This is a genomic window from Burkholderia sp. WSM2232 (genome assembly GCF_000472545.1).
Classification (GTDB): domain Bacteria; phylum Pseudomonadota; class Gammaproteobacteria; order Burkholderiales; family Burkholderiaceae; genus Paraburkholderia.
The window spans coordinates 1-165,289 of sequence record NZ_AWZV01000017.1 but is presented as its reverse complement, the minus strand read 5'-3'; the positions used below and the strand labels follow the sequence as shown (position 1 = coordinate 165,289).

At 64.1% G+C, this 165,289-nt stretch carries 149 protein-coding genes, 1 tRNA gene and 1 riboswitch; of the genes, 77 read left to right on the top strand and 73 right to left on the bottom strand.

The window, feature by feature from the left end; translation table 11 throughout:
• Window positions 1–196: 196 nt before the first annotated feature.
• Together F757_RS0117610 and F757_RS0117605 are read left to right on the top strand one after the other, a co-directional pair.
• Window positions 197–811: a glutathione S-transferase C-terminal domain-containing protein gene (locus F757_RS0117610; RefSeq protein ID WP_198021410.1), complete on the top strand. Its 615-nt coding sequence runs from the start codon at window positions 197–199 to the stop codon at window positions 809–811.
• Window positions 812–1,066: 255 nt separating this feature from the next.
• Complete coding sequence (locus tag F757_RS0117605; RefSeq protein WP_027212540.1) at window positions 1,067–1,825, top strand: M48 family metallopeptidase; 759 nt, start codon at window positions 1,067–1,069, stop codon at window positions 1,823–1,825.
• Window positions 1,826–1,900: 75 nt separating this feature from the next.
• On the opposite strand, the gene lnt is transcribed toward F757_RS0117605, so the two are convergent.
• From lnt to F757_RS0117570, 7 genes are all read right to left on the bottom strand, one after another.
• The gene (gene lnt / locus F757_RS0117600) at window positions 1,901–3,628 is read right to left on the bottom strand and encodes an apolipoprotein N-acyltransferase (protein WP_027212539.1); all 1,728 of its coding nucleotides are present in this window, start codon (window positions 3,626–3,628) and stop codon (window positions 1,901–1,903) included.
• A 70-nt stretch (window positions 3,629–3,698) separates the two neighbouring features.
• Window positions 3,699–4,592 (bottom strand): HlyC/CorC family transporter, encoded by an 894-nt coding sequence (locus tag F757_RS0117595; protein ID WP_027212538.1) that lies wholly within the window; start codon window positions 4,590–4,592, stop codon window positions 3,699–3,701.
• A 273-nt stretch (window positions 4,593–4,865) separates the two neighbouring features.
• Window positions 4,866–5,579 (bottom strand): gamma-glutamylcyclotransferase, encoded by a 714-nt coding sequence (locus F757_RS0117590; protein WP_027212537.1) that lies wholly within the window; start codon window positions 5,577–5,579, stop codon window positions 4,866–4,868.
• A gap of 19 nt (window positions 5,580–5,598) precedes the next feature.
• A complete protein-coding gene (gene ybeY / locus F757_RS0117585) occupies window positions 5,599–6,060 on the bottom strand; it encodes an rRNA maturation RNase YbeY (RefSeq protein ID WP_027212536.1) in 462 nt (153 codons plus the stop codon).
• 60 nt (window positions 6,061–6,120) lie between these two features.
• Window positions 6,121–7,194: a PhoH family protein gene (locus F757_RS0117580; protein WP_013340444.1), complete on the bottom strand. Its 1,074-nt coding sequence runs from the start codon at window positions 7,192–7,194 to the stop codon at window positions 6,121–6,123.
• A 99-nt stretch (window positions 7,195–7,293) separates the two neighbouring features.
• Window positions 7,294–8,679: a tRNA (N6-isopentenyl adenosine(37)-C2)-methylthiotransferase MiaB gene (miaB, locus tag F757_RS0117575; protein WP_027212535.1), complete on the bottom strand. Its 1,386-nt coding sequence runs from the start codon at window positions 8,677–8,679 to the stop codon at window positions 7,294–7,296.
• A gap of 284 nt (window positions 8,680–8,963) precedes the next feature.
• Window positions 8,964–9,947, bottom strand: a complete 984-nt coding sequence (locus F757_RS0117570; RefSeq protein ID WP_027212534.1) for a LysR family transcriptional regulator — start codon at window positions 9,945–9,947, stop codon at window positions 8,964–8,966.
• A gap of 118 nt (window positions 9,948–10,065) precedes the next feature.
• On the opposite strand from F757_RS0117570, the gene F757_RS0117565 reads away from it, so the two are divergent.
• The 4 genes from F757_RS0117565 to ribB all read left to right on the top strand — a co-directional run bounded on the left by F757_RS0117565 (window position 10,066) and on the right by ribB (window position 13,694).
• Complete coding sequence (locus tag F757_RS0117565; RefSeq protein ID WP_027212533.1) at window positions 10,066–10,470, top strand: extradiol dioxygenase; 405 nt, start codon at window positions 10,066–10,068, stop codon at window positions 10,468–10,470.
• Window positions 10,471–10,486: 16 nt separating this feature from the next.
• Entirely contained in the window at window positions 10,487–11,677 is a 1,191-nt protein-coding gene (locus F757_RS0117560; RefSeq protein WP_027212532.1) for an MFS transporter, read from the top strand.
• Window positions 11,678–11,817: 140 nt separating this feature from the next.
• Window positions 11,818–12,507, top strand: a complete 690-nt coding sequence (locus F757_RS0117555) for a helix-turn-helix domain-containing protein (protein WP_027212531.1) — start codon at window positions 11,818–11,820, stop codon at window positions 12,505–12,507.
• 130 nt (window positions 12,508–12,637) lie between these two features.
• Window positions 12,638–12,822, top strand: a riboswitch (FMN riboswitch).
• Window positions 12,823–12,977: 155 nt separating this feature from the next.
• A complete protein-coding gene (gene ribB, locus F757_RS0117550; RefSeq protein WP_027212530.1) occupies window positions 12,978–13,694 on the top strand; it encodes a 3,4-dihydroxy-2-butanone-4-phosphate synthase in 717 nt (238 codons plus the stop codon).
• Window positions 13,695–13,823: 129 nt separating this feature from the next.
• On the opposite strand, the gene F757_RS0117545 is transcribed toward ribB, so the two are convergent.
• The 4 genes from F757_RS0117545 to glpD all read right to left on the bottom strand — a co-directional run bounded on the left by F757_RS0117545 (window position 13,824) and on the right by glpD (window position 18,745).
• A complete protein-coding gene (locus F757_RS0117545; protein ID WP_027212529.1) occupies window positions 13,824–14,510 on the bottom strand; it encodes an HAD family hydrolase in 687 nt (228 codons plus the stop codon).
• A 224-nt stretch (window positions 14,511–14,734) separates the two neighbouring features.
• Entirely contained in the window at window positions 14,735–15,448 is a 714-nt protein-coding gene (locus tag F757_RS0117540; RefSeq protein WP_027212528.1) for an MIP/aquaporin family protein, read from the bottom strand.
• Window positions 15,449–15,569: 121 nt separating this feature from the next.
• Window positions 15,570–17,069: a glycerol kinase GlpK gene (gene glpK / locus F757_RS0117535; protein WP_027212527.1), complete on the bottom strand. Its 1,500-nt coding sequence runs from the start codon at window positions 17,067–17,069 to the stop codon at window positions 15,570–15,572.
• Window positions 17,070–17,215: 146 nt separating this feature from the next.
• Window positions 17,216–18,745, bottom strand: coding sequence for a glycerol-3-phosphate dehydrogenase (gene glpD, locus F757_RS0117530; RefSeq protein WP_027212526.1), 1,530 nt, complete (start codon window positions 18,743–18,745; stop codon window positions 17,216–17,218).
• A gap of 211 nt (window positions 18,746–18,956) precedes the next feature.
• Here glpD and F757_RS0117525 point away from each other — a divergent pair, with 211 nt between their 5' ends.
• On the top strand, window positions 18,957–19,331 hold the full coding sequence (locus F757_RS0117525) for a hypothetical protein (RefSeq protein WP_027212525.1): 375 nt from the start codon (window positions 18,957–18,959) through the stop codon (window positions 19,329–19,331).
• Window positions 19,332–19,514: 183 nt separating this feature from the next.
• Here F757_RS0117525 and F757_RS0117520 read toward each other — a convergent pair whose 3' ends face one another.
• A complete protein-coding gene (locus F757_RS0117520) occupies window positions 19,515–19,712 on the bottom strand; it encodes a hypothetical protein (protein WP_006049938.1) in 198 nt (65 codons plus the stop codon).
• A 319-nt stretch (window positions 19,713–20,031) separates the two neighbouring features.
• Entirely contained in the window at window positions 20,032–20,811 is a 780-nt protein-coding gene (locus F757_RS0117515) for a DeoR/GlpR family DNA-binding transcription regulator (RefSeq protein ID WP_027212524.1), read from the bottom strand.
• Window positions 20,812–21,542: 731 nt separating this feature from the next.
• Here F757_RS0117515 and F757_RS0117505 point away from each other — a divergent pair.
• Both F757_RS0117505 and F757_RS0117500 read left to right on the top strand, forming a co-directional pair.
• A complete protein-coding gene (locus tag F757_RS0117505; RefSeq protein ID WP_027212523.1) occupies window positions 21,543–22,370 on the top strand; it encodes a ferritin-like domain-containing protein in 828 nt (275 codons plus the stop codon).
• Between the two features lie 120 nt (window positions 22,371–22,490).
• Window positions 22,491–23,012, top strand: a complete 522-nt coding sequence (locus F757_RS0117500; RefSeq protein ID WP_027212522.1) for a hypothetical protein — start codon at window positions 22,491–22,493, stop codon at window positions 23,010–23,012.
• A gap of 119 nt (window positions 23,013–23,131) precedes the next feature.
• Here F757_RS0117500 and F757_RS0117495 read toward each other — a convergent pair whose 3' ends face one another.
• The 4 genes from F757_RS0117495 to F757_RS0117480 form a co-directional block, all read right to left on the bottom strand.
• Complete coding sequence (locus F757_RS0117495) at window positions 23,132–24,685, bottom strand: DEAD/DEAH box helicase (RefSeq protein WP_027212521.1); 1,554 nt, start codon at window positions 24,683–24,685, stop codon at window positions 23,132–23,134.
• Between the two features lie 226 nt (window positions 24,686–24,911).
• Window positions 24,912–25,532: a PAQR family membrane homeostasis protein TrhA gene (gene trhA / locus F757_RS0117490; RefSeq protein ID WP_027212520.1), complete on the bottom strand. Its 621-nt coding sequence runs from the start codon at window positions 25,530–25,532 to the stop codon at window positions 24,912–24,914.
• Between the two features lie 141 nt (window positions 25,533–25,673).
• Window positions 25,674–26,972: a c-type cytochrome gene (locus F757_RS0117485; protein WP_013340427.1), complete on the bottom strand. Its 1,299-nt coding sequence runs from the start codon at window positions 26,970–26,972 to the stop codon at window positions 25,674–25,676.
• A 21-nt stretch (window positions 26,973–26,993) separates the two neighbouring features.
• Complete coding sequence (locus F757_RS0117480; RefSeq protein WP_035467028.1) at window positions 26,994–27,725, bottom strand: c-type cytochrome; 732 nt, start codon at window positions 27,723–27,725, stop codon at window positions 26,994–26,996.
• Window positions 27,726–28,107: 382 nt separating this feature from the next.
• Between F757_RS0117480 and copC the strand changes: the two genes are divergently transcribed.
• Together copC and F757_RS0117470 are read left to right on the top strand one after the other, a co-directional pair.
• Window positions 28,108–28,485, top strand: coding sequence for a copper homeostasis periplasmic binding protein CopC (copC, locus tag F757_RS0117475; protein WP_027212518.1), 378 nt, complete (start codon window positions 28,108–28,110; stop codon window positions 28,483–28,485).
• On the top strand, window positions 28,482–29,411 hold the full coding sequence (locus tag F757_RS0117470) for a CopD family protein (RefSeq protein WP_027212517.1): 930 nt from the start codon (window positions 28,482–28,484) through the stop codon (window positions 29,409–29,411). Before copC ends, F757_RS0117470 begins: the two co-directional genes overlap by 4 nt.
• A 150-nt stretch (window positions 29,412–29,561) precedes the next feature.
• Here F757_RS0117470 and F757_RS0117465 read toward each other — a convergent pair whose 3' ends face one another.
• The 3 genes from F757_RS0117465 to dgoD all read right to left on the bottom strand — a co-directional run bounded on the left by F757_RS0117465 (window position 29,562) and on the right by dgoD (window position 31,738).
• Window positions 29,562–29,771: a YodC family protein gene (locus F757_RS0117465; RefSeq protein ID WP_232221423.1), complete on the bottom strand. Its 210-nt coding sequence runs from the start codon at window positions 29,769–29,771 to the stop codon at window positions 29,562–29,564.
• A gap of 80 nt (window positions 29,772–29,851) precedes the next feature.
• Window positions 29,852–30,154 (bottom strand): hypothetical protein, encoded by a 303-nt coding sequence (locus F757_RS0117460; RefSeq protein WP_027212515.1) that lies wholly within the window; start codon window positions 30,152–30,154, stop codon window positions 29,852–29,854.
• 435 nt (window positions 30,155–30,589) lie between these two features.
• Window positions 30,590–31,738: a galactonate dehydratase gene (gene dgoD, locus F757_RS0117455; protein WP_027212514.1), complete on the bottom strand. Its 1,149-nt coding sequence runs from the start codon at window positions 31,736–31,738 to the stop codon at window positions 30,590–30,592.
• Between the two features lie 95 nt (window positions 31,739–31,833).
• Here dgoD and F757_RS0117450 point away from each other — a divergent pair, with 95 nt between their 5' ends.
• Complete coding sequence (locus F757_RS0117450) at window positions 31,834–32,541, top strand: FadR/GntR family transcriptional regulator (RefSeq protein ID WP_027212513.1); 708 nt, start codon at window positions 31,834–31,836, stop codon at window positions 32,539–32,541.
• Here F757_RS0117450 and F757_RS0117445 read toward each other — a convergent pair whose 3' ends face one another.
• Window positions 32,542–34,083, bottom strand: coding sequence for a DHA2 family efflux MFS transporter permease subunit (locus F757_RS0117445; RefSeq protein WP_027212512.1), 1,542 nt, complete (start codon window positions 34,081–34,083; stop codon window positions 32,542–32,544).
• A 377-nt stretch (window positions 34,084–34,460) separates the two neighbouring features.
• On the opposite strand from F757_RS0117445, the gene F757_RS0117440 reads away from it, so the two are divergent.
• A complete protein-coding gene (locus F757_RS0117440; RefSeq protein WP_027212511.1) occupies window positions 34,461–34,904 on the top strand; it encodes a MarR family winged helix-turn-helix transcriptional regulator in 444 nt (147 codons plus the stop codon).
• Window positions 34,905–34,956: 52 nt separating this feature from the next.
• On the opposite strand, the gene F757_RS0117435 is transcribed toward F757_RS0117440, so the two are convergent.
• The 5 genes from F757_RS0117435 to F757_RS33720 all read right to left on the bottom strand — a co-directional run bounded on the left by F757_RS0117435 (window position 34,957) and on the right by F757_RS33720 (window position 39,857).
• Window positions 34,957–35,295, bottom strand: a complete 339-nt coding sequence (locus F757_RS0117435) for a hypothetical protein (RefSeq protein ID WP_027212510.1) — start codon at window positions 35,293–35,295, stop codon at window positions 34,957–34,959.
• Window positions 35,296–35,401: 106 nt separating this feature from the next.
• Window positions 35,402–35,478, bottom strand: a tRNA-Met gene (locus F757_RS0117430).
• 95 nt (window positions 35,479–35,573) lie between these two features.
• Window positions 35,574–37,232 carry an MFS transporter gene (locus tag F757_RS0117425; protein WP_027212509.1) on the bottom strand — a complete coding sequence of 553 codons (1,659 nt, stop codon included), beginning with the start codon at window positions 37,230–37,232 and terminating at the stop codon, window positions 35,574–35,576.
• Window positions 37,233–37,469: 237 nt separating this feature from the next.
• A complete protein-coding gene (locus tag F757_RS0117420; protein ID WP_027212508.1) occupies window positions 37,470–39,008 on the bottom strand; it encodes a sensor histidine kinase in 1,539 nt (512 codons plus the stop codon).
• Between the two features lie 9 nt (window positions 39,009–39,017).
• Entirely contained in the window at window positions 39,018–39,857 is an 840-nt protein-coding gene (locus tag F757_RS33720) for a response regulator transcription factor (protein WP_035467042.1), read from the bottom strand.
• Window positions 39,858–40,093: 236 nt separating this feature from the next.
• On the opposite strand from F757_RS33720, the gene recA reads away from it, so the two are divergent.
• The 9 genes from recA (at window position 40,094) to F757_RS0117370 (ending at window position 49,126) form a co-directional block, all read left to right on the top strand.
• The gene (gene recA / locus F757_RS0117410) at window positions 40,094–41,167 is read left to right on the top strand and encodes a recombinase RecA (RefSeq protein ID WP_013340413.1); all 1,074 of its coding nucleotides are present in this window, start codon (window positions 40,094–40,096) and stop codon (window positions 41,165–41,167) included.
• 139 nt (window positions 41,168–41,306) lie between these two features.
• A complete protein-coding gene (recX, locus tag F757_RS0117405) occupies window positions 41,307–42,224 on the top strand; it encodes a recombination regulator RecX (RefSeq protein WP_084530936.1) in 918 nt (305 codons plus the stop codon).
• 224 nt (window positions 42,225–42,448) lie between these two features.
• A complete protein-coding gene (locus F757_RS0117400; RefSeq protein WP_027212506.1) occupies window positions 42,449–43,153 on the top strand; it encodes a DUF2889 domain-containing protein in 705 nt (234 codons plus the stop codon).
• 29 nt (window positions 43,154–43,182) lie between these two features.
• Window positions 43,183–44,352, top strand: a complete 1,170-nt coding sequence (sucC, locus tag F757_RS0117395; protein ID WP_027212505.1) for an ADP-forming succinate--CoA ligase subunit beta — start codon at window positions 43,183–43,185, stop codon at window positions 44,350–44,352.
• 137 nt (window positions 44,353–44,489) lie between these two features.
• Entirely contained in the window at window positions 44,490–45,371 is an 882-nt protein-coding gene (gene sucD / locus F757_RS0117390) for a succinate--CoA ligase subunit alpha (protein WP_013090441.1), read from the top strand.
• A 143-nt stretch (window positions 45,372–45,514) separates the two neighbouring features.
• Window positions 45,515–46,219 (top strand): TerC family protein, encoded by a 705-nt coding sequence (locus F757_RS0117385; protein WP_013340409.1) that lies wholly within the window; start codon window positions 45,515–45,517, stop codon window positions 46,217–46,219.
• A 136-nt stretch (window positions 46,220–46,355) separates the two neighbouring features.
• On the top strand, window positions 46,356–46,988 hold the full coding sequence (locus F757_RS0117380; RefSeq protein ID WP_027212504.1) for a pilin: 633 nt from the start codon (window positions 46,356–46,358) through the stop codon (window positions 46,986–46,988).
• 69 nt (window positions 46,989–47,057) lie between these two features.
• Window positions 47,058–47,255: a hypothetical protein gene (locus F757_RS35840; protein ID WP_156923658.1), complete on the top strand. Its 198-nt coding sequence runs from the start codon at window positions 47,058–47,060 to the stop codon at window positions 47,253–47,255.
• Window positions 47,256–47,350: 95 nt separating this feature from the next.
• Window positions 47,351–49,126, top strand: a complete 1,776-nt coding sequence (locus F757_RS0117370; protein ID WP_027212502.1) for a PglL family O-oligosaccharyltransferase — start codon at window positions 47,351–47,353, stop codon at window positions 49,124–49,126.
• A gap of 69 nt (window positions 49,127–49,195) precedes the next feature.
• Here F757_RS0117370 and moaC read toward each other — a convergent pair whose 3' ends face one another.
• Window positions 49,196–49,672 (bottom strand): cyclic pyranopterin monophosphate synthase MoaC, encoded by a 477-nt coding sequence (gene moaC / locus F757_RS0117365; RefSeq protein WP_027212501.1) that lies wholly within the window; start codon window positions 49,670–49,672, stop codon window positions 49,196–49,198.
• Between the two features lie 265 nt (window positions 49,673–49,937).
• Here moaC and F757_RS0117360 point away from each other — a divergent pair, with 265 nt between their 5' ends.
• Window positions 49,938–51,692: a M48 family metalloprotease gene (locus tag F757_RS0117360; protein WP_027212500.1), complete on the top strand. Its 1,755-nt coding sequence runs from the start codon at window positions 49,938–49,940 to the stop codon at window positions 51,690–51,692.
• Between the two features lie 121 nt (window positions 51,693–51,813).
• Here F757_RS0117360 and F757_RS0117355 read toward each other — a convergent pair whose 3' ends face one another.
• From F757_RS0117355 to F757_RS0117330, 6 genes are all read right to left on the bottom strand, one after another.
• Window positions 51,814–52,422: a DUF2946 family protein gene (locus tag F757_RS0117355; protein ID WP_027212499.1), complete on the bottom strand. Its 609-nt coding sequence runs from the start codon at window positions 52,420–52,422 to the stop codon at window positions 51,814–51,816.
• Entirely contained in the window at window positions 52,415–53,563 is a 1,149-nt protein-coding gene (locus F757_RS0117350) for a YheT family hydrolase (RefSeq protein ID WP_027212498.1), read from the bottom strand. Before F757_RS0117350 ends, F757_RS0117355 begins: the two co-directional genes overlap by 8 nt.
• 51 nt (window positions 53,564–53,614) lie before the next feature.
• Window positions 53,615–54,061, bottom strand: a complete 447-nt coding sequence (locus F757_RS0117345) for a nuclear transport factor 2 family protein (protein WP_013340402.1) — start codon at window positions 54,059–54,061, stop codon at window positions 53,615–53,617.
• A 168-nt stretch (window positions 54,062–54,229) separates the two neighbouring features.
• Window positions 54,230–55,255, bottom strand: a complete 1,026-nt coding sequence (gene waaF / locus F757_RS0117340) for a lipopolysaccharide heptosyltransferase II (RefSeq protein WP_027212497.1) — start codon at window positions 55,253–55,255, stop codon at window positions 54,230–54,232.
• Between the two features lie 195 nt (window positions 55,256–55,450).
• Window positions 55,451–55,645, bottom strand: coding sequence for a zinc-finger domain-containing protein (locus F757_RS0117335; RefSeq protein ID WP_013340400.1), 195 nt, complete (start codon window positions 55,643–55,645; stop codon window positions 55,451–55,453).
• A gap of 44 nt (window positions 55,646–55,689) precedes the next feature.
• The gene (locus tag F757_RS0117330; protein WP_027212496.1) at window positions 55,690–56,613 is read right to left on the bottom strand and encodes a branched-chain amino acid transaminase; all 924 of its coding nucleotides are present in this window, start codon (window positions 56,611–56,613) and stop codon (window positions 55,690–55,692) included.
• A gap of 283 nt (window positions 56,614–56,896) precedes the next feature.
• Between F757_RS0117330 and F757_RS0117325 the strand changes: the two genes are divergently transcribed.
• The 9 genes from F757_RS0117325 to F757_RS0117275 all read left to right on the top strand — a co-directional run bounded on the left by F757_RS0117325 (window position 56,897) and on the right by F757_RS0117275 (window position 66,834).
• Window positions 56,897–57,643: an AzlC family ABC transporter permease gene (locus F757_RS0117325; RefSeq protein WP_027212495.1), complete on the top strand. Its 747-nt coding sequence runs from the start codon at window positions 56,897–56,899 to the stop codon at window positions 57,641–57,643.
• Complete coding sequence (locus F757_RS0117320; RefSeq protein ID WP_027212494.1) at window positions 57,640–57,963, top strand: AzlD domain-containing protein; 324 nt, start codon at window positions 57,640–57,642, stop codon at window positions 57,961–57,963. Before F757_RS0117325 ends, F757_RS0117320 begins: the two co-directional genes overlap by 4 nt.
• A 270-nt stretch (window positions 57,964–58,233) precedes the next feature.
• Window positions 58,234–59,427, top strand: a complete 1,194-nt coding sequence (locus tag F757_RS0117315; RefSeq protein WP_027212493.1) for a phosphoglycerate kinase — start codon at window positions 58,234–58,236, stop codon at window positions 59,425–59,427.
• A gap of 535 nt (window positions 59,428–59,962) precedes the next feature.
• Window positions 59,963–61,399, top strand: coding sequence for a pyruvate kinase (gene pyk / locus F757_RS0117305; RefSeq protein WP_027212491.1), 1,437 nt, complete (start codon window positions 59,963–59,965; stop codon window positions 61,397–61,399).
• A gap of 219 nt (window positions 61,400–61,618) precedes the next feature.
• Window positions 61,619–62,683 (top strand): class II fructose-bisphosphate aldolase, encoded by a 1,065-nt coding sequence (gene fba, locus F757_RS0117295; RefSeq protein ID WP_013340394.1) that lies wholly within the window; start codon window positions 61,619–61,621, stop codon window positions 62,681–62,683.
• Window positions 62,684–62,826: 143 nt separating this feature from the next.
• A complete protein-coding gene (locus F757_RS0117290) occupies window positions 62,827–63,717 on the top strand; it encodes a phosphoribosylaminoimidazolesuccinocarboxamide synthase (RefSeq protein ID WP_013340393.1) in 891 nt (296 codons plus the stop codon).
• 125 nt (window positions 63,718–63,842) lie between these two features.
• Complete coding sequence (gene purE, locus F757_RS0117285) at window positions 63,843–64,361, top strand: 5-(carboxyamino)imidazole ribonucleotide mutase (protein ID WP_027212489.1); 519 nt, start codon at window positions 63,843–63,845, stop codon at window positions 64,359–64,361.
• Between the two features lie 192 nt (window positions 64,362–64,553).
• Window positions 64,554–65,750 (top strand): 5-(carboxyamino)imidazole ribonucleotide synthase, encoded by a 1,197-nt coding sequence (locus tag F757_RS0117280; RefSeq protein WP_027212488.1) that lies wholly within the window; start codon window positions 64,554–64,556, stop codon window positions 65,748–65,750.
• Window positions 65,751–65,760: 10 nt separating this feature from the next.
• Entirely contained in the window at window positions 65,761–66,834 is a 1,074-nt protein-coding gene (locus tag F757_RS0117275; protein ID WP_027212487.1) for an L-threonylcarbamoyladenylate synthase, read from the top strand.
• Window positions 66,835–67,204: 370 nt separating this feature from the next.
• On the opposite strand, the gene F757_RS0117270 is transcribed toward F757_RS0117275, so the two are convergent.
• From F757_RS0117270 to dacB, 3 genes are all read right to left on the bottom strand, one after another.
• On the bottom strand, window positions 67,205–68,458 hold the full coding sequence (locus tag F757_RS0117270; protein WP_027212486.1) for an SGNH/GDSL hydrolase family protein: 1,254 nt from the start codon (window positions 68,456–68,458) through the stop codon (window positions 67,205–67,207).
• Between the two features lie 82 nt (window positions 68,459–68,540).
• Entirely contained in the window at window positions 68,541–69,542 is a 1,002-nt protein-coding gene (locus tag F757_RS33715) for a sterol desaturase family protein (protein ID WP_035467021.1), read from the bottom strand.
• A gap of 157 nt (window positions 69,543–69,699) precedes the next feature.
• Window positions 69,700–71,409 (bottom strand): D-alanyl-D-alanine carboxypeptidase/D-alanyl-D-alanine endopeptidase, encoded by a 1,710-nt coding sequence (gene dacB / locus F757_RS0117260; RefSeq protein WP_027212485.1) that lies wholly within the window; start codon window positions 71,407–71,409, stop codon window positions 69,700–69,702.
• Window positions 71,410–71,948: 539 nt separating this feature from the next.
• On the opposite strand from dacB, the gene F757_RS0117255 reads away from it, so the two are divergent.
• The 6 genes from F757_RS0117255 to F757_RS0117230 all read left to right on the top strand — a co-directional run bounded on the left by F757_RS0117255 (window position 71,949) and on the right by F757_RS0117230 (window position 77,626).
• Complete coding sequence (locus F757_RS0117255) at window positions 71,949–72,611, top strand: response regulator (protein ID WP_027212484.1); 663 nt, start codon at window positions 71,949–71,951, stop codon at window positions 72,609–72,611.
• Between the two features lie 4 nt (window positions 72,612–72,615).
• Window positions 72,616–73,917: an ATP-binding protein gene (locus F757_RS0117250; RefSeq protein WP_027212483.1), complete on the top strand. Its 1,302-nt coding sequence runs from the start codon at window positions 72,616–72,618 to the stop codon at window positions 73,915–73,917.
• 153 nt (window positions 73,918–74,070) lie between these two features.
• On the top strand, window positions 74,071–75,579 hold the full coding sequence (locus F757_RS0117245) for a DegQ family serine endoprotease (protein WP_027212482.1): 1,509 nt from the start codon (window positions 74,071–74,073) through the stop codon (window positions 75,577–75,579).
• A gap of 263 nt (window positions 75,580–75,842) precedes the next feature.
• Window positions 75,843–76,340: a hypothetical protein gene (locus tag F757_RS0117240; RefSeq protein WP_027212481.1), complete on the top strand. Its 498-nt coding sequence runs from the start codon at window positions 75,843–75,845 to the stop codon at window positions 76,338–76,340.
• Window positions 76,341–76,467: 127 nt separating this feature from the next.
• A complete protein-coding gene (locus F757_RS0117235) occupies window positions 76,468–76,860 on the top strand; it encodes a DUF427 domain-containing protein (RefSeq protein ID WP_027212480.1) in 393 nt (130 codons plus the stop codon).
• A 31-nt stretch (window positions 76,861–76,891) separates the two neighbouring features.
• Window positions 76,892–77,626 (top strand): CoxG family protein, encoded by a 735-nt coding sequence (locus F757_RS0117230; protein WP_027212479.1) that lies wholly within the window; start codon window positions 76,892–76,894, stop codon window positions 77,624–77,626.
• A 267-nt stretch (window positions 77,627–77,893) separates the two neighbouring features.
• On the opposite strand, the gene F757_RS0117225 is transcribed toward F757_RS0117230, so the two are convergent.
• Window positions 77,894–78,913, bottom strand: coding sequence for a helix-turn-helix domain-containing protein (locus tag F757_RS0117225; protein WP_027212478.1), 1,020 nt, complete (start codon window positions 78,911–78,913; stop codon window positions 77,894–77,896).
• Window positions 78,914–79,117: 204 nt separating this feature from the next.
• Between F757_RS0117225 and F757_RS0117220 the strand changes: the two genes are divergently transcribed.
• Complete coding sequence (locus tag F757_RS0117220) at window positions 79,118–79,744, top strand: cysteine hydrolase family protein (protein ID WP_027212477.1); 627 nt, start codon at window positions 79,118–79,120, stop codon at window positions 79,742–79,744.
• Window positions 79,745–79,800: 56 nt separating this feature from the next.
• Here F757_RS0117220 and F757_RS0117215 read toward each other — a convergent pair whose 3' ends face one another.
• Window positions 79,801–80,433 carry a TetR family transcriptional regulator gene (locus tag F757_RS0117215; RefSeq protein ID WP_027212476.1) on the bottom strand — a complete coding sequence of 211 codons (633 nt, stop codon included), beginning with the start codon at window positions 80,431–80,433 and terminating at the stop codon, window positions 79,801–79,803.
• Window positions 80,434–80,862: 429 nt separating this feature from the next.
• Here F757_RS0117215 and F757_RS0117210 point away from each other — a divergent pair, with 429 nt between their 5' ends.
• The 3 genes from F757_RS0117210 to F757_RS0117200 are packed head-to-tail and all read left to right on the top strand — an operon-like array spanning window position 80,863 to window position 86,839.
• The gene (locus F757_RS0117210) at window positions 80,863–82,095 is read left to right on the top strand and encodes an efflux RND transporter periplasmic adaptor subunit (RefSeq protein WP_027212475.1); all 1,233 of its coding nucleotides are present in this window, start codon (window positions 80,863–80,865) and stop codon (window positions 82,093–82,095) included.
• 18 nt (window positions 82,096–82,113) lie between these two features.
• On the top strand, window positions 82,114–85,308 hold the full coding sequence (locus F757_RS0117205; protein WP_027212474.1) for an efflux RND transporter permease subunit: 3,195 nt from the start codon (window positions 82,114–82,116) through the stop codon (window positions 85,306–85,308).
• Between the two features lies 1 nt (window position 85,309).
• A complete protein-coding gene (locus tag F757_RS0117200; RefSeq protein WP_027212473.1) occupies window positions 85,310–86,839 on the top strand; it encodes an efflux transporter outer membrane subunit in 1,530 nt (509 codons plus the stop codon).
• A 166-nt stretch (window positions 86,840–87,005) separates the two neighbouring features.
• Here the strand turns inward: F757_RS0117200 and F757_RS0117195 are convergent, their stop codons facing one another.
• Window positions 87,006–88,415: a nucleobase:cation symporter-2 family protein gene (locus tag F757_RS0117195; protein WP_027212472.1), complete on the bottom strand. Its 1,410-nt coding sequence runs from the start codon at window positions 88,413–88,415 to the stop codon at window positions 87,006–87,008.
• Window positions 88,416–88,444: 29 nt separating this feature from the next.
• Here F757_RS0117195 and F757_RS0117190 point away from each other — a divergent pair, with 29 nt between their 5' ends.
• The 4 genes from F757_RS0117190 to fghA all read left to right on the top strand — a co-directional run bounded on the left by F757_RS0117190 (window position 88,445) and on the right by fghA (window position 92,779).
• Window positions 88,445–88,642 carry a hypothetical protein gene (locus F757_RS0117190; protein ID WP_027212471.1) on the top strand — a complete coding sequence of 66 codons (198 nt, stop codon included), beginning with the start codon at window positions 88,445–88,447 and terminating at the stop codon, window positions 88,640–88,642.
• A 249-nt stretch (window positions 88,643–88,891) separates the two neighbouring features.
• Complete coding sequence (locus tag F757_RS36630) at window positions 88,892–90,592, top strand: FGGY family carbohydrate kinase (RefSeq protein ID WP_027212470.1); 1,701 nt, start codon at window positions 88,892–88,894, stop codon at window positions 90,590–90,592.
• Window positions 90,593–90,775: 183 nt separating this feature from the next.
• Entirely contained in the window at window positions 90,776–91,882 is a 1,107-nt protein-coding gene (locus tag F757_RS0117180; RefSeq protein ID WP_027212469.1) for an S-(hydroxymethyl)glutathione dehydrogenase/class III alcohol dehydrogenase, read from the top strand.
• Window positions 91,883–91,927: 45 nt separating this feature from the next.
• The gene (fghA, locus tag F757_RS0117175; RefSeq protein WP_027212468.1) at window positions 91,928–92,779 is read left to right on the top strand and encodes an S-formylglutathione hydrolase; all 852 of its coding nucleotides are present in this window, start codon (window positions 91,928–91,930) and stop codon (window positions 92,777–92,779) included.
• Window positions 92,780–92,833: 54 nt separating this feature from the next.
• On the opposite strand, the gene F757_RS0117170 is transcribed toward fghA, so the two are convergent.
• Genes F757_RS0117170 through F757_RS0117160 form a run of 3 tightly spaced genes read right to left on the bottom strand, consistent with a single transcriptional unit; the run spans window position 92,834 to window position 95,536 of the window.
• Window positions 92,834–93,616 (bottom strand): metal ABC transporter permease, encoded by a 783-nt coding sequence (locus F757_RS0117170; protein WP_013340368.1) that lies wholly within the window; start codon window positions 93,614–93,616, stop codon window positions 92,834–92,836.
• Entirely contained in the window at window positions 93,609–94,580 is a 972-nt protein-coding gene (locus F757_RS0117165; protein ID WP_027212467.1) for an ABC transporter ATP-binding protein, read from the bottom strand. Before F757_RS0117165 ends, F757_RS0117170 begins: the two co-directional genes overlap by 8 nt.
• Window positions 94,577–95,536, bottom strand: a complete 960-nt coding sequence (locus tag F757_RS0117160) for a metal ABC transporter solute-binding protein (RefSeq protein ID WP_027212466.1) — start codon at window positions 95,534–95,536, stop codon at window positions 94,577–94,579. The genes F757_RS0117165 and F757_RS0117160 overlap by 4 nt, the downstream gene beginning before the upstream one ends.
• Window positions 95,537–95,887: 351 nt before the next feature.
• Here F757_RS0117160 and F757_RS0117155 point away from each other — a divergent pair, with 351 nt between their 5' ends.
• The 6 genes from F757_RS0117155 (at window position 95,888) to F757_RS0117130 (ending at window position 102,027) form a co-directional block, all read left to right on the top strand.
• Window positions 95,888–96,688, top strand: coding sequence for an L-iditol 2-dehydrogenase (locus tag F757_RS0117155; RefSeq protein WP_035467018.1), 801 nt, complete (start codon window positions 95,888–95,890; stop codon window positions 96,686–96,688).
• Window positions 96,689–96,777: 89 nt separating this feature from the next.
• Window positions 96,778–98,100 carry an ABC transporter substrate-binding protein gene (locus F757_RS0117150; protein WP_027212464.1) on the top strand — a complete coding sequence of 441 codons (1,323 nt, stop codon included), beginning with the start codon at window positions 96,778–96,780 and terminating at the stop codon, window positions 98,098–98,100.
• A 193-nt stretch (window positions 98,101–98,293) separates the two neighbouring features.
• On the top strand, window positions 98,294–99,229 hold the full coding sequence (locus F757_RS0117145; RefSeq protein ID WP_027212463.1) for a carbohydrate ABC transporter permease: 936 nt from the start codon (window positions 98,294–98,296) through the stop codon (window positions 99,227–99,229).
• A complete protein-coding gene (locus F757_RS0117140; RefSeq protein ID WP_027212462.1) occupies window positions 99,226–100,101 on the top strand; it encodes a carbohydrate ABC transporter permease in 876 nt (291 codons plus the stop codon). The genes F757_RS0117145 and F757_RS0117140 overlap by 4 nt, the downstream gene beginning before the upstream one ends.
• Window positions 100,098–100,799, top strand: a complete 702-nt coding sequence (locus F757_RS0117135; RefSeq protein ID WP_027212461.1) for an HAD family hydrolase — start codon at window positions 100,098–100,100, stop codon at window positions 100,797–100,799. The genes F757_RS0117140 and F757_RS0117135 overlap by 4 nt, the downstream gene beginning before the upstream one ends.
• A gap of 118 nt (window positions 100,800–100,917) precedes the next feature.
• Window positions 100,918–102,027 (top strand): ABC transporter ATP-binding protein, encoded by a 1,110-nt coding sequence (locus tag F757_RS0117130; RefSeq protein WP_027212460.1) that lies wholly within the window; start codon window positions 100,918–100,920, stop codon window positions 102,025–102,027.
• A gap of 69 nt (window positions 102,028–102,096) precedes the next feature.
• On the opposite strand, the gene F757_RS0117125 is transcribed toward F757_RS0117130, so the two are convergent.
• From F757_RS0117125 to dalD, 3 genes are all read right to left on the bottom strand, one after another.
• Entirely contained in the window at window positions 102,097–103,044 is a 948-nt protein-coding gene (locus F757_RS0117125; protein ID WP_027212459.1) for a sugar-binding transcriptional regulator, read from the bottom strand.
• Window positions 103,045–103,150: 106 nt separating this feature from the next.
• Window positions 103,151–104,632, bottom strand: a complete 1,482-nt coding sequence (gene xylB / locus F757_RS0117120; RefSeq protein ID WP_027212458.1) for a xylulokinase — start codon at window positions 104,630–104,632, stop codon at window positions 103,151–103,153.
• Window positions 104,633–104,744: 112 nt separating this feature from the next.
• Window positions 104,745–106,157 carry a D-arabinitol 4-dehydrogenase gene (dalD, locus tag F757_RS0117115; RefSeq protein ID WP_027212457.1) on the bottom strand — a complete coding sequence of 471 codons (1,413 nt, stop codon included), beginning with the start codon at window positions 106,155–106,157 and terminating at the stop codon, window positions 104,745–104,747.
• 384 nt (window positions 106,158–106,541) lie between these two features.
• Here dalD and F757_RS0117110 point away from each other — a divergent pair, with 384 nt between their 5' ends.
• The 7 genes from F757_RS0117110 to F757_RS0117080 all read left to right on the top strand — a co-directional run bounded on the left by F757_RS0117110 (window position 106,542) and on the right by F757_RS0117080 (window position 114,673).
• Entirely contained in the window at window positions 106,542–107,522 is a 981-nt protein-coding gene (locus F757_RS0117110; RefSeq protein WP_027212456.1) for an AraC family transcriptional regulator, read from the top strand.
• Window positions 107,523–107,665: 143 nt separating this feature from the next.
• Window positions 107,666–108,619, top strand: a complete 954-nt coding sequence (locus tag F757_RS0117105; RefSeq protein ID WP_027212455.1) for an ABC transporter substrate-binding protein — start codon at window positions 107,666–107,668, stop codon at window positions 108,617–108,619.
• A gap of 75 nt (window positions 108,620–108,694) precedes the next feature.
• A complete protein-coding gene (locus tag F757_RS0117100; protein WP_027212454.1) occupies window positions 108,695–110,215 on the top strand; it encodes a sugar ABC transporter ATP-binding protein in 1,521 nt (506 codons plus the stop codon).
• Entirely contained in the window at window positions 110,202–111,209 is a 1,008-nt protein-coding gene (locus tag F757_RS0117095) for an ABC transporter permease (protein ID WP_027212453.1), read from the top strand. The genes F757_RS0117100 and F757_RS0117095 overlap by 14 nt, the downstream gene beginning before the upstream one ends.
• Before the next feature lie 42 nt (window positions 111,210–111,251).
• Window positions 111,252–112,349, top strand: a complete 1,098-nt coding sequence (locus tag F757_RS0117090) for an alcohol dehydrogenase catalytic domain-containing protein (RefSeq protein ID WP_027212452.1) — start codon at window positions 111,252–111,254, stop codon at window positions 112,347–112,349.
• A 45-nt stretch (window positions 112,350–112,394) separates the two neighbouring features.
• Window positions 112,395–113,939 (top strand): FGGY-family carbohydrate kinase, encoded by a 1,545-nt coding sequence (locus tag F757_RS0117085; RefSeq protein ID WP_027212451.1) that lies wholly within the window; start codon window positions 112,395–112,397, stop codon window positions 113,937–113,939.
• Window positions 113,936–114,673, top strand: coding sequence for an SDR family oxidoreductase (locus F757_RS0117080; protein WP_027212450.1), 738 nt, complete (start codon window positions 113,936–113,938; stop codon window positions 114,671–114,673). Before F757_RS0117085 ends, F757_RS0117080 begins: the two co-directional genes overlap by 4 nt.
• A gap of 17 nt (window positions 114,674–114,690) precedes the next feature.
• Here F757_RS0117080 and kynA read toward each other — a convergent pair whose 3' ends face one another.
• The 3 genes from kynA to kynB form a co-directional block, all read right to left on the bottom strand.
• Entirely contained in the window at window positions 114,691–115,641 is a 951-nt protein-coding gene (kynA, locus tag F757_RS0117075) for a tryptophan 2,3-dioxygenase (protein ID WP_027212449.1), read from the bottom strand.
• A gap of 9 nt (window positions 115,642–115,650) precedes the next feature.
• On the bottom strand, window positions 115,651–116,901 hold the full coding sequence (gene kynU, locus F757_RS0117070; protein WP_027212448.1) for a kynureninase: 1,251 nt from the start codon (window positions 116,899–116,901) through the stop codon (window positions 115,651–115,653).
• Between the two features lie 87 nt (window positions 116,902–116,988).
• Window positions 116,989–117,627 carry an arylformamidase gene (gene kynB, locus F757_RS0117065; RefSeq protein WP_027212447.1) on the bottom strand — a complete coding sequence of 213 codons (639 nt, stop codon included), beginning with the start codon at window positions 117,625–117,627 and terminating at the stop codon, window positions 116,989–116,991.
• A gap of 128 nt (window positions 117,628–117,755) precedes the next feature.
• Here kynB and F757_RS0117060 point away from each other — a divergent pair, with 128 nt between their 5' ends.
• A complete protein-coding gene (locus F757_RS0117060) occupies window positions 117,756–118,271 on the top strand; it encodes an Lrp/AsnC family transcriptional regulator (RefSeq protein WP_013340345.1) in 516 nt (171 codons plus the stop codon).
• A gap of 71 nt (window positions 118,272–118,342) precedes the next feature.
• Here the strand turns inward: F757_RS0117060 and F757_RS0117055 are convergent, their stop codons facing one another.
• Window positions 118,343–118,852, bottom strand: coding sequence for a flavin reductase family protein (locus F757_RS0117055; RefSeq protein ID WP_027212446.1), 510 nt, complete (start codon window positions 118,850–118,852; stop codon window positions 118,343–118,345).
• A gap of 256 nt (window positions 118,853–119,108) precedes the next feature.
• On the opposite strand from F757_RS0117055, the gene msrA reads away from it, so the two are divergent.
• Entirely contained in the window at window positions 119,109–119,657 is a 549-nt protein-coding gene (msrA, locus tag F757_RS0117050; protein ID WP_027212445.1) for a peptide-methionine (S)-S-oxide reductase MsrA, read from the top strand.
• A gap of 107 nt (window positions 119,658–119,764) precedes the next feature.
• On the opposite strand, the gene F757_RS0117045 is transcribed toward msrA, so the two are convergent.
• The 3 genes from F757_RS0117045 to pdxH form a co-directional block, all read right to left on the bottom strand.
• The gene (locus F757_RS0117045; RefSeq protein ID WP_027212444.1) at window positions 119,765–121,027 is read right to left on the bottom strand and encodes a DUF72 domain-containing protein; all 1,263 of its coding nucleotides are present in this window, start codon (window positions 121,025–121,027) and stop codon (window positions 119,765–119,767) included.
• Between the two features lie 71 nt (window positions 121,028–121,098).
• Window positions 121,099–122,313 (bottom strand): SAM-dependent methyltransferase, encoded by a 1,215-nt coding sequence (locus F757_RS0117040; protein ID WP_027212443.1) that lies wholly within the window; start codon window positions 122,311–122,313, stop codon window positions 121,099–121,101.
• A 141-nt stretch (window positions 122,314–122,454) separates the two neighbouring features.
• Complete coding sequence (gene pdxH, locus F757_RS0117035; protein ID WP_027212442.1) at window positions 122,455–123,096, bottom strand: pyridoxamine 5'-phosphate oxidase; 642 nt, start codon at window positions 123,094–123,096, stop codon at window positions 122,455–122,457.
• A gap of 220 nt (window positions 123,097–123,316) precedes the next feature.
• Here pdxH and tcdA point away from each other — a divergent pair, with 220 nt between their 5' ends.
• Entirely contained in the window at window positions 123,317–124,168 is an 852-nt protein-coding gene (gene tcdA, locus F757_RS0117025) for a tRNA cyclic N6-threonylcarbamoyladenosine(37) synthase TcdA (protein ID WP_027212441.1), read from the top strand.
• 161 nt (window positions 124,169–124,329) lie between these two features.
• Here the strand turns inward: tcdA and trxA are convergent, their stop codons facing one another.
• Together trxA and F757_RS0117015 are read right to left on the bottom strand one after the other, a co-directional pair.
• A complete protein-coding gene (trxA, locus tag F757_RS0117020; protein WP_027212440.1) occupies window positions 124,330–125,178 on the bottom strand; it encodes a thioredoxin in 849 nt (282 codons plus the stop codon).
• 141 nt (window positions 125,179–125,319) lie between these two features.
• Window positions 125,320–126,195, bottom strand: a complete 876-nt coding sequence (locus F757_RS0117015) for a pirin family protein (protein ID WP_027212439.1) — start codon at window positions 126,193–126,195, stop codon at window positions 125,320–125,322.
• Window positions 126,196–126,376: 181 nt separating this feature from the next.
• On the opposite strand from F757_RS0117015, the gene F757_RS0117010 reads away from it, so the two are divergent.
• Window positions 126,377–127,258 (top strand): EamA family transporter, encoded by an 882-nt coding sequence (locus F757_RS0117010; protein ID WP_027212438.1) that lies wholly within the window; start codon window positions 126,377–126,379, stop codon window positions 127,256–127,258.
• A gap of 31 nt (window positions 127,259–127,289) precedes the next feature.
• On the opposite strand, the gene F757_RS0117005 is transcribed toward F757_RS0117010, so the two are convergent.
• Both F757_RS0117005 and tsaE read right to left on the bottom strand, forming a co-directional pair.
• Complete coding sequence (locus F757_RS0117005; RefSeq protein ID WP_027212437.1) at window positions 127,290–128,885, bottom strand: N-acetylmuramoyl-L-alanine amidase; 1,596 nt, start codon at window positions 128,883–128,885, stop codon at window positions 127,290–127,292.
• Window positions 128,867–129,493 carry a tRNA (adenosine(37)-N6)-threonylcarbamoyltransferase complex ATPase subunit type 1 TsaE gene (gene tsaE, locus F757_RS0117000; protein WP_027212436.1) on the bottom strand — a complete coding sequence of 209 codons (627 nt, stop codon included), beginning with the start codon at window positions 129,491–129,493 and terminating at the stop codon, window positions 128,867–128,869. The genes F757_RS0117005 and tsaE overlap by 19 nt, the downstream gene beginning before the upstream one ends.
• Before the next feature lie 17 nt (window positions 129,494–129,510).
• On the opposite strand from tsaE, the gene queG reads away from it, so the two are divergent.
• From queG to xerD, 3 genes are read left to right on the top strand one after another with little or no spacing between them, the layout of a single operon-like run.
• The gene (gene queG / locus F757_RS0116995; RefSeq protein WP_027212435.1) at window positions 129,511–130,758 is read left to right on the top strand and encodes a tRNA epoxyqueuosine(34) reductase QueG; all 1,248 of its coding nucleotides are present in this window, start codon (window positions 129,511–129,513) and stop codon (window positions 130,756–130,758) included.
• A 55-nt stretch (window positions 130,759–130,813) separates the two neighbouring features.
• Window positions 130,814–131,284: a methylated-DNA--[protein]-cysteine S-methyltransferase gene (locus F757_RS0116990; protein ID WP_027212434.1), complete on the top strand. Its 471-nt coding sequence runs from the start codon at window positions 130,814–130,816 to the stop codon at window positions 131,282–131,284.
• Complete coding sequence (gene xerD, locus F757_RS0116985) at window positions 131,281–132,225, top strand: site-specific tyrosine recombinase XerD (protein ID WP_027212433.1); 945 nt, start codon at window positions 131,281–131,283, stop codon at window positions 132,223–132,225. Before F757_RS0116990 ends, xerD begins: the two co-directional genes overlap by 4 nt.
• Before the next feature lie 13 nt (window positions 132,226–132,238).
• Here xerD and F757_RS0116980 read toward each other — a convergent pair whose 3' ends face one another.
• Window positions 132,239–133,801 carry a class I adenylate-forming enzyme family protein gene (locus F757_RS0116980; RefSeq protein ID WP_027212432.1) on the bottom strand — a complete coding sequence of 521 codons (1,563 nt, stop codon included), beginning with the start codon at window positions 133,799–133,801 and terminating at the stop codon, window positions 132,239–132,241.
• Window positions 133,802–133,941: 140 nt separating this feature from the next.
• On the opposite strand from F757_RS0116980, the gene ybaK reads away from it, so the two are divergent.
• Window positions 133,942–134,433 (top strand): Cys-tRNA(Pro) deacylase, encoded by a 492-nt coding sequence (gene ybaK, locus F757_RS0116975; protein ID WP_027212431.1) that lies wholly within the window; start codon window positions 133,942–133,944, stop codon window positions 134,431–134,433.
• 155 nt (window positions 134,434–134,588) lie between these two features.
• Window positions 134,589–135,236, top strand: coding sequence for a glycerol-3-phosphate 1-O-acyltransferase PlsY (plsY, locus tag F757_RS0116970; protein ID WP_027212430.1), 648 nt, complete (start codon window positions 134,589–134,591; stop codon window positions 135,234–135,236).
• A gap of 304 nt (window positions 135,237–135,540) precedes the next feature.
• Here the strand turns inward: plsY and F757_RS0116965 are convergent, their stop codons facing one another.
• Window positions 135,541–136,026, bottom strand: coding sequence for a YajQ family cyclic di-GMP-binding protein (locus tag F757_RS0116965; protein WP_027212429.1), 486 nt, complete (start codon window positions 136,024–136,026; stop codon window positions 135,541–135,543).
• 170 nt (window positions 136,027–136,196) lie between these two features.
• Here F757_RS0116965 and murB point away from each other — a divergent pair, with 170 nt between their 5' ends.
• A complete protein-coding gene (gene murB, locus F757_RS0116960; RefSeq protein ID WP_027212428.1) occupies window positions 136,197–137,243 on the top strand; it encodes a UDP-N-acetylmuramate dehydrogenase in 1,047 nt (348 codons plus the stop codon).
• Window positions 137,244–137,563: 320 nt separating this feature from the next.
• On the opposite strand, the gene F757_RS0116950 is transcribed toward murB, so the two are convergent.
• Together F757_RS0116950 and argF are read right to left on the bottom strand one after the other, a co-directional pair.
• A complete protein-coding gene (locus tag F757_RS0116950) occupies window positions 137,564–138,790 on the bottom strand; it encodes an argininosuccinate synthase (protein WP_027212427.1) in 1,227 nt (408 codons plus the stop codon).
• Between the two features lie 275 nt (window positions 138,791–139,065).
• The gene (gene argF, locus F757_RS0116945; protein ID WP_027212426.1) at window positions 139,066–139,995 is read right to left on the bottom strand and encodes an ornithine carbamoyltransferase; all 930 of its coding nucleotides are present in this window, start codon (window positions 139,993–139,995) and stop codon (window positions 139,066–139,068) included.
• A 570-nt stretch (window positions 139,996–140,565) separates the two neighbouring features.
• Here argF and F757_RS0116940 point away from each other — a divergent pair.
• Window positions 140,566–140,913, top strand: a complete 348-nt coding sequence (locus F757_RS0116940; RefSeq protein WP_013340323.1) for a DUF3579 domain-containing protein — start codon at window positions 140,566–140,568, stop codon at window positions 140,911–140,913.
• A 272-nt stretch (window positions 140,914–141,185) separates the two neighbouring features.
• On the opposite strand, the gene rpsT is transcribed toward F757_RS0116940, so the two are convergent.
• On the bottom strand, window positions 141,186–141,464 hold the full coding sequence (gene rpsT, locus F757_RS0116935) for a 30S ribosomal protein S20 (protein WP_020069158.1): 279 nt from the start codon (window positions 141,462–141,464) through the stop codon (window positions 141,186–141,188).
• 516 nt (window positions 141,465–141,980) lie between these two features.
• Here rpsT and murJ point away from each other — a divergent pair.
• Both murJ and F757_RS0116925 read left to right on the top strand, forming a co-directional pair.
• Window positions 141,981–143,531, top strand: a complete 1,551-nt coding sequence (gene murJ, locus F757_RS0116930) for a murein biosynthesis integral membrane protein MurJ (RefSeq protein ID WP_027212425.1) — start codon at window positions 141,981–141,983, stop codon at window positions 143,529–143,531.
• A 5-nt stretch (window positions 143,532–143,536) separates the two neighbouring features.
• Window positions 143,537–144,379, top strand: coding sequence for a SirB1 family protein (locus tag F757_RS0116925; protein WP_027212424.1), 843 nt, complete (start codon window positions 143,537–143,539; stop codon window positions 144,377–144,379).
• A 132-nt stretch (window positions 144,380–144,511) separates the two neighbouring features.
• Here F757_RS0116925 and F757_RS0116915 read toward each other — a convergent pair whose 3' ends face one another.
• From F757_RS0116915 to lpxK, 5 genes are all read right to left on the bottom strand, one after another.
• A complete protein-coding gene (locus tag F757_RS0116915; protein ID WP_027212423.1) occupies window positions 144,512–145,270 on the bottom strand; it encodes a 3-hydroxyacyl-CoA dehydrogenase in 759 nt (252 codons plus the stop codon).
• A gap of 200 nt (window positions 145,271–145,470) precedes the next feature.
• The gene (gene adk / locus F757_RS0116910; RefSeq protein ID WP_027212422.1) at window positions 145,471–146,136 is read right to left on the bottom strand and encodes an adenylate kinase; all 666 of its coding nucleotides are present in this window, start codon (window positions 146,134–146,136) and stop codon (window positions 145,471–145,473) included.
• A gap of 208 nt (window positions 146,137–146,344) precedes the next feature.
• Complete coding sequence (gene kdsB, locus F757_RS0116905) at window positions 146,345–147,145, bottom strand: 3-deoxy-manno-octulosonate cytidylyltransferase (protein ID WP_027212421.1); 801 nt, start codon at window positions 147,143–147,145, stop codon at window positions 146,345–146,347.
• Between the two features lie 380 nt (window positions 147,146–147,525).
• The gene (locus F757_RS0116900) at window positions 147,526–147,729 is read right to left on the bottom strand and encodes a Trm112 family protein (protein WP_006050060.1); all 204 of its coding nucleotides are present in this window, start codon (window positions 147,727–147,729) and stop codon (window positions 147,526–147,528) included.
• Window positions 147,710–148,726 carry a tetraacyldisaccharide 4'-kinase gene (lpxK, locus tag F757_RS0116895; protein WP_027212420.1) on the bottom strand — a complete coding sequence of 339 codons (1,017 nt, stop codon included), beginning with the start codon at window positions 148,724–148,726 and terminating at the stop codon, window positions 147,710–147,712. Before lpxK ends, F757_RS0116900 begins: the two co-directional genes overlap by 20 nt.
• Window positions 148,727–149,312: 586 nt before the next feature.
• Here lpxK and xseA point away from each other — a divergent pair.
• The 3 genes from xseA to F757_RS0116880 all read left to right on the top strand — a co-directional run bounded on the left by xseA (window position 149,313) and on the right by F757_RS0116880 (window position 152,876).
• On the top strand, window positions 149,313–150,692 hold the full coding sequence (gene xseA / locus F757_RS0116890; protein ID WP_027212419.1) for an exodeoxyribonuclease VII large subunit: 1,380 nt from the start codon (window positions 149,313–149,315) through the stop codon (window positions 150,690–150,692).
• Between the two features lie 239 nt (window positions 150,693–150,931).
• Complete coding sequence (sodB, locus tag F757_RS0116885; RefSeq protein WP_013340313.1) at window positions 150,932–151,510, top strand: superoxide dismutase [Fe]; 579 nt, start codon at window positions 150,932–150,934, stop codon at window positions 151,508–151,510.
• A gap of 790 nt (window positions 151,511–152,300) precedes the next feature.
• Complete coding sequence (locus F757_RS0116880; RefSeq protein ID WP_027212418.1) at window positions 152,301–152,876, top strand: glycine zipper family protein; 576 nt, start codon at window positions 152,301–152,303, stop codon at window positions 152,874–152,876.
• Window positions 152,877–153,046: 170 nt separating this feature from the next.
• Here F757_RS0116880 and F757_RS0116875 read toward each other — a convergent pair whose 3' ends face one another.
• On the bottom strand, window positions 153,047–154,657 hold the full coding sequence (locus F757_RS0116875) for an NYN domain-containing protein (RefSeq protein ID WP_027212417.1): 1,611 nt from the start codon (window positions 154,655–154,657) through the stop codon (window positions 153,047–153,049).
• A 108-nt stretch (window positions 154,658–154,765) separates the two neighbouring features.
• Window positions 154,766–155,425, bottom strand: a complete 660-nt coding sequence (gene clpP, locus F757_RS0116870; RefSeq protein WP_027212416.1) for an ATP-dependent Clp endopeptidase proteolytic subunit ClpP — start codon at window positions 155,423–155,425, stop codon at window positions 154,766–154,768.
• A 198-nt stretch (window positions 155,426–155,623) separates the two neighbouring features.
• On the opposite strand from clpP, the gene F757_RS0116865 reads away from it, so the two are divergent.
• A complete protein-coding gene (locus F757_RS0116865; RefSeq protein ID WP_027212415.1) occupies window positions 155,624–156,925 on the top strand; it encodes a sigma-70 family RNA polymerase sigma factor in 1,302 nt (433 codons plus the stop codon).
• Here F757_RS0116865 and F757_RS0116860 read toward each other — a convergent pair.
• The 3 genes from F757_RS0116860 to F757_RS0116845 form a co-directional block, all read right to left on the bottom strand.
• Window positions 156,881–158,155 carry an EAL domain-containing protein gene (locus tag F757_RS0116860; protein WP_027212414.1) on the bottom strand — a complete coding sequence of 425 codons (1,275 nt, stop codon included), beginning with the start codon at window positions 158,153–158,155 and terminating at the stop codon, window positions 156,881–156,883. The genes F757_RS0116865 and F757_RS0116860 overlap by 45 nt on opposite strands.
• A 481-nt stretch (window positions 158,156–158,636) precedes the next feature.
• The gene (gene mdtD / locus F757_RS0116855) at window positions 158,637–160,097 is read right to left on the bottom strand and encodes a multidrug transporter subunit MdtD (RefSeq protein WP_051376802.1); all 1,461 of its coding nucleotides are present in this window, start codon (window positions 160,095–160,097) and stop codon (window positions 158,637–158,639) included.
• Window positions 160,098–160,233: 136 nt separating this feature from the next.
• A complete protein-coding gene (locus F757_RS0116845; RefSeq protein WP_027212412.1) occupies window positions 160,234–161,643 on the bottom strand; it encodes an aminotransferase-like domain-containing protein in 1,410 nt (469 codons plus the stop codon).
• Between the two features lie 168 nt (window positions 161,644–161,811).
• Between F757_RS0116845 and F757_RS0116840 the strand changes: the two genes are divergently transcribed.
• Window positions 161,812–162,117, top strand: coding sequence for a DUF2917 domain-containing protein (locus F757_RS0116840; protein ID WP_027212411.1), 306 nt, complete (start codon window positions 161,812–161,814; stop codon window positions 162,115–162,117).
• A 268-nt stretch (window positions 162,118–162,385) separates the two neighbouring features.
• On the opposite strand, the gene F757_RS0116835 is transcribed toward F757_RS0116840, so the two are convergent.
• A complete protein-coding gene (locus F757_RS0116835) occupies window positions 162,386–163,645 on the bottom strand; it encodes an IS256 family transposase (protein ID WP_027212410.1) in 1,260 nt (419 codons plus the stop codon).
• A 178-nt stretch (window positions 163,646–163,823) separates the two neighbouring features.
• On the bottom strand, window positions 163,824–165,053 hold the full coding sequence (locus F757_RS0116830) for a citrate/2-methylcitrate synthase (RefSeq protein WP_027212409.1): 1,230 nt from the start codon (window positions 165,051–165,053) through the stop codon (window positions 163,824–163,826).
• Between the last annotated feature and the right edge of the window lie 236 nt (window positions 165,054–165,289).

The following is a 165,289-nucleotide window of genomic DNA, read 5'->3' as shown; positions in this document are numbered from 1 at the left end:
CCCGCCACTCGGGAAGGCGCCACCCGACACCCACCGCCCCTGGCCATTCGGCCGTCTGGACAGCGCCCGCGCCACACGGCAATGTTGCAATCCATCCACAGCGAGCGCGCCAGTGGCTCGCGAAGAGCGCGCGCGGCGTTCGCGCACGCCGCCAAGCACTTATACTTTCGCCGGATTCAGGAAAAGGCAGATGGCAATGATCAAACTCATCGGTTCGCTCGCCAGCCCGTTCGTGCGCAAGGCGCGCATCGTGCTGGCCGACAAGAAGATCGACTACGAGCTGGTGCCCGAGAACGTCTGGGCGCCGGAAACCCGCATCCATACCTTCAATCCGCTCGGCAAGGTGCCGTGCCTCGTGATGGAAGACGGCGAAGCGGTGTTCGACTCGCGCGTGATCTGCGAATACGTGGACACGCTCTCGCCGGTCGGCAAGCTGATCCCGCAGTCGGGGCGCGAGCGCATCGAGGTACGGTGCTGGGAAGCGCTTGCCGACGGCCTGCTCGACGCCGCCGTGCTGATTCGCCTGGAAAGCACCCAGCGCGCGCCGGAACAGCGCGTCGACGCGTGGGTGGCGCGCCAGCAGCGCAAGATAGACGAAGCGCTGCTCGCCATGTCGCAAGGCCTCGCCGCCAAACCCTGGTGCGCTGGCAATCACTACACGCTCGCTGACATTGCGGTGGGTTGCGCGCTGGGATATCTGGACTTCCGCATGCCGGAGTTGAACTGGCGCGAGGCGCATCCGAATCTCGACAAGCATTTTCAGAAGCTTTCGCTGCGCCAGTCGTTTATCGACACCGTGCCGGCCGGCTGAGCGGCTCAAGTCGGGTTGCTGAAGGTTACGGCAAGTTTGCAAAATAGCGTTAATCGCAATTACGAAATCATGAATTAAAGCTTTCAGTTGTGGTAAAAAAGCGCCTCCACAGGCGCTTTTTTTTCGCCCGCGATGTGGGGCAATGGTTAAGCAGTCAAACTGTCCGGCATGATTAAACGTCGAATGCGGCCATTGCGAATGGGCGGCGAGTTGATCGCGCCGTCGAACGAATAACACCACAAAGAGACTTTCACGATGAAACCGTATCGCTTTGTTATTGCTGCTTCCGCCTGCTCGCTGTTCGCCGCGTGCTCCAATGTCAGCAGCCTGGACCCGTCCGCGCTGGTTCAGTCGGGCCAGTTGGCCACGCAGGCCGCTACGCTTTCGGACACGGACGTCCGCGCGCTCAGCGACAAGTCCTGCGCGCAGCTCGACAAGGAAAACACCCTGGCGCCCGCCAACAGCAAGTATCAGAAACGCCTGAACAAGATTGCCGCGCAACTGGGCGACAACATCAACGGCACGCCGGTGAATTACAAGGTCTACATGACCAAGGAAGTCAATGCCTGGGCCATGGCCAACGGCTGCGTGCGTGTCTACAGCGGCCTGATGGACATGATGAACGACAACGAAGTGCGCGGCGTGGTCGGCCATGAAATGGGCCACGTGGCGCTCGGCCACACCAAGAAGGCGATGCAGGTGGCGTACGCAACCTCGGCGGTGCGCTCGGTGGCCTCTTCCGCAGGCGGTATTGCCGGCGCGCTGTCCGGTTCGCAATTGGGCGAATTTTCAGAGAAGCTGATTAACGCGCAGTTCTCGCAATCGCAGGAAAGCGCGGCCGACGATTATTCGTTCGATTTGCAGAAAAAGAAAAACCTGGACCCCTCGGGCCTCGTCACGGCATTCAACAAACTCGCGCAAATGGATGGTGGCCAATCCAGTATGTTGAGTTCGCATCCGGCATCGCCGGCGCGTGCGCAGCATATTCAGCAACGCATTGCTTCGAATCAGTAAGAGCTATCTGACTTTTGAACGCGCGCTGTCGGTTATTGCCGCAGCGCGCGTTTTTCATTGCCGTCCTGGTGCTGCTTATTCAGCGCCGTTTGCAGCTTTGCCGTTTTTCCGACGCGTAATGCCGGGCCCGAATGCAAAGCCGAATGCCAGCAGCAACAGGGAAATGGCGAGCACGGTGTTATTGCCGCTCGTCACATAGGGCGTGCGGCCAGCCGTGCCTTGCACGGTCACGTCGAGCGAGCCGATGGTGTAGGGCGTGAGCTTGCCGAGCACCTTGCCGTTGGCGTCGATTGCCGCTGTCATGCCGGTGTTGGTCGCGCGCAGCATGGGGCGGCCGGTTTCGAGCGAGCGCATGCGCGCGATCTGCAGATGCTGGTCGAGCGCAATGGTGTCGCCGAACCATGCGAGATTCGTCGAATTGATCAGCACGCCAGCCGGCGTATCGCTTTCCCGCAGAGTTCGCGCAATCTCCTCGCCGAAAATATCTTCGTAGCAGATGTCTACCGCAACCGGCTGGTTATGCACGACGAACGGCTTTTGCACTGGGCCGCCGCGCGCGAAATCACCGAGCGGAATGTTCATCAGGTTGACGAACCAGCGAAAGCCCCACGGCACGAATTCGCCGAACGGCACGAGGTGATGCTTGTCGTAGCGGTACACATCGCGCGTGCCCGGCGTGACGCCGAACAGGCTATTGGTGTAGTCCACCACGCGGCCTTCGGACGTCACCGAGCCGCCAATCGCGCCGAACAGTATCGCGCTGCCCGTCGAGTCGGCGAAGTTACGCACCGCAGTCGCGAACGGCAGCGGCAACCGTTGCGCGAGCACCGGAATGGCGGTTTCGGGCGTGACGATCAGATCGGCCGGTTTCGACGTGATCATCTGCTGATACTGGTCGATGGCGGCCTGCACGCCCGCTTCCTCGAATTTCATCTCCTGCTTGACGTCGCCTTGCAAGAGACGCACGGCGAGCGGCGCATTCGCCGGCACCGTCCACGTAGCGAACGGCAGCAGCAGGCCGGCGGCGATCAATGCGAGCGCGATGCCGCCTGGCAGCGCAGCCTGCGCCGCACGGTTGCGCCTGGCGGTGTTGTCCGGCGACGTATCCACGGATGCGCGGGAAGCGCGCAGCGTCCCAACCAGCGGGACCAGCGCCTGCACGATCAGCGCGGCCGCGAGCGCCAGCACCCAGCCGACGCCATAGACGCCGGCAACTGGCGCGAACCCGGCGAAAGGGCCGTCCACTTGCGCGTAACCTGTCGCGAGCCACGGAAAGCCGGTGAACACCGTGCCGCGCAGCCATTCGCCGATAGCCCACGCGCTCGCGAACGCGAGCGCCCCATGCCAGGTCGGCGAAAACGGCGCGTTGTCGGTGGCCTTGCCGTTGCGCGCATGACCCGCGCAAAAAGACCAGACGCCGGCCGCCAATGCCGGATACAGCGCGAGATACAACGAAAACAGCACGAGCGCGGTGCCGGCGAGCGGCGCGGGCATGCCGCCGTAATAGTGCATGCTCACATAGAGCCACCACACACCGGTCACGAAGTTGCCAAAGCCGAACGCACCGCCCGTGAGCGCAGCGCTTTTCCAGCCGGTGGTGCGCGTGAGCCACGCGAACAGGAACACGAAGACGGCCAGTTCGAGCCAGCCGCCGTGCGGCGTGGGCGCGAACGACAAGGTGTTGAGCGCGCCTGCCGCCAGTGCGACGAGGTAATGCCAGCGAGGCAGAGTACGCGCGCGCGCGGCTTGCGCGGCGGACGCGCTCACGCCGCGGCGCGAAGAGGAAGTAATCGGGTCGGCCATTGTTGCGCGGTCGGCGTGAGAAGTGGCGGGTGGAAAAAACTCGGGCAAGAGCCCTGCGGCGGTGGGCCGCTCAGCTCTGCACGTGCTGCGCCTCGCGCTCGCGCTGGCCGGCAAGCGGATCGCGCCGCACGAGCAGCACGTGAATCTGGCGCGCGTCGCCGCGCAGAATTTCGAAGATCAGATCGTCGATTCGAACCTTCTCGCCCCGGTGCGGCACGCGCCCGAAATGATGCGTGACGAGTCCGCCGATGGTATCCACTTCTTCGTCTGAGTAATCTGTGCCGAAGGCCTCGTTGAACTGCTCGATCTCGGTCAGCGCGCGCACGCGGAAGCGTCCGTCCGGCGAGGCGATGATGTTGCCGCTTTCCTCGTCGAAATCGTATTCGTCTTCAATGTCGCCGACGATCTGCTCCAGCACGTCCTCGATTGTAATCAAGCCGGCCACGCCGCCGTATTCGTCGACCACCACGGCGAGGTGATTGCGGTTCACGCGGAAGTCGTGCAGCAGCACGTTCAGGCGCTTGGACTCGGGGATGAACACGGCCGGCCGCAGCATGCCGCGCACGTCGAATTCTTCCTCGGCGTAGTAGCGCAGCAGATCTTTCGCAAGCAGCACGCCGATCACGTTGTCGCGGTTGCCTTCGTAGACCGGATAGCGCGAATGCGCCTTTTCCAGCACGTAAGGGATGAATTCGGCGGGGCTGTCCGCGATGTTGATCGCGTCCATCTGCGCGCGCGGCACCATGATGTCGCGGGCGCTCAGTTCGGAGACCTGGAACACGCCTTCGATCATTGACAGCGAGTCGGCGTCGATCAGGTTGCGCTCGTGTGCGTCCTGCAGGATTTCCAGTAGTTCGGCGCGCGAGTCGGGCTCGGGCGAGATGAAATCTGTCAGACGCTCGAGCAGCGAGCGTTTTTCGTGAGGTTTGTCGGTGTGGCGTCGACTGGGATACGTGTCGTTCATGGTAGTGCGCCCGGCAAGACTGGGCGCGCTGTTGCGGAGCATTAAGGATACACCAGGCACATGGCGGGACCGTGTCCCACCCGGCCGGGCGATGAATGAAAAGGCTGACGCCGGAACGCCGCAAGACGCGGGCCTTGCGTCAATCGTAACTGATTACGCAGTGAAAAGCGTTGCCAGGAAAAAATGGCGAGGTAAAAGAGGCGCTTTCCGACCCGCGTTCCAGGTGCGGCCTGCGGGCCTTGCTGCGGCCCTTTTGCCGCCTGTAGGGCGCGTCTATTTACCGGCTTGCGGCCGCGTGACAGGCAGCGCCGCGCCGGCTGTGTCCGCGTCGCGGCCGGCGCCGCAGCGCTCCAGCAGCGCCTCCAGCGCGCGGTCAGGCATGCCGCTTTCGCGCAGCGCGTGCACCGTGCGGCTCACGTAATCGAGCGTGGTGCCATAGCGGCCGCAAGCGCAGCCGAACACGGTTCTGATGATGTCGTCGCCGAGCTTGCCGGTGTAGCTCGGCACGTCGCGGCGCATGACGAACGCGAGCGCGTCGACGCGCCGGCCGTCGGCGAGCACGCAAGGCAGCCACGCGGGCCGGTATGACCCCATCGCCATTTCGCGACGCCACAGCGCCTCGAGGTGCGGCATCGCGCCCTGCGCCGCGAGGCGAAACGCGATGCCGGTGCACGAGCCGCCGCGATCCAGCGCCAGCACGAGCCCCGGCACCTCGGGCGTGCCGCGATTCACGCGCGACCAGAGATACAGGCCGCGGTGGTATCCGTGCACTTTCGAGCGCGTCGCTTCGACCGTAGGCAGGCCCGGATTCCAGATCAGCGAGCCATAGCCGAACAGCCACAAGTCGCTGCGCCGGTCCCAGTCGCGCAGCGTGCATTCGAGCGACGCGCGCAGTTCCTCGTCCGTCAGGAGCCGCGACTCGCCGAGTGCGGGCGGATAGTCCGGGCACGGAATTCGGGCATCGTCGTCGGAGGCAAAGGTGCTCACGGTTCAGTCCGGGCGGCGGTTAGCGATAAGGGTCGGCAAAGCCCAGTTTGCCGAGAATCTCGGTTTCGAGCGCTTCCATTTCCTCGGCTTCTTCGTCGGCTTCGTGGTCGTAGCCTTGTGCATGCAGCGTGCCGTGCACCAGCAGATGCGCGTAATGGGCGATGAGCGGCTTACCCTGCTCGGTGGCTTCCTTCTCTACCACCGGGCAGCACAGAATCAGGTCGCCCGTCACCGGATCGTCTTCGGATTCCGCGTACGCGAAAGTCAGCACGTTGGTCGAATAGTCCTTGCCGCGATAGGTGCGGTTCAAGGTACGGCCTTCTTCCGCGTCGACGAAACGCACGGTCAGCTCGCCGTCGGCGAAAAGCGCGGCTTTGATCCAGCCGGCCACGGTCGCGCGCGGCAGCAGCGCCTTGTGTTCAGGCCACGCCTTGGCGGCGGGGAATTGCAGATTCAGCGTCAGTTTCGGAGCGCGGCTCATCTTGTTCGATGTTTCAGGCGAAGTGTGGTCCGGCGGCAGGTGCCCACGGTCGAGGCGGACTCACCGGGAATCCGCCGGGCTCGCGGTTTTCTGCGAATGCGCGTCGTATGCCTCCACAATTCGCGCGACAAGCGGATGCCGTACCACGTCCGCGCTCGTAAAGCGCGTAAGCGCAATGCCGCGCACGTCCGAGAGCACCTGCTGCGCTTCGATGAGCCCGCTCTTGTGGCCGCGCGGCAGATCGACCTGAGTCGTGTCGCCGGTCACCACCGCTTTCGAGCCGAAGCCGATGCGCGTCAGGAACATTTTCATCTGTTCGGGTGTGGTGTTTTGCGCCTCGTCCAGAATGATGAACGCGTGGTTCAGCGTGCGGCCGCGCATGTACGCGAGCGGCGCGATTTCGATCATCTGCCGCTCGAACATCTTCGCGGTCTTGTCGAAGCCGAGCAGATCGTACAGCGCGTCATATAGCGGACGCAGGTACGGATCGACCTTCTGCGCGAGATCGCCCGGCAAGAAGCCGAGCCGCTCGCCGGCTTCCACGGCCGGGCGCGTCAGCACGATGCGCTTGACCTGATCGCGCTCGAGCGCGTCCACCGCGCAGGCAACCGCGAGATAGGTCTTGCCAGTGCCGGCGGGGCCCACGCCGAAGGTGACGTCGTGCGAGACGATCTGCTTCAGATACTCGCGCTGCGCCGGGGTGCGGCCGCGCAGATCGGCGCGCCGCGTGTACAGCTTGGGGCCGAGTTCCTCGAGGTCGTCGTCGCCGCTGTCGGCGGGTTGGTCGAACGGATGGTCGGGATTGCCGGGAAAGCCCGGCTCGCCCGCTTCGTCACCGTTGCCGTTGCCGTTCGTGCGATGCCGCGCCGGGTGCCGCACTTCGACGAGCGCAAGCTGGATGTCGTCGACCGACAGCGGATCGCGCGCGTTGTTGTAGAAGTTTTCGAGCGCGGTGAGCGCGAGTTTCGCGCCGCGCCCGCGGATGGTGATGCGGTGTCCGCGGCGTTGCAGCGTCACGTCGAGCGCCTGCTCGATTTGCCGCAGGTTTTCGTCGAGCGGTCCGCAGAGGTTGGCAAGCCGCGCGTTGTCGTCGCGCGGAGCGGTGAATTCCAGATGCGGCTGAGTGGTTTTCAAGGCGATGAGTCGATCCTGTCGGTTTCAGTACGCGGGCGGCGGCGCGGGCGTTTTAGGCGTTGCGCGGCGCCGCGCGCCTGCGTCGATGTGTGTTGTCAGTCAGTGGGTGGTGGCGCTCGCGCCGTTCTCTGCATGGTCGTGCACCAGCACCAGCTCGCCACGCAGCGAATGTGGGTACGCCTTGACGATTTTCACGTCGACCATCTGACCGATCAGCCGTGCATGCGAGGCCACCGGCGCCGGGAAGTTGACCACGCGGTTGTTCTCCGTGCGGCCCGCGAGTTCGTTCGGATCCTTGCGCGCCGGGCGTTCGACCAGAATGCGCTCGACCTTGCCGACCATCGAATCGCTGATGCGCTGCACGTTTTCTTCGATGGTGGCCTGCAGATGCTGAAGGCGCTTCAACTTCACTTCGCGCGGCGTGTCGTCGGGCAGGTTGGCAGCCGGCGTGCCCGGACGCGGACTGTAGATGAACGAGAAGCTGGTGTCGTACTTCATCTCATGTACGAGCGCCATCATCTTGTCGAAATCTTCTTCCGTCTCGCCGGGGAATCCGACGATCATGTCCGTGGAAAGGGACAGGTCCGGGCGAATTGCCCGCAGCTTGCGGATCACCGACTTGTATTCGAGCACCGTGTAGCCGCGCTTCATTGCCATCAGGATGCGGTCGGAGCCGTGCTGCACCGGCAGATGCAGGTGACTTACCAGCTTCGGCACCTTCGCGTAAGTGTCGATCAGGCGCTGCGTGAATTCTTTCGGGTGCGACGTGGTGTAGCGAATGCGCTCGATGCCGGGAATCTCGGCCACGTACTCGATCAGCGTCGCGAAGTCGGCGATTTCCGACGAGCCGAGCGTCAGCGCGCCACGAAACGCGTTGACGTTCTGACCCAGCAGCGTCACTTCCCGCACACCCTGATCGGCGAGACCGGCGATTTCCGTCAGTACGTCGTCGAGCGGACGTGAGACTTCTTCGCCGCGCGTGTACGGCACGACGCAATAGCTGCAGTACTTGCTGCAACCTTCCATGATTGACACGAACGCGCTCGGGCCTTCCACGCGCGCAGGCGGCAGATGGTCGAACTTTTCGATTTCCGGAAACGTGATGTCGACCTGCGCGCGGCCGCTTTCCCGGCGCTTGTCGATCATTTGAGGCAGACGGTGCAGCGTTTGCGGCCCGAATACGAGGTCGACGTACGGCGCGCGCGCCACGATCGACGCGCCTTCCTGGCTCGCCACGCAACCGCCCACGCCGATGATGAGATTGGGGTTCGCTTCCTTCAGCTCGCGCACGCGGCCGAGGTCGGAGAACACTTTTTCCTGCGCTTTCTCGCGCACCGAGCAGGTGTTGAACAGGATCACGTCCGCGTCTTCGGGCGTGTCGGTCTTGACGAGGCCTTCCGCCGCGCCGAGTACGTCGACCATCTTGTCGGAGTCGTACTCGTTCATCTGGCAGCCAAAGGTCTTTACATAAACTTTCTTGGTCATCGAATTTCGCCGGTCGCAGTGGTTAACCTGGGGGCGCAGTATAAAAAGGTCAAGGAGAGGCGAAAGCGTGCGGGATGTCCGCGGGACGGCGCTTCGGGGCGCTGGTGCGCCGCTGGTTTTTGCGCCGCTTGGGTCCGCTTCGGGTCCATTTGGGCCCCGCTTCGAGCCCGCTTCGGATCACTTCGCGCGGCCTGTGGCGCATCCAGCCGCGCTTTCAGCCGGTCGCGCGGCCCGCCCGGCCGTGAACGGATGCTGCTCGCGTACGCTTGCCGTGTAGCGCAATATTATAGCCCTTCACCGCCGAGGGCTTCGTCGGCCGCTTGCGCGCCAGGCGGCTCGGGCGGCAAGCCAAGCAGGCTTTCCAGTTCGTCCGACACGTGGGCGAAGCGCTCGCTCAGAAAATCCAGCAGCACGCGCACCCGTGGCGCCATGAAGCGGTTGCGGTGGTAGAGCGCGTGCAGCGGCGCGTCCGGATAGCGCCAGTCGCGCAGCAGAATCTTCAGGCCGTCGGAGCGCAAATCCGCCTCAACGTCCCACATCGACTTGACCGCGATGCCGTAGCCGCGCAGCGCCCATTCGCGGGCGACGGCGCCGTCGTTGGTCTGCCGCGCGGTTTCGAGCGGCACCGTGTAGTGCTGCACTTCGTCGCCGCGGGTGAAACGCCATTCGTTGACCGGGCCCGAGCCGGTGCTGAGGACGATGCAGTCGAAGTTGGCGAGGTCGTTCGGGTCTTTCGGCTCGCCCTTGCGCGCGATGTATTCCGGCGACGCGCACAGCACGCGCCGGTTGCGCGCGAGCCTGCGGGCGACGAGCGAGCTGTCCTGCGGCACGCCGAAGCGGATTGCAAGGTCGATGTCCTCCTGCACGAGATTCGCCAGCGAGTCCGACAGCGTCAACGCGAAGGTCACTTCAGGGTAGAGCGCATTGAATTCGTCGAGCCAGTGCATCAGCAGATTGCGCCCGAAGTCGGAGGTCGCCGACACTCGCACCTTGCCGCGCACCACGCCTTGCCCGGCCTGCAGCGCGGCTTTGGCGTCGTCGAGCGATTGCAGCGCCTGGCGGCAGCAGTTCAGATAGAGCCGCCCTTCGTCGGTGAGCCGCAACTGGCGGGTGGTGCGCTCGAAAAGCCGCGCCTTCAGACCGGCTTCGAGCTTGGCGAGGCGCGCACTAGCGGCGGCGGGCGTGAGCCCCATCTTGCGGCCCGCCGCGGACAGGCTGCCTTGCTGCGCGGCCTCCACGAAAAGGCGAATGTCGCCGAGGTTGTCCATAGAGAATTTCAAAAGACATTTGAAAATGCTTCAAATGCTACGCCCATTATCAAATTCGCGTCGCGCGCCCACAATTCGGCTCTTCCAAACGATGCGGCGCCCGCAGCCGCCGGAAATCATGCAGCTCGATCACGCGACCGTCGTCACAGCGGATCTCGAGACGGCCCGCCGCTTTTTCGTCGATGTCGCCGGTTTGACCGAGGGCGCGCGTCCGCCGTTTTCCGTCGACGGTTACTGGCTCTACGCCGACGGGCGGCCGGTGGTGCATCTGGTCGAGGCCACGGCGCCGTCCGCATGCGGGTCGCTTCGCACGGCGCCGCGCATCGACCATATCGCGTTCCGTCTGGAAAGCGCCGCCGAATGGCGGGCGCTGCTCGGGCGCCTGAGTGCCGGCAGCGTCGGCTACCAGACGGCGCGAGTGCCGCCGATGGGTCCGCAAGAGGCCGCCATGCAGATTTTCGTCGCGCTGGCGCCGGGCGTCGTCGTCGAGTTCGTGACGGCGCTGCATCACGCTCAACCGTAAAACCTGGAGAACCACCATGCCGATTCCATTACTCGCGCTCGCGATCAGCGCCTTCGCTATCGGGACCACCGAGTTCGTGATCATGGGCTTGCTGCCGGAGGTCGCGCGCGACCTTGCGGTGTCCATTCCGTCGGCGGGATTGCTGGTGAGCGGCTATGCGCTCGGCGTCGCGGTGGGCGCGCCGCTGCTGGCGGTCGTCACGAGCAGGATGCCGCGCAAGCTCGCGCTGCAGTTGCTGATGGGGGTGTTCATCGTCGGCAATACGCTGTGCGCGATCGCGTCGAACTATTCGGTGCTGATGATCGCGCGCGTCGTGACCTCGTTCGCGCACGGCTCGTTTTTCGGCATCGGCGCTGTAGTGGCCGCGTCGCTCGTGCCCGCCGAAAAACGCGCGAGCGCGATCGCGCTGATGTTCACCGGGCTCACGCTCGCGAACGTGCTCGGTGTGCCGTTCGGTACGTTTGTCGGTCAGGAGTTCGGCTGGCGGACCGCGTTCTGGATTGTCAGCGCCTTCGGCGTGCTCTCGCTTGCCGGTGTGACGGCGCTGGTGCCCAACCGCCACGACGCCGGACCCGCCGGCCTCGGTCACGAAGTGCGGGTGCTGAAAGACCCGCAAGTATGGACCGCCCTCGCGATGACGGTGCTCGGTTTCGGCGGCGTGTTCGTCGTCTTCACGTATATCGCGCCGATTCTCGAGCAGGTGAGCGGCTTCTCGCCGCGCGGCGTCACGCTCATTCTCGTGTTGTTCGGCGTGGGCTTGACGATCGGCAACACGGTTGGCGGCAAGCTCGCGGACCGCGCGTTGATGCCTTCGCTGATGGGCATCCTCGTGGCGCTCGCCGTGGTGATGGCGCTATTCGCTCGCACCAGCCATTCGCAGGTTGCCGCGGCCATTACTGTTTTCGTATGGGGCATTGCCGCGTTCGCCACCGTCCCGCCGTTGCAGATGCGCGTGGTCGAGAAGGCGGCAAAGGCGCCGAATCTTGCGTCGACGTTGAACATCGGCGCTTTCAACGTCGGCAATGCGGGCGGCGCGTGGCTCGGCGGCCTGGTCATCGATCACGGCCATTCGCTCGATACCTTGCCGTGGGTCGCCGCGGCGGTAAGCGTCGCCGCCTTGCTGCTGACGTGGTTCGCCTCGCGCATGGACACGCCCATCGGACAGGCAAGCGGCAAGCGTGGCGTCGAGATGCGCGAGCGCGCCTAGCGGCATGCGGAGCTTCGCAAGAACGCTCCGCAATGCTGATAACAGTGTGAAGATAACTTCGTTGGGCGCAGCCGGGCGCGATGCTATCTTGCTTCCAGTCACTGCTTGCGCGCCGCCTGCCGGCGCTTCTGGAGGCAATCATGCATTCCCCGCTTGCTCTGGTTCGCGACCCTACGGCTGATGCGGACGCGCTGCCGCGTGCCGCCGAACCCTTCGATGCACTCGAACATCTGGTTGGCGTGAACCTCGCGCGTCTGCGCGCGGAGCGCCAGTTATCGCTCGACGCTCTCGCGCGAGCCTCCGGCGTATCGCGCGCGATGCTCGCGCAGATCGAGTCGGCGCGCAGCGTGCCGTCCATCAAGGTGCTCTGCAAGGTCGCGGCCGCGTTGAGGGTGTCGGTTGCCGCCTTCCTGCGCCGCCACGCGACCAACGGCTTCGAGCACCTGCCGGCGGAGCGCTCGTCGCGCGTCGTCAGCGCGAACGGGCGCTTTTCGGCCCGGCCGCTCTATCCGGACAACGAACCCACTGCCGCCGAATTCCACGAACTGCGCATTGCGCCGTTGCATACGGAAGCCGGCGTGCGCCGCGCGCCGGGCACGACGATCAACCTTGTCGTCAGCGAGGGGACGCTGGAAGTCAGCGTGCACGACCAGCGCCAGTTGCTGGCAACGGGCGATGCGATCGTTTTCGACGCCGATCAGCCGCATAGCCTGCGCAATCCCGGGGACACCGAAGCTCGCGCGTTTCGCGTGACGCTCAAGGCTGAGACGCCGCCGCGCTGGGACGTGCCTGCGCCAAATGACCCGGCGCGCGCAGCGGCACCTGTCTGAGCGGATCTGCCGCGACAGTTTCGCCGCGACGGGGAGCGCGGGAGCGTCAAACCCGTCCGGCCAGTAGGGGTTGCACTGCGGTTCGTGCGCCACTGTTGTATGCTTGGCCCGCCGGTTCGTCCGGCAATCAGTGCGTCTTCAGGGCGGGGCGAAATTCCCCACCGGCGGTATGCCGGCAGCGCGAAAGCGCAGGCCGGCGAGCCCGCGAGCGCCCGCAGTGGTGCGGTTTTCTGCGAATCGAAAGCCGCCGCGGGGTCAGCAGATCTGGTGCGAAGCCAGAGCCGACGGTCACAGTCCGGATGGAAGAAGATGTGCAGATAGTCATATTCGTTTCCGTTGCATCGCCTGCCGGTTCGGGGCGGTGCGCGAACGCGGCTTCCGTCGCGAGGCGGCGCTTCACGGCGCGTCTTTGTCTATTTGCAATGCCCTGAAACGTTTCTCGCCCAACTTTTGCGATGAGCGTTTCAACCATGTCTTTTGCTACTTTTCCTGCTCCTACGACGATTGCGGACGACGCCTTCGCCGATCTTCCGCTGCTCGCCACCGAACCCGTGCCGCCGCGTATCGCCGCTGCCTTGCAGGCCATGCGCGAGGGTCGCGCCGTCGTTCTGCAGGACGATGACGACCGTGAAAACGAAGCCGATCTGATCGTATCGGCCGAGCGGCTTTCCGTCGAAACCATGGCGCTGCTGATTCGCGAATGCAGCGGCATTGTGTGCCTGTGCCTGCCGGACGCGAAAATTCGCGCGCTCGAACTTGCGCCGATGGCGGTCAACAACGAGAGCCGTCACGGCACCGCATTCACGGTGTCGATCGAGGCGCGCGAGGGCGTGACCACTGGTGTGTCCGCACTCGACCGTGTGACGACGATTCGCGCCGCGATTGCCGATACGGCGAAACCGGCGGACATCGTCAGCCCCGGCCACGTGTTCCCGCTGCGCGCGATGCCCGGCGGCGTGCTCGCGCGCCGCGGACATACCGAAGGCACGGTGGATCTGGCGATTCTCGCGGGGCTCAAGCCCGCCGGTGTGCTGTGCGAGTTGATGAACGTGGACGGCACCATGACGCGCGGCGCCGATGTGGAGCGTTTTGCCGCGCAACACAATTTGCCGATGCTGACGATTGCGGAACTGGTGGAGTTTCGTCAGGCGTTGGCGCAGGCGCGCGAATGCGTCGAAGCGGCTTGAGAAGACTGTTCGAGGCGCTGCTCATGCGCGGCGCCTGACAGGCGTTCGCGACGCGGCATGTGATGCTTGAAGTACGAGGCCGGCTGCGTGCAGCCGGCCTTTTTCGCACGCGCGGCGCTTCTCGAACGCTTACGACTGCACGTTGCCGAACTCGCCGCGCACGCCCGCTTCGATCAACGCGGGCAGTTCGTCCATATGCATCATGATGCGCGTGATGCCCATCTTGCGCAGCGCGTCTGCATAGCCGTCGGGAATGTGGCTCGCGCCGACGAACGCAATCGTCTTCATGCCCGCCGCGCGCGCCGCGTTCAGGCCCGCCACGCTGTCTTCCACCACGATGCATCGCGACGGTTCGACGCCCAGCGCTTGCGCGGCGAACAGATACACATCCGGAAACGGCTTGGGCCGCGCGACCTGTTCCGCGCTGAATATGCGCTCGCCGAAAATCTGCTGCAAGCCGGCGCGTCGCACCGACGCCGTCACGCGGGCCATACGGCTGTTCGACACCACCGCGGCAGGCAGCGTTACGCGCTCTAGCGCGTTGCGCACGCCGTTGACGGGGCTCAGCGAGGCTGCCAGCGCGAGTTCGACATTGTGCTCGATCGTGTCGAGGAAATCTGACGGCAGCGCGATGTCGAACGCTTTTTCGATGCCTTCGAGAAAACGCGACGTTTGCTGGCCGAACGCGGTTTTGACGACAGGCTCGAAGTCGAGGCCGGGAAAAGTGGCCGAGAGCGTCTCGAACATGACGCGGTCGGCGATGACTTCACTGTCGACGAGCACGCCGTCGCAGTCGCAGATGAGGTGGTCGATCATGCCTGAAGGAACGGAAAAGCGGAGGGCGCATGCAAGCACGAGTGGCCGTGAATTGCTGCAGATGGGCCACGAAAAGCACCGGTCGCCGGCTCACGCGCGCCGCGTGAAAGCGCCATGATACGTGCTTTGACGCGGCGCGCGCCGCGGCGCCGCTTTCCGTTGATTCCGACGCACGCGGTTTGCGACCGGTTGGGGCGACCCAGCCGCCCGCCCGCATGGCGCTATCAGCGCGCGTGCAGATACAGATAAAGACCGGCCGCCACCGCGCCGCCCAGCAGCGGCCCGCAAACCGGAATCCATGCGTAGCGCCAGTCGCTGTCGCGCTTGCCGGGAATCGGCAGCAGCGCGTGCATCAGACGCGGCGACAGGTCGCGCGCGGGACTCATCGCGTAACCGGTCGGTCCGCCGAGCGAAATGCCGATGCCCAGCACCAGCAGGCCGACCGGCAGCGCGTCCAGCGCGCCCAGGCCCACTTGCGGCGCAGCGAGATACAGCACGCCGAGAATCAGCACGAAGGTGGCGATCATTTCGGTAAGAAGATTGTGCGGCACGCTGCGAATAGCGGGCGCGGTGCAGAACACGCCGAGCTTCACGTCGGCGTCGCCTTCTTTCGCGAAGTGCTGGCGATACGCGACCCACACCAGCAACGCGCCCGCCATTCCGCCAAGCATTTGTGCGGCCACGTAGCCGGGGACCTTGGCCCACGCGAATTTGCCGGCGAGCGCGAGGCTGACCGTCACCACCGGATTGAGGTGCGCGCCGCTGAACGACGCGGTGACGTAGACGGCGATGAACACGGCCATCGCCCAACCCATCACGATCACGATCAGATCCGCGCCCTTGCCCTTGGTGCGTGCGAGCAGCACGTTGGCGACAGCGCCGTCGCCGAGCAGCACGACGAGCGCCGTGCCGATGAATTCCGCAATGTATGGAGACATCGTTTGGTATCCAAAGTATTGTTGTCGGGGGAGCCGCGCGACGCGGCGCCTCCCTGCGGTTTATCTCAGGTTTGTGCGAGCCCTGCGGGACGTTCGTGCATGAACGTCCGGGCGCGGCAGTTCAGGGCGTGTCGGCCCATGCTTTCGCGGCGCGAATGGCGCGCTTCCAGCCGTTCAGACATTCCTTGACGTCCTCTTGCCCGAGCGCGGGCGTGAAGCGCCGGTCGAGCTTCCACTGGCTTTGCAGTTCGTCGACATCTTTCCAGTAGCCCACCGCAAGGCCCGCCAGATACGCCGCGCCGAGCGCGGTGGTTTCCGACACCTTCGGGCGAACCGCGTCCACGCCGAGAATGTCCGCCTGGAACTGCATCAACAGGTTGTTCGCGCAGGCGCCGCCGTCCACGCGCAATTCGCCGATGCGAATGCCGGAGTCGGCCTCCATCGCCTTGAGCACGTCGAGCGACTGGTAGGCGATCGAATCGAGCGCGGCGCGTGCAATATGCGCAGACGTCGTGCCGCGCGTGACGCCGAACAGCGTGCCGCGAGCGCGCGCATTCCAGTGCGGAGCGCCCAGCCCCGCAAATGCGGGCACCAGATAGACGCCGTCGCAATGCGGCACGCCGCGCGCCAGGGTTTCGATTTCAGCTGCGTTCTTGATGATGCCCAGGCCGTCGCGCAGCCATTGCACGACTGCACCACCAATGAAGATGCTGCCTTCCAGCGCGTAATTGATCTGGTCGCCGATCTGCCACGCAATCGTGGTGACGAGGTTGTTCTTCGATTCGATCGGCTTGTCGCCGGTGTTCATCACGAGAAAGCAGCCGGTGCCGTAGGTGTTCTTCACCATGCCCGATTGCGTGCACATCTGGCCGAAGAGCGCGGCATGCTGATCGCCGGCAATGCCCGCGAGCGGAATCTTCGACGCAAACACGGTCGTCTTGGTCGGCCCATACACTTCCGACGACGGCCGGACCTCCGGCAACATGCTGCGCGGAATGTCGAGCGCGTCGAGCAGTTCGTCGTCCCATGTCAGCGTGTGGATGTTGAAGAGCATTGTGCGCGATGCGTTCGTCACGTCGGTGACGTGCAGGCCGCCCTTGGTGAAATTCCACACGAGCCAGCTGTCCACCGTGCCGAACGCGAGGCGGCCCTGGCGGGCTTTTTCGCGCGCGCCCTCCACGTTGTCGAGAATCCAGCGGATCTTGGTGGCCGAGAAATACGAGTCGATCGGTAAGCCGGTTTTCGCGCGCACTTTCTCTTCGAGGCCCTGCGCCTTCAACTGGTCGCAAAAGTCGGCGGTGCGGCGGTCTTGCCAGACGATCGCGTTGTAGATGGGATGACCCGTTTCGCGATCCCACACGATGGTGGTTTCGCGCTGATTCGTGATGCCGATCGCGGCAATCGACGTGCCGTTCATGCCCGCACGCGTCACCGCTTCTGCTGCCACGCCGGCTTGCGTGGACCAGATTTCCTGCGGGTCGTGCTCGACCCAGCCCGGATGCGGATAAATCTGCTCAAACTCCTTTTGTGCCGTCGACACGACGTTGCCGAGGCGGTCGAACAGCATCGCACGTGAACTGGTGGTGCCCTGGTCAAGCGCGAGGATGTACTGGTCCTGCATTGTCTCTTCTCCATGCATGTTATGAATCGCCGTGGCAGCCTGCAGAGCATACCGGCGACGGGAACGGCTCGCCGTTTCGGGCAGGCCGCAGCCGGGTTGGCGAATGCGGCCGGCCGGGCGGGCCGAGGGGTGAAGCGGTCTTGTTGTTATGCGCTCTGTCGCTCGGGTTCGCGCGCGAACCATGCGTCGATGTCGCGCGTGATCGAATCGAGCGTGCCCGGCTCGACGTGCAGGCCGAGTTTGGAACGTCGCCACAGCACGTCTTGCGCGCTGCGCGCCCATTCGGTATCGCGCAGATAGACGAGTTCGGCTTCGTAGAGACCCGGCGCGAAAGCGCGGCCGAGGTCGGCAAGCGACTGCGCGCGGCCGATCACGTTTTTGACGCGCGTGCCGTAAGCGCGCGCGAGGCGGTGCGCGAGATCTGCGGGTAGCCACTCATGTTGCTGCTTCAACTGGGCGAGAAAGCGCTCGAAATTGGCCTGCGCGATGTCGCCGCCGGGCAAAGACGCGCCCGACGTCCAGGACGGCGCGCTCTTGCCGAGCGCGGCGGCGAGCTTGTCGACGGCTTCTTCCGCGAGCTTGCGAAAGGTCGTGATCTTGCCGCCGAACACCGACAGCAGCGGCGCTTCGCCAGCTGGCGCATCCAGTTCGAGCGAGTAGTCGCGCGTGACCGCGGACGGGTTGTCGGCGCCTTCTTCCTCGAGCAGCGGCCGCACGCCCGAGTAAGTCCAGCGCACGTCGGCCGGTGAGATTTTCTGCTTGAAGTAGCGATTGATGGAATCGCACAGATACTGCGTCTCGTCGGCGTTGATCGCGACCTGCGCAGGGTCGCCACGATATTCGATGTCCGTTGTGCCGATCAGCGTGTAGTCATGCTCGTACGGAATCGCAAAGATGATCCGCTTGTCCGGGTTCTGGAAAATGTATGCGTGGTCGTGCTCGAACAGCCGCCGCGTGACGATGTGACTGCCTTTCACGAGCCGCACGCTGTGCGAGGCTGGACGTCCCAGCGCGCCTTGCAGCAGTTCCCCGACCCACGGGCCGGCGGCGTTTGCGATAGAGGCGGCGCGCACGTCGAGAAGCGTGCCGTCTGCCCGCCTGAGTTGCGCGCGCCATTCGCCGCCTGCGCGCACGGCGCTCAGCAGCTTCGTACGCGTGAGGACCGTTGCGCCGTGTTCCGAGGCGTCGAGTGCGTTCAGCACGACGAGGCGCGCGTCGTTGACCCAGCCGTCCGAATACACGAAGCCGCGCTTGATCGATTCGACGAGCGGTGCGCCGGCCGGATGATCGCGCATCGTAATGCCGCGCGAGCCGGGCAGCAGTTCGCGACGCGCGAGATGATCGTAAAGGAACAGCCCCGCGCGAATCAGCCACGCCGGGCGCAGGTCGGGCATGTGCGGCATCACGAAGCGCAGCGGCCACATGATGTGCGGCGCGGCGCGCAGCAGGGTTTCGCGCTCCTGCAACGCCTTGCGCACGAGGCCGAACTCGCGGTACTCGAGATAGCGCAAGCCGCCGTGAATCAGCTTGGTGCTCGCAGAGGAGGTGTGCGCGGCCAGGTCGTGCTGTTCGCACAGCAGCACGGACAGGCCGCGGCCGGCTGCGTCGCGCGCAATGCCCGCGCCGTTGATCCCGCCGCCCACGACGAGCAAATCGTATTTCGTGCCTTGCGTCACCTGCTGCGTCTCCTGCGTCGTTGACGGACTTTTTGCGAAAGCTGTCTGAAAATCTATCGAACCGATAGTGTTCGTTTTCGAACTTTAATGAACATATTCGAAAAAGTAAAGTTCGCGCTGCCCGAGTGGGCCTATATCGGATGGCTAGGGGAGTGGCGCGCCGCGCGGCCACGGACGATACTCTTGCGGTGGCCATTTCAGGGTGAAATTCATGCGTGGACTTTTCATGGCGGGCGCCGCTGCGTTGCTCGCAGGGTGCGTCGCTTCTCCGAGCCTGACAGGGACGATGGGTGCGCCGTCGTTTGTCTCATTGCAGCAGATGTGCAGCGCGCAGACGGTCGACTATGGCAACGACGCGCAGGGCGTCTATGCGACGCTCTTCGATGCTTATGTGGCGAACCGGCGCGGGCGCTTGTCGAAGGACGATTACTGCGCGTTCCAGACGGCGATTGCCGAGCGCTATACCAGCCAGGGCGCGAGTGCGGATCCGCAGGTTCGCAATCAGTGGGTCGCGTTCTTTACCGAGCAGCGCGCGCGAGCGATTAGCTGGCGCGCTGCGGTAGATCCGACGTTGCGTAGCGGTTGAGGGTGTGTGCCGCGCGCATCCACAAATCGCGCGCAAAGAAAGCGGGCGCCGCCAGGGCGCCCGCTCGACACAAGCGTTCGGAGATGGAAGGCTTGCAACTCAGCCATGGGCGCGGCGCGGCACTGCCGTCAGTCGCGCGCCGGCCTTGGCTGGCATGAAGCCCCGACGATGCGCGGGTTGTTCTCAGGAAAGACGTTTGATGGCTCGGAGTGCGCTATCGCCGGATTCCGTTACACGCCATTGTTCGTTGCCCGAGGCGAGCCGCTCCAGTTGCACGAGCTGACGTTCGAGGAGGGCGTCGAGTTCTTCTCGCTCCATGTCGACTTGATTCGGAGCGTCCTTGACGAGCAACAACGTGGCGAATTCGTGCGGACTCAGCATCGTTTCTCTCCATGTCAAGCAAGCGCGGACGGCCTCGACGGCGACTGGCATCGCATGGCAGGGCCATTGCCAGGTGGTCCGCAAAAAGTTCGGGCGGGAGGTACGGCTTACGACAGGTTGACTGCGCTCCGGCGGCACGCGCGTGCGCAACGAACGCCGGGGAACTGGAGTGTAGTCAAGCGAACGTTAAACACCAAACCGGCCCCTGTAAATTTTCCCTTTGACAACACTGGGCCGCAGAGGCGGTTCGGTGTCGCGGCCAGATCCTTGATTTCACTTGAAGTTCGCCGTGCGCTGCAACATGGCGGCCAACGCCTGGTCAGGAGGCGACGTACACCTGGCAGTTGGCGGTATTCAAGGCTTCAGTCATGTCCGCGGGCGGCGCGGCGTCGGTGAACAGCGCGTCGATCTGATCGAGATGGCCCTGGCGAACCAGCGCCGGGCGGCCGAACTTGGAACTGTCAGCCGCGAGAAAGACGGTGCGTGCATGCTGGATAATGGCCTCGGCGACGCGTACTTCGCGCGTGTCGAAGTCGCGCAGCGTGCCGTCGGTCTCGATGCTGGAGGTGCCGATAATCGCAAAGTCCACTTTGAACTGGCGAATGAAGTCGATGGCCAGTTCGCCAACAATGCCTTTGTCCCACGGCCGCACGATCCCGCCCGTGACCAGTACTTCGCAATCGGGATAGCCGCTCATCATGCTCGCGACGTTCAGGTTGTTGGTGATGACGCGCAAGCCGCGGTGCCGGTTCAGCGCCCGCGCGACTTCCTCGGTGGTAGTGCCGAGGTTGATAAAGAGCGAGGCCTGGTCGGGAATGTGAGTAGCCACGAGTGCCGCGATGCGTCGCTTTTCGTCATGGAACATGCGCTGGCGGGCGGTGTACGAGACGTTCTCCGAGCTCGTCGGCAGGCTCGCTCCGCCGTGGTAGCGGCGCAGCAGGTTCATGTCGGCGAGCCAGTTGACGTCGCGGCGAATGGTCTGCGGCGTCACGTCGAAGTGTGCCGCGAGATCGTCCACGGTCACGAAGCCGTCGCGTTGCACCCACTCCAGCAGTTCCTGTTGCCGGGCATTCAGAGTGAGGCGGGGGTCTCGGGTCATGGTCTCGGATCGTGGGGTTTGTTATCTGCACGGCCCGCGGCCGGCGTGGACAGGATGCGTGAGCGAGTGCGTGTATTGTAAGACCATCGGGAAAGCCGCCCGAGGTCTCATGCGACATTGATAAGACTGTGCCTGACGGCTGACGGACGTTCAGGCGCCGATGCATTTGTCCATGCGATCAATCGTTTATTGTTTGCGGATGCCACGCAGTTCCATTCGGGCATGCCGAAGGCGGCATGATGGCGGGTGTTATTCAGTCCAACTACATGGGCTTTGGCGGCGGTAAGGCGGTGCTGGACCTGCCTATTCCGAGTGCAGAAGCGCGGCTGCGGTTTTGGCTGGACCGGCAATCGGCGAATGTCGTGCAAGGGAGGATCTGGGCGATGTGGGGAGTTTGTCCGGCTTGACCCAAGCTCCTTCGCTCGCGAACCAGGCCTTCTCGCATTTCGCGAAGAAAAGCCCATTTGCCGGGCCGGCTTTTCTTGCCCGATGCACTCGTGCTTGCCTCCCTGAAACTTTCATCTATCCTGGAATTGGAACTGCGGCCAATCGGCACGGTCTGTGCTGGGTTGTCTGCAGACTTGCGCAACAGCGGCTAAGATGCAGACAGAAGGGTTAACTCCAATTCATGGCGCTGTATCCGACACGGCGTACCGCAAACGCAAGGCAGCGCGATAGCAGCGGTTGCGAGCATGCTCCACGAGTCGATGCAGCTTTGGGAGCAAGACACGATGCACACTGAGCTTAACCATGTCATGCCCTGGCGAATCGAGGACATCGACCTCACGCGCATTGATCGCCAGAAAGCAGTCGCAAACGAAGACCTGTTATTGCTGCTGTGCGCGGCTTCGTTTATTGAAAGCGGCACCGATCTTTACACCAGTAATCTCAGTCAGTTCTTTGACGACGATCCCGAAGTGTCCGCGTGGCTCAATAACGAGTGGGAGCCCGAGGAAATGCAGCACGGCCGCGCGCTGAAGACGTATATCGCTTACGTGTGGCCCGAATACGATTGGGACACGGCGTTCCGTAATTTCATGGACGAGTATTCGCTGACCTGTTCCGTGGAAGATTTCGAAAAAACCCGGGCGCTCGAAATGGTGGCGCGCTGCGTGGTGGAAACCGGCACGGCGACGTTATATCGCGCGATTGGCGAGTGTTCTGATGAGCCGGTATTGAAGCAGATCACAGACAACATTCGTACGGATGAAGTCCGCCACTACAAGCACTTTTTCAAGTACTTCAAAAAGTACAACAAGATAGAAGGCAATGGCCGGCTCGCGGTGCTCGGCGCGCTCATGCGCCGCGTGATGGAAATCAAGAACGAAGACTCGGAAATTGCCTTGCGTCATGTATTCGCGATCCGCTATCCGGAGCGCGTGCGCGATGAAGCCTATAACCGTGCGCGCGCCGCGCGCATCAATGCGCTCGTGCGGCGCAACCTGTCGGCCGACATGTGCGTGAAAATGCTGCTTAAGCCGCTTAATCTGCCCGCGAAGATTCAACCCGGCGTGCATTATCCGCTCGCGAAAATCACGCAACACGTGTTCTTTCGTTAGAGCTCTGACTTGTTGCGTTGGTGCGCTCGTGGCGCGCCTGCAGAAGAATGGCCCGCCGCGTGCGGGCCATCTGCTTTTCGAGGCATGATGGATGCCTTGCTCTTTCACTGGACCCCTACGATGAGCGACTCCACCTTGCCACAACGCCCGCTCGCTCAGACCGCGTTCGACGAATGGCCCGACGCGGTGCGCGCGCTGTTCGACGGCTCGTCGCTCAGGAGCAAGACGGGCTTCACGGCGTCGCTGCTGACGGTCGACGTAAATCGGCACATTCGTACGTCGCTGCTCGGCATAGGCGAGCTGTACGCGCCGGATTCGCGCACGCTTTGCATCGCGTTGTGGCCGCAAGCGCGGGCGGCGCGCGCGATGGCAGAGAGCGGGCGCGCGGCGCTTTGCTTCGTACTCGAAGAAGCGTTCTATCAGGTGCAGTTGCTCGCCGCGCCGTTGCCACCCGCCGAGGGTGACGACAGCGGTCTCGTCTATATGCACTGCTCGATCGAGTCGGCGGAAACGCAAAGCGTGCGTTATGCGCGTCTGACGAGCGGCATTACGTTTGAGCTCGACAGCGACGGAGAGAAGGTGCTCGACCGGTGGGAACAGCAGGTCGAGCATTTGCAGCGGGCCGCGGCGTTGGGTGGGTGAGGCGGCATCTGGCTGGGCGCGGGCGGTGTATCGGCCGAAGCGCTGAACTCCTCAACATCCTCAACTCCCAACCCCTTAACCCGCTCAGCGGCTATTCACAGCCTCACTCAAAGACTTGCTTAGCGGCCACGCTGCCCGCTGCGCGCCGGGCCGCCGCCGCGGGGTGTATTGCTATGTGGTTTCGCACCGCCGCCAAGCAAAGCGCCCGGATTGCCGCTTTGCGGCTTGCGCGGCGCATGCTGCGCGACGCTGCCTTCATGCGCGACAGCACGCGGCCGGTCGTCGTGACGCTGCCCGTCGCGGCGCGCATGCCCACCGTTGCCGGCTGGCTTCGCGGCTGACGGCTTCGGCTGCTGCTGGCCGTTCGACGCACGCTGCCCCGAGCGTTGCGACGTGCCTTGAGGTGCTCGAGCCGAGCCGCCATTGCCGCCGTTGCCAGCCTTCGGCGTGCCTTGGCCTTGACGCGGCGAACGTCCACCGCCGCCCCCGCCTTGACCGCGGCGCAGAATCGGCTCCGGCTTGGCGGTGGGGTCCGGTTCAAAACCGGGAATCACTTCCTGCGGCACCGGACGCTTGATCAGCTTCTCGATGTCCTTGAGCAACTGCAGTTCGTCGACGCACACCAGAGACACCGCTTCGCCGGTCGCGCCCGCGCGACCCGTGCGGCCGATGCGGTGCACGTAGTCTTCCGGCACGTTGGGCAGATCGAAGTTGACGACATGCGGCAGTTGGTCGATGTCGATACCGCGTGCCGCGATGTCGGTCGCGACCAGCACCTGCAGCGTGCCGTCCTTGAACTCGGCAAGCGCCCGCGTACGCGCCGACTGGCTCTTGTTGCCGTGAATCGCCAGCGCGCTGATGCCGTCCTTCGACAGCTGTTCGGCAAGGCGATTCGCGCCGTGCTTGGTGCGCGTGAACACCAGCACCTGAAACCAGTTGTGCTGCTTGATCAGGTGCGTGAGCAGCTCGCGCTTCTTGTCGCGATCCACCGGGTGGATCTTTTGTGCGACCGTTTCCGCTGTCGTATTGCGGCGCGCGACTTCGATCAGCGCGGGCGAATCGAGCAGGTTGTCGGCGAGCGTTTTGATCTCGTCGGAGAAAGTGGCCGAGAACAGCAGGTTCTGACGCTTCGGCGGCAGCTTGGCGAGCACGCGCTTGATGTCATGGATGAAGCCCATGTCCAGCATGCGGTCCGCTTCGTCGAGCACGAGAATCTCGAGGTGCGACAGGTCGATGGTCTTCTGCTGCATGTGGTCGAGCAAACGGCCAGGCGTCGCGACGACAATGTCCACGCCACTCTTCAATGCGCCGATCTGCGGATTGATGCCGACGCCGCCGAACATCACGGTGGACTTCAGTTTCAGATACTTGCCGTAAGCGCGCACGCTTTCCTCGACCTGGGCGGCCAGTTCGCGCGTGGGCGTGAGAATGAGGGCGCGCACGGCACGCTTGCCCGATGCGGCGGCCACCGGCGGCATTGAATGAAGACGCTGCAGGATGGGCAGCGTGAAGCCGGCCGTCTTGCCGGTGCCGGTTTGTGCGCCGGCCAGCAGGTCGCCGCCGTTCAGCACCGCCGGGATTGCCTGAGTCTGGATGGGGGTCGGAGTGGTGTAGCCGAGTTCGTGTACAGCGCGGACCAACAGTTCGGACAAGCCGAGAGAATCAAAAGACATAAATGTTCTTTGCAATGCAGTTTCGCGAACGGCGGATGTGAGCGCCGGCGGAGCACATGCGGCAGATATCTGCACGAATGCGCCGCCTGGCGTGATCGAGATCAGGGCCGAAGCCCAGTTCCGTTCGCAGGGAAATCGGCGGCACGCTCGAGATGCGTGCCGAATGCTTCAACGCGCTATGCAGACACGTTGACTGGCCTTAAGTTGCATTTCGCCGCCGTGGACGTCACGCGACATAGCGCGCGACGCTGACGAATTGACACAGACTGCCCGCCAGTACGAACAGGTGCCAGATACCATGTCCGTGCCGGATGCGCTCGTCGTTGATGAAGAAGTAGATGCCGGCGCTGTAAATGACCCCGCCGGCCACGAGCCAGGCAGTGCCCGCTGCAGGTAAGGCCTGCAGTAGCGGGCGGACGGCAACGAGCGCGAGCCATCCCATCAGGACATACAGCACCATCGAAACGCTGCGGGTGCGTCGCCCGAGCGTCAGTTCCTGCACGATGCCAAGAGCGGCGAGCCCCCAGCTTACGCCGAACAGCGACCAGCCCCACGGCCCGCGCAACGTGACAAGCGTGAACGGAGTATAGCTGCCGGCGATCAGCAGGTAGATCGCCGAATGGTCGCATTTCTGCAGTATTGCTTTGACGCGCGGGCTGCGCACGCTGTGGTAGAGCGTGGAGATAGCATACAGCACGAACAGCATCGCACCGTACACGCTGAAGCTGACCACCTTGTACGCGTCGCCCTCGACTGCGCCCATCGTGACGAGCGTAACCAGCCCCACCACCGACAGCACGGCGCCGACGAGGTGGGTAATGCTGTTGAAACGCTCACCGACATGCACGGTCTTTCCTCCTGCGCGGTTTCATCGGGCAATCGCTGCGCCACGCGTGGCGCGATCCTTTGCCCATGATACCGGTCCTCGAAAAACGAAGGGCGCGGCCGCGAATTCCGCAGGCCGCGCCCCGGGTGCAACGAACGCTGCTTAGTCGAGCGGCGCCGACCGCAGATCAGCCACCTGCTGCGGCGACACAGCTGTGCCGTGATTGCCCCACGACATACGGATGTACGTCACGACGGCCGCCACTTCCTGATTCGACAGCGACTGCGCGAACGGCGGCATGCCGTACGGATGCGGGTTCGCTTCCGTGCTCGGCGGATAGCCGCCGTTCAGGACCATGCGGATCGGGTTGACCGCCGACGGCATCTGGATCGACTGGTTGTTCGCGAGCGGCGGGAAGGCCGGCGGCATACCGAGGCCGTTATCCGCGTGGCACTTCGCGCAGTTGTCAGCGTAGATTTTCTGACCTTGCTTCAACAGTTCGCCGCCGAACTTTTCGGACGTTTCGAGCTGCATGGGCTCAGGCGCCTCGCTCTTCTGCGGAATGGTCTTCAGGTACGTGGCCATTGCGTTGATGTCCGCATCGGTCATGTACTGCAGGCTGTTGTGGACCACTTCCGCCATCGGGCCGAACACTGCGCCGCGGTTGGAGACGCCGGTCTTCAGCAGGTCGGCGATGTCTTTGGTTTCCCAGTCGCCGAGGCCGGCTTCCTTGTTCGACGTGAGCGACGGCGCATACCAGTTCTGCAGCGGGATCAGACCGCCGGCAAACGCTGCCGAGCTCACGGGGCCGCCCATGGCGTTGATCGACGTGTGGCACATGCCGCAATGGCCAAGACCTTCGATCAGGTACGCGCCGCGGTTCCATTCGACCGACTTGGTCGGATCCGGCTTGTACTCGCCTTCACGGAAGAACAGCGTGCGCCAGCCGATCAGCATGTTGCGCTGGTTGAACGGGAATTTGAGTTCGTGCGGACGGCTCGGCACGGCAACCGGCGGGATGGAGCGCAGATACGCGTAGATTGCGTCCGAGTCGGCGCGCGTGACCTTCGTGTAGCTCGTGAACGGGAAGCCGGGGTAGAGCAGGCTGCCGTCTTTCGAGCGGCCGGTGTGCATGGCGCGGTAGAAGTCGTCCTGCGTCCATTTGCCGATGCCGTACTGGTCGTCGGGCGTGATGTTCGGCGTGAACATCGTGCCGAACGGCGTGGCCATGGGCAGGCCGCCGGCGAACTGCTTGCCTCCGCGCACGGTATGGCAGGCGATACAGTCGCCGGCACGGGCGAGGTACTCGCCCTTCTTCACGAGCGCAGCCTGGTCGGCAGGCGTTGCCGCCACGGCCGTACCGTTGTGCAGATTGTCGCCGCCGGACCACAGGACGGGGACGAGTGCAGCGGCCGCGACAACGACCACTGCCGAGAGGGCGAACAAAGACTTGCGTTTCATTTGAGTGTCTCTCCCGGTGCCTTATTGCGGTTCGCTGCCGCAGGCAAGCGGAGTCTTCATCGAGCGGGCCGGAGCCGGCACGGGGTTTTGTGGAGCCTGTTGCGTGGAAAGCCAGGCAGCAACCGCGTTCACGTCTTCGTCGGTGAGACGCGTGGCGATGGTGTGCATGCAATCAGGTGCGATGGCGTGGCGCGTGCCCGAACGCCATGCGCCGAGCTGCGCGCTGATGTAGTCGGAGTGCAGGCCGACCAGACCCGGAATAGCCGGTTCCATGCCCGTCAGGCCCTTGCCGTGGCAGGCTGCGCAGGCCGGAATCTGCTTCGACGCGTCGCCGTTCAGCACGATCTGCTGGCCGCGCGCGAGCGTGGCCGAGGAAACCGTCGGCTTGGCGGGCGGCGGGTACGGCGGACGCTGCTGGGAGAAGTACGTGGCGATCTGATGCAGATAGTCGTCGCTGAGATACGTGACGAGGTAGTTCATGGGCGGATACTTGCGGCGCCCTTCGCGGAAATTCTGCAGCTGGTTGTACAGATAGTCGGCCGGCTTGCCCGCGAGACGCGGGAAGTAGTCGTTGTCCGTACCTTGACCGTGCGTGCCGTGGCAGGCCGTGCAACCTTGCACGCGCGCTTCCATCGTATCGGGGGCCTTCGGTTGAGTCTGCGCTTTCGCAGCGCTATAGACACCCGCGGAGCCGATCAGCAGAAGGGCAAGCAACGGGCGGAAAATGCGTCTTGAAGACACGCGTAACTCCATCAAAATCGGGGACCTGACCGAACTTCGAGCGGCTCGGTGTGAAGGGCAGCCGGCGCTGCGGCGACGCAGCATTCTATCATCGAAGGGTGATGATGACTATTTGACGCATCGAAGGCGTTTGCGCCTGTCACAGACATGCGACAGTTTGCCGCGCGTCGTGCTGCGCATAGGAGCGCCTGGTGCGACTTCTGCCGCGAGCACGGCGTTGCAAGCGCTGTACCCGCCTCACTTTTGCGCGCAATGTTGAACCGACCCGCGCCCGAACCATCGAAGCGTACACTTCGGGGCGCGCTGGCTGCGCCTCCCGTGTTTGCGGCGCAGTGGGGAGTCATTCTGCCCGCCGCCAACCGCCGTTTTTCTCATCACCCGCTATCGGCCTTACATGAAGCTAATCCATCTATTACGTCCGGCGCAGCTTTCTTCCGCGCTCGGCGCCGCTGCGCTGCTGCTCGCGTCGACCGCATTCGCGCATGCGCATCTTGTTTCCAGCGAGCCGGCTGCGAACGCCGAGGTCGCCGCACCGGCTCAAGTCACAATTCATTTCAGCGAGCCGCTCGAGCCCGCCTTCAGCAAGATCGTGCTGGCCGACGCCACCGGCAAGCCCGCTGCTTCTGCCGCGTCCCAGGTTGACACTCATGACGCACGCGTCATGCATCTGCCGCTGCCGCAACTGGGCGCCGGCCGCTATGCGGTGAAATGGACGGCGGTCGCCACAGACGGTCATCGCACGCAAGGCGACTTTGCGTTCACAGTCAAATGAGCATCGACGGACTGTGGATCGGGCAGGTCGCCATGGCCGCGCTCATGAATATTGCGTTTGCATTTGCCGTCGGTTCCGCCTTGCTCAGTGCGTGGCTCGCGAACGACGCTAAGGCGAAGATCGCGCCCGCACAACCGGCATGGTTGCGGGCGCAACGTTCACTGTTGACGGCGAGCACCGTGCTGGTGATCGCGGACCTCGGTTGGCTGCTCTATCAGGCGGCGTCGATGAGCGGCGCCGCGTTGCCAGCCGCGTTCGGCGTCGTGCCGACGGTGCTGTCGCAAACGCATGTCGGCTACGGCTGGAGCATCGCCTTTGCCGGCGCACTGGTGCTGCTCGGCACGGCGCTGACGAGCCACGGCGGCATACTGCGCAATGCGCTGCTGTGGCTTGCGGTGATCGCGATTGCGGCCGGCAAGGCGTCCCTCGGCCATGCGTCGGACGACGGCCCTGCATCTGCGGCGATTGCGATGCAAACACTGCATGTGCTGGTGACGAGCGTTTGGGGCGGCCTCGCGATCACGGCGGGCCTTGCCGTGCTGCCGGCGCTGGGCGCGTCGACTGCACGCGGTGTGCTGATTCGCACGGCCACGCAGGTGTCGAATGTATCCGTGGTAGCGGTAGGGCTCGTGTTGGTTTCGGGCGTGTTCAACGCGCTGCGGGGCTCGGGCGGCTCATTGCTGGCAGTACAGTCCAGCACGTGGGGCCACGTTCTGATCCTCAAACTGTCGCTCGTCGCGCTTGCGCTGGTGCTCGGCGGCCTGAACCGCTTCCTCGCGTTGCCGCGCCTGCGCCGCACGGCGTCGACCATGGACGCGCATACCTTCGTCAACGTGCTCTACCTGGAGGCACTTGCGATGATCGGCGTCTTCATCGCCGCTGCGGTGCTGTCGCACAGCGTGCCGGCGTTCGCTGCGCTCGGCTGAGCGCAGTGTCGCAGCGGCGGCGCGCGCGGGGGCGAGTCTGGTGATGGCGCGCCTCGTCGCGCTGCCGCAAGCGCCGGTCCGGCGCGTCGCATAAAAAAGCGCCGCACAGTCGACGTGCGGCGCAATGCACGCGGTCGCCTGACGAAGTGGTCAACGAACCCGCTTCTGCCCGGTCGGCGAAATATGGCTGTTTGGCCGCGCCGGTTCCAGTGTCTCCTCCGGAAACATTTCCTGCAGCAGTTCGCCTGTATTGCTGAACCACTGGCAGATGAGCCAGTTACCTGACGCGAACAGCACCGGACCGCGCCATGTGACGGTCATTGCGCGCCCGCCGGACTTCAGGCTCAGCACGTCGCCCACACGGTATGCGGATTCAACGGGCCGCGTTGGGCGCGAACTGCGCGGGGACGGCATCTGCATCATCCGGCTGCCTGACCCGCTCATTCCAGCCCCAGCCGATGGCCGAGAATCGGCGCGCAAAAGAGTGCGATTGCGCAGCCGGCCGCTTTGCCTTCCAGTTCGGCTGCCGCTGCGTGCGCGCCGTAGACATGCGCGAGCAGATCGAAAAGTTGCGGGATGCAATAGACGACGGCAGCCACCACGAACCACTTCTCGAGGGCTGCAATGCGCCAGCCGCGCTCATACGCGAGCGCCGCGCCGATGATGCGCAGCACGCCAAACAGCACGAGCGCGCCGACCGCCGCCTGTTCCCGCAACAGATAATCTGGAATGAATTCGCCCATGAAAGCCCCTGATACCTTCGTTCTCCGGGAGCATTTCAGCAAGGAGTGGGCCATGTATCTGTCTGGTGGCGAACGAAGTCCGGGGAGCTTTCGTCGAAGGGGATTCCGCTCGGCGCACGGCAAGACGTTGCGCGGGTGAAGAGGTGCCGCTTGGGGCGATTGGGCCCGGGCGTTACGTTACCCGGAGAGAAACGCGCGTCATGTCACCGTAACGTGCGGCCCGCGTCGCGGGAATCATTTGGGTAGGTGAGCAATGAAAACGCCGCCCGCAGGCGGCGTCAGTGAGCCGATTGACCCGGCGCCGGCGGCGCGCTAAACAAACCGGGCCGCCAGGGCGCTCGGCAAGCGAGCTTGGCAAGCGAGTTCGCCAAACAACCTTAGCAGGCGAGCCCACCAACCGCCGCAGCTGCCAGCCTCAATGAAAAGCCGTCCCGCTTACCACTCCGCGACGCTTCCGTCCGCGTGACGCCACACTGGGTTGCGCCAGCGGTGACCAATCTTCGCCATCTCGCGCACTTTCTCTTCGTTCACTTCGATGCCGAGGCCCGGGCCCTGCGGAATCGACACGAAGCCGTCCTCGTACTTGAAGACTTGCGGATTCTTGATGTAGTCGAGCAGGTCGTTGCCCTGGTTGTAGTGAATTCCGAGGCTCTGTTCCTGAATGAACGCGTTGTAGCTCACCGCGTCGATCTGCAGGCAGGTGGCGAGCGCAATCGGGCCGAGCGGGCAATGCAGCGCGAGGGCCACGTCGTAGGCCTCGGCCATCGACGCGATCTTGCGGCACTCGGTAATTCCGCCGGCGTGCGACGCGTCCGGCTGAATAATGTCGACGTAACCGCCTGCCAGAATGTGCTTGAAGTCCCAACGCGAATAAAGACGCTCGCCCAATGCGATAGGCGTATTGGTCTGGTTGACGATGTCGCGCAGCGCTTCGGCGTTTTCCGACAGCACCGGTTCTTCGATGAAAAGCAGCTTGTACGGGTCAAGTTCTTTTGCCAGCACCTTCGCCATCGGCTTGTGCACGCGGCCGTGAAAGTCCACGCCGATGCCGATGTCCGGTCCGACCGCCTCGCGCACCGCGGCGACATTGTTGATGACGCCCTGCACCTTGTCGAAGGTGTCGATGATCTGCAGTTCTTCGGAACCGTTCATCTTCACGGCCTTGAAGCCCCGCTCGACCACTGCGCGCGCGTTGTTCGCGACGTCGCTGGGACGGTCGCCGCCGATCCACGAGTACACCTTGATGCGCTCGCGCACCTGACCGCCGAGCAGCGCATGCACCGGCACACCGTGATGCTTGCCCTTGATGTCCCACAGCGCCTGGTCCACGCCGGCAATCGCGCTCATGGTAATCGGGCCGCCGCGGTAGAAGCCGGCACGGTACATCACCTGCCAATGGTCTTCGATCAGAAGCGGGTCTTTGCCGATCAGATAGTCCGACAGTTCTTCGACCGCTGCCGCCACCGTGTGCGCGCGGCCCTCGACCACCGGCTCGCCCCAGCCGACGATGCCTTCGTCCGTTTCGATCTTGAGGAAGCACCAGCGCGGCGGAACGATGAAGGTTTCGAGCTTGGTGATTTTCATGACGTGTGTCTCCAGTCGCATGCGGGAATATTCGAGGCTTTCCATGCTACAGCAAAGCGCTTTAAAGTACTATTAATAGTACTATTCGCCACATATTGAGCGGCGTGACCGCGAGGAGAGAAGCTATTCAGCACGATCTGCATGGGCGCGTCGCCCATCTGCTGGCTACCGCGATCTTGCGCGGCGACTACGCGCCCGAGTCGATCCTGCCGCGCGAAGCGGAGTTGATGGACGCGTTCGGCGTGAGCCGCACCGTATTGCGCGAGGCGCTGCGCACCCTCACGTCCAAGGGGCTGATCGAATCGCGGCCCCGGGTCGGCACGCGCGTGCGGCCACGGCATGCGTGGAATCTGCTGGATGCCGATGTGCTCGACTGGTACTCGCGTGTCGCCGAACCCATGCAATTCGCGCTCAAGCTGCAGGAAATGCGCGAAATGATCGAGCCGTATGCCGCGAGTCTCGCGGCGGCTTCGTACTCGGAAAAGAGCTTCGGCGCACTCGCAGACGCCCACGCGGCAATGGCGGCCGCGCGCAATGTCGACGAATGGGTGCGCGCCGATCTGCAATTCCACCTGAGCGTGTTGATTGCATGCAGCAACGAGTTGCTGGTTCCGCTTGGCACGCTGATCGAGCGTACGCTCGAAGCGCAGCTTCGGTTGAATGCGAAACGCGCCGACGTCTTCAACGCGTCGCTTGCCGAGCATACGGCCGTGTTCGAAGCAATTCGCGAGCGTGGCGCCGCTGCGGCGCGCGATGCAATGGCACGCCTGCTTGGCGTGACGCGCGGGCGGATCGAGGGTTGATCAATCCATTGCGGCATGCGCTGCTGCGGCGTCGTGCGACCTGCCGGCCGGGCGGATCAGAAGCAGCAGCGGAATGACGAGCAGCGTCGCGACGAACATTAGCTTGAAGTCGTTCAGATAGGCGATCATCGACGCCTGCTGTGTGATCGACGCGTTCAACGCCGCCATCCCTTCGGCGGGAGCGCTGCCGAGCATCGGTTGGATCGCGGGGTTGAAGGGCGTGATGTTGGCCGCGAGGTCCGCATGCGAGACTTGCGTGTTGCGTGTCATCAGCGTCTGCACGATCGAAATGCCGATACTGCTGCCGATATTGCGCATCAGACTGTACGTGGCCGTGCCGTCCGCGCGCAGTTGCGGCGCGAGCGTCGAGAACGTCAGCGCGCTCAGCGGCACGAACACGAGACCGAGCCCGAAGCCCTGGATCACGCCGGGCCACACAATGTCCGACGCCGACAGCACGATCGTGTAGTGCATCATCTGCCATAGCGCGAACGCCGAAATCAGGAAGCCGGCGAGCAGCATAAGCCGCGCGTCGATTCGCTTCAGCAGCCGGCCGGCGAGCAGCATCGCCACCATGGTGCCCGCGCCGCTCGGCGCGGTGACGAGCCCGGTGGTCGCGACCGGATAGTTCATCAGGTTTTGCAGCATCGGCGGAAGCAGCGCGCGCGTCGCATACATGACCGCGCCGATCACGAAGATGAAAAACGTGCCCGTCGTAAAGTTCGGATCCCTCAACAATTCGTATTTGAAAAAAGACGTCTTGCCGACCGTTGCCGTATGCACGAGAAAGAACGCAAAGCTGATGGCTGCGATCAACGCCTCCAGCACGATCTCATGCGAGCCGAACCAGTCTAGCTGCTCGCCCCGATCCAGCATCGCCTGGAGCGCGCCGATTGCAAGACCCAGCGTGGCGAAGCCGAACGCGTCGAATTTCGCGTCGGGCTTGGGGGCTCGCGCAGGCAGAAAGGTCGCCACGCCGAACAGCGCGAATGCGCCAATCGGCACATTGATGAAGAACACCCAGCGCCAGTTGTAGCTGTCCGTGAGCCAGCCGCCGAGCGTCGGACCGAGAATCGGACCGACCATCACTCCCATGCCCCACACGGCCATTGCCTGGCCTTGCTTCTCGCGCGGATTGATGTCGAGCAGGATGGACTGCGACAACGGCACGAGCGACGCGCCGAAAACGCCTTGCAGCAGACGCGACGCGACGATTTGCGTGAGCGTCTCGGATAAGCCGCATAACGCGGAAGCCAGGGTGAAGCCGCCGATCGCGGTGATAAGCAGGCGCTTGACGCTCAGCCGGTCGGACAGCCAGCCGGTCAGCGGCGTGGCGATAGCCGCGGCGACGATATAGGACGTCAGCACCCAGGTAATCTCGTCCTGCGACGCCGACAGTGTGCCTTGCATGTGCGGCAACGCCACGTTGGCGATCGTGCTGTCCAGTGTCTGGATCAGCGTCGCGAGCATGATCGAGATGGTGATCATCGGCCGGTTGAGCGGCGCGGCGGCGCCGCTCGAAGGCGAAGAGGCGGAGGGCATGGCTGTGCGGGGCGTCGATATAGTAAGCATGCTTATCATATCTGACGCATGGGCCGGTTCGCATCGGGAATTATGCGGACGTTGAGCAGGGCGGTGCTGGAGCGAAGGGGCTTGACGGTGACAGGATCGAGGCGGGTCCGATTGGGTCGTATTGGTGGGCTGAGTTTGGATCGGCAGGGCTGGGCTCGCCTAGGCAGGGCAGGGGTGGCCTCTGCTTGGATGGGCAGGGCAGGGCTGCGGTGGGCTCCGGCTCGGTTTCGATCCGCAGGGCTAGGACTCGGGCCCGGGCTCGCACGGCAGGCTCTAGGGGCTCGGCAAACACTCGGCGGGACTTTCGCGCGACTCGGCTTCGCCACCTGCTTTCGTATAATCGGCGCATGAAAACCCAACTCGAAGAGCGCTTCGGCTTTCTGATTTCGGACGTGGGCCGGTTGACCGGCAAGCGGTTCGACGACCTTGCCAGATCGTCGGTCGATCTGACGCGGGCGCAATGCCGCGTGCTCGCCTATCTCGCCCATTACGGCGACATCAATCAGGCGCGGCTCGCTGATCTGCTCGAGGTCGCGCCAATTTCCGCCGGCCGTCTGCTGGATCGGATGGAGGAGGCCGGCTGGATCGAGCGGACCGCTAATCCGCAAGACCGGCGCGAGCGTCAGGTGCGCATGACGGCGAAAGCGGAACGGGCGCTCGGCAAGGCGCGCAAGGTGGGCGATGAGGTCGCGCTGGAGGCGCTGAACGGCTTCAGCGATGAGGAAGCCGCCCAGTTGATCGCGCTCCTGCAGCGCGTGCGGGGCAATCTGAGCCGGCTGGTGGATCGCTGATCGCCGGGGTTGCTCCACTTTGCCGGCGCCAGCTTTCGTAGCTCCTACTGGCCTATTTTGCCTCGGAGCCGGTCGCCGGGCCCGACGGCGGCGCCAGCTCGTAGCACCCCGGCGCTTTCTTGCCCGGCTCGGGCGCTTGCGGATCGATACATTTGAAGGCGCTCTGGTCGCGTTGCACGAAGATCGTGTCGGCCGGCCCGCCGTCGCCGCGAGGCGTATTGACGACGGCGACGATCCTGTAGCCATTCTGCAGAAGCGTCGACAAGGTCATCTGGCTTGCGCGCCACTGGTTGTCGGCGGGACTTTGCGCGTAGCCGGAACTCACGGAAGCGGCGCCGAAAAGCGCGATCGACGCGATGGCCACGGCGCGCGCGGCGGTGCGGAATGTCATCAACGATCCTCCTTGAAGTTGCGGGTGCCGTCGCACGGATGATGCCTGGACAGCCAGAAACAAAAAAGCCGCTGAACCTTGCGGAACAGCGGCTTTTTCTTGCAACTGGTGGCGAATCAGGGACTCGAACCCCGGACCTGCGGATTATGATTCCGTCGCTCTAACCAACTGAGCTAATTCGCCGAAAGAAGCGAGATTATGAGGATAGCGCCGTGGGCTGTCAACCCCCGGCGCGCAACTTTTTACGTTGCCGCCTCATGAGCACGCGGGCGCGAATCTCAATCCTTCGCGTAGATGTCCGAGTCCTTGGTTTCGCGCACGAACAGCATGCCGATCACGAAGGTGATGACCGCGATCACAATCGGATACCACAAGCCCGAGTAGATGTTGCCCTTCGCCGCGACGATCGCGAACGCGGTGGCCGGCAGGAAGCCGCCGAACCAGCCGTTGCCGATGTGATAAGGCAGCGACATCGACGTGTAGCGGATGCGCGTGGGGAACATTTCCACCAGCATCGCCGCAATCGGCCCATACACCATCGTCACGTAAATCACGAGGATCGTGAGGATCACCACGCTCATCGGCCAGTTGATCTGCGACGAGTCGGCCTTCGGCGGGTAGCCTGCGGACTTCAGCGTCGTCGCGAGCGTCTTGTCGAAAGTCTTGCCCTGGTCCTTCGCGTCGGCGGCCTTGCCGTCATACGTGTTGATGACTGTATCGCCCACCTTGATCTGCGCGAGCGTACCGGCTGGCGCTGCCACGTTCTCGTAGTTCAGGCCGGCCTTCGAAAGCGCGCTCTTGGCGATATCGCATGAACTCGTGAATTTCGACGTGCCGACCGGGTTGAACTGGAACGAGCATTCGTCGGGATTCGCGATCACGACGATCGGTGCCTTGGCTGTCGCAGTTTCCAGCGCCGGGTTCACGTAGTGCGTGAGGGCCTTGAAGAGCGGGAAGTACGTCAGCGCGGCGATCAGCAGGCCGGCCATGATGATCGGCTTGCGGCCAATGCGGTCCGACAGCGAGCCGAAGAACAGGAAGAACGGCGTGCCGATCAGCAGGGCGATCGCGATCATGATGTTGGCCGTTGCGCCGTCGACCTTCAGCGTCTGCGTCAGGAAGAAGAGGCTATAGAACTGGCCCGTGTACCACACGACGGCCTGGCCGGCGGTCAGGCCGATCAGCGCCAGAATCACGACCTTCAGGTTTTTCCACTGACCGAACGCCTCGGAAAGCGGCGCCTTCGAGGTCTTGCCTTCTGCCTTGATGCGCTCGAACACCGGCGATTCATGCAGTTGCAGACGGATCCACACCGAAATGGCCAGCAGCACGATGGACGCGACAAACGGGATGCGCCAGCCCCACGCGCCGAACGCCTCTTCGCCCATCGCGGTGCGCACGCCCAGAATTACCAGCAGGGAAAGGAACAGGCCCAGCGTGGCCGTCGTCTGAATCCAGGCGGTGTAGAAGCCGCGGCGTCCGGGCGGCGCGTGTTCTGCCACGTAGGTCGCCGCGCCGCCGTACTCGCCGCCGAGCGCGAGGCCCTGCAGCATCCGCATGGCAATGAAGATGACCGGCGACGCAATGCCGATTGCCGCATAGCCGGGCAGGAAGCCGACAAGGAACGTCGACACGCCCATGATCACGATCGTCACGAGGAACGTGTACTTGCGGCCGACCAGATCGCCGAGCCGGCCGAACACCACCGCGCCGAACGGCCGGACCGCAAAGCCGGCGGCAAAGCTGAGCAGCGTGAAGATGAAACCCGCAGTGGGATTGACGCCGGAGAAGAAGCTCTTGCTGATGAAGGCCGCCAGAGAGCCGGCAAGATAGAAGTCGTACCACTCGAAAACCGTACCTAGCGACGATGCGAAGATCACCCGCTTCTCATCGCGCGTCATGGGCACGGGCGAAATGTGTCCGCCTACGGTAGCCATATGTCGTCTCCAATATTGATATGCACGCGGTGCGCCGGCCCGCGGCGTTCCGTGCAACCGATTATTGGAGTCAAAACTTACGGCGTACTGACGCGAACGGGCGCAATAAAGGGCCCCTCAAGAACGACTGGCGTTCGCAAACGTCGGGCAACTCGCGGGGAACTGCGCGGGTTATTGGCGCAACTGTTTTCAACGCGCTCCAACGCGCAATTTCAGGCTTGGGGGCGTCGGTTCGCGTTAGGGTAAGTCCTGCCCCCGCTCGAGCACATGCAAACTGACGCGCACGAGGGTGCCCGCGAGCCGCGGGGAGGTCTGATAGACGTTGTCCTCGATGGTCAGTTCGCCGCCGTGCATGGTGGCGATTTCGCGCACGATGGCAAGCCCCAGGCCGCTGCCGTCGCCTTCGCGGCCGAGAATCCGGTAAAAGCGCTCGATGACGCGCGAGCGCTCGGCTACCGGAATGCCGAGCCCGGTGTCCTCCACTTCCAGATGCACGAGCCGCGCGGCCACGTCGTGCCTCACCCGCACGGTGATGCGGCCGCCCGCCGGCGTGTAGCGAATCGCATTGTCGATCAGGTTCGACAGCATCTCGCGCAGCATGACCGGATTGCCGTCCACTTCGACGGGCTCCTCCGGCGCTTCGTAGCCGAGATCCATCTGTTTGGCGAGCGCGGCCTGCACCCAGTCGCGCACGGCGTTGCGGGCAACCTCCGTCACTTCCACCGGCGTGAAGATCTGCCCGGACATACGGTTTTCAGCGCGCGCGAGCGCGAGCAACTGCGTAACGAGCCGGGCCGCATGCTCCGAACTGGTCGCGATCTGTTCCAGCGAACGGTGCACCTCCGCCGACGCGTCCTGCCGCAGCGCGAGCTCCGCCTGGGTGCGCAGGCCGGCGAGCGGCGTTTTCATCTGATGCGCGGCGTCGGCGATAAAGCGCTTTTGCAGCTCCATGTTCTGTTCGAGGCGCGTCAGCAGGTCATTGAAGGAAGTGACGAGCGGCTCGATTTCCGGCGGCGCGCGCCGCGCCTCGAGCGGCGACAGGTCGTCCGGGCGCCGCGCACGAATGTGCGCCTGCAGCGCATGCAGTGGCGCGAGGCCGCGCGAGAGGCCAAACCACACTAGCAGGATGGCGAGCGGCAGGATCACGAACTGCGGCAGGATCACGCCCTTGATGATGTCGTTGGCGAGCTGGCTGCGCTTGTCGAGCGTCTCCGCCACCTGCACGAGCACCGGCTCTGCGCCGGGCGTCTGCGGGAACTCGACTGTCGTATAGGCCACGCGGATGTCGTTGCCACGCAGCATGTCGTCGCGGAAAGCGACGAGGCCCGGTTGCGGCCGGTCGTCTTCGTGCGGCAGCGGCATGTCCCGCTCGCCGGCCACCAGCTCGCCGCGCGTGCCGAGCACCTGGTAAAACACGCTGTCTACATTGTCGGTGCGCAGAAAGTCGCGCGTGGAATCGGGCAGCGTCAGTTCCGCCACGCCGTTGACCGGGTGAATCTGACGCGCGAGCACGTAGGCGTCGGTTTCGAGCGCGCGGTCAAACGGCCCGTTGGCGATGGACTTCGCGACCAGATAGGTGACTGCCAGGCTCATCGGCCAGAGCAGCAGCAGCGGCGCCAGCATCCAGTCGAGAATTTCGCCGAACAGCGAACGCGGGCGCGCCTCGGCGACAGCTTCGGATTCGTCGGGCGGGGCGAACGGATTGGCGTAGCGCTCGTCGCGCGCCTCGTCGAGGCCCGCCGCGCGAGCCGCCGCGCGATCTGCGCGTGCGGACATGGGCGTGCTCTATTTGTAGTGGTGGCTCGCCGGCATGGCGCCCGACGGCGTCTGCGTTGGCGAGGAGGGCGAAGGCGCCGGCTCGGGGCCGTTGGACGCGGGCGCGGCGGCGTCTGCGTTGGCGTTTGCAGTGCCGCTTGCATTGGCGCTCGCGGTGGCGTTCGTGTTGACGTTCGCGGACACGACCGCCTTTTCGAGGCAGTAACCGAGCCCACGCACGGTGATGATGCGTACGCCGCTCGGCTCGATCTTCTTACGCAGCCGGTGCACGTACACTTCGATTGCGTTGTTGCTGACTTCCTCGCCCCATTCGCACAGATGGTCGACCAGTTGTTCCTTCGACACCAGCCGGCCGATCCGCTGCAGCAACACTTCGAGTAGGCCGAGCTCGCGCGCCGACAGGTCTATCACCTGGTCGTTGATATAGGCGATCCGGCCCACCTGATCGAACGACAGCGAGCCATGCCGCACGACGGTCGGGCCGCCGCCCGCGCCGCGGCGCGTCAGCGCCCGCACGCGGGCTTCCAGTTCATTGAGCGCGAACGGCTTGGCCATGTAGTCGTCCGCGCCGAGATCGAGGCCCTTGACGCGTTCGTCGACGCTGTCCGCCGCGGTGAGAATCAGCACGGGCAGATTCGAATTGCGGGCGCGCAGGCGCCGCAGCACCTCTAGCCCGGACATGCGCGGCAGGCCGAGATCGAGAATCAGCAGGTCGAAACTTTGCATGGACAGCGCGGTGTCGGCCTCCACGCCGTTCTTCACGTGGTCGACAGCATAGGCCGATTGGCGGAGTGATCGAACCAGACCGTCCGCGAGTATGCTGTCGTCTTCGGCAATCAGAATTCGCATGATGCGCCAGCTCAGGGCGTTGGCCGGCACCTTGGGTGTCCCCGCGGCGCACAGCGGTCTCCGAAAATTATTGTGGGTGGGCTGGGCAGGGCGATAGTAAAAATGCGCGTTCGCTTGAGAATCGCACTTGCCAAAACCACTGTTTTTTTATACAGTGTCTGAGTTTCGTGTGCTGTCCTCTCACAGTGGACCACACATCTGCCTCAGACGCCGTTCATCATAGCAAAGGACGATTCATGGAAGAAAGCAAGAAAGGCTCGGCTGGACTGACTGCTGAAAAGAGCAAGGCACTCGCTGCCGCCCTCGCGCAGATCGAAAAGCAGTTCGGCAAAGGGTCGGTCATGCGGCTCGGCGCAGGTGAGGTGGTCGAAGACATCCAGGTCGTTTCCACGGGATCGCTCGGCCTCGATATCGCGCTTGGCGTCGGCGGTTTGCCGCGCGGCCGCGTGGTCGAAATCTACGGTCCGGAGTCGTCGGGTAAAACCACGCTGACACTCCAGGTGATCGCCGAAATGCAAAAACTCGGCGGCACGGCGGCGTTTATCGACGCGGAGCACGCGCTGGACATTCAATATGCGGGCAAGCTCGGCGTAAATGTGAGCGACCTGCTGGTTTCGCAGCCGGACACGGGCGAGCAGGCTCTGGAAATTGCTGACGCGCTGGTGCGCTCGGGCTCCATCGACATGATCGTGATCGACTCGGTCGCGGCGCTCGTGCCGAAGGCGGAAATCGAAGGTGAAATGGGCGACTCGCTGCCGGGTCTGCAAGCGCGTCTTATGTCGCAGGCGCTGCGCAAGCTGACGGGTACCATCAAGCGTACGAATTGCCTCGTGATCTTCATCAACCAGATCCGCATGAAGATCGGCGTGATGTTCGGCAATCCGGAAACCACCACCGGCGGTAACGCGCTGAAGTTCTATGCGTCGGTGCGTCTGGATATTCGCCGTATCGGCTCGATCAAGAAGAACGACGAAGTAATCGGCAACGAAACGCGCGTCAAGGTCGTGAAGAACAAGGTTTCGCCGCCGTTCCGCGAGGCGATTTTTGACATTCTGTACGGCGAGGGTATCTCGCGTCAGGGCGAAATCATCGACTTGGGCGTGCAAGCCAAGATCGTCGACAAGGCCGGCGCCTGGTACAGCTATAACGGCGAGCGTATTGGCCAGGGTAAGGACAACGCGCGTGAATTCCTGCGCGAGAATCCGGACATCGCTCGTGAAATCGAAAACCGCATCCGCGAATCGCTGGGCGTGAACGCCATGGCCGAGGCAGTGACCGGCGCAGGCGCGGAAGTCGCGGACGAAGAGTAATCACCCCGTGATACGCAAGGGCCGGCCTTTGTCCGACACCGGACGCAACACGGGCGGCCCGCGTGATGACAGCGATTCTTCAGTGGAGCCCCCGGAGCGGGCAGCGGATCGGTCGGCGCATCGGTCAGCGTCAGCGCATGTGCCGGCCTCTTGGTATTCGTCGTGTTCCTCACATTCGTCGCATTCCTCGGATCGGTCCGGCCCCTCGGATCCGTTTGACCCTCCCGCTCCTCTCGATCCCTTCGATCCCTTCGAGTCGTTCGACGCACATGATCGCGCCGCAGGTGGTGCTCCGCGGCGCGGTCAATTTCCCGAAACGCAGTCTGGCGAGTCGGCGGAGCCTGTCTATACGCGCTCACGTGGCTCCTCGAGTGCACGTGGTTCGTCCGGCGCACGCGGTTCATCTCGCTCATCTGGCTTCCGCAATTCCCTGGGCTCTCGCGGCGCCCCCGACAACGCCTACACTCCCGGCAACGCTTACACCCCCGGCAACCCCCAGGCTCCCGGCGAACCCACCGACTTCGATCGCACCAGCGCGCCTCGTGGCACCGGTCAGCCTGGCGCCTCCCTGCCGGGCCTAAGCCAGTCGAAAAAATCCGCGCGCCCCGCACGTTCCCTCAAAGGGCGTGCGCTCGGCTATCTGTCGCGTCGTGAGTACAGCCGCAGCGAACTCGCGCGCAAGCTGAAACCCTTCGTCGAAGAAAGCGACTCTCTCGATACGCTGCTCGACACGTTGGAGGCCGAGAACTGGCTGTCCGATTCGCGGTTTGCCGAAAGCCTCATCCATCGCCGCTCGTCGCGGCTTGGCGCGAGCCGGATCGTCGGCGAATTGAAGCAGCACGCGGTAGATCAGGCGCTGGTCGAGGAGGCGAGCGCTCAGCTGCGCGAAACCGAACTGGCGCGCGCTCAGGCTGTGTGGCGTAAGAAATTCGGTCAGCTTCCGCAAACCCCGGCTGAGCGCGCGAAGCAGGCGCGCTTTCTCGCGTCGCGCGGTTTTTCGGGCGCGACGATCGGCAAAATTCTCAAGGGTATCGACGAAGAGTGGAGCGGCGAATAGCACCGCAATAGCGTGGCGATTCAGGTGAATCGGCGGCACGCCAGCGGTGCAATAGCAGCAAAGCGCGTCGCCGGCAGTGGCGAGCCAACTATCCCTGCACCGGCCATCCCGGCCATAACCCCGCCGATAACCGGCCGGAGGCCGTCTCCGCCGCATTCCGGGCTGTCTCGAATACCCAGTATGCTAAAATTCACGCGTTTTCCAATTCGGCCTTTCCTTTCCGCATGCCGCTTTCCTCGCCAGTGTCCCGTCAATTGCGCCATCGCCGCGCAATCCGAGCGGAAGCTTATGAGCGAGACGACGGCCTGTGGGATGTGGAAGCGTGCCTGACCGACGAAAAGCCACGCGACGTGGTACTTGCGTCGGGCGTCCGGCCCAATGGTCAACCGATCCATGAACTCTGGCTTCGCATCACCATCGATCGCAAGCTCAATGTCGTCGACGCCGAGGCGTCGTCCGACTGGGTGCCCTATCCTGGGCTCTGCCAAGCCAGCAATCCCGCCTACCGTGCCCTCATCGGGCTCAATCTGTTCCACAACTTCCGTCGCGATGCTGCCCGTTTGCTGGCCGGCACGGCCGGCTGCACGCATCTCACGGAGTTGTGCGCGATCCTGCCAACCGCCGCTATCCAGGCGTTTGCCGGCGACGTTTGGAACACCGGTGACGACACGCAAGGCGGCAGTGCAAGTTCGGAAAACGGGTCGGCCGACGGGAATGCCGAACGTTTAAACGATAAACCGCCATTCCAGTTGGGACGCTGCCAGGCGCTGCGTTTCGACGGGGAGGCAGTGCAGCAGTTTTACCCGCGCTGGTATGGCCATGCGCCACGCCCAGCTGACCGCCCGGCATCGCCAGACAACGGGGCGGCCCGCCACGAAGGCAGGGGCAATGCGCCCGGCATGTTGGACGGTAGCGGAAGCGATGTTTAATCCAACTCTCAGACTGAAGGGAATCACGCATGAAGATTCACGAGTACCAGGGTAAGGAAATCCTGCGGAAATTCGGCGTCGCGGTACCGCGCGGCAAGCCGGTCTTCTCGGTGGATGATGCGGTCAAGGCCGCGGAAGAGCTCGGCGGCCCGGTTTGGGTCGTGAAGGCTCAGATCCACGCGGGTGGCCGTGGCAAGGGTGGCGGCGTGAAGGTTGCCAAGTCGCTGGACCAGGTTCGCGAGTACGCGAACCAGATCCTCGGCATGCAGCTCGTCACGCACCAGACCGGTCCGGAAGGGCAGAAGGTGAACCGTCTGCTGATCGAAGAAGGCGCTGACATCAAGAAGGAACTGTATGTCGGCCTCGTGATCGACCGCGTTTCGCAGAAGATCGTCGTGATGGCCTCGAGCGAAGGCGGCATGGACGTCGAAGAAGTCGCGGAAAAGACGCCCGAGCTGATCCACAAGGTTGCCGTGGACCCGTCGACCGGCCTGAAGGACGCGGAAGCAGACGACCTCGCGAAGAAGATCGGCGTGCCCGACGCTTCGATTCCGCAAGCGCGCGCCATCCTGCAAGGCCTCTATAAGGCGTTCTGGGAAACCGACGCGTCGCTCGCCGAAATCAACCCGCTGATCCTGACCGGCGACGGCAAGGTCATCGCGCTCGACGCCAAGTTCAACTTCGACTCGAACGCGCTGTTCCGTCATCCGGAAATCGTCGCGTACCGCGATCTGGACGAAGAAGATCCGGCTGAAGTCGAGGCGTCGAAGTTCGACCTCGCGTACATCTCGCTCGACGGCAACATCGGCTGTCTGGTGAACGGCGCGGGCCTCGCAATGGCGACGATGGACACCATCAAGCTGTTCGGCGGCGAACCGGCGAACTTCCTCGACGTGGGCGGCGGCGCCACGACGGAGAAGGTCACGGAAGCCTTCAAGATCATGCTGAAGAACCCGAACCTGACCGCAATTCTGGTCAACATCTTCGGCGGCATCATGCGTTGCGACGTGATCGCGGAAGGCGTGATCGCGGCGTCGAAGGCCGTGTCGCTCAAGGTGCCGCTCGTGGTCCGCATGAAGGGCACCAACGAAGACCTGGGCAAGAAGATGCTCGCTGAATCCGGCCTGCCGATCATTTCGGCCGACAGCATGGAAGAAGCGGCTCAGAAGGTCGTCGCGGCTGCTGCGGGTAAGGCGTAAGCCAGACTCCGAGCGCACTTACGAGGATTAACCAGGATTACGAATGGCGCCGCCCGTGTGCTGCATGAGCGGCGCGGGCGAAGAACATTTCGCCGCGTCACGCCACCGGGCGGCGCCAAACGAACAGAGGTCAATACATGTCGATTCTGATTAACAAAGACACCAAGGTCATCACGCAGGGCATCACCGGCAAGACCGGTCAGTTCCACACGCGTGCTTGCCGTGAATACGCAAACGGCCGCGAAGCCTACGTGGCAGGCGTGAACCCGAAGCGTGCCGGCGAAGACTTCGAAGGCATTCCGATCTACGCGAGCGTCGCGGAAGCCAAGGCTGAAACGGGCGCAACCGTGTCGGTGATCTACGTTCCGCCGGCAGGCGCTGCTGCTGCAATCTGGGAAGCGGTCGAAGCCGATCTGGATCTCGCGATCTGTATCACGGAAGGTATTCCCGTGCGCGACATGATCGAGATCAAGGACCGTATGCGTCGCGAAAACCGCAAGACGCTGCTGCTCGGACCGAACTGCCCGGGCACGATCACGCCGGACGAACTGAAGATCGGCATCATGCCGGGTCACATTCACCGCAAGGGCCGCATCGGCGTCGTGTCGCGTTCGGGCACGCTGACGTACGAAGCAGTCGGCCAGTTGACGGCGATCGGTCTCGGTCAGTCGTCGGCAGTCGGTATCGGCGGCGACCCGATCAACGGTCTGAAGCACATCGACGTGATGAAGATGTTCAACGACGATCCGGATACGGACGCCGTCATCATGATCGGCGAGATCGGCGGTCCGGACGAAGCGAATGCGGCGCACTGGATCAAGGACAACATGAAGAAGCCGGTGGTCGGCTTCATCGCCGGCGTTACGGCGCCTCCGGGCAAGCGCATGGGCCACGCCGGCGCGCTGATCTCGGGCGGTGCGGATACGGCTGAAGCCAAGCTGGAAATCATGGACGCCTGCGGCATCAAGGTCACGAAGAACCCGTCGGAAATGGCGCGTCTTCTGAAGGCGATGTTGTAAATCGAAACTGGCGCCCAGTTGCGGCGCCTTTTTTGATACGCTTACGAGATCCTTTCGTTAGCGTGCGGCTCAAAGCGGGGGAGTGAAACACTCCTCCGCTTTTTTATTGGCCGCGCCTCCTGTTTCTTCTTATTCTTTCGCTCATGCTCGAGTTCCTCGCCACGCTCCACTGGGGCGCAGTCTTCCAGATTATTGTCATCGACATCCTGCTCGGTGGCGACAACGCCGTCGTGATCGCGCTCGCCTGCCGCAACCTGCCGCCTGCGCAGCGCACCAAGGGCGTGCTGTGGGGCACGGCAGGGGCGATTCTGCTGCGCGTCATCCTGATTGCGTTCGCGGTCGCGTTGCTCGACGTGCCCTTGCTGAAATTCGCGGGCGGGCTGCTGCTGCTGTGGATCGGCGTGCGTCTGATGGCGCCGGCGCACGACGCGCATGAGAACGTGAAGCCTGCCGACAAGCTGGTCTCGGCGATCAAAACGATCATCGTCGCGGATGCCGTCATGAGTCTAGACAACGTGATCGCGATCGCGGGCGCGGCCGAGGCCGCCGACCCGGAGCATCGCCTTGCGCTGGTGATCTTCGGTCTGGTAGTGAGCATTCCGCTGATCGTGTGGGGCAGCCAGCTCGTACTCAAGCTGCTGGACCGTTTCCCTATCGTCATCACGTTGGGCGCAGCACTGCTTGGCTGGATCGCGGGCGGGCTGATCGTCAACGATCCTGCCGGCGACCGCTGGCCGGTCCTCGACACGCCGCTCGCCGAATATGGGATGAGCGTTGCAGGCGCGCTCTTCGTCGTAATCCTTGGCTATGTGATCAAGCGCCGCAACGCACGGTCCGCGGCGGCCTGAAGCCGGGCAGAGCATGAGTTTTGAGACCTCGACGTTAGCCATCTGGCTGACTGTCTGATACGAGCGTCGCTCGCTACGATGCAAGCGCCTGTTCCCGATTCGCGGAGCAGGCGCTTTTCGTTTCAGGAGCCTGCTGATGATCGTTACCTTGCCCTCTTCCCCTTATTCGCACGCCGCCCGGGCGCACTTGCGGCCTGCGCGAACGCGCTGGTCCGCGAGATTCGCGCGAGCGTGTCGCCGTGTCGGCTCGCGCCTCGGTTTCGGCTTCACGCTTATCGAGCTGATGATCGTGCTGGCTATTGTGGGCGTGATTGCCGCCTATGCGATTCCCGCGTACCAGGACTATCTTGCGCGCAGCCGCGTGGGCGAGGGCCTGTCGCTCGCGGCCTCGGCGAGACTCGCCGTTTCGGAAAACGCAGCGAGCGGCAACGCGTTCGGCGGAGGCTACGCGTCGCCGCCGGCCACCCGCAACGTGGAATCAGTTCGTATCGACGACGACAGCGGCCAGATCACTGTCGCCTTTACGACGCGTGTTGCGCCGGCCGGTTCCAACACAATCACGCTCGTGCCGTCGGTGCCTGACAACATCGATGCGCCCACGGCGCGCGTCGCATTGACGAAGGGCTCGGTCCAGGCGGGCGCGCTCGCGTGGGAATGCTTCGCTGGCGGCAAGACCGCGTCGTCGTTGCCTGCGCCAGGTGCGGGGCCGACTCCCGCGCAGGCGCCCACGCTGCCCTCGAACCTCGCGCCGCCGGAGTGTCGCGCGTGACGCAGCTGACGAAACTGACGCTGCGTCATGTGCGTGATCTGCGCGACATGCGCGACATGAGTGACGCGCGTGACCAGCGCGATCCTGGGTGACGTGCGTCGTCTGGGGCACACGCGCGACATGCGGGACATGTGGGACATGCGAGACATGTGGGACGTGCAGGACATGCGGGACATGCGCCACACGCGCCACACGCGCCGCACGCGCCGCACGCGCCGCACGCGCCGCACATGCGACACGCGCCAGAAGCTAACGATTCGCGCGTAAATCGATGATTTTCGGGATATTTCAGGCCAGCCGGCGCACAGAAGAAGGAATTTTTTGTATAGTGCGCCGGTTGCTGACGCCCACCCGCTTACTCGATGCCCACACCTTTCGCGCGCTACCTTTCTCTCGTTCTGTTGGCTCTCGCGTTGGTGCTGCCTTATGCAGTCGTCAACCACACGTACCCGATTCCAACGTTCTACGCCGAATTCACAGCCCTCGCGCTGTACCTGCTGATGGGCGCCGGCGTGGTCCTGCTGGTGGCGGGCTCGCAGCCTCGCGTGGCTTTTGCTTCGCCTGTGGTGGCACTTGTGCCGTTGCTGTTCGGCCTGCTGCTGGTCGCGCAATCGGTATTGCTGCCGGTCTCGCAGCCGTCGATGAACTGGCTCGGCGGCGGTTTCCTGCTGGCCGCCTTCATGGCGACGCATGCGGGCTATGGCTTCGCGCGCGCAAAGCTCGGTGAAAACGCGTTGCGCTGGGCGGCTTGCGCACTCGTTGTTGGCGGATTGTTTGCGGTGTTCTGCCAGGTCATTCAGCTCTTTCATCTCGAGGCGCGCGTGTCGCCGCTCGTCGTCGCGTATAACGTGACGGTGGAGCGTCGGCCATTCGGCAACATGGCGCAGGCGAATCACCTCGCCACCTACATCGCGTTCGCGATGGCGGGCGCGCTGTACCTCGTGCAGACACGCCGGATCGCCGTCGCGATCTGGGCGCTCGCGTCGACCATTTTCGCGGTGGGGCTCGCGTTGACCGTTTCGCGTGGTCCGTGGCTGCAGATGGGCGTGATCGTCGTGGCCGGGTTCTGGATGGCGTTGGTACAAACGCGCGCCGAACCGCAGCTGCGCCGCAGCCATCGGCAATGGCTTATTCCGCTTGCGCTTGCGGTGCTGTTCTTCGTCGTCAATGCGCTGATTCGTTGGGCCAATGTGCGCTATCACCTCGAGCTCGGGCAGTCCGCGGCGGACCGCTTCAAGGACGCCGGCCAGATCGCGCCGCGGCTCGCGCTGTGGAAATACGGCTGGACGATGTTCCGCACGCATCCGCTGCTAGGTGTCGGCTGGGGCGAGTTTCCGAGCTATCAGTACCAGTTCGCGAAGACGCTCGGCGGCGTGGAGATCGCCAACAACTCGCACGACATTTTTATCGACCTGCTCGCGAAGACCGGTCTGATCGGCCTCGCGATCGTGCTGTTCGGCCTCGTTGCGTGGCTCGTGCGCGTCGTGCGTGCGCCGCAAAGCGCGGCCCGCGTGTTCGGCATTGCGCTGATTGGCGTGCTCGTCATGCATGCGCTCGTCGAATATCCACAGCAGTACATGTTCTTCCTGCTGCCTGCCATGTTTGTGTTCGGGTTGCTCGAGACACGTCCGCTGCGGCTCGTGCCCGCGCGGCTGTCATTCGGCGTGTTCGCTGCGATCGTGTTCGGCAGCATTGCCGCGCTGTATCCGGTGTATCGCGATTACGCGCGCGCGGAAGTGCTGTACTACGGCTCCCGGCCCGCTGAGCAATATCGCGCTGAACCGTCGTTCCTGTTCAGGGCATGGGGTGGGTACGGCATGGCAACGCTTTTGCCGATGAACTCGATGGACCTTCAACACAAGCTGGCAATGCACCGTCAGGCGATGGCGCTCCTGCCGGGCGAGACGGTGCTGCGTCGTTATGCGGTGCTACAGGCGTTAAGTGGCGACACGGCCGCCGCCTTCGATACCGTCGAGCGGCTGAAAATCTTCGCCGAGGAGCTGAAAGACTGGCCGTCGCAGTTGAGCTATCTGTATCAACTCTGCGATGAACAGAAAACGCTCGCAGGCTTCAAGGCCGAGCTGGTCAAGCGCTACGGCATGCCCTCGGGCGACGTCCAGGAAGACGACGAGGAGTAAGCCGCGCTTTTCGTAGAACCGAGCCGGCACCTGAAAGAGTGTGAGCGCGAGGAGTGTGACCGCCAGCGGTCACTGCGCCACCCAATCCCCCGACTTCCCGCCATGCTTTTCCATCACCTTCACATCGGTGATGGTCATGCCCCGATCCACCGCCTTGCACATGTCGTACACCGTCAGCAGCCCTACCTGCACGGCGGTGAGCGCTTCCATTTCGACTCCGGTTCTGCCTAGCGTTTCGACCTGCGCGGTGCAGTGCACGGCGGGCAGTTTGTCGTCCAGCTCGAAGTCCACCTTCACGCGTGTCAGCGCGAGCGGATGACACAGCGGAATCAGATCGGCCGTGCGCTTGGCGCCCTGAATCGCGGCAATGCGCGCGATGCCGATCACGTCGCCCTTTTTGGCGTTGCCGTCGCGAATCAGCACGAACGTTTCCGGCAGCATGCGGATCGAACCTCGCGCGATGGCAATGCGTTTGGTCTCCTGCTTGCCGCCGACGTCCACCATGTGCGCCTTGCCGGCAGCGTCGAAATGAGTGAGGTCAGGCATGGTTGGCTCCTTCAGAGGGCGCCTATCATAGCAGTGCGGTGCGGTGCGGTGCGGTGCGGCTATCGCTATGGCTACGGCTACGGCTACGCGGCTACGTGGCTACGCTGCTACACGGCTACACGGCTACACGGCTACACGGCTACGCGGCGCACCCGCGCACGCCTCACACGCGCGTTCACTGATTACAATTGCACCTTGTCCGCTATCTTATTGCGTTGATGAGAGCGGCGGGCATCGCTATCCGATTCCGTCACACGAACTCGCAATGCGTCCGAAACGGTTTCCTGCTGCGTTGCTGTGTATCGCGCTTGCGGTGCCGCCTGCTGCGTCGGCGCAGGCTCGCGCCGCCTCCGGTGCCGCGCCTGCCGCGCAGTCCGCGGAGCCGCCGCTCGTCAGCGGGCCGGTGGAGTCGTATGCGGATCCGCTGGTGCCACCCGACATCGCCCAAGGCGTGTTCGGCGTGTACGGCGGCGCGCAAAGCCGCTTTTCCGGCAACTTTGCGTTGAACCGTGGCGCCAGCAGTGGCAACGGCATTGACAACAGCGGTGGCAACGGCGGCTGGCGAGCGCCGATTACCGCGCAACAATTGCCCGACCTCGGCAGCGGCGGCGCCGGGACGCTGACGCCGCAAGCAGAGCGCAAACTCGGCGAACGCGTGATGCGCGAATTGCGCCGCGACCCCGACTATCTCGACGACTGGCTAGTGCGCGACTATCTGAACTCGGTCGCGGGGAAACTCGCGGCAGCGGCCAACGCGCTCTATATCGGCGGGTACCGGCCCGACTTCGACCTCTTTGCGGTGCGCGACCCGCAGATCAACGCGTTTTCGCTGCCCGGCGGTTTCATCGGCGTCAACACGGGGCTGATCGTCACCACGCAAACCGAATCCGAACTCGCGTCCGTGCTCGGCCACGAGATGGGCCACGTCCTGCAACGCCACATCTCGCGGATGATCACGACCGGCGAGCGCAGCGGCTATGCGGCCCTCGCCGGCATGCTGTTCGGCGTGCTCGCGGGCGTGCTCGCGCATAGCGGCGACCTGGGCAGTGCGATTGCGATAGGTGGCCAGGCCTATGCGGTAGACAACCAGCTGCGCTTTTCGCGTTCGGCCGAACACGAGGCGGACCGCGTCGGCTTTTTGCTGCTTGCGGGCGCGGGCTACGACCCGTACGCGATGACCACGTTCTTCGGCCGCCTTGACCGGGCGTCGATGAGCGACACCGGCATTCCGGCCTATGCGCGCACGCACCCGCTGACCGGCGAGCGGATTGCCGACATGGAAGACCGCGCGCGGCGCGCGCCTTACCGGCAACCGCATCAGGCGAGTGAATATGGCTTCGTGCGCGCGCGGGCTCGCCTGTTGCAGGACCGCTCGCGCAGCGAGTACGCCGACGAGATCTCGCGGCTGCGCTCGGAGATTGAGGACCGCACGGCGCCGAATGTGGCTGCGAACTGGTACGGCATCGCATATGGCCAGATGCTGCTCGAACGCTACGACGACGCGGCTCAGTCGCTTGCTGCGTCGCGTGCCGCGTTTTCGGCCGGTGCGCAGGCGGAAGGTGACGCCGCGCGCAGCTCGCCAAGTCTCGACGTGCTCGCCGCCGACATCGCACGCCGTGCCGGGCGCGACCAGGACGCCCTGCGTCTTGCCGAGTTCGCGCAGACACGCTGGCCGCAATCGAACGCCGCCATCGACATGCATATTCGCACCTTGCTGAGCCTGAAGCGTTTTGCCGAGGCGCAGGCGTTGGCCCAAAAAGAGACGCGGGCGCAGCCCGATCAGCCCGCATGGTGGCTGTACCTCGCGCAGGCGAGCGCCGGTTCGGGCGATGCGCTCACGCGTCATCGAGCGCTCGCCGAAAAGTTCGCGCTCGAAGGTGCGTGGCCCTCGGCGATCCGTCAATTGAAGGACGCGCGCGACATGAAGACGATCGGCTATTACGACCTTGCCACCGTCGACGCGAGGCTGCACGAAATGGAAAACCGCTACAAGGAAGAGCGGCTCGATGAAAAGAGCTAGCCGCGAACCGCCTCAGCACTGCGGCGCTGGGCGGCGACACCAGCATTGCTGCGCGAGCAGCGATTAACCCACTGCCGCAAGCGTTTTCGCGGAGAAGCTGCTTTCCCGCGGGACTCGCGCCTCACACGTTAGCCGCCGGGCTCCCGACAAAACCGAAGCGCGCCGCGACTGCTTCGCGCCGTATAGGCTGAAGCGGCAAGGTCGCGCCGCCATTCCAGTGAAGCTCGCCGCTCGCGGAATCGTCGGCGAGCGTCGTGTGATCGGCGAATACGTTCAGGTCGTGATCGTGCAACACGGCGATTCGCGGTGGCGCGCTTAGATCCGACGCTTCCGAAGCGCCGGCGGGACCCGAGGCGCCGGCGAACAGAATGTTGCCCTCGTCGTCGGCATAAACGGCCGAGGGTTCGAAACGGTTGCCCGCCTGATCTGTCAACGCGAGCGCGCCGCTCGCCTCGACCGACAAACGCACCACCCACGGCGTGTAGCCCAGTTCCACATACACCCGCTGCGGGCCGTTCTGGAAGAACCATTGCCCGCCCTCGTCACACTCGTAGTTGCGGTTGATGAAGCCGAGCAGCGCCTCGTGGCGGATCGGCACGCCCGGCGAGCCGCTCGCCTGCGCGGCTTCGTCGCGCATGCGCCACTGGCCGCGCCGGTCGAGCATCAGCCAGCCGGTGCAACTGGGAACGTTTGGCCATTTGGCCAAGGCCTGCTTGACGATGTCATCCATGATCGACGTGTTGCTCCAGAAAGCTCAACACGCGCCGCGACAGCCAGTCGATCCGGCCGGGAAACGGTCCGGTCATGAAGCCGGCGTGCCCGCCGTGCCTCGGCTGATCGAGTTCCACCGCCGCCGACACCTGATGCCGTGACGGCAACGCCCTTGCCGGCAGGAAGGGATCGTTGCGCGCATTCAGCACCAGCGTGGGCACCTCGATGTGCGGCAGCAAGGGGCGCGTGGTGGCCACGCTCCAGTACTCGTCGGTGTCGCGAAAGCCGTGCAGCGGCGCTGTGACCACGTTGTCGAACTCGTACATGGTACGGCTCGCGAGCATTGCATCGCGGTCAAAGAGGCCCGGGAATTGCGCCAGCTTCTGCCCGGCCTTGTGCTTGAGCGTCTTCAGGAAATTGCGCGTGTAAATCATGCCGAGGCCTTGCGACAACGCGTGGCCGCCGGCGTGCACATCGATGGGCGCGGAGATCACGGCGGCGCCGGCAACCACCGTCGCGGCGTCCTCGCGCCGCTCGCCGAGCCAGCGCAACAGCACGTTGCCCCCGAGCGACACGCCCGCGGCTACCAATGGCCCGCGATGCACCGCGCGCAGGCGCCGCAGGATCCAATCCACTTCGTTGCTGTCCGCGAGATGATAGAAGCGCGGCAGGCGATTGAGCTCGCCGCTGCAACTGCGAAAGTGCGGCACGACGCCGTGCCAGCCATAGTCGCGCGCGGCGGCCATCAGCGCGGATGCGTAATGCGAGGCGGAGCTGCCTTCCAGACCGTGAAACAGAACGAGCAACGGCGCGTCGGCGGCGGGAAGCTGGCGCCCGGCGTCGCCTGTCACGGCCGAGGCCGGCGGATTGTCGTGCCGGACCCAGTCGACGTCGATGAAGTCTCCGTCGGGTGTATCCCAGCGCTCACGGCGAAACGACACGGCCGGACGGCGGGCGAACAGCGACGGCACGATGGTCTGCACATGCCTGTTCGGCAACCACAGCGGCGCGCGGTAGAGCAGGTCTTTGGCGGCTGAGAGGCCCGCGTTGATGGTGGCGTCGATGGTGGACTGGATAGCGGCCTCGACACCGCCTGCGCCCGAAGTGGCGGCGTGCTCGGGTGTCGTTGGGCAACCTGAGTTGCTGCGGGGCGTGCTCATGCCGGTTCGAAAGCGAAATTCAGCGCGAAAGCGTTGGCGGCCCGCCGCGCGTCAGTGGAGCGACCCCTGGCCATGCCGCATCTTGGTCGCAAACTGGCTGGCGGCTTCATTGGGCATGGGGCTCGCGTGGATGTGCGCGATGCGCCATTCGCCGCGCTCGTGGACCATCACATACGTGGTGAACACCATGGCGGGCGCGGCTTTCGGGTCGACAGGCCGATGCGCTTCCGCGATTGCGTAGACGACGGTGCCGAGACTGTCGTAGACGCGAATATCGAGCGGTTCGATAGAGACCGGCGCCGCTTCGAACTGCACCTGCAAGCCCGCGCGGATGCTGTCGAGGCCGTGCAGGTGCGAGCCGTCGGCGCAGATGCAGCTCACGAACTCTTCGTCGATCCACAGGCCCATCAGGCTGTCGATATTGACCTCGGCGACGGCCTGGTAATAGGCGTTGAGGGTATCGGCGGCGGCTTCGAAGATGTGGGCAAAACGTGGCATGGCTCGTCAGTCTCTTGTGCGCGGCGCGCGGTTGCAAGGCAGCGGTGAGCGGGGCAGTCCGGAGCACCGGACAATTGCACCCGAGCGCCAGAATGCCCGCGCCGCAAGGCGCGAACATGACGCGACGCGCTCAGGGGCGTGCGGTGTTGCGTGCGAGTGTCGGGCGGCTCAGCGTTGCGCGAGCAACATGCCGCGTAAATCGCCGAAAACCTGCTCGGCGCTCAACTGCTTGAGGCAGTTCAGATGACCGAGCGGACACTCGCGCTGAAAACAGGGGCTGCATTCGAGATGAAGCCATTGTACCTTCGCAAGCTCCGACAGGGGCGGCGTGTGGCGCGGATCCGTGGAACCGTAGACGGCGACGAGTGGCCGGCGCAGCGCGGCGGCGACGTGCATGAGCCCCGAATCGTTCGTAACGACCGCATTGGCCCGCGAGATGAGCGCGCACGCTTCGCCAAGCGCAGTCTGTCCGCACAGGTTGCGCACGTTCGGCGCTTTCTCGGCGATGGCCTGCGCAAGCGGCGCGTCTTTCGGCGAGCCGAGCGCGACTATCTGCGTGTACGGGAACGACTGGCCGACCATTTGCGCGAGCGCGGCGAAATGCTCCGGCGGCCAGCGCTTGGCCGGGCCGTATTCGGCGCCGGGGCAGAACACCAGCAACGGCACGCGCGTGTCGAGGTTAAAACGCGCCGACACGCGCGACGCCTCGTTCAGGTCGGCGTCGAGCCGCGGCATCGGCAGGTCGTCGGGAATCTTCGCGCCGGGGGCGTAGGCGAGGGCGGCGTAATGGCCCACCATCGGCGCTCGCTCGTCCTTGCGAGGATTCGCGTGGCGCACGTTCAGGAGGCCGTAGCGGCTTTCGCCGGTATAGCCGATGCGCAGGCGAATGCCGGCCATCCACGGAATCAGCGCCGATTTCAGCGAGTTCGGCAGCACGTAGGCTGCGTCGTAGCCTACGTCGCGCAAGTCGCTCGCAAGTTGCCAGCGGCGCAGCATCTGCAGCTTGCCGTGCGCGAGGTCGGTGGCGTAGACGTCGCGGATCTCCGGCATGCGCTCGAGCACGGGGGCGACCCAGGAGGGCGCGACCGCGTCGATCGCGACGCGGGGATGCAGTTTCACGAGGCGCGCAAAAAGCGGCTGCGCCATCAATGCGTCACCGATCCAGTTCGGTGCGATAACCAACGCGCGACGCATCAGAGTGATTGTCCGGTGTCGAAACGAAGCGCCTCGCGCGTCATGCGCGGGGTGCCTCGGATAAATAAAAATAAAGGGAAAAGGGGCAACTCGCCGCTACGAACGCCGGCGAAAGCCCCTGACGACGGGCGAGGCAGCAATCGGCGCGACAGCCTGCGCTGCCGGCGAACGGCTCTCGCGTTCAGTGCGCGAGGTTCAGTGACCTTTGATCACTTCGCCGTCGCGCAGCTTGTAACGCGTGCTGCAGTAGGGGCAGCGTGCTTCGCCGTGCGAAACGTCGATAAAGACGCGCGGATGCGAACTCCAGCGCGGCATGGCGGGGTTCGGGCAGTACGCCGGGAGGTCCTTTGCCGTCAGTTCGACCAGCGGCATTTCCTTGATATCGCTCATGAGACTTTCTCGTTGTATGCAGGGTGCGTGCGGCGCAATGCGCGTTAAATCCTGGTCAGCCAGTGTGCGTACTTTTCGCTCTTGCCGTTCACGATGTCGAAGAACGCCGATTGCAGCTTCTCCGTGATCGGACCGCGGGCGCCGGAGCCGATCGTGCGGTTGTCCAGCTCGCGGATCGGCGTGACTTCGGCGGCGGTGCCGGTGAAGAACGCTTCGTCGCAGGTGTAGACCTCGTCGCGCGTGATGCGCTTTTCGATCACGGGGATGCCCATGTCGCGTGCGAGCGTGATGACCGTGTCGCGCGTGATGCCGTCGAGGCACGACGACAGGTCGGGCGTGTACAGCTTGCCGTTGTTCACGAGGAAGAAGTTTTCGCCCGAGCCTTCTGACACGTAGCCGTCCACGTCGAGCAGCAGCGCTTCGTCGTAGCCGTCGGCGATAGCTTCCTGGTTCGCAAGAATCGAGTTCACGTACCAGCCCGACGCCTTGGCGCGGACCATGGACACGTTCACATGATGCCGGGTGAACGACGACGTCTTCACGCGAATGCCCTTGGCGATGCCGTCTTCACCGAGGTAAGCGCCCCACGGCCACGCGGCAATCGCCACATGGATGGTGTTGCCCTTGGCCGACACGCCGAGCTTTTCGGAGCCGACCCAGATGATCGGGCGCAGATAGCACGACTCGAGCTTGTTCTCGCGGACCACTTCGCGCTGCGCGGCGGCGAGCGTTTCGTGGTCGAACGGCACGTCCATCTGGAAAATCTTGGCCGAGTTCAGAAGGCGCTTGGTGTGTTCCTGCAAGCGGAAAATCGCGGTGCCGCCGTCGGCCGTCTTGTAGGCGCGCACGCCTTCGAAAACGCCCATGCCGTAATGCAGCGTGTGGGTCAGCACATGGATCTTGGCATCGCGCCAGTCGATCAGCTTGCCATCCATCCAGATCTTGCCGTCGCGGTCGGCCATTGACATACGGTTCTCCAGCAGGTGCGTGTTGGTTGAGACCCCAAGCCCGTGGACGCGCGAGGCGCCGGGCGCGCGGAAAGCCGATGCGTTGGAAATTTCCGAGGGGGTGCAGCGAAGAGCGTTATTTTAGCGTCATTTGCACACGAAACGGGCATCGGGACGCATGTCGGGCGCTATAATTCGGCGCACGCATAATTCGTATCCGGATGCGCCAGCGCGTGCTCGACGAGCTGGCGCCGATTTTCCCCATTTTCCCACCGCGGCCCTCGGCGCCCGCGCTTTCCGCCTCATGCTCGCTCGCCTGTCAGATATCGATCGCCGTGCCTTCCGTGAGGGCGCCCGCGACTATTCGCCTACTCTCATGGCGATCTGCTCGTGGGGCCTCGTCACCGGCGTGGCGATGAGCAAGTCGGTGCTCACGCTGCCGCAGGCGCTCGCGATGTCGCTGCTGTGCTACGCCGGCTCGTCGCAACTGGCGGTACTGCCGTTGCTCGCCGCCAAGCTGCCGGTCTGGACGGTGCTTCTCACGGCCACCATGGTCAATTTGCGCTTCGTGATCTTCAGCGTGGGCCTCGCTCCGCATTTTTCGTATCTGTCGATGTGGCGGCGGGTTGCGCTCGGCTACTTCAACGGCGACGTGATCTATCTGCTGTTCGTGAAGAAGAATTTCGCGACTGGTTACGTGCCGGGCAAGGAGGCGTACTTCTGGGGCATGGCGGTGTGCAGCTGGCTGTCGTGGCAGGTGGCGTCCATTGCGGGCATCCTGCTCGCCAGCCTGATTCCGGACAACTGGGGGCTCGGGCTCGCCGGCACGCTCGCGCTTCTGCCGATCATGGTGGCGGCTATCGCCACGCGCTCCACGCTAGTGGCGGTGTGCATCGCGGGAATCGTGGCGCTGCTCGCGTTCGACCTGCCGTACCGGCTCGGGCTGCCGCTCGCGGTGATCGCCGCGATTCTCGCGGGCAGCGCCGCGGACCTGATGGCCGAGCGTGCCGACTTGCGCCGCCTGCGCAGTCGCGCGGGAGATCCGCAATGACCTCTGTGGAAGTCTGGCTTGCCATTCTCGGCATGACCTTCGTCACCGCCGTGACGCGCGCGATGTTTCTAATCGGCGGCGAGCGCACGGTTTTGCCGGGCCGCGTGCAGCGCATGCTGCGCTATGCGCCCGCTGCGGCGCTTGCCGCGGTGGTCTTGCCGGACGTGCTGGGTACGCCCGAGGGTCTCTCGTTCGCGCCGTCGAATCACGAGTTCTATGCAACGCTCGCGGGCCTCGCGTGGTTTTTGTGGCGCCGCACCATGCTAGGCACCATCATTGTCGGGATGGTCGTGTTCACACTGTTGCGCCTCCTGGCGTGAGCGACAGCGGCTGTTATGCCGCGTTGCAGCATAGGCCGCGCGGCATTCGAATACGGGAGATTCGCCGGCGTGCGGGTCAGAAGGCAGTTCGGATCAGTTAAAATGCCGCTTTCCGGGATGAGCGCGCCGATGCGTGGCGCCCGCGCCGCGGGCCTGCCGACGGCCTCCCGCTTCGCGGAGCCGCCTTGGCCGACGCGCTGCAGTTCAGCGCGCTCAAAGCCGCGTGCGCCGTCCGCCACCGCCTTCTCATCAACTCGCCCACAAACGCCCATGAACAAGGTATTGCGTCTCTCCGATCTGATCGCCGAAGGCAAGCTGTCCGGCAAACGAGTGTTCATCCGCGCCGATCTGAACGTGCCGCAGGACGATCAAGGCAACATCACCGAAGACACCCGCATCCGCGCCTCGGTGCCGGCCGTCAAGGCCGCACTCGAGGCGGGCGCTGCCGTGATGGTTACGTCGCATCTGGGCCGTCCGACCGAAGGCGATTTCAAACCCGAAGACTCGCTCGCGCCGGTCGCGAAGCGCTTCGCGGAACTGCTGGGGCGTGACGTGCCGCTCGTCGCCAACTGGGTGGAAAACGGCGTGAACGTCGCGCCGGGGCAGGTCGTGCTGCTGGAAAACTGCCGCGTGAACAAGGGTGAAAAGAAGGATTCCGACGAGCTCGCGCAAAAAATGGCGAAGCTCTGCGACATCTACGTGAACGACGCGTTCGGCACCGCGCACCGCGCCGAAGCCACCACCCACGGCATCGCCAAGTATGCGCCGGTGGCGTGCGCCGGTCCGCTGCTCGCGGCGGAGCTCGAAGCGCTCGGCAAGGCGCTCGGCGCGCCGAAGCGCCCGCTGGTCGCGATCGTCGCCGGGTCGAAGGTGTCGACCAAGCTGACCATCCTGAAGTCGCTGGCCGAGAAGGTGGACCAGCTGATCGTGGGCGGCGGCATCGCCAATACGTTCATGCTGGCCGCGGGTCTGAAGATCGGCAAATCGCTGGCCGAAGCCGATCTGGTGAACGAAGCCAAAGCCATTATCGACGCAGCGAAGGCGCGCGGCGCCTCGGTGCCCATCCCCACCGACGTGGTCACGGCGAAGGAGTTCTCGCCGACCGCCAAGGCCGAAGTGAAGGCCGTCGCCGACGTCGAGGACGATGACATGATCCTCGACATCGGACCGGAAACCGCAAAGACGCTCGCCGCACAACTGGAAAAAGCCGGCACCGTGGTGTGGAACGGCCCGGTCGGCGTGTTCGAATTCGACCAGTTCGGCAACGGCACGAAAACGCTGGCCGACGCGATCGCAAGGTCGTCCGCGTTCTCGATTGCGGGCGGCGGCGATACCCTCGCTGCCATCGCCAAGTACGGCATCCACGACAAGGTCAGCTATATCTCGACGGGCGGCGGCGCCTTCCTCGAGTTCCTCGAAGGCAAGAAGCTGCCGGCCGTCGAAGTTCTGGAATCGCGGGCTTAACGTGGCGACGCGCTCCCCAACGGCGAAGTCCGCAAAAGCGAACGGTCAGAGCGGCAAGCCGCGCGACACCGCGGCAGCGACGGCAGGGGAGCGCACGGCGCGCTCTGGCGAGGCCGCCGCTGCTACAGCCACTGCCGCGGCCACGGCAGCCAGGGAGTCCGAGCTTGCCAGCACGGTTGCCGCCGCGCTGGCCACCTCGCTGGCGGGGGCGGCACAAGCTCCGCCGCCAGCAACAGATTCAGAAGTAACCGAGGCGCCTGCCGCCTCCGTGGAGTCGACCGCCGCGGAAGGTTCGGCGGCATCGTCCAGCATTGCAGTGGACGAAGCCGCCGCGCCCTCTGCGGAACTCCCGGAGGCGGAAGTCGCCCTCGCCACCCCGCCGGCGCTTCGCGTGCCGGTGTCGAACACCGCTTCACCCCATAAAGCGACGCTGGTTTCAACCGGCGCGCAGCCCCCGGCACCATCTTTCGGTGCGCAGCCTCCGCATCCGACTCGCAGCGCTCTTTCCAGCGATCCCATCCAGACGAGGAGACTCATGCATCGCGCCACCAAGATTGTCGCTACCATCGGACCGGCTTCCAGCACGCCGGAGATCCTGCTGCAAATGATTCAGGCAGGCGCCGACGTGGTGCGGCTCAATTTCTCGCATGGCACCGCGGACGACCACCGCCAGCGCGCCGAGTTCGTGCGCGAGGCGGCTCGCCAGGCGGGCCGTGAGGTCGCCATCATGGCGGACCTGCAAGGCCCGAAGATCCGGGTCGGCAAATTCGAGAACGGCAAGGTCACGCTCAACTCGGGTGAGCCGTTCATCCTCGACGCCGACTGCGAGCTCGGCAACCAGGAGCGCGCGGGCCTCGACTACAAGGACCTGCCGCGCGACCTGAAGCCGGGCGACGTGCTGCTGCTTAACGACGGCCTGATCGTGCTGAACGTGCAGCGCGTGATTGGCAACGAGATCCATACGATCGTGAAGATCGGCGGCGACCTGTCGAACAACAAGGGCATCAACCGCCAGGGCGGCGGTCTGTCAGCGCCCGCGCTGACCGCCAAGGACATGGAAGACATCCGCACGGCAATGTCGCTCGGCGTCGATTTCGTCGCGGTATCGTTTCCGAAGAACGCTACCGACATGGAAATGGCGCGTCAACTGGCGAACATCGCCGGCGCACCGTACGGCATCAAGCCGAAGATGATCGCCAAGATCGAGCGCGCGGAAGCCATTCCGGCGCTGCAAGGCATTCTCGACGCGTCGGACGGCATCATGGTCGCGCGCGGCGATCTCGCGGTGGAGGTGGGGAATGCCGCAGTCCCCGCGTTGCAAAAGCGCATGATTCGTATGGCGCGCGAGTCGAACAAGTTCGTGATTACCGCGACGCAGATGATGGAGTCGATGATCTATGCGCCCGTACCCACGCGCGCGGAAGTCTCCGACGTCGCCAACGCGGTGTTGGACGGCACGGACGCGGTGATGCTGTCGGCGGAATCGGCGGCGGGCAAGTACCCGGTGCAGACCATCGAAACAATGGCGGCCATCTGTATCGAGGCGGAAAAGTCGGAGCAGTCGGAGCTGGACAAGGATTTCCTCGACCGCACGTTTACGCGCATCGACCAGTCCATCGCGATGGGCGCGCTTTTCACCGCCTTCCACCTCGGCGCGAAGGCGATCGTGGCGTTGACCGAATCCGGCTCGACCGCGCTGTGGATGTCGCGTCACTGGACGCACGTGCCGATCTTCGCGCTCACGCCGCGGGTCGGCAGCGAGCGGGCCATGGCGCTGTACCGCAACGTGACTTCGCTGCATCTGGACACCAACACCGACCGCGACACGGCGTTGCAACAGGCGTTGGAGACAGTGGTCAGCAAGGGCTATGCGTCGCGCGGCGACATGGTGGTGCTGACCGTCGGCGAGCCGATGGGCCAGGCCGGCGGCACGAATACGCTGAAGATCGTACGGGTCGGCGAGCCGTATTGATCTGCGGCACTGCTCGACTGGCACAGGCTTGATCGAGCGAAGCAGGCTGTCGTACCCGGCGATTGCGCGTCGCTGCGCATCGACGATTGCAGCGGGGCAGAACGTCCTGCGTTGCGCGCGTTGGCAAGAGCGCCAACGGGTATGCGGCTTGCTTCGCGACGAGATCGCCCAGAAGATGCCAGCGGCACAAGAATTCGTTTCAATCTAAGGAGTTACAGCATGCCTCTCGTATCAATGCGTCAACTGCTGGACCATGCCGCTGAAAACGGCTACGGCCTTCCGGCATTCAACGTGAACAACCTGGAGCAGGTGCAGGCGATCATGGCCGCGGCCGACAAGGTCAACGCACCGGTCATCATGCAGGCTTCGGCCGGCGCGCGTAAGTACGCGGGCGAAGCGTTCCTGCGCCATCTGATCGAAGCGGCGGTCGAGTCGTATCCGCACATTCCGGTCGTGATGCACCAGGACCACGGCCAGTCGCCGGCGGTGTGCATGGCGGCGATCCGCAGCGGCTTCACCAGCGTGATGATGGACGGCTCGCTGGAAGCAGACGGCAAGACCGTCGCGTCGTACGAATACAACGTGGAGGTGTCGCGCAAGGTCGTGGAAGCCGCGCACTCGATCGGCGTCACGGTGGAAGCGGAGCTGGGCGTGCTCGGTTCGCTGGAAACCATGAAGGGCGACAAGGAAGACGGCCACGGCGCGGAAGGCACGATGACCCGCGAACAGCTGCTGACCGACCCGGAACAGGCCGCCGACTTCGTCAAGCTCACGCAGTGCGACGCGCTGGCCATCGCGATCGGCACGTCCCACGGCGCATACAAGTTCAGCAAGAAGCCCACGGGCGACATCCTGTCGATCCAGCGCATCAAGGAAATTCACCAGCGCATTCCGAACACGCACCTGGTGATGCACGGATCTTCGTCGGTGCCGCAGGAACTGCTCGCGGAAATCCGCGAGTTCGGCGGCGACATGAAGGAAACCTACGGCGTGCCGGTCGAGGAAATTCAGGAAGGCATCAAGCACGGCGTGCGCAAGGTCAATATCGACACGGACCTGCGCCTTGCGATCACCGGCGCGATCCGCCGTTATATGGCGACCAATCCGTCGAAGTTCGATCCGCGCGACTACCTGAAGCCGGCGCGCGAAGCCGCCATGAAGATCTGTATCGAGCGCTACACGCAATTCGGCTGCGAAGGCCAGGCCGGCAAGATCAAGCCGGTTTCGCTTGATAAAATTGCGGAGAAGTACAAGTCGGGCGAACTCGCGCAAGTGGTCCGCTAAGCGGTACTTGCGTCGACGTTTGGCTCCGCACCTGGCCGTCCGGCCAGGTTGTCGTCAGATCGCCGTTCCCGCATCATCCGGGGAACGGCGTTTCCCTTTTGTTCCGGTCACACTTTTTGCCTCATTTTTAGCGAACCACGACGATGTCTACCCTCTACGAATCCACGCTCCGCTCGCTGCCGCTGCTCGGCCGCGGTAAAGTCCGCGACAACTACGCAGTGGGCAACGACCAGTTGCTGATCGTCACGACCGACCGTCTGTCGGCGTTCGACGTGATCATGGGCGAGCCGATTCCGAACAAGGGACGCGTGCTCAACGAGATGGCGAACTTCTGGTTCGAGAAGCTCAAGCACGTGGTGCCGAATCACCTGACGGGCGTGGCGCCCGAGTCGGTCGTGGCGGCGGACGAAGTCGAGCAGGTCAAGGGCCGTGCGGTGGTGGTCAAGCGCCTCGAGCCGATTCTCGTCGAAGCGGTGGTGCGCGGTTATCTCGCCGGCAGCGGCTGGAAAGACTACCAGGCGACCGGTTCGGTGTGCGGCGTGCAACTGCCGCCGGGTCTGCAGAACGCACAAAAGCTGCCGGAGCCGATTTTCACGCCGGCGGCCAAGGCCGAAATGGGCCACCACGACGAGAACATCACGTACGACGAGATGGAGCGCCGCATCGGCACAGAACTGTCGGCCACGATCCGCGACATCTCTATCCGGCTCTACAAGGAAGCGGCGGATTATGCCGCCACGCGCGGCATCATCATCGCGGATACCAAGTTCGAGTTCGGTCTGGACAACCACGGCAAGCTGTATCTGATGGACGAGGCGCTGACCGCCGACTCGTCCCGCTTCTGGCCGGCCGATCAGTATCAGGTGGGCACCAATCCGCCGTCGTTCGACAAGCAGTTCGTGCGCGACTGGCTTGAAACGCAGGACTGGGCGAAAGAGCCGCCCGCGCCGAAGCTGCCGGACGACGTGGTGCAAAAGACGGGCGAGAAGTATCAGGAAGCGCTCGAACGTCTGACCGGGCACAAGCTCGCCTGATTCAAACCGCGAACCGCAAGCCGCAAAACAGCCGGCCTTGAACCGTCGGCTGCAACAGCCAATTGCAACAGAAAGCTGCAGGACAGCCAGTCGCAAACAGCAAGCCGCAAACAGGAAGCCGCAAGATGAGTGAAGCACAAACCGCCCATACGCATGGCGCGCCGGTTGTCGGCGTGCTGATGGGCTCCAGTTCCGACTGGGAAGTCATGAAGAACGCCGTGGCGATTCTGCAGGAGTTCGGCGTGCCGTACGAAGCCCGGGTCGTTTCCGCGCACCGCATGCCGGACGAAATGTTCGCCTATGCTGAAAGCGCGCGCGAGCGCGGCATCCGCGCGATCATTGCGGGCGCGGGCGGCGCGGCGCATCTGCCAGGCATGCTGGCGGCCAAGACCACGGTGCCGGTGCTCGGCGTGCCGGTGGCGAGCAAGTACCTGAAGGGCGTCGACTCGCTGCATTCAATTGTGCAGATGCCCAAGGGCGTGCCGGTCGCAACCTTTGCTATCGGCGAAGCGGGCGCGGCGAATGCGGCGCTCTTCGCCGTATCGATACTGAGCGGCACGAGCGCGGAATACGCGGACAAGCTGGCGGCGTTCCGGGTTCGCCAGAACGAAGCGGCTCGCGCAATGGTGTTGCCGGCGCTGTAAGGCCGGTTTGATAGACGTGCTGATGATCAGGCTTCGGCCAAAGCGCCGGCCGGACAAGCGCGCGATACGCCGGGGCGATACCCGGCTGCGGCGCAATCAGCGATAGCGACAGGACCTTCCCTGTCTGAACTACCGGCCAGGCGCGTGCCGCTGCAGAACTGCATGCACGCCGGGCCGCGACCGACCACCAAGATGAATCCAGACAACACACCGGTTTCACCGATTCTGCCCGGCGCATGGCTCGGCATGGTCGGTGGCGGCCAGCTCGGCCGCATGTTCTGCTTTGCCGCGCAGGCAATGGGCTATCGCGTCGCCGTGCTCGACCCGGACGAAAGCAGCCCGGCGGGCGCAGTTGCCGATCGCCACTTGCGCGCGGCCTACGACGACGAAGCGTCGTTGACCGAACTCGCGCGGCTGTGCGCGGCGGTGTCGACGGAATTCGAGAACGTTCCGGCCGCGAGCCTCGACTTTCTCGCGAAGACGACGTTCGTGAGTCCGGCGGGCCGCTGCGTTGCCGTGGCTCAGGATCGTATCGCCGAAAAGCGCTTTATCGCGTCGTCGGGCGTGACGGTTGCGCCGCACGTGGTGATCGAGTCGTCAGACGCGCTGGCCGCGCTCGGCGATGCGCAGCTCGAAGCGGTGCTGCCCGGCATCCTCAAGACGGCACGCATGGGTTACGACGGCAAAGGCCAGGTGCGCGTGCGCAACGCGGAAGAAGTGCGGGAGGCGCATGCGTCGCTCGGCGGCGTGCCGTGCGTGCTGGAAAAGCGCCTGCCGCTCAAGTTCGAGGTGTCCGCGCTGATCGCGCGCGGCTCCAACGGCGCGTCGGTGGTTTATCCGCTGGCGCAGAACACGCACCGCGACGGCGTGCTGTCGCACACCATCGTGCCCGCGCCGGACGCGAGCCCGACGCTCGTCGAGCAGGCGCAGCAGGCCGCGCTGCAGATCGCCGGCAAGCTCGGCTATGTGGGCGTGCTGTGCGTCGAATTCTTCGTTCTCGAAGACGGTTCGCTGGTGGCCAACGAAATGGCGCCGCGTCCGCACAACTCGGGCCATTACACCGTCGACGCGTGCGCGACCAGCCAGTTCGAACAGCAGGTGCGCGCAATGACCGGCATGCCGCTTGGCGACACGCGCCAGCATTCGCCGGCCGTCATGCTCAACATTCTCGGCGATGTCTGGTTTCCGGACGGCCCGAAGGGCGCGTCGGTCACGCCGCCGTGGCACGAGGTGGCGGCCATGCCGGCTGCGCGTCTGCATCTGTACGGCAAGGAAGAGGCGCGCTGCGGACGCAAGATGGGTCACGTGAACTTCACGGCGGCGTCGCTGGAAGAAGCACGCACGGCGGCGCGCGATTGTGCGCGGCTCCTGCATATCCCCACGAGCTGACGCGCGCGCTATGCCCGATCGACAGAACTCCGGCCAGGCCGGTCTTCCTCAGGAAGCCGTCGCCAACGTGCTGCCCGTCACCGTCGCGCAAATCGAGCATGCGGCGGCGCTGCTCGACGCGGGCGGCCTCGTCGCGTTCCCCACGGAGACGGTCTACGGCCTGGGTGGCGACGCCCAGAACCCGGACGCCGTCGCGCGCATCTATGCGGCGAAGGGCCGGCCGGCGAATCATCCGGTGATCGTGCATCTGGCGCCGCAGGGCGATCCCGGCTACTGGGTCGAGCAATTGCCCCAGGAGGCGCAGCGCCTGATCGACGCGTTCTGGCCCGGCCCGCTCACGCTGATCCTGAAGCGGGCGGCGCGCATACCGGCGGCGGTCAGCGGCGGGCAGGACTCCGTCGGCTTGCGTTGTCCGTCGCACCCGGTGGCCCAAGCGCTGCTGGAAGCTTTCAGTGCGCTGCGCAGCGGGCATGGCGGCGTGGCGGCGCCGTCGGCGAACCGGTTTGGGCACGTGAGCCCGACCACCGCGCAGCATGTGCGCGACGAGTTCGGCACGGCGATTCATGTGCTCGACGGCGGCGCGTCGGATGTCGGCATAGAGTCCACCATTCTGGACTTGTCGCGTGGGTTTCCCGCGTTGCTGCGGCCGGGCCGGGTCACGCCGCAAGAAATTGCCGACGTGCTCGGCGAAGCGCCGCGCCTGCCCGACGGCTCCGACGCCACCGCGCCGCGCGCCTCCGGCACGCTGAAGGCGCACTACGCGCCGCGCACGCCGCTCGCTTTGTTGCCGTTCAACGCGCTGGAGCCGTTGCTGGCGGGACGTGCAGCCGGCGAGCGCGTCGCGCTCGTCGCGCGGGCCTCGCGAGCGGGCCAGTGGGCCGACGCCGAGGGCGTGCATTTCATCGCCGCGCCCGAAGATCCGCACGTCTACGCGCGCGAGCTGTACGGCTTGCTGCGGGCGCTGGATCGCGCGAACGTCGCGCGTATTCTGATCGAGAAACTGCCTGACACGATCGAATGGATCGCGGTGAACGACCGGCTCGGCCGGGCCGCCGCGGCGTTCGAGGCGCAAAGCCAGACCTGAGCTCGTCGACGCAGTTTTCCGCGGGCAGCGCGTGACTGGCGTCCAATAGAAAACGCCTGGCTTATCTATCGACCGAGTCGATCAGACGAGCCAGGCGTTTTTCAATTTCCGCGCACTCAACACGCTCAGACAACAACGCTCAGACAACAACGCTCAGACAACAACGCTCAGACAACGCCGCTCGGACGACGCCGCTCGGACGACGCCGAGCAGACAACGCCGAGCAGACAACGCCGAGCAGACAACGCCGAGCAGACAACGCCGAGCAGACAACGCCGAGCAGACAACGCCGAGCAGACAACGCCGCTCAGACAAAACGGCGCAGTTGAAACCGCGCACTCAAACCGCGCACCGCGCGGCCGCTGTCGGCTTATTTACCGAGGCCGGTCGCGGCGATCTGCTGCTGCACGTACTGCGCGAACAACGCATGCATGTGCGTGCTCGGGTGGACGGTGTCCGCGAACATATAGGTCTGGTCCGCGCCGGCCACCGTGTAGGTCTGCGGCGAGCAGAACAGCGAGGAGCCGAACTGGGCGCCATACTGCTCCGGAGTCAGCCCGTTGGTCGCGCTCGGATTGGCGCGGGCGTAGGCGGTCGCATTGCTCTGCATGGCGGTGAGGTTGCAGGCGGTGCCGGTGTTCGACACCGTGAAGCCAAGCGCCTTGTAGTTCGGCAACTGCTGGTCTTGCCACGCGAACGCATCGACCACGATCACCTTGCCCGTGCCGAGAAGGCCGAGCGCCGTGAGGTTCTGCACGAACATGTAGTTGTACGCTGCAGCGATGCCCGACAGCAGCGCGGCCGAACCCGGCGTGCTTGCGTTCGCGGCGACGCCGAGCGGCGTGTTGCCGATGTCGGGCACGGTCGACACCACCACATGGGTCGCGCCCGAGTTGACAATGGTCTTCACTTGCGCGGCGAGCTGGGCGGCAGCTTGGGCTACCTGCGGGTTAGGCAGTTTCGACAGGTAGCCGACGATGAACGCGACCTGGCCTGCCTGTGTGTTGGGCAGCGTGCCGGCCTGCACGAGCAGCGGGAATTGCGTCTGTAGCGCGGTGCCGAGCGCTGTCAGATTCGCGGTGTTTTCCGCGAACTGGAAGATGTCGTTCGCGCCGCCGTTCACCAGCACGAGCTGGTTCGAGTTGAAGCTGCTATGCGCATTCAGGTAGTTCGCGACCTGAGTCACGATGGGCACTGTCGTGGCAGCCATGTTGTTCGGCGCCCAGCCTTTGCCTTGAGCATTGACGACGTCCGAGCCGCCCTGCGCATAACCGTAGCCGCCTGCCGAGACGAGCGGCTGGCCGAAGCCGCCGAGGTAGGCCGGCTTTAAGGTGTCGCCGTAGTACGCTGCCACCTTCTGCGTCCATACTTCACCGGGGTTGGTCGTGAAGCGGCCGCCGCCGAAGCTCGACTGGATAACCGGCGCGTACGTGCCGACATCCGACAGGCTGTCGCCGAACGAGACCACCTGCAGTTTCACGCCGCCCGCCGGCGTGCTGCTGGCCGAGTTGTTGTTGTCGTCGCCGCCACCGCCGCAAGCGGCGAGCAGCGCAAATGCGGCGCTAGCCGCGGCGATTTGCGTGACGCGCAACCAATGCTGTTTCCTCGATGCTGTTTGCTTCATGTTGGCTACATCTCCTCGTATGTCTGGCCCTTGCGCCATGTATTGCAGGCCGCGTCCGCCGCGTCGGCGGCGTGACGACAGCTTACAGAATCTTCCTACGTCTGCGTCGTGCTGGAACATCGTTGTTGTCGTTGATGCCGGTCTGCGTCGGCGTGCTCACGGCAGCGGCCATGCCGGCCGTGCAGTGAGCCGCCGGGCCCGCCGTCGCACTCGCCATGCGCCGCGCGTGAAAACCGGCGGCCCACGCAGGCGGAGCAAAGAGTGCACGCAGTTTGTCGGGCACGCCGCGCGCGTTCGCGAAGTCGTGCGCCATCGACGCCCATTCGTGGAACGTCGCTTTCAGCGGGTTGTACGTATGAAGCGGCTCGACGATGCCGTAGACGGGCGGCTCGCGCGGATCTTCGTCGACGTAGGTGCCGAATAGCCGGTCCCAGATCACGAGCACGCCCGCATAGTTGCGGTCAATGTAGCGATCGTTGCGCGCGTGATGCACGCGATGGATGGACGGCGTATTGAACACATATTCGACCCAGGCAAACCTACCGCTGAACTTGCGGACCACCTGGGTATGCACGAAAAACTGGAAGCCCAGGTTGATCAGCACGATTGCCACGATCTGCTTGGGCGGAAATCCGAGCACGGCGAGCGGCACCCAGAAGAGCCACATGCCGGCGAGCGGATACATGAGGCTTTGCCTGAACGCGGTCGAGAAATTCAGCCGCTCCGACGAGTGGTGCACGACATGCGCGGCCCACAGCCAGCGCACCCGATGGCTGCAACGGTGAAACACGTAGTAGAGCAAATCCTGTGCAACGAAAAGCACGGCGAACGAGAGCCAACCCGCTTGCCATGTATGCACGCGGTAGTGGTCGTAGAAAAACGCATAGACGGGGACGATGGCGAGCCACGCGAGCTTGTCGGCCGCTTGCTGCAATAGCGCGAGCGCCGCATTGCAGAGCGTGTCGCGCCAGCTGTAGAGTGCCGCGCCGGGGCGCGTTCGCCGCAGGTGCCACGCCTCCCAGCCGATACATGCGAGAAAGACTGGCGCCATGGCGAGCAGCAGCAATTCGGCATCGAATTGCATGGTGTCTTCCTCCGTGGTCCCTTGCCGCCGCGGGACATGCCGCGGTGTTCTGTCGTGGGTTTTTGTTATGGTTCGAGCGCGCCACGCGGCTCGAACACTGCCCGACAGCGTACACGGTTAAGCGCGTGCCGCGCGCGGCCTTCGTTAGAAGGAATCCTCAATGGGCGTCGCGCTTGCGCGGGTTTTTCCTGGGCTTGGCGCGCGGTGCAGCGCTCGCCTTTTCGGCGGCGGGCGCCGAGACAGTGGTAAAGCCCGTGGTCGGTCCTTGGTAGACCCATTCGAGCAGCGCGTCGTGCGCGGCGCGCGCAGCTTCGGAGTGCGGATCGTTGATGAAGCTCACCACGACATAGCTGTTGCCGTCAGCCGATGCCACGTAGCCTGCAATCGCCCGCACGTCGCGCAGCGTGCCGGTCTTGATCTGCGCGTTGCCGCCCGCGCCCTGATTGGTGAGACGGTTGCGCATGGTGCCGTCGACGCCGGCAATCGGCAGCGACTGCACGAACACCTGAGCCACCGGGCTCGCGTTGGCCCGTTGCAGGAGGTCGGCGAGCGAGAGCGCGGTGAGATGCTCGTCGCGCGATAGTCCCGAGCCGTTGTCGAGCGACAGGTATTGCATCTCGACGCTGTCGCGGCGCAGGAACGCCTCGATCGCGCGCACGGATTTGGCGGGCGTGGCGGGCGGCTTTTCCTCGGCCGCGCCGATTGTGAGGAACAGGTTGCGCGCCATCGTGTTGTTGCTGAACTTGTTGATGTCGCGAACGATGTCCGACAGCAGCGGCCCCTGATGCGTGGCCACCAGTTTCGCGCCGACCGGCACCGCGCCTTCGCGCGTTGCCCCGCTGAAGGTGCCGCCGGTCTGCTGCCACAGCGCGAGAAAGCCGCCCGCGAAGAACGCCGAATGATCGAGCACCGCGACGTTGACCGTGCGCGGGCCGCAGCGCACCGGATAGTCGCCGGCAAACGAGGCGACGACCGTGCCGTTCGGTGTCGGCGTGACGGCGGGCGAGATCGAAGCCCCTTCACCGCGGCAAGGGCCGTTGACCGCGCGCATCTGATTGTCGATTTGCAGCTGCGCGAGCGCGGGCAGCACGTCGATGGCGACCGTGCCGTCCGGCGACGGCGTGAGCGTGAACGACAGCGATTTGAACGCGTACAGCAGCGGATCCGGACCGACGTTGTACGGCGCGCTGGTGTCGTCGTCGAAGGCGGGCAGGTCGCGCGTCGACGCATCGAAGTAGCGCTTGTCGAGCACGAGCGCGCCGTCTATGCCGCGAATGCCCGCCTTGTGAATCTTCTGCACGAGGTCGATCAGTTCCTCCGGCACGAGCTTCGGATCGCCCGTGCCCTGAATGTACAGATTGCCGTGCAGCACGCCGTTGGCGTCGAGCGTGCCGTCGGCATAGGCGCTGGTGCGCCAGCGGTAGTCGGGGCCGAGAATCGACAGGCCGGCGTAGGTGGTGACGAGTTTCATCGTCGACGCGGGCATCATCGGCTTGCCCGCGTTCAATGCGACGATCGGTGTGCGGTCGCCGACCTTCTCGACGACCACGCTGACCGACGACAGGGGCACGTGCGCGCGCTGCAAGCCGAGCATCACCGACTGCGGCAACACGGTGCTGACGTTCACGCCCGGATGCGTGGCCTTGACGCGCGCGTCGGCGGCAACCGGCAGGCATGCCGCGCCGGCAAGCGCGGCGCACACGACGAGCCGCGCGCACGCGCGGGACGCGCGGCTGCGCGGCGACATCGGAGCGCCGACGTCAGTCGGGAAAGCGGTGAAAGCGGCGGTGAAAGCGGCGGTTGCGCGTAAATGCAGCGCCGCGTGACGAAGATGGCGTGCGACGGAAGACAGGAAAGCGTGCGTCATGAACGGGCGAGAGAGCAAAATATCGGGGCGTGGGGCACGCGGCAATTCAAAGCGGTGAAGACAAAGCGTGAAAGGGCCGCACAGCAACTGTCGGTAAGGGCCATTTGTAAATCTGTTGCGCGGTTCGCCGCGGCAAATGTAGCAAATGCAGCACGCGCGGCAAGCGCAGTGAAGACGGCAAAGACGGCGAATACGACAAAGACGGCGAACCCGGCAAGCTGGCAAGCTGGCAAAGCGCGGCGCTGGCCGTTCGCGCCTGTGCGCGAGCGACATCGGGCGCAGCGAGCGAATCACCCGCGGGGCCAGAGGCTCGCGGGCATAGCCGCGCTCGAACTCCCAAAGCGCCGCGCAACGCAAAGCGCCCATTGTAGTGACATGCCGCCGGCCCGCGGTGATAAAAGCGCCACACGGGTCATAGGGTCACACGGCGGCGTCACACGGCGAGTTCACACGGCAGCGTCACACCGCGGCGTCATCCGGCGCGCAGAGCGGGGCGGGCGCTAGAATGCGGCATCATCGAATGTAAGGAAAACGTGACCATGCGCATCTTGCTAGTCGAAGACGACCGGATGATTGCGGAAGGCGTGCGCAAGGCGCTGCGCGGGGAGGGCTTCGCGGTCGACTGGGTGGAAGACGGCGAAGCGGCGCTCAGCGCCGCGACGAGCCAGCCGTACGATCTGGTGCTGCTCGACCTCGGGCTGCCCAAACGCGACGGTCTGGACGTGTTGCGCGCGCTGCGCGCGCGCGGCCATGCTCTGCCGGTGTTGATCGTCACGGCGCGCGACGCGGTGGCTGACCGGGTGAAGGGCCTCGACGCCGGTGCGGACGATTACCTCGTCAAGCCATTCGATCTCGACGAACTCGGCGCGCGCATGCGGGCGTTGATCCGCCGCCAGTCGGGCCGCAGCGATTCGACCATCCGCCACGGCAAGCTGACGCTCGACCCAGCGTCACATCAGGTGACGCTCGAAGGCGCGCCGGTGGCCCTGTCCGCGCGCGAGTTTGCGCTGCTGGAGGCGCTCCTCGCGCGGCCGGGCGCAGTGCTCTCGAAGAGCCAGCTCGAGGAAAAAATGTACGGCTGGGGCGAGGAGATCGGCAGCAATACCGTCGAAGTCTATATTCACGCGCTGCGCAAAAAACTCGGCGCGGACCTCATCCGCAATGTACGCGGGCTCGGCTACATGATCGCGAAGGAAGCTTGAGCCGATGCGATCCATCCGCCGTCAATTGCTGGTGTGGCTGCTTGCGCTCGTGCTGCTGGGCGTCGGCATTGCGGGCTGGCTGATCTATCGCCAGGCGCTCGCCGAAGCCAACGAGCTGTTCGATTACCAGTTGGAACAGATCGCGGCGGCGTTGCCGTCCGAACCGTTCTCGCAGGTGCTGGGTTCGCGCGATACGGGCGACGAGGGCATCGTGCTGCAAATCTGGAATCGCAACGGCGTGCTCATGTACTACTCGCGGCCCCGCGCGCCGCTCGCGCCGCGCGCCGAACTGGGGTTCTCGACCGAACACACGGAACGCGGCGACTGGCGCGTGTACGGTGCGATTGTCGGCGATAACGTCGTGCAGCTGGCGCAGCCGCTTTCGGTGCGCAACCGGCTTGCCGCCGACGTCGCCTTGCGCACGCTGTGGCCGTTGATCGTGCTGCTGCCGGTGCTCGGGCTCGCGGTGTGGCTGGTGATCGGACGCGGGCTGCGCCCTCTGCGGCGCGTGACGAGCGCGCTCGACTCGCGGCATCCAGAAGCGCTCGATCCATTGCCCGACCAGCGTCTGCCGCTCGAGGTGCAGCCGCTCGTGCGTGCGCTGAACGGACTGTTGCAGCGGCTCGCTACTGCCCTCGACATCCAGAAGGCGTTTGTTGCGGACGCAGCACACGAACTGCGCACGCCGCTCGCGGCCGTGCAGATTCAGGCGCAACTGGTTGCGCGCGCGAAAGACGACGCCGCGCGCGACGAAGCGCTCGCCGATCTACAAGCCGGCGTGACGCGTGCCACGCGCCTCGCCGAGCAACTGCTCGCGCTCGCGCGCTCCGAGCCCGACGGGCTCGCCGTGACCGATGCCGTCGAGCTGCGCGCGTTGCTCTCGGACTGCGTGCTCGCCTATGCGCCGCTCGCGCAAAATCGCGGCGTCGATCTCGGCATCGAGGCGAGCGAGGCGGCGACCGTGATCGGCGATCCGGAGTCGTTGGGCGTCATGTTCAACAACCTCGTTGACAACGCAACCAAGTACACGCCGCGCGGTGGATGCGTCGACGTCAGCCTGCATGTCGAAGACGGGCATCCGGTGGTGCGCATCGCCGACAGCGGACCTGGCATCGAGCCCGCTGAGCGCGACCGCGTGTTCGACCGCTTCTACCGCGCGGGTGCCGGCGAAAATCGTGTGCGCACGGACGTGGCGGGCAGCGGCCTGGGCCTTGCCATCGTGCGGCGCATCGCAACCCAGCATCATGCGACGGTGTCGCTCGACGAATCGTCGGCCGGTGGGCTCGAAGTCACCGTGCGGTTCTGAGCCCGAACGTTTCAATTTCCTTTCGAAGAAAAAGTGCTTTAAACAAGGGCTAAACGCGTCGAGAGGGGGATCTGTCGCTGCTTAAGACTCTTTTAAGCGATGCCCCTTACGCTTCCTGACATCCAAGTCTCTTTCTCCAGTCAGGAGCACACGATGAACGCGAAAACCTTGTCCCGCAGCGCTGTCGCAGCCGCTGTCGCCGTAGCGCTTTCCGCCGGCTATGTGGCGGGCCATCGCGACTTGCCGGCGCCGCAGGTGATCTCGCCGGCGCAAGCCGCGATGATGCCCGCCGAAGCCGCCGCCAAAACGGGCATTCCCGACTTCTCCGGCCTCGTCGAGACGTATGGGCCGGCCGTCGTCAACATCAGCGCGAAGCATGTCGTGAAGCGCGCGGCGCTGCGCGGCAATGGCGGCATGGGCGGCAATCAGTTGCCGATCGACCCGAGCGATCCGTTCTACCAGTTCTACAAGCACTTCTTCGGCGGTATGCCAGGCATGCAAGGCGGCGATGGCGGCGACGTGCCCGATCAGCCGAGCGCGAGCCTGGGCTCGGGCTTCATCGTCAGCAGCGACGGCTATATCCTGACCAACGCGCACGTGGTGGACGGCGCGAACATCGTGACCGTCAAGCTCACCGACAAGCGCGAATTCAAGGCCAAAGTGGTCGGCGCCGACAAGCAGTCCGACGTGGCCGTGCTGAAAATCGACGCGAGCAATCTGCCCATCGTGAAGATAGGCGATCCGCGTCAGAGCAAGGTGGGGCAGTGGGTCGTCGCGATCGGTTCGCCCTACGGCTTCGACAATACCGTGACCTCCGGCATCATCAGCGCGAAGTCGCGTTCTTTGCCGAACGAAAACTACACGCCGTTCATTCAGACCGACGTGCCGGTGAACCCGGGCAACTCGGGCGGGCCGCTCTTCAATCTGCAAGGCGAGGTGATCGGCATCAACTCGATGATCTATTCGCAGACCGGCGGCTTCCAGGGACTTTCGTTCGCAATCCCGATCAATGAGGCAATCAAGGTGAAGGACGACATCGTCAAGACGGGCCACGTGCGCCGCGGGCGGCTCGGCGTCGCAGTGCAGGGCATGAACCAGACCCTCGCGAACTCATTCGGAATGCAGAAGCCGCAAGGCGCGCTCGTCAGCTCGGTGGATCGGGACGGTCCGGCAGCCAAGGCGGGCCTGCAACCCGGCGACGTGATTCTCTCCGTGAACGGCGAGCCGGTGACCGACTCTTCGGCGCTGCCCTCGCAGATCGCGGGTCTCGCGCCTGGCAGCGCGGCAACCGTGCAGGTATGGCGCGACAAGGGCACGAAGGACCTGAAGGTGACGATCGGCTCGTTGTCGGACGGCAAACTTGCCTCCGACAAGACCGATAAGCCGATGGAACTACAAGGGCGTCTCGGCGTGGCCGTGCGTCCGCTGACACCGGAAGAAAAGAGCAGCGCTTCGATCTCGCACGGCCTGCTGGTGCAGCAGTCGGGCGGCGCCGCGGAAAATGCGGGCATTCAGCCGGGCGACGTGATCCTGGCGGTCAACGGCCGGCCGGTCACGAGCGTCGACCAGTTAAAACAGATGATCGCGGGCGCGGGCAACAGCATCGCGTTGCTGATCCAGCGCGATAACTCGCAGATTTTCGTGCCGGTGGATCTCGGCTGACCATCCCGCGAGTTGAAATCCGCTTAAACAACGCGGATGAAGTAAGGCTTGCCGGTCTGTTTGCACATACTGCAGACAGACCGGCATTTTTCTTTCCGACCGGCACCGCAGGGCAGGCGCCTTGCGGCAGGCGGCGGGCCTCGTAGACGTTGCCAGGCCGGTGGAAGGTGGGTGCCCGGCCGCGTGGCACGCAGGTTGCATCAATCCTGAGTCCCGTCGTTCGAACGAGCGCCGGGCTAAAGATGTCAATAAGGAGCAAACCGATGAAAAACGAACGCACTCAGCGAAAGATCGTAGCCGCCGCGGCCAGCGTGGCGCTCACTCTCGGTCTGGTGGGCGGCGCGTACGCGCAGCAGGCGAGCGAAGTCACCGGCGGCACCACCACTGACCAGACGAGCGCTGGCAACGTCAACGGTGGCGGTCTGCCGCAAATCCAGCAGCAAGGCGACGTCTCGTTCGTCTCGGGCGGCGTCGGTCTCGACGAATCCAAGGCGCTGCAGCAGGCGCAAAGCCAGTGGCCGCTGTCACTGCGCTTCACGGGACCCGGCTCGGACTATCTCTCGGACGTCCACGTGCGGGTTGTCGACGCCCACAACGGCGAGGTACTGAACACCACCTCGCGCGGACCGTACATGCTCGTGAAGCTGCGGCCCGGCCGCTACACGGTGCATGCGTCGTACAAGGATCGCGATCAGTCCAAGGCACTGACGGTGCCGGGGAAGGGCACGGCCAAAGCGGCCTTCCACTGGAACACCCAGTAAACCCGAAGCCGGCCGCGCATCGGCATGGAGGCCGCGCAATCGCCGGAACTTTGGCCGATAATGAAGCCACGGGTCTGTCCCGTGGCTTTGCTGTTTGCACCAGCGCACACTTTCACGGAGCCGAGACATGGACGATGCCTTGACACCTCACGCAAGCCCCGCGAAATCCGCTGGCGGGCACACTATCGCGATCAGCGGCAACGATCACCGCGTGCGGGTGATCCACGGCGGCGTCACGATGGCCGACACGCACGCGGCGCTGACCCTGAGCGAAACCGGTCTGCCCGACGTGTTCTACTTTCCACGCGAGGACGTGAACATGGCGCGCCTCGAACGCTCGACGCACAGCACGCATTGCCCTTTCAAAGGCGACGCGTCGTACTTCCACCTGCTGACCGAAGACGGCCTGATCGAAAACGCAGTATGGAGCTACGAGACGCCGTTCGAGTCGGTGGCAAGAATCAAGGGCTATCTGGCGTTCTACTCATCGCGCGTCGACCGCATCGATCAGACATCCTGATTCGATGTCGCGCGTTCACCGGGAGGCTCAGATGGAACTGAACGACGCGTTACGGATTCCACTTGCGCCGTCCGATGTATGGGGCGCGTTGCAAGACCTCGCGCTGTTGCGCGCCAGCCTCGACAATTGCGAGTCGTTCACACGCCTTTCTCACGGTGAATACGCCCTCACGCTGACAGTCCCGCTCGGGCCGCTGCGCGCGCGTTACGAGGCGCGCGCGCATGTGGCCGGCCAGGATTCGGGCCCGGCCGATGCCGAGCGCCGCACCATCAACTTCAAGGCGCGCGCCGAAGGTGTCGGCTCGCTGCGCGGCCAGATCGAAGTGCGTCTGCGTCCGGAAGAAGGCGCGGCGGTCGGCAGGGAGCGCAGCACGCGGATCGACTACACGATCTGGGCGGCGTCGTCCGGACCGCTCGCGCAACTGCCCCCGCGCCAGCTCGAAAACGCGCTTCGCCAACTGGCGGACGATTTTTTCGCCGAGTTTAGTGCGGTCGTGCGTGCAAAGCATGGGCAAGGGCCGAATCGCGCGCGCGGTTCAGCGGCGCGCCGTCAGCATGTCTTTCTGCGGCCCATCACGCTGGGCGGCATCGCGCGACGCACGCGCGCCGAACACAGCGGCGCGCACGGCGGGCGGGCGGCGAGTGTCTCGCACGGCGTCTCGCACCCTGAACCTGCTCCGCATGCGGTGCCCTACTGGGCCTGGGCGGCGATGATTTTTCTTGTCGCGCTGCTGCTGTATGTGGCGCGCTGGATCAGCGAGCGCTGAGCGGATGCCGGGCGCGGGGTCGCCCCGCAACTGAGGAGGACTGTCGCGTCAGCGCGACTACGAAATCGCGGTGATGGGCTACGAAATTGCGTCGCTGGAGTGGGATGCCGAGGACCGCGTTTGCTGACGCGGCTTGCGCTCGTGGCACTTCCTTTTAACGCTAGTCACTTCTATGACGGCCGACCTGAGGTCGCCTTCACGCTCTCGCCTTCACCCGCTCGCGGCAACTTCGCGGCGCCTCTGCGTCATCTATCTGCATTGCGCGCGTCATCCCCCGCGGAACTCCCTGCGCCACGCCGAGGGCGACGTGCGAAACGCCTCGGCAAAATGCTGGCGCAACGAAGCCGCCGACCCGAATCCGGCAATGCCGGCAATCGCCTCCACTGACTCGCCCGTGCTCTCGAGCAACTGTTGCGCGCGCCCGAGCCGCTGCGCGAGCAGCCATGCGCCAACCGTCGTGCCGGTCGCGAGCCGGAAGCGTCGCGTGAAGGTGCGGCGGCTCATCAGCGCGCGCGCGGCGAGGCTGTCGAGCGTGTGCGGCGCGTCGAGGTTGCCGCGCACCCAGTCGAGCAGCCCGGCGAGCCGGTCTTCGCGGAGGTTCTGCGGCACCGGCTGCTGAATGTACTGCGCCTGCCCGCCTTGCCGGTGCGGCGACACCACCAGCCGGCGCGCGACGAAATTCGCCACCTCGGCGCCGCACATCTTGCGCAGCACGTGCAGGCAGCAATCGAGTCCTGCCGCCGTGCCCGCCGATGTCAGCACATTGCCGTCGTCGACATACAGCACGTCGCGGTCGAGCTTGACGCGCGGGTAGCGGCGCGCGAAGTCGTCGGCCCACGCCCAGTGCGTCGAGGCCGGGCGGTCGTCCAGAATGCCGGCGGCGGCCAGCACGAATGCGCCGAGGCACAGGCCGACGAGTTGCGCGCCGCGCGCGTGGGCCGCGCGCAGCGCGTCGAGTAAGGCAGCGGGTGGCGGCTCGTCCGGATCGCGCCAGCTCGGCACGATGATCGTGTGTGCGTCCGCTAGTGCTTCCAGACCGTGCGTGACGGCGATCGAAAAGCCCGCGGTTGTTGCGAGCGGCCCCGCTTCGGCTGCACAGACGCGAAAGTCGAAATGCGGGACGCCGCCACCGCTGCGGTCCTCGCCGAAAACCACGCACGGCACGGACAGGTGGAAGGGGCTGATGCGGTCGAAGGCGATCACGGCGACGGTGTGCGAAGGCTGCGTGACGCGCGTTGCAGCAGCGGTGGAAGCTGTGGACACGGTAGATACGGTAGATACGGCCATCAGTCGGTCATCTCTCGAAGCGGCGATGCACTGGGAAAGTTCAATGGCCCGATTCTAGCGAAGATTGTCAAACGGGCCGCTGTCGTGCGGCGCGGGAGCAAACCACAATGCGTCATCGCCGCTCTTTCTCGCCGCGTGGAAGCGAGTCTTCCGAACCGGCGAGGCCGCGGCGCAATTGCCATCAGCTTCCATAGGAGTGTTGCCATGACCACCCCGCGCCGTGCGCTAGTCGTCATCGACGTGCAGAACGAATACGTGAGCGGCGATCTGCCGATCGAATATCCGCAGGTCCAGACTTCCCTTGCCAATATTGGCCGCGCAATGGACGCGGCGCGCACCGCGGGCGTGCCGGTCGTCGTCGTGCAGAACTTCGCGCCCGCCAGCTCGCCGCTCTTTGCTCGCGGCAGCGAACGCGCGGAACTGCACCCGGTGGTGGCTTCCCGCGAGCGGGATCACTACGTCGAAAAGTCGCTGCCGAGCGCTTTCACCGGCACCGATCTGGGCGAGTGGCTGGCCGCGCGCGGCATCGACACACTGACCGTGGCTGGCTACATGACGCACAACTGCGATGCGTCGACGATCAATCACGCCGTCCATGCCGGGCTTGCTGTCGAGTTTCTGCACGATGCGACCGGCTCAGTGCCCTATGAAAACAGCGCGGGCTTTGCGAGCGCGGAGGACATTCACAGGGTGTTTTGCGTGGTGCTGCAATCGCGCTTCGCGGCCGTGGCAAGCACCGACGAATGGCTTGCCGCGCTCGCAAACGGCACCCCGCTCGAGCGCGGCAACATCTATGCGTCGAACCAGAAGGCGCGCAGCAGAAACCGGTGAGGCGAGGGTGAAGGATGCGGCTTGCCAGTCGCATCCGCAGGACTTCCCGACGCTCGTTACTTGCGCAGCATCGGGCTCAACTTCAGCGCGTCGAACATGCCTTGGACCATGCGCTCGCCGAGCGCGGCATAATCCGTTGCATCGGGCAGGAACAGCATGTCGCGCAGCGACCCGCCAACAAAAGCATGCACCATGGCCGCGGCGAGCCTGGTGTCGAGATCGGCGGGCAACTGGCCCTTCGAGATCGCATTGCGCATGGCGGCGTCGATCTTGGTCAGCGCTTCGCGCATGTTGGTCTGATAGCGCACCAGCACCGGTCCCATTTCCTCCACCAGCTCGCACTTCAGAAACAGAATGTCGAACACGCGGCGGCGGCGCGGATTGTTCAAGGTGTCGCGCAGGCAGACGGTGCAGACTTCCATTAGGCGCCCCAGCGGATCCGGCTCGTTCGGGTCGAGCGAGGCGGCCTTGAGTTCGTCGAGCGGCAGCAGCACGCGGTCGAACATCTCTGTAAACAGATCGCTCTTGTGGGCGAAATGCCAATAAATTGCGCCGCGCGTGACCCCGGCCGCCTGCGCGATGTCCGCGAGCGACGTGCGCGATACGCCTTTTTCAAAAAACACTTTTTCTGCCGCATCGAGAATGCTGTTGCGCGTCTCCAGCGCCTCTTCCTTGGTTCTACGGACCATATTGGTATGACCTGCCCTGATTGTGGGGTTTTTGCCGAGCGCTTTTAAGTACGCCAGATGACAATCCGGTTGCCGCGAAGGGTTTCCTGGCGGCTTTCTTGCTAACGGTCGCCCAGCAAGAGAAGTAACGTACTTTTACATGCATTCGTGAATGTATATATAATAGCACCCCACGATCGGATAGCCCAAGGCGTGACGACCGGTTAATATCCGTCACTGTTGCCTTTCGAAAGCTTTTCGCGCCGTGCCCGAACGGGCGGCGCCGTGCGGCATTTCCCGGTTGGCGCATTTCGCCCTCGGTGCCTCGCAGCTTCGGTACGAATTCACGGGCTCCCCGGTCGAGCGTCGCAAGACGCCTGTGTGCGCCGTCGTCCCCGGGGTAGGGATGCGCGCACTTTTTCATTCTCAGTCATAGACAGAGGTCGCTCCATGCGCGTCGAACGGGTTCCATTCCGCTTAATCAGTGCCGCGACGGCTGCCGTATTGCTGGCAGCATGCGGACCAAAACAATCTGCCCCGCCGCAACAGACGCCCGAAGTCGGCGTCGTCACTGTCCAGCCGACTACCGTACCTGTCGTCACCGAATTGCCGGGCCGCACCAGTGCTTTCCTCGTCGCGCAAGTGCGCGCGCGGGTCGACGGCATCGTGCTGCGCCGCGAGTTCACCGAAGGTGCTCAGGTCAAGGCGGGTCAGCGTCTGTACAAGATCGATCCGGCGCCGTACATCGCCGCGCTGAACAATGCGAAGGCCACGCTCGCGAAGGCGCAGGCGAACCTCGCGTCCACCACGGCGCAGGCCAACCGCTTCAAGGTGCTGGTCGCTGCCAATGCGGTCAGCAAGCAGGACTACGACAACGCGGTGGCCGCGCAAGGTCAGGCCGCCGCCGACGTCGCCGCGGGTAAGGCAGCGGTCGAGACCGCGCAGATCAACCTCGGCTACACGGACGTCACCTCGCCTGTCACCGGTCAGATCGGCGTGTCGCAAGTCACGCCTGGCGCCTACGTGCAGGCTAGCGCCGCGACCCTGCTTGCCACCGTCCAGCAGCTGGACCCGGTTTATGTCGACCTGACGCAGTCGAGTCTCGACGGTCTGAAGCTGCGCCGCGAAATACAGGAAGGCCACCTGAAGACCAACGGCCCCGACGCCGCGAAGGTTTCGCTGATCCTCGAAGACGGCCGCACGTACTCGGAAAAAGGCAAGCTGCAGTTCACCGACGTGACGGTCGACCAGGGCACCGGCTCGGTCACGGTGCGCGCCATCTTCCAGAACAAGGACAAGGTGCTGCTGCCGGGCATGTTCGTGCGCGCGAAGATCGAGGAAGGGGTGAACGAAAACGCACTCGTCGTGCCGCAAGTCGGCATCACGCATGACCAGAAGGGACAGCCTACCGCGCTCGTCGTCGGCGACGACAACAAGGTTGCTTTGCGTCAGCTCGTCACTTCGGGCACCTACGGTTCGAACTGGGTGGTCGAGAGCGGCCTGAAAGCCGGCGACCGCGTGATCGTGCAGGGCACCGACAAGGCGAAACCGGGCATGCAGGTCAAGACCGTCGCCGCGCAACTTCCCGCCTCGCCTGCCTCCGGCGCAGCCGCTCAGGGCGCGCCGGCCGCCAGCGGCAGTGCGCAGACGGCTCAACCTGCCTCCGCTGCATCGGGCGCGTAATAACAGGGAGCCCGCCACATGGCAAAGTTCTTTATTGATCGCCCGATTTTTGCATGGGTGATCGCCATCATTTTGATGCTCGCGGGTATCGCGTCGGTGTTCACCTTGCCGATCGCGCAATATCCGACCATCGCGCCGCCGGCTGTGCAGATCAGCGCAACCTATCCGGGCGCTTCGGCGAAGACGGTGGAAAACACCGTCACGCAGGTGATCGAGCAGCAGATGAGTGGTCTCGACCACTTGCTGTATCTGTCGTCCACTTCGGACGACTCGGGTACGGCAACCATCACGCTGACGTTCGCGGCCGGCACCAATCCTGACATCGCGCAGGTGCAGGTGCAGAACAAGCTGCAGCTCGCCACGCCGCTCTTGCCGCAAGCCGTGCAGCAGTTGGGCACCAAGGTCACGAAGTCGAGCAGCAGCTTCCTGCTGGTCATGGCATTCGTGTCCGAAGACGGCAGCATGAACAAGTACGACCTCGCGAACTACGTGGCGTCGAACATTCAGGACCCGGTGAGCCGTATCGACGGCGTGGGCACGGTCACGCTGTTCGGCTCGCAGTACGCGATGCGCATCTGGCTCGACGCAAACAAGCTCACCAACTTCGGCCTCACGCCGGTGGACGTGGAAACCGCGTTGCAGGCGCAGAACGTGCAGGTCGCGGGCGGCTCGCTCGGCGGCACGCCGTCGGTGCCTGGGCAGGTGTTGCAGGCGACCATTACGGAAGCCACGCTGCTCAATACGCCGGAACAGTTCGGCAACGTGCTGCTGAAGGTGAATCCGGACGGCTCGCAGGTTCGCATCAAGGACGTGGCGCGCATCGAACTGGGCGGCGAGAACTACAACTTCGACACCAAGTACAACGGTCAGCCGACTGCCGGCTTCGGTATCCAGCTCGCCACCGGTGCAAACGCGCTGGCTACCGCAAAGGCCGTGCGCGCGAAGATCGACGAACTGTCGAAGTACTTCCCGCATGGTCTGGTCGTGAAGTATCCGTACGACACCACACCGTTCGTGCGTCTGTCGATCGAGGAAGTGGTCAAGACGCTGCTCGAAGGTATCGTGCTGGTGTTCCTCGTCATGTACCTGTTCCTGCAGAACCTGCGGGCCACGCTGATCCCGACGATCGCCGTGCCGGTGGTGCTGCTCGGCACGTTCGCGATCATGAGCGTGGTGGGTTTCTCCATCAATACGCTGTCCATGTTCGGCCTCGTGCTGGCAATTGGCCTGTTGGTGGACGACGCGATCGTGGTGGTGGAAAACGTCGAGCGGGTGATGGCAGAGGAGGGCTTATCGCCTCGCGAAGCTACCCGCAAGGCGATGGACCAGATTACTGGCGCGCTCGTCGGCGTGGCGCTCGTGCTGTCGGCGGTGTTCGTGCCGGTGGCGTTCTCGGGCGGTTCGGTCGGCGCCATTTACCGGCAGTTCTCGCTGACCATCGTGGCGGCGATGGTGCTGTCCGTGCTGGTCGCGTTGATTCTGACGCCGGCCTTGTGCGCGACGATCCTCAAGCCCATTCCGCAAGGTCACCACGAAGAGAAGAAGGGCTTCTTCGGCTGGTTCAACCGCACCTTCAACAAGAGCCGCGACAAGTACCACTCGGGCGTGCACCACGTGATCAAGCGCTCGGGCCGCTGGCTCATCATCTATATGGTGGTGATCGTCGCGGTGGGTCTGTTGTTCGTACGCCTGCCGAAATCGTTCCTGCCGGACGAAGACCAGGGCACGATGTTCGTGCTCGTGCAAACGCCGTCGGGCTCGACGCAGGAAACCACGGCGCGCGCGCTGAAGGACGTGTCCGACTATCTGCTCAACGGCGAAAAAGCGATCGTCGAATCCACCTTTACGGTGAACGGCTTCAGCTTCGCGGGCCGCGGCCAGAACGCCGGTCTCGTGTTCGTGCGGATGAAGGACTACGCGCAGCGTCAGCACGCGGACGAAAAGGTGCAGGCGCTGGTAGGCCGTCTTTTCATGCACTTCGGCAGCTATAAGGGCGCGCTGGTGTATCCGGTGAATCCGCCGTCCATTCCGGAACTCGGTACGGCTGCGGGCTTCGACTTCGAGCTGCAGGACCGCGCGGGTGTCGGCCACGAAAAGCTGATGCAAGCGCGCAACATGCTGCTCGGCCTGGCCGCGCAAGATCCGACGCTCGCGCAGGTGCGTCCGAATGGCCTGAACGACACGCCGCAGTTCAGGATCAATATCGACCACGAGAAGGCGTCTGCGCTCGGTGTGTCGCTCTCTGCAATCGACCAGACGTTCTCGATTGCATGGGCGTCGCAATACGTGAACAACTTCCTCGATACCGACGGCCGGATCAAGAAGGTCTATCTGCAGGGCGATGCACCGTTCCGCATGAAGCCTGAAGACCTGAGCGCCTGGTACGTGCGCAACACGGCCGGAGGCATGGTGCCGTTCACGTCGTTCGCGAGCGGGGAGTGGACCTACGGGTCGCCGAAGCTCGAGCGCTACAACGGTATTTCGGCGGTGGAAATTCAGGGTGCGGCTGCGCCGGGCAAGTCGACCGGTCAGGCGATGTCGGCCATGGAAGCGCTCGTGGCGAAACTGCCCGCAGGTATCGGCTACGAGTGGACGGGTCTGTCGCTGCAGGAGCGTCAGTCGGGTTCGCAGGCGCCGATCCTGTACGGCATCTCGATCCTCGTCGTGTTCCTGTGTCTCGCGGCGCTGTATGAAAGCTGGTCGATTCCGTTCTCGGTGATCATGGTGGTGCCGCTCGGCGTGATCGGCGCACTGTTGGCCGCGACACTGCGCGGGCTCGAAAACGACGTGTTCTTCCAGGTCGGTCTTCTGACCACGGTGGGCTTGTCGGCGAAAAACGCGATTCTGATCGTGGAGTTCGCGCGCGAGTTGCAGCAGGGTGAAGGCATGGGGCCGATCGAGGCCGCGCTGGAAGCGGCGCGTCTGCGGTTGCGCCCGATCCTGATGACCTCGCTCGCGTTCATTCTCGGCGTGATGCCGCTCGCGATCAGCAACGGCGCCGGCTCGGCGAGCCAGCACGCAATCGGCACGGGCGTGATCGGCGGCATGTTGACGGCCACGTTCCTCGCGATCTTCATGATCCCGATGTTCTTCGTCGTGATTCGCGCGAAGTTCGGCGGCGAGAAGGAAGACCCGGATGAGGCGCTTGCACACTACAACCAGCACCATCCGCATGATCCGGACAGCAATGGCTCCGGCAAGGACGGACATTGAGATGCAAAAACACTCTTTGATTGCAGTAGCGGTCGCGCTCGTCGCTGCCGGTTGCACGATGGCGCCGAAGTACGAGCGCCCCGCCGCGCCGGTAACGAGCACGTTCCCGACCGGGGGCGTGTATGCAACGCAGCCGGGCGCGACCCAGCCGGGCGGGGCCGGGGCGCGTAGCGCCAATGGCCAGGCCGCCGCCGACATCGGCTGGCGCGACTTCTTCGTCGATCCGCGCATGCAGCGGTTGATCGAAATCGCGCTGAAGAACAACCGCGATCTGCGCGTGTCGGTGCTGAACATGCAGGCGTCGCAGGCGCAGTTCCGCATTGTTCGCGCGGGTCTGCTGCCGACGCTCGACGCCGCGGCTTCGCAGAGCAAATCGCGTACGCCCAAAGACCTGTCGGTGTTCGGCAATACGATTTCCAATTCGTATTCGGTCGGGCTGAATGCTTCGTGGGAAATCGATTTCTTCGGGCGCATTCAAAGCCTGAAGGACCAGGCGTTGGCACAGTACCTGGCCACGGCTCAGGCGCGCAAGGCGGCTGAAATCGCGCTGGTTTCGCAGGTCGCGAATCAGTATCTGACGGTGCTCGAGCTCGACGATCTGCTGAAAGTCACGCAAGGCACGTTGAAGACGGCCGAGGAGTCGTATCGCATCACGAAGCTGCAGTTCGACAACGGCACGGGTTCCGAACTGGATCTGCGCCAGGCGCAGACCGTGGTTGAGCAAGCGAGCGCGAACCTGCAGTCGCAGGCGCGCTTGCGGGCTCAGGCCGAGAACGCGCTGGTGCTGCTGCTCGGCGAGCCCCTGCCCGCCGATCTGCCGCCGGGACTCACGTTGAGCGACCAGAATCTCCTCACGGATATTCCTGCCGGCTTGCCGTCCGATCTGCTGACGCGGCGTCCGGACATCATGGAGGCCGAAGAGAATCTGCTGGCGGCCAACGCGAATATCGGCGCGGCGCGTGCGGCGTTCTTCCCGAGGGTTTCGCTCACGGGCAGCTTCGGCACGCTGAGCCCGACGCTTGGCGGATTGTTCAAGCCGGGATCGGCCGCCTGGAGCTTCGCGCCGTCCATCACGCTGCCGATTTTCGAAGGCGGCCAGAACAAGGCCAACCTCGACCTCGCGAACATCCAGAAGAACGCCCAGATCGCCACGTATGAAAAGGCGATCCAGACGGCCTTCCGCGAAGTGGCGGACGCGCTGGCCGCGCGCGGCACGTACGATCAGCAGATCCAGTCGCTCGAGCGCAATACGTTTGCCCAGCAGCGCCGTCTCGATCTGTCGAACCTGCGTTATACGAATGGCGTCGACAGCTACCTGTCGGTGCTGACCGCGCAGACCGATCTGTACTCGTCGCAGCAGTCGCTGATCACGGCGCGCATGGAGCGTTTGCAGAACCTGGTCACGCTGTACCAGGCACTCGGCGGCGGCTGGATCGAGCATAGCGGCGACCAGCCGCGTCCGGCCGACGCCCCTGTCGACTACGGCGCGGCAAGTGCGCCGGCGGCGGCTTCGGCCGCTACCGCGGGCTGAGCGTCGCGATAGTCGACGCGCATCTAGGTCGGCGCGTAAGCAACAAAAAACGCCACGGCATGCCGTGGCGTTTTTCTTTGCGCGACTTCCAGCTAACAACAGCCTGAGTCGCACGCTGCGGATGGCCTGCAGCGCCTCGCCGTCACCCGCCTTCCGTCAAAAAGCCTCAGTGCAGATCCGCAGCGCGCAGCATCTCGTCACGCTTCGGTTCCTGAGCGCCGCGACCATCGAAATCATGGCCTGCCTTGCGGATTTCGCACTGCGCCTTCTTCTCGCTTTTGACGCCGTTGAAAATCAGATTCAGCACCACCGCGGACACCGAAGCCAGCAGAATCCCGCTGTGCAACAGCGGCGACAGCGCGCCAGGCAGCCTCGCAAAGAAGTGCGGCGACACCACCGGTACGAGCCCCAGCCCGATACTCACGGCGACAATGAACAGATTGTGGTGATTCTTCACGAAATCCACCTTCGACAGCACCTTGATGCCGTTGGCGGCCACCATGCCGAACATCACGATGCCCGCGCCGCCGAGCACGAAGGCCGGCACCGAGGCGACGACCTGCGCCATCTTCGGAAAGAGGCCGAGCAGCACGAGAATCACGCCGCCCATTGCGCACACAAAGCGGCTCTTCACGCCCGTCACGCCAATGAGGCCGACGTTCTGCGAAAACGACGTATGCGGAAACGAGTTGAAGATGCCGCCGATCAGCGTGCCCAGACCGTCCACGCGCAGACCGCGCACCAGCGTTTTCTGATCGACCGGCCGCTCCACCATATCGCCGACCGCGAGGAACATGCCCGTCGACTCGATGAACGTGACGAACATCACGGTGACCATGGTGGCAATGGAAAGCGGATCGAAGTGCGGCAGGCCGAATTGGAACGGCATCACAATGCCGACCCACGGCGCATGCGTGACGCCGTCCATGTCGACGCGCCCCAGCGCGAGCGCGATCACAAAGCCCGCGACAATGCCAAGCAGCACCGAAATGTTGGCGAGAAAACCCTTGGCGAACTTGTTGATGAGCAGAATCAGCATCAGCACGATCAGCGACAAACCAAGATAGACCGGATTGCCGTAGTCGGGATTGCCCACGCCACCGGCGGCCCAGTTGATGCCGACGCCCATCAGCGACAAGCCGATCACCGAGATCACCACGCCGATCACGACCGGCGGAAAGAAGCGCAGCAGTTTGCCGACGGCCGGCGCGAGCAGAATGCCGATGACGCCCGCGGCGATGGTCGAGCCGAAAATGTCGAGAATGCCGAGCGACGGATTGGTGCCGATGGCGACCATCGGACCGACTGCCGCGAACGTGCAGCCCATGATGACCGGCAGACGGATGCCGAAGATCCACAGGCCGAGCGTCTGGATCAGGGTGGCGATGCCGCAGGAGAACAGATCGGCGCTGATCAGGAAGGCGATCTGGTCTTTCGGCAGCTTGAGCGCCGCGCCGACGATCAGCGGCACCGCAACCGCGCCGGCGTACATCACCAGCACGTGCTGAATGCCGAGGGTCAGCAACTGGCCCGCGGGCAGCCGCTCGTCGCACGGGTGAACCGTGTTGGCTTGCATAACGTCTCTCTCCACCATCGAGTTTTGGGATGGACTCCAAGGTATCGAGGACGAAAAAGCGCAACAAGCCCGCTGGCGCCTATTCCGGCATTCCCGGTGACGATATGGGTAACTGCGTGCGCAAGCGCCAAATCGCCGCAGGCCGTGGCGAGAACGGCGGGCAGCCCTTTGCAGTCGCGCCGTGCGGACGGCCGCACCGCGTGCCCGAGCCGCGGCAATATATGTGAGAATGGATGCGACGTATCCGGCCTCGCGCATAGTCGTGTTTTCGAGCGCTGCGCCGCGAGGCGGGGTTAACCCGCAATCCGCGGCCTGGCCGGCTCCCGAGAGCATGGATTTGCGCATCACGCACGGGCGTGAAAATACGCGCTCGCCTTATCTTCGGCGCGGTTCTTCGTGTCTATTCTTCGTGCTGGTGCTTGCTGCCAGTGCTTCGTGCTAGTTTTCCGCGCTCTAACCGATCCCCCTTATCGCTCATGAGTTTTCTCGGCATCGACCTCGGCACGGGTTCCCTGAAAGTCGCGATCATCGATCAACACGGCCACGAGCAGGCGGTCGCGAGTGTCGCTTATGCGCTCGAGACGCCGCATGCCGGCTGGGCCGAAACCTCCGTCGACACCTGGTGGCACGCGCTCACCGAAGCTGCGGCGCGCTTGCCGGAGGCGTTGCGCCGCGAAGTGAAGGCGATCGGCTTTTCCGGACAGATGCATGGGGTCGTGTTGATCGACGAAGCGGGCAAGGCGGTGCGGCCCGCGATGCTGTGGCCGGACACGCGCGCGCTCGATCTGCTCGACGCGTGGCCCGAACCGCAACCGAATCCGGTCGCACCCGGTATGGCGGGTCCGTTGCTGCGCTGGATCGTGCGACATGAGCCGGAGTCCGCGCGTCGCACGCGCTGGGCGCTGCAGCCGAAAGACTGGCTGCGCGTCGCGCTCGGCGGCGCCATTGCCACCGATCCTTCCGACGCCTGCGCGACCGCGCTCGCCGACCCGGACGGCACGTGGAACGCCGCGCTGCTCGAGCGGCTCGGCATCGCCCGCGAGTGGTTCGCGCCCGTGGGGCCGGCGTATGCGGCCGCGGGCGTTCTGTCGGGCGACGCGGCGCGGGCCTTGGGTCTGCGTGCGGGCATCGTGCTCGCAACCGGGGCTGCCGACACGCCGTGCGCCGCACTCGGCAGCGGCCTTGCAAACGACGGCGACGCGCTTCTCACCACCGGCACCGGCGGCCAGATCGTCGTGATCGCCGAGCACGAGCCCGCGGCTGTCAGGGGCTTGCATCGCTATCGGGCGGCGAGCGATCACTGGTATCGGATGGCTGCGATGCAGAACGTCGGCATTGCATTGGAACGCGCGCGCGGGTGGCTGTCGTACGAGTGGGCCGCCGCGTATGACGATGCGTTCGGCGATGGAGCGAGCTTCGCAGCGCCGCTCGACACGGATAAACATGCGAACGCAGATGCAAGTGCGGCCGCGACAGCAAGCGCGAGTGCAACCCCGACAGCAACCTTGACAGCAAGCCCGACAGCAAGCGCGACATCAAGCCCGACAGCAAGCCCGACAGCAAGCTTGACAGCAAGCCCGACAGCAAGCTTGACAGCAAGCCCGACAGCAAGCGCGACATCAAGCCCGACAGCAAGCCCGACAGCAAGCCGGGCGGCAGACGCGCCGCTGACCTTCTTGCCCTACCTGACCGGCGAGCGCACGCCGTGGCTCAATCCGTCGGCGCGCGGCGGCTGGCTCGGGCTCGCGCTCGACCACACGCGCGGCGAGATGATGCGCGCGGCATTCGAAGGCGTCGCTTTTTCTCTGCGCGCGGGACTCGATGCCATTCGCGCGAGCGGCGCGACGGTGACGGCGTTAAAACTTGCAGGAGGCGGTTCCGTCGATGCGCGCTGGCGGCAGTTGCTCGCCGATGCGCTGAACGCGGAGCTTCACGCAGTGGATTGCCCGAACGCGGCACCGCGCGGCGCGGCGATTCTCGGCGGCATCGCAAGCGGTCACTGGCATGTGCACGATCTCGCCGCGCTCGCGCCGGGCGCGACGCTGGTGGCGAGCCCGCGGGGCGATCACGCGCTCGCCGGGCGCTACGCGCGTTTTCTCGATCTGTATGGACGCGTCGAACCCTGGTTCGACAGCGCCGCAACAGTTGACCGGCAAGGCGGCAATGTCACCCGCTGACAAAGCCGTGACGCACTTTGCAATACCATGACGCCTGTCATGGGTTAGCCTGTAGCTCGCGGAGCACGGGCTTTGCCCACAGCTTGACCCCGACTATTCGCGCGCCGTCCCGCCTGTCGCAGTGCAATGCGAGCCGGCACGGCGCGGCGTTCAACGCATCTTCGACTCACAGGAGCATTCACGATGAAGACCAAAGCAGCAATCGCATGGAAGGCCGGCGCACCGTTGACCATCGAGGAAGTCGACCTCGAAGGCCCGCGCGCCGGCGAAGTCCTGATCGAAGTTAAAGCGACGGGCATCTGCCACACCGACTACTACACGCTCTCCGGTGCCGACCCGGAAGGCATCTTCCCGGCCATTCTCGGCCATGAAGGCGCGGGCGTGATCGTGGACACGGGGCCGGGTGTCGGCACGCTGAAAAAGGGCGACCACGTCATTCCGCTCTATACGCCGGAATGCCGTCAGTGCAAGTTCTGTCTGTCGCGCAAGACCAACCTGTGTCAGGCGATTCGCGCGACGCAAGGCCGTGGCCTCATGCCGGACGCGACCTCGCGCTTCTCGCTCGACGGCAAGCCGCTCTTCCATTACATGGGCACCTCCACGTTTTCCAACTACATCGTTGTGCCTGAAATCGCGGTCGCGAAAGTGCGTGAAGACGCGCCGTTCGACAAGATCTGCTACATCGGCTGCGGCGTGACGACGGGTGTCGGCGCGGTCGTGTATTCGGCGAAGGTCGAAGCGGGCGCAAACGTCGTGGTGTTCGGGCTCGGCGGCATCGGCCTGAACGTCATTCAAGGCGCGAAGATGGTTGGCGCGGACAAGATCATCGGCGTGGACATCAATCCGGGCCGCGTCGAACTGGCAAAGAAGTTCGGCATGACGCACTTCATCAACCCGAACGAAGTCGGGAACGTGGTCGATCACATCGTACAGTTGACCGACGGCGGCGCGGACTACTCGTTCGAATGCGTCGGCAACGTGAAGCTGATGCGTCAGGCGCTCGAATGCACGCACAAGGGCTGGGGGCAGTCGTTCATCATCGGCGTGGCGGCGGCGGGCGAGGAGATCAGCACGCGTCCGTTCCAGCTCGTGACCGGCCGCGAGTGGAAGGGCTCGGCATTCGGCGGCGCGCGCGGGCGCACGGACGTGCCGAAGATCGTCGACTGGTACATGGAAGGCAAGATCAACATCGACGATCTGATCACCCACCGTCTGCCGCTCGAGCGCATCAACGAAGGCTTCGATCTGATGAAGAAGGGCGAGTCGATTCGCTCGGTCGTGCTGTACTGACGCGGCTCGGCCAAAGCGCCTAACGGCCCAACAAGGAGCAAGACGATGCTTGAGCTATTGTCGTCGCACGCCTGTCATGGCGGCGAGCAGCGTTTCTACCGGCACGAGTCGTCCACCATCGGCCTGCCCATGCGCTTTTCGGTGTACCTGCCGCCGCAAGCCCTGCAGGCAAGCGCGAAGGTGCCGGCGCTGTTCTATCTCGCGGGGCTCACCTGCACCGAGGAGACCTTCGCGATCAAGGCGGGCGCGCAGCGCTTCGCCGCGCAACACGGCGTGGCGCTCGTCGCGCCCGACACCAGCCCGCGCGGCGCGGGCGTGCCGGGCGAAAGCGCGGCATGGGACTTCGGCGTGGGCGCGGGCTTTTACGTCGACGCCACGCAGGAGCCGTGGGCGCGGCACTACCGCATGTACTCGTACGTGCGCGACGAGCTGCGCGAAACGGTCGTGAACGAGTTGCCCGTGGAAGGTTCGCGGCTTGGCATCTTCGGGCATTCAATGGGCGGGCACGGCGCGTTGATGCTGGCGCTGCGCAATCCGGAGATTTACCGCTCGGTGTCGGCATTCGCGCCTATTGCCGCGCCCACGCGTTGCCCGTGGGGCGAAAAAGCGTTCAGCGGCTATCTCGGCGAAGACCGCGCCACGTGGAAGGAATACGACGCGAGCGAGCTCGTGGCGCGCGCGTCGCGCAAGTTCGCGGAGGGCATTCTGGTCGATCAGGGTCTCGCCGACCAGTTCCTTGCCGAGCAGTTGTATCCGGACGTGTTCGAGGCGGCCTGCCGCGCCGCGGGGCAGCCGCTGACGCTGCGCCGTCACGCCGGATACGACCACGGGTATTACTTCATCTCGACCTTCATCGAGGACCACCTCGCGCACCACGCCAAGGTGCTGCTCGGCTGACGTGCATCGTGCCGATGGCGGCGCCCGGGCGGGCTGCCATCGGATCGATGCGGGTCAGCGGCGCTTGAGCAGACTCGCGCCATATACCACCGCCGAGAGCGCGGTGATCCAGAAGCTCGTCGGCCAATCCGTATAGAACGCCAGCGTCACGCCGAGCCACGCTTGCAGGAGCGCGAGGCCGGCAGCGAGCACGAGGCCGGCCGAGAGCCGCGTGGTCAGGTTTTGCGCGGCGGCGGCAGGGCCGACCATCAGCGTGAACACCAGCAGCACGCCGACAATCTGCGTGCACGCCGCCACGGCGAGCGCGGCAATCGCGAGAAACAGCACCGACACGAGGCGCAACGACACGCCCTTGGCTTCGGCCAGTTCGGGCTGCAGCGAAGCGAACAACAAAGGCCGCATAATCGCCGCGAGCGCGAGCAGGCTGACCACGCCAAGGCTCGCGAGCACCGCGAGCGTCGATTCGTTTACGCCCAGCACGTTGCCGAACAGCAGCGCGGTAACCTGCGTCGCATACGCGGTGAAGAAGTGCAGAAACAGCAGGCCGAAGCCGAGTGACAGCGAAAGAATCACGCCGATGGCAACGTCCCGCCCGGCGAGGCGCTCGCCGAGCGCGCCCATGCCGATGCCTGCCGCGAGCGTGAAGCCGACCATGCCCCAGATCGGCGAAATGCCGATCAGTACCGCGCCGGTCGCGCCGGTGAAGCCGACATGCGAGAGCGCATGGCCGGCGAAGGTTTGTCCGCGCATCACCAGAAAATAGCCGACCACGCCCGCGAGCACCGCGACGATTCCTGACGCGGCAAACGCGTTCACCATGAAGTCGTATTCAAACATCGTGCTTGTGTCCGTCGCGTGCGTTGGGTTGCTGCTGGTGCTTATGCTCGTGCGTAGGGCCGTGGGAGTGGCCGTGTGCATGCGAATGTCCGCCGCTCTCGTCGTGTTCGTGCTCGTGATCGTGCTTCTCCACTTCCACGTCACCCGACATCACGAAGATGCGCCCGTTCACGCGCATCACGTCGATCGGCGAACCGTAAAGGCGCGACAGCACGGGCCGCGTGATGACTTCGTCGACAGTGCCGAGCGCGGCGACGCCGCTGCCGAGATAGAGCACGCGATCGAGCGAGTTCAGAAGCGGATTCAATTCATGCGCCGAGAACAGCACCGCAATGCCGAGCTCCTGCTGCACGCGGCGCACGAGTTCCACCACGCTTTTCTGATGATGCGGATCGAGGCTGATCAGCGGCTCGTCGAGCAACAGCAGCTTCGGCGCGCCGAGCAGGCATTGCGCGAGCAGCAGGCGCTGACGCTCGCCGCCGGATAATTCGGAGAGCGGCCGCTCCGCGAGCTTGCGGCCGTCCACCAGTTCCAGCACGCGCTCGACGTCCGCGCGGGTTTTCGTGTCCGCGTGAGGCAGGCCCCAGCGGTGGCCGTCGGCCGCCATGGCGACGAAATCGCGGCCGCGCACGCGCCGCCCGGCAAGCGCGCTGCGCGTTTGCGGCATATAGCCGATCGCCGCGTTGCCGCGTGCGACGGCCTGGCCGAGCACGCGGATCGTGCCGCCTGCCGCCGGCACGAGGCCCAGCACCGCGCGCATCAGCGTGGTCTTGCCCGCGCCGTTCGGCCCGAGCACGCCGATGAATTCGCCTTGATTCACGACGAAGCCGGCATCGCGCAAGATCGTGCGGCCGCCCAGTTCGAGCGTGACGTGATCGAGTTCGAGCACAGGCGCGCGGTTTGCCGCGCGCGTCGCTTCACTTGCGGTGGGGGTGGCTGGCGTGCTGCGGCCAGTGACAGTCATTGACTTGTTCCTTTGACGCCCGCAGCCGATGCGCTGGCATGGGCGGCATTGCCGGCGTTACTTTTGGCGAGCGCCGCGCCGAGCGCGTCGAGCTGCGACAGCATCCACGTCTGATACGTGTTGCCGGCGGGCTCCGTCTCCGTGACGCTCACGGTCGGCACCTTCGATTGTTGCGCGAGGTTCAACATGCGTTTGGTCAGGGCCTCGGTTGCCTGGCTGTTATAGATCAGTACGCGCACGCGCTGTTCGCGCAGATCGCGCTCGAACGCGGCGATGTCCGACGCGCTCGCCTCCGTATCGTTCATGGCCGCCATCTGGAAGCGCATGTTGCGCATGGCGAGCCCGATGGCATCCGACATGTAGCCGAACACCGGCTCGGTTGCCGTAACCGGCGTACCTGCATAGCGGCCGTGCAGTTCGGCAACCTTCGCCTGAACCGGCTTCAGCGAATCGAGAAACTTCGCGAGGTTCGCATCGTACGCCGACTTGTGCGCGGGGTCAGCAGCGACGAGCGCCTCGGTCACCGCGTGCGCCACCTTCGGCATGGTCGCGAGGTCGTACCAGAGATGCGGGTTGTCGCCGCTCTTTCTGCCGGTCAGGTCGGCCGCGACGATCGTCTTGCGCTTGCCGCCCTGCGTGCTGCTCGACGCCGCCAGCAATTTTGCCATCCACGGATCGTAGTCGGCGCCGTTGTAGACCACAAGGCTTGCATGCTGCAACGCGCGCGCTGTCTTCGCGCTCGCCTCGAACAGATGCGGGTCCTGGTCGGGATTGCTGAGAATGCTCGTTACCTCGACGCGCTCGCCACCCAGTTGCTGCACCACGTCGCCGTAGAAGTTTTCCGCAGCGACCACGGGGATTTTCGCATCGGCAGCGAAAGCTGCATGGCTTAACGCGAACGCGGCTGTGACGGCGGCGACATATTTCGGAAGCAACATGGTGACGATCTTCTTCATGGTGTGTCCTGCTGCAAGAGGGTGGAACGAATCCCGAACGTAACGCCGTATTTGCTGCCGCCGCGCAGAACCCGCCGGGGCAGTGCGGCGGTTCTGACACGCGAGCAGCAAGCGTCATACAGGAACGGGAGCGGGTCAGGAAATGAGTTCGCAATGATATAACGTATCTCGTTTCGATGTCAGCAGGCGCGCAGTAAGGGGATCCGGGCAACGCAGACGCTCGTTGCGCGCTGCACCATCGAAATCTGACAGAGCGCCTTGACATGACCCGGTGCGTGTCCGATCATTCGATCACAAACAGAGCAATTGATCGCGTAATGAGCGTTCGCTCACCGCGCGTCGAAAAGCGGAATGAACTGGAGACAAAGCGTGGCGGCACGATTGCAGGACAAGGTGGCCATTCTGACAGGCGCGGCAAGCGGCATAGGCGAAGCCGTCGCGCGGCGCTATCTGGACGAAGGCGCGCAATGCGTGCTCGTCGACGTCAAGCCGGCGGACAGTTTCGGCGACACGCTGCGCGCCGCGTATGGCGAGCGCGTGCTGAGCGTGAGTGCGGATGTCACGCGCCGCGAGGATATCGAGCGCATCGTGGCGAGCACCGTCGACCGTTTCGGCCACATCGACATTCTCTTCAACAATGCGGCGCTCTTCGACATGCGCCCGCTCCTCGACGAGTCCTGGGACGTGTTCGACCGTCTGTTCGCGGTCAACGTCAAGGGCATGTTCTTTCTGATGCAGGCTGTTGCAAGACAGATGGTCGAGCAGGGCTGCGGCGGCAAGATCATCAATATGTCGTCTCAGGCGGGGCGGCGCGGCGAAGCGCTGGTGTCGCATTACTGCGCGACCAAGGCCGCGGTGCTGAGCTACACGCAATCCGCGGCACTGGCGCTCGCGCCGCACAAGATCAATGTGAACGGCATCGCGCCGGGTGTCGTCGATACGCCGATGTGGGAAGAGGTCGACGCGCTCTTCGCCCGTTACGAGAACCGGCCGCTCGGCGAGAAGAAGCGCCTCGTCGGCCAAGCGGTGCCGCTCGGGCGCATGGGCGTGCCGGAGGATCTGACCGGCGCCGCGCTCTTTCTCGCCTCGGCGGATGCGGACTACATCACCGCACAGACGCTTAACGTCGACGGCGGCAACTGGATGAGCTGAGCGAACGTGGCGCGCCTGCCCGGCTCTTCAGCGCAATTTGGCACAACAAACGCAGCATCACATAACGCACGAGAAAGGAGACAACACACATGAAACCAGCCCTCAAGTCCGCGCTCAAGATGGTTAGCGCAGGCGCTGCCGCCTGCTTTGCGCTGAGCGCGTCGGCGGCCACGGTGACCATCGCGACGCTGAACAACCCGGACATGATCGAGTTGAAGAAGCTCTCGCCCGAGTTTGAAAAGGCGAATCCGGACATCAAGCTGAACTGGGTGATTCTCGAGGAAAACGTGCTGCGTCAGCGGGCCACGACCGACATTACGACCGGCAGCGGCCAGTTCGACGTGATGACCATCGGCGCCTATGAAACGCCGCAATGGGGCAAGCGCGGCTGGCTCACGCCGCTCACGAACCTGCCCGCGGACTACGATCTCAATGACGTCGTCAAGACCGCGCGCGACGGCCTCTCGGCCGGCGGCCAGCTGTACGCGCTGCCGTTTTACGTCGAAAGCTCCATGACGTATTACCGTAAGGACCTGTTCGCGGCCAAGGGCCTGAAAATGCCGGATCAGCCGACCTACGAACAGATCGCGCAATTCGCCGACAAGCTCACCGACAAGGCCAACGGCATGTACGGCATCTGCCTGCGCGGCAAGGCGGGCTGGGGCGAGAACATGGCTTACGGCACGACGGTCGTGAACACCTTCGGCGGCCGCTGGTTCGACGAAAAGTGGCATGCGCAGCTCACGTCGCCGGAGTGGAAAAAGGCCATCACGTTCTATGTCGATCTGCTGAAGAAGAACGGGCCGCCGGGAGCGAGCTCGAACGGCTTCAATGAAAACCTCACGCTGATGTCCTCGGGCAAGTGCGCGATGTGGATCGACGCGACGGTGGCAGCCGGCATGCTGTACAACAAGCAGCAATCGCAGATCGCGGACAAGGTCGGCTTTGCAGCCGCGCCGGTCGCGGTCACGCCGAAGGGCTCGCACTGGCTGTGGGCGTGGGCGCTGGCCATTCCGAAGTCGTCGAAACAGGCCGACGCGGCGAAGAAGTTCATTACGTGGGCAACCTCCAAGCAGTACATCGAGCTGGTCGCGAAGGACGAAGGCTGGGCGTCGGTGCCGCCGGGCACGCGTCAATCCACTTACGCGCGCGCCGAGTACAAGCAGGCTGCACCGTTCGGCGACTTCGTGCTGAAGGCAATCGAATCGGCCGACCCGGAACATCCGACGTTGAAGCCGGTGCCGTACACAGGTGTGCAGTTCGTTGGGATTCCTGAGTTCCAGTCGTTCGGCACCGTGGTCGGGCAGAGCATTTCCGGTGCGATTGCCGGTCAGATGACGGTGGATCAGGCGCTCGCAGCGGGCCAGGCTACCGCGGATCGCGCGGTCAAGCAGGCCGGCTACCAGAAATGATCCGGCGCTAGCGCGCGAACCTCGCCACTGAAGTCGCGTGGCACACGCCGGCTGGCGCCCGTCAGCCGGCTCACGCAGTACAGCGGGCTGTCACGGCCGCGACCATACCGCCATGCCGTCGTTGCACGCAGTCGCAACGACACGGCACCCCGCGGTTCGTGCCGCCCGCGCATTATCGAACAGGTGGTCAATCATGCGTCCTCTGCGCCTGCCTCTCATGCATGCCCATCCTCAAACAGAAAAGGAACGCGAAGTCCGCAAAGCCCATTCGGCACGCTGGCTCGTGTCGCCGTCCGTCGCCGTCCTGGTGCTATGGATGACGATTCCGCTTGCGATGACAATCTGGTTCTCGTTCTCGCGCTACAACCTGCTCAATCCCGATCTGAAGGGATTTGCGGGCTTTGACAACTACCAGTTCCTGGCCGGCGATCCGTCGTTCGGCCCGTCGATTGGTCACACGCTGCAGTTGATCGTCTCGGTGCTCGTGATCACCGTGGTAGGCGGCGTGCTGATGGCGATTCTGTTCGACCGCAAGTTTTACGGCCAGGGCGTGGCGCGCCTGCTCGCCATCGCGCCGTTCTTCGTCATGCCCACGGTGAGCGCGCTCATCTGGAAGAACATGATTCTGCATCCGGTATATGGGCTGATCGCGCAGGGCATGCGCGCAATCGGCCTGCAGCCGATCGACTGGTTCGCCGAGTATCCGTTGACGGCGGTCATCATGATCGTCGCGTGGCAATGGCTGCCGTTCGCGTTCCTGATTCTGTTCACGGCGATCCAGTCGCTCGATCAGGAGCAGAAGGAAGCGGCGCGCATTGACGGCGCCGGGCCTTTCGCAATGTTCTTCTACATCACGCTGCCGCATCTGAAGCGCGCGATTGCCGTGGTCGTGATGATGGAGACGATTTTCCTGCTGTCCATCTTCGCCGAAATCTATACGACGACGGGCGGCGGCCCAGGCACCGCGACCACCAACCTTTCGTATCTGATCTATTCGCTCGGTCTGCAACAGTTCGACGTGGGTCTCGCGTCGGCGGGCGGCATTCTCGCTGTCGTGCTGGCCAATATCGTGTCGTTCTTCCTCGTGCGGATGCTCGCGAAGAACCTCAAAGGGGAGTACGAAAAATGAGCCACGTTGCCTCTACCCCGGCGTCGAGCGCGACGCCCGTCACCGTGCCGGCAAAGTCGCCGTTCGACGCGATCCGCCGCGCGATTCCCGGCGTGATCGCCTGGCTCGTCGCGCTGCTGCTGTTCTTCCCGATCTTCTGGATGACGATCACCGCATTCAAGACCGAGCAGCAGGCGTATTCGTCGTCGCTTTTCTTCACGCCGACGTTCGACAGTTTCCGCGAGGTGTTCGCGCGCAGCAGCTACTTTTCGTTTGCGTGGAATTCGATTCTGATTTCGGTTGGCGTCACGGTGCTTTGCCTGCTTCTGGCCGTGCCCGCCGCGTATGCGATGGCGTTTTTCCCCACGCGCCGCACGCAAAAAGTGCTGCTGTGGATGCTGTCGACCAAAATGATGCCCTCCGTCGGCGTGCTGGTGCCGATCTATCTGCTGTGGAAGAACAGCGGCCTGCTCGACACCGTATCGGGCCTCGTGATCGTCTATACGCTGATCAATCTGCCGATTGCCGTGTGGATGTCGTTCACCTATTTCGCCGAAATTCCGCGCGACATTCTCGAAGCCGGGCGAATCGACGGCGCGGCAACGTGGCAGGAAATCGTCTACCTGCTGATGCCGATGGCGCTGCCGGGGCTCGCTTCCACCGCACTGCTGCTCGTCATTCTGTCGTGGAACGAAGCGTTCTGGAGCATCAATCTGTCCAGCTCGAACGCCGCGCCGCTCACCGTGTTCATCGCGTCGTACTCGAGTCCGGAGGGCCTGTTCTGGGCCAAGCTGTCCGCGGCTTCGCTGCTTGCAGTGGCGCCGATCCTGATCGTCGGCTGGCTGTCGCAGAAGCAACTGGTCCGCGGCCTCACGTTCGGGGCGGTCAAATGACGGCAGGCACGAGTGCAGGAAACCTCGCGCTGATCTGCGATTGCGACGGCGTGCTGATCGACAGCGAAGCAGTGGCGGCACGCATGCTCGTGCAGGAACTGGAGGCGCGTTGGCCCGGCGCGGATGTCGAACCGGTGGTGTTGCCGCTGCTTGGCCTGCGCATAGAAAGAGTGCTGGAGGGCACGGCGATGCAGCTCGGCAAGAGCCTCGGCCTCGACGACATCGACGCGATCCGGCGTTCGGTCGAAGCCGCAGCCATGCAGGCGCCGGCGGTGCAAGGCATCGAGCAGGCGCTGGCCCAGGTGCCGCTCGTCAAAGGATGCGCGAGCAACAGTTTCCGGCCGTACGTGGAGACGGTTCTTGCACGCACGGGCCTCGTCAGGTTCTTTGGCGACCGTTTGTTCTGCGCCGACAGCGTGCCCAATCCGAAGCCCGCGCCCGACGTTTATCTGGCGGCCGCGCAAGGTTTGGGCCTCGCGCCGTCGGCGTGCCTCGTCGTCGAGGACAGCGTGACCGGCGTGAGCGCGGCAAGCGCGGCCGGCATGTCGGTGCTGGGTTTCATTGGCGGCGGCCATGCGAGCGACGCGCAGATAGACAAGCTGCATGCAGCCGGCGCACGTCATGTCTTCGACGACATGCTTCAGTTGCCGGAGCTTGTCGCGCAATGGGCGCTGAGCGCAACGGCCCCGGCGCCTTGAACCGGCAAAGCGCGCAAGACGTGCAAAGCGTGCAAAAGGCGCAAAAGGCGCAGGCATCCGACCCAAGCGGTTTCAGACACAGACAAAGCAACACCCAGGCATTACACGGAGACACATCATGGCAAGCGTAACTCTGCGCAACATCCGCAAGGCCTACGACGACACCGAGGTGATGCGCGACATCAACCTCGACATAGCGGACGGCGAGTTCGTTGTTTTCGTCGGCCCGAGCGGTTGCGGTAAATCGACCCTGATGCGGATGATCGCGGGCCTCGAGGACATCAGCGGCGGCGACCTCAGCATCGACGGTACGCGCATGAACGACGTGCCGCCGGCCAAGCGCGGCATCGCGATGGTGTTCCAGTCGTACGCGCTGTATCCGCACATGACGCTGTACGACAACATGGCGTTCGGCCTGAAGCTCGCCGGCACGAAAAAGCCGGAGATCGACGCAGCCGTGCGCAACGCTGCAAAGATCCTGCATATCGATCATCTGCTCGATCGCAAGCCCAAGCAGCTTTCGGGCGGCCAGCGCCAGCGCGTCGCAATCGGCCGTGCGATCACGCGCAAGCCCAAGGTGTTTCTATTCGACGAGCCGCTGTCGAATCTCGATGCCGCGCTGCGCGTGAAAATGCGCCTGGAGTTCGCGCGTCTGCATGACGAGCTGAAGACCACCATGATCTACGTGACGCACGATCAGGTCGAAGCAATGACGCTCGCGGACAAGATCGTCGTGCTGTCGGCGGGCAATCTCGAACAGGTCGGCAGTCCGACCATGCTGTATCACGCACCCGCGAACCGCTTTGTGGCGGGCTTCATCGGTTCGCCGAAAATGAACTTCATGGAAGGCGTCGTGCAGTCCGTCACGCACGACGGCGTGACCGTGCGCTATGAAACCGGCGAGACCCAGCGCGTGGCAGTCGAGCCCGGCTCGGTCAAGCAGGGGGACAAGGTGACGGTGGGAATTCGCCCTGAGCATCTGCACGTGGGCATGACGGAAGACGGCGTGTCGGCCCGCACGATGGCCGTCGAATCGCTCGGCGACGCCGCGTATCTGTATGCGGAGTCGAGCGTGGCGCCGGACGGTCTGATCGCGCGCATTCCGCCGCTCGACCGTCATGCGAAGGGCGACACGCAGAGGCTCGGCGCGACGCCTGAGCATTGCCATCTGTTCGACAGCGAAGGCAAGGCGTTTCAGCGCAAGATCGTCGAGGTGCTGGCGGCTTGAGTCCGTAGAGGCAGGAAGGAATGCCTTCCTGCCTTGTTCATATGAAGTGCGCGTGCGCAGCGTGAGATTTTATGCGTCCAGCGCCGCGCGCGCGCACAGCTCGTCGGTCACGAGCCCCGAGAGCCAGCCGCCCTTGAGCACCGCGATCAGCGCTTCGCGTTTGCGCTTGCCGCCTGCGAAGCCGATGGTGGGCCGCCGCGGCGGCGAGTCGATCGAAATACTCGTCACGCGCCGGCCCGTGGGCGATTCGACGCGTGCGCCGGCCGCATCGATCGGCAGGCCGAGCATCTCCGCCACCGCGCCGCTGTGCATCAGCTCCTTCACTTCAGCGGACGTGATGAAGCCGTCTTCGTGCAGCGGACATTTTGGCCCGATGTTGCCGATGCCGACAAACGCGACGTCCGCCTCCGCCGACAACGATTCGACAATCCGGTACAGCCGGTGATTGCACCACTGCGCGCGTTCGGCCTCGCTATCGGCAATGAGCGGTGCGGGCAGCAGGAAATGCTTGCCGCCCGTCTTCTCCGAAATATGCAGAGCGACGTCGTAGCGGTTCGATGAGCCGTCCTGAGCGATCGCGCCCACCATGGACACCAGCCGGTGTTGCGGACGGTCCAGCTGTGCGATCTGGTCGACCGCGGCTTTGAGCGTCCGGCCGCTGCTGACGGCGACCACCATCGGCTTGTCTTGCGCGAGGTAGCGCTCCATGACCTGCGCGCCCGCCACGGCGAGCTTGCGGTCGACTTCCTCGGGCGTGTCGCTGTCGATAGGCACCACTTCGCACATCGAAAGGCCATAGCGTTTGGACAACTGATCGGCAAGCGAAAGACAGTCGGCCAGTTGATGATCGACACGCACGCGAATCAGGTTCTTTTCCACCGCGAACGCAACGAGCCGCTGCGCGACCGGGCGCGATACCTGCAACTTTTCGGCTATCTCGTTCTGCGTATTGCCCGCGACGTAGTAAAGCCACGCGGCGCGAGTAGCAAGGTCTAGTTTTTCTGTGGACTTGGGCACGGTGACGATCCGCTTGAAGAGCGCCGGCTAGCGCAACCGGCGCCTGTATGTCGATGCATGTCGGTGCATATCGGGCCCGCCGGCTACGCCCCGCGTTGCCGTGCGCTCAGGCGAGCCGTTCGCGCGCGGGATCGAAGAGTGGCCGCACGTGGCGGTATAGCGCGCGATAGGCGTCGAGCCGCGCGCGCAATTGCGCATGCCGGCGCGGATTCGGCGTGAACTCTTTCTCGATCGGCGGCTTGGCGAGCACGGTCGCGGGATCGCCCCCGGCCGCGAGCCAGCCGAGACGCGCCGCGCCGAGCGCCGCGCCGGTCTCGCCGCCTCCGTGCTTGCGCGTCGCGGTATCCAGCGCGTCCGCGAGCAGTTGCGCCCAGTAATCGCTGCGCGCGCCGCCGCCCAGCAGCGACAACGCTTTTGCTTCAGTGCCGGCCGCGCGCAGCGCGTCGAGGCCGTCGGTGAGCGCGAGCGTTACGCCTTCCAGCACTGCATAGCCGAGCAGCGCGCGATCCGTCGCGTGATTCATGCCGAAAAAAACGCCCTGCGCATAGGGGTCGTTGTGCGGCGTGCGCTCACCTGAGAGATACGGCAAAAAGAGCGGCGCGGTGTTGAGCGCGTCCTCGGGCAATGCTTCGATTTCGGCGAGCAGCGTGGGTTCGTCGGTCGAGGTGAGCTTGCAGACCCAGCGCAAACAGCTTGCCGCGGAGAGCACGACGCTCATCTGATGCCAGCGGTCAGGGATCGCGTGGCAGAACGCATGCACGGCCGAAGCCGGGTTGGGCCTGAAGCTGTCGCCGACCACGCACAGCACGCCCGAGGTGCCGAGCGACACGAAGCCGTCGCCCGGCTGCGTCGCGCCGATGCCGATTGCGCTCGTCGCGTTGTCACCGCCGCCGGCCGCGACGATCACGCCGTCGCTCAAGCCCAGCTCGCGCGCGAGTTGCGGCAGCAGCGTGCCGGACGGCGCGCTGCCTTCGGCAAGCCCCGGCATCTGCGCGCGCGTCATGTTGCAAGCTGCGAGCAGCGAATCGGACCAGTCGCGTTTGGCTACGTCGAGCCACAGCGTGCCGGCCGCATCCGATGGATCGGACACCTTGCCGCCCGTCAGTTGCAGACGCAAGTAGTCTTTCGGCAGCAGCACGCATGCGGTGCGCGCAAAAATGTCGGGCTCGTGGCGCGCAACCCATAGCAGCTTGGGCGCGGTGAAACCCGGCATGGCCAGATTGCCAGCAACGCTGTGCAGTTCCGGCGCGCGCTCGGTGAGCTCGGCGCATTCCTTGTCGCTGCGCATGTCGTTCCACAGAATCGCGGGCCGCAGCACGCGATCCTCCGCATCCAGCAGCACGGCGCCATGCATCTGACCCGAGAGACCAATGCCGCGAATCTGCGCGAACTCGTCGGGGTGTTTCGCGCGCAAGGCGGCGAGCGCGCTTCGCGTGCCGGCCCACCAGTCTTCGGGATTCTGCTCGGCCCAGCGCTGATGCGGCCGCGACACCGTAAACGGTGAGCCAGCGGTGCCGATCACGCGCCCAGTGGAGGCGAGCAGCAGGACTTTCACTTCGGACGTGCCTAGGTCGATGCCGAGATACATGGGCGCGAAACCTTCGTCGTTGGAGATGCGCTACTTTAGCCGCACACGGCGCGCGGTGCCATGCGCATTAAGCCTGGCACCGCGCGCGATTCGATGGGACGCGCTAGCGCCTTTACACCTGGCCGCGTTTTGCGAGCCATACGTCGACTCGCGCCAACGCGCCGGCCAATGCGGATTCAAGCTCCTGCGTGCCGGCCATGCTGCCCCACAACAGCCGGTCCGCCGCGAAAGCCTGCAGCGGATCGGGCGCGGCGAAAAAGCCGCGCGCGACGCGCTCGTCCATCACGCCGTCCTGATAGGCGTAGGGCAGCTTGCCCGCCTGCCAGCGGTCGAGGAAGCGGAAGAACAGCGCAGGCAGCATCGCCGTGGCCGCGGGCGTGACGCCGCGCTCGAAACATTCGGCGAGCGTCGGTGCGATGAAGCCGGGCAGTTTGGAAAAGCCGTCGGCGGCCACGCGCTGGTTGGTGTCCTGGATATAAGGATTGCCGAAGCGCTCGAGCACCACGTCGCGATAGCGTTCGAGGTCGAGCGGGCTTGGCGTGAGGCAGCGGATCACGTCTTCGCTCACATAGTCGAAGGCGAACTGGCGGATCTCCGCGTCGTGGGTGCCTTCGTGAATGTAGTTCAGACCGACGAGCGTGCCCGCCCACGCAATGCAGCTATGCGTGGCGTTGAGAATGCGGATTTTCGCTTCTTCGTAGGGCAGCACCGACTCGACCAGCTCCGCGCCCACCTTTTCCCAGGCCGGACGGCCGGCAATGAAGCGCTCCTCGATCACCCATTGGATGAATGCTTCGCCCATCACCGGGCAGGCGTCGTCCACGCCCGTCGCGGCCTTCACGCGATCGCGCACGTCCGGCGTCGGGCGCGGCGTGATGCGGTCGACCATCGAACTCGGGCACGCGGTGTTGCGCTCGAACCATTGCGCGAGCTCTGCCTCGCCGCGCAATTCGAGAAATGCGCTCATGCCTGCATGAAAACGCTCGCCGTTGCGGCGCAGGTTGTCGCAGGTCTGCAACGTGAGTGGACCCGCGCCGGCTTTCATGCGCGCGTCGAGAATCGCCGCCAGCGCGCCGTAGATGGTCGTGTGTCCGCCTTTGAGGTCCGCCGCGAGATCGGCGTTGGCGCTGTCGAGCTGGTCGTGCTCGTCGAGGTAGTAGCCGCCTTCCGTGACCGTGAACGAGATGATCTTGCAGGCCGGATCGGCGCCGGCTTCAATCAATGCGTCAAGGCTTTCGGTCCACGGCACCACGCGTTCGATCGAGCGGATCGTCTCGTAGGCTCGCTCGCCTTGCGGCGTAACCGTCTCGAGCGTATAGACGCCGTCTTGCGCGGCCAGCGCTTCGAGCACCGCGTTCATGTCGCTGCGGATATTGCCGACGGTCAGCGACCAGTGCGGCTCGCCTGGCAGCTTCGCTTCGTTCAACCTGTGCAGATACCACGCCTGATGCGCGCGATGAAACGATCCCGCGCCGATATGCAGGATCACGTGTGCGGCCTCGCCGCTGCCTTGCCCGCTGCTCATGTGCGTCTCCATCTGTCTCAGCTGTTGCGCGGCCTGTCGCGCGCGTTTCTTTTCGGTGAGAGCATTTGCTCTGTATGTGGGCGAATGATCGTACCCGCCGAAACGAAAGTCAAGGCGAGCGCGCGATGTTTTCGTGGCGCGGCGCGGCGGCGCGCGGCGACAGGGCGGCGTCAACCGCACGTACGCCCGCCTCGCGGCGCGCTTCAAGCGCGTTTTGCAATGCATCATTCTTGACCTCGCGCGGCTCCGGACTTACCCGAATGCAAAAAAGTATCGGTCCGCGGTCTCATTTTTAGTGGTGGCTCGCGCGTTTGAAGGCTACTTTTCGCTCTACAAGACGAAGACAAGCGGACTCGTTCCAGGGCCGCTTCATGGAGGCAGACAGTGCAACCCGATCTGGAGATCGTGGCAGTACGCCGCGACGAGTCGTTCAAAGTGTGGTCGCACGGCTATCCGTATCGCACGGTACGCTGGCATTTTCATCCGGAATACGAGATTCATCTGATCGTGGCGACCACGGGCAAGATGTTCGTCGGCGATCACATCAGCAGCTTTGCGCCCGGCAATCTCGTGCTGATGGGGCCGAACCTGCCGCATAACTGGGTGAGCGACGTGCCCGAAGGCGAGAGCATCGCGCAGCGCAATCTGGTCGTGCAGTTCGGCCAGGAATTCGTGTCGAACTGTCTGGAGAGCTTTCCCGAATGGCGCCAGGTCGAGGCGCTGCTTGCCGATTCGCGCCGCGGCGTGTCGTTCGGGGCGCGCACGAGTGCAGCGATCCAGCCGCTCTTTCTCGAACTGCTGAATGCGCGCGGACTGCGCCGTCTGGTGCTGTTCATGTCGATGCTGGAAATACTGATGGGCGCCGAAGATCGCGAGACGCTTGCGAGCCCGGCTTATCAGGCGGACCCCACGGGTTTCGCGGCGACGCGTATCAACCACGTGCTCTCGTACATCGGCAAGAACCTCGCGAACGAGTTGCGCGAATCGGATCTTGCGCAACTCGCCGGCCAGAGCGTGAGCGCGTTTTCCCGCTATTTCCGCCGGCACACGGGCTTGCCGTTCGTGCAGTACGTGAATCGCATGCGGATCAATCTCGCGTGCCAGTTGCTGACCGACAGCGAACTGAGCGTGACCGATATCTGCTTCAAGGCGGGCTTTAACAACCTGTCGAATTTCAACCGGCAATTTCTCGCGGTCAAGGGCATGGCGCCTTCCAGGTTTCGCCGCTATCAGCAACTGAACGACGCGAGCCGCGATGCGTCGGAGGAAGCCGCGGCGCGCGGCCGGGGCATCGACGATGCGCCCGCCATCGTGCTCGCGCCGGGCTTGCCGCGTCCAGCGGCGGCTGCTTACCCACCCACATAGCACCAACCTGGCACCAACCTGGCAGCCACATAGTCCACCGCCGGGCTTTTTCAGCAAGGCACTTTGCATCACCACGTTCAACACGCATCGCGCTGTCCGACGACAGCGCGAGGGACGTGCTCACTTCAAAAACGGAGACAACCATGACCCAAACCACCATCAAGCAGGCATCGTCGACTCACTTCGCGCGGCGCAGCGCTCTGTTCGCGAGCCTCGCATTGAGCCTCTCGTTCATCGCCGCGCCGGCCGCGCACGCCGCGCCGCTGAAGATCGGCATGACGTTTCAGGAGCTCAACAATCCCTACTTCGTGACGATGCAGAAGGCGCTGAACGAAGCGGCTGCATCGACCGGCGCAACGGTGGTCGTGACCGACGCGCATCACGACGTGAGCAAGCAGGTGAGCGACGTGGAGGACATGCTGCAGAAGAAGATCGACATCCTGCTCGTGAACCCGACCGATTCCACGGGCATTCAATCGGCCGTGACGTCAGCGAAAAAAGCGGGCGTGGTGGTGGTCGCCGTGGATGCGAACGCGAACGGACCGGTCGATTCTTTCGTGGGCTCGAAGAACTTCGACGCGGGACAGATGGCCTGCGAGTACCTGGCGAAGTCGATTGGCGGCAGCGGCGAAGTCGCCATTCTCGACGGTATTCCGGTGGTACCGATTCTCGAACGTGTGCGCGGCTGCAAAGCGGCGCTCGCGAAGTCGCCGAACGTGAAGCTCGTGGATACGCAAAACGGCAAGCAGGAACGCGCAACCGCGCTTTCCGTAACCGAAAACATGATCCAGGCGCATCCGAACCTGAAGGGCATTTTCAGCGTGAATGACGGCGGTTCGATGGGTGCGCTGTCCGCTATCGAGTCCTCCGGCAAAGACATCAAGCTGACGAGCGTCGACGGCGCGCCCGAAGCGATTGCCGCGATCCAGAAGCCGAATTCGAAATTCGTCGAGACTTCCGCGCAGTTTCCTGCGGACCAGGTGCGCATTGCGCTCGGCATCGCATATGCGAAGAAGTGGGGCGCCAATGTGCCGAAGGCAATTCCCGTCGACGTGAAGATGATCGACCGCAGCAACGCGAAGGGTTTTAGCTGGTAAGCCGAAGGCCCGCCGCTGTGGCGTGCGGCAATTTCATGGTCGCCGGCATGGCGGCGGGCAGCGATGGAGCACCCGATGGGCACGATACTCAAGCTCGAGAACATCAGCAAAAGTTTTCCCGGCGTGAAGGCGTTGCAAGGCATTCACCTGGAAATTGCGCGCGGCGAGATTCACGCGCTGCTCGGCGAAAACGGCGCGGGTAAGTCGACGCTGATGAAAATCCTGTGCGGCATCTATCAGCCGGACGAAGGCACGATCACGATCGAAGGCACGGCGCGCCACTTCGCGAACTATCACGACGCGGTGGCGGCCGGCGTCGGCATCGTGTTTCAGGAATTCAGCCTGATTCCGTACCTGAACGCGGTGGAGAACATGTTTCTCGGCCGCGAAATGAAGAATGGTCTGGGTCTGCTCGAGCGCGGCAAGATGCGGCGCGCGGCAGCGGAAATTTTCGCGCGGCTCGGCGTGTCGATCGACCTGTCCGTGCCGATTCGCGAACTCTCGGTTGCGCAGCAGCAGTTTGTCGAGATCGGCAAGGCGCTCTCGCTCGAAGCGCGCATTCTGATTCTCGACGAACCGACCGCCACGCTCACGCCCGCCGAAGCGGAGCATCTGTTCGCGATCATGCGGGAGCTGAAGCAGCAGGGCGTCGCGATGATCTTCATCTCGCACCACCTCGAAGAAATTTTTGAGGTGTGCGACCGCATCACGGTGTTGCGCGACGGTCAGTACGTCGGCATGACCGAAGTCGCGCAGTCGGACGTGAGCCGTCTTGTCGAGATGATGGTGGGACGCCGCATCGAGAACAGTTTTCCGCCCAAGCCGGCATTGCGCGCGGATGCAAAGATCGTGCTGGACGTGCAGAAGCTGCAATTGCTGAAAGACGGCCCGGTGCTGCAATTCAAGCTGCGCGAAGGGGAAATTCTGGGCTTTGCGGGACTGGTCGGATCGGGGCGCACCGAGACCGCGCTCGCGGTGATAGGCGCGGACCCCGCCTATGCGAAGGACATTCGCATCAACGGCGAAGCCGCGAAGCTGTCTGACCCTGCCGACGCGTTGCGCGCAGGCGTGGGTATTCTTCCGGAAAGCCGCAAGACCGAAGGGCTGATCACGGACTTTTCGATCAAGCAGAACATCTCGATCAACAATCTCGGCAAGTATCGCTCGTTGCGGTTTTTCATCGACCAGCGCAGCGAAGCGCGCGCCACCGCCGACATCATGAAGCGCGTGGGCGTGAAGGCGCCGACCATGCACACCGAGGTGGCGACGCTGTCGGGCGGCAACCAGCAGAAAGTGGTGATCGCCCGCTGGCTGAACCATCACACCAACATCCTGATCTTCGACGAACCGACGCGCGGCATCGACGTCGGCGCGAAGTCGGAAATCTATCTGCTGATGCGCGAACTCACCGCGCGCGGCTATTCGATCATCATGATTTCGTCGGAGCTGCCTGAGATTGTCGGCATGTGCGACCGCGTCGCCGTGTTCCGGCAAGGCCGCATCGAAGCGCTGCTCGAAGGCGATCAGATCGACTCGAACGCCGTCATGACCTATGCAACCGCCGGCACTCGTGGAGCTTTGCATGAACACGCCTAATCCTTCTTCGTCGCCGAAAACGTCGACTATCAGCGGCAATACGCCGGGCGCACCGGTGCGCTTCACGTGGGCCGCGTTAAAGCGCTCGACGCTCTTTTATCCGTTTATCGGCCTGCTGGTGGTTTGCATCGTGATGGTGTTTGCAAGCGACAGCTTCCTGTCGGCCGCGAACATCGAAAACGTGCTGCGCCAGGTGTCGATCAACGCGATCATCGCGGTCGGCATGACGTGCGTGATTCTCACTGGCGGCATCGACCTCTCGGTAGGGTCGGTGATGGCGCTCTCCGGCACGCTCGCCGCCGGTCTGATGGTGGCCGGCATGAATGCGCTTGCCGCGTTGGCAACAGGTGTCGCGGTGGGTCTCGGCTTCGGCGCGGCGAATGGCTTCTTCGTTGCGTTTGCCGGCATGCCGCCGATCATCGTGACGCTCGCAACGATGGGCATTGCGCGCGGCCTCGCGCTCATCTACACCGGCGGCTATCCGATCGACGGCTTGCCCGAATGGGTCAGCTTCTTCGGCAGCGGCAAGATTCTCGGCATTCAGGCGCCGGTCGTGATCATGGCGGTGATCTACGTGATCGCGTGGGTGCTGCTGGAACGCATGCCGTTTGGCCGCTACGTGTATGCAATCGGCGGCAATGAACAGGCGACGCGTCTGTCCGGCGTGCGCGTGGCGCGGGTCAAGCTGATCGTCTACACCATCGCCGGGCTGACGTCCTCTTTCGCGGCAATCGTTCTGACAGCCCGTTTGATGAGCGGGCAGCCCAACGCAGGCGTGGGGTTCGAATTAGATGCCATTGCCGCCGTCGTGATGGGCGGCACCTCGATTTCCGGCGGACGCGGTTCCATTGTCGGCACGCTGATCGGCGCGCTGCTGCTCGGCGTATTGAACAACGGCCTGAACATGGTCGGCGTGAATCCGTATGTGCAGAACGTGATCAAGGGCGGAATCATTTTGCTCGCGATCTACATCAGCCGCGACCGCAGAAAGTAATGCTCTTTTCCCACTGATTTCCACTTCCGGCAGGACCATGCAATGACGAACGAATTCACTCCATCCGACAAGCAGAACATGACGGCGATTGTCTGCCACGCACCGAAGGACTATCGCGTCGAACAGGTTGCGAGGCCGCGCGCGCGAGCGCACGAACTGGTGATCCGCATCGCCGCATGCGGAATCTGCGCGAGCGACTGCAAATGCCATTCGGGCGCGAAGATGTTCTGGGGCGGCCCGAGTCCGTGGGTCAAGGCACCGGTGATACCGGGGCACGAGTTCTTCGGCTACGTGCAGGAACTGGGCGAGGGCGCAGCCGAGCATTTCGGCGTGAAGGTCGGCGACCGTGTGATTGCCGAGCAGATCGTGCCGTGCGGCAAGTGCCGTTACTGCAAATCCGGTCAATACTGGATGTGCGAGGTGCACAACATCTTCGGCTTTCAGCGCGAAGTCGCGGACGGCGGCATGGCCGAGTACATGCGCATTCCGCCGACTGCGATCGTCCACAAGATTCCGGACGGCATCTCTCTCGAAGATGCTGCGATCATCGAACCGCTTGCGTGCGCGGTTCACACGGTCAATCGCGGCGAACTGCAACTGGACGACGTGGTCGTGATTGCAGGCGCCGGTCCGCTTGGTCTGATGATGACGCAGGTCGCGCACCTCAAAACGCCGAAGAAACTGGTGGTGATCGATCTGGTGGAAGAGCGGCTCGCGCTCGCCCGCGAGTACGGCGCGGACGTGACGATCAATCCCACGCAGGACGACGCGCTCGCCATCATTCGCTCGCTTACTGACGGCTACGGCTGCGACGTCTATATTGAAACGACCGGTGCGCCAATCGGCGTCAATCAGGGCATGGACCTGATTCGCAAACTGGGGCGCTTCGTCGAGTTCTCGGTGTTCGGCGCGGATACCACGCTGGACTGGTCCGTGATCGGCGACCGCAAGGAACTGGACGTGCGCGGCGCGCATCTCGGACCGTATTGCTATCCGATCGCGATTGATCTGCTCGCGCGCGGACTCGTGACGTCCAAGGGGATTGTCACACACGGCTTTTCGCTGGAAGAATGGGACGAGGCGATCAAGATTGCCAACTCGCTGGACTCGATCAAGGTGCTGATGAAGCCGCGCGCATGAGTTCGCGCCGCGCCCGCATCGGCGCCGCATAACAACGGAGACTGTATGGAATACGTCATCGGCGTGGACATCGGCACGCAGAGCACGAAGGCGCTGCTTGTCGATCGGCAGGGCGCCATCGTGGCGCAGCATGCGTCGAGCTATCAGCCTGATACGCCGAAGCCGCTATGGGCCGAGCAATGGCCGGCGGTGTGGTTCAAGGCCGTCACCGAATGCATTGCCGCATGCGTGCAGAAGGGGAAGCAGGCGGGCGTCGCGGCCGATTCCATCAAGGCCGTGTGCGTGAGTAGCCTCTACGGCGGTTCGGGCATTCCTGTCGATAGCGAGATGCGCCCGCTTCATCCGTGTCTGATATGGATGGACCGGCGCGCGACGGACCAGGTCGAATGGGTACGCGGCAACCTCGACCTCGACCGGCTTCACGCGATTACCGGCAACGGCGTGGACAGCTACTACGGCTACACGAAGATGCTGTGGCTGCGCGATCACGCGCCCGAGGTGTGGGCGCAAACGCGCTACTTCCTGCCGCCCAACGCGTATGTGATCTACATGCTGACCGGCGAGATTGCCGTGGATCACAGTTCCGCCGGCAACATCGGCGGTGTCTACGATATTGCGAAGCGCGACTGGTCGGACGAGGCGCTCGACATGCTCGGCATTCCCGCGACGATGATGCCCGAGCGTCTGTGCGAGTCGTCGGAAGTAGTGGGCGGTCTGCTTTCGCAGTGGACGGAGCAGCTTGGCCTCGCGGCCGGTACGGCAATCGTGGCGGGCGGCGTGGACGCGGCGGTGGCAACCTTTGCCGCGGGCGTAAGCCGCGCCGGTCAGCATGTCGCGATGATCGGCACGAGCATGTGCTGGGGCTACATCAACCAGAGCGTCGATGCACGGCACGGGTTGATCAGCATGCCTCACGTTTTCAACGGGCAACGCGACATCTATGTGTTCGGCGGCGCGATTACCGCAGGTGCATCGGTGACGTGGTATCGCGAGCAGTTCTGTCATGCGGAGATAGAAGCCGCACGCGCAACTCCGCATGGCGATCCGCATCGCCTGCTCGAAGAAAGCGCGGCAAAAGTGCAGGCGGGATCGGACGGTGTGATGTTTCTGCCGTATCTGATGGGCGAGCGCAGCCCCGTGTGGGACGCAAAAGCAAGCGGCGCATTCGTCGGCCTGAGCCTCTTTCATACGCGGGCGCATTTGTATCGCGCGGTGCTCGAAGGCGTGTCCTTTGCACTGAAGCACAACATCGAGGCGGGGCGCCAGGGCGCGCAGTCGCTGGAGGACAAGCTCATCGTGGTGGGCGGCGCCGCTCACTCGGACCTGTGGATGCAAATCATCGCCGACATAACGGGCTACCCGGTCTATACGATCGAGCAGGAAGTGGAAGCCGCGATGGGCGCCGCGTTGCTTGCCGCGCTGGGCGTGGGTCTTATTTCGCGCGAGGCCGCGCAAGGCGGATGGATCAGCCTCGTCGAGCGGGCGCAACCCGACGCCGCACGAATGGCGCTCTATGAAGAGCGGTTCGGCATCTACAAGGACCTGTATCCGGCTCTGAAGCCGGTCATGCATCGCTTGCAAACATCATGAATGCTACCTTCGATTTTTCCGGCCGCTCGATTCTCGTAACGGGGGCCTCCAGTGGAATAGGGCGCGCGACAGTTGAAATGCTGTGCGCGAGCGGCGCCAGCGTGGTGGCGGCGGCGCGCAATGTGAACGAGCTTGCTCGGCTTGCCGAGGAAACCGGCTGCGAGCCGTGGCAGCTCGACGTTAGCGACGAAGCCGCGATTGACGACGCGTTCAGCTCGCCAACCGCTTTCGACGGTCTGGTGAATTGCGCGGGCATTGCCTTGCTCGAGCGCGCAGTGGACACCACCGCCGCGAGCTTTGATCGCGTGATGGCGGTGAACGCGCGGGGCGCGGTGCTGGTCGCGAAGCATGTGGCGCGCGGGATGATCGAGGCCAAACGCGCCGGCAGCATCGTGAACGTGTCGAGCCAGGCGTCGCTCGTTGCGCTCGACGACCACCTGAGCTATTCGGCTTCGAAAGCAGCGCTCGACGCGCTCACCCGGTCTTTGTGTATCGAGCTTGGGCCGTTTGGAATCCGCGCCAACAGCGTCAATCCGACTGTCACCTTGACGCCTATGGCGGTGCAGGCATGGAGTGATCCTGCGAAGCGGGAGCCGGCATTGAAGGCGATTCCGTTGGGGCGGTTTGCCGAACCGGCCGAGGTGGCTTCCGTCGTGCTGTTCCTGTTGAGTGATGCGGCTTCTATGGTGAGCGGCGTGTGTTTGCCAGTCGATGGCGGGTTCCTCGTCAGGTGAGCCCGCCGCAGCACCGGCTACAGCACGGTCCTGACATGCCAGAGCTCGGGAAACAGAACCACGTCCAGCATCTTGCGCAAGTAGGGCGCCCCACTGGTCCCGCCGGTGCCCTGCTTGAAGCCGATAATCCTTTCGACAGTCGTCACGTGCCGGAAGCGCCATTGCCGGAAGGCGTCCTCGAGATCGACCAGTTCCTCGGCCATCTCGTACAACTCCCAATGCTGCGAAGGATTGCGATACACCTCGAGCCACGCCGCTTCGACGGAAGCGTCGTGTACCGTGGGCTGTGTCCAGTCGCGCTCGAGCCGCTCGGGCGCAATGGCAAACCCGCGGCGCGCCAGCAGTTTCACCACTTCGTCGTAGAACGACGGCGACTCGAGCGATGCCTTCACCTCGGCGAGCACATCTTCGCGATGCGAGTGCGGCTTTAGCATCCGGTCGTTCTTGTTGCCGAGCAAAAACTCGATCTGCCGATACTGATAAGACTGGAATCCCGACGAGCTGCCAAGATATGGCCGCATCGACGTGTATTCGGAAGGCGTCATGGTCGCGAGAACGTTCCATGCCTGCACGAGCTGCTCCATGATCCGCGAGACGCGCGCGAGCATCTTGAACGCTGGCGGCAGTTCGTCGCGATGCACCGCGTCGAGTGCGGCGCGCAACTCGTAGAGCGCGAGCTTCATCCACAATTCGCTCGTCTGATGCTGAATGATGAAGAGCATCTCGTTGTGATCGGGCGACAACGGGTGCTGCGCATTGAGCACCGTCCCGAGCGACAGATAGTCGCCGTAACTCATCGACTGCGAGAAGTCGAGTTGCGCGTCGTGCCAGCCATCGGTTGAAGAGCCCTTTTCCGCCGCTGTTGCCGTGTTGGCAGTAGCGGCGGAGGCGGCACGCCCATGACCGAACGGGCAACCCTGCGCGGCGCTTTCTTCCGGCAAGCCCGGCGTTTGCATGTGATCGTTCATTGTGGCTCCTCAGGTCACGGCGCCGCGGGCGGCAAATTCGGGGGCGCGCCAGGTCTCGCGCGCGAGCACGTCACGCAGGGTTTCGACGGCGTCCCACACATCGACAAAGCGCGTATAAAGCGGCGTGAAGCCAAAGCGCAACACATGCGGCTCGCGGTAATCGCCAATCACGCCACGCGCGATCAGCGCCTGCATCACCTCATAGCCATGCGGATGCTCGAAGCTCGCATGCGAGCCGCGCTGCGCATGCGCGCGCGGCGTGACCAGCTTGAGAGGAAACTCGCTGCAACGCGTTTCAACCAGTTCGATGAAAAGGTCCGTCAACGCGAGCGACTTGCGGCGAATCGCCTGCATGTCGGTTTGCAGGAAGACGTCGAGCCCGCATTCGACCAGCGCCATCGACACCATCGGCTGCGTGCCGCACAGATACCGCCCAACGCCTTCGTCCGGGCGATACGTCGGGTTCATTGCGAACGGCGCGGCATGTCCCCACCAGCCGGAAAGCGGCTGCGCGAAGTCGTTCTGATGACGCTTGGGCACCCACACGAAGCCGGGCGAGCCGGGGCCGCCGTTCAGATACTTGTACGTGCAGCCCACCGCATAGTCCGCGCCGACGCCGTTCAGATCCACCGGCACAGCGCCCGCCGAATGCGCCAGGTCCCACAGCGCAAGTGCTCCCTTGTCGTGCATCAGTTGCGTCAACGCAGCCATGTCGTGCATGTAGCCGGTGCGGTAGTTCACGTGCGTGATCATCGCGATCGCGGTGTCCTCGCCGATTGCCTCGGGCAGCTCGGACGGATCGTCGACAAGACGCAGTTCATAGCCGCGGTCGAGTTGCTCGATCAGCCCCTGCGCGATGTACAGATCCGACGGAAAGTTCGACCGCTCGGAAACGATCACGCGCCGCTTCGGGTCGCGCGCGTCGGCGAGCCGCAGAGCAGCGGACAGCACCTTGAACAGGTTGATCGAAATCGTATCGGTGACGACCACTTCGTTTTCCGCCGCGCCGATCAGCGGCGCGAGTTTGTTGCCGAGGCGGCGCGGCAGCGCGAACCAGCCGGCGGCGTTCCAGCTGCGGATCAGCCCTTCGCCCCATTCGGCGGCGATCACCGTCTGCGCGCGCTGCGCGGCGGCGGCCGGCGGCACGCCGAGCGAATTGCCGTCGAGGTAGATCGTGGTCGGCGACAGCGCGAACTGGTCGCGCAATGTCGCGAGCGGGTCGGCGCGGTCGAGCGCCAATGCTTCTTCGCGGTGATTCATAGGGGTCTCGTGGGTTCCCGGATTGTGGATCGAGGGGCTGCGGATTGTGGCTTACAGATCAGGCTTGCGCGGCGGATGCGAACAGAGTCAGTGCGCGTCGGGTAGCGCGCGCAGCACCGCGCGCACGGGGCTCGCGTCGAGCGTGGTCAGCTTGAGCGGCAGCGCGATCAGTTCGTAGTCTCCGGGCGCGACCTCGTCGAGCACGATGCCTTCGAGAATGGCCATGCCGTGCGCGCGAATGCGATGGTGCGCGTCCATCGTCTTCGACTCTTGCGGGTCGAGCGAGGGCGTGTCGATGCCGACCAGCTTCACGCCGTTCGCCGCGAGCAGGTCGATGGTTTCGGGAGCGACTGCGCAAAAGCCGCTGTCCCACACGGTGCTCGGCGCATTCCTGTAAGTGCGCAGTAAGACTCGCGGCGGCAGGCCGGCCAGCGAGTCGTGCAGATGTTGTGGCGTCACAACAGGCGACGCGCCGATGCAGTGAATTACACGGCATCGTCCGAGATACGTGTCGAGCGGTACGTGGCCGATCGCGGCGCCCGTTGCGTCGTAGTGCAAGGGCGCGTCGGCGTGAGCGCCAGTGTGCGGCGAAAGCGTGAGCCGTGCGACGTTGACGGGCGAGCCCGCCTCGATTTGCCAGACGCGCTCTATGCCGACCGGGGTGTCGCCAGGCCAGACGGGCGTCGCGGTATCTACGGCAGGGGTGATGTCCCAGAGAGTTTGCATATCCGCATTCAGGTGGATGTCTATAGGGAATGATAGGCGTAGAGCCGAGAAATGTGATTGCGAAAAAATCTCCTTCTGGGCCCGGTCTTGGAACATAATTTGAGACAAATGGGAAAGGGAGACCGAAAATGAACGCGATCTCGCTCGACGCCACCGATTGCCGCATCTTGACGGTGCTGCAGCAGGAAGGACGCATCAGCAATCTCGATCTTGCGGAGCGCATCTCGCTGTCGCCGTCGGCGTGTCTGCGCCGCTTGCGTCTGCTGGAAGAACAGGGTGTCATCGAGCACTATCGCGCGTGTCTGAACCGCGAAGTGCTGGGCTTTGAACTCGAGGCGTTCGTGCAGGTGTCGATGCGCAACGAACAGCAGAACTGGCACGAGCGCTTTGCCGAGGCGCTGCGCGATTGGCCGGAAGTGGTCGGCGCTTTTGTCGTAACGGGCGAGACGCATTATCTGCTGCGGGTTCTCGCGCACAACCTCAAGCACTACTCGGATTTCGTGCTGCAGCGTCTGTACAAGGCGCCAGGCGTGCTGGATATCCGTTCGAATATCGTGCTGCAGACGTTAAAGGAAGATTCGGGTGTGCCGGTCTCGCTGGTCACGCGCACCGGCACGCACGGCGCGCCGCACAACGACCGCTGAGGCACGCTCGCAACAGCCGGCCGCAACCGGCTCGCCTGCCGCTTTGCGACGCTTGCAGGCCGCGCCTCGGCCTATAGCGGCTCAAGTCCGTGGAACTGGCCGTTCTGAAAGACAAGCGGTCCAATCTCCGCGGCGTTCTCATGCACGCCGCAGCGCTCCACCTCACCGACAAAAATCACGTGATCGCCTTCTTCATACCGGCTGCGGTTATGGCATTCGAACCAGGCGAGCGCGCCGTCGAGCACCGGCATGCCGGTGTCGCCCGCCGCGTGCGAGACGCCTTCGAAGCGATCGCCTTTGAGCGTGGCAAAGCGCTTGCATAGATCGAGTTGCGACGCGGCCAGCACGTTGACAACGTAGTGACTGTTCGCACGAAACACCGACATGGACGCCGAGCGCGTGGCAAGACTCCACAGCACGAGCGGCGGATTGAGCGAAACCGAATTGAACGAACTTGCCGTGATGCCGATCAACTGCCCCGACGGCGCACGCGTTGTAATGACGGTGACGCCGGTGGCGAATTGGCTGAGCGCCTGCCGGAAGGCTGGCTGGTCGAAGTTGGGCGGGCTGGCTTGCTTCATTGCGCGTGAGCCGCCGGTACATGGCCGCTGGAAGCCGCGCTGAAGCTTTCGCGTGCACGGCGGGAAACAGATGATTCGAAAGTCATAGTGAAAATCGTCGATTTGTCCCAATTTTAACTGCAATCGCGGCACACCGGCCGCGACGCAACCGGCGCCGTGCAAAACCGGCTAAGCTGGAACGCTACGCCGATGGCATGGGCGTTGCGGCAAAGTCAATGCGGCATGGGCCGATCACGAGTTCGAAGGAGCGAGCAGCATGAGTCAGACAGGCGAAATCGCCACCTTGGGTGGCGGGTGTTTCTGGTGCCTCGAAGCGGTTTATCTGGGCGTCGACGGCGTCAACTCGGTGGAGTCGGGCTATGCGGGCGGTCATACGCAACATCCGACCTATGAACAGGTGTGCGACGGCGCAACGGGCCATGCCGAAGTGGTGAAGGTCGACTTCGACCCGTCGAAGATCAGCTATCGCGAGATTCTGGATATTTTCTTCGCGATCCACGATCCCACGCAGTTGAACCGGCAAGGTAACGATGTCGGCACGCAGTACCGCTCCGTCATCTTCACCCATTCCGACGCGCAGCGAGAGGCGGCTTTGCAGGCAATCCGCGAACTCGGCGAGCAGAATATCTATGACGGGCAGATCGTCACGCAGGTGTTGCCGCTCGACGGCAATTACTGGCCTGCGGAAGCCTATCATCAGAACTATTTCGCGCAGCACCCGGAACAGGGGTACTGCTCGTTCGTGGTGGCACCGAAGGTAGCCAAGTTCCGCCAGAAGTTCGCTCACCGGATCAAGGCAGGCTGACGCGGCAGGGTGGGGCGTGCGATGGCGCCCCCCGATATGCGTGCCGGTCGGTTGATGAACGTGCGGAGCGCGGCAGGCGGTGGATCGGGGCATGCCGCGCTCAGTCGTCATGCTGGGGGGTGTGGCTCCTGTCCGCTCTCTGGCGCCTGCTCGTTCTCCGGCGCCTGCCCGCTCTCTGGCGCTTGCTCGTTCTCCGGCGCCTGCCCGCGCTCCGGCTCCCGCCCCTGCGTAAGCCGTACACACGCCTCGACAATCTCCCGCGCCAACTCGATACAGCTAAGCGGCGCCGAGCCTTCCGCCTTGTTGTTCACGGCGATCACCACCGGCTGCCCGGCAAGCGCATAGCGCGCGGCCAGTTCCGCGAGCGACGCGCGCGTGGCCGGGTCCTGATCGACGAGCTTGTCGAATGGCTCGTACTTCGCCTTCGCCTGCTCGTATTTGAAGCCGCCATGCAGGCTCCAGCGCACGATGAGCGGACCGGCCGGCTCGCCGTCCAGCAGCGCGAGGGCCGCGGCCTGCCGCAGCGGATCCGGCATGCGCGCATGAATGCCCACGCAATAGCGCACACCCGCTGCTTTCAGCGTACGAATGAAGCGCGGCGTCAGAAGACTCGCATCGCGGATTTCAATTGCATAACAGGTGCCTTCTGGAAGCTTCGGCAAGTCTGTCAGGAACGCGGCCAGCCGTTCGAGGAACGCCGCTGGCTGCGCGAGCATCTGGTCGGGCAGGGGCGGAAGCTGAAACACCAGCGCGCCGGCCTTCGCACCCAGCCCTTCGAGGCAGGGCGTCACAAAGTCGTCGATCGCCATTTGCGCGTTCAGAAAGCACGGATTCAGCGACACCGGCTCGCCGCGTTCGGCACGCACCGTGGCGTCGGTAATGGTCATCGGCGCTTTGACGATGAAGCGGAAATCGTCGGGCACCTGCTGCGCGTAGCGCAGGTAGTCGGTGACGGTGAGCGCCTGGTAGAACGAGCGGTCTATGCTGACCGTCTTCAGCAGAGGATGCGCGCCGTAGGCCGTGAGGCCGTCGCGCGAAAGTTTGCTGTTGCTGTATTCGTCACCGTAGACAATGCCGTTCCAGCCGGGAAACGACCAGGTGGATGTACCAAGGTGGACTTGCGGCGGCAGTTGCGCGGCGAGCGCGAGCATGTCCTGCGAGGGCGGGGCGGCGAGAATTTCGCGGGCTCGGCGCTTTTTGGGGGCATCGGTAGGGGGCTGTTGCGCAGCGGCGGGCGCCGCTTGCACCGGCAAGCCGAACAGGTCGAACTGTACCGCTTCGCCCTGTGTCTGTTCGCCTTGCGCCTGTTCTTCCAATCCGCCCGGCGCGCCGGGCGCCCCTTCGAGTTCGCTTGTCCCGCGTTGGTCCATCGAGATTCGACCTGCTGTTCAGTGGTGCACGCCGCGGCGGCACGCTTTCGTACGGCGCCGCGGCGCTTTCGTCACAGCGGTTTCTCGTACATGTAGCGGCGCGACCATGGCAGGGTTTTCGCGCTGCGGCCGGCCTTGCGGCATACGACCTGATAGATGGAGACGTCGTCGTTCTCGAATGCATACGCGCAGCCGGCCAGGTACACGCGCCAGATGCGGAATTTTTCGTCGTCGACGAGCTTGCGCGCTTCTTCCGCGTGCGCCTCGAAGTTCTCCGCCCAGATGTCGAGCGTGTGCGCATAGTGACGGCGCAGGCTTTCCACGTCAACCGCTTCAAGACCGCCGCGCTGCATCGACTCCAGCGCCAGGCTGATATGCGGCAGCTCGCCGTCCGGAAACACGTAGCGATCGATGAACTCGCCGCCGCCAAGCGCCGTCTCGCCGCTGTCCGAGTCGCTCGACGTGATGCCGTGATTCATCGCGATGCCGTCGTCGGCAAGCAGGTCGTGTATTTTCCGGAAGTAGCCCGGCAGGTTCTTGCGGCCCACGTGCTCGAACATGCCCACGCTCGTGATCCGGTCGAATTGGCCCTGGACGTCGCGGTAGTCCTGCAGGCGAATCTCGATTTGGTTCTCGAGTCCCGCGGCTTTCACGCGCGCGGTGGCGAGGTCGAACTGGTTTTGCGAAAGCGTCACGCCCACGCATTGCGCGCCGAATTTCTGCGCCGCGCGCAGCACGAGCGCCCCCCAGCCGCAGCCGATGTCGAGCAGGCGCTGCCCCGGCTGCACCTGAATCTTCGTGAGGATGTGGTCGATTTTCTTCAGCTGCGCGGTGGCCAGATCTTCGTCGCCGTTCTCGAAGTAGGCGCACGAGTACACCATGTTCTCGTCGAGCCAGAGCTTGTAGAACTCGTTCGAGACGTCGTAGTGATACTGGATCGCCTTCTTGTCCGACGCTTTCGAATGCTGGAAATAGCGCCGCACGCGCGCGAGCTTTCCGGCACTGTTGACCGTATTGCGCGCGAGCTGATAGCCCACGTTGATGATGTCCGAGAGCTTGCCCTCGATGTCGATCTTGCCCTTGACGTACGCCTCGCCGAGGTTGTCGAGGCTCGGTTCGAGCAGATAAGGCAAGGCCGTCGCACTCTTCACATGCAGCGTGACCTGGGGCGCGGCGAACCGCCCGAAGTCGTGCTGCTGGCCGTCCCACAGCACGAGACGCGCCGGCAGGTCAGCCTTCGTTTTTACTTCTTCCACCCACTGCGCCAGCTTTTTCTCCCAGAACATGCGATTTCTCCGTGTCCGTTGAATTAAAGCGAAGCTTGTGTCGATCGCAATGCGCTCCGGCCCGACTCCCATGCCGTGCGGTGCGATCTTCGCCGCGCGCCGCTGCATGGGCAGCGCGCTGACGATGTTGTTGGTTCAGATTCAGGGCGACAGACGGGCGATATGCCAGTCGCTGGTTTCGCTCGAACGCGTGTAAAGCAGACGGTCGTGCAGACGCGACGGCCGGCCCTGCCAGAATTCAATTGCTTCGGGCACCAAACGATACCCGCCCCAATGCGGAGGACGCGGCGGTTCATCTCCGTATTGGAGGCGCATTTCGCGTTCGCGCGTTTCGAGCTGCGAACGGCTTTCAATCACCTGACTCTGGTTCGACGCCCACGCGCCGATACGCGAGCCAGGCGGCCGCGACGCGAAATAGGCGTCGCTTTCTTCTGCGCTCGTTTTGGCGACGCGCCCCTCGATGCGCACCTGGCGCTCGAGTTCGATCCAGTAGAACAGCAGGCTCGCGTAAGGATTCGCGGCGAGCTCGCGGCCCTTGCGGCTTTCGTAATTGGTGAAGAACACGAAGCCGCGTTCGTCGACGCCTTTGATCAGGACGATGCGCGCCGAAGGCCGGCCGCGCGAGTCCACGGTGGCGAGCGTCATGGTATTCGGCTCAGGCAGTTTCGCTTCGACAGCCTGTTGAAACCAGACGTCGAATTGCCGGAACGGGTCGCGGTCCACGTCGCCGATGTCCAGAGAACCCAGCGAATAATTTTTTCGAAGCTCGGCGAGTGAGGTCATGTTCTTATGCGAACGCTACAGTCAGGGCAGTATAGCTAAGGCGCCATTTTTTTGCGCGCAGCCAGATCAAGCGCGAGGCCCGCTGCGCCCGCTTCGCGCTCAATGTCCCGGTTATTCGCGGGGACATTGCTGCGGCAATGCGGATCGATGCGTTCAGGCAAAATACGGGCTGCGTGCTTTACGTGCGCCTTTCGTTTTCTGCCTGTTCAACGAGTCCATCATGTCGACCACCGCGCATTCCGATCTTACTACCAGCCTCGACGGGAATGAAACCGCCGACCGCGCGCGGCGCTTCGGCGGCATTGCGCGTCTGTACGGCGCGCCGGCACTCGCGGCTTTCGAGGGGGCGCATGTCGCGGTGATCGGCATTGGCGGAGTCGGCTCGTGGGTGGCCGAAGCGCTCGCGCGCAGCGCCGTCGGCACGCTCACGCTGATCGATCTCGACAACGTTGCCGAAAGCAACACGAACCGGCAGATTCACGCGCTCGACGGCAACTACGGGAAACCGAAGGTCGAAGCAATGGCCGAGCGCATCGCGGCGATCAATCCGTTTTGCCACGTGCGCCTCGTCGAAGACTTCGTCGAGCCCGACAATTTTGCGGCGACGCTCGGTGGCGGCTTCGATTACGTGATCGATGCGATCGACAGCGTGCGCACCAAAACTGCGCTGATCGCGTGGTGCGTCGAGCGCAGGCAGCCGTTGATCACGATTGGCGGGGCAGGCGGACAACTTGACCCGACGCGTATTCGCATCGACGATCTGGCGTTGACGATTCAGGACCCGCTGCTCTCCAAAGTGCGCGGGCAATTGCGCAAGCAGCACGGTTTTCCGCGCGGACCAAAAGCAAAGTTCAAGGTGAGCGCCGTGTATTCGGACGAGCCGCTCATCTATCCGGAGGCCGCCGTTTGCGACATGGACGAACAGGCGGAGCACGTCAGCACTTCGCCGGGACATACGGGGCCGGTGGGCCTGAACTGCGCGGGCTTTGGGTCGAGCGTATGCGTCACCGCGAGTTTTGGTTTCGCCGCGGCCGCGCATGTGTTGCGGGCGCTCGCGAGACAGGCAGCGTAGCGCCTGTCTGGCTGTCGACCTGAGGCGCGATAACCACAGGCACGGCGGCGCGTGGCAGGGCGCCGTGGCATGCATGCTGTACGTTGCAGCGCCGCGCAGCGCGCCGTGCCACCCGTGCGGTGTGCTGCGCCACGCAGCGCCGTGCGCGACTGCTACATCGCCTAGTTCAGCGCGGCGCTCAGCTTGCGCCGCCATTGCGCAACCAGCTCCGGCTGATGCGCGGCCAGATCGAACACCGAGAGCATCGTCTTGCGGCCGATGTCGTCGCGGAACGTGCGGTCCGTTTGCACGATCACAAGCAGATGTTCGAGCGCCTCCGCATATTTGCGCCGCGCAATGAATGCACTCGCCAGATCGAAGCGCGCTTCCAGATCCTCCGGGTGACTCGCGACGCGCGCTTCCAGCGCGTCGGTCGGCGGCAGGTCAGCGGCGGCGTCCACGGCGTCGAGGCGCGTTTTGATCGCGTTAAAGCGCGCGTCGATGCCCTGCGTCGTTTTCGGCGACAGCAGATCCACTTCGTTGCGTGCTTCGTCGATCCGGTTGTCGTCGAGCAGCATCTCGATGCGGTCGAGGCGCGCCTCGTCGAAGCCAGGGTCGATTGCGAGCGCGGCCTGCAACGCCTCGTAAGCCTCGTCGCGGCGGCCCTCGGCAAGCGCGGCTTGCGCCTCGATGCGCGCGGCGTCCGCGCCTTGCGGCACGAGCCGCTCGATAAACTCGCGCAGTTGTCCTTCAGGCAGCACGCCGACGAACTGGTCGACCGGCCGCCCGTCCGCGAACGCCATGACGTGCGGAATGCTGCGCACCTGGAAGTGCGCGGCGAGCTCCTGGTTCTCGTCCACATTCACCTTGACGAGCTTCCATTTGCCGCCGGCTTCGGCCTCGAGCTTTTCCAGCATCGGGCCGAGCGTTTTGCAGGGGCCGCACCACGGCGCCCAGAAATCGACCAGCACAGGGGCCAGTGTCGACGCCGCGATGACGTCCTTTTCAAATGTGGCCAGAGTGGTGTCCATTGCATCCTCGTCGATAAAACGGTTGGTCGTTTAGGTGGGGCCGAACTGCGCGGATTCAATGCGCGCCATGACGATGGCATGGGTTTCCGTCATCCCGTGTCGTCAATGCTTGCCGTCATGTCCTGACGCGATGGCCTGCCGTCATTTCTTTTGCGGCAGCGCGATCCATTCGGTTTCGCCCGGCACCTTGCCCATTTCCTGATTCGTCCACGCGAGCTTCGCAGCTTCGATCTTCTCGCGCGAACTTGCGACAAAATTCCATTCGATAAACCGCTCGCCGTCGAGCCTTTCGCCGCCCAGCACCATCACTCGCGCGCCGTGCGTGCTTGCCAGCGTGACGGTTTCGTCGAGCGCGAGCACGGCCATCTGGCCGACTTCCAGCGGCGTGCCGTCGATTTCCAGATCGCCTTCCACCAGATACACGCCGCGCTCCTCGTGCTCCGGTTCGAGCGCGAAGGCGCTCCCCGGCGCGAACTCGGCCGCCACATACAGCGTGCCCGAAAATGTGCGGACCGGCGAGCTCTCGCCGAAGGCCGTGCCCGCGATCACGCGCAGCGTGACGCCGTTGCGCTCCACTACCGGCAGCGTGTGTGCCGCGTGATGCGCGAAGGACGGCTCGACTTCTTCGTCGTCGAGCGGCAGCGCAACCCACGTCTGAATGCCGTGGATCGTCTGGCCTTTTGCGCGATCTTCGGCGGGCGTGCGCTCCGAATGCACGATGCCGCGTCCGGCAGTCATCCAGTTGACGTCGCCTGGGACGATTTTCTGCTCCGAGCCGAGACTGTCGCGATGCATGATCGCGCCTTCGAACAGAAACGTCACGGTGGCGAGGCCGATATGCGGATGCGGACGCACGTCGAGACCGACGCCGGGCTCGAGCGTGGCCGGGCCCATGTGGTCGAAGAAAATGAAAGGGCCGATCAGGCGCGCGGCCATGGCCGGCAGCACACGCCGCACAGTCAGACTGCCGACATCGCGCAGATGCGGTTTGAGAACTGCCTTGATCGAAGAGGACATGAGCGGGCTCGGCGAAAAAAGAGAAGGGCACGGAAGAACAGGCTTAAGCAACGATTCTACTGCGGAGGCCGAAACGGCGACTTTTCACGCACCCGCATTCCGCGAAGCCGTAGGACGGGCGGGCACGTGCCGCGCCGCTCTCCGCTAAACTGACGGGTTCGATACTCTATTGGAGACCGGGATGTCGCCCAGGGATCTGCTGCTCGCGCTGGTCGTCGTGATCGCGTGGGGCGTCAATTTCGTTGTCATCAAGGTGGGTTTGCATGGCGTGCCGCCGATGTTGCTCGGCGCGCTGCGCTTCACGCTTGCCGCGCTGCCGGCGGTGTTCTTCGTCAGGCGCCCGCAGTTGCCGTGGCGCTGGCTTCTCGCCTACGGCCTGACTATTTCGCTCGGACAGTTCGCGTTTCTGTTCTCCGCGATGTATGTCGGCATGCCGGCGGGACTCGCTTCGCTCGTGTTGCAGGCGCAGGCTTTCTTCACGCTGATCTTCGCCGCGTTGTTTCTGCATGAGCGCTTTCGTTTGCCGAACGTGGTCGGACTGCTGATTGCGGCCGCCGGGCTCGCGGTGATCGGCATGCAGGGCGGTCATGCAATGACGCTCGCCGGCTTCGTGCTCACGCTGTGTGCCGCGTGCTCGTGGGCGCTCGGCAATATCGTCACGAAGAAAGTCGGCAAAGTGGATCTGGTCGGCCTGGTGGTGTGGGGCAGTCTGATTCCGCCCGTGCCGTTCTTTGCTTTGTCTTATGCACTTGAGGGACCGCAGCGGATCACCGCGGCGCTGTCCGGCATTAGCGCGATGTCGATTTTCGCGATCGTCTATCTGGCATTTATCGCCACGCTGCTCGGCTACGGTTTGTGGAGCCGGCTGCTGTCGCGCTATCCGGCGAGCCAGGTGGCGCCGTTTTCGCTGCTGGTGCCGATTGTGGGCCTCGCCTCGGCATCCGTGTTTCTCGGCGAACGGCTCTCCGCTGCGCAGATTGCGGGCGCGCTGCTCGTCATGGCTGGGCTTGCGGTGAACGTGTTCGGCGGCTGGGTCGTGCAGCGGCTGTCGCCGGCGCGCTGAAGCGGCCGGCGCACTCTGCGCTCTCCCCGCACTACGTCATGCGGTTCTTGGCGAGCGGAGGATTCGCCGCAAAATAGCGCTTGATGCCGGTCATGATCGCGTCGGCCATCTTGTCGCGATAGGCGTCGTCGTTCAGGCGCCGCTCCTCGTCCGGATTGCTGATGAACGCCGTTTCCACCAGGATGGACGGAATGTCGGGCGCCTTCAGCACCGCGAAGCCCGCCTGTTCCACCGACCCCTTGTGCAGCTTGTTGATGCCGCCAATTTCCTTCAGCACGAAGTTGCCGTAGCGCATGGAGTCGCGAATCTGCGCGGTGGTGGACATGTCGAACAGCGCGCGGTTGACCGTGGCGTCGGCGGACTTGATGTTGATGCCGCCAATCTGGTCCGACGAGTTTTCCTTGTTCGCCATCCAGCGTGCAGCCGCGCTCGAGGCGCCGTGCTCCGACAAGGCGAATACCGACGAACCGCGTGCCTCGGGCGTGGTGAACGCGTCCGCGTGAATCGACACGAAAAGGTCCGCACCCACGCGCCGCGCCTTTTGCACGCGCACGTTCAGCGGCACGAAGAAATCGGCGTCGCGGGTCATCATGGCGCGCATGTTCGGCTGCGCGTCGATCTTCGCCCGCAGCTTCTTCGCTATGTCGAGCGCGACATGCTTTTCGTAAGTGCCCGAGCCGCCGATTGCGCCTGGGTCCTCGCCGCCATGTCCCGGATCGATTGCAACGGTCAGCAGACGCACCGTGTTGCTCTTGCCGGACTTCGGCGCGGTGAAGGTGTAGGTGTCGTCGCCGCTGTCGTCGTTGGCGAGACTGTTGGTGCTGTTGCCGTTGCCCTTGTTGTTGCGAGCGATTGCAGCCGGCGGCGTGGCGGGCGCGCCAGGCGTCGACGGTTTGGCGATGATAGGCGGCAACGAGGGCGACACGGACGGCGACGCGCCATGCGCAGGCGCACGCGGCACGGCCGGTGCTGCGCTACTGCCGCCGTTTTGCGCATAGCGCTCGAAGAACGCTTCGCTATTGTCGGCAACGGGCGGCGTCGTGCCTGGGCCGCTCAACGTGGCGGGCGGCGCGCCGTTTTCTTCGTTCAGGGTTTGCTGCTTGCGCTCGCTTTGCGCGAGCAGTTCCATCAACGGATCGGGCGCGACCGCCGGATAAAGGTCGAACACCAGCCGGTACTTGTAGGCGCCGACGGGCGGCAGCGTGAACACCTGGGGCTTCACCGAGCCCTTCAGATCGAACACCATGCGCACCACGTGCGGCTGGAACTGCCCCACACGCACCGACTGGATCTGCGGATCGTTGGGCGTGATCTTCGAGACCAGGTCCTTCAGCGCCTGATCGAGGTCGAGACCGCTCAGGTCGACGACGAGCCGGTCGGGGCCCTGGAGCAATTGCTGGGCATTCTGCAGAGGCTGATCGGATTCGATCGTCACACGCGTGTAATCGCGCGCGGGCCACACGCGCACGCCGAGCACCGAGCTGGCGTGCGCGAGACGCGGCGCCACGAGGCCGAGCACAAGCGTGGATGCGCCCGCGCGCAAAATCTGCCGGCGCCGCCAGTTATGCGTTGCGGTGGCCGCCGATTCGATCGAGCGGAACGGTTTGATCAACATCTTTCGAGACATGCCTTTCCTGTTTCGCTGTATGCCCGTGCGACGAGTACGCGGCCTTCGCCCTCGCTGTCCAGGTCGAGCGAGAAGACGAGATCCGGCACGCCGAGCAGTGCGCCCGCACGTTGCGGCCATTCGACGAGGCACACCGCGCCGCTGTCGAAATATTCGCGAAAGCCCGCGTCGGCCCATTCGGCCGGATCGGTAAATCTGTACAGATCGAAGTGATAAAGCGCGAGTTCCCCTGCGGGCCGCGCGAGCACATAGGGCTCGACGAGCGTGTACGTGGGACTGCGCACGCGGCCGGTATGACCGAGGCCGCGCAAGGTGGCGCGCACCAGTGTCGTTTTGCCGGCGCCGAGATCGCCGACCAGTTGCACTTGCAGACCGTGGAATGCGTGAGCGTTGGCGCTGCCGCGTTCGTTGCTCTCGCCGCTTTGGTTGCTTTCGTTGCTTTGGCTTTTGCCGCCATGCGGCCCGCTTGCGCCCAACGCCACATGTTCGATGGCCTGCGCGAAGCGCTCGCCGAACGCGAGCGTGGCGGCTTCGTCCGCGAACGCAAACAAGCGTTCGAGCAGAACTGCGGCGGGCGGCGCGATCGCGTGATCGGGATGGTCAGGCATTCTCGTAAAATGACGTGATGAACCGAAGTCCGGAGTCCCCCATGTGCCCTGTGTCCGACGCGCCTGCAACTGGCGGCGAGGCGCATGCCCAGCGTCAATTCGATGAAGCGGCGCTGCGTTCGCTCGCGCAGGACATCAAGACGTGGGGCCGCGAACTGGGTTTCGGGGCAATCGGCATTAGCGACACCGACCTCCGCGCTGCCGAAGCGCCGCTTGCAGCCTGGCTGGAAGCGGGTTGCCACGGCGAAATGGATTATATGGCCAAACACGGCATGAAACGCGCGCGGCCTGCGGAGCTTGTGGCCGGCACGCTACGTGTGATTACTGCGCGCATCGCCTATTTGCCCGCCGAGGCATTGAATGGAAAGCCGCCCGCAAGCGAGCTGCAAGAAGCGCCGCCAGGCCGCGACTGGCGGGCCGCCGAGCATGCGCGGCTGACGGACCCGTCGGCGGCCGTCGTCTCCATTTATGCGCGCGGCCGGGACTATCACAAGGTGATGCGTAACCGTCTGCAACAACTGTCAGAGAAAATTCAGGCGCAGATCGGCGCGTTCGGTTATCGCGTGTTTACCGACTCTGCGCCGGTGCTCGAGGTCGAGCTGGCGCAGAAAGGCGGCATCGGCTGGCGCGGCAAACATACATTGCTTCTGCAACGCGATGCGGGCTCGCTGTTTTTCCTCGGCGAGATTTATGTCGACGTGCCCTTGCCGACCGACGCCGAGACCTCTCCAGAAGCCGCGCCGGAAACGCCGGGCTCGCATTGCGGCCGTTGCACGCGCTGCATCGGCGCCTGTCCGACGGGAGCGATCGTCGGGCCTTATAAGGTGGATGCGCGTCTGTGCATCTCGTACCTGACTATCGAACTGAAGGGCAGCATTCCCGTCGAGATGCGTCCGCTGATCGGCAATCGCGTGTATGGCTGCGACGACTGCCAGCTCGTGTGTCCCTGGAACAAGTACGCGCAAGCCGCGCCGGTCGCGGACTTCGATGTGCGGCATGGGCTCGACCGCGCGTCGCTGGTGGAACTGTTCGGCTGGAGCGCGGACGAGTTCGATACCCGCATGCAAGGCAGCGCGATCCGCCGCATCGGCTACGAACGCTGGTTGCGCAACCTCGCCGTCGGTATGGGCAATGCGCTGCGTGCATCGCGCGACAGCTTGAGCGCCGAGGCACGCGAGGCGATTGTCGAAGCGCTCGGGCGCCGGGCCGACGACGCATCCGCACTCGTGCGGGAGCATGTGCAATGGGCACTCGAAGCGGCGTAAAGTATCGGCATTGATGGTGTGCGCTTGCAGTCAAGACATTGGCAAAGGAGGCGATATGTTCAACGCAGTGATCGATGCGCCGTTCGGCAAGGTCGGCATTCGGCTCGAAGGCGACGCTGTGCGTGAGATCGTCTATCTGCCGGAGTCCATGCAAAACGTGGCGCCCGACACACCATTGGCGCAACGCGTTGCCGAGCAGATCGAGCGCTATTTCGCAGAGCCGTCGGCAAAATTCGAATTGCCGCTCGCGCCGGTGGGCACCGCATTCCGGCGGCGCGTGTGGCAGGCGCTGTGCGAGATTCCGCCCGGCGCGGTCGTGACCTATGGGCAACTGGCAAAGCAGCTGGGCAGCGTGCCGCGCGCAGTTGGCCAGGCGTGCGGCGATAACTGTTTTCCAATCGTCGTTCCGTGCCATCGCGTGGTGAGTTCGAGCGGCATCGGCGGATTCGCGCATCAGGCCGAAGAAGGTTTCTTTCGTAACGTCAAGCGCTGGCTGCTCGCGCATGAAGGCATTCCCTACGCATGAGCGACACCCTGGTTGAAGACGCAAGCGCGGGCCTGTCCCAGTCGCCTTTGTTCGCCGCGAGCTCGGCGTCGATAGATGCTTTCTGCGACGCGCTCTGGCTCGAGCATGGGCTGTCGCGCAACACGCTCGACGCATATCGCCGCGACCTGCGTCTGTTCAGCGAGTGGCTTGCGCAATCCCGCAACGCGTCACTCGACACTGCCAGCGAAACCGATCTGAACGCCTATAGCGCGGCGCGTCAGAAAGACAAATCGACGTCGGCAAACCGGCGGCTTTCGGTGTTTCGCCGCTATTACGGCTGGGCCGTGCGCGAGCATCGCGCGCAAGTCGATCCGACGCTGCGCATCCGTTCGGCGAAGCAACCGCCGCGGTTTCCGTCCACGCTCAGCGAAGCCCAGGTCGAGGCGCTGCTCGGCGCGCCGGATATAGAAACCCCGTTGGGCCTGCGCGATCGTACGATGCTCGAGCTGATGTATGCGAGCGGCTTACGGGTCACGGAACTCGTCACGCTCAAGACCGTGGAAGTGGGCCTGAACGAAGGCGTGGTCCGCGTGATGGGGAAGGGTTCCAAGGAGCGCCTGATTCCATTCGGCGAAGAGGCGCACGGCTGGATCGAGCGTTACCTGCGCGACGCGCGGCCGGCGCTGCTCGGCGCGCGCGCGGCCGATGCGCTGTTCGTGACCAACCGCGCCGAGGGCATGACGCGCCAGCAGTTCTGGAACATCATCAAGCGGCACGCGGCGGCCGCGGGCGTGCATGCGCCGTTGTCGCCGCACACGTTGCGGCATGCGTTCGCGACGCATCTGCTCAATCACGGCGCTGACCTGCGGGTCGTCCAACTGCTGCTCGGCCACACCGACATTTCGACCACGCAAATCTATACACACGTGGCACGCGAGCGGCTCAAGTCGCTGCATGCCATGCATCATCCGCGTGGCTGATGCAGGCGCGCGTTCACAGCCATTCGCGCAGCCGGTGCTTGAGAATCTTGCCCGTGGACGCGGCGGGCAGCGCGGCGAGTATCTTGACTTCGGCGGGACGCTTGTAGGGCGCAAGGCGCTGCGCGCACCACGCGGCCAGTTCGGCGGGCGTGGCCGTTGCCTGCGCGGCCAGTTCGACGAACGCCACCACTTCCTCGTTGCCCTCGACCGGCCGCCCGATCACCGCCGACTGCACGACCTGCGGATGCGCGTTGAGCACATGCTCGACCTCGGCCGGATACACGTTGAAGCCCGAGCGAATGATCAGATCCTTGCTGCGCCCGACGATATGCAGCGCGCCGTCCGGGTCCTGGCGGGCGAGATCGCCAGTCTTCAGCCAGCCGTCTTGTGTGACGGCGGCGCGTGTCTGTTCCGGGTTGCGGTAGTAGCCGAGCATCACGTTCGGGCCGCGCACCCATAGCTCGCCGACCTCGCCGGGCGCGGCATCCACGCCGTCCAGTCCGACGAAGCGCACTTCGACGCCCGGGATCACCTCGCCGACCGAACAGTCGCCGCGCGGCGCATCCAGCATGGTCTGCGAGACAGTCGGGCTGCTTTCGGTCATGCCATAGCCGTTGTGCAGCGGCAGACCGTAGACGCGTTCGACCTGCGCTTTCAGAGCGGCGTCGAGCGGCGAGCCGCCCGAATAGACGAAACGCAGACGTGGTGCGTGCCATGCATGCCCCTGCGTGCTTAGATGCTCGAGCAGTTTTGCGTGCATGGCCGGCACGCCCTGGAAGATGGTCACGCCTTCGTCGGCGAGCGCACCGCGCACGGCCTCGGGCGCAAAGCGCGGGGCGAGGCGCAACGTCGCGCCTGCGTAAAGACTGCCGAGACACACTGAGGCGAAGCCGTACACGTGCGAAATGGGCAGCACCGCATAGACGACATCGTCGGGACGCACCTGACGCAGGCGGCTAGATACCGCGGCGATAAATAGCAGATTGCGATGCGAGAGCATCACGCCCTTCGGCGTGCCGGTGGTGCCGGTGGTGTAGATCAGCGCCGCGCACTGGCGGTGGTTCGCGGCCTCGACCGGTTCCGCTTGCGCTGAAGCGTCCACGGTATAGGACCATGTGCCGATGTCCGGGGCGATGTGCGGCGCCTCGGTCGCGCCATGACGCTGCGCGTGCTGGCCGGCGTCGCGGGAGCTTTCGAGTGCGTACGCCGTTACGCGCGGCTGCGCGTGCGCGCGAATCGCGTCCAGCTCCGCCGCCGACAGCCGCGCATTCGACACCAGCGCCCACGCGTCGAGCCGCGCCGTGGCGAAGAGCAGCACGATCTGCGCGATGCTGTTCTCCGCGACGATCATTACCCGATCGCCGCCGCGCACACCCCATTGGCGCAACAACGCGGCGGCGGCCTCGACAGCGCGCACGAGTTCCGCGCTAGTGAGGCGGCGGGCGTCTTCGATCAGCGCGACGTGCTGCGGATCGCGCGCGGCCGCGAGCGTGGGAAGATCGGAAATGCGCGCGGGCAGCGCGGCCAGCAGCGCGGGAACGTCGATTATTGGACGGCAGGGCGAAGAGGTGCTCAACGGCGTCTCCTGAATGCGATTGCGTGACCGGTGTGCGTCGCGCCGGTATATTTTCGAACGATCGTGCCACAATGCCGGGGCCCGCACAATTGGCCATTCGGCAAATAGCCGTTGTGCAAACTCGCTATTACAATGCGCCGATGAGCAAATCCAGACACGTTTCCGAGACCCCCGCGACGCAGTTCCTGCGCCGGCATGGCGTGACTTTCGGCGAGCATCCGTATGACTACGTCGAGCATGGCGGCACCGGCGAATCCGCGCGCCAGCTCGGCGTGGACGAACATCATGTCGTGAAGACGCTCGTCATGGAGGACGAGCACGCCAAACCGCTGATCGTGCTCATGCACGGCGACCGCACCGTCAGCACCAAGAACCTCGCACGGCAGATCGGCGCAAAGCGGGTCGAGCCGTGCAAGCCCGAGGTGGCGAACCGTCATTCCGGCTATCTGATCGGCGGCACGTCGCCGTTCGGCACACGCAAGCAGATGCCGGTGTACGTCGAGTCCAGCATTCTGGAGCTGGACAGAATCTGGTTGAACGGCGGGCGTCGCGGTTTTCTCGTCAGCATCGAGCCGAGCGTGCTGACCGGCTTGCTGGCCGCGAAGCCGGTGCAGTGCGCGAGCGTCGATTGACGTTTGCCTGAATTTTTTCGCGGCGCGCCCGTTCGGTAGAATGTGCGCCGCTTCGGTGGACCGCGTTGCGTGGCGTCGCGTTTGTTTCCGATTTTCGTTCCAAGTGGCGGTCGAGGTGCCCAGTTGCAGACCGCCGATCCTTATAAGAGTCACAGATGCAAAACCTGATCGTTGCTGTCGTTGCCTACCTGATCGGTTCGGTGTCGTTCGCCGTGATCGTGAGCGCCGCAATGGGGCTCGAGGACCCGCGCTCGTACGGCTCGGGCAACCCCGGCGCGACCAACGTGCTGCGCAGCGGCAGCAAGAAGGCCGCGATTCTCACATTGATCGGCGACGCCTTCAAAGGCTGGCTGCCGGTGTGGTTCGTCGTGCACTTCGGCGCGCGCTACGGGCTCGACGACACCTCGGTGGCGATTGCCTCCGTCGCCGTGTTTCTGGGGCACCTGTACCCGGTGTTCTTCCGCTTCAAGGGCGGCAAGGGTGTGGCTACGGCCGCCGGCGTGCTGCTCGCGATCAACCCGATTCTCGGCGTGGCCACGCTGCTGACATGGCTGATCGTGGCGTTCTTCACGCGCTATTCGTCGCTGGCGGCGCTGGCCGCGGCCGTGTTCGCGCCGATCTTCGACGCCTTTCTGTTCGGGCCGCACATCATCGCGCTCGCTATCGTGGTGATGAGCTCGCTGCTGGTGTGGCGTCATCGCGCGAACATCGCCAAGCTGATGCGAGGCGAGGAAAGCCGCATCGGCGACAAGAAGAAGGCGGCGGCTGCTTCGGGCGGCACGGCGGCGGGCGAAAAGCGTTGAGGAGCCGGGTTGGGCGTCTTGGGTTGACGTTCGCTGCCGTTTGGAGCGCATTGCGCGAATGCTTGCACTAGCGCGTGCATATGAGCTTGCGTTTGCACGTGCACATGCATTTGCGCTCCCACTGCCCGTCTGGTTTACGTGTGAACTTTAGTTTGAGCGCGGTGCCTGAGCGCTTTGCCTTAGAACTCGCAGATGCGCCAGGACTGCTTGCAGCAACCGCTAGCAACGCTTGCAGCGGCCGCCCAACAGCCGGCGCCCACGCCCACGACGTTCCGACCATGCGCGCCAGGCTCAGTCGCCGGGCTTAATCGCGGAAGTTATTGAAGTCGAGCGGCGTATCGGTCACGTCCCTGCGCAGCAATGCGATCACGCTTTGCAAATCGTCGCGCTTTGTGCCGGTTACCCGCACTGCGTCGCCCTGAATGCTCGCCTGCACCTTGATCTTGCTGTCCTTCACGAGGCGCACGATCTTCTTCGACAGGTCGCCGGATACGCCCTTCTTGATCTTGATGACCTGCTTGACCTTGTCGCCGCCGATCTTCTCGATCTTGCCGTAGTCGAGAAAGCGCACGTCCACGTTGCGCTTCGCCATTTTCGACAGCAGCACGTCTTTGACCTGACCGAGCTTGAAGTCGTCGTCGGCGTAGGCGGTGATTTCGTTTTCCTTGTGTTCGACGCGCGCGTCAGACCCCTTGAAGTCGAAGCGGGTTGAGATTTCCTTGTTGGACTGCTCGATCGCGTTCTTGACTTCAATCATGTTCGCTTCGCAGACGACGTCAAACGATGGCATTGCATTCTCCCAATAGTGCTGCGGTGCGCGACGCGGCCGGCGGCTCGTCGCGAGGCACTCGCTATAATCACGGACCGACGTCATTTTACCGACGCCACCCTCATTTGCCCAAGGCCGCCGCGCGGGCCCGCTGCCCGCAGCCGTTGCGCCGTCGCCATAGCTTTCATCCGATGTCTCAATCCGATTCCGCCGGCTTCATTGCCGGCTATCCGCTCAAGGCGCACAACACCTTTGGTTTCGACGTCCGCGCGCAGTGGGCGTGCCGCATCGAGCATGAAGCGCAGTTGCTCGCCGCGGTGCGCGATCCGCGCGCGGCCGGTCTGCCGCGGCTCGTGCTGGGAGGCGGCAGCAACGTCGTCCTGACGCGCGACTTCGCGGGACTCGTGCTGCTCGTGGCATTGCGCGGACGTCGCGTGGTGGGCGAAGACGCCGAAGCCGTGTATGTCGAGGCAGCCGCCGGCGAGCCGTGGCACGAGTTCGTTGCGTGGACGCTGTCTCAGGGTCTGCCTGGCCTCGAGAACCTGGCGTTGATTCCGGGCACTGTCGGCGCGGCGCCTATTCAGAATATCGGCGCGTATGGGCTCGAAATGTGCGAGCGCTTTGCGTGGCTGCGGGCCGTCGAGCTCACTTCTGGCGACAGCGTCGAACTGGATAGCCGGGCGTGCGAATTCGGCTATCGCGACAGTTTTTTCAAGCGGGAAGGGCGTGATCGCTTCGTAATCACGTCGGTCACATTCCGGTTGCCGAAGGCCTGGCAGCCGCGTGCGGGCTATGCGGATCTCGCGCGGCAGCTTGCTGCGAACGGCTACGAGGCAGGCGGCAACGAACCCGATGCGCGGGCCATCTTCGACGCGGTCGTCGCGGTGCGGCGCGCAAAGCTGCCCGATCCGGCGGAACTGGGTAACGCAGGCAGCTTCTTCAAGAATCCGGTGGTCGGCGCCGATCAGTTCGACGCGCTGAAAAAGCGCGAGCCGGACGTGGTTTCGTACCCGCAGCCGGACGGACGCATGAAGCTCGCCGCGGGCTGGCTGATAGACCAATGCGGCTGGAAGGGCCGTTCCCTTGGCGCCGCGGCTGTCCACGAGCGCCAGGCGCTGGTGCTGGTCAATCGCGGCGGCGCGAGCGGCGTGGAAGTGCTGGCGCTTGCACGTGCGATTCGCGACGACGTGTTCGAACGATTCGGCGTCGAGCTCGAAGCGGAACCGGTTTGCTTGTGAACTGATAAGCGATGGTGTGAAGCGAGCTGCTTGCCGTTGCGGACGACGCACATAGAAAAAGGCGCCGGAGCTTGCTCGCGGCGCCTTTTTGTTTCGGCTGACGGGACGGGCGTTTGATGCGCCTGCGGGGGCAGGAGGTTCGCCTGCCCCGGTGTGTTTGCGGTTAGCTGCACTGATGGCAGTGCCGCGCTACTGCGGTACGGCGCTACTGCGGTACGGTCGCCGCGCCATTCCCGATGCCGGCTGGCCGCATTGCCACACTGCCGCGCCCTTGCCCGAAGCGATGTTGCGCGGCTCGCCGCGCAGACCGCGTTCGCTGCTTAACCGCGCTGGCGGCGCGCGTTCTCCGCGATGCGCATACGCAGCGCGTTCAGCTTGATGAAGCCGCCGGCGTCGGCCTGGTTGTATGCGCCGCCGTCGTCGTCGAACGTCGCGATGGTCTTGTCGAACAGCGTTTCCTTGGAATCGCGGGCGACCACCGACACGCTGCCCTTGTACAGCTTCACGCGCACCCAACCGTTGACCTTTTCCTGCGTGTGGTCGATCAGCACTTGCAGCGCGCGGCGCTCGGGGCTCCACCAGTAGCCGTTATAGATCAGCGACGCGTAGCGGGCCATCAGATCATCCTTCAGGTGGGCGACTTCGCGGTCGAGCGTAATGGACTCGATGCCGCGGTGCGCCTTCAGCATGATCGTGCCGCCCGGCGTTTCATAGCAGCCGCGCGACTTCATACCGACGTAACGGTTTTCGACCAGATCGAGACGGCCGATGCCGTGCTTGCCGCCCAGACGGTTCAGTTCAGTCAGCATTTCCGCCGCCGACAGACGCTTGCCGTTAATCGCAACCGGATCGCCGTGCTCGTATTCGATGTCGATGTATTCGGCCTGATCGGGCGCCTGCTCCGGCGACACCGTCCAGCGCCACATGTCGGCTTCCGCTTCGGCCTTCGGGTCTTCCAGGTGGCGGCCTTCGAACGAGATGTGCAAAAGGTTCGCGTCCATCGAATACGGGGCGCCGCCTTGCTTGTGCTTCATCTCGATCGGAATGCCGGCTTTTTCCGCATACGCGAGCAGCTTTTCACGCGACAGCAGGTCCCATTCGCGCCAGGGGGCGATCACCTTGATGCCCGGCTCGAGCGCGTAGTAACCCAGCTCGAAACGAACCTGGTCGTTGCCCTTGCCGGTTGCGCCGTGCGACACCGCCTGCGCGCCGGTGGCGCGGGCAATCTCGATCTGGCGCTTGGCGATCAGCGGACGCGCGATCGACGTGCCGAGCAGGTACTCGCCTTCGTAAATGGTGTTGGCGCGGAACATCGGGAACACGAAGTCGCGCACGAATTCTTCGCGCAGGTCTTCGATAAAGATGTTTTCCGGCTTGATGCCCAGTTGCAGTGCCTTCTTGCGCGCCGGTTCCAGCTCTTCGCCCTGGCCGATGTCGGCCGTGAACGTGACGACTTCGGCGTCGTAGTTGTCCTGCAACCACTTCAGGATGACGGAGGTGTCGAGGCCGCCCGAATAGGCGAGCACGACTTTCTTGATATCGCTCATGGTGAACTCGTAGCTGGAGAAAGCGGGAAAACAGGGCGCTCCGGCGGTTCCGGAGCGCGGAAAACAACTATTTTGACACTAAATGGGCATGCGCCCGCGTTTTTGGGCCGTTATTGGGCCGCTTTTGGGCCGTCATCGGGCTATTGCCACGAAAGTTTGCCGGGGCGCTGGCGCTGCCGCTAGCGCGGCGGCTAGCTGCGTGCCACGGGACGCCTGTGCCTTGCACCTGACCAACGCACCGGCGTGCTTCGCGCAGATGCTGCGCTGCGCGCTGCTCAGTGATTGAGCTTGCCGAGCAGCAGATACTCCATCAACGCCTTTTGCACATGCAGACGATTTTCCGCTTCGTCCCAGACGACGCTTTGTGGGCCGTCGATTACCTCAGCGCTAACCTCTTCGCCGCGATGGGCCGGCAGGCAGTGCATGAACAGCGCATCCGCATGAGCGCGCGACATCATTTCCGCATCGACGCACCAGTCGGCAAAGGCTTTCTTGCGCGCCTCGTTTTCGGCTTCGAAGCCCATGCTGGTCCACACGTCGGTGGTGACGAGGTCGGCGCCTGCGCAAGCTTCGTTTGGGTCGTCGAATTCCTCGTAGAACGGCGCGCTTTCCGCGGCGACCAGAGCGCGGTCGAGCTTGTAGCCCGGCGGCGTGGACAGGCGCAGCTTGAAGCCAAGAATCTGTGCGGCTTCAATCCACGTGTAGAGCATGTTGTTGGCGTCGCCAACCCACGCTACCGTTTTGCCGCGGATCGGACCGCGATGCTCGAAGTAGGTGAAGATGTCGGCCAGAACCTGGCACGGGTGATATTCGTTGGTCAGCCCGTTGATCACCGGCACGCGCGAATTTTCGGCGAAGCGCTGAATGATGTCCTGACCGAACGTGCGGATCATGATGATGTCGACCATGCGCGAGATGACCTGCGCGGCGTCTTCGATCGGTTCGCCGCGGCCCAGTTGCGTGTCGCGCGTGCTCATGAAAACCGCGTGGCCGCCCAGTTGGAAAATGCCGGCTTCGAACGACAGACGCGTGCGTGTCGAATTCTTCTCGAAGATCATGGCGAGCGTGCGGTCGTGCAGCGGGTGATATGTCTCGTAGTTCTTGAACTTGCGCTTCAGAATTCGCGCGCGCTCCAGCACGTACTCGTAGTCGTCTAGCGAGAAATCCTTGAACTGCAGATAGTGGCGAATTTTCTTGGCGGTCATGAAACAAATACGGCGGTCTCACCCGGCAGGATTGCCGGACGGCGCCGCCGTCGTTTTGTGGTAACTCAATGCAGCATAAAGGATTTCGCCTCGTTTGACGAGTCGGCCAGAAGGCCGGGAAAGCCGCTTGAAAGTCATACGAGGCTGTCGGAAGAGGCTTGTGTGCAGTGCGGAAAAAGGTCCGCTGCGCTATAATCTGCGGGTTATTCCAAGGCCCAGCAGGCCAGTGCTCCGCTCGTGAGACATGGCGTGGGTTCGCGCAATGTGTTCAAAGCAGGTCCGGGCGAATTCGCAGGCCCGCTTCGCAGGCCGGGTCCCAAGGCCAACTCGCGGGGCGCATGTCGGCGTAGGCACAGCGCGTGCATCACAAGGCGCGCGTGAGAGTCAGGAGCCGCGTACAACCGCGGTCAACCCGCGGGGCCAGCCGTCCTGCAAGGTGCGCACGGTCTGTGGCGGCGCGGCTCTCCCGTTCGGTTCACACGCCGGGCACAGCGCGGGCACAACGTTTCGAATCCGCTTTATCGCTTGCTGTCGCCGTCATCCGCTGGGCAGTCACACAGGTATTTCTACATGGCCGAAGCAGCTCCAACCGAATACTTCATTCAGGGCATCACGTCGACGGGAAAAAGATTCCGGCCGAGCGACTGGTCGGAGCGTCTCGCAGGTGTGATGTCATCTTTCGGACCGGGTGCGAGGAAGGGCCCAAACGCCTATATGCAGTACTCGCTGTACGTCCGGCCGACCATGATCGGCGACCTCAAATGCGTGATTCTCGATTCGCGCCTGCGCGACATCGAACCCATGGCATTCGACTTCGTAATGAACTTCGCGAAAGACAATGACCTCGTGGTGACAGAGGCGTGCGAGCTCGAACTCGAGCATGCGCCGCCGCCGCAAACCAAGCGGCACATCATCTGAGGCGAGCCGCGCTGGCTCGCCGCAAAGCAAAGAACCCGCGCCCGGCGGGTTTTTTTGCGCGCGCAGGGCGGTGGTCTGCCGGTTCTTGCCTTGCGCGGCGAATGCGCGGGAAGTTTGCGGCAAACCAACCTGCCGCAAATCCGCTGCACGTCCGCAGGCAATCTGCCCACGCTCTGCCGCAAACCAAATGCCGAAAACAAAAAAGCCCGCCAAAGCGGGCTTTCATGCGCAGCGGAAACAGGAGGTAGCCCGCCGGAGCGGGCCGACCGGAATTACTGTGCTGCGGACGCCTGCAGACCCTTGATGGCCGCGGCGAGGCGGCTCTTATGGCGAGCTGCCTTGTTCTTGTGAACGATTTTCTTGTCGGCAATGATGTCGATGGTCTTCGACGATGCCTGGAAGATTTCGGCGGCTTTGGCCTTGTCGCCGGCGTCGATCGCCTTGCGCACTGCCTTGATAGCGGTGCGGAACTTCGAGCGCAGTGCCGAGTTGTGCGAGTTTGCCTTGGCGGCCTGGCGGGCGCGCTTGCGTGCTTGTGCGGAGTTAGCCATGACGGTTCCTTATCCTGTTCCTGTTTCCAGTACCTGACCTTCAAGTGGTGAGGCGCTGCTTTTAGATTCGAACTCTTGGAAGCGATTGCCCAAGAGCGCAAAAGTGTCGAAAAACGATCGAACTACGCGAAGGCGGGCCGGTGTGCGCGGCGCCATGTTCCGGCGTATCCGAAGGACGTGGCGGTACCTTACTGCAACGTCGTTCCTGCCAACCTTGACCGCCTCCGGAAGCCGTCCGAGAACTGAGCGAGCTTCGAAACCGGCGATTATAGCAACAAAATCAGGGACGTGGCAACGGAAATGCGTTGCGCGGCACACGCGCTCGTGGCGGACCCGGCGCCGGCGGTCTAACCGGCTTGGGCGCCACGCACCCCGCTAAACCTCCCGGCCGCGTGGGCTTCGCGCAATAAAAGTAGCGGAAATCGCCGTTCGCGCCGAACGTCTGCACAGTAAACCGGTCCGAATCGCTTCCTGGCTCGTCGTCCGCATTCGCGGCACCCTTATAATAAGCGCCCCATGAATCTATTCCGAGCCCTGCTGACGGTCAGCGGCTTCACGCTGTTGTCACGCGTGACCGGACTGGCCCGCGAAACGCTGATCGCCCGCGCGTTCGGCGCCAGTCAATATACTGACGCGTTCTACGTCGCCTTTCGCATTCCCAACCTGCTGCGCCGCATTTCCGCCGAAGGCGCGTTTTCGCAGGCCTTCGTGCCGATTCTCGCCGAGTTCAAGAACCAGCAGGGGCACGACGCCACCAAGGCGCTGGTCGACGCCACCTCGACGGTGCTCGCCTGGGCGCTTGCCGTGCTTTCGATCGTCGGCGTGCTGGGCGCGTCGGGCGTGGTGTTCGTGGTGGCGTCGGGCCTCGCTCACGAGGGCCAGGCCTACGCGCTCGCCGTCACCATGACGCGCATCATGTTTCCGTACATCATCTTCATTTCGCTGACGTCGCTCGCGTCCGGCGTGCTGAACACGTACAAGAACTTCTCGCTGCCCGCCTTCGCGCCGGTGCTGCTCAATGTGGCGTTCATCGTCGCCGCTGTGTTCGTCGCGCCGCGCATGCACACGCCGGTGTATGCGCTCGCGTGGGCGGTGATCGCCGGCGGGTTGTTGCAGTTCCTCGTGCAATTGCCCGGACTGAAGAAGATCGACATGGTGCCGCGCATTGGCTTCAATCCGCTGCGCGCGCTCGCGCATCGGGGCGTGAAGCGCGTGCTGTGGAAGATGGTGCCGGCCATGTTCGCTGTCTCGGTCGCGCAGATCAGCCTCATCATCAATACGAATATCGCGTCGCGCATTGGCCCAGGCGCCGTGTCGTGGATCAATTACGCTGACCGGCTGATGGAATTCCCAACCGCGCTGCTCGGCGTGGCGCTCGGCACGATCCTGTTGCCGAGTCTTTCGAAGGCGCACGTAGACGCGGATCCGCACGAATATTCGTCGCTGCTCGACTGGGGCTTGCGCGTCACGTTTCTCCTGGCGGGACCGAGCGCCGTGGCGCTGTTTTTTTTCGCAGAGCCGTTGACGGCCACGCTGTTTCACTACGGCAAGTTCGACGGCCATGCCGTCGTGATGGTGGGCCGCGCGCTTGCGGCATACGGCATCGGCCTGATCGGCATTATCCTCGTCAAGATTCTGGCGCCCGGCTTCTACGCGAAGCAGGACATCAAGACGCCCGTGAAAATCGGCATTGGCGTGCTGGTTCTCACGCAGTTGAGCAACTATGTGTTCGTGCCGGTCTTTGCGCATGCAGGGCTCACGCTGAGTATCGGGCTCGGCGCTTGCGGCAACGCATTGCTGCTGTTCCTCGGACTGCGCAAGCGCGGCATCTACACGCCGTCGCGCGGCTGGCTCAAGTTTTTCGTGCAATTGCTCGGCGCGTGTCTCGTACTGGCGGGCACGATGCGCTGGCTGTCGCAGAGCTTCGACTGGATCGGCATGCATGAGCGGCCCCTCGACCGCATCGCGCTGCTGGCTGCCTGCCTCGTGCTGTTCGCCGCGCTATATTTCGGTATGCTTTGGCTGATGGGCTTCAAGTACGCGTATTTCAAAAGGCGAGTGAAGTGACTACGATGACGCGGGTTCTCGACTATTTCAGCACGCTCGTCGCCGAAGACGACAGCCTGCCGCTGACCGAGGCGGCGCTCTCGCTCGCGCAGGACGCTTACCCGGACCTCGATTTGCAAGGCACGCTGGCGGAGATCGACGAACTGGTCTTGCGCCTGCAGCGTCGCATGCCGGACGACGCAGACATTCGTCAGAAAGTCGGCATTCTGAACCGGTTCTTCTTCCGCGAATTGGGTTTCGCGAGCAATCTGAACGACTATTACGATCCCGACAACAGCCACCTGAATGCGGTGCTCAAGCGGCGCCGCGGCATTCCGATTTCGCTCGCGGTGCTGTATCTGGAAATGGCGGAGCAGGTCGGCATTCCGGCGCGCGGCGTGTCGTTTCCGGGCCATTTCCTGCTGCGCGTCACCACGCCCGACGGCGACGTCATGCTCGATCCCACCAGCGGACATTCGCTGTCGGAGTCCGAAATGGTCGACATGCTCGAGCCTTACGTGGCGTCGGCCGGCGAGTCGGTGAGCAGGGCGCTGCGCATGCTGCTTCAGCCGGCCACGCGGCGCGAGATCATTGCGCGGATGTTGCGCAATCTGAAGTCCACGTATTTGCAGACCGAGCGCTGGCAGCGCCTGCTGGCCGTGCAGCAGCGCCTCGTGATTCTGCTGCCTGAAAGTATCGAAGAGATTCGCGACCGTGGTTTCGCGTACGCGCGCCTCGACTACTTGCGCCCGGCGCTAGAAGACCTCGAGCGTTACCTTGGCGACTGCCCTGACGCCGAAGACGCCACCGTCGTCGAATCGCAGTTGCAGGAGTTGCGTCAGCGCACGCAGCACAACGACCGCGACTAGCAAGCAGCATTGGCGGCTGCGGAACGCCTCCTCAAAACAGAACGCCTGCACATGATTCATGTGCAGGCGTTTTTCATACGTGCGGCAGGTAACGCGCTGCTTACCGGCAAACTGCGCGCGGCGCCCCGATGATTACTTCGGCTGCATACGGATCGCGCCGTCGAGGCGAATCACCTCGCCATTGAGCATCGGGTTGTCGAAAATCTGCTTGGCGAGCATCGCGTATTCGGCCGGTTTGCCAAGGCGCGGCGGGAACGGCACCATCGCGCCAAGCGCTTCCTGCACCTCCTGCGGCATGCCGAGCAGCATCGGCGTTTCGAAGATGCCGGGTGCAATGGTCATCACGCGGATCGCGTTGCGCGAGAGATCGCGTGCGATGGGCAGCGTCATGCCGACCACGCCGCCTTTGGACGCCGCGTAGGCCGCCTGACCGATCTGGCCGTCGTACGCCGCAACGGACGCCGTGTTGATGATCACGCCGCGCTCGCCGTTGTCGTTGGGCTCGTTCTTCGACATGGCGGCGGCCGCGAGGCGAATCGTATTGAAGGTGCCGATCAGATTGATCGAGATGGTGCGCGCAAACGAGTCGAGCGGATGCGGGCCGTCCTTGCCGACCGTCTTCACGGCCGGCGCGACGCCCGCGCAATTGACGAGGCCGCGCAGCGTGCCCAGCTTCGTTGCCGCCTCGACAGCGCGCGTCGCGTCGTCTTCGCGGCTCACGTCGCACTTCACGAACACGCCGCCGAGTTCTTTGGCAAGCGCCTCGCCCGCGTCCTGGTTCAGATCGGCGAGCACCACCTTGCCGCCGTTCTCCGCGAGAAGACGCGCGGTGGCGGCTCCGAGGCCCGAGGCGCCGCCGGTGATCAGGAATGCGTTGTCACGAATCTCCATCTCTGCTCCTTTCGTTGATACGGTAAGTAACGTCCAGATCAAATAGCCTGTCGATGCACGATGATCCCACATCGTCATCGCGCGAGAGCGAATTAAAACGACCGTGCCGACGCCATAAAAAAACCCGCCGGGAAGAGGGCGGGTTTCTTTGGCAACTGTCTGAGCGCAGCGAAGGCTGCGGCATTGCGTTGCTTCGTGGATTACTTCAGCGCGTCGAACACGCGCTCGCGGATTTCCTCGACGGTGCCGAGGCCGGAGATGCGGCGGTATTGCGGCGCCTTCAGCGAGGTCGCGGTGTCGCCGTTCTGAGCCCAGCCGTTGTAGTACTCGACGAGAGGCTTGGTTTGCGCTTCATACACTTGCAAACGCTTCTTGACCGTTTCTTCCTTGTCGTCTTCGCGCTGGATCAGCGGCTCGCCCGTCACGTCGTCCAGGCCCTCGACCTTCGGCGGGTTGAACTTCACGTGATAGGTGCGGCCCGACGCGGCGTGCGAGCGGCGGCCGCTCATACGCACGATGATCTCGTCGAACGGCACGTCGATCTCAAGCACGTAGTCGATTGCGACGCCGGCCTGCTTCATTGCCTCGGCTTGCGGAATGGTGCGCGGAAAGCCGTCGAACAGATAGCCGTTTGCGCAGTCGGGCTGTTGCAGACGCTCTTTCACGAGGTTGATGATCAGCTCGTCTGTGACGAGTTCGCCCGCGTCCATGAAACGCTTCGCTTCGAGGCCGAGCGGTGTGCCTGCCTTGACGGCGGCGCGCAGCATGTCGCCGGTGGAGATTTGCGGAATCCCGAACTTTTCCTTGATGAAGTTTGCCTGAGTGCCCTTACCCGCGCCCGGTGCACCCAAAAGAATCAAACGCATGTGTATCTCCAGATCTATGTGAATTCTTGGTGGCACGGCAGCCATCCGACGAGGGGCGAGGGACCCGCGTTGACTGCCACTCGCGTTTCGCGCTGCACGTCGATTAACGGCGCTGCAGAAACACGTGAGGCACGACCGGGCAAACCCTGGCTTTCGCCAATAACAGGAGGCGCGCGCAAGCGTCCGATTATGCCATGGGTTTTTGCGCTCAAGACCCGAATAAAGCCCGCACACGCGCGAGATCCGCGGGTGTGTCCACGCCCGGAAGGGGCATGTCGCGCGTGACGAGAACCGCGATACGCTCGCCATGCCACATCGCGCGCAATTGCTCGAGTGATTCGACCTGCTCGATCGGAGAAATGGAGAGCTTGGGATAGCTGCGCAGGAATCTTGCCCGATACGCATACAAGCCGATATGCCGATGAACCACGGCGGGCGCCGGGGGCACCGGCATGGACGCGACGTCGGGCCAGTGCGGCTGGTAGGCGTCGCGCGCCCAGGGAATCGGCGCGCGCGAGAAGTACAGCGCGACCCCGTGCGCATCGAGCACGACTTTCACCACGTTCGGGTTGAAGATCTCCGCGGCATCCGCGATGGGATGCGCGGCGGTGGCGATTGCGCAATGGCTGGCCGCCGCGAGGTGCGACGCAACGCCGCGCACGAGCGACGGATCGATCAGCGGCTCATCGCCTTGCACGTTGACCACGATCGTTTCGTCGCTCCAGCCGAATTGCGACGCGACCTCCGCGAGACGGTCCGTGCCGGACGGATGATCGGCGCGCGTCAACACTGCTTCGAAACCATGCTCGCGAGCGGCGTCGAGCACCGGCTGCGCGTCTGAGGCGATCAACACCTGTTGCGCGCCCGACTCGCGTGCGCGCTCGGCCACCCGCACCACCATCGGCTTGCCGCCGATGTCGGCGAGCGGCTTGTTGGGCAGACGTGTCGACGCGAGGCGCGCCGGCACGACGGCAATGAACGGAGGCGTGGCGGTGGTGGTGTGGTTCATCGCGCAGATGAGTGAGGAAGTGAGGTGAGAGTAGGCCAGGCTGTGCGTGAGAGGATGGCGATAACGCGGGAGCCGGCAGCGGAATCGGCAACGGTGGCAAGGAGCGGGGCCGTCGAGCATCGGTAAGTTGGCCAAGGACTGACGAACCACTGGCGAACCACTGCCCCACTACTCGCCGGGGAGACCACCGGCGGTTCGCCGGCAGTACACCGGCAGGCAAGAGGTTGCCTGCCGGCTACCTGCGGGCTACCTCTCGCGCGGCGCCGCTCACGAAGGCTGGTCGGACGCCGTTGGCTTCGCCGTCCCTCTTGCGCCGTCCGTCTAACCGAGGGCGGAGTACCACCCGCGTGAACCCGCCCCGCGCGCTCGGCGGCCCTGCTTCAGGCCACCGAGCCCGGATTGAGATCGACGGGCGTGCCTTCGACCGTCTGCCGCGCCTCGTCGACCAGCATGACGGGAATACCGTCGCGGATCGGGTACGCGAGCTTGTCGGCGTTGCAGATCAGCTCCTGTGCGGAACGGTCGTAGCTGAGCGGGCCCTTGCAGATCGGGCAGACGAGGATTTCAAGCAGGCGAGCGTCCACGGACTTTCTCCACAACTAATGCAATGAGGCGATGATCGAGCGCGGCTTCGACGGGAACAACCCAGATGCGCGCGTCGCGCCAGGACCCTAATTTTACCGCATCCTTTTCCGTGATCAGGATCGCGTCGGCGTCGGCATCCGTAAAAGGATTGCGCTCGAACGCGTAGTGATCGGGCAGCGCGCGAGTTTGCGGTGCGAGGCCGGCGGCGCGCAGCGTGGCGAAAAAACGCTCGGGCGCGCCGATGCCGGCGGCGGCCAGCACCCGCTCGCCGCTGAACTGCGCGAGCGGCCGGCGCAACGCGGGATTCTCCAGGTGCCACGCGTCGGCGGGCGCGAGTTGCAAGGCGAACGTGTTGGGCCACGCGGGTAGCGTTCTGGCGTAGGGGTCGTTGATCAGCGTGGCGTCGCGGCGGCGCGAGAGCGGCTCGCGCAACGGACCTGCCGGCAGCAGAAAACCGTTGCCACCCAGCCGATGATCGAACACCACCAGCTCCGCATCGCGCGCTAGCCGGTAATGCTGCAGCCCGTCGTCGCTGACGATCACGTCCACGTCCTCATGCGCCGCGCACAGCGCTTCGGCAGCCGCCACCCGATCCGGGCACACCCATACCGGCGCGCCGGTGCGACGCGAGATGAGCAACGGTTCGTCGCCGCCGACGTTGGCCGCCGACGCGGGCGTGACCGGCGTCGGCGTCGTCACGCGCGCGCCATAGCCGCGCGATACGACGCCGGGGTGGAAGCCCGCGCCGCGCAACGCTTCGACGAGCGCAATCACGGTCGGCGTCTTGCCGGTGCCGCCCACGGTCACATTGCCCACCACGACGACAGGCACGCCAACGCGTACCGACTTCAGCCAGCCTAGCGAGAAGGCGGCGCGGCGTGCGGCGGCGATCGCGCCGAACATACAGGCGAGCGGCGTCAGCGACCAGGCAAGCGGCCCGCGCTGCTGCCACTCGCGCGCCATGCGCGTTTCCAGACGATCGAAAATTGTGCTCATCGGCAAGCCGGGCGAGCGGGCGGCGCACTGCTCGCGGGTGGTCGCGAGGGCAGCGGCGTGAAAGCGCCAGGGGCGCTACGCGGGACAGGCATCAGCGCGATTCTCCGGACGGTCGAAAAATAAACCCACAAGGTAAGGGCGGCGCGGCAGTGAGTTTCCGCCATCCCGCTGTCAGCCTCGTCGCGGCGTTTCGAGGCGCGCAGCATGCGGCTTTTCCCTTACTGTCGAACCCGCCACTCTAGCGCGCACGCGTCCCTCGCCGCAAGTCGCCGACCCTGCTTCCTATACCCTCGTGCCGCCGCGTAGCCCTTTGGCCGCCTGTGGATAACTTTGTGGAGAACCGGCCCGGCGTATGGCTGGGAAGGCCGTTGCAAGCCCCTCGCATCGGTGGCGGATTCCAAGGCTTGCGGTTAAATCGCATATAAATCAAAGAGATGCCTATGTTTTACGTAGTTGGGGCAGACCTGTGGCGGAATCTGTCTTGCCAGTCCCGCCATGTGGACACTTTTAACAATCTACGCGTGACGCTGGACGCCAATGGCCGGTCGGTCTATCGTCTGTCCGGCCAGCCATAACCCGTATTCGCATGAATTCCGACAGTCCCTTTACCTCGTCGACGCTGCCGAGCGGCGAAGTCGTCGTTCCCGTTTCCGCGCTCAATCGCGCGATCGGCAGCATGCTCGAACGCTCGTTTCCGCTCGTGTGGGTGGCGGGCGAAGTCTCGAACTTCACGCGCGCCGCGAGCGGCCACTGGTACTTCTCGATCAAGGACGCGCAGGCGCAAATGCGCTGCGTGATGTTCCGCGGCCGCGCGCAGTACGCCGAGTTCACGCCGAAAGAAGGCGACCGGATCGAAGTGCGGGCGCTCGTCACGATGTACGAGCCGCGTGGCGAGTTGCAACTGAATGTGGAAGCCGTGCGGCGCACCGGTCAGGGTCGCCTGTACGAAGCGTTTTTGCGGCTGAAGGCGCAGCTCGAGGCAGAGGGGCTATTCGCCGCGGAGCGCAAGCGCGCGTTGCCGTCGCATCCGCGCGCGATTGGTATCGTGACGTCCTTACAGGCCGCGGCGCTGCGCGACGTGCTCACGACGCTGTCGCGCCGGGCGCCGCATATTCCCGTGATCGTCTATCCCGCGCCGGTGCAAGGGGTGGGCGCAAGCGCGAAGCTGGCGGCGATGGTCGACGCGGCCAGTGCGCGGCGCGAGGTCGACGTGTTGATCGTATGCCGAGGCGGCGGTTCGATTGAAGACCTGTGGGCCTTCAACGAAGAAGTGCTTGCGCGTGCCATTGCGGAAAGCGCCATTCCGGTGGTGAGCGGCGTCGGTCACGAAACCGATTTCACAATTGCCGACTTCGCCGCTGACGTGCGCGCGCCCACGCCGACCGGCGCGGCCGAACTGGTGAGTCCGCAGCGCGTGCTGCTGTTGCGCGAACTCGATCACCGGCACGCGACGCTCGCGCGCGGCTTCGGCCGGATGATGGAGCGGCGTGCCCAGCAGCTCGACTGGCTTGCGCGCCGGCTCGTGTCGCCCGCCGAGCGTCTCGCGCGGCAACGCATGCATTTGCAGCAATTGAGCGCGCGACTCGCGTCGGCGGGCGCCCGACCGGTGCGCGATGCCCGAGCGCGCTTTTCGCTGCTGCACATGCGCTGGCAGCGCTGGCGTCCTGACCTCGACGCGCATCGGGCGAGGCTCGACGGTCTCGCTCAACGGCTCGATGCTGCGTTGCTGCGCCAACATGAACGTCAGGTCGCACGCATTGCCACGCTGTCAGCGCGGCTCGAGGTGCTGAGTCCGCAGCGTACGCTCGAGCGCGGCTATGCCGCGGTGCTCGATGCGCAGACGGGGCGCGCGGTGCGTGCGCCTGCGTCGCTGAAACCGGGACGTCGCCTGACCGTGCATCTCGCCGAGGGCGCCGCCGACGTTGCTTTGTCCGACGTTCAACCCCGTCTTGCGGATGGTTTCTGACAGCGCGTCAACAGCGTGTGAATGAGATTGCGCGCAAGCACGCGTGCGTACTTTTGACTGTGCGAGGCCGCATGCACCTGTTCGCGGCAAGCAGTAATTACGCGCTTTTGCAGGCCATTCGCCGATGCCGGACATAAAGTCCGTTGGTTTGCGGGGTTATTCCAAGTCGCCTACAATCGAGTGCTCTGAAGCGTTATCCGCAGACTCCCCACAACAGATACAGACTGAAGGAAAGCACCATGGAACATACGCTCCCGCCGCTGCCGTTCGCGAAAAACGCACTCGCTCCGCACATGTCGGAAGAGACGCTCGAGTTTCACTACGGCAAGCATCACCAGACCTATGTGACCAATCTGAACAATCTGATCAAGGGCACGGAGTTCGAGAACCTGTCGCTCGAAGAAATCGTGAAGAAGTCGTCGGGCGGCGTGTTCAATAACGCGGCTCAGGTGTGGAACCACACGTTCTTCTGGAACAGCCTCTCGCCGCAAGGTGGCGGTGCACCGACCGGCGCGCTGGCGGATGCGATCAACGCCAAGTGGGGCTCGTTCGACAAGTTCAAGGAAGAGTTCGCGAAGACCGCCATCGGTACGTTCGGCTCGGGTTGGGCATGGCTCGTGAAGAAGGCAGACGGTTCGCTCGACCTGGTATCCACGAGCAACGCGGCCACGCCGCTCACCACGGACGCCAAAGCGCTGCTGACCATCGACGTGTGGGAGCACGCGTACTACATTGACTATCGCAATGCACGTCCGAAGTTTGTCGAGGCGTACTGGAACATCGTCAACTGGGAATTCGCAGCGAAGAACTTCGCGTAATTGGTGGTGCCACATATACGGTGGCCGGAACCTGGCGGTGTAAGGTAGTTTCGAGACCGTAGTGGAAATGAAAGCCCTCCTCTGTGAGGGCTTTTTGTTTTTTGTTTTTCGCTTTTGTTCGTTAGGTGCGGGTCGGCGTTTGCCGCGACGTGCCGCCACTGATGTCAGTCACCCGGTCAAGCAGGTAGCAGCGCCTCGCTAAGGTCACCCTTCAAAGGTTCAATGAGGAACGCGAAGCAACTTGCGGCGCACTGGACTCATTTTTCTCTCGAGTTCGAGCGCAGAGGGCAGGTTGATCCAGCAGGAGCCACTGTTGCGCGGACGCTCGGTGCCATTGACGCGCCGCGTAGCAGGCCAATATTTCGCGCACTGTGCATTGGCGGATAAACGCAGGGAGCCCGCATGGGTGGCGTTGTGCTCAACCATTGTTAGCTCGGACTCGCGAGAGGCGAGTTAGACGAGGAAACGATCGATTGCGAATGAGCTGTGCCCCGAGGTCGAACATCCAGCCGTTGGCGTGCCTCGTGTTTTGCACAAACGCATAGCATTCCGTATCCGTCGTCGAGAGACGGGAAGACTTCGGGAGTGCCTGCTGACGGCGCGGCCGTGCGTTCGCAGGTCCGCACGAATTTTGTCACCGTTCGTAACGGCGCCAGTCGGCGAGCCTCGCGGCGCAGGCTAGCAGCGCGGGTCTGCGGATTGGAGCAAAACATACGGTAACGATCCGGTAAACATGCGTGGGATGGATTGGCATAACGTATGTTTCTCATCTCCTGCCATTCGCACCATCATGATTTCGAGTCTGACAACGGTACGCCTCGCGCTGCCTCTGGGTGCCGTCGCGCTAGCGCTGCTGGGCGGCTGTGCTGTGGTGCCACCGAGTGGTCCGTCGGTGGTGGCCATGCCGCGCAGCGGCGAGCCGCTTAGTCAATTCCAGCAGGACGATTACGCTTGCCGCGATTATGCGTTCCGTTCGTCCGATCCGGCCGGTGCTTCGCAAGGTGCAACCACGAATAGCGTCAACAGTGCAGCGGTGGGCACGTTGGGCGGGGCGGCCGTCGGCGCGCTCATCGGAGCGGCGGCCGGCAATGCGGGTGCGGGTGCGGCCATTGGCGCGGGCAGCGGTTTGCTGATTGGCGGCGCGGCCGGGGCGAACGGCGCACAGTACTCGGCAAACAGCCTGCAGGCGCGATACGACGCGGCATACGCGCAGTGCATGACTTCGAAGGGCAACACGATTTCTCAGCCGCAAGTGCCGGTTTATGTGCCGCAGCCGGTTTATGCGCCACCTCCCGTATATGTTGCACCGCCGCCGCGCTACTACGGGCCCCCGCCGGTCACATACGCGCCTTATCCGTACTACTGAGCCCCTGTCGCTTCAACAGGCGATCGGCCATGCCGCGGCACCTCATGTTCGCTGACTCCGTCTGGCGAGACGCAAGTTGCGCCTCGCGCAGACTGCCGAGACTGTGGGCGACGTGGAGAAGCCCCCCACAGAGAGCGGACCGGTAAATTGCCGTGAGAACGATGAACGGGCTATTTCGCTTCATTGCCTCCCGCTGTCTTGCGCGACCGGCGATTGTTCGACGACGCTGTCTTGCGCGCGGCTTTCTTGCGTGGCGTGGGCGTGTCCTCCGTCATCGTCGAAGCCTCGGGTGCTGACGGCGCCGTTTCTGCACTATCACCCGATACTGAGGCTGCCGACTTCCGAGTCTTCTTCGCGGCTGCCTTCCGCGGTTCACGTGGCTTGCGGCGCTTTGGGTCGGTTGCGGCGGTGTGCTGGGCGTCGGTGCTTTCGAGGGCGCCCGTTTCGTCGGAAGCCCAGCCCGGCTTTGCCTCGGGGCGTTGCGGCGATTCGGAGAGTGTCCCCTCGCTTTGCGGCGCGGGCGCGTGCATTTCTGGGGCGAGAGGACTGGTCAGGTCCGCTGCACTGTGTCCGCCGCCAGGCCGCCCAGCAGTCCTGGCTTGGGGCGCGGTTTCCGGTGCACTTCTCTGCGCGACTTCCTGTCGGACTTCGTGTCGCACCTCGTGCGCAACTTCATGCGCAAACTCGTGCTCCGCTTCAGGCGCTACCTGAAGCGCTGTTTCACGTCCGGCGCCGCGGGCGGCTTGCTGGCTGGCGCCTCGCTTTCGATCGCCACGTCCGCGACGACGAGAATCCTGTTTGCCGGCTGTCTCCGTGCCTGCCGTTCCAACGGTCCTGGATTCGTCGACTTGTTCCGCTTCCTCGACGATATCGAGAGGCGCGCCCGCCCGTACCCGTGTCGGCTCGACCCCCGATTCAGCTGCACTATCTCCGATCACGCTCGATGCGGTACTCCGGTACACATAGGCGCCTGATTTCTCGTCACGGCCGAATTCCAGCAGTCCGCGTGCGTGTGCCTCTTCGAGAAGATTACCGAACGCGCGAAAGCCGTAGTACGTTTCGTTGAAATCGGGCTTGCGCCGCTTGATCGCATTCTTCAGCACCGAGGCCCAGATCTTTCCGCTGTCGCCGCGCTCGGACGCGAGCGCGTCGAATGTTTGTACCGCGATTTCGATAGCCTTCGTGCGGCGCTTTTCGAGATCTTCCTTCTGGCGGCTTTTCTCTTCATCTGGCGATGGCTTGGCTGTAGGCTGCGCGTTCTTCTGCTGGCGCGACGACTCCCTTTTTGCGACGGCGCGCTGACTCTCGCGGACCAGATCGTCGTAAAAAAAGAACTCGTCGCAGTTCGCGATCAGCAGGTCCGACGTGGACTGCTGAACGCCGACGCCAATCACCTGCTTCGCGTTCTCGCGCAATTTCGACACCAAAGGCGAAAAATCGGAATCGCCACTGATGATCACAAACGTGTTGACGTGCGACTTCGTGTAGCAGAGGTCGAGCGCGTCTACGACAAGCCGGATGTCCGCCGAATTCTTGCCGGATTGACGCACATGTGGGATCTCGATCAATTCGAAATTGGCCTCGTGCATAGCACCCTTGAAACTCTTGTAACGGTCCCAGTCGCAGTAGGCTTTTTTGACGACAATGCTGCCCTTGAGCAACAGACGTTCGAGCACCAGCTTGATGTCGAACTTGTCGTACTTCGCGTCGCGCACGCCCAGCGCGACATTTTCAAAGTCGCAAAATAGCGCCATGCTGACGGTTTCGTTGGATGACGCCATGTCAATCTCCATTGAAGCGCTCGTCGGAATCGACGAATCGCGACCATGATAGCGATTCCAGCCAACGGGATCAGCTTTTGCCCCGCCAACGCAGCAAAGCTGGCCGGGTTACACGTCATGGCGCCCGCCTGACCCGAGCGGATACGAGCCTAATGCCGCGCGCGTTTCCAGTACCTCGTCTACTAGGCCATACGTTTTTGCTGCGAACGCGGACATGAAATTGTCTCGGTCAGTGTCGCGCGCGATCTCCTCGATGCTGCGCCCGGTCCGTTCAGCCATCATCGTATTGAGGCGTTCGCGCAGGTAGAGCACTTCCTTAGCCTGAATGTCGATGTCTGCCGCCGTGCCCTGGCCGCCGCCCGAAGGCTGATGAATCATGATGCGTGCATTGGGCAACGCGTACCGCTTGCCCGGCTGGCCCGCACATAGCAAAAACGTTCCCATGCTCGCTGCGAAGCCGGCGCATAGAGTGGAAACCTCTGGCTTGATGAACTGCATGGTGTCGTAAATGGCGAGCCCGTCGTACACCGAACCGCCCGGCGAATTGATGTAAAACGAAATGTCCTTGTCCGGGTTCTCGGACTCCAGAAACAGTAATTGCGCGACAATGAGACTGGCCGACTGGTCGTTTACTGGCCCGACCAGGAATACGATGCGCTCGCGCAGCAAGCGTGAATAAATGTCGTAGGCGCGCTCGCCTCGGCCGGACTGTTCGATTACTGTGGGCACGAGGCCGAGGCCTGTAACCGGTGGATAGCTGGATTGCATGTCTGCCTCGTTGAAGTGAGCTGCTGTCCGTATGACGCTCTGGCTCCAGGCGGCGTGACATAAATTTTTTTTCGCGTGCCTGTCACGCGGCGACCCGCTCAACCGTCAAGCTGCAATGGATGCCTTTGCGGCGCGTCGTCCGGCAATTCCATCGGCTACGCACGCACTTTTCACCACGCACGATCTGGAGGTCCACGCATGAAAGAACATGAAATCGACAAGGCATCCAGCTTCCGGGCTGTGCGCGCCCGCCTGCTCGCGTTGGCGTATCGCATGCTCGGCAGCCGCGCGGAGGCCGAGGACATCGTGCAGGACGTCTGGCTGAAGTGGCACCTTGCCGATACCCATGCGGTGCAGACGCCGGCCGCCTGGCTCACCACGCTCACCACGCGCACGGCGATCGACCGTCTGAGAAATGTGCAGCGCGAACGCGAATCACAGGCCACCGGCTGGCTGCCGGAGCCGTGGCTGGATGAATTCGCGCCATCGGCTGAAGAACTTGCCTTGCGTGCTGCGGAAATGTCCTATGGCGTGATGCTGCTGCTCGACCGTCTCAAGCCGGACGAGCGCGCAGCGTTTGTGCTGCACGAAGCGTTCGACTGCGACTACGCGGAAATCGGCAAGATTCTTCAGCGGCCACCGGCCAGTTGCAGACAACTGGTTCATCGGGCGCGGGCGCGTTTGCGGCGCGCGGGTGCGCCGTTGCAACGGCGCGATCCCGGCGCGCACGCGCTAATCGTCGAGCGTTTGCGCAATGCGCTGCAGGCGCAGGACCGGACGAGCTTGCTCGAACTGTTCAGCGCTGCGCCAGAAGTCGTCAGTGACCAGCCGTTGTGCGAGTTGCCAGCCACGGTGGCGCGGTCGTCGGAAGCTGTGCCTGCCAATGCCGAATCCCATTCGAACCGCGTGCCGGCGAAGGCACTTGTCCAGGCCGGCGCCAGCGCGCCAGACCTGGCATTCCAGGACTGGATGGAAAAGGTGACCTCGCTCGCGCGTCAGGCGAGGCAGGCGGAACTCGTGTCGGTGGACGGAATGCTCTCTATCGCGCTGCTTGTCGAAGGGGAGGTCGTTGCCTTGATCGACGTTTCGATAGAGGGCTCGAGCGAAGCACTGCCAAGTGGCGCCAGATGCTGTACGCCAACGGGCAAGACCATTGGCGCGCGCGAGGAAATACCGAAGATGGCAACAAGCAGCACAAGCGGCGCCATGACAAGCGAGCCGAGCCGTGGCCTGGCAACCGGCCTTGCAACCGGTCTTGCAAGTAGCCTGACAACCGGCCTAACTCCCGCCCAAGCGCACGACCAGGAATCGCCTTACGGCCATACCGACGGCCTCGCAAAAATCGTTGCGTTGCGCTGGGTTACAAGCGCCTCGCGGTTGCAGGCCGCCAACCGTCTGCTCGGGCGCACGGCGGTCACCGAACTACTGTCGCGAATCCAGCAGCGTTCGCTGGACTCAACTGCGATGGGCCGCGACTTCCCAGTTGATGTCTACGCATAGCACCTGAGTGCCGCCCGCAGTATGGGCGGCGATCGAGGCAGTCACGCACAGGTGCGCTTCATTGATCGAAAGATACGGAGGGGTGAGATGCACCCGGCCCGGCGCCCGCATCGCCTGAATGAAATATGGCCGACGCTCCCAGCTTGCGCCCTCGGAATGCAACAGCGGACGGAAGCGTTTGGCGCGTTGCGAGGCGCGCCCGGGAGGAAGCATGTTATCGCCGATCTGCCGTCCGGAACCGTCGAGAATGAAGCAGCGTGCCGTTTCGCCAAGTTTAAGCAGTGGGGCGGTCGCCTCGGCAGCGGGCTGCCCGGCAACCAGTTGCGCCGCGGCTGTTTCGAGCGCGGTGACATACGGTGCGAGCCGCGTGGCCTGCGCGCGTTCGCGCGCGGCAACGCGCTCGCGCAACGCTGCAGAGAGCGAATCCATCAGGCCGGCAGCGGTTTGCGGCTTGACCGGTTCGACGCTCGGGCCGGCAAAGAACGCGCCTTGCACGAAGTCGACGTTGCATTCCAGTGCGATCAGGGCGTCGCGTTCCGTAGTCAGGCCGCCCATCAGGACCAATTGGCCAGATTCGTGCAACAGCGAAACAAGGCCGGGCAGAACACGTTCAATGTGCGAATGCTCGCTCGCCTGCGCGAGAATGCAGCGGTCGAGCGTGACGATATCGGGGCGCAGGTTCCATACGCGGTCAATGTTCGAGTGCTTCGCGCCGAAGCCGTCCAGCGCGATCAGGAAGCCAGACTTGCGCAGCGCATCGATAATCTCCGTGAAGCGCGTCGTTTCTCCGCCCGCCTGTTCGGACACTTCGAGCACTACACGCTGAGGGGGCAAGCCCAGCGCCTTGAGCCCGGCGAGCAGTGCGTCGCCGTAGCTCGTGTCCATCAACGCCGCTGGATGAAGGCTCAGAAAAAGCCATTCGTCGTGACTGTCGAACGCATTGAAGTTGCCAAGATGGAGCGACTCCGCCAGCCGTCCGAGCTCCAGCAGGTCGCCGCGGCGCGCTGCCTGCGTGAAGACCTCGTGCGAAGGGACTTGCAAGGCATGCTCGTCGTGCGCGCGCAACGAGGCGTGGTAGCCAATCGCGCGGCGGTGCGACACCGAGAACACCGGCTGAAATACGCTGAAGACGGTGTAGCCGCCGTAGAGAACGGTGCGCCGGGAGCCCTCGTCGCCGGCCATTGGGCGGGGAGGCTGAAAGCCGGGAGGATCGAGTTCGATCATGCTCATCATGTCAGTCGTGTGGGGTGGCGGCCAGATTACGGGCTCAATGCGTAATCTCCATGCGCGATACGTCAGTTTACAGGATAGCCGAGCAAGATCTATGCGCATGCGGAAAGGTCAGCCAGGCGCGCGATCGGCGCGTGGGTTTCGCGACTTTGGTCGTCAATGCGGCGCGGACACCGCCGTCCGCACTGTGCTGGTGCGAGCCGCGCCCTGTTGCGGACGGCACTTCCGGCCAGCATCTTGCGCCGCAATCGCCCCCCGGTGTTCGCCGTGGGGAGGCTAAGTGCGGCGCTCGACTCCGGTGGCGTTCCACCCGCAACTGCCCAAGCCTCGACGAGATACAGGCAGGGATATGAGTTCTTGCCAGTACCGGGCGGCGAGCAACGTCATGACGAAAAAAGCACTCAAGAGCCGCCGGCAACAAAGCGTCTTTCCGGGCGATAAAGCGATTCACCACCCGGTCCCACTCCTGTTCCCACAACAATCACGTCCGCTCGGAAGGGTCCGTCTTCTTGGCCGGCGTGCGGATCTCGGGCGACAACTGCGCGAAGATCCACGCAGAGCCCGCAGTAATAATGCCGACACAAAGGAACGTCGCATGAAAAGCCGGCAGCGAGTTCGCGGCCGTCACGCGCGGCAACAAACCTGTGAAAGTAGCGAGCAGCGCGCCCGCAACCGTAACGCCGAGGCTCATGGAGAGCATTTGAACGAGCGAGAACAGACTGTTGCCGCTGCTTGCGCCGCCGGTGCCGAGGTCCTTGAGCGTCAAGGTGTTCATCGCGGTGAACTGCATCGAGTTGACGGCGCCGAAGAACGCCAGTTGCACGAGCCGCAGCCACAACGGTTGGCCCGCGCTGGTCAGCGAGAAGCTCGCCATCGTCAAGCCGACAAGAACTGTGTTGGCGAGCAGTACGCGCCGATAGCTGTACTTGACGATCAACCGTGTCACGAGCCGCTTCGACGCCATGCCGGCGGCCGCGACGGGCAGCATCATCAGGCCCGCTTCGAATGCGCTGTAGCCGAGGCTCACTTGCAGCAGCAGCGGAATGAGGTACGGCATCGCGCCGCTGCCGATTCGCGCGAACAGGTTGCCGAGCAGTCCGACGCTGAACGTGTGAATCTTGAAGAGATCGAGCGGAAAGATTGGCGCGGGCTCGCGCACGGCATGCAGCCCGTAGGCGACAAAGCAGGCAAGACTCAGAATCAGAAGCACCAGCACGGTCGCATGCTGAATGCCGAATTCGGTGCGGCCGTCCAGTGCGAACGAAATGGCCACCATCCCGACGATCAACAGCAGATAGCCTTTCACGTCGAACTTGCCGACCTGTTCGTTGCGGCTATCCGGCATGAAAATAAATGTGGCAATGCATCCGGCCACACCCACGGGCACGTTGATGAGAAAGATCCAGTGCCACGACGCGATCTTGACCAGCCAACCGCCAAGCGTCGGCCCGATCAACGGGCCGATCAATCCTGGAATGGCCACAAACGAAAGGGCCGGCAGATAGCGCTCGGCCGGGAACGTCCGCAGCACGGCCAGCCTCCCAACCGGCAGCAGCATGGCGCCGCCCACGCCTTGCACAATGCGGAACGCCACCAGTTGGTTCAGCGTATGAGCGTTCGCGCATAACAGCGACCCGACCGCGAACACCAGAATCGCGCTGAAGAACACGCGCCGCGTGCCGAATTTGTCAGCGAGCCAGCCGGAGACCGGGATCATCACCGCCATCGTCAGCGAATAGGCAATCACGACCGACTGCATGCGCAGCGGCAGTTCGCCAAGGCTTGTTGCCATCGCGGGGAGCGCGGTGTTGACGATGGTCGAATCCAGCGTCTGCATGAAGAAGCCCGTCGCGACGAGCCACAGCATGACCGTGAGCGAACGGGCGGAAGGTGCGCTGGCTGCGACGGTTGCGGGGGCGGGCGGAGTCGGCGGCGAGGACATGAAGTAGCGGCTAGGCGCGGGACGGGCAGGGACTCGCTATTCTAGGGAAAAGCGGCGGACCCCGCATGCAGGACCGGCCAGTCAAGAAGCCGGCGTGGCCGCAGACAGGAAAAATGCGGACCGGGTGCCCGGCTTGTCAGCGCAACTGCGCCGCCGCCTTGAAAAACGCCTGCGCCCGCGGATCATTGCCGAACGCCGCGTGAATCCTGATCCACGGGCTTGGCTCCATGCCCGGCCGGAAGTAACTGCCCGGCGCTACCGTCACGCCCAACGGCGCGCCACATTCCACGAGCCGCTCGGCATTGTCCACATGCGGCACGCGGGCCCACAAGAATTTGCCGCCGACCGGCTTCTCGAACACTTCCCAGCCCGCGTCTTCGAGCGTCTGGATCGTCGAGCCGAGCGCGTCGCGCATGCGGCGGCGCAGGCGTTCGAGATACTTGCGGTAGGCGCCGCGCTCGAGCAGCGACGCGGTCACCGCTTCGGCAAACAGCGAGCCGCCGATGCTCGTCAGCATCTTGATATCGACAAGGTCCTTGACGATCGCGTGGCTCGCGACCACGCAGCCGATTCGCAACGCAGACGAGAGCGTCTTCGACAGTCCGCCCACGTAGATCACATGCTCGAGCTGGTCGAGCGTGGCAAGACGGTCCGTGATGTCGGTCTGAAAGTCGGCGTAGACATCGTCTTCGATGATCGTGAAGCCGTGCTCGCGCGCAAGTTGCAGCAGCCGGAACGCCACAGGCGGCGCAACGGTCGTCCCCGTCGGGTTGTGGAATACCGTGTTAATGAACAAGAGCTTCGGCCTGTGCAGCTTCAACTGGCTTTGCATGACATCCAGGTCCGGCCCGCTGCGCGTGCGCGGAATGCCGACGAGCCGTACGCCGTGTAGCTTCAGCAGGCCGTACAGGTTGTAGTAGCCGGGGTCTTCGACAAAGATTGTGTCGCCTGCTTTCAGCATGTAGCGCATGAGCAGGTCGAAAGCCTGGCTCGCGCCGTTCGTGATGACGATCTGCGACGTGTCCGCGCGGATTCCCAGTTGCGCGATGCGGGCCTGCAGATGCTCGCGCAAGCTCAGGTTGCCGAGCGGCGTCGCGTAGTCGACCATGCTCGCGGGATCGGTGCGCGACACGTGCCGGATGGCCTGCGCAATGCTTTCCGTGTCGCGCCACGCTTCGGGGATAAATCCGCTGCCGAGCTTCAGCGTCTCGCCCGGATGGTTGAATTGCTGGAGCAGGTGGCCCGATTCGTCCTCGGCGCGGCGTGGGTCCGACGTCCCATCGCACTGCGAAGCGCCAGGCGGCCGGCCGGCCACGTAGAAGCCCGAACCATGGCGCGAGTCGACGTAACCGAGCGACACCAACCGGTCGTATGCCTCGATCACCGGGAAGCGGCTGACTCCGTAGTCGGCCGCGAACTGGCGGATCGACGGCAGCTTCGAGCCGGGGTGCGCGGCGCGCGAGCGGATCCACGTGGTGACGCCCGCAACGATCTGCTCGGTCAGCGGTACGCCGCTCTCTCTATCAAGCTGAATTTGAGGTCGCATGCTGTTTCCTTCCCGAACGAGGCTCGCGCTCAGGCCGCCGATGCGCGACAACTGTTCGGTTTTTCGACTGCACAGTTCCGATGAAAGTGTTCGGAACTGTGCATGGGTATCCGATCATCGCACGACAATAATCGATACAACAGAAAAGTCCTTTGAAGGAGAACGGCAATGCGCGAAGTGCGGATTTTCGAACTGGAACATGACGAGCCGGCCGCGGCCTGGCGTGTCGCACGCCCGTCCACCTTCAAGGTGATCTCGGGTGAAATCTGGTTGACGGTCGAGGGCGACAGCGCGGACTACTGGCTTGCCACCGGCGAATCGATCGAACTGCCTCGCCAGGCGGTCACGTGGATCAGTGCGGGACGGGCCGGTGCGCGCTTCGCGCTCGCAAGCGGCTCGGAGCGTGGCGCAACCCGGCCGACGCGCGGCTTTTCGGTGCCGGACTGGCTGCCGCGCTGGCTCGGCGCGGTGTGAGGGCGGCCACTTCCCGTAGCGGGCGGTGAAGCCGCGTCCGGAAGGCCGAGCCTATCCGGACCTTTGTGTGCGAGGCATAAACTGACGGCAAGGAGCCGCCACGCAAACGCAAGGAAGAAGTGACGGTAGAACCGGGCAAGGGATTGAACCTTGACCCGGATTTGATCATGCAACTGGTGCCTGGAACCTTGGACCGGGCGGGGAGTGTCTGAATTTTTGTGTGCAAGGCGTCTGAACATTTCGGGCGTGGTGGGCGATCAATTTCATTCTAGCTGTCGGGTCGTGTGAAGCGATCCTCGTAGAGGATCGCGAACTGCCGCATCGCAGCTTTCCAGTCGTGGGCAGCGCGGCTCCAGTCGCTGGTGATTTTGCGCAGCGCAAGCCAGAGCAGTTTGGTCGCGGCGTCGTCGGACGGGAAGTGTCCACGCGTCTTGATGATCTTGCGCAGTTGAGCATTCACACTCTCCAGCGAATTCGTGGTGTAGATCACCTTTCGCACCTCAGGCGGGAACGCGAAGAACGGAATCACGCGATCCCATGCGCGGCGCCAGGCTGCGATGACGGTCGGGAACCTGCTGCCCCACGGGCCGCGTTCCAGGGCAAGCAACTCCGCTTCGGCTGCGGCAGCACTGGCCGCCGTGTAAATCGGGCGCAGGGCCGCCGCCAGTTCCCGACGCTCCTTCCAGCCGGCGTAGTCGAGTGAATTGCGGATGAGGTGCACGATACAGGTCTGCAGCGTGGTCGCCGGGAAGACCGCTCCCAGCGCTTCGGACATGCCCTTCAGCCCGTCGGTGACGGCGATCAGGATGTCCTGCACGCCGCGCGTCTTCAGATCGCTGAAGACCTTCATCCAGAACTTCGCGCCTTCGGTGTTCTCGATCCACAGCCCGAGAATGTCCCGCGTGCCATCGGGCAGAATCCCCAGTGCCAGATAGACCGCCTTGTTGCGCACCATCCCTTCGTCGCGGATCTTCACACGCAGCGCGTCGAAGAACACCACCGGATACATCGGCTCGAGCGGACGGCCCTGCCAGGCGATGATTTCCTCAGTCACTGCATCGGTGACAGAGCTGATGAACTCGGGCGACACCTCGGTGCCGTACTGCTCGGCCAGAAAGCCCCGTATCTCACGCACGGTCATGCCGCGCGCGTACATCGCAATGATCTTGTCGTCGAAGCCGGTAAAGCGGCGTTCGTGCCGCGCAATCAGGATCGGTTCGAAGCTGCCGTCACGGTCGCGTGGAATGTCCACCCGTAACGGGCCGTCCTCTGTCAGCAAGGTCTTACCGCTCCTGCCGTTGCGCTGGTTGGCCGACTCCGGCGGACGTCGGCCGCCGCTCGGATAGCCCAGATGATGTTGGAGTTCAGCACCCAGCGCGCGCTCGATCAGCGCCTTCTTGAAGGCCATCGAGGCCGCCTGTACGGCTTCCGCCGTCATCGGCCCCTTCACGATCTGATCGATGAGCTCCTCTGGTATTGCCGGCAGCTCAGGCGGGGGCGCAGACCCTGCTTTCGGTTTGCTTGGCATACATGCTCCTTTGGGTACATGTTATGCCTTGAACACAAAATTTCTGACAGGCTCACCGGGCGACGCTGAATGCGCAGCCCGCAGCCCGCAGCCCGCAGCCCGCAGCCCGCAGCCCGCAGCCCGCAGCCCGCAGCCCGCAGCCCACAGCCCACAGCCCACAGCCCACAGCCCACAGCCATCAGCCCTCGAACTCCCCCACATACCTTGCCCGCGGCCGGATCAATCCGCCGTCGCGCGCCTGCTCCATTGCGTGCGCGATCCAGCCGACTACCCGGCCCGTCGCGAAGATCGTGAACGCGGCGCCGGCCGGCAAGCCGAGCACGCGCTCGATGGCCGCGAGCGCGAAGTCGACAGTCGGCTGCGCGCCCGTCGTGTCGTGAACCGCGCGCGACAGAGCCTGAACTTCGCCCAGCGGCGAGCGGGCCGGCGCGCATTCCTGCAGCAAATCCAGCAGCAGCCGCGCTCGCGGATCGCCGTCCGGATAAAGCGGGTGGCCGAAGCCGGACAGCACGGGGCCCTGCGCGCCATGTTCGTGGCGCGACAGACGCGTGGCCAGATAACGGTCGAGATCGGCGGCGCGCGACGCTTCGTCCAGCAACGCCGCGATGCGCATCGTTTCGCCGCCGTGACGGGGGCCGGCGAGCGCAGCCAGACCGCCCGCGACCGCGCCGAACAGATGCGTACCCGTCGACGTGATGCAGCGAACCGTGAACGTCGATGCGTTCAGCTCATGGTCCGCGCATGCCACCAGCGCGGCACGCAGCAGCGCCGCCTGCTGCCGGTTGCGCACCTGCCAGGCGGATGCCAGTTGCCGATGCAGCGGTGCATTCGACGGCGCGCCAGAGATCATCGCCGCAGCGAGGAGCCGCATCACGGCGCACGCGTTGTCCAGTTGCGCGTCGCGCCCCAGCGCCCAGACCCGCGGCATTTGCGCGGCGGCCGCCGGCAGCAGGACCAGCGCGCGGTCGAGCGGCGTGCTGTCGCCCCACAGCTTGAGCCAGGCAGCCCATTGTGCGGGGGCAAGCGGGACGGCCGGCGCCGCAGCGATGCGCGCCGCACGGCACTCCCACAGCAGCGCTGCCACATCTTCCAGCGATTCGGTGCGGGCGAGTTCCAGCGCATCGCGTCCGCGATACAGCAAGCGTCCATCGGCAACGAGCGTGATCGACGACTCGAGCACCGGCACGCCCCAGTCCAGCACTTTTTGCGCAACCTTGCCGGCGCGCTTGCCGTCTGCCTTGCGCCGCGCGAGCCGCCGCACTTCACCCGCGTCATAGCGGCGATGCTTGCCTTGCGCGTGCGGCGACGAACTCAGCAAGCCGCGACTGACGTACGCATAGAGCGTGGCGAGGCTGATGCCGAGTTCGGCGGCGGCTTCGGCGGCGGTCAGCGAATCGGACAATGGCATGAAGGTGAGCGACGAGGTGGCCGCAGTAAGGGGCCGCGGGAAGCGGCCGCACGCAATAGGTCGCCGCGGCAAGTAGCGGCAACAAGTAGTCGCAGCAGGCAGCCCCAGCAGGCAAGCCCAGCAGGCAACCCCAGCAGGCAACCCCAGCAGGCAACCCCAGCAGGTAGCCCCAGCAGGTAGCCCCAGCAGGTAGCCCCAGCAGGCAGCCCCAGCAGGCAGCCCCAGCAGGCAACCCC

Coding starts and splice junctions, on each gene's coding strand:
- F757_RS0117610 (WP_198021410.1), top strand. CDS start 197: ATGATCAAACTCATCGGTTCGCTCGCCAGCCCGTTCGTGCGCAAGGCG.
- F757_RS0117605 (WP_027212540.1), top strand. CDS start 1,067: ATGAAACCGTATCGCTTTGTTATTGCTGCTTCCGCCTGCTCGCTGTTC.
- lnt (WP_027212539.1), bottom strand. CDS start 3,628: ATGGCCGACCCGATTACTTCCTCTTCGCGCCGCGGCGTGAGCGCGTCC.
- F757_RS0117595 (WP_027212538.1), bottom strand. CDS start 4,592: ATGAACGACACGTATCCCAGTCGACGCCACACCGACAAACCTCACGAA.
- ybeY (WP_027212536.1), bottom strand. CDS start 6,060: ATGAGCCGCGCTCCGAAACTGACGCTGAATCTGCAATTCCCCGCCGCC.
- miaB (WP_027212535.1), bottom strand. CDS start 8,679: ATGACCAAGAAAGTTTATGTAAAGACCTTTGGCTGCCAGATGAACGAG.
- F757_RS0117570 (WP_027212534.1), bottom strand. CDS start 9,947: ATGGACAACCTCGGCGACATTCGCCTTTTCGTGGAGGCCGCGCAGCAA.
- F757_RS0117565 (WP_027212533.1), top strand. CDS start 10,066: ATGCAGCTCGATCACGCGACCGTCGTCACAGCGGATCTCGAGACGGCC.
- F757_RS0117560 (WP_027212532.1), top strand. CDS start 10,487: ATGCCGATTCCATTACTCGCGCTCGCGATCAGCGCCTTCGCTATCGGG.
- F757_RS0117555 (WP_027212531.1), top strand. CDS start 11,818: ATGCATTCCCCGCTTGCTCTGGTTCGCGACCCTACGGCTGATGCGGAC.
- ribB (WP_027212530.1), top strand. CDS start 12,978: ATGTCTTTTGCTACTTTTCCTGCTCCTACGACGATTGCGGACGACGCC.
- F757_RS0117545 (WP_027212529.1), bottom strand. CDS start 14,510: ATGATCGACCACCTCATCTGCGACTGCGACGGCGTGCTCGTCGACAGT.
- F757_RS0117540 (WP_027212528.1), bottom strand. CDS start 15,448: ATGTCTCCATACATTGCGGAATTCATCGGCACGGCGCTCGTCGTGCTG.
- glpK (WP_027212527.1), bottom strand. CDS start 17,069: ATGCAGGACCAGTACATCCTCGCGCTTGACCAGGGCACCACCAGTTCA.
- F757_RS0117525 (WP_027212525.1), top strand. CDS start 18,957: ATGCGTGGACTTTTCATGGCGGGCGCCGCTGCGTTGCTCGCAGGGTGC.
- F757_RS0117520 (WP_006049938.1), bottom strand. CDS start 19,712: ATGCTGAGTCCGCACGAATTCGCCACGTTGTTGCTCGTCAAGGACGCT.
- F757_RS0117515 (WP_027212524.1), bottom strand. CDS start 20,811: ATGACCCGAGACCCCCGCCTCACTCTGAATGCCCGGCAACAGGAACTG.
- F757_RS0117505 (WP_027212523.1), top strand. CDS start 21,543: ATGCACACTGAGCTTAACCATGTCATGCCCTGGCGAATCGAGGACATC.
- F757_RS0117500 (WP_027212522.1), top strand. CDS start 22,491: ATGAGCGACTCCACCTTGCCACAACGCCCGCTCGCTCAGACCGCGTTC.
- F757_RS0117495 (WP_027212521.1), bottom strand. CDS start 24,685: ATGTCTTTTGATTCTCTCGGCTTGTCCGAACTGTTGGTCCGCGCTGTA.
- F757_RS0117485 (WP_013340427.1), bottom strand. CDS start 26,972: ATGAAACGCAAGTCTTTGTTCGCCCTCTCGGCAGTGGTCGTTGTCGCG.
- F757_RS0117480 (WP_035467028.1), bottom strand. CDS start 27,725: ATGGAGTTACGCGTGTCTTCAAGACGCATTTTCCGCCCGTTGCTTGCC.
- copC (WP_027212518.1), top strand. CDS start 28,108: ATGAAGCTAATCCATCTATTACGTCCGGCGCAGCTTTCTTCCGCGCTC.
- F757_RS0117470 (WP_027212517.1), top strand. CDS start 28,482: ATGAGCATCGACGGACTGTGGATCGGGCAGGTCGCCATGGCCGCGCTC.
- F757_RS0117460 (WP_027212515.1), bottom strand. CDS start 30,154: ATGGGCGAATTCATTCCAGATTATCTGTTGCGGGAACAGGCGGCGGTC.
- dgoD (WP_027212514.1), bottom strand. CDS start 31,738: ATGAAAATCACCAAGCTCGAAACCTTCATCGTTCCGCCGCGCTGGTGC.
- F757_RS0117445 (WP_027212512.1), bottom strand. CDS start 34,083: ATGCCCTCCGCCTCTTCGCCTTCGAGCGGCGCCGCCGCGCCGCTCAAC.
- F757_RS0117440 (WP_027212511.1), top strand. CDS start 34,461: ATGAAAACCCAACTCGAAGAGCGCTTCGGCTTTCTGATTTCGGACGTG.
- F757_RS0117435 (WP_027212510.1), bottom strand. CDS start 35,295: ATGACATTCCGCACCGCCGCGCGCGCCGTGGCCATCGCGTCGATCGCG.
- F757_RS0117425 (WP_027212509.1), bottom strand. CDS start 37,232: ATGGCTACCGTAGGCGGACACATTTCGCCCGTGCCCATGACGCGCGAT.
- F757_RS0117420 (WP_027212508.1), bottom strand. CDS start 39,008: ATGTCCGCACGCGCAGATCGCGCGGCGGCTCGCGCGGCGGGCCTCGAC.
- F757_RS33720 (WP_035467042.1), bottom strand. CDS start 39,857: ATGCGAATTCTGATTGCCGAAGACGACAGCATACTCGCGGACGGTCTG.
- recA (WP_013340413.1), top strand. CDS start 40,094: ATGGAAGAAAGCAAGAAAGGCTCGGCTGGACTGACTGCTGAAAAGAGC.
- F757_RS0117400 (WP_027212506.1), top strand. CDS start 42,449: ATGCCGCTTTCCTCGCCAGTGTCCCGTCAATTGCGCCATCGCCGCGCA.
- sucC (WP_027212505.1), top strand. CDS start 43,183: ATGAAGATTCACGAGTACCAGGGTAAGGAAATCCTGCGGAAATTCGGC.
- sucD (WP_013090441.1), top strand. CDS start 44,490: ATGTCGATTCTGATTAACAAAGACACCAAGGTCATCACGCAGGGCATC.
- F757_RS0117385 (WP_013340409.1), top strand. CDS start 45,515: ATGCTCGAGTTCCTCGCCACGCTCCACTGGGGCGCAGTCTTCCAGATT.
- F757_RS0117380 (WP_027212504.1), top strand. CDS start 46,356: ATGATCGTTACCTTGCCCTCTTCCCCTTATTCGCACGCCGCCCGGGCG.
- F757_RS0117370 (WP_027212502.1), top strand. CDS start 47,351: ATGCCCACACCTTTCGCGCGCTACCTTTCTCTCGTTCTGTTGGCTCTC.
- moaC (WP_027212501.1), bottom strand. CDS start 49,672: ATGCCTGACCTCACTCATTTCGACGCTGCCGGCAAGGCGCACATGGTG.
- F757_RS0117360 (WP_027212500.1), top strand. CDS start 49,938: ATGCGTCCGAAACGGTTTCCTGCTGCGTTGCTGTGTATCGCGCTTGCG.
- F757_RS0117355 (WP_027212499.1), bottom strand. CDS start 52,422: ATGGATGACATCGTCAAGCAGGCCTTGGCCAAATGGCCAAACGTTCCC.
- F757_RS0117350 (WP_027212498.1), bottom strand. CDS start 53,563: ATGAGCACGCCCCGCAGCAACTCAGGTTGCCCAACGACACCCGAGCAC.
- F757_RS0117345 (WP_013340402.1), bottom strand. CDS start 54,061: ATGCCACGTTTTGCCCACATCTTCGAAGCCGCCGCCGATACCCTCAAC.
- waaF (WP_027212497.1), bottom strand. CDS start 55,255: ATGCGTCGCGCGTTGGTTATCGCACCGAACTGGATCGGTGACGCATTG.
- F757_RS0117335 (WP_013340400.1), bottom strand. CDS start 55,645: ATGAGCGATATCAAGGAAATGCCGCTGGTCGAACTGACGGCAAAGGAC.
- F757_RS0117330 (WP_027212496.1), bottom strand. CDS start 56,613: ATGTCAATGGCCGACCGCGACGGCAAGATCTGGATGGATGGCAAGCTG.
- F757_RS0117325 (WP_027212495.1), top strand. CDS start 56,897: ATGCTCGCTCGCCTGTCAGATATCGATCGCCGTGCCTTCCGTGAGGGC.
- F757_RS0117320 (WP_027212494.1), top strand. CDS start 57,640: ATGACCTCTGTGGAAGTCTGGCTTGCCATTCTCGGCATGACCTTCGTC.
- F757_RS0117315 (WP_027212493.1), top strand. CDS start 58,234: ATGAACAAGGTATTGCGTCTCTCCGATCTGATCGCCGAAGGCAAGCTG.
- pyk (WP_027212491.1), top strand. CDS start 59,963: ATGCATCGCGCCACCAAGATTGTCGCTACCATCGGACCGGCTTCCAGC.
- fba (WP_013340394.1), top strand. CDS start 61,619: ATGCCTCTCGTATCAATGCGTCAACTGCTGGACCATGCCGCTGAAAAC.
- F757_RS0117290 (WP_013340393.1), top strand. CDS start 62,827: ATGTCTACCCTCTACGAATCCACGCTCCGCTCGCTGCCGCTGCTCGGC.
- purE (WP_027212489.1), top strand. CDS start 63,843: ATGAGTGAAGCACAAACCGCCCATACGCATGGCGCGCCGGTTGTCGGC.
- F757_RS0117280 (WP_027212488.1), top strand. CDS start 64,554: ATGAATCCAGACAACACACCGGTTTCACCGATTCTGCCCGGCGCATGG.
- F757_RS0117275 (WP_027212487.1), top strand. CDS start 65,761: ATGCCCGATCGACAGAACTCCGGCCAGGCCGGTCTTCCTCAGGAAGCC.
- F757_RS0117270 (WP_027212486.1), bottom strand. CDS start 68,458: ATGAAGCAAACAGCATCGAGGAAACAGCATTGGTTGCGCGTCACGCAA.
- F757_RS33715 (WP_035467021.1), bottom strand. CDS start 69,542: ATGCAATTCGATGCCGAATTGCTGCTGCTCGCCATGGCGCCAGTCTTT.
- dacB (WP_027212485.1), bottom strand. CDS start 71,409: ATGACGCACGCTTTCCTGTCTTCCGTCGCACGCCATCTTCGTCACGCG.
- F757_RS0117255 (WP_027212484.1), top strand. CDS start 71,949: ATGCGCATCTTGCTAGTCGAAGACGACCGGATGATTGCGGAAGGCGTG.
- F757_RS0117250 (WP_027212483.1), top strand. CDS start 72,616: ATGCGATCCATCCGCCGTCAATTGCTGGTGTGGCTGCTTGCGCTCGTG.
- F757_RS0117245 (WP_027212482.1), top strand. CDS start 74,071: ATGAACGCGAAAACCTTGTCCCGCAGCGCTGTCGCAGCCGCTGTCGCC.
- F757_RS0117240 (WP_027212481.1), top strand. CDS start 75,843: ATGAAAAACGAACGCACTCAGCGAAAGATCGTAGCCGCCGCGGCCAGC.
- F757_RS0117235 (WP_027212480.1), top strand. CDS start 76,468: ATGGACGATGCCTTGACACCTCACGCAAGCCCCGCGAAATCCGCTGGC.
- F757_RS0117230 (WP_027212479.1), top strand. CDS start 76,892: ATGGAACTGAACGACGCGTTACGGATTCCACTTGCGCCGTCCGATGTA.
- F757_RS0117225 (WP_027212478.1), bottom strand. CDS start 78,913: ATGGCCGTATCTACCGTATCTACCGTGTCCACAGCTTCCACCGCTGCT.
- F757_RS0117220 (WP_027212477.1), top strand. CDS start 79,118: ATGACCACCCCGCGCCGTGCGCTAGTCGTCATCGACGTGCAGAACGAA.
- F757_RS0117215 (WP_027212476.1), bottom strand. CDS start 80,433: ATGGTCCGTAGAACCAAGGAAGAGGCGCTGGAGACGCGCAACAGCATT.
- F757_RS0117210 (WP_027212475.1), top strand. CDS start 80,863: ATGCGCGTCGAACGGGTTCCATTCCGCTTAATCAGTGCCGCGACGGCT.
- F757_RS0117205 (WP_027212474.1), top strand. CDS start 82,114: ATGGCAAAGTTCTTTATTGATCGCCCGATTTTTGCATGGGTGATCGCC.
- F757_RS0117200 (WP_027212473.1), top strand. CDS start 85,310: ATGCAAAAACACTCTTTGATTGCAGTAGCGGTCGCGCTCGTCGCTGCC.
- F757_RS0117195 (WP_027212472.1), bottom strand. CDS start 88,415: ATGCAAGCCAACACGGTTCACCCGTGCGACGAGCGGCTGCCCGCGGGC.
- F757_RS0117190 (WP_027212471.1), top strand. CDS start 88,445: ATGGACTCCAAGGTATCGAGGACGAAAAAGCGCAACAAGCCCGCTGGC.
- F757_RS36630 (WP_027212470.1), top strand. CDS start 88,892: ATGAGTTTTCTCGGCATCGACCTCGGCACGGGTTCCCTGAAAGTCGCG.
- F757_RS0117180 (WP_027212469.1), top strand. CDS start 90,776: ATGAAGACCAAAGCAGCAATCGCATGGAAGGCCGGCGCACCGTTGACC.
- fghA (WP_027212468.1), top strand. CDS start 91,928: ATGCTTGAGCTATTGTCGTCGCACGCCTGTCATGGCGGCGAGCAGCGT.
- F757_RS0117170 (WP_013340368.1), bottom strand. CDS start 93,616: ATGTTTGAATACGACTTCATGGTGAACGCGTTTGCCGCGTCAGGAATC.
- F757_RS0117165 (WP_027212467.1), bottom strand. CDS start 94,580: ATGACTGTCACTGGCCGCAGCACGCCAGCCACCCCCACCGCAAGTGAA.
- F757_RS0117160 (WP_027212466.1), bottom strand. CDS start 95,536: ATGAAGAAGATCGTCACCATGTTGCTTCCGAAATATGTCGCCGCCGTC.
- F757_RS0117155 (WP_035467018.1), top strand. CDS start 95,888: ATGAACTGGAGACAAAGCGTGGCGGCACGATTGCAGGACAAGGTGGCC.
- F757_RS0117150 (WP_027212464.1), top strand. CDS start 96,778: ATGAAACCAGCCCTCAAGTCCGCGCTCAAGATGGTTAGCGCAGGCGCT.
- F757_RS0117145 (WP_027212463.1), top strand. CDS start 98,294: ATGCGTCCTCTGCGCCTGCCTCTCATGCATGCCCATCCTCAAACAGAA.
- F757_RS0117140 (WP_027212462.1), top strand. CDS start 99,226: ATGAGCCACGTTGCCTCTACCCCGGCGTCGAGCGCGACGCCCGTCACC.
- F757_RS0117135 (WP_027212461.1), top strand. CDS start 100,098: ATGACGGCAGGCACGAGTGCAGGAAACCTCGCGCTGATCTGCGATTGC.
- F757_RS0117130 (WP_027212460.1), top strand. CDS start 100,918: ATGGCAAGCGTAACTCTGCGCAACATCCGCAAGGCCTACGACGACACC.
- xylB (WP_027212458.1), bottom strand. CDS start 104,632: ATGTATCTCGGCATCGACCTAGGCACGTCCGAAGTGAAAGTCCTGCTG.
- dalD (WP_027212457.1), bottom strand. CDS start 106,157: ATGAGCAGCGGGCAAGGCAGCGGCGAGGCCGCACACGTGATCCTGCAT.
- F757_RS0117105 (WP_027212455.1), top strand. CDS start 107,666: ATGACCCAAACCACCATCAAGCAGGCATCGTCGACTCACTTCGCGCGG.
- F757_RS0117100 (WP_027212454.1), top strand. CDS start 108,695: ATGGGCACGATACTCAAGCTCGAGAACATCAGCAAAAGTTTTCCCGGC.
- F757_RS0117095 (WP_027212453.1), top strand. CDS start 110,202: ATGAACACGCCTAATCCTTCTTCGTCGCCGAAAACGTCGACTATCAGC.
- F757_RS0117090 (WP_027212452.1), top strand. CDS start 111,252: ATGACGAACGAATTCACTCCATCCGACAAGCAGAACATGACGGCGATT.
- F757_RS0117085 (WP_027212451.1), top strand. CDS start 112,395: ATGGAATACGTCATCGGCGTGGACATCGGCACGCAGAGCACGAAGGCG.
- F757_RS0117080 (WP_027212450.1), top strand. CDS start 113,936: ATGAATGCTACCTTCGATTTTTCCGGCCGCTCGATTCTCGTAACGGGG.
- kynA (WP_027212449.1), bottom strand. CDS start 115,641: ATGAACGATCACATGCAAACGCCGGGCTTGCCGGAAGAAAGCGCCGCG.
- kynU (WP_027212448.1), bottom strand. CDS start 116,901: ATGAATCACCGCGAAGAAGCATTGGCGCTCGACCGCGCCGACCCGCTC.
- kynB (WP_027212447.1), bottom strand. CDS start 117,627: ATGCAAACTCTCTGGGACATCACCCCTGCCGTAGATACCGCGACGCCC.
- F757_RS0117060 (WP_013340345.1), top strand. CDS start 117,756: ATGAACGCGATCTCGCTCGACGCCACCGATTGCCGCATCTTGACGGTG.
- F757_RS0117055 (WP_027212446.1), bottom strand. CDS start 118,852: ATGAAGCAAGCCAGCCCGCCCAACTTCGACCAGCCAGCCTTCCGGCAG.
- msrA (WP_027212445.1), top strand. CDS start 119,109: ATGAGTCAGACAGGCGAAATCGCCACCTTGGGTGGCGGGTGTTTCTGG.
- F757_RS0117045 (WP_027212444.1), bottom strand. CDS start 121,027: ATGGACCAACGCGGGACAAGCGAACTCGAAGGGGCGCCCGGCGCGCCG.
- F757_RS0117040 (WP_027212443.1), bottom strand. CDS start 122,313: ATGTTCTGGGAGAAAAAGCTGGCGCAGTGGGTGGAAGAAGTAAAAACG.
- pdxH (WP_027212442.1), bottom strand. CDS start 123,096: ATGACCTCACTCGCCGAGCTTCGAAAAAATTATTCGCTGGGTTCTCTG.
- tcdA (WP_027212441.1), top strand. CDS start 123,317: ATGTCGACCACCGCGCATTCCGATCTTACTACCAGCCTCGACGGGAAT.
- trxA (WP_027212440.1), bottom strand. CDS start 125,178: ATGGACACCACTCTGGCCACATTTGAAAAGGACGTCATCGCGGCGTCG.
- F757_RS0117015 (WP_027212439.1), bottom strand. CDS start 126,195: ATGTCCTCTTCGATCAAGGCAGTTCTCAAACCGCATCTGCGCGATGTC.
- F757_RS0117010 (WP_027212438.1), top strand. CDS start 126,377: ATGTCGCCCAGGGATCTGCTGCTCGCGCTGGTCGTCGTGATCGCGTGG.
- F757_RS0117005 (WP_027212437.1), bottom strand. CDS start 128,885: ATGTCTCGAAAGATGTTGATCAAACCGTTCCGCTCGATCGAATCGGCG.
- tsaE (WP_027212436.1), bottom strand. CDS start 129,493: ATGCCTGACCATCCCGATCACGCGATCGCGCCGCCCGCCGCAGTTCTG.
- queG (WP_027212435.1), top strand. CDS start 129,511: ATGAACCGAAGTCCGGAGTCCCCCATGTGCCCTGTGTCCGACGCGCCT.
- F757_RS0116990 (WP_027212434.1), top strand. CDS start 130,814: ATGTTCAACGCAGTGATCGATGCGCCGTTCGGCAAGGTCGGCATTCGG.
- xerD (WP_027212433.1), top strand. CDS start 131,281: ATGAGCGACACCCTGGTTGAAGACGCAAGCGCGGGCCTGTCCCAGTCG.
- ybaK (WP_027212431.1), top strand. CDS start 133,942: ATGAGCAAATCCAGACACGTTTCCGAGACCCCCGCGACGCAGTTCCTG.
- plsY (WP_027212430.1), top strand. CDS start 134,589: ATGCAAAACCTGATCGTTGCTGTCGTTGCCTACCTGATCGGTTCGGTG.
- F757_RS0116965 (WP_027212429.1), bottom strand. CDS start 136,026: ATGCCATCGTTTGACGTCGTCTGCGAAGCGAACATGATTGAAGTCAAG.
- murB (WP_027212428.1), top strand. CDS start 136,197: ATGTCTCAATCCGATTCCGCCGGCTTCATTGCCGGCTATCCGCTCAAG.
- F757_RS0116950 (WP_027212427.1), bottom strand. CDS start 138,790: ATGAGCGATATCAAGAAAGTCGTGCTCGCCTATTCGGGCGGCCTCGAC.
- argF (WP_027212426.1), bottom strand. CDS start 139,995: ATGACCGCCAAGAAAATTCGCCACTATCTGCAGTTCAAGGATTTCTCG.
- F757_RS0116940 (WP_013340323.1), top strand. CDS start 140,566: ATGGCCGAAGCAGCTCCAACCGAATACTTCATTCAGGGCATCACGTCG.
- rpsT (WP_020069158.1), bottom strand. CDS start 141,464: ATGGCTAACTCCGCACAAGCACGCAAGCGCGCCCGCCAGGCCGCCAAG.
- murJ (WP_027212425.1), top strand. CDS start 141,981: ATGAATCTATTCCGAGCCCTGCTGACGGTCAGCGGCTTCACGCTGTTG.
- F757_RS0116925 (WP_027212424.1), top strand. CDS start 143,537: ATGACGCGGGTTCTCGACTATTTCAGCACGCTCGTCGCCGAAGACGAC.
- F757_RS0116915 (WP_027212423.1), bottom strand. CDS start 145,270: ATGGAGATTCGTGACAACGCATTCCTGATCACCGGCGGCGCCTCGGGC.
- adk (WP_027212422.1), bottom strand. CDS start 146,136: ATGCGTTTGATTCTTTTGGGTGCACCGGGCGCGGGTAAGGGCACTCAG.
- kdsB (WP_027212421.1), bottom strand. CDS start 147,145: ATGAACCACACCACCACCGCCACGCCTCCGTTCATTGCCGTCGTGCCG.
- lpxK (WP_027212420.1), bottom strand. CDS start 148,726: ATGAGCACAATTTTCGATCGTCTGGAAACGCGCATGGCGCGCGAGTGG.
- xseA (WP_027212419.1), top strand. CDS start 149,313: ATGAATTCCGACAGTCCCTTTACCTCGTCGACGCTGCCGAGCGGCGAA.
- sodB (WP_013340313.1), top strand. CDS start 150,932: ATGGAACATACGCTCCCGCCGCTGCCGTTCGCGAAAAACGCACTCGCT.
- F757_RS0116880 (WP_027212418.1), top strand. CDS start 152,301: ATGATTTCGAGTCTGACAACGGTACGCCTCGCGCTGCCTCTGGGTGCC.
- F757_RS0116875 (WP_027212417.1), bottom strand. CDS start 154,657: ATGGCGTCATCCAACGAAACCGTCAGCATGGCGCTATTTTGCGACTTT.
- clpP (WP_027212416.1), bottom strand. CDS start 155,425: ATGCAATCCAGCTATCCACCGGTTACAGGCCTCGGCCTCGTGCCCACA.
- F757_RS0116865 (WP_027212415.1), top strand. CDS start 155,624: ATGAAAGAACATGAAATCGACAAGGCATCCAGCTTCCGGGCTGTGCGC.
- F757_RS0116860 (WP_027212414.1), bottom strand. CDS start 158,155: ATGAGCATGATCGAACTCGATCCTCCCGGCTTTCAGCCTCCCCGCCCA.
- mdtD (WP_051376802.1), bottom strand. CDS start 160,097: ATGTCCTCGCCGCCGACTCCGCCCGCCCCCGCAACCGTCGCAGCCAGC.
- F757_RS0116845 (WP_027212412.1), bottom strand. CDS start 161,643: ATGCGACCTCAAATTCAGCTTGATAGAGAGAGCGGCGTACCGCTGACC.
- F757_RS0116840 (WP_027212411.1), top strand. CDS start 161,812: ATGCGCGAAGTGCGGATTTTCGAACTGGAACATGACGAGCCGGCCGCG.
- F757_RS0116835 (WP_027212410.1), bottom strand. CDS start 163,645: ATGCCAAGCAAACCGAAAGCAGGGTCTGCGCCCCCGCCTGAGCTGCCG.
- F757_RS0116830 (WP_027212409.1), bottom strand. CDS start 165,053: ATGCCATTGTCCGATTCGCTGACCGCCGCCGAAGCCGCCGCCGAACTC.